The 227,113-nt window shown below is 72.7% G+C and carries 205 protein-coding genes (1 of these 205 running past the window's edge); 94 read left to right on the plus strand and 111 right to left on the minus strand.

What is annotated here, in order from left to right:
- Positions 1-226, minus strand: partial view of a TSUP family transporter gene (locus ACQEUU_RS22450; RefSeq protein WP_433068816.1) — the 5' end (the start) only. 536 nt of this gene lie to the left of the window's left edge; 226 of the gene's 762 nt are visible here — the first part of the coding sequence; the start codon lies at positions 224-226; its stop codon lies off the left edge, out of view.
- Between the two features lie 159 nt (positions 227-385).
- Between ACQEUU_RS22450 and ACQEUU_RS22455 the strand changes: the two genes are divergently transcribed.
- A complete protein-coding gene (locus tag ACQEUU_RS22455; protein WP_433068818.1) occupies positions 386-1,162 on the plus strand; it encodes a 4'-phosphopantetheinyl transferase family protein in 777 nt (258 codons plus the stop codon).
- Positions 1,163-1,231: 69 nt separating this feature from the next.
- Here the strand turns inward: ACQEUU_RS22455 and ACQEUU_RS22460 are convergent, their stop codons facing one another.
- The 4 genes from ACQEUU_RS22460 to ACQEUU_RS22475 form a co-directional block, all read right to left on the minus strand.
- Complete coding sequence (locus ACQEUU_RS22460) at positions 1,232-2,089, minus strand: ABC transporter permease (protein ID WP_433068820.1); 858 nt, start codon at positions 2,087-2,089, stop codon at positions 1,232-1,234.
- The gene (locus ACQEUU_RS22465; RefSeq protein WP_433068822.1) at positions 2,086-3,075 is read right to left on the minus strand and encodes an ABC transporter ATP-binding protein; all 990 of its coding nucleotides are present in this window, start codon (positions 3,073-3,075) and stop codon (positions 2,086-2,088) included. The genes ACQEUU_RS22460 and ACQEUU_RS22465 overlap by 4 nt, the downstream gene beginning before the upstream one ends.
- 141 nt (positions 3,076-3,216) lie before the next feature.
- Positions 3,217-3,348, minus strand: a complete 132-nt coding sequence (locus tag ACQEUU_RS22470; protein WP_270156621.1) for a hypothetical protein — start codon at positions 3,346-3,348, stop codon at positions 3,217-3,219.
- A 36-nt stretch (positions 3,349-3,384) separates the two neighbouring features.
- A complete protein-coding gene (locus ACQEUU_RS22475) occupies positions 3,385-4,311 on the minus strand; it encodes a hypothetical protein (RefSeq protein WP_433068824.1) in 927 nt (308 codons plus the stop codon).
- Positions 4,312-4,737: 426 nt separating this feature from the next.
- Here ACQEUU_RS22475 and ACQEUU_RS22480 point away from each other — a divergent pair, with 426 nt between their 5' ends.
- Genes ACQEUU_RS22480 through ACQEUU_RS22500 form a run of 5 tightly spaced genes read left to right on the plus strand, consistent with a single transcriptional unit; the run spans position 4,738 to position 9,434 of the window.
- On the plus strand, positions 4,738-5,286 hold the full coding sequence (locus ACQEUU_RS22480; RefSeq protein ID WP_433068826.1) for a GNAT family N-acetyltransferase: 549 nt from the start codon (positions 4,738-4,740) through the stop codon (positions 5,284-5,286).
- Positions 5,283-5,855 (plus strand): GNAT family N-acetyltransferase, encoded by a 573-nt coding sequence (locus ACQEUU_RS22485; protein WP_433068828.1) that lies wholly within the window; start codon positions 5,283-5,285, stop codon positions 5,853-5,855. Before ACQEUU_RS22480 ends, ACQEUU_RS22485 begins: the two co-directional genes overlap by 4 nt.
- A gap of 39 nt (positions 5,856-5,894) precedes the next feature.
- Positions 5,895-7,247: a nucleotide sugar dehydrogenase gene (locus tag ACQEUU_RS22490; RefSeq protein ID WP_433068831.1), complete on the plus strand. Its 1,353-nt coding sequence runs from the start codon at positions 5,895-5,897 to the stop codon at positions 7,245-7,247.
- A 3-nt stretch (positions 7,248-7,250) separates the two neighbouring features.
- Positions 7,251-8,237, plus strand: a complete 987-nt coding sequence (locus tag ACQEUU_RS22495) for an NAD-dependent epimerase/dehydratase family protein (protein WP_433068834.1) — start codon at positions 7,251-7,253, stop codon at positions 8,235-8,237.
- A gap of 15 nt (positions 8,238-8,252) precedes the next feature.
- Positions 8,253-9,434 (plus strand): macrolide family glycosyltransferase, encoded by a 1,182-nt coding sequence (locus ACQEUU_RS22500; protein ID WP_433068836.1) that lies wholly within the window; start codon positions 8,253-8,255, stop codon positions 9,432-9,434.
- On the opposite strand, the gene ACQEUU_RS22505 is transcribed toward ACQEUU_RS22500, so the two are convergent.
- The 3 genes from ACQEUU_RS22505 to ACQEUU_RS22515 all read right to left on the minus strand — a co-directional run bounded on the left by ACQEUU_RS22505 (position 9,424) and on the right by ACQEUU_RS22515 (position 12,772).
- A complete protein-coding gene (locus ACQEUU_RS22505) occupies positions 9,424-10,704 on the minus strand; it encodes an activator-dependent family glycosyltransferase (RefSeq protein ID WP_433068839.1) in 1,281 nt (426 codons plus the stop codon). The genes ACQEUU_RS22500 and ACQEUU_RS22505 overlap by 11 nt on opposite strands.
- Positions 10,705-10,715: 11 nt before the next feature.
- Complete coding sequence (locus ACQEUU_RS22510) at positions 10,716-11,942, minus strand: methyltransferase domain-containing protein (RefSeq protein ID WP_433068842.1); 1,227 nt, start codon at positions 11,940-11,942, stop codon at positions 10,716-10,718.
- Positions 11,943-12,064: 122 nt separating this feature from the next.
- Complete coding sequence (locus tag ACQEUU_RS22515; RefSeq protein WP_433068844.1) at positions 12,065-12,772, minus strand: class I SAM-dependent methyltransferase; 708 nt, start codon at positions 12,770-12,772, stop codon at positions 12,065-12,067.
- Positions 12,773-12,914: 142 nt separating this feature from the next.
- Here ACQEUU_RS22515 and rfbB point away from each other — a divergent pair, with 142 nt between their 5' ends.
- A complete protein-coding gene (gene rfbB, locus ACQEUU_RS22520) occupies positions 12,915-13,919 on the plus strand; it encodes a dTDP-glucose 4,6-dehydratase (RefSeq protein ID WP_433068846.1) in 1,005 nt (334 codons plus the stop codon).
- A gap of 16 nt (positions 13,920-13,935) precedes the next feature.
- On the opposite strand, the gene ACQEUU_RS22525 is transcribed toward rfbB, so the two are convergent.
- A complete protein-coding gene (locus ACQEUU_RS22525) occupies positions 13,936-16,839 on the minus strand; it encodes an AAA family ATPase (RefSeq protein ID WP_433068849.1) in 2,904 nt (967 codons plus the stop codon).
- Between the two features lie 227 nt (positions 16,840-17,066).
- On the opposite strand from ACQEUU_RS22525, the gene ACQEUU_RS22530 reads away from it, so the two are divergent.
- Positions 17,067-17,609, plus strand: coding sequence for a hypothetical protein (locus ACQEUU_RS22530; protein WP_433068851.1), 543 nt, complete (start codon positions 17,067-17,069; stop codon positions 17,607-17,609).
- A 21-nt stretch (positions 17,610-17,630) separates the two neighbouring features.
- Entirely contained in the window at positions 17,631-17,933 is a 303-nt protein-coding gene (locus ACQEUU_RS22535) for a hypothetical protein (protein ID WP_433068854.1), read from the plus strand.
- Between the two features lie 113 nt (positions 17,934-18,046).
- Here the strand turns inward: ACQEUU_RS22535 and ACQEUU_RS22540 are convergent, their stop codons facing one another.
- A complete protein-coding gene (locus ACQEUU_RS22540; RefSeq protein WP_433068856.1) occupies positions 18,047-19,309 on the minus strand; it encodes an activator-dependent family glycosyltransferase in 1,263 nt (420 codons plus the stop codon).
- Between the two features lie 113 nt (positions 19,310-19,422).
- Here ACQEUU_RS22540 and ACQEUU_RS22545 point away from each other — a divergent pair, with 113 nt between their 5' ends.
- From ACQEUU_RS22545 to ACQEUU_RS22575, 7 genes are all read left to right on the plus strand, one after another.
- Positions 19,423-20,733, plus strand: a complete 1,311-nt coding sequence (locus ACQEUU_RS22545) for an activator-dependent family glycosyltransferase (protein ID WP_433068859.1) — start codon at positions 19,423-19,425, stop codon at positions 20,731-20,733.
- Complete coding sequence (locus ACQEUU_RS22550) at positions 20,733-21,998, plus strand: activator-dependent family glycosyltransferase (protein WP_433068862.1); 1,266 nt, start codon at positions 20,733-20,735, stop codon at positions 21,996-21,998. Before ACQEUU_RS22545 ends, ACQEUU_RS22550 begins: the two co-directional genes overlap by 1 nt.
- Before the next feature lie 104 nt (positions 21,999-22,102).
- Entirely contained in the window at positions 22,103-23,017 is a 915-nt protein-coding gene (locus ACQEUU_RS22555) for an ABC transporter ATP-binding protein (protein ID WP_433068864.1), read from the plus strand.
- On the plus strand, positions 23,014-23,832 hold the full coding sequence (locus tag ACQEUU_RS22560; protein WP_433068867.1) for an ABC transporter permease subunit: 819 nt from the start codon (positions 23,014-23,016) through the stop codon (positions 23,830-23,832). Before ACQEUU_RS22555 ends, ACQEUU_RS22560 begins: the two co-directional genes overlap by 4 nt.
- Before the next feature lie 19 nt (positions 23,833-23,851).
- Positions 23,852-24,631, plus strand: a complete 780-nt coding sequence (locus ACQEUU_RS22565) for an ABC transporter ATP-binding protein (protein WP_433068869.1) — start codon at positions 23,852-23,854, stop codon at positions 24,629-24,631.
- Complete coding sequence (locus ACQEUU_RS22570) at positions 24,616-26,178, plus strand: hypothetical protein (protein ID WP_433068872.1); 1,563 nt, start codon at positions 24,616-24,618, stop codon at positions 26,176-26,178. Before ACQEUU_RS22565 ends, ACQEUU_RS22570 begins: the two co-directional genes overlap by 16 nt.
- A gap of 36 nt (positions 26,179-26,214) precedes the next feature.
- The gene (locus ACQEUU_RS22575; RefSeq protein WP_433068875.1) at positions 26,215-27,159 is read left to right on the plus strand and encodes a hypothetical protein; all 945 of its coding nucleotides are present in this window, start codon (positions 26,215-26,217) and stop codon (positions 27,157-27,159) included.
- Positions 27,160-27,175: 16 nt separating this feature from the next.
- On the opposite strand, the gene ACQEUU_RS22580 is transcribed toward ACQEUU_RS22575, so the two are convergent.
- From ACQEUU_RS22580 to ACQEUU_RS22610, 7 genes are all read right to left on the minus strand, one after another.
- On the minus strand, positions 27,176-27,967 hold the full coding sequence (locus ACQEUU_RS22580) for an AfsR/SARP family transcriptional regulator (protein WP_433068878.1): 792 nt from the start codon (positions 27,965-27,967) through the stop codon (positions 27,176-27,178).
- Positions 27,968-28,091: 124 nt separating this feature from the next.
- Entirely contained in the window at positions 28,092-29,561 is a 1,470-nt protein-coding gene (locus ACQEUU_RS22585) for a cation:proton antiporter (protein ID WP_433068881.1), read from the minus strand.
- 30 nt (positions 29,562-29,591) lie between these two features.
- Positions 29,592-30,140, minus strand: coding sequence for an LmbU family transcriptional regulator (locus ACQEUU_RS22590; RefSeq protein ID WP_433071936.1), 549 nt, complete (start codon positions 30,138-30,140; stop codon positions 29,592-29,594).
- 298 nt (positions 30,141-30,438) lie between these two features.
- Complete coding sequence (locus ACQEUU_RS22595) at positions 30,439-31,677, minus strand: activator-dependent family glycosyltransferase (RefSeq protein ID WP_433068884.1); 1,239 nt, start codon at positions 31,675-31,677, stop codon at positions 30,439-30,441.
- Positions 31,678-31,690: 13 nt separating this feature from the next.
- On the minus strand, positions 31,691-33,142 hold the full coding sequence (locus ACQEUU_RS22600; protein WP_433068886.1) for an NDP-hexose 2,3-dehydratase family protein: 1,452 nt from the start codon (positions 33,140-33,142) through the stop codon (positions 31,691-31,693).
- A complete protein-coding gene (locus ACQEUU_RS22605; protein WP_433068889.1) occupies positions 33,139-34,251 on the minus strand; it encodes a DegT/DnrJ/EryC1/StrS family aminotransferase in 1,113 nt (370 codons plus the stop codon). The genes ACQEUU_RS22600 and ACQEUU_RS22605 overlap by 4 nt, the downstream gene beginning before the upstream one ends.
- A gap of 50 nt (positions 34,252-34,301) precedes the next feature.
- Positions 34,302-35,648 carry an NAD(P)/FAD-dependent oxidoreductase gene (locus tag ACQEUU_RS22610; protein ID WP_433068892.1) on the minus strand — a complete coding sequence of 449 codons (1,347 nt, stop codon included), beginning with the start codon at positions 35,646-35,648 and terminating at the stop codon, positions 34,302-34,304.
- A gap of 357 nt (positions 35,649-36,005) precedes the next feature.
- Here ACQEUU_RS22610 and ACQEUU_RS22615 point away from each other — a divergent pair, with 357 nt between their 5' ends.
- The 4 genes from ACQEUU_RS22615 to ACQEUU_RS22630 are packed head-to-tail and all read left to right on the plus strand — an operon-like array spanning position 36,006 to position 39,898.
- Positions 36,006-36,995 (plus strand): ketoacyl-ACP synthase III family protein, encoded by a 990-nt coding sequence (locus tag ACQEUU_RS22615; protein WP_433068894.1) that lies wholly within the window; start codon positions 36,006-36,008, stop codon positions 36,993-36,995.
- Positions 36,996-37,010: 15 nt separating this feature from the next.
- The gene (locus ACQEUU_RS22620; RefSeq protein WP_433068897.1) at positions 37,011-38,132 is read left to right on the plus strand and encodes an acyl-CoA dehydrogenase family protein; all 1,122 of its coding nucleotides are present in this window, start codon (positions 37,011-37,013) and stop codon (positions 38,130-38,132) included.
- On the plus strand, positions 38,129-39,592 hold the full coding sequence (locus ACQEUU_RS22625; RefSeq protein ID WP_433068900.1) for an amino acid adenylation domain-containing protein: 1,464 nt from the start codon (positions 38,129-38,131) through the stop codon (positions 39,590-39,592). Before ACQEUU_RS22620 ends, ACQEUU_RS22625 begins: the two co-directional genes overlap by 4 nt.
- 21 nt (positions 39,593-39,613) lie before the next feature.
- Positions 39,614-39,898 (plus strand): acyl carrier protein, encoded by a 285-nt coding sequence (locus ACQEUU_RS22630; RefSeq protein ID WP_433068903.1) that lies wholly within the window; start codon positions 39,614-39,616, stop codon positions 39,896-39,898.
- A gap of 61 nt (positions 39,899-39,959) precedes the next feature.
- Here the strand turns inward: ACQEUU_RS22630 and ACQEUU_RS22635 are convergent, their stop codons facing one another.
- The 5 genes from ACQEUU_RS22635 to ACQEUU_RS22655 all read right to left on the minus strand — a co-directional run bounded on the left by ACQEUU_RS22635 (position 39,960) and on the right by ACQEUU_RS22655 (position 45,699).
- Positions 39,960-41,456, minus strand: coding sequence for an aromatic amino acid lyase (locus ACQEUU_RS22635; protein WP_433068906.1), 1,497 nt, complete (start codon positions 41,454-41,456; stop codon positions 39,960-39,962).
- Between the two features lie 4 nt (positions 41,457-41,460).
- On the minus strand, positions 41,461-42,501 hold the full coding sequence (locus ACQEUU_RS22640) for a hypothetical protein (RefSeq protein ID WP_433068909.1): 1,041 nt from the start codon (positions 42,499-42,501) through the stop codon (positions 41,461-41,463).
- A gap of 231 nt (positions 42,502-42,732) precedes the next feature.
- Positions 42,733-43,617, minus strand: a complete 885-nt coding sequence (locus ACQEUU_RS22645; protein ID WP_433068912.1) for a sugar nucleotidyltransferase — start codon at positions 43,615-43,617, stop codon at positions 42,733-42,735.
- A gap of 25 nt (positions 43,618-43,642) precedes the next feature.
- A complete protein-coding gene (locus tag ACQEUU_RS22650; RefSeq protein WP_433068914.1) occupies positions 43,643-44,629 on the minus strand; it encodes an aldo/keto reductase in 987 nt (328 codons plus the stop codon).
- Between the two features lie 8 nt (positions 44,630-44,637).
- Entirely contained in the window at positions 44,638-45,699 is a 1,062-nt protein-coding gene (locus tag ACQEUU_RS22655; RefSeq protein ID WP_433068917.1) for a Gfo/Idh/MocA family protein, read from the minus strand.
- 185 nt (positions 45,700-45,884) lie between these two features.
- On the opposite strand from ACQEUU_RS22655, the gene ACQEUU_RS22660 reads away from it, so the two are divergent.
- Positions 45,885-47,135 (plus strand): nucleotide disphospho-sugar-binding domain-containing protein, encoded by a 1,251-nt coding sequence (locus tag ACQEUU_RS22660; RefSeq protein WP_433068920.1) that lies wholly within the window; start codon positions 45,885-45,887, stop codon positions 47,133-47,135.
- Between the two features lie 101 nt (positions 47,136-47,236).
- Here ACQEUU_RS22660 and rfbH read toward each other — a convergent pair whose 3' ends face one another.
- The 5 genes from rfbH to ACQEUU_RS22685 all read right to left on the minus strand — a co-directional run bounded on the left by rfbH (position 47,237) and on the right by ACQEUU_RS22685 (position 52,076).
- Positions 47,237-48,631, minus strand: a complete 1,395-nt coding sequence (rfbH, locus tag ACQEUU_RS22665; protein ID WP_433068922.1) for a lipopolysaccharide biosynthesis protein RfbH — start codon at positions 48,629-48,631, stop codon at positions 47,237-47,239.
- A 41-nt stretch (positions 48,632-48,672) separates the two neighbouring features.
- Positions 48,673-49,908: an activator-dependent family glycosyltransferase gene (locus ACQEUU_RS22670; RefSeq protein ID WP_433068925.1), complete on the minus strand. Its 1,236-nt coding sequence runs from the start codon at positions 49,906-49,908 to the stop codon at positions 48,673-48,675.
- A gap of 114 nt (positions 49,909-50,022) precedes the next feature.
- Positions 50,023-50,727 carry an SDR family oxidoreductase gene (locus tag ACQEUU_RS22675; protein ID WP_433068927.1) on the minus strand — a complete coding sequence of 235 codons (705 nt, stop codon included), beginning with the start codon at positions 50,725-50,727 and terminating at the stop codon, positions 50,023-50,025.
- 166 nt (positions 50,728-50,893) lie between these two features.
- Positions 50,894-51,511, minus strand: coding sequence for an ATP-dependent Clp protease proteolytic subunit (locus tag ACQEUU_RS22680; protein ID WP_433068930.1), 618 nt, complete (start codon positions 51,509-51,511; stop codon positions 50,894-50,896).
- A gap of 1 nt (position 51,512) precedes the next feature.
- A complete protein-coding gene (locus ACQEUU_RS22685; protein ID WP_433068933.1) occupies positions 51,513-52,076 on the minus strand; it encodes a ClpP family protease in 564 nt (187 codons plus the stop codon).
- 145 nt (positions 52,077-52,221) lie between these two features.
- On the opposite strand from ACQEUU_RS22685, the gene ACQEUU_RS22690 reads away from it, so the two are divergent.
- Both ACQEUU_RS22690 and ACQEUU_RS22695 read left to right on the plus strand, forming a co-directional pair.
- Positions 52,222-53,538: a sensor histidine kinase gene (locus ACQEUU_RS22690; protein WP_433068936.1), complete on the plus strand. Its 1,317-nt coding sequence runs from the start codon at positions 52,222-52,224 to the stop codon at positions 53,536-53,538.
- Complete coding sequence (locus ACQEUU_RS22695) at positions 53,535-54,173, plus strand: response regulator transcription factor (protein ID WP_433068938.1); 639 nt, start codon at positions 53,535-53,537, stop codon at positions 54,171-54,173. The genes ACQEUU_RS22690 and ACQEUU_RS22695 overlap by 4 nt, the downstream gene beginning before the upstream one ends.
- Before the next feature lie 54 nt (positions 54,174-54,227).
- Here the strand turns inward: ACQEUU_RS22695 and ACQEUU_RS22700 are convergent, their stop codons facing one another.
- Positions 54,228-55,004, minus strand: coding sequence for a hypothetical protein (locus ACQEUU_RS22700; RefSeq protein ID WP_270159185.1), 777 nt, complete (start codon positions 55,002-55,004; stop codon positions 54,228-54,230).
- A gap of 55 nt (positions 55,005-55,059) precedes the next feature.
- Here ACQEUU_RS22700 and ACQEUU_RS22705 point away from each other — a divergent pair, with 55 nt between their 5' ends.
- The 8 genes from ACQEUU_RS22705 (at position 55,060) to ACQEUU_RS22740 (ending at position 61,868) form a co-directional block, all read left to right on the plus strand.
- The gene (locus tag ACQEUU_RS22705; protein WP_433068941.1) at positions 55,060-56,061 is read left to right on the plus strand and encodes an AAA family ATPase; all 1,002 of its coding nucleotides are present in this window, start codon (positions 55,060-55,062) and stop codon (positions 56,059-56,061) included.
- Between the two features lie 7 nt (positions 56,062-56,068).
- On the plus strand, positions 56,069-57,004 hold the full coding sequence (locus ACQEUU_RS22710) for a DUF58 domain-containing protein (RefSeq protein ID WP_433068944.1): 936 nt from the start codon (positions 56,069-56,071) through the stop codon (positions 57,002-57,004).
- Positions 57,001-57,948 (plus strand): VWA domain-containing protein, encoded by a 948-nt coding sequence (locus tag ACQEUU_RS22715; RefSeq protein ID WP_433068947.1) that lies wholly within the window; start codon positions 57,001-57,003, stop codon positions 57,946-57,948. The genes ACQEUU_RS22710 and ACQEUU_RS22715 overlap by 4 nt, the downstream gene beginning before the upstream one ends.
- Positions 57,949-57,959: 11 nt before the next feature.
- The gene (locus ACQEUU_RS22720; RefSeq protein ID WP_433068950.1) at positions 57,960-58,550 is read left to right on the plus strand and encodes a class I SAM-dependent methyltransferase; all 591 of its coding nucleotides are present in this window, start codon (positions 57,960-57,962) and stop codon (positions 58,548-58,550) included.
- On the plus strand, positions 58,547-59,086 hold the full coding sequence (locus tag ACQEUU_RS22725) for a TrmH family RNA methyltransferase (protein WP_433068953.1): 540 nt from the start codon (positions 58,547-58,549) through the stop codon (positions 59,084-59,086). The genes ACQEUU_RS22720 and ACQEUU_RS22725 overlap by 4 nt, the downstream gene beginning before the upstream one ends.
- A gap of 15 nt (positions 59,087-59,101) precedes the next feature.
- Complete coding sequence (locus ACQEUU_RS22730) at positions 59,102-59,923, plus strand: glycerophosphodiester phosphodiesterase (protein WP_433068955.1); 822 nt, start codon at positions 59,102-59,104, stop codon at positions 59,921-59,923.
- 15 nt (positions 59,924-59,938) lie between these two features.
- Positions 59,939-61,381, plus strand: coding sequence for an MFS transporter (locus tag ACQEUU_RS22735; protein ID WP_433068958.1), 1,443 nt, complete (start codon positions 59,939-59,941; stop codon positions 61,379-61,381).
- 142 nt (positions 61,382-61,523) lie between these two features.
- Entirely contained in the window at positions 61,524-61,868 is a 345-nt protein-coding gene (locus ACQEUU_RS22740) for an RNA polymerase-binding protein RbpA (RefSeq protein ID WP_270159177.1), read from the plus strand.
- A gap of 103 nt (positions 61,869-61,971) precedes the next feature.
- Here ACQEUU_RS22740 and ACQEUU_RS22745 read toward each other — a convergent pair whose 3' ends face one another.
- The 4 genes from ACQEUU_RS22745 to ACQEUU_RS22760 form a co-directional block, all read right to left on the minus strand.
- A complete protein-coding gene (locus ACQEUU_RS22745; protein ID WP_433068961.1) occupies positions 61,972-62,463 on the minus strand; it encodes an FxsA family protein in 492 nt (163 codons plus the stop codon).
- Positions 62,464-62,539: 76 nt separating this feature from the next.
- On the minus strand, positions 62,540-63,283 hold the full coding sequence (locus ACQEUU_RS22750) for a polyprenol monophosphomannose synthase (protein WP_433068964.1): 744 nt from the start codon (positions 63,281-63,283) through the stop codon (positions 62,540-62,542).
- A gap of 2 nt (positions 63,284-63,285) precedes the next feature.
- Positions 63,286-65,100: an apolipoprotein N-acyltransferase gene (gene lnt / locus ACQEUU_RS22755; RefSeq protein WP_433068967.1), complete on the minus strand. Its 1,815-nt coding sequence runs from the start codon at positions 65,098-65,100 to the stop codon at positions 63,286-63,288.
- A gap of 444 nt (positions 65,101-65,544) precedes the next feature.
- Entirely contained in the window at positions 65,545-67,770 is a 2,226-nt protein-coding gene (locus tag ACQEUU_RS22760; RefSeq protein ID WP_433068970.1) for a HelD family protein, read from the minus strand.
- A gap of 363 nt (positions 67,771-68,133) precedes the next feature.
- On the opposite strand from ACQEUU_RS22760, the gene ACQEUU_RS22765 reads away from it, so the two are divergent.
- Together ACQEUU_RS22765 and ACQEUU_RS22770 are read left to right on the plus strand one after the other, a co-directional pair.
- The gene (locus ACQEUU_RS22765) at positions 68,134-69,462 is read left to right on the plus strand and encodes an ROK family transcriptional regulator (protein ID WP_433068972.1); all 1,329 of its coding nucleotides are present in this window, start codon (positions 68,134-68,136) and stop codon (positions 69,460-69,462) included.
- Positions 69,463-69,506: 44 nt separating this feature from the next.
- The gene (locus ACQEUU_RS22770) at positions 69,507-71,723 is read left to right on the plus strand and encodes a hypothetical protein (RefSeq protein WP_433068975.1); all 2,217 of its coding nucleotides are present in this window, start codon (positions 69,507-69,509) and stop codon (positions 71,721-71,723) included.
- Positions 71,724-71,759: 36 nt separating this feature from the next.
- On the opposite strand, the gene ACQEUU_RS22775 is transcribed toward ACQEUU_RS22770, so the two are convergent.
- The 5 genes from ACQEUU_RS22775 to ACQEUU_RS22795 all read right to left on the minus strand — a co-directional run bounded on the left by ACQEUU_RS22775 (position 71,760) and on the right by ACQEUU_RS22795 (position 78,284).
- Entirely contained in the window at positions 71,760-73,319 is a 1,560-nt protein-coding gene (locus ACQEUU_RS22775) for a glycerol-3-phosphate dehydrogenase/oxidase (protein WP_433068977.1), read from the minus strand.
- Between the two features lie 48 nt (positions 73,320-73,367).
- Positions 73,368-73,838: an Lrp/AsnC family transcriptional regulator gene (locus ACQEUU_RS22780; protein WP_270159656.1), complete on the minus strand. Its 471-nt coding sequence runs from the start codon at positions 73,836-73,838 to the stop codon at positions 73,368-73,370.
- 23 nt (positions 73,839-73,861) lie between these two features.
- Complete coding sequence (locus ACQEUU_RS22785; protein WP_433068981.1) at positions 73,862-74,425, minus strand: GTP-binding protein; 564 nt, start codon at positions 74,423-74,425, stop codon at positions 73,862-73,864.
- A 288-nt stretch (positions 74,426-74,713) separates the two neighbouring features.
- Positions 74,714-75,583, minus strand: a complete 870-nt coding sequence (locus tag ACQEUU_RS22790; RefSeq protein ID WP_433068983.1) for a terpene synthase family protein — start codon at positions 75,581-75,583, stop codon at positions 74,714-74,716.
- A gap of 118 nt (positions 75,584-75,701) precedes the next feature.
- Positions 75,702-78,284, minus strand: a complete 2,583-nt coding sequence (locus tag ACQEUU_RS22795) for a CHAT domain-containing protein (protein WP_433068986.1) — start codon at positions 78,282-78,284, stop codon at positions 75,702-75,704.
- Positions 78,285-78,439: 155 nt separating this feature from the next.
- Between ACQEUU_RS22795 and ACQEUU_RS22800 the strand changes: the two genes are divergently transcribed.
- The 3 genes from ACQEUU_RS22800 (at position 78,440) to ACQEUU_RS22810 (ending at position 80,906) form a co-directional block, all read left to right on the plus strand.
- The gene (locus tag ACQEUU_RS22800; RefSeq protein ID WP_433068989.1) at positions 78,440-79,783 is read left to right on the plus strand and encodes a S8 family peptidase; all 1,344 of its coding nucleotides are present in this window, start codon (positions 78,440-78,442) and stop codon (positions 79,781-79,783) included.
- A gap of 71 nt (positions 79,784-79,854) precedes the next feature.
- On the plus strand, positions 79,855-80,463 hold the full coding sequence (locus ACQEUU_RS22805) for an RNA polymerase sigma factor (RefSeq protein ID WP_433068992.1): 609 nt from the start codon (positions 79,855-79,857) through the stop codon (positions 80,461-80,463).
- Positions 80,464-80,468: 5 nt separating this feature from the next.
- Positions 80,469-80,906, plus strand: coding sequence for a hypothetical protein (locus ACQEUU_RS22810; protein ID WP_433068994.1), 438 nt, complete (start codon positions 80,469-80,471; stop codon positions 80,904-80,906).
- 289 nt (positions 80,907-81,195) lie between these two features.
- Here ACQEUU_RS22810 and ACQEUU_RS22815 read toward each other — a convergent pair whose 3' ends face one another.
- On the minus strand, positions 81,196-84,135 hold the full coding sequence (locus tag ACQEUU_RS22815; protein WP_433068995.1) for an AAA family ATPase: 2,940 nt from the start codon (positions 84,133-84,135) through the stop codon (positions 81,196-81,198).
- A 133-nt stretch (positions 84,136-84,268) separates the two neighbouring features.
- Here ACQEUU_RS22815 and ACQEUU_RS22820 point away from each other — a divergent pair, with 133 nt between their 5' ends.
- Entirely contained in the window at positions 84,269-85,270 is a 1,002-nt protein-coding gene (locus ACQEUU_RS22820) for a magnesium and cobalt transport protein CorA (protein WP_433068998.1), read from the plus strand.
- Positions 85,271-85,294: 24 nt separating this feature from the next.
- Here ACQEUU_RS22820 and ACQEUU_RS22825 read toward each other — a convergent pair whose 3' ends face one another.
- Both ACQEUU_RS22825 and ACQEUU_RS22830 read right to left on the minus strand, forming a co-directional pair.
- The gene (locus ACQEUU_RS22825) at positions 85,295-88,093 is read right to left on the minus strand and encodes a hypothetical protein (protein WP_433069001.1); all 2,799 of its coding nucleotides are present in this window, start codon (positions 88,091-88,093) and stop codon (positions 85,295-85,297) included.
- A gap of 133 nt (positions 88,094-88,226) precedes the next feature.
- Positions 88,227-89,336, minus strand: a complete 1,110-nt coding sequence (locus ACQEUU_RS22830; RefSeq protein WP_433069004.1) for a M24 family metallopeptidase — start codon at positions 89,334-89,336, stop codon at positions 88,227-88,229.
- A gap of 132 nt (positions 89,337-89,468) precedes the next feature.
- On the opposite strand from ACQEUU_RS22830, the gene ACQEUU_RS22835 reads away from it, so the two are divergent.
- The 3 genes from ACQEUU_RS22835 (at position 89,469) to ACQEUU_RS22845 (ending at position 93,041) form a co-directional block, all read left to right on the plus strand.
- Positions 89,469-90,641, plus strand: coding sequence for a PP2C family protein-serine/threonine phosphatase (locus ACQEUU_RS22835; protein WP_433069007.1), 1,173 nt, complete (start codon positions 89,469-89,471; stop codon positions 90,639-90,641).
- A complete protein-coding gene (locus ACQEUU_RS22840; protein WP_433071938.1) occupies positions 90,641-91,534 on the plus strand; it encodes a 5'-3' exonuclease in 894 nt (297 codons plus the stop codon). Before ACQEUU_RS22835 ends, ACQEUU_RS22840 begins: the two co-directional genes overlap by 1 nt.
- 88 nt (positions 91,535-91,622) lie before the next feature.
- Positions 91,623-93,041 carry an RNB domain-containing ribonuclease gene (locus ACQEUU_RS22845; RefSeq protein ID WP_433069009.1) on the plus strand — a complete coding sequence of 473 codons (1,419 nt, stop codon included), beginning with the start codon at positions 91,623-91,625 and terminating at the stop codon, positions 93,039-93,041.
- Positions 93,042-93,086: 45 nt separating this feature from the next.
- Here the strand turns inward: ACQEUU_RS22845 and ACQEUU_RS22850 are convergent, their stop codons facing one another.
- From ACQEUU_RS22850 to ACQEUU_RS22880, 7 genes are all read right to left on the minus strand, one after another.
- Complete coding sequence (locus ACQEUU_RS22850) at positions 93,087-95,822, minus strand: DEAD/DEAH box helicase (protein WP_433069011.1); 2,736 nt, start codon at positions 95,820-95,822, stop codon at positions 93,087-93,089.
- Between the two features lie 81 nt (positions 95,823-95,903).
- Positions 95,904-96,791, minus strand: coding sequence for a diacylglycerol/lipid kinase family protein (locus ACQEUU_RS22855; RefSeq protein ID WP_433069014.1), 888 nt, complete (start codon positions 96,789-96,791; stop codon positions 95,904-95,906).
- 18 nt (positions 96,792-96,809) lie between these two features.
- On the minus strand, positions 96,810-97,682 hold the full coding sequence (tatC, locus tag ACQEUU_RS22860; RefSeq protein ID WP_433069017.1) for a twin-arginine translocase subunit TatC: 873 nt from the start codon (positions 97,680-97,682) through the stop codon (positions 96,810-96,812).
- A 30-nt stretch (positions 97,683-97,712) separates the two neighbouring features.
- Positions 97,713-98,027 carry a Sec-independent protein translocase subunit TatA gene (gene tatA / locus ACQEUU_RS22865; RefSeq protein WP_433069020.1) on the minus strand — a complete coding sequence of 105 codons (315 nt, stop codon included), beginning with the start codon at positions 98,025-98,027 and terminating at the stop codon, positions 97,713-97,715.
- Positions 98,028-98,096: 69 nt separating this feature from the next.
- Entirely contained in the window at positions 98,097-98,252 is a 156-nt protein-coding gene (locus ACQEUU_RS22870; protein ID WP_433069022.1) for a hypothetical protein, read from the minus strand.
- Entirely contained in the window at positions 98,249-99,214 is a 966-nt protein-coding gene (locus tag ACQEUU_RS22875; RefSeq protein WP_433069024.1) for a helix-turn-helix transcriptional regulator, read from the minus strand. The genes ACQEUU_RS22870 and ACQEUU_RS22875 overlap by 4 nt, the downstream gene beginning before the upstream one ends.
- Positions 99,211-100,179 (minus strand): helix-turn-helix transcriptional regulator, encoded by a 969-nt coding sequence (locus ACQEUU_RS22880; protein WP_433069027.1) that lies wholly within the window; start codon positions 100,177-100,179, stop codon positions 99,211-99,213. Before ACQEUU_RS22880 ends, ACQEUU_RS22875 begins: the two co-directional genes overlap by 4 nt.
- A gap of 37 nt (positions 100,180-100,216) precedes the next feature.
- Here ACQEUU_RS22880 and ACQEUU_RS22885 point away from each other — a divergent pair, with 37 nt between their 5' ends.
- Positions 100,217-101,317, plus strand: coding sequence for a DUF3866 family protein (locus ACQEUU_RS22885; RefSeq protein WP_433069030.1), 1,101 nt, complete (start codon positions 100,217-100,219; stop codon positions 101,315-101,317).
- Here ACQEUU_RS22885 and ACQEUU_RS22890 read toward each other — a convergent pair.
- The 8 genes from ACQEUU_RS22890 to prcB all read right to left on the minus strand — a co-directional run bounded on the left by ACQEUU_RS22890 (position 101,263) and on the right by prcB (position 108,798).
- On the minus strand, positions 101,263-101,742 hold the full coding sequence (locus ACQEUU_RS22890) for a DUF3291 domain-containing protein (RefSeq protein ID WP_433069033.1): 480 nt from the start codon (positions 101,740-101,742) through the stop codon (positions 101,263-101,265). The genes ACQEUU_RS22885 and ACQEUU_RS22890 overlap by 55 nt on opposite strands.
- A 33-nt stretch (positions 101,743-101,775) precedes the next feature.
- On the minus strand, positions 101,776-102,423 hold the full coding sequence (locus tag ACQEUU_RS22895) for a helix-turn-helix transcriptional regulator (RefSeq protein WP_433069035.1): 648 nt from the start codon (positions 102,421-102,423) through the stop codon (positions 101,776-101,778).
- Between the two features lie 113 nt (positions 102,424-102,536).
- Complete coding sequence (locus ACQEUU_RS22900) at positions 102,537-103,598, minus strand: FKBP-type peptidyl-prolyl cis-trans isomerase (protein ID WP_433069038.1); 1,062 nt, start codon at positions 103,596-103,598, stop codon at positions 102,537-102,539.
- Between the two features lie 489 nt (positions 103,599-104,087).
- Positions 104,088-105,002, minus strand: a complete 915-nt coding sequence (locus ACQEUU_RS22905; protein ID WP_433069041.1) for an FKBP-type peptidyl-prolyl cis-trans isomerase — start codon at positions 105,000-105,002, stop codon at positions 104,088-104,090.
- A 91-nt stretch (positions 105,003-105,093) separates the two neighbouring features.
- Positions 105,094-106,452: a Pup--protein ligase gene (gene pafA, locus ACQEUU_RS22910; RefSeq protein ID WP_433069046.1), complete on the minus strand. Its 1,359-nt coding sequence runs from the start codon at positions 106,450-106,452 to the stop codon at positions 105,094-105,096.
- 62 nt (positions 106,453-106,514) lie between these two features.
- Positions 106,515-107,027, minus strand: coding sequence for a hypothetical protein (locus ACQEUU_RS22915; protein ID WP_433071940.1), 513 nt, complete (start codon positions 107,025-107,027; stop codon positions 106,515-106,517).
- A 94-nt stretch (positions 107,028-107,121) separates the two neighbouring features.
- Complete coding sequence (gene prcA / locus ACQEUU_RS22920; protein WP_433071942.1) at positions 107,122-107,931, minus strand: proteasome subunit alpha; 810 nt, start codon at positions 107,929-107,931, stop codon at positions 107,122-107,124.
- A 21-nt stretch (positions 107,932-107,952) separates the two neighbouring features.
- Complete coding sequence (prcB, locus tag ACQEUU_RS22925; RefSeq protein WP_408638155.1) at positions 107,953-108,798, minus strand: proteasome subunit beta; 846 nt, start codon at positions 108,796-108,798, stop codon at positions 107,953-107,955.
- Between the two features lie 203 nt (positions 108,799-109,001).
- On the opposite strand from prcB, the gene ACQEUU_RS22930 reads away from it, so the two are divergent.
- Positions 109,002-110,033 carry a DNA polymerase IV gene (locus tag ACQEUU_RS22930; RefSeq protein ID WP_433069049.1) on the plus strand — a complete coding sequence of 344 codons (1,032 nt, stop codon included), beginning with the start codon at positions 109,002-109,004 and terminating at the stop codon, positions 110,031-110,033.
- Positions 110,034-110,462: 429 nt separating this feature from the next.
- Here the strand turns inward: ACQEUU_RS22930 and ACQEUU_RS22935 are convergent, their stop codons facing one another.
- Positions 110,463-110,672: a ubiquitin-like protein Pup gene (locus ACQEUU_RS22935; protein ID WP_148432818.1), complete on the minus strand. Its 210-nt coding sequence runs from the start codon at positions 110,670-110,672 to the stop codon at positions 110,463-110,465.
- A 152-nt stretch (positions 110,673-110,824) separates the two neighbouring features.
- Between ACQEUU_RS22935 and ACQEUU_RS22940 the strand changes: the two genes are divergently transcribed.
- On the plus strand, positions 110,825-111,229 hold the full coding sequence (locus tag ACQEUU_RS22940; RefSeq protein ID WP_433069052.1) for a hypothetical protein: 405 nt from the start codon (positions 110,825-110,827) through the stop codon (positions 111,227-111,229).
- Between the two features lie 12 nt (positions 111,230-111,241).
- Here ACQEUU_RS22940 and dop read toward each other — a convergent pair whose 3' ends face one another.
- Both dop and ACQEUU_RS22950 read right to left on the minus strand, forming a co-directional pair.
- Positions 111,242-112,756 carry a depupylase/deamidase Dop gene (dop, locus tag ACQEUU_RS22945; protein ID WP_270155149.1) on the minus strand — a complete coding sequence of 505 codons (1,515 nt, stop codon included), beginning with the start codon at positions 112,754-112,756 and terminating at the stop codon, positions 111,242-111,244.
- A gap of 85 nt (positions 112,757-112,841) precedes the next feature.
- On the minus strand, positions 112,842-113,966 hold the full coding sequence (locus ACQEUU_RS22950; protein WP_433069055.1) for an acyltransferase family protein: 1,125 nt from the start codon (positions 113,964-113,966) through the stop codon (positions 112,842-112,844).
- A gap of 318 nt (positions 113,967-114,284) precedes the next feature.
- Here ACQEUU_RS22950 and ACQEUU_RS22955 point away from each other — a divergent pair, with 318 nt between their 5' ends.
- On the plus strand, positions 114,285-115,397 hold the full coding sequence (locus ACQEUU_RS22955) for a serine hydrolase (RefSeq protein WP_433069058.1): 1,113 nt from the start codon (positions 114,285-114,287) through the stop codon (positions 115,395-115,397).
- A gap of 103 nt (positions 115,398-115,500) precedes the next feature.
- On the opposite strand, the gene arc is transcribed toward ACQEUU_RS22955, so the two are convergent.
- A complete protein-coding gene (gene arc / locus ACQEUU_RS22960; protein ID WP_433069061.1) occupies positions 115,501-117,273 on the minus strand; it encodes a proteasome ATPase in 1,773 nt (590 codons plus the stop codon).
- 194 nt (positions 117,274-117,467) lie between these two features.
- The gene (locus ACQEUU_RS22965; RefSeq protein WP_433069064.1) at positions 117,468-118,319 is read right to left on the minus strand and encodes a tRNA (adenine-N1)-methyltransferase; all 852 of its coding nucleotides are present in this window, start codon (positions 118,317-118,319) and stop codon (positions 117,468-117,470) included.
- Positions 118,320-118,374: 55 nt separating this feature from the next.
- Between ACQEUU_RS22965 and ACQEUU_RS22970 the strand changes: the two genes are divergently transcribed.
- Positions 118,375-119,490 (plus strand): GNAT family N-acetyltransferase, encoded by a 1,116-nt coding sequence (locus tag ACQEUU_RS22970; RefSeq protein ID WP_433069067.1) that lies wholly within the window; start codon positions 118,375-118,377, stop codon positions 119,488-119,490.
- Positions 119,491-119,563: 73 nt separating this feature from the next.
- On the opposite strand, the gene ACQEUU_RS22975 is transcribed toward ACQEUU_RS22970, so the two are convergent.
- Both ACQEUU_RS22975 and ACQEUU_RS22980 read right to left on the minus strand, forming a co-directional pair.
- A complete protein-coding gene (locus ACQEUU_RS22975) occupies positions 119,564-121,027 on the minus strand; it encodes an FHA domain-containing protein (RefSeq protein ID WP_433069070.1) in 1,464 nt (487 codons plus the stop codon).
- A 294-nt stretch (positions 121,028-121,321) separates the two neighbouring features.
- The gene (locus ACQEUU_RS22980; protein WP_433069071.1) at positions 121,322-122,458 is read right to left on the minus strand and encodes a site-2 protease family protein; all 1,137 of its coding nucleotides are present in this window, start codon (positions 122,456-122,458) and stop codon (positions 121,322-121,324) included.
- Positions 122,459-122,602: 144 nt separating this feature from the next.
- On the opposite strand from ACQEUU_RS22980, the gene ACQEUU_RS22985 reads away from it, so the two are divergent.
- The 3 genes from ACQEUU_RS22985 to ACQEUU_RS22995 are packed head-to-tail and all read left to right on the plus strand — an operon-like array spanning position 122,603 to position 125,387.
- Positions 122,603-123,463: a RecB family exonuclease gene (locus ACQEUU_RS22985; RefSeq protein ID WP_433069074.1), complete on the plus strand. Its 861-nt coding sequence runs from the start codon at positions 122,603-122,605 to the stop codon at positions 123,461-123,463.
- Positions 123,464-123,522: 59 nt separating this feature from the next.
- Positions 123,523-124,698 (plus strand): sensor histidine kinase, encoded by a 1,176-nt coding sequence (locus ACQEUU_RS22990; protein ID WP_433069077.1) that lies wholly within the window; start codon positions 123,523-123,525, stop codon positions 124,696-124,698.
- Positions 124,695-125,387, plus strand: a complete 693-nt coding sequence (locus ACQEUU_RS22995) for a response regulator (RefSeq protein ID WP_433069080.1) — start codon at positions 124,695-124,697, stop codon at positions 125,385-125,387. The genes ACQEUU_RS22990 and ACQEUU_RS22995 overlap by 4 nt, the downstream gene beginning before the upstream one ends.
- 19 nt (positions 125,388-125,406) lie before the next feature.
- Here ACQEUU_RS22995 and ACQEUU_RS23000 read toward each other — a convergent pair whose 3' ends face one another.
- The 9 genes from ACQEUU_RS23000 to metH form a co-directional block, all read right to left on the minus strand.
- Positions 125,407-126,396 carry an ABC transporter ATP-binding protein gene (locus tag ACQEUU_RS23000; RefSeq protein WP_433071944.1) on the minus strand — a complete coding sequence of 330 codons (990 nt, stop codon included), beginning with the start codon at positions 126,394-126,396 and terminating at the stop codon, positions 125,407-125,409.
- Between the two features lie 32 nt (positions 126,397-126,428).
- The gene (locus ACQEUU_RS23005) at positions 126,429-127,454 is read right to left on the minus strand and encodes an ABC transporter ATP-binding protein (protein ID WP_433069082.1); all 1,026 of its coding nucleotides are present in this window, start codon (positions 127,452-127,454) and stop codon (positions 126,429-126,431) included.
- Positions 127,451-128,464 (minus strand): ABC transporter permease, encoded by a 1,014-nt coding sequence (locus ACQEUU_RS23010; RefSeq protein WP_433069085.1) that lies wholly within the window; start codon positions 128,462-128,464, stop codon positions 127,451-127,453. Before ACQEUU_RS23010 ends, ACQEUU_RS23005 begins: the two co-directional genes overlap by 4 nt.
- 84 nt (positions 128,465-128,548) lie before the next feature.
- Positions 128,549-130,315, minus strand: a complete 1,767-nt coding sequence (locus ACQEUU_RS23015; protein WP_433069088.1) for an ABC transporter substrate-binding protein — start codon at positions 130,313-130,315, stop codon at positions 128,549-128,551.
- A 45-nt stretch (positions 130,316-130,360) separates the two neighbouring features.
- Positions 130,361-131,353, minus strand: a complete 993-nt coding sequence (locus ACQEUU_RS23020) for an ABC transporter permease (protein WP_433069091.1) — start codon at positions 131,351-131,353, stop codon at positions 130,361-130,363.
- A gap of 228 nt (positions 131,354-131,581) precedes the next feature.
- Entirely contained in the window at positions 131,582-132,085 is a 504-nt protein-coding gene (locus tag ACQEUU_RS23025; RefSeq protein ID WP_433069093.1) for a cellulose synthase, read from the minus strand.
- 87 nt (positions 132,086-132,172) lie between these two features.
- Positions 132,173-132,637 (minus strand): VOC family protein, encoded by a 465-nt coding sequence (locus ACQEUU_RS23030; RefSeq protein ID WP_433069096.1) that lies wholly within the window; start codon positions 132,635-132,637, stop codon positions 132,173-132,175.
- 119 nt (positions 132,638-132,756) lie between these two features.
- Entirely contained in the window at positions 132,757-133,401 is a 645-nt protein-coding gene (locus tag ACQEUU_RS23035) for an HAD family hydrolase (RefSeq protein WP_433069099.1), read from the minus strand.
- A gap of 21 nt (positions 133,402-133,422) precedes the next feature.
- The gene (metH, locus tag ACQEUU_RS23040) at positions 133,423-136,887 is read right to left on the minus strand and encodes a methionine synthase (RefSeq protein ID WP_433069102.1); all 3,465 of its coding nucleotides are present in this window, start codon (positions 136,885-136,887) and stop codon (positions 133,423-133,425) included.
- A 213-nt stretch (positions 136,888-137,100) separates the two neighbouring features.
- Here metH and ACQEUU_RS23045 point away from each other — a divergent pair, with 213 nt between their 5' ends.
- Positions 137,101-137,955: a PAC2 family protein gene (locus ACQEUU_RS23045; RefSeq protein WP_433069105.1), complete on the plus strand. Its 855-nt coding sequence runs from the start codon at positions 137,101-137,103 to the stop codon at positions 137,953-137,955.
- Positions 137,956-138,102: 147 nt separating this feature from the next.
- Here ACQEUU_RS23045 and ACQEUU_RS23050 read toward each other — a convergent pair whose 3' ends face one another.
- Positions 138,103-138,804 carry a sirohydrochlorin chelatase gene (locus tag ACQEUU_RS23050; RefSeq protein ID WP_433069108.1) on the minus strand — a complete coding sequence of 234 codons (702 nt, stop codon included), beginning with the start codon at positions 138,802-138,804 and terminating at the stop codon, positions 138,103-138,105.
- A complete protein-coding gene (locus tag ACQEUU_RS23055) occupies positions 138,801-139,997 on the minus strand; it encodes a uroporphyrinogen-III synthase (RefSeq protein ID WP_433069111.1) in 1,197 nt (398 codons plus the stop codon). Before ACQEUU_RS23055 ends, ACQEUU_RS23050 begins: the two co-directional genes overlap by 4 nt.
- Positions 139,998-140,227: 230 nt before the next feature.
- On the opposite strand from ACQEUU_RS23055, the gene def reads away from it, so the two are divergent.
- Positions 140,228-140,713 (plus strand): peptide deformylase, encoded by a 486-nt coding sequence (def, locus tag ACQEUU_RS23060; RefSeq protein ID WP_433069114.1) that lies wholly within the window; start codon positions 140,228-140,230, stop codon positions 140,711-140,713.
- Here the strand turns inward: def and ACQEUU_RS23065 are convergent.
- The 3 genes from ACQEUU_RS23065 to ACQEUU_RS23075 are packed head-to-tail and all read right to left on the minus strand — an operon-like array spanning position 140,649 to position 142,480.
- On the minus strand, positions 140,649-140,957 hold the full coding sequence (locus tag ACQEUU_RS23065; protein ID WP_433069117.1) for a WhiB family transcriptional regulator: 309 nt from the start codon (positions 140,955-140,957) through the stop codon (positions 140,649-140,651). The genes def and ACQEUU_RS23065 overlap by 65 nt on opposite strands.
- A 6-nt stretch (positions 140,958-140,963) precedes the next feature.
- A complete protein-coding gene (locus ACQEUU_RS23070; RefSeq protein ID WP_433069119.1) occupies positions 140,964-141,884 on the minus strand; it encodes a glycosyltransferase in 921 nt (306 codons plus the stop codon).
- Positions 141,881-142,480: a D-glycero-alpha-D-manno-heptose-1,7-bisphosphate 7-phosphatase gene (locus ACQEUU_RS23075; RefSeq protein ID WP_433069122.1), complete on the minus strand. Its 600-nt coding sequence runs from the start codon at positions 142,478-142,480 to the stop codon at positions 141,881-141,883. Before ACQEUU_RS23075 ends, ACQEUU_RS23070 begins: the two co-directional genes overlap by 4 nt.
- A 171-nt stretch (positions 142,481-142,651) precedes the next feature.
- Between ACQEUU_RS23075 and ACQEUU_RS23080 the strand changes: the two genes are divergently transcribed.
- The 9 genes from ACQEUU_RS23080 to ACQEUU_RS23120 are packed head-to-tail and all read left to right on the plus strand — an operon-like array spanning position 142,652 to position 152,132.
- Positions 142,652-144,283: a carbamoyltransferase family protein gene (locus tag ACQEUU_RS23080; protein WP_433069125.1), complete on the plus strand. Its 1,632-nt coding sequence runs from the start codon at positions 142,652-142,654 to the stop codon at positions 144,281-144,283.
- Entirely contained in the window at positions 144,280-145,263 is a 984-nt protein-coding gene (locus ACQEUU_RS23085) for a glycosyltransferase family 2 protein (RefSeq protein WP_433069128.1), read from the plus strand. Before ACQEUU_RS23080 ends, ACQEUU_RS23085 begins: the two co-directional genes overlap by 4 nt.
- Positions 145,260-146,294 carry a glycosyltransferase family 9 protein gene (locus tag ACQEUU_RS23090; RefSeq protein WP_433069130.1) on the plus strand — a complete coding sequence of 345 codons (1,035 nt, stop codon included), beginning with the start codon at positions 145,260-145,262 and terminating at the stop codon, positions 146,292-146,294. Before ACQEUU_RS23085 ends, ACQEUU_RS23090 begins: the two co-directional genes overlap by 4 nt.
- On the plus strand, positions 146,291-147,478 hold the full coding sequence (locus tag ACQEUU_RS23095) for a glycosyltransferase (RefSeq protein ID WP_433069133.1): 1,188 nt from the start codon (positions 146,291-146,293) through the stop codon (positions 147,476-147,478). The genes ACQEUU_RS23090 and ACQEUU_RS23095 overlap by 4 nt, the downstream gene beginning before the upstream one ends.
- A gap of 2 nt (positions 147,479-147,480) precedes the next feature.
- A complete protein-coding gene (locus tag ACQEUU_RS23100; protein ID WP_270159881.1) occupies positions 147,481-148,029 on the plus strand; it encodes a D-sedoheptulose-7-phosphate isomerase in 549 nt (182 codons plus the stop codon).
- A complete protein-coding gene (locus ACQEUU_RS23105; RefSeq protein ID WP_433069135.1) occupies positions 148,026-149,639 on the plus strand; it encodes a PfkB family carbohydrate kinase in 1,614 nt (537 codons plus the stop codon). The genes ACQEUU_RS23100 and ACQEUU_RS23105 overlap by 4 nt, the downstream gene beginning before the upstream one ends.
- Positions 149,636-150,310 (plus strand): SDR family oxidoreductase, encoded by a 675-nt coding sequence (locus tag ACQEUU_RS23110; protein ID WP_433069138.1) that lies wholly within the window; start codon positions 149,636-149,638, stop codon positions 150,308-150,310. The genes ACQEUU_RS23105 and ACQEUU_RS23110 overlap by 4 nt, the downstream gene beginning before the upstream one ends.
- Positions 150,301-151,173: a glycosyltransferase family 9 protein gene (locus ACQEUU_RS23115; RefSeq protein ID WP_433069141.1), complete on the plus strand. Its 873-nt coding sequence runs from the start codon at positions 150,301-150,303 to the stop codon at positions 151,171-151,173. The genes ACQEUU_RS23110 and ACQEUU_RS23115 overlap by 10 nt, the downstream gene beginning before the upstream one ends.
- A complete protein-coding gene (locus ACQEUU_RS23120) occupies positions 151,170-152,132 on the plus strand; it encodes a UDP-glucuronic acid decarboxylase family protein (RefSeq protein ID WP_433069144.1) in 963 nt (320 codons plus the stop codon). Before ACQEUU_RS23115 ends, ACQEUU_RS23120 begins: the two co-directional genes overlap by 4 nt.
- Here the strand turns inward: ACQEUU_RS23120 and mshC are convergent.
- The 5 genes from mshC to ACQEUU_RS23145 are packed head-to-tail and all read right to left on the minus strand — an operon-like array spanning position 152,129 to position 156,063.
- Positions 152,129-153,373 carry a cysteine--1-D-myo-inosityl 2-amino-2-deoxy-alpha-D-glucopyranoside ligase gene (gene mshC, locus ACQEUU_RS23125; RefSeq protein ID WP_433069146.1) on the minus strand — a complete coding sequence of 415 codons (1,245 nt, stop codon included), beginning with the start codon at positions 153,371-153,373 and terminating at the stop codon, positions 152,129-152,131. The genes ACQEUU_RS23120 and mshC overlap by 4 nt on opposite strands.
- 10 nt (positions 153,374-153,383) lie before the next feature.
- Positions 153,384-154,034 carry an NRDE family protein gene (locus ACQEUU_RS23130; RefSeq protein ID WP_433069149.1) on the minus strand — a complete coding sequence of 217 codons (651 nt, stop codon included), beginning with the start codon at positions 154,032-154,034 and terminating at the stop codon, positions 153,384-153,386.
- Positions 154,035-154,057: 23 nt separating this feature from the next.
- Positions 154,058-154,822 carry an SCO1664 family protein gene (locus ACQEUU_RS23135; RefSeq protein WP_433069152.1) on the minus strand — a complete coding sequence of 255 codons (765 nt, stop codon included), beginning with the start codon at positions 154,820-154,822 and terminating at the stop codon, positions 154,058-154,060.
- Positions 154,819-155,367 (minus strand): DUF3090 domain-containing protein, encoded by a 549-nt coding sequence (locus tag ACQEUU_RS23140; RefSeq protein WP_433069155.1) that lies wholly within the window; start codon positions 155,365-155,367, stop codon positions 154,819-154,821. The genes ACQEUU_RS23135 and ACQEUU_RS23140 overlap by 4 nt, the downstream gene beginning before the upstream one ends.
- 9 nt (positions 155,368-155,376) lie before the next feature.
- The gene (locus ACQEUU_RS23145) at positions 155,377-156,063 is read right to left on the minus strand and encodes an MSMEG_4193 family putative phosphomutase (RefSeq protein WP_433069158.1); all 687 of its coding nucleotides are present in this window, start codon (positions 156,061-156,063) and stop codon (positions 155,377-155,379) included.
- Positions 156,064-156,128: 65 nt separating this feature from the next.
- On the opposite strand from ACQEUU_RS23145, the gene ACQEUU_RS23150 reads away from it, so the two are divergent.
- Together ACQEUU_RS23150 and ACQEUU_RS23155 are read left to right on the plus strand one after the other, a co-directional pair.
- The gene (locus tag ACQEUU_RS23150; RefSeq protein ID WP_433069161.1) at positions 156,129-157,076 is read left to right on the plus strand and encodes an aldo/keto reductase; all 948 of its coding nucleotides are present in this window, start codon (positions 156,129-156,131) and stop codon (positions 157,074-157,076) included.
- Positions 157,077-157,202: 126 nt separating this feature from the next.
- The gene (locus ACQEUU_RS23155; protein ID WP_433069163.1) at positions 157,203-158,087 is read left to right on the plus strand and encodes a hypothetical protein; all 885 of its coding nucleotides are present in this window, start codon (positions 157,203-157,205) and stop codon (positions 158,085-158,087) included.
- Between the two features lie 2 nt (positions 158,088-158,089).
- Here ACQEUU_RS23155 and fabI read toward each other — a convergent pair whose 3' ends face one another.
- Positions 158,090-158,857: an enoyl-ACP reductase FabI gene (gene fabI / locus ACQEUU_RS23160; protein WP_433069166.1), complete on the minus strand. Its 768-nt coding sequence runs from the start codon at positions 158,855-158,857 to the stop codon at positions 158,090-158,092.
- A gap of 1 nt (position 158,858) precedes the next feature.
- Positions 158,859-159,554, minus strand: coding sequence for a beta-ketoacyl-ACP reductase (locus ACQEUU_RS23165; protein WP_433069169.1), 696 nt, complete (start codon positions 159,552-159,554; stop codon positions 158,859-158,861).
- A gap of 77 nt (positions 159,555-159,631) precedes the next feature.
- On the opposite strand from ACQEUU_RS23165, the gene ACQEUU_RS23170 reads away from it, so the two are divergent.
- Entirely contained in the window at positions 159,632-161,122 is a 1,491-nt protein-coding gene (locus ACQEUU_RS23170; protein WP_433069171.1) for a TldD/PmbA family protein, read from the plus strand.
- A gap of 14 nt (positions 161,123-161,136) precedes the next feature.
- Complete coding sequence (locus ACQEUU_RS23175) at positions 161,137-162,492, plus strand: metallopeptidase TldD-related protein (RefSeq protein WP_433071947.1); 1,356 nt, start codon at positions 161,137-161,139, stop codon at positions 162,490-162,492.
- Here the strand turns inward: ACQEUU_RS23175 and ACQEUU_RS23180 are convergent.
- On the minus strand, positions 162,476-163,477 hold the full coding sequence (locus ACQEUU_RS23180) for a carcinine hydrolase/isopenicillin-N N-acyltransferase family protein (RefSeq protein ID WP_433069174.1): 1,002 nt from the start codon (positions 163,475-163,477) through the stop codon (positions 162,476-162,478). The two genes, ACQEUU_RS23175 and ACQEUU_RS23180, sit on opposite strands and share 17 nt — an antisense overlap.
- Positions 163,478-163,611: 134 nt before the next feature.
- Between ACQEUU_RS23180 and ACQEUU_RS23185 the strand changes: the two genes are divergently transcribed.
- The gene (locus tag ACQEUU_RS23185) at positions 163,612-164,445 is read left to right on the plus strand and encodes a DUF4037 domain-containing protein (RefSeq protein WP_433069177.1); all 834 of its coding nucleotides are present in this window, start codon (positions 163,612-163,614) and stop codon (positions 164,443-164,445) included.
- A gap of 71 nt (positions 164,446-164,516) precedes the next feature.
- Here ACQEUU_RS23185 and ACQEUU_RS23190 read toward each other — a convergent pair whose 3' ends face one another.
- Entirely contained in the window at positions 164,517-164,729 is a 213-nt protein-coding gene (locus tag ACQEUU_RS23190) for a dodecin (RefSeq protein WP_433069179.1), read from the minus strand.
- Between the two features lie 99 nt (positions 164,730-164,828).
- Here ACQEUU_RS23190 and ACQEUU_RS23195 point away from each other — a divergent pair, with 99 nt between their 5' ends.
- The gene (locus tag ACQEUU_RS23195; protein ID WP_433069182.1) at positions 164,829-165,143 is read left to right on the plus strand and encodes a DUF3099 domain-containing protein; all 315 of its coding nucleotides are present in this window, start codon (positions 164,829-164,831) and stop codon (positions 165,141-165,143) included.
- Between the two features lie 317 nt (positions 165,144-165,460).
- Here ACQEUU_RS23195 and ACQEUU_RS23200 read toward each other — a convergent pair whose 3' ends face one another.
- From ACQEUU_RS23200 to ACQEUU_RS23220, 5 genes are all read right to left on the minus strand, one after another.
- Positions 165,461-165,712 (minus strand): DUF6457 domain-containing protein, encoded by a 252-nt coding sequence (locus ACQEUU_RS23200; protein WP_433069185.1) that lies wholly within the window; start codon positions 165,710-165,712, stop codon positions 165,461-165,463.
- Positions 165,709-166,467, minus strand: a complete 759-nt coding sequence (gene mobA / locus ACQEUU_RS23205; RefSeq protein WP_433069188.1) for a molybdenum cofactor guanylyltransferase — start codon at positions 166,465-166,467, stop codon at positions 165,709-165,711. Before mobA ends, ACQEUU_RS23200 begins: the two co-directional genes overlap by 4 nt.
- A 123-nt stretch (positions 166,468-166,590) precedes the next feature.
- Positions 166,591-167,652 carry a P1 family peptidase gene (locus tag ACQEUU_RS23210; protein ID WP_433069190.1) on the minus strand — a complete coding sequence of 354 codons (1,062 nt, stop codon included), beginning with the start codon at positions 167,650-167,652 and terminating at the stop codon, positions 166,591-166,593.
- Complete coding sequence (gene moaA / locus ACQEUU_RS23215; protein WP_433069193.1) at positions 167,652-168,641, minus strand: GTP 3',8-cyclase MoaA; 990 nt, start codon at positions 168,639-168,641, stop codon at positions 167,652-167,654. Before moaA ends, ACQEUU_RS23210 begins: the two co-directional genes overlap by 1 nt.
- A gap of 90 nt (positions 168,642-168,731) precedes the next feature.
- Positions 168,732-169,523: a phosphotransferase enzyme family protein gene (locus ACQEUU_RS23220; RefSeq protein WP_433069195.1), complete on the minus strand. Its 792-nt coding sequence runs from the start codon at positions 169,521-169,523 to the stop codon at positions 168,732-168,734.
- Between the two features lie 148 nt (positions 169,524-169,671).
- On the opposite strand from ACQEUU_RS23220, the gene ACQEUU_RS23225 reads away from it, so the two are divergent.
- Genes ACQEUU_RS23225 through ACQEUU_RS23235 form a run of 3 tightly spaced genes read left to right on the plus strand, consistent with a single transcriptional unit; the run spans position 169,672 to position 173,525 of the window.
- Positions 169,672-171,789 carry an RtcB family protein gene (locus ACQEUU_RS23225; protein WP_433069198.1) on the plus strand — a complete coding sequence of 706 codons (2,118 nt, stop codon included), beginning with the start codon at positions 169,672-169,674 and terminating at the stop codon, positions 171,787-171,789.
- A 14-nt stretch (positions 171,790-171,803) separates the two neighbouring features.
- Positions 171,804-172,259 (plus strand): type II 3-dehydroquinate dehydratase, encoded by a 456-nt coding sequence (gene aroQ, locus ACQEUU_RS23230; protein WP_433069199.1) that lies wholly within the window; start codon positions 171,804-171,806, stop codon positions 172,257-172,259.
- A gap of 39 nt (positions 172,260-172,298) precedes the next feature.
- Positions 172,299-173,525, plus strand: coding sequence for a serine hydrolase domain-containing protein (locus tag ACQEUU_RS23235; RefSeq protein ID WP_433069202.1), 1,227 nt, complete (start codon positions 172,299-172,301; stop codon positions 173,523-173,525).
- Here the strand turns inward: ACQEUU_RS23235 and ACQEUU_RS23240 are convergent, their stop codons facing one another.
- The 3 genes from ACQEUU_RS23240 to ACQEUU_RS23250 form a co-directional block, all read right to left on the minus strand.
- A complete protein-coding gene (locus ACQEUU_RS23240) occupies positions 173,526-174,740 on the minus strand; it encodes an IucA/IucC family C-terminal-domain containing protein (RefSeq protein ID WP_433069206.1) in 1,215 nt (404 codons plus the stop codon).
- Between the two features lie 51 nt (positions 174,741-174,791).
- Entirely contained in the window at positions 174,792-175,925 is a 1,134-nt protein-coding gene (locus tag ACQEUU_RS23245) for an alanine racemase (protein ID WP_433069209.1), read from the minus strand.
- Between the two features lie 168 nt (positions 175,926-176,093).
- The gene (locus ACQEUU_RS23250; protein WP_433069212.1) at positions 176,094-177,776 is read right to left on the minus strand and encodes an endo-1,4-beta-xylanase; all 1,683 of its coding nucleotides are present in this window, start codon (positions 177,774-177,776) and stop codon (positions 176,094-176,096) included.
- Positions 177,777-178,292: 516 nt separating this feature from the next.
- On the opposite strand from ACQEUU_RS23250, the gene ACQEUU_RS23255 reads away from it, so the two are divergent.
- Genes ACQEUU_RS23255 through ACQEUU_RS23280 form a run of 6 tightly spaced genes read left to right on the plus strand, consistent with a single transcriptional unit; the run spans position 178,293 to position 184,275 of the window.
- Entirely contained in the window at positions 178,293-179,372 is a 1,080-nt protein-coding gene (locus ACQEUU_RS23255; protein ID WP_433069215.1) for an ABC transporter ATP-binding protein, read from the plus strand.
- A complete protein-coding gene (locus ACQEUU_RS23260) occupies positions 179,365-180,459 on the plus strand; it encodes an ABC transporter ATP-binding protein (RefSeq protein ID WP_433069217.1) in 1,095 nt (364 codons plus the stop codon). Before ACQEUU_RS23255 ends, ACQEUU_RS23260 begins: the two co-directional genes overlap by 8 nt.
- A complete protein-coding gene (locus ACQEUU_RS23265) occupies positions 180,456-181,391 on the plus strand; it encodes a carbohydrate ABC transporter permease (RefSeq protein ID WP_433069220.1) in 936 nt (311 codons plus the stop codon). The genes ACQEUU_RS23260 and ACQEUU_RS23265 overlap by 4 nt, the downstream gene beginning before the upstream one ends.
- Positions 181,388-182,203, plus strand: coding sequence for a carbohydrate ABC transporter permease (locus ACQEUU_RS23270; protein WP_270158258.1), 816 nt, complete (start codon positions 181,388-181,390; stop codon positions 182,201-182,203). The genes ACQEUU_RS23265 and ACQEUU_RS23270 overlap by 4 nt, the downstream gene beginning before the upstream one ends.
- A 3-nt stretch (positions 182,204-182,206) precedes the next feature.
- Positions 182,207-182,482, plus strand: coding sequence for a DUF2160 domain-containing protein (locus ACQEUU_RS23275; RefSeq protein WP_433069222.1), 276 nt, complete (start codon positions 182,207-182,209; stop codon positions 182,480-182,482).
- A gap of 14 nt (positions 182,483-182,496) precedes the next feature.
- The gene (locus ACQEUU_RS23280) at positions 182,497-184,275 is read left to right on the plus strand and encodes an ABC transporter substrate-binding protein (protein WP_433069226.1); all 1,779 of its coding nucleotides are present in this window, start codon (positions 182,497-182,499) and stop codon (positions 184,273-184,275) included.
- Positions 184,276-184,293: 18 nt separating this feature from the next.
- On the opposite strand, the gene ACQEUU_RS23285 is transcribed toward ACQEUU_RS23280, so the two are convergent.
- Positions 184,294-185,826, minus strand: coding sequence for an MDR family MFS transporter (locus tag ACQEUU_RS23285; protein ID WP_433071949.1), 1,533 nt, complete (start codon positions 185,824-185,826; stop codon positions 184,294-184,296).
- Between the two features lie 139 nt (positions 185,827-185,965).
- Here ACQEUU_RS23285 and ACQEUU_RS23290 point away from each other — a divergent pair, with 139 nt between their 5' ends.
- The 8 genes from ACQEUU_RS23290 (at position 185,966) to ACQEUU_RS23325 (ending at position 194,155) form a co-directional block, all read left to right on the plus strand.
- Positions 185,966-186,547, plus strand: coding sequence for a TetR family transcriptional regulator (locus tag ACQEUU_RS23290; RefSeq protein WP_433069229.1), 582 nt, complete (start codon positions 185,966-185,968; stop codon positions 186,545-186,547).
- A gap of 601 nt (positions 186,548-187,148) precedes the next feature.
- Positions 187,149-188,195 (plus strand): LacI family DNA-binding transcriptional regulator, encoded by a 1,047-nt coding sequence (locus ACQEUU_RS23295; RefSeq protein WP_433069232.1) that lies wholly within the window; start codon positions 187,149-187,151, stop codon positions 188,193-188,195.
- A 141-nt stretch (positions 188,196-188,336) separates the two neighbouring features.
- Positions 188,337-189,173: an STAS domain-containing protein gene (locus ACQEUU_RS23300; protein ID WP_433069234.1), complete on the plus strand. Its 837-nt coding sequence runs from the start codon at positions 188,337-188,339 to the stop codon at positions 189,171-189,173.
- Complete coding sequence (locus ACQEUU_RS23305; protein ID WP_433069236.1) at positions 189,173-189,544, plus strand: STAS domain-containing protein; 372 nt, start codon at positions 189,173-189,175, stop codon at positions 189,542-189,544. Before ACQEUU_RS23300 ends, ACQEUU_RS23305 begins: the two co-directional genes overlap by 1 nt.
- Positions 189,541-189,945: an anti-sigma regulatory factor gene (locus ACQEUU_RS23310; RefSeq protein ID WP_433069239.1), complete on the plus strand. Its 405-nt coding sequence runs from the start codon at positions 189,541-189,543 to the stop codon at positions 189,943-189,945. Before ACQEUU_RS23305 ends, ACQEUU_RS23310 begins: the two co-directional genes overlap by 4 nt.
- Positions 189,942-190,937 (plus strand): ATP-binding protein, encoded by a 996-nt coding sequence (locus ACQEUU_RS23315; protein ID WP_433069241.1) that lies wholly within the window; start codon positions 189,942-189,944, stop codon positions 190,935-190,937. The genes ACQEUU_RS23310 and ACQEUU_RS23315 overlap by 4 nt, the downstream gene beginning before the upstream one ends.
- A 1-nt stretch (position 190,938) precedes the next feature.
- Positions 190,939-192,588, plus strand: coding sequence for an ATP-binding protein (locus ACQEUU_RS23320; protein WP_433069244.1), 1,650 nt, complete (start codon positions 190,939-190,941; stop codon positions 192,586-192,588).
- On the plus strand, positions 192,581-194,155 hold the full coding sequence (locus tag ACQEUU_RS23325) for a SpoIIE family protein phosphatase (protein ID WP_433069247.1): 1,575 nt from the start codon (positions 192,581-192,583) through the stop codon (positions 194,153-194,155). The genes ACQEUU_RS23320 and ACQEUU_RS23325 overlap by 8 nt, the downstream gene beginning before the upstream one ends.
- A gap of 34 nt (positions 194,156-194,189) precedes the next feature.
- Here the strand turns inward: ACQEUU_RS23325 and ACQEUU_RS23330 are convergent, their stop codons facing one another.
- Entirely contained in the window at positions 194,190-194,567 is a 378-nt protein-coding gene (locus ACQEUU_RS23330; protein ID WP_433069250.1) for an ArsR/SmtB family transcription factor, read from the minus strand.
- Between the two features lie 29 nt (positions 194,568-194,596).
- The gene (locus ACQEUU_RS23335) at positions 194,597-194,929 is read right to left on the minus strand and encodes a YnfA family protein (RefSeq protein WP_433069252.1); all 333 of its coding nucleotides are present in this window, start codon (positions 194,927-194,929) and stop codon (positions 194,597-194,599) included.
- Positions 194,930-195,090: 161 nt separating this feature from the next.
- Here ACQEUU_RS23335 and rfaE2 point away from each other — a divergent pair, with 161 nt between their 5' ends.
- Complete coding sequence (gene rfaE2, locus ACQEUU_RS23340; protein WP_433069254.1) at positions 195,091-196,521, plus strand: D-glycero-beta-D-manno-heptose 1-phosphate adenylyltransferase; 1,431 nt, start codon at positions 195,091-195,093, stop codon at positions 196,519-196,521.
- A gap of 93 nt (positions 196,522-196,614) precedes the next feature.
- The gene (locus ACQEUU_RS23345) at positions 196,615-198,294 is read left to right on the plus strand and encodes a carbamoyltransferase C-terminal domain-containing protein (protein ID WP_433069256.1); all 1,680 of its coding nucleotides are present in this window, start codon (positions 196,615-196,617) and stop codon (positions 198,292-198,294) included.
- Positions 198,295-198,361: 67 nt separating this feature from the next.
- Here ACQEUU_RS23345 and ACQEUU_RS23350 read toward each other — a convergent pair whose 3' ends face one another.
- On the minus strand, positions 198,362-198,565 hold the full coding sequence (locus ACQEUU_RS23350) for a cold-shock protein (RefSeq protein ID WP_270153657.1): 204 nt from the start codon (positions 198,563-198,565) through the stop codon (positions 198,362-198,364).
- A 260-nt stretch (positions 198,566-198,825) separates the two neighbouring features.
- On the opposite strand from ACQEUU_RS23350, the gene ACQEUU_RS23355 reads away from it, so the two are divergent.
- Entirely contained in the window at positions 198,826-200,883 is a 2,058-nt protein-coding gene (locus ACQEUU_RS23355; RefSeq protein WP_433069259.1) for an ATP-binding protein, read from the plus strand.
- On the opposite strand, the gene ACQEUU_RS23360 is transcribed toward ACQEUU_RS23355, so the two are convergent.
- The 3 genes from ACQEUU_RS23360 to xylB all read right to left on the minus strand — a co-directional run bounded on the left by ACQEUU_RS23360 (position 200,789) and on the right by xylB (position 204,758).
- Positions 200,789-201,925 carry an acyltransferase family protein gene (locus ACQEUU_RS23360; protein WP_433069261.1) on the minus strand — a complete coding sequence of 379 codons (1,137 nt, stop codon included), beginning with the start codon at positions 201,923-201,925 and terminating at the stop codon, positions 200,789-200,791. The two genes, ACQEUU_RS23355 and ACQEUU_RS23360, sit on opposite strands and share 95 nt — an antisense overlap.
- 111 nt (positions 201,926-202,036) lie before the next feature.
- Positions 202,037-203,269, minus strand: a complete 1,233-nt coding sequence (locus tag ACQEUU_RS23365) for an ROK family protein (protein ID WP_433069264.1) — start codon at positions 203,267-203,269, stop codon at positions 202,037-202,039.
- A gap of 76 nt (positions 203,270-203,345) precedes the next feature.
- Positions 203,346-204,758, minus strand: coding sequence for a xylulokinase (gene xylB, locus ACQEUU_RS23370; RefSeq protein ID WP_433069267.1), 1,413 nt, complete (start codon positions 204,756-204,758; stop codon positions 203,346-203,348).
- A gap of 78 nt (positions 204,759-204,836) precedes the next feature.
- On the opposite strand from xylB, the gene xylA reads away from it, so the two are divergent.
- The 3 genes from xylA to ACQEUU_RS23385 all read left to right on the plus strand — a co-directional run bounded on the left by xylA (position 204,837) and on the right by ACQEUU_RS23385 (position 207,664).
- The gene (xylA, locus tag ACQEUU_RS23375) at positions 204,837-206,012 is read left to right on the plus strand and encodes a xylose isomerase (protein WP_433069270.1); all 1,176 of its coding nucleotides are present in this window, start codon (positions 204,837-204,839) and stop codon (positions 206,010-206,012) included.
- 221 nt (positions 206,013-206,233) lie between these two features.
- Positions 206,234-206,545 carry an STAS domain-containing protein gene (locus ACQEUU_RS23380; protein ID WP_433069272.1) on the plus strand — a complete coding sequence of 104 codons (312 nt, stop codon included), beginning with the start codon at positions 206,234-206,236 and terminating at the stop codon, positions 206,543-206,545.
- A gap of 189 nt (positions 206,546-206,734) precedes the next feature.
- Positions 206,735-207,664 carry a CAP domain-containing protein gene (locus ACQEUU_RS23385; protein WP_433069273.1) on the plus strand — a complete coding sequence of 310 codons (930 nt, stop codon included), beginning with the start codon at positions 206,735-206,737 and terminating at the stop codon, positions 207,662-207,664.
- Positions 207,665-207,757: 93 nt separating this feature from the next.
- Here ACQEUU_RS23385 and ACQEUU_RS23390 read toward each other — a convergent pair whose 3' ends face one another.
- Positions 207,758-208,921: a pyridoxal phosphate-dependent aminotransferase gene (locus ACQEUU_RS23390; RefSeq protein WP_433069276.1), complete on the minus strand. Its 1,164-nt coding sequence runs from the start codon at positions 208,919-208,921 to the stop codon at positions 207,758-207,760.
- 128 nt (positions 208,922-209,049) lie between these two features.
- Between ACQEUU_RS23390 and ACQEUU_RS23395 the strand changes: the two genes are divergently transcribed.
- Positions 209,050-209,802, plus strand: a complete 753-nt coding sequence (locus ACQEUU_RS23395) for a carbon-nitrogen hydrolase family protein (protein ID WP_433069278.1) — start codon at positions 209,050-209,052, stop codon at positions 209,800-209,802.
- 48 nt (positions 209,803-209,850) lie between these two features.
- Here the strand turns inward: ACQEUU_RS23395 and ACQEUU_RS23400 are convergent, their stop codons facing one another.
- The 3 genes from ACQEUU_RS23400 to ACQEUU_RS23410 all read right to left on the minus strand — a co-directional run bounded on the left by ACQEUU_RS23400 (position 209,851) and on the right by ACQEUU_RS23410 (position 213,361).
- Positions 209,851-210,333 (minus strand): hypothetical protein, encoded by a 483-nt coding sequence (locus ACQEUU_RS23400; protein ID WP_433069281.1) that lies wholly within the window; start codon positions 210,331-210,333, stop codon positions 209,851-209,853.
- A 129-nt stretch (positions 210,334-210,462) separates the two neighbouring features.
- Positions 210,463-211,455, minus strand: a complete 993-nt coding sequence (locus ACQEUU_RS23405) for a hypothetical protein (RefSeq protein ID WP_433069283.1) — start codon at positions 211,453-211,455, stop codon at positions 210,463-210,465.
- Positions 211,456-211,525: 70 nt separating this feature from the next.
- Positions 211,526-213,361 (minus strand): AMP-dependent synthetase/ligase, encoded by a 1,836-nt coding sequence (locus ACQEUU_RS23410; protein WP_433069286.1) that lies wholly within the window; start codon positions 213,359-213,361, stop codon positions 211,526-211,528.
- 137 nt (positions 213,362-213,498) lie between these two features.
- On the opposite strand from ACQEUU_RS23410, the gene ACQEUU_RS23415 reads away from it, so the two are divergent.
- The gene (locus ACQEUU_RS23415) at positions 213,499-214,989 is read left to right on the plus strand and encodes a peptide MFS transporter (protein ID WP_433069288.1); all 1,491 of its coding nucleotides are present in this window, start codon (positions 213,499-213,501) and stop codon (positions 214,987-214,989) included.
- Between the two features lie 10 nt (positions 214,990-214,999).
- A complete protein-coding gene (locus ACQEUU_RS23420; protein WP_433069291.1) occupies positions 215,000-215,608 on the plus strand; it encodes a trimeric intracellular cation channel family protein in 609 nt (202 codons plus the stop codon).
- A gap of 3 nt (positions 215,609-215,611) precedes the next feature.
- On the opposite strand, the gene ACQEUU_RS23425 is transcribed toward ACQEUU_RS23420, so the two are convergent.
- Positions 215,612-217,042, minus strand: a complete 1,431-nt coding sequence (locus ACQEUU_RS23425; protein WP_433069294.1) for a PLP-dependent aminotransferase family protein — start codon at positions 217,040-217,042, stop codon at positions 215,612-215,614.
- A 63-nt stretch (positions 217,043-217,105) separates the two neighbouring features.
- Between ACQEUU_RS23425 and ACQEUU_RS23430 the strand changes: the two genes are divergently transcribed.
- Both ACQEUU_RS23430 and ACQEUU_RS23435 read left to right on the plus strand, forming a co-directional pair.
- A complete protein-coding gene (locus tag ACQEUU_RS23430; RefSeq protein ID WP_433069297.1) occupies positions 217,106-217,708 on the plus strand; it encodes a YczE/YyaS/YitT family protein in 603 nt (200 codons plus the stop codon).
- A 15-nt stretch (positions 217,709-217,723) separates the two neighbouring features.
- On the plus strand, positions 217,724-219,487 hold the full coding sequence (locus ACQEUU_RS23435) for a glycoside hydrolase family 15 protein (protein WP_433069300.1): 1,764 nt from the start codon (positions 217,724-217,726) through the stop codon (positions 219,485-219,487).
- A gap of 1 nt (position 219,488) precedes the next feature.
- Here the strand turns inward: ACQEUU_RS23435 and ACQEUU_RS23440 are convergent, their stop codons facing one another.
- Together ACQEUU_RS23440 and ACQEUU_RS23445 are read right to left on the minus strand one after the other, a co-directional pair.
- A complete protein-coding gene (locus tag ACQEUU_RS23440; RefSeq protein ID WP_433069302.1) occupies positions 219,489-220,352 on the minus strand; it encodes a hypothetical protein in 864 nt (287 codons plus the stop codon).
- A gap of 40 nt (positions 220,353-220,392) precedes the next feature.
- The gene (locus ACQEUU_RS23445; protein ID WP_433069305.1) at positions 220,393-221,319 is read right to left on the minus strand and encodes a S66 peptidase family protein; all 927 of its coding nucleotides are present in this window, start codon (positions 221,317-221,319) and stop codon (positions 220,393-220,395) included.
- Positions 221,320-221,349: 30 nt separating this feature from the next.
- Here ACQEUU_RS23445 and ACQEUU_RS23450 point away from each other — a divergent pair, with 30 nt between their 5' ends.
- A complete protein-coding gene (locus ACQEUU_RS23450; RefSeq protein WP_433069308.1) occupies positions 221,350-222,234 on the plus strand; it encodes a sulfotransferase family protein in 885 nt (294 codons plus the stop codon).
- Here ACQEUU_RS23450 and ACQEUU_RS23455 read toward each other — a convergent pair.
- The 4 genes from ACQEUU_RS23455 to abc-f form a co-directional block, all read right to left on the minus strand.
- Positions 222,206-224,092 (minus strand): ABC transporter ATP-binding protein, encoded by a 1,887-nt coding sequence (locus ACQEUU_RS23455; RefSeq protein ID WP_433069311.1) that lies wholly within the window; start codon positions 224,090-224,092, stop codon positions 222,206-222,208. The genes ACQEUU_RS23450 and ACQEUU_RS23455 overlap by 29 nt on opposite strands.
- A gap of 87 nt (positions 224,093-224,179) precedes the next feature.
- Entirely contained in the window at positions 224,180-225,010 is an 831-nt protein-coding gene (locus ACQEUU_RS23460; protein WP_433069314.1) for an enoyl-CoA hydratase/isomerase family protein, read from the minus strand.
- A gap of 119 nt (positions 225,011-225,129) precedes the next feature.
- Complete coding sequence (locus ACQEUU_RS23465) at positions 225,130-225,345, minus strand: helix-turn-helix domain-containing protein (RefSeq protein WP_020547488.1); 216 nt, start codon at positions 225,343-225,345, stop codon at positions 225,130-225,132.
- Between the two features lie 113 nt (positions 225,346-225,458).
- Positions 225,459-227,057, minus strand: coding sequence for a ribosomal protection-like ABC-F family protein (abc-f, locus tag ACQEUU_RS23470; protein WP_433069317.1), 1,599 nt, complete (start codon positions 227,055-227,057; stop codon positions 225,459-225,461).
- Between the last annotated feature and the right edge of the window lie 56 nt (positions 227,058-227,113).

Genomic DNA, 227,113 nt, shown 5'->3' on the forward strand with positions numbered 1-227,113 from the left:
GCAGCGCGACCGGCCGGTCCACCTTGGTGGTGCGCGTGTACGTGACGGCGGCGGACGCGGTGCCGAAAACGGAGGAGAACTTGTTCGTCGCCATCGCCTCGACCGGCGCCACGCCGGCCATCATCAGGGCGGGGAGTTGCAGCAGCCCGCCGCCGCCCACGACGGCGTCCACCCAGCCCGCTCCGGCGGCGGCCACCAGCAACATCAGGACCTGCTCCAGCGGCACGCCACTTCTCCCCGAACCCCGACAGACCCCCGCAAGCGTAGCGATCCCCCGGTGGAACTTGCGATCCTGGTCCCACGACGAGACGCGGGACGCCGAGCCTGACGGAAGCCCGTCCGGCCCGGTGGGCGAGGAGAGCCTCGGTGGGCGAGGAGAGCCTCGGTGGGCGAGGAGAGCGAGGTGGCGATGCCGCGGCTGCGGGCCATGCTCCCGTCCTGGGTCGCCTGCGCCGAACTGCTCGGCGAGCCACCGGACGCGACAGTGACCGCGGCGGCCTCGCTGACCGGTGGTGATGAACGGACGCGACCGGGATCCGGCCGCTTCCCGAGCGTGACCGGGGTGAACTGCGGGACTGACGGGACCGGCGGGACCGGCGGGGACGTGGTGGTGGCCGGGGTGAGGGTGGCGGCGATGGCCGGGGCGACGCCGGCGCGGCGGCGGGCGTTCGCGGCCGGGCGGGCCTGCGCCGCGGAGGCGCTGCGGCTGCTCGGGGTGCCGGCCGGGCCGATCCCCCGGGGTGCGCAGGGCGCGCCGGTCTGGCCGCCGGGCGTGACCGGCAGCATCACGCACTGCCCGGGCTACACGGCCGCCGCCGCGGCCCGCGACGGGACGATCATCGGCGTCGACGCCGAGCCGTGCCTGCCCGTGCCTCAGGGCGTGCTGTCCAGGATCGCCGCCCCCGCCGAGATCGAGGGTCTGGAGAGGCTGGCGGTCCCCCACCCGGGACGGCTGCTGTTCTCCGCGAAGGAGTCCGTCTACAAGGCGTGCTTCCCGATGACGGGCCGCCGGCTGGGGTTCCTCGACGCGGAGGTGGTCTTCGACCCCGCGGGCCGGTTCACCGCCCGGCTCACCGGCCCGGGGCCGCGGCGCCTGGAGGGGCGCTGGACGGTCGCGGACGGCCTGGCGCTGACCGCGATCGCGATGCCGCGCCCGGACTGAGCGCGGACCGGCCGAGCACAAACCGGCCGAGCACGGGCCGGCCGAGCACGCGCCGGCCGAGCACGGGGGTCACTCGACCTTGCGGATCCGGGCCACGGCGATCAGGAGGAAGGCGACGCCGGCCACGCCCACCATGAGCAGTTCCAGCGCCACCGGGACCTCCCAGCCGTTCCAGGACACCCCGGGGTTGAGCCGCTCGGCCACCTCGGCGGGCGCGTCCACGTACCCGAAGACGATCTGGCGCATCGGGTCGACGGCGTAGGCGATCGGGTTGAACACGGTGACGGCGGCGAACCAGCCGGTGAGCTGCCCGACCGGGAAGAGCGCCCCGGAGAGGAACACCATCGGCATGATCACGAGCTGGGCGATGCCGAGGAAGGAGTCGAGCGTCTTGATCCTGGCGGCCACCGCCACCCCGAACGAGGCCACGCTGAAGGCCGTCAGCAGCATCACCCCCAGCATCTGGGCGATCATCGCGGGGTCGTACGGAACGCCCACCAGCCCTGAGAGGGCGATGAGGACGGCTCCCTGGCCCGTGGCCAGCAGGCTCCCGGCGAGCACCTTGCCGACCACGATCGAGGTGCGGCTCACCGGCGCGACCAGCATGATCCGGACGAACCCCCACTCGCGGTCCCACACGATGGACGAGGCCGAGAACATCGCGGTGAGGATCACCGTCATGGCGATGATCCCGGGGAAGACGGCGGTCTTGAGGTCGGCGCCCTCGGGCAGGCCGGGCAGCAGCGATCCCACGCCCGCCCCGATCACGAGCAGCCAGATGACGGACTGGAAGAGCGTCGCCACGGCGCGTCCCACGTCGTAGACGAACCGGATCAGCTCGCGCTGGATGACGGTGGCGACCACGCCGAGCTCGTGCAGGAGACCCTGCGGCGGTGTGCGGACCACCGGTGTCGTCGTCACGGTCATCGCCTTCCCATCGCGCGCAGCCTGGCGTCGCCGGCCGGCCGTCCCGAGGACTCGGCGTCACGCAGGGAGAACCCGGTGCGCTTGATGAACACGTCGTCGAGCGAGGGTCTGGCCATCTGCACCGAGTCGATCGGCAGCCCGCCGCCGGCGAACAGCTGCGGGATGAAGACCTCCCCGTCGGGGACGCTGAAGGTGACCACGTCGTCGTGCACCTCCGCCTTGATGCCGAACCGCTCGCGCAGTGCCGCGACGACCGTCTCGCCGTCGCCGGTGTGGATGTGGATCCGGTCCTCGCCCACGCCGGCCTTCAGCGCGGCCGGGGTGTCGAGCGCGATGACGACGCCATGGTCCATGATCGCGATGCGGTCGCAGTGCTCGGCCTCCTCCATGTAGTGCGTGGTCATGAAGACCGTGATGTCCTCGGCCTCGCGCAGCTCCCTGAGGTAGTTCCAGATGGCCTTGCGGGTCTGCGGGTCGAGCCCGACCGTCGGCTCGTCGAGGAACAGCACGCGCGGCGAGTGCAGCAGGCCGCGGGCGATCTCCAGGCGTCTCTTCATCCCGCCGGAGTAGGTGTCGGTCAGGCTGGACCGGCGCTCCCACAGGCCCACCAGGTCCAGCAGGTCCTTGATGCGCCGCGCGCCCTCCTGCTTCGACATGCCGTAGAGGGACGCCTGGAACCGCAGGTTCTGCTCCCCCGTCAGGTAGCGGTCGATGGTGGAGTCCTGGAAGACCACGCCGATGTTGCGGCGCACGGCGCTGCCCTGGGTCACCACGTCGCAGCCGTGGATGCGGGCGGTGCCCGCCGTCGGCGCGGTGAGCGTGCACAGCATGCTGATGGTGGTCGATTTCCCCGCGCCGTTCGGGCCGAGAAATCCGAAGACTTCGCCCGGCGCCACGTCGAAATCGATGCCGCGCACCGCCTCGACGTCATCGTAATGTTTCGTGAGGCCGCGTACGGAAATGGCGGCCGTGCCGTTCGAATTCACGCCGGATTCCTCTCGGGCTGGGCCATGGGAGGGTGCGGCCCCCGGGCCCCGCGGGCCTGGCGGACCGCACCCCCGCGCTCAGAGCCGAGCACAGGAGCCGCGACTCCGGACGCTCATCCTACGCACGTGAGCTGCTGTTGCTCAGCTGGCGTAGGTGTAGCTGACCGACGCCGCGGTCACGGGGTCGCTGGCGTCGAACGGGTTGGTGTAGTCAACGGCCCGGTCGTCCTTGTCGAGGGACCAGGACTGGTCGTGCACCGTAAGGTCGCGCATTTCTCTGCCTTTCGAAGAAATACCGATGGATCGAGACTAACCGGCCTTGCTGAACTCATGACCTCCTTCCGCAACGATGAAATCCATGTGCGCGCCGGTGATTCCTTCACCGAAACCGATGTGCACCGGACCCGCGCCCTCGTTCATCTGGGAATTGAGTCGCCAGTCGACCCGGGGCATGAGTTCCAGGTTCGTCCCGATGCCGAGTTCGAGGGCGTGCAGGTCGTACTTGGGGTTCGTCGCCTGCTTGACCCGTTCGGTGAAGTCCTGGTCACCAGCGGTACACGATGTGAGGACCCCCTCCTTGAGGCGCAGCACCACGGGCTCCCCGCAGGCCGCCATCTCGTCGCGCAGGGCCCGCGCCTGCTGGATGCGGGCCTCGCCGTCGTCGGTGCAGCGGGAGTCCTGCGCCACCAGGACGCCGGCGCAGACAGCGGTGCCGTCCAGGCTGAACGCGCCCGTCCAGTCGGCGGTGGAGGGGGCGGTGATGGACAGTTCGCAGTAGGCGCCGACGCTGACCCACTTGTCCACCGTGATCTCGGGGGTGAGCCAGGTGTTGGCGCTGAGCTTGTCGGCCAGGCGGCACACCAGGTGGGTCCTGGGCCGGTCGTCCCCGTCGCCGGGCGCCCCTGGACCCAGGCCGGCGTCGAAGACGATGTCGCCGCTCTCCCGCTCGATGCTGCGCGTCCAGTAGCGGTTCAGCTCGCACGCCTTGCCGTAGTCGGTCTCGATCACCTTGTCCAGGGTGTAGCGGGCGAGCTCGGGGGTGCCCTCGAACGCCCGGATCGGGACCACGAGCGCGCCCATTCCGCGGAACTTCCGGCGGATGTCGCGGCTCACCAGGTTGTGTTGCAGAAGGACCACGCAGTTGCTCTTCTCGGGCAGCCCGGCGACGTCCTCCAGCAGGGCCGCCTTATGCCCTTTCTCCGTTCCATAGGCTGCGAGATCGGCGTCATCGGTCACCAGATAGATGTCGCCCTCAGGGAAAACCTGGCGCAGCCCCGCTCCTGTCCCGTTCGTTCTGGTCTCTGATTCCACGGGAGGTGTCGTTGGCATGAGCCGGAGCATAGCCGGGGCGGCCCCGCACGCCAAAGGATTCGTCGCCGGATATTCCATGGACACCGATTTACCTGCGGTTTCCACCGGGCCGGAGTTTATCGCCGGCCGGTTTCGCGGAGCGCCGATAGGGGTCGTCCCGCCGAACGGACGGACGGCCATAGGGGTCGTAGGGGTGCGTCCGCGTGTCTCGCTGGCGGGACAGGCGTGAACGCATTGGCGGCCCGCCGTCCGGCGGGCGCTATTTCCCCGAATCGAGTGACCTTGAACGGCCGGGTCGCGGTCTGATACTTTCCGCTTCCCTGAACGCCGCTTAAAAGGGGTGGATTCCTTGTGCTCTTTCCGCATCTGAAATCGGCGTCGGTCCGGATCACGCCGGTCCGGACGGGCGACGGGCCACGCGCCTACGACCTGCTCCTGCACGCCGGCGTCGGCGCCCCGCCCACACTCGACGCGTTCCTCGCGCAGTTCGGCCGGGGCGGGAAGGCGCAGTTCATCGCGGAGACGGCGGACGGCGATCCGGTGGCGTTCGTCTCGCTGCGCGACAGGGACACCGCGGCCCGCAGAGTGCACCTCGACGTCCACCTGGACGTCGCGCACGCGGGCACCGGCGCCGGCGCGGAAATCGCGATGCTGGGCGTCAACTACGCCTTCGCCATGTGGGACCTGAAAAAGGTCTGCTATGAGGCCACCTCGGCGGAATTCGACGCGCTGGGATTGACCGGCGAACAGGCCAAGCTCTTCTGTGAAGAGGCGTTGCTGCGCGACCATGTTTATCAGCAGGGCCGTTTCTGGGACCTGCACGTCCACTCGGTGGACCGGGACACGTGGGAACGCACGGGCGTCACGTTGAGCAGCTTCCCGGAACAGGAAACGCGATGAGGATCTTCCCGCACCTGCAATCGAGGAGAATCCGGCTGCGACCGGCCGGCGCCCGGGACAGCATCAAACTCTACGAGTTACTGCTGGGCCTCGGCCTGAACACGCTGCCGAGCCCTGACGATTTCGTCTCGGCGTTCGGCCGGGGCGTCACCGCGTCGTTTCTCGTGGAAACACCGGGGGGCGACTTCCTGGGATTCTGCAGCCTGCACGGAATGAGCCCCGCAGGGCATCACGTCGAGGGCGGCATTTATATGAGCCCGGAGAACTCGGCGAACGGGGTGGGTGCCGAGGCGTCCTTGCTGATGATTAACTACGCGTTCGCCATGTGGAACGTCAGGAAGGTATATTTCCAGACCACGGAGGCGAGCCTTTCGGCCATCGGCGGCGACCTCAAGGTGTCCCACAAGGAAGGGATACTGTCCGGTCACCAGTACTTCTCCGGTCAGCATTGGGACGTCCACGTCTTCGCCATCTACCGCGAGGAGTGGGACCAGTTCTGCGCGCACGCGGTGGAGCGGCTGGTCCGTGACCGGCCGCGCGCGCCGGCCGCGCGCCGCGCTCCCGCCTGAGCCGCCTCCTTCCCGTGACAGGCCTGACCTGGAGGGCGTATGTCTTCTCCGTCCGACCGGCTGGATACCCGGGTGTGCGTCGTCGGCCTGGGGTACGTCGGCTCCTGCATCGCGGCGTCCCTGTGGCTCGCCGGCGCGGAGGTCGTCGGCGTCGACACCGACCCCGGCCTGATCCGGGACTTCAACGACGGTCACTGCCGCATCCGCGAGCCCGGGCTGCCGGAGCTGATGGCCAAGGGCATCGCCTCCGGCAGGCTGACGGTGACCACCGGCTACGACGCCGTCGGCTCGGCCGGCACCGTCATCGTCACCGTGGGCACCCCCATCGACGAGACGGGCGCGTTCGCCGAGACGCAGCTCCGCGCCGCGTGCGAGGAGCTGGGCCGGCGCGTCCGGCCGGGGCAGCTGCTGGTGTTCAAGAGCACCGTGCCGCCCGGCACCACCCGTGACCTGGTGATCCCGCTGCTGGAGCAGGGTGGCCTGGTCTGCGGCGAGGACGTGGCGGTCGCGTTCTGCCCGGAGAGGCTGTCCGAGGGCTCGGCGCTCGCGGAGCTGCAGACCCTCCCCGTGGTGGTGGGCGGGCTGGGGCCGGCGGACGCCGCCGCCGCCGAGCGCTTCTGGCGCGGCAGTCTCGGCGTGGAGGTGATCCGCTGCTCCAGCCTGGAGGCCGCCGAGACGGTCAAACTGGCCGACAACTGGTGGCTGGACCACAACATCGCGCTGGCCAACGAGCTGGCCCGCTACTGCGCGACGATCGACGTCGACGTGCTGGAGGTGATCGCGGCGGCCAACTCGATCCCGAAGGGCAGCGGCAACGTCAACATCCTGCTCCCGAGCGTCGGCGTGGGCGGCTCGTGCCTCACCAAGGACCCGTGGATGATCGCCAGGGCGGCCCGCGCGAACGGCGTCGAGCTGCGCACCGTCCCGACCGCACGCGAGGTCAACGACGCCATGCCGGCCTACACCGCCGGGCTGATCCTGGACGAGCTGGCCAGGCGCTCCCCCGGCCGGGACCGGTTCAAGGTCGCGGTGCTGGGCGTCGCGTTCAAGAACAACACCGGGGACCTGCGGGCGACCCCGGTGCTGCCGGTGGTGCGGGCGCTGCGCGCGGCCGGGGCCGAGGTGACGCTGTTCGACCCGCTGGCGGACGACGGCGAGGTGGCCGCGGTGTTCGGGACGCCGCCGGCGCCGTCGCTGGACGACGCGATCGGCGACGCCGACTGCCTGGCGCTGCTGGCCTGGCACGACGAGTTCTCGGCGATCGACCTCGGCCTGCTGCGCGAGCGCGTCGCGCGTTCGTGCCTGATCGTGGACGGGCGGGCCTACCTGCCCAGGAGCACCATCACCAGGCTTCAGGAGCTGGGATTCCTGTACCGCGGAATAGGACGGTAGAGCATGGCCCGTGTCGTCGTAACAGGTGGATCAGGCTTCGTCGGCGGACACCTCGTGCGGTGTCTCCTCGGCAGGGGCGACGAGGTGACCGTCTTCGACACCGGGCGCGTGAGCGCCGGGCGGCGGTGCCTGCCGGAGGGGGTGAGGCACGTCACGGGGGACATCCGGGACGAGTCCGCCCTGGCGCGCGCGATCACGCCGGACGTGGACGTGGTCTACCATCTGGCCGCCCTGGTCGGCGTCCAGTACTACCTGCACCGGCCGCTGGACGTGATCGACATCAACTTCCACGGCACCGTCAACCTCCTCCAGGCGTCCGAGCGGGCCGGCGCGAAGGTGGTCTTCGCCAGCAGCAGCGAGGTGTTCGGCAAGAACCCGGCCGTGCCGTGGGCGGAGGACGACGACCGCGTGGCCGGCAGCACGGCGACCAATCGGTGGTGCTACTCCACGAGCAAGGCGCTCGCCGAGCACGTCACGTTCGGCTACGTCCACCAGCGCGGGCTGCGCGCCTCGATCATCCGCTACTTCAACCTGTACGGGCCGTGGCAGCGGCCCGCCTTCCTGGTCAGCCGGAGCATCCACCGGGCGCTGCGTGGCATCCCGCCCGTCGTCTACGACGGCGGGCACCAGACGCGCAGTTTCACCTTCATCGACGACGCGGTCGAGGCGACGGCCGCGATCGGGGCGAGCGAGAAGTCCGACGGCGAGGCGTTCAACGTCGGCGCCACCCAGGAGGTGACCATCGGGCAGGTCGTCGAGCACATCGCGGACCTGGCCGGCCTGCGGGAGCCGACCGAGCAGCTGGACACCAACACCCGATACGGCAACAGCTACCAGGACCTGCAGAAGCGCATCCCGGACACCTCGAAGATCCACGCGATCCTGGGCTGGCGGGCCACGACCGGCCTGCGTGACGGCCTGCGCGCCACGGTGGAGTGGGCCAGGCGGCATCCGTGGTGGCTGGACCTGCCGGACAACATGAACCCCTGACAGGGAAGGCTCCCCATGGCGCACATCGCAGTGTTCAACCCGCCCGCCGCCGGCCACGTCAATCCCTGTCACGGTGTCGTCAAGGAACTCGTGCGCCGCGGTCACCGGGTGAGCTACCCCGGCACGACCACGTACGCGGAGCAGATCAAGGAGACCGGCGCCGACTACGTCGAGTACCTGTCGACGTGGCAGGTCTCCGGCCCGAAGAAGCTGCCGAACCTGCGCGGCAGGCAGTTCGTCACCATGCTCTCGCTGCTCGTGACCGAGACGAAGGCCGTCTACCCGGTCCTCCTGGACCGGTTCGCCGGCGACGAGCCCGACCTGGTGCTGGTCGACGGCGCCATGGCGTGGTGGGGGCGGGCGCTCGGCCTGAGGTGGGACGTGCCGATCGTGGAGCTGTGGCCGGTGTTCGCCAGCAACGACAAGTGGGCGATGAACCAGAAGTACACCCGGTTCAGCCCGGTCAACCCCCGCTTCCTGCTCAGCATCGCGCGGCTGGCGTCCTGGCTCAAACAGCAGGGGATCGAGGTGGATCTGCGTGACTTCACCTACGGGTCGTGCGCGCGGATGCGGCTCGTCATGATCCCGAAGTTCTTCCACTACGCCGGGGACACGTTCGACGACAGCTACCACTTCGTCGGGCCCTGCTACGACAACCACGCGCGGGAGGGCGGGTGGGTCCGGCCCGCCTCGGCGTCCAAGGTCGTCCTGCTCACGCTGGGCACCATCTATCAGAGCGAGTCGGTGTTCCGCACCTGCCTGGAGGCGCTGGACGACCCCTCCTGGCACGTGGTGGTGGCCGGCGCGAAGCCGGGGGCGGTGCCCGTGCCCACGCCGCGCAACGTCGAGGTGCACACCTTCCTGCCCCGGCTGGGCGACGTGCTCGCGCACGCCGACCTGCTCGTCTCGCACGGCGGCATGGGCACCACGCTGGAGGCGCTGCGGCACGAGGTGCCCTCGATCGCGCTGCCGCAGATGGCCGAGCAGGAGGCGAACTCGGACCGGATCGCCGAGCTGGGGCTGGGGGTCAAGCTGGCGCCCGCGGAGGTGACGCCGGCGCGGCTGCGGGAGACCGCGCGGGCGGTCATGGCCGACGCGGGCATCCGGGACGAGCTGCGCAGGCGCGGCGCGGAGACCCGCGGCTGCGGCGGCTCACCGGCCGCCGCCGACGCCGTGGAGAGCCTGCTCACGCGCTGACGGCGCGGTGGCGCTCCACCTGCTCCTCCAGCTCCGCCACGACCGCGTTCGGGCTCGGCATGGCCACCATCTCGGCCCGCACCCGCGCGCTCGCCCCGGCGAAGCCCGGCTCGGCCAGCAGGCGGCGGACGGCGTCGCGCACCAGTTCGCCGGTGGCCTCCTCGCTGGGCAGGTCGAGCCCCGCGCCGGCGGCCGTCACCCGGCGCCCGATCACCGGCTCGCAGAACGTCGGCCTGGCCACGACGAGCTGCGGCACCGCGTGCGCCAGCGTGTTGAGCACCGTGGCCGACCCGCCGTGGTCCACCACCGCGGCGCACGTCGGCAGCAGCTGGTGCAGCGGCGCGAACGGCACCACCCGCACGTTGCCCGGCACGGTCACGAGCCGCTCCCCCGCCGCCGGGGACACCAGGGCGACGACCTCCACGTCCAGCGCGGAGACCGCCTCCACCACCTCGGCCATGGACACCGCGTAGCCGCCGGACCGCTCGGCCGCCGACAGCCCCAGGCACAGGCACACCCGGGGCCGCTCCGGCGGCTCCCGCAGCCAGGCGGGCAGCACGCTCCTGCCGTTGTGGGGCACGTACCGCATCGGCACCCGCGTCAGCGGCGGGCCGCCGGGCAGCCGCAGCGACGGGGGCACGTAGTCGATGGTGAACTGGCCGGTCACCAGCTCCTCGGTGAACTCCACGCCGTGCGCGGCGGCCCGCCGGGACAGCCAGCCCGCCAGCGCGTCGTCGGCGGGGCCGCCCCCCGCCTCGTCCCGGCGGCGCAGGAAGACGGCCCGTACCCGGGCCAGCACGTCCACTCCCCACATGTGGCGGGCGTGCGCGGCGCCGGCCGCGCGCGCCGCGATCGGGGCCGCGTACGTGGTCGGGTCCCAGATGACCAGGTCGGGCCGCCAGTGCAGGCAGAAGGCGGTGAGGTCGGCGACCATGGGGTCGTTGAGCACCCGCCACCACCAGGGCACCACCCGCCGGTAGCCGTCCTTCAGCTCCTCCCAGCCGAACTCCTCGTCCGGCCGGTCGGCCCGGCCGAACAGGGGCAGCCGGTCGGCCAGCGGGTCGAAGGCGGAGAAGGTGTTCAGCACCCGCCAGAAGCTGTGCTCCCTGCCGACCGGCACGGCGGGCAGGCCGGCCGCGGCGATCACCGGGGCCAGCTCGGGCTGGCTGGCGACCCTGACGTCGTGGCCGGCCGTGACCAGCGCCCACGCCAGGGGGACCATGCCGAGGAAGTGACTGCGCTCGGCGTGCGTGACGATCAGGACCCTCATCCGGGACTCCCTCAGAGAACGCGCACCTCGGGGACGTACAGGATCCACTTGCCGCCGGCCTCGCGGAACGCCCGCTCCTTGGCCATGATCTCGTCGGCGTGGTTCCAGGCGAACAGCAGGGCGTAGTCGGGGTACGGGGCGGCGAACGCCTCCGGCGGCCGCACCGGCAGGTGGGCGCCGGGCGTGAGCCTGCCCTGCTTGGTGGGCGAGGTGTCGCAGACGAACTCGACCAGGTCCGGGCCGATCCCGCAGTAGTTGGTCACCGTGGCGCTCTTGGCGGTGGCGCCGTACCCGACCACCCGCTTGCCCTGCTCGCGGAGCCCGCGCAGCAGGCCGGTCAGCTCGTCGCGGATCCGCTCCACCCCGGCGGCGAGGCGCAGCAGCGTCTCCGGCTCGGCGAGTCCCGTCTCGCGTTCGCGTTCGAGCAGCCGGTCCACGGCGGGCGAGGGGGTCCTGGCGCCCGCGCGGGTGAGCGTGTAGCGGATCTCGCCGCCGTGCGTGGGCAGCGGCTCCACGTCGACCAGCTCGAACCCGAAACGGTGCGCCATCCGCCGCACCGACAGGGCGGTGAAGTAGTAGAAGTGCTCGTCGTAGATCTGGTCGAAGGAGACCCGCTCGACGATGTCGCCGAGGTACGGGTCCTCGAACACGAACACGCCGCCGTCGGTGAGCAGCGCGGACACGCCGCGGAACACCGACTCGACGTACGGGATGTGGCAGAACGTGTTGGCCATGTAGATCACGTCCGCGCGGCCATGGTCGCGCAGGATGTCGAGGGCCGTGGCCTCCTCGAAGAACACCTTGCGCACCTGGACGCCCTTGGCGGCGGCCAGGTCGGCGGTGCCGCCGGACGGCTCGACGCCGAGGTGGCGCACTCCCGCCTTGGCGATGGACTCCAGCATGACGCCGTCGTTGCAGCCGACCTCGACGATGAACGGGTCGGGGCCGGTCAGCTCGGTCGACAGGAAACGCTCCGCGACGCCCTCGAAGTGCGCCCGCATGACCGTCGAGCCGGACGACAGGTACGGGTAGTCCTGGTGGAACATGCGCTCGCGCGGGACCTCCTCCAGGAGCTGCACCATCGTGCACGTCTCGCACCTGCCGACGGCGAGCCGGTAGAAGAACTCCGCACGCGGATCGTCCGGCTCGCGGAACGCGTCGGACAGCGGCTGACGGCCGAAATCGAAGAACTCGCGCACGCTTCCCGCGCACATCCGGCAGACTCCGGGATGCGACATGACGATGACTCCTTTTCCTGTCGCGCGGGCGGCCGGGGGCGCGACCGCCGGGAAATCAGGGCGAAAATCACCGGCCCGGCCGATGACGGGTCCCGCGCCGGGCGCGGGCGTTTCCGGCGTTCTCAGCCGGGCGATCCGACGAGCAGCCGGCTGTTTCCGCCGGCGCCCGTCACGCGCTCGCAGCCGAGTCCCGCCGCCGCGAAAGCCGCGGTGTACTCGGCGTCGCTGAACAACGTCAGCGAGAACGTCTCACTGGCGTGCCTGACCCCTGTCTCGGAATCGGCCACGAGGCAGTGCACCTCGGTGTGCACCCGGCGGCCCTCGCGGACGGAGTGGGACACCCGGGCCACCGTGCGCGGCCCGTCGACCAGGTCGCCGGCCACGTGCCCGGCGGCGTAGCCGTCAGGCTGCCACCAGGGCTCCACCACCAGGACGCCGCCCGGCGCCAGATGCCCGGCCAGGCAGCCGATCGCGGCCTCCAGCTCGCTCTGGCAGGCCATGTGGGAGATGGCGAACAGGCAGGTGACGGCGTCGAACGCGCGGCCCAGCGAGAAGCCGCGCAGGTCGCCCGCGCTGATCGTCACTCCCGGCAGCCGGCGCGCGGCGACCCTGCGCATGTCCGGGGACAGCTCCACGCCCTCGACGTGCGCGAACCTCTCGGCGAAGTGCCGCAGATGCGCGCCGGTCCCGCAGGGGGCGTCGAGCAGAGTGGCGGCGCCGGGGTTGCGCTCGCGGATCACCTCGGCCACCCGCGCGGCCTCGGCCGCGTAATCCCGGCCGCGCGCCTGATAAATGTCGTCGTACGTTTCCGCCAGCTCGCGGATATACATCTTTCGGCGCCACCACCCTTTCTCGGCCGGCCGCCGCGGGAGCGAACCGGGAACGCCGTTGTATAGGGGTTGCCGGTCTTCCGTCAAATCATCTTATCCTGCTGTCCCAGAGCAGGCCACGGTAATCACAAGGTGAGCTTTCATGCGTATTCTGGTGACCGGTGCCGCCGGATTCATCGGTTCGAATTTCGTCCGCCGGACTTTAGCCGGCGCATATCCATGGCTGGACGATCCGCACTTCGTGGTCCTCGACAAGCTGACGTACGCGGGCACCAGGGAGAGCCTGGCCGCGGCGGCCGAGGGCCGGGAGTCCCGGGTGACGTTCGTGTACGGCGACGTGTGCGACATGGGGCTGCTGCTCGACCTCATGTCCGACGTCTCGCTCGTGGTGCACTGCGCCGCCGAGACCCACGTGGACCGCTCGATCGCCAACTGCGCCGACTTCGTGCGGACCAACGTGCTGGGCACCCACGCGCTGCTGGAGGCGGCTCTGAGGTGCGGCACGGAGAAGGTCGTGCTGGTCTCGACCGACGAGGTGTACGGGAGCATCGGCGCCGGATCGTGGGACGAGGACTCGCCGCTGCTGCCGAACTCGCCGTACGCCGCGTCCAAGGCGGCCGGCGACGTCCTGGCGCGCGGCTACCACCGCACGCACGGCCTTCCCGTCGTGACCACGCGCTGCTCCAACAACTACGGGCCGTTCCAGTTCCCCGAGAAGCTCATCCCGCTGTTCGTGACGAACCTGCTCAGCGGGGAGAAGGTGCCGCTGTACGGGGACGGGATGTGCGTGCGGGAGTGGGTGCACGTCGACGACCACTGCCTCGGCGTCGCGCTGGCGGCCGCCAAGGGCCGGCCGGGCGAGGTGTACAACATCGGCAGCGGCACCGAGCTGACCAACCGCGAGGTCACCGACCGGCTCCTGCGGCTGCTGGGGGCCGACTGGTCGATGGTGGAGCACGTCGAGGACCGCAAGGGGCACGACCGGCGGTACTCGGTGGACCACTCCAAGATCGCCGCCGAGCTGGGGTACCGGCCGGAGATCCCCTTCTCGGAGGGCCTGGCGGACACGGTGCGCTGGTACACCGAGAACCGGAGCTGGTGGGAGGGCCTGAAGAAGGAGCGGCTCCGGCAGGGCCACGCCGGCTGACCCCGTACCGCCCCGGCTACGCCCGGGGGGCGGGCCGCGCGCAGGCGGCGGTGTGGCGGCGGTACGTGGCGGAGGGAAGCCGCCCGGCCAGCCCCGCCCGCCCCGGCACCTGGAGTTTCCGGTACGCGCGGGTGAGGTGCTGCTCGACCGTGCTCACCGTGATGCGCAGCTCGTCGGCGATCTCCCTGTTCATGTAGCCGACGGCGGCGAGCGAGGCCACCCGGTACTCGGCGTCGCTCAGCCCGGCCCGCGCGCCGTCGGCGCCGGCGCGCCCGCGGGCGGCCGCCGCACCGTCCCGGCTGCTGGCCCGGCTGCTGGCCCGGCTGCCGGCCCGGCTGCCGGCCCGGCCCGGCTCCAGGCGGGCCACCAGCGGGGCCGCGCCGCACGCCTCGGCCAGGGACAGGGCCCCGTCGCGGAACATCTGCGCCCGTGACGGCTCGCCCAGCGCGCGGTGCGTCTCGCTCAGGTCGGCCAGCGCCAGCGCCAGCTCGTACCGGTCGCCGGTGTCCTGCAGCAGGGCGACGGACTCGCGCAGCAGCGCCGGCCGGTGCTGCGGCCTGCTCAGCGCGGCCTGCGCCCGCAAGGTCGCGCCGCGCGCCCACACCTCGTCGGCGGCCGGGCCGGCGAGCTGCGCCCTGACCAGCTCCCAGGCCCGCCGCTGGTCGCCGAGCGCCCGCGCGGCGGCGGCGGCGCCGAGCCGCCACTGGGGATAGGTCGGCAGATCCACGCCCCACCGGGTGGCCAGCTCGCCGCAGCGCAGGAAATCCCGCAGCGCGGCGCGCTCGCGGCCGGTGGCCAGGAAGTGGTGTCCGCGCGCGTCCAGCACCTGCAGGCCGAAACGGGACTGGAAGATGCTGTCGGGCAGGGGCCTGCGCACCTCGGCCGCGGCGGTGTCGTGCGCGCCCATCCGGGTGGCGGCGAGCACCAGGCCGGACAGCGGCGTGCCGACGGTCACGCCCCAGCTCTGCCGCGGCATCCCGGCAAGGGCCGCGGTGGCGCTGCGCAGCGCGGCGGGCAGGTCGCCCTGCCGGATGGCGATCTCCGAGCGCACGGCCTGGAGGACCGCCCGCCAGGAAGGGGCGCGACGCTCTCCGGCCTCCTCGATCGCGCTGTCGCACCAGAAGGCGGCCCGCGCGGTGTCGGCGTACAGGAGCGCCACCAGCGCCGACTGGATCGCCTGCAGGGAGTCGTCGCCGAGCCGGGTGCTCTGCAGGTACTGCTCGGCGGCGTGCGCCGCCTCCTTGCCGGGCCTGCGGGTCAGCACCGCGAACATGGCGGCCACCGCCCGCGCCTTGCCCGGGCCCTGCGCGACGGGGAGCGGGCCGTGCGCGTCCCTGCCGGTGGCGAACGGCGGGAAGAAGCAGGCGAGCCAGTGGTCGGTGATCCGCCGCTCGACCTGCTCCGCCGAGTCGCCGCCTGCGTCCACGCCCAGCCAGGGCAGCACGCTCAGCGCGTGGTCGTAGTGCCCCTGCCAGAAGAGCTGCCTGATGACGGTGTGCGCGTCGGCGGGGCGCAGGTGGCCGCGGTGCAGGGCGGTGATCAGGGCCGGCGTGTGCCGTTCGACGGCGCCCGGGTTGGTGCGCCACTCGGCGTGCACCAGGCTCATGGTGATGTCGGCGCGGCGGCGGCCGTCGGCGCACTCGCGGGCGGCCAGCCGCAGGCAGTCGAGCGCCGGGCCGGGGTCGTCGCCGAGCAGCGCCTGCTCGGCGGCCTCGACCAGGACGTCGACGCCCCACCGGCCGCCCGTCGTGCCGGCCGCTACCAGGTGCTCGGCGACGACGGCCTTGGCCGCGCCGCGCGCGTACAACGACGCGGCGGCCTCGGCCCGCAGCCGGGCGCGGTCCTCCGGGTCCAGGTCGGCGAGCACGGCCTGACGTGCCGCCGGATGGCGGAACCGGCCGGCCCGCAGCACGCCGGTGGCGTTGAGCACGTCGAGACAGTGGTCGGCCGAGGCGGGGTCGACGCCGGCGAGCTGGTGGACGAGTTCCTGGATCTCGGACGCGGGCCCGGGCCCACCGCCGGGCCCACCGCCGGACGCGCCGCCGGTCGCGCCGCCGGGGACGTCGAGAGCCGCGACCGCGCGCGCGACCCGCAGCCCGGCCGGCTCGCCCCGGTGCAGGCAGGTGAGGACCGCCATCCGGTACGCCTCGCCCGGCGGGGTCTGCCCGCGCCTGGCGTCCTCGATCAGGGCCGTCACCAGGAGCGGGTTGCCGCCGCTCAGCTCGTGCAGCACGGGAGTGAGCCGCTCGGCGTCCGGGAGGGGCAGCTGCGCCGCGGCGACCGCGGCCACCAGGTCGCCGGTGAGCGGGGCCAGGCGCAGCCGGTGGCAGTGGTGCTGGCGCAGCAGGTCGAGGTCGGTCACGGGGTGGATGCGGCGGGGGTGGTCCCACTCGGTGAACACGAGCTGGATGCGGGCGCCGCTCAGCCGGCGCACGAAGTACAGCAGGTAGCGCAGGGAGGCCTCGTCGGCGTGCTGCGCGTCGTCGACGCCGATCAGCAGCGGCCGGTCCTGCGATCTCGCGTAGAGGGTGAGCCAGAGCTCGCGCATGATCCGGGCCTGCTCGACGGCGTCGCCGGGGGTCTCGGAGCGCACGGCGGCCATGGCGCGGTCGAGCAGCCGCCGCACGGGCGCGGCCGGATCGTCGTCCCCGGACCCCCCGGAAGTCACCGAGATCCCGGAGACGCCGGTGAAGAGCTGGCCCAGCACGCCCAGCGGCAGGGCCTGCTCCGCGGGTGACGCGGAGGCGGTCAGCACCGCGATCCCGCGGGCGGCGGCGCGGGCGGCGAACTCGTGCAGGAGCGCCGTCTTCCCGCATCCGACGATGCCCCTGATCGTGACCGCGTTGCCCGCTCCGCGGACGGCCTCGTCGAGTAACTCGTGCAGCCGCGTCAACTCTTCCGTACGCCCCGCCAAAGCCAACGACGTCTCCCTGGGATATCGCTTCAGCCGATGCCCGGAAATGATACGCAGCGCTTCCGCGCGGCGCTCTTCATGCCGTTCCTGTCTCGCTGGCGAGACAGCGGACCGGGGCGTCGTCGCGGCTCGGCCGGGCTCGATGTTCGTCCTGACGGCGGCGGCTGTACGGGCGCGCGGCCTTCTGCTCTGATGAGTCGGAGTATCGCAGGACGTCGTTTCCGGGAGTGGACATGCCGACCTCACCTGTTTCCAGCCGAAGAATCGAACTCACCGAGATGCGCCCGGCCCCGGACGCGGCCGGGATACGCGTGGCCGCGTCCCGCGTCGCGGCGGACGGCGACGACGTGGCGGTTTTCCTGGGAACGTTGCCGGCCGCGGCCGGCGATATTCTCACGCGATTCACGGTGCGCCGCCCGGATATCGGCGCCGACGTCGGCCTGGCGTGCCTGAGCGGGGCGGACCCGGCGGCCGCCATTCAGGCGAATCTGCTGCTGGACGCCGGGGCGACACCGCACGGAATGGGCCTGGAAACGACCATGCTGCTGCTGGACCACGCGTTCGCCTCGTGGCCCGCGCGGCTGGTCAGATTTCCCGTCGCGGCGGCCCGGGCGAAGAACTTCAGCCTGCCCGCGATAATCAGCGAGGAGGCCGCTCCGCCTGATCGACAGGAATTGCCGTGCGAGTTTAAGGTCTTCAGCATCCACCGGGCGCCGTGGGAGAAATTCGGCACCAAGCTGCTCACCCGGCTCCGGCGCGGTCCGTTCGATCAGTGAATTCCTGGAGAGGAGACCGTCGTGGCGCCCGATGTCGACCGAGACGAGCTGGTGACCCAGATCAAGGTCCAGGCGATGACCATCATGATGTTCACGGCGAGCGAGCCCGAGGCCGAGCTGCCGGAGCCGTCCGGGATGCGGGACCTCGACTCGTTCTCCGTCGTCCAGCTCATCCTCTCGCTGGAGGAGATCTACGACGTGCAGCTGCTGGAGGAGATGCCGTCGTTCACCGGTGAGACCTTCGAGGAGCTCGCGGACATGGTGGCCGGCTTCATCCGGGCCAAGGAGAACACCGGGGAGAGCCTCGCCCAGGCGGACACGTAAGCCGGACGACGCGTAAGCCGGACCACGTAAGCCGGACCACGTAAGCCGGACCACGTAAGCCGGACCACGTAAGCCGGACCACGTAAGCCGGACCACGTAAGCCGGGGGCGCGGTCAGGACCGGTGCTCCGCCACCCGGCGGGCCAGCTCCGCCGCCACCTCGGTGGGGGCGGGCATGGCCCGCATCTCGGCGCCGATCCGCGCGGCGGCATCCCGGAAGCCCGGCTCGCCGAGCAGCCGGCCGAGCCCGTCGCGGACCGCCTGCGGGGTCGCCTCGTCCGGGCGCAGGGCCAGCCCGGCGCCCAGCCCGGTCAGCCGCTCGCCCCACAGGGGCTCGTCGAAGTAGTGGTCGGTGACGAGCAGCTGCGGCACCCCGTACAGCAGTCCCGTGCAGACCGTGCTGGCGCCGCCGTGGTTGATGAGGGCGGCGCAGGTGGGCGCGAGGGCGTGCAGTGGGACGAACCCGGTCATGCGCACGTTGCCCGGCACGGCGCCGAGCGCCGCTCGCTCCGGCTCCGGGAGGGGGAGCACGACCTCCACGTCCACCTCGGCCAGCGCCTCCAGCAGGCGCGGGATCGGCACCGCGTAGCCGCCGGTGCGCTCGGAGGCGGTGGTCCCGAGGGTCAGGCAGACGCGGGGGCGCTCGGGCTCGCGGCGCAGCCAGCCGGGGAGCACCGCCCGGCCGTTGTAGTCCACGAACCGCATCGCCAGGCGCTCCTGCTCCGGGTAGGAGCCGGGCCGCACCGACGGCGGCATCGCGTCGATCGTGAAGCGGCCGAGCGTCAGGGCCTCGGAGAACTCCACGCCGCGGGCCGCCGCCCGCGCGCCGAGCCAGCGGGCCAGCGGGTCCTCGGCCGACCGGGACGGGTCCTCGGCGACCAGGCGCAGCCAGCGCGCGCGCAGCCGGGCGGTGAGGTCGAGCGCGAACGGCACCCGGGCGTGCAGGGCGCCGCAGGCCTCGGCGGCGAGGGCGCCGGCGTAGGTGAGCGGCTCCCACAGCACCAGGTCCGGCCGCCACCACTGGCAGAACTCGGTCAGCTCGGCGATCATGGGCTCGTTGATCGGCTTCCACCAGAGCGGGACCAGCGTCTCGGCGTAACCCTTGCGGAGCCGGTCCCAGTCCAGCTCCTCCGGATCGGCCGCCAGGTCGAAGGCGGGGCCGGCGGCTCCGAGCCGCCTGGCCGAGCCGAGGATCGCGGTGAGCAGGTGGTCCCTGCCGACGGGGACGGCGGTCAGCCCGGTCTCGGCCACGACTCCGGTCAGCGCGGGCTGGCTGGCGACCCGTACCTCATGACCCGCCGCGCGCAGCGCCCAGGCGAGCGGCACCATTCCTATGAAATGCGTCCGCTCCGCGAAAGTGGCAATGAGGATTCGCACGGTCAACCCCTTTCCGCAGCCGTCACGAGTGAGGCTAATAGCAGGCGACTATCTCACGCCATAATGTGCTGATAGGGGTTCGATGAAGGGGTGCGTCCTATCCGGACAGAGTTATGCTGGCATCCCTGTACGTCTCGTGGAAAGGGCGTGGAGTGCGGGTTCTCATTGCGACCTACTCGGAGAAGACGCATTTTCTGGGAATGGTCCCGATGGCTTGGGCGTTATCGACCGCCGGGCACGAGGTCCGGGTCGCCACGCAGCCCGAGTCCGCCGCGTTCTTCGCGGGCACAGGGCTGACCACCGTCTCGGTCGGCAGGGACCACTCCCTCTACCGGCGCCACCAGCTCGCCAGGCTCCTCGGCCAGGAGGAGGCCGACGGCTTCCTCGACATCGGCGACCGGTGGCCGCCGGAGCACACGTGGGAGCAGCTGCGGTGGGGGTTCCGCGAGGTCGTCTCCTGGTGGTGGAAGGTGATCAACGAGCCCATGATCGGCGAGCTGACCGACTTCTGCCGGTGGTGGCGGCCCGACCTGGTGATCTGGGAGCCGGGCACGTTCGCCGCCGCCATCGCCGCCGACGCGTGCGGCGCCGTCCACGGCCGGCTGCTGTGGAGCCTGGACATCTTCGCCCAGATGCGCCACCGCTACCTCACGCTGATGCGCGTGCAGCCGCCCGACGAGCGCGAGGACGTGCTCATGCAGTGGCTCGGCGCACGCGCCGCCGCCCACGGCGGGACGTTCCGCGAGGAGATGGTGACCGGCCACTTCACCATCGACCATCTGCCGCCCTCGCTGCGCCTGGGGCCGCCCCTCGACCAGCGCTGCCTCTCCCTGCGCTACATCCCCTACAACGGCCGCGCGGTGCTGCCCGGCTGGCTGCGCGAGCCGCCGGCCCGGCCGCGGGTGTGCCTGAGCCTCGGCACCTCGGCCACCGAACGGCTGGGGGGCTACGCGGTGCCGGTGGCCGAGCTGCTGGAGGCGCTGGAGGACCTGGACGTCGAGGTGACCGCCACGATCCCGGAGCCGGAGCAGGCCAAGCTCGGCCGGGTGCCCGGCAACGCGCGCCTGGTCGGCTTCGTCCCGCTGCACGCCCTGGCCGCCACCTCCACCGCCATGATCAACCATGGCGGGCCGGGCACCGTCTGCACCGGCCTCGCCTACGGCGTGCCGCAGCTCGTGCTGCCCGTCGACCATCTGGACGCGCCGCTGCTGGCCAAGGCCCTGGCCGGGCAGGGGGCGGGGCTGTCGATCCCCAGCGGCCAGGTGACGCCTTCCGCGGTACGGGACGCGCTCGCCCGCCTGCTGGCCGAGTCGTCGTTCGAGGAGAACGCCATGCGCCTGCGCGAGGAGATGCTCGCCATGCGCACGCCGAACGAGCTGGCCGTCGACCTGGAAGAGCTCGTGGCGGGACAGCGGGGCCGCTGATGCGCGTCCTGATCGTGACCCACGCGGAGAAGACGCACTTCCTCGGCATGACGCCGCTGGCCTGGGCGCTGCGCACGGCCGGGCACGAGGTGCGGGTGGCGAGCCAGCCCGCCCTGGCGGACGTCGTCACGGCGGCGGGGCTGGACGCCGTCCCGGTCGGCGCCGACCACAGCCACTGGCGGCTGATGCGCTCCTACGACCTGTTCGGCCGGCTCACCAGCCCGCAGCCGCCGTTCGGCAGGGCCGCCGACCCCCTGGCCGACGTCGGCTGGGAGTACGTGCGCGACGGCTACCGCAGGGTGGTGCCCTGGTGGTGGCGGCTGATCAACGATCCGATGGTGGACGACCTGGTCGCCTTCTGCCGCGCCTGGCGGCCGCGGCTGGTCATCTGGGGCGCCATCAGCTACGCGGGCGCCCTGGCCGCCCGGGCCTGCGGCGCGGCGCACGCCCGCATGCCGTGGGGCGCCGACATCTTCGGGCGGATGCGGGCGCACGCCCTGCGCCTCATCGCCGGGCGGCCCCCGGCCGAGCGCGAGGACCCGCTCGCCGCGTGGCTGGGCGCCCGCGCGAGGGCGTACGGGATGGAGTTCCGTGAGGAGCTGACGAGCGGGCAGTTCACGATCGACTGCATCCCGCCCTCCATGCAGGTCGAGGTCGATCCCCCGCTGGAGCGGGTGCGGCTGCGCTACGTGCCCTACAACGGCCGCGCCGTCGTCCCGGACTGGCTGCGCCGGCCGCCGGAGCGCCCGCGTGTCTGCCTGAGCTGGGGGGTCTCGAGCCACGAACGGCACGGCACGTTCGCGGTGCCGGCCGGGGACGTCCTGGACGCGCTGGCCGATCTCGACGTGGAGGTGGTGGTGCTGGGCCCGCGCGACCCCGCCGACGCGCGGCCGCTGCCCGCCAACGCGCAGGCGCGCGCGTTCGCCCCTCTCGGCGTGCTGTTGCCAACCTGTGCGGCGGTGATCAATCATGGGGGCTGGGGAACGGTCAACACCGCCGCTTACCACGGCGTCCCTCAACTGGTCGTGCCGAGCTGGTTCGACACGCCGCTCACCGCCAGACGGCTCGCGGGCGGCGGCGGGTCGCTGACGCTGCCCGCCCACGAGGCGGAGCCCGGCGTCATCCGGGAAACGGTGCGGCGTCTGGTCGAGGAGCCGGATTTCCGTCGCGCGGCGGGCCGGCTCCGTGATGAGATGCGCACCATGCCGTCGCCTAATGAGGCGGGCGCGGCGATAATCGGGCGCGCCCTCGCGTCAGGTCCTTGACAACGGATTTGACAACGGCCGAGGAAAGATCGCGCACGGCGCGCATTCGTCGGATACGTTCGGCATCATAGACACTGCGTACTTCCCCGTGCGAAAGGCCGCGCATGATAGAAGTCTCCGGGCTCACCAAAACCTACGGGCCGACGCGCGCCGTGAACGATTTATCGTTCGAAGTCCGGCCGGGAGTGGTGACCGGCTTTCTCGGACCTAACGGCGCGGGCAAGACCACCACCATGCGGCTGATTCTCGGGCTGGACCGCCCGACCTCCGGCGCCGCCACCATCGGCGGCAAGCCCTACCGCCGGCTCGGCGCCCCGCTGCACACGGTCGGCAGCATGCTCGACGCCAAGGCCGTCCACCCTGGCCGCACCGCCTACAACCACCTGCTCTCCCTGGCCCTCGGCAACGGCATCCCCCGCCGCCGGGTGGACGAGGTGATCGAGCAGGTCGGGCTGGGCGGCGTGGCGCGCAGGCGGACGGGCGGCTTCTCCCTGGGCATGAGCCAGCGGCTGGGCATCGCGGGCGCGCTCCTCGGAGATCCGGAGGTGCTGCTGTTCGACGAGCCGGTCAACGGGCTCGACCCGGAGGGCATCCACTGGGTGCGCTCGCTGATGAAGGACCTCGCGGCGCGGGGCCGCACCGTGTTCGTCTCCAGCCACCTGCTCAGCGAGATGAGCCAGACCGCGGAGCGGCTCATCGTCATCGGCCGCGGCGAGCTGATCGCCGACACCACGACGGAGGAGTTCATCGAGCGGGCCTCCACCGGGTACGTGCGCGTGCGCGGGCCGGAGCCCGCCCGCGTCAAGGAGGTCCTGGAGGCGGCCGGCGCCACCGTCGCCGAGTCCGGCCAGGCCCTCCACGTCACCGGCATGACCGTCGAGCGGATCAGCGATCTGGCCGCCGAGCACGGGCTGCGCCTGCACGAGGTGGCGCCCCAGCACGCCTCTCTGGAGGAGGCGTTCCTGACGTTGACCAGGCAGAGCGTCGAGTACCGCGCCAGGAGCGAAGGAGACCGATGACCGTGCCCGCCACCGACGACAAGGTCCGGCGTGATGTGACCACGCCCCTCCGGCTCTCCGGGGTGGTGCGCGCCGAATGGGTGAAGATCCGTTCCGTCCGCTCGACGTACGCCCTGCTCATCGCGGCCGTCGTGGTCAGCGTCGCGCTGAGCGGGCTGATCGCCTGGGCCACGATGTCGACCTGGGAGGACCGGGCGGAGGGCTTCGAGCCGGTCTCCGGTTCGCTGATCGGGCTGTTCTTCGGCCAGATCGCCATCATGGTGTTCAGCATCCTGGTGATCAGCGCCGAATACACCACCGGCTCGATCCGCGGCACCCTGATCGCGGTGCCGGACCGCACCCGGCTGCTGCTCGCCAAGGTGATCATCACGGCCGCGCTCGCCCTGGCCGCCGGGCTGGTCATGAGCTTCGGCTCGTTCTTCGTCGGCCAGGCCGTCTACGCCACCCGCGGCGTGGAGACCACGATCGGCGCCGATGGGGTGCTCGTGGCACTGCTGCGGGGAGGGCTGCTCATCTGCATGACCGGCGTCATCGCCCTCGGCGTGGGCTTCCTGGCGCGGCAGAGCTCCGCCGCGATCGGCGTCACGTTCGGCATCTACTTCCTGCCGATCCTGTTCAGCGGGTTCCTGCCGGAGTGGTTCCAGAAGAACGTCATCAAGTACATGCCCAACACCAGCAGCGCCGTCATGCTCTATCCCGACCCGGCCGTGCCGGACGTCGGGGTCACCCCGATGTCGGGGTTCCTGACCCTGAGCGCGTGGGCACTGGCGATGCTCATCCCCGCCGCGCTCCTGTTCAACCGCCGAGACTCCTGACGCCAGAAAGGGCGCTCCCGTGCCAGACCCCGCCCCCCGACCGGACACGCCCGCGCTCGAGGTCCTCGGCCTGCGCAAGGTCTTCGCCGAGACCGTCGCGGCCGACGACGTCTTCCTCACGGTGCCGAGCGGCTCGCTCTTCGGCCTCGTCGGCCCGAACGGCGCCGGCAAGACCACCACGCTGTCCATGGCCGTGGGGCTGCTGCGGCCCGACGGCGGCTCGGCCCGGGTGTTCGGCCACGACGTGTGGACCGACCCGGTCAAGGCCAAGTCCCTGCTGGGCGTGCTGCCCGACGGCCTGCACCTGCCCCTGCGGCTCAGCGGCAGGGAGGTGCTCCACTACCTCGGCCCGATGTGGGGGCTGGACCGCGAGACCGTCGCCCAGCGCACCGAGGAGCTGCTGACGGTGCTGGAGCTCGACGACGCGGGGCGCACGCTGGTGGTCGACTACTCGACGGGCATGCGCAAGAAGCTCGCCCTCGCCACGGCGATGCTGCACGCGCCCAAGCTGCTGGTGCTGGACGAGCCGTTCGAGTCGGTCGACCCGGTCGCGGCCCACACGATCCGGGTGATCCTGCGCCGCTTCACCGCCGGCGGCGGCTCGGTCATCCTGTCCAGCCACGTGATGCCGCTGGTGGAGTCGATGTGCGACCACGTCGCGGTGATCGCCTCCGGACGGGTGGTGGCCTCGGGCCCCCTGGAGGAGGTACGCGGCGCGCAGAGCCTCGACGAGGCGTTCGTCGAGCTGGTCGGCGGGCGCACCAGCGGCGAGGAGGGGCTGGCGTGGCTGGTGTCCTGATCCGGATGAAGCTCGCCCTCATCAGGAACCAGATGACCGGGCTGCGCGGCTTCCGCATGCTCCTCGGCGCGCTGCTCGGGGTGCTGGGCCTGCTGGCCACCGTGCGGCTGGCCACCACCTGGCCGGACCAGCCGCAGCTGGCCGCGCTGGCGTTCGCGATCTGGACGGCGGGCTGGCTGGTGGCCCCGTTCTTCGGCGGCGGGACCGACGAGACGCTGCGGCCCGAGTACTTCAGGATGGCGCCGGTGCCCGCGCGGCGGCTGGCCGCTGCGCTGCTGGCCGGTTCGGCGGTGAGCATCCCGGCGCTGGTCACGCTGCTCGCCTTCGCCACGCTGGTGCCGATGGCGGGCGCGTACGGGCCCGTCGCGGTCGCGGTGGCGGTGCCGGCCGCGCTGGCGCACGCGTTCATGGCGCTGCTGCTGGCCCGGGTGGTGATCGACGGCCTCGGCGCGGTCCTGCGCTCACGCCTGGGCATGGACATCCTGGTGATGGTCGTCAGCGTGCTCGTGGCGGGCGGCATCGTCGCCGCCCTGGCGCTGGCACGGCCGCTCTGGGATCTGGTGACCATGCTCGCCCGCGGCGAGATGCCCGAGGTGCCGGTGTCGTGGCTGCTCGGCCTGCCGTCCGGCTGGGGCGTGGCGGCCGTGCGCGCCGCGGGCGACGGCGACTGGGCGCTGGCGCTGCCGGCCCTGGCGGGGCTGGTCGCGCTCGACGCCGTGCTGCTGGCCGCGTGGACGGCCCTGCTGCGCAGGCGGCTGATCGCGGTCGCGCCCGCCCGGCGGGCGCGCCGCACCGGGCCAGGCGACCGGGCCGCCCGCCCGCTCGCGGCCACCCCGGCGGGCGCCTCGTCGGTGCGGGCGATCCGGACCTGGCTGCGCGACTACGAGATGCGCATCATCGTGGTGGTCACCGTGGCGGCCGGGATCGGCTACGGGCTCGTGGGCGGCTTCCTGTGGCCGTACTTCATGCCGCTGGCCGGGGTGCTGGCCCTGTCGGTGGCGTGCAGCGAGGCGGCCAACCTCTTCGGGTTCGACGGCAGCGCCTACTGGCTGACGCTCACCACGCCCGGCACGGAGCGCGCCGAGGTGCGCGGCCGGCAGCTCGGCTGGATGGCGGTCTTCGCGCCGATCGGCGTGGCCGTCTCCGCCGTGGTCATCCCCGCCACCGGTCCGGACGCCGAGATCGCCATCCCGTACGCGGTGGCGCTGCTGCCCGCCATGATCGGCATCGGCTCGGGGCTCGTGGTCCTGTTCTCGGTCATCGCGCCCTACCCCGTCGGGCTGGACAACCCCGTGCCGGGCACCGGCAAGTCACTCGCCCCGCCGGTCCGGCGGCTGATGCTGCTCGCCCAGACGGCCTGCCTGGCGCCCACGGCGGGCGTGGTGGCGCTCGGCATGACGCTCGACTCGCCGGTGATCCAGTGGGGAGCGGGCATCGTGGCGGGCGTCGGCACCGGATGGCTGGGGGCGTGGCTGCTCGGGAAGATCGCGTACGAGCGGCTGACGGAGCGCGGGCCGGAGATGCTGCTGCGGCTCAAACCCGTCTGACCCCGACCGGACCAACGCCCGGAGCTAGGAGGGAACATGGGCACCGACCCCGTGGACGAGGACATCCGCCGGCACGCCGAGCGGGCGCACCGGAACGAGCGGCTCGCCCGGCGGCGGCAGGCGCTGACCACCGAGATCGACGAGGCCGAGGCCCGGCTCGCCGGTCTGGAGGACGAGCGCGAGGCCGCGCGCTCGGACGTGGCCCGGCTGGAGGGCACCTCGTTCGCCGCGTTCCTGGCCACGCTGACCGGCGGCAAGGAGGAGAAGCTGGCGCGCGAGCGGCTGGCCGCCGAGGCGGCCGGACGGCAGGCCGAGTCGGCGCGCAGCCGGCTGGAATGGCTGCGCGCCGACCTGGACGCGCTGACGGCCGAGCTGGACGAGCTCGCCTCGGCCCCCGCCGACCTGGCCGCGGCGCTGGACCGCAAGGAGCGGCTGCTGCGCGAGAGCGGCGATCCCCGGGTGATGGCCGAGCTCGTCCCGCTCACCGACGACCTGGCCGGCGCCGGCGCCGAATTGCGCGAGACCGAGGAGGCGCTGGCGGAGGGGCGCAGGAGCCTGGAGGCGCTGGAGGCGGTCACGGCCGCTCTGGGCCGGGCCCGCGGCGCCTCCACCTTCGACCTCATCAGCCAGAACACCGTCGCCGGGTTCATCAAGCACGGGGAGCTGGGCAAGGCCGACGAGGCCGCCTGGCGGGCCCAGCGCGCCCTCGACGCCTTCGCCCGCGAGCTGGCCGACCTCGGCATCACCGCGAACCCGCGGCTGCCGGACGTCGAGGCGCCCTTCGCCGAGGTGTTCTTCAACCACATGGCGATCGACGCCCGCCGGCACCGCCGCGTCATGGAGACGCGCAAGGCGGTCGACTCCGTGGTGGAGTGGACGCGCGGCATGATGGAGGAGCTGCGCGGCCGTCACGAGACGCTGCGCCGGCGCCACGGGGAACTCCAGGACCGCCGCCACCGCCTGCTGAGCCCAGGCGGGTGAGGGTCGCCGCCGTGGGTCAGCGCAGGGCGGGGACCACGGAGGCTGGCAGGGGGCCGAGCTCGCCCTGCAGGATCTGCATGTGGTAGCGCTGCAACTCCTCGCCGGGCTCGAGGCCGAGCTCGCCGACCAGCCGCTGCCGCAGGTCGCGGAACTCCGCCAGCGCCTCCGCCGAGCGGCCGGTGCGGTGGTGGGCGATCATGAGCAGCAGCCGGATCCGTTCGCGCAGGGGGTACTTCACGGCCAGGGCGGCGAGCTCCCCGATGGCCTCGGCGGGCCGGCCGAGGCCGATGAGGAGGCCGAGCCGGTCCTCCACGGCGGTGAAGTGGATTTCGACGAGGCGCGCCCGCTCCGCCTCGACGTAGGGGCCCACCGCGTCGGCGAGCGGCGTCGGCCCCTGCCACAGGTCCATGGCGCCGTCGTACCACTCCAGCGCTCCGCGCAGATCACCGGCGTCCATGCGCGCCCTGGCCTGGCACACGGCCCGGATGAACGCCAGCGCGTCCACCTTGCAGGGCTCCAGCGCGAGCCGGTAGCCGGAGCTGCTCAGCATGAGGAACCGGGACGGCGCCCTGCGCGGGCGCTGCGGCTCCAGCAGCTGACGCAGCCGCGCGACGTAGGTGTAGATGCTGCTCTCCACGGTGGGAGGGGTCGTGAGACCCCAGAGCGCCTCGATGAGGTACTGCTTGCTCACCACCCGATCGGCGTTCATGGCCAGAACCGCGAACAGGCTTCGCTGCAGTGGCGATCCCAACTCGATGTCGAAATCGGAAATCGAAACGCGAATCGGACCTAACGCTCGCACTCGCACCTGGACCGTCCTGACTGCTCAACGTTCAGCGTGCACGCGATGACACCTGCAAGTAAGAATATATGCCACAAGTCACAAAATGCCGGGGCGCCCCAACGCGGGCCTTTCGCAATTCGGCATCGAGTCACCCCCTGGCCCGGGAGGTCTCCCCTTCCGGCGCCGCGGGCGGCACGTCGCGCGGCGCAGGGTGCGCGACGGGGTGCGCGACGGGGTGACGCCGGGTGAGCAGGGTGTACGCCGGGCCGGTCAGCCCGGTGGTCACCAGGGCCATCACCACGAGGGCCGCGTACAGCGCGGGGCTGAGGATCCCGGCGGCGAAGCCCGCCTGAAGGACCACCAGCTCCGTCAGGCCCCGGGTGTTGAGCAGGACACCGAGCAGCAGGCTGTCGTGGCGCGAGGCGCCGCCCATCCTCGCGCCGGCGTAGCCGCCGCCGACCTTGCCCGCGATGCCGAGGGCCACGCAGAGGGCGATCAGCGTCCAGCCGGCCGAGCCGAGCCCGGCGGCGAACACGGCGATGCCCGCCACCACGAAGTAGACCGGAACCAGCCTGTGGCCGACCCGAGCGACCGTCCCGACGGTCTGTGACCATGCTCCGATCTTTACAGGAATCGCCAACCCGATGAACACCGCGCCGAAGATGTCAGCGAATCCGAAGGTGTCCATGACGCCGGCGGCGGTGAGCGCGGCCACCGCGACGACGACCGAGGCCGCCCGGGGGCGGCGGGTGACGGCCGCGGTGACCCGGGCGGCGGCGAGCAGCCGCCGGGCCAGCGCCGTCACGGCCAGGCCGGCGGCGAGCAGCAGGGCGAACCGGGGCAGGCTGCCCGGCCCGCCGTTCATCAGGCCGACGGCGAGGGCGACCAGCAGCCACGCGCAGGCGTCGACGATCATGGCGACGGTCATGGAGATCTGGCCGATCCCGGTGCCGACCGCCGCCTTGTCGGCCAGGATCCTGGCGAGCACGGGCACCGCGGTGACGGTGAGGGCGGCGAGCAGGAAGACGGCCAGCGGGGCGGCGGGCGCGCCGCCCCGCACCGCCGGGTCCGCCGCGAGCAGGACGTACGCGGCCAGGACGCCGCCGGCGGCGAGCGGCACGACGGTGGCCCCGATGGCGGTCCACGTCACCGTGCGGCCACTCACCCGGACGGCGGCCGAGCGCAGCTCGTGGACCACGGCGACCAGGAAGAGGATCAGCCCGACGTGGCCGACCGCGCGGATGACGGCGAGCACCTGCGGGGGCAGCAGCGCCTGCGCGAGGTCGGGACCGGCGAGCGCCAGCAGCGCCGGGCCGCACACCATGCCGAGGACGATCTCTCCGATGACTTCGGGCTGGCGCAGCAGCCGGGCCAGCCACCGCCCGGCCTGGGCGGCCAGCAGCACCACCGCAAGGATGAGCGCGGCGTGCCCGAGCCAGGCCATCACCGGGACCAGACCGGCGACCGGGGTGAGCGCCTCCGCCGCGGACGCGGGCTGCGCCGCCAGGACGTGGCCTGGCCACGGGAGCGCCGCCTCCGCCGCGTGGGAGGATTCCCACGTGGCGGAGGCGAGGTCCCCTCCGGCCGGCGGCGCGGGACGGGCGTCCGATCGCTGCACGGTCCTCTCCTGTCCTGGCGGGTCACCCGGCTACGGCTGGTCGCCCTCGTCGATGGCCTCCATGGCGGCGCTGTCCAGGGTGGCCACGATCCACGCCTGCAGCTCCAGCTCGGCCGCCTCGGCGGCCTTCTGCCAGCGCTCCTTGCGCTCGGCGACGACGTCCATGCGGACGAGGGAGACGTCCTTGCCCGCGAGCTCGCCGTTGCGGCTGGCCCTGATCCTGCCGCGCAGCTCGTTGCGCGACCAGCCGCCGAGTTCGGCCCGGGTGAGCCAGGTGTCCTGCTCCTCCTGCGGCAGCCCGGCCACCTCCGCGTGGTGCTGGAAGCTGAGCTTGGCCCGGCGCCGGCTCTGCGGGAACTTCCTGGCGATCCAGGCGTAGTTGCGCAGGGTCTGGTAGTCGAGCGAGGTCTCGGTGATGGCCCGCTTGTAGCGGTCGGGATAGTGTGTCTGCCCGTAGATGAGCCAGTCCCCCAGCCACCAGGCCGACGAATCGGCGATCAGGTACATCTGCCGTCCCAGATGCCGCCATTCGGACAGCGGCAGGCCGGGAGGCAGCGACAGGCTGGTGCGCCGCGTTATGGCGCGTCCGTAAGGCGATGGCCGGCCGTTCTGGCCGTTGTGGAGAGTCGGCGTCTGTGCGTCCTGTCCGTCCCCGTTGGCTCGCGTCTCGTTCGTCCCCCGGCGGGTGGCTCCGAGCGGCGCACGGTCTGCCGTGCGCGTCCGGCGATCTACTCCGTCCGGCATCTACACCTCACAGTGTTCTGGCTAGGTGGCTTCCGGGTCCCCCGTTGTGCGGGGTCCACAAGATTTCTCACTCATTGCGGCTTCTGATCTAGACGAGCCCTAAACAAGATCTAGACGCCCTGCGTACGCGCCCTCACCCGCGCAGGACGGCGACGCGCTCCTCCAGCGCCGGGACGACCTGGTTGGGGGCGGGCATGGCGAGCATCTCGGCGCGCAGCCGACCGGCCTCGTGCCGGAACCCCGGCTCCTCGACCAGCGACCGCACGGCCTCGCGCACGCCTCCGGGCGTCATCCGCCTGTCCGCGATCGTCAGGCCCGCGCCGCGCTCGGCCAGCAGCCGGCCGTACAGCGGCGGGTCGAACATGTACGCGTGGGACAGGACGAGCTGCGGCACCCCGTAGTACATCCCGGTGAAGACGGTCCCCGCGCCGCCCCAGCCGATCATCGCCGAGCAGGTGGGCAGCAGCGCGTGCAGCGGGGTGTACCCGACCAGGCGCACGTTGCCGGGGACGGACCGGAGCCTGGCCCGTTCGCCGTCGGCCAGCGTGGCCACCACCTCGACGTCGAGGTCGGCCAGGGCGTCCAGCAGATCGGCCACGTCCACGGAGTAGCGGCCCATCCGCTCCACGGCCGTGGTCCCGAGGCTCAGGCAGACACGCGGCCGCGTCACCGGCTCGCGCAGCCAGGCGGGCACCACGGCCCGGCCGTTGTAGGCCACGAAGCGCATGCCCACGCGGTCGAGGGGCGGGTCCAGCTCCGGCTCCAGGGCGGCGGGAGCGTACCCGATCGTGAATTGTCCGGACGTCATCTCCTCCTCGAAGGGGCATCCGAACGCGCGGGCGCGGGCCGCCAGCCATTCGGCCAGCGGGTCCTCGCGGGGCTGGTGGCTCAGGTAGCGGCGCCGCAGCCAGGTGAGCAGGTCGACGCCCCACAGCATGCGGGCGTGCGCGGCGCCGCACGCCCGCGCCGCGATGGCCGCCGCGTACGTGACCTGCTCCCAGATCACCAGGTCCGGCCGCCAGTGGCGGCAGAACGCCACCAGGTCGGCCATCAGCGGCTCGTTGACCGCGCGCCACCACCACGGCACCACGCGGCGGTACCACTGCCGCAGGTCGTCGAACCCGATCTCCGGGTGGATGACGGGCAGCGCCAGGTCCTCGTCGCTGGTGTGGCCGACGCGCCGGATGACCCGGCCGAAGACGTGGTCGCGGCCCAGCGGGACGGCGGTGAGCCCGGCGCCGGTGACGGCGGGGGCCAGCGCCGGATGGCCGGCGACCCGTACCTCGTGGCCGGCCGTGCGCAGCGCCCAGGCCAGGGGCACCAGGGACAGGAAGTGCGTGCGCTCGGCCTCGCTGGCGATCAGGACGCGCATGCCCGGCGCCCTCTCACCACAGGCTGTGCACGCAGGCAACCAGGCTGCGCGCCTCGATGTTCAGGTAGTGGCCGTGCCCGAGCAGGTCCATGAGCTGCCGGGCGGTCACCCAGCAGTAGTCCCACGGCACGTCGACGGGGAAGTCCTCCCCCACTTCGACGATCTTGTAGCGGGTCTGCGCGTGGTAGAACCGGCCGCCTTCCTCCGACATCAGGGAGTCGAAGCGCACCCCCTCGCCGCCGAGCGCCCGCTCCAGGACGAGCGGGTGGTCGGTATGGGCGCCGAGCGTGTCCAGGCCCGAGACCATGTGCACGCTGGGCGCCATCTCCACCAGGTCCAGCAGCCCCGGCTCGGGCTGCGCGCGCACCAGGAAGTGCAGCACCCCGTCGATGGGCCTGGCCAGGAACACCGCCACCCCGGTCGTCCTGGTGGCCAGCAGCGGCTGGGTCCACCACTTGACCTCGCGGTTGTCCGCGGCGACCCGCACGGCGATGATGCTGAAGCCCTGCAGGGCCTGGTCCACCAGTTCGTCGTCGGTCCTGGACCACCGGGCGATGCTCTTGAGCGGGATCAGCCGGCTCTTCCACTCGCAGCGGCACTTGGCCTCGGTCAGCCAGCTCACGAGCTCTCCCGGCGAGCGCAGCGCCCCGCTGGACGGGTCGGCCGCCCCGTACGAGCGCGCCAGCGCCTCGGAGAACGCGTCGCCGGCCGCCGGCGCGCCCGGCCCGTGGAAGGGCATGCACGACAGGACGGTGCGGGCGTCCATGTTCACGAAGTTGTCGACGGGGAACATCCGCCGGACCTGGCCGAGGGTCACCCAGCAGTAGTCCTCGTGCGGCTCCACGTCCTCCTCGACCTGGATGACGATGTTCCGGTTGCGCTTGCGCCAGAACCACGCCCCCTGCTCCGACTGCAGCACGTCCACGAGCACGCGGTGGCGGTGCGCCTCGCGGAAGTACTGGACGTACGGGGTGTCGTCGCCCTTGTGCACCCGGGTGTAGTTGCTCCGGGTCGCCTGCACGGTCGGCGAGAGCTGCCAGGTGTTGACGTTGCCCGGCTCGAACTTGGCCTGCATGAGGCAGTGCAGGACCCCGTCGAACTCCTTGACGAGGATGCCGAGGATGCCGATCTCCGGCTGGTTGATGATCGGCTGGCAGTGGCGGGAGGAGCCGTCGGTGGACAGCTCGAAGCCCTCGATGCTGAAGAAGCGGCCGCTGTGGTGGCGCAGGTTGCCGGACTCCGGGTCGAAGGCCCACCCTTCCAGCTCGTCGAACGGGATCCGGGTCACCTCGAAGCCGGGCCTGTCCAGCCGGCCCCGCCACCAGCGGTGGAAGGCGTCGGTGGACAGCACCCCGCCGTCCGGCCGCAGGGCCGACAGGGTGAACGCGCCGGCCGGCGGGGCGGCCGGGACCGGGGCGGCGGGGAGCGGGGCGGCGGAGGAAGGGTCGGCGGAGAGAGCGGTCACAGCGCGGCCAGCGTGCTCTTCAGCGCGTCCACGACTCTTTCCTGGTCCGACGGCGACAGCGACGGGTACATCGGCAGCGAGAAGATCTCGTCGGCGAGCCTCTCGGTGACCGGCAGGTCGCCGGTCTTGTAGCCGAGGTGGGCGAAACCCTCCATCGTGTGCACCGGCCAGGGGTAGCTGATGTTCAGGTGGATGTCGTGCCGCTTCATCCCCTCGATGATGCGGTCGCGCTCCGGGTGACGGACGACGTAGACGTAGTAGACGTGCTCGTTGCCTGGCGCGGTGACGGGCAGCACCAGTTCGGTGTCCGCCAGGGCCTCGGTGTAGCGCTCGGCGACGGCCCGGCGGCCGGCGATGTAGGCGTCCAGCCGGGTCAGCTTGCGCCGCAGGATCTCGGCGTGCACCTCGTCCATCCGGGCGTTGTGGGCGGGGGTCTCCTTGACGTAGTAGCGCTCGGCGTCCATGCCGTAGTAGCGGAGCCGGCGCATGCTGTCGGCCACCTCGTCGTCGCCGGTGATGGTGCCGCCGGCGTGCCCGTACGCGCCGAGCACCTTGGTGGGGTAGAAGGAGAAGGCGCCGGCGTGGCCGACGGTGCCGGCCATGCGTCCGGCCTGGCGCGCGCCGTGCGCCTGCGCGCAGTCCTCCAGCAGCGCCAGGTCGTGCTCGGCGGCCAGCCGCTCCAGCGGCTCCAGGTCCACGCACTGCCCGTACAGGTGGACGGGCAGGATGCAGCGGGTGCGTTCGGTGAGCACGGCCGGGACCTGGCCGACGTCCATGAGGTAGGTGCCGGGGTCGATGTCCACGAAGACGGGCACGGCGCCGACCGCGTTGATCGCCAGCACGGTGGGCGCGGCGGTGTTGGACACGGTGACGACCTCGTCGCCGGGTCCCACGCCGAGGGCACGGAGGGCGACCACGATCGCGTTCGTGCCGTTGTCGACCGCCACGCAGTGCGGCACCTGGTGGTAGTCGGCGAAGGCCCGCTCGAACCGTTCCGTGTGCGGCCCCCACACCAGCTGGCCGGAGCTGAACACGGTCTCCACGGCGTCGAGGATGTCCTCGCGCTCGTCGGCGTATTCGTGCAGGTAACCCCAGACGTACATGGTCATGATCTTCCTAAGCCTTTCTACACAAGCAGGAGAAACCTGGGCACAACGGGTCAGAACTGCGGCATGGCGGTGGGGGCGCGCAGGGAGCCGAGGAAGGGGTGCCAGACGTGCGAGGGGTCGTTCTCGACCGACTTGAGTACCTCGCGCATCAGGGTCAGCGCCCTGGGCTCCTCGCCGTCGTAGACGTCGCCCTGCAGCATCCTGAGCACGTCGATGCGGTAGCGGGGGTCCTTGACGAACGCGGTGAAGAGCACGTTCAGGCGGTAGAAGATCGTGATGAACTCGTACCAGTAGCTCACCGCCCGGCGCAGCTTCGCCTCGTACGCGGCGAACCGCTCCTTGCCGTAGCCCTCGCCGGCCCGGTGCGCGGCGATGATGTCCTTGCAGGCCAGGCGCGCGCTGTTGAGCGCGACGCTCACGCCGCTGGAGAAGATCGGGTCGACGAACCTCGCGGCGTCGCCGATGAGGACGAACCGGTCACCGCAGATCTGCTCCATGGCGTAGCTGTAGTCGCCCTCGGTCTTGAACGGCCGCACCCGCCGCGCGCCCTTCAGCACCTCCAGCAACTCCGGCCGGCTCTCGGCCATGTGCCAGAAGAACTCCTCGCTGCTGCCGCCGAACTCCCGGATCCGCCGCTTCTGGGTGACCACGCCGACGCTGGTGACGGTCTCGGTGATGGGGATCTGCCAGATCCACGAGTCCCGCACCGGGAGCCAGTGGACGAAGATGTAGTCGGCCTCCTCCGGCTGGGTGGCGAGCTTCTCGCGGTCCAGGCCCTCGACCCAGGTGTGCACCGCGTACTGGTCGAACACCGGATCGCTGACCTTCAGCTTGCGCTGGCGGCCGATGAGGGTGCCGCGGCCGGAGGCGTCGACCACCATGCCGGCGGTGAAGCCGACCTCCTTGCCGCCCATCCGGCAGGTGAGCGTGACCTGCTCGGGGTCGTCGAGGTCCACCTTGAGCACGCGCACGCCCGAGAAGACGTGAGCGCCCTTCGCCTCGGCGTTCTTCAGCAGGATCAGGTCGAACTTGCCCCGGTCGACGTGGAAGGTGTAGTCGCGGTCGACGCCGGGCTGGTCCCGCTCCACGAACTGGACCTCGGCGGTGAGCCGGTGGCTGATGCCGGCGAACCCGTTGCTCGGGACGCGCAGGTCGTAGGCGGCCGTCCAGGCGGCCCCGTACTTCTTGGGGAAGCCCGCGGCGTCGACCTCCTCCATGGCCCCGGTCTCCAGCAGCACGGGCGTGGTGGCCGGCACGAAGGACTCGCCCACGTGCGGCCGCGGGAAGATCTCGCTTTCGAAAAGCGCCACGTCAAGGCCCGCCATCGCGAGGTAGGCGGCGGCCGTGGAGCCGGCGGGCCCGCCTCCGATCACGGCCACATCGAAATCTGACTGCACGCGCCCGTCCTCCATTGTGAATCAAAGCGCACCGGCAATTCTCTGCTCAACAGGGGAAATCCAAGGTCCGGTCGTTGTCAAACCGCATTGTTCGATTCGCGGACGCGGGAAGACGCCGGGATGTCTCGCTGGCGAGACACTCACTCTCCCCGCTCACTCGCCTGAACAGGGCGGATGCCCCGACAATAGCGAGGTGAAGGCGATCCGCTAATGCCGGGGATTCCTTGTCAGGACGGCCGGGGCCGCCCTATGCTCCTGGCTCAGCACGATATTCGGCTACCACAACCGTCGCCCGCGAATGGAGAGGGCATTGCCGTGCCTGGCCAGAGTCTATTTATAAGCGGCATCGGCGTTTTCGTGCCGGAAATCGAAACGGTGGAGTCCGCCGTCGAGCGCGGGCTGTGCACGGCGGAGGAGGCGCGGGCGCACGGCATGACGGGCGCGGCGGTGGCCGGCGAGGTGTCCGCCCCCGACATGGCCCTGGCCGCCGCCAAGGACGCGCTGCGCGGCCACGATCCCGGCGACATCGGGCTCCTGCTCTACACCGACGTCTGGCACCAGGGCCCGGACGGCTGGTACCCGCAGTACTACCTGCAGCACTACCTGCTCGGCGGCCGGGCGCTCGCGCTGGAGGTGCGGCAGGGCTGCAACGGCGTCTTCTACGCGATGGAGCTCGCGGCCGGCTACCTGCGGGGCTTCCCCGACCGCGGGGACGCGATGCTGGTGGCCGCCGACAACTTCGGCACGCCGCTCGTCGACCGGTGGCGCTCGGCCCCCTTCGTGTTCGGCGACGCCGCCGCCGCGCTGGTGCTCAGCACGCGCGCCGGGTTCGCGCAGGTCCTCGCGATGGGCACGGTGAGCGTCCCGGAGCTGGAGCAGGAGCACCGCGCGGGCGAGCCGCTCTACCCGCCCGGCCCGACGACGGGCGCCTTCCTCGACTTCAAGGCGCGCGAGCGCCGGTTCAACGAGCAGGCCGCGAACGAGAGCGCGCTGCGGCAGAGCTGGCTCACCGCCCACATGCACATGCTCAAGCTGGTGAACCGGCTGATGTCCGAGGCGGGTATCCGGTACGGCGACATCACCCGGGCCGTGTTCACCAACCTGGCGCCGGAGTCGATCGAGCGCCGCTGGATGGACGTGCTCCGGCTGCCCATGGAGAAGTCCACGTGGGACTACGGCAGGACGATCGGCCACACGGGCGCCGGCGACCCGGTGCTGTCGCTGCACCACCTGCTGTCCACCGGCGTGCTGAAGCCCGGTGACCACGTGGTGATGGGCAGCGTCGGCTCCGGCGGCTCGATCTCCTGCGCGGTCGTGAAGATCCTGTCCGTGCCGCAGCCCGGCTGACCGGAGGCGTTCGGGATGGACTTCGACTTCGACGCGGCCCAGCGGCGCCGCCACGACGACGTGCTGGCCTCCGCCCCGCGATGGGAGGGAGCCCGGCCCGGAGGGCGGGAGGCGTGGCGGCTGCCCGCCGAGCTCGGCCTCACCGGGCTGTGCCTGCCCCGCGAGTACGGCGGCGGCGCACTGGGCGCCCTCGACACGGCCCACTGCCTGGAGGCGTTCGGGCGGGCCTGCCCCGACACCGGGCTCGCCTTCGGGGTGGCCGCCCACCTGCTCGCCTGCGGGGTGCCGATCCGCGACTTCGCCGGCGGCGAGGTGCGCGCCTCGCTGCTGACCGGGATGGCGCAGGGCCGGCTGATCGCGGGCAACGCCATGACCGAGGAGGGGGCCGGCTCGGACATCGCCGCCATCGCCGCCCGGGCCACCCGCGACGGCGACGCCTACGTGCTGGAGGGCCGCAAGTCGTTCGTGAGCAACGGGCCGATCGCGGACGTGTTCGTCACCTACGCCGTCACCGACCCTCGGGCGGGCTTCCTCGGGCTCTCGGCGTTCGCGGTGCCGCGCGGGCTGCCCGGTGTCCGGGTCGGCGAGCCGTACGAGAAGCTGGGACTGGACGGGTGCCAGGCGAGCTGGGTCGAGTTCGACGGCTGCCGGGTCCCGGCGGACCACCGGCTGGGCGGTGAGGGCCAGGGCGGGCTGGTGTTCCAGCGCTCGATGGCGTGGGAACGGGGCTGCCTCTTCGGCGTCTACCTGGGGCTGATGGAGCGCCAGCTGCGGGAGGCCGGCAGGCGCGCGGCCGGACGGCGCCAGTTCGGGCGGAGACTGGCGGACTTCCAGGCCGTCTCCCACCGCCTGGCCGTCATGCGCCAGCGCCTGGAGTCCGCCCGGCTGCTGCTGTACCGCGCGTGCTGGCTGATCGACCGGGGGCGGGCGGAGAGCACGGCGGCGGTGGCCCTGTCGAAGGTGGCCGTGTCCGAGGCGGTCGTGGCCAACAGCCTGGACGCCGTCCACCTGTCCGGCGCGGCGGGCTACCTCTCCGGCGAGGCCGAGCGGCACCTGAGGGACGCCGTCCCCAGCACGATCTTCTCCGGTACGACGGAGATCCAGCGGGAGATCATCGCGAGAGAGGCCGGGCTATGAGCTTGCACCGACTGGTCATGGACTCGGCCGCGCGCCACCCCGGCCGTCCGGCGGTGGACGGGCCGCTGGGCGCGCTGTCGTACGCCGAGCTGGACAGGCGGGCCGCCGCGCTGGCCCGTACGCTGGCCGGGCGCGGCGTCGGACCGGGAGACCGGGTGCTCATCTGGGCGCCGAAGTCGCCCCGCGCGGTCGTGGCCATGCAGGCCGTGCTCCGGCTCGGCGCCGTCTACGTGCCCGCGGACGACCGGACGCCGCTGCCGCGCATCCTGAAGATCGTGCACGACTGCTCGGCGCGGGCCGCCTGCGCCGAGGGGCCGCTGCTCGCCTCGCTGCGCGGGGAGCTGGGCCAGACGGTCGCCTGCCTGGACCTGGAGGCCCCGTACGACACCGTCGAAGGGCCGGGCCCCGACCATCCGTCGGCGCCGGACGACTGCGCGTACATCCTCTACACCTCCGGCTCCACGGGGGCGCCGAAGGGCGTGACCATCAGCCACCGCAACGCGCGCGCGTTCGTGGACTGGGCGGTGCGCGAGCTGGGGGCGGGCCCGGAGGACCGGTTCGCCAACCACGCCCCCTTCACCTTCGACCTGTCGGTGCTCGACCTGTACGCGGCGTTCGCGACCGGCGCCGCGGTGACCCTGATCCCGCAGGAGCTGAGCTACGCGCCCCGCCAGCTGGTGGAGTTCCTGCGTCGCGAGCGGGTGAGCGTCTGGTACTCGGTGCCGTCGGCGCTCATCCACATGATGCGCGACGGCGGGCTGCTGGACGGGCCGCCGCCGCCCGCGCTGCGCGCGATCCTGTTCGCCGGGGAGCCGTTCCCCATCGCCCGGCTGCGCGAGCTGGCCGGCTGGACCACGGCGCGGCTGCTCAACCTGTACGGTCCGACCGAGACGAACGTGTGCGCCTTCCACGAGGTGACGCCGGACGATCTCGCCCGCGACCGGCCCCCGCCCATCGGCCGGGCCTGCTGCGGCGACAAGGCGTGGGCCGAACGCGCCGACGGCTCGGTCGCCGGTCCGGGCGAGGAGGGGGAACTGCTCGTGGACGGGCCCACCGTCATGCTCGGCTACTGGCGCAAGGAGCGGCACACCGGGGCCTACCGCACCGGGGACTTCGTCCGGGTCCTGCCGGACGGCTCCTTCGACTACATGGGCCGGCGCGACTTCCGGGTCAAGGTGCGGGGCCACCGGATCGAGCTGGGCGAGGTCGAGGCGGTCCTCGGCACGCACCCGGCGGTGGCGCAGGCGGCCGTGGCCGTCCTCGGCGACGGCATGGAGGCCCGGCTGGCGGCCTTCGTCACCGTGACGGGCGGCGGCGCCGGTCCGCTGGCGCTCAAGCGTCACGTCGCCGCGCGGCTGCCCACGTACATGATCCCCGACGAGATCTTCTTCGTCGACACGCTGCCCCAGTCCCGTAACGGCAAGGTCGACAGGTTCGCCCTGCTCGACCTCGCCAGGTGAGCCCAGCCGAGGAGAGAACACGTGACCGCTCCACTGACCGAGACCGACGTCACCGAGCGACTGCTGGCGTTCCTGAAGGAGAGGTTCCTGTCCGGGGACCCCCAGGGAGAGCTGCGGCCGGACACCCCGCTGCTGGAGTGGGGCATCCTCACATCGCTCAACACGGCGATCCTGCTCAACCACATCACCATGGAGTTCGGCGCGCACGTGCCGTTCGAGCGCGTCGACGCCACCGCCTTCAAGGACGTGGCGAGCATCGCGGCGATGCTCTGCGCGGCGCAGGAGGACCTGTCCGCGCGACCGTGACCCACCGCCGACACGGGGGCCGGGCGGGAGACCGCCCGGCCCTTCGCCGCGCCGGTACGGTTCAGTCCAGCGACTCGGCGTGGGACAGGAGCAGGTCGCGGGCGGCCCGCACCTCGCCGGCCAGCGGGCGGTCCCGGTCCAGCGGGGGCGAGACCGCGGCCAGCTCCCCCCACAGCCCGGTCAGGTCCGCCGGGCGGTCGGTCAGGTGGGCGTACTGGGTGAGCCCGACCGCCAGCGACCCGGCGACCAGCCAGGCCAGCTCGGCCGCCTCCGCCACCGCGTTCGCGCCGTTGAGCGCCATGGGCACGTGGTCCTGGTTGCCGCCGTTCGTCGGCAGGGCGGTCAGCGAGGCCGGATAGACGAGCTGCCGGATGCGCGAGACGAACGAGGTGGCGCTCAGCTGCACGCCGGCCAGCCCGCTGCCGGCGCCCGGCCGCGGCGTCAGCATGGGCGGCAGGCCGCCGTTGCCCGCCGGGTCGCAGAGCAGCGCGAGCTGCCGGTCGGCCAGGTAGGCCACCTGCTGCAGGCACAGGCCGAGCTGGTCGGAGCTGAGTCCCACGGGCATCGCGTGGAAGTTGCCGCCGTGCAGCACCTCGCCCTCGTAGCAGATGGGGTTGTCGGTGCAGCCCGTGGCCTCCCGCAGCAGGATCTCCTCCAGCCCGGCGAGCTGGTCGAGCACCGCTCCCAGCACCTGGGGGACGCAGCGCAGGCTGTAGGGCTCCTGCAGGGGCCGCGACACGTCGCGGCTGAGACCTGACGGCAGGTCCTCCCTGATCCAGCGCGCGACCGTGAGCTGGCCGAGCTGACCGCGCACCCGGCCGATGCCCTCCTGGTAGGCCTCGGGATTGGCGCCGAGCAGGCCGGCCATCCGCGCGCTGAGCACGGCCTCCACCCGGACCAGCCGCCGCAGCGACACGTGGTTGGTGATGGTCATGGCCAGGCTGACGCTGGTGCCGTTGACGAACGACAGCGCCTCCCTGGCGGGCCACGACACGCTCTCGGCCCCGGCCGCGGCCAGGGCGAGCGCGGCCGGGCGCAGGGTCCACGCGCCGTCGGGCCCGGTCGTCCACGCCTCGCCGTGGCCGGTGTGCGCCAGGGCCGCGTGGGCCAGCGGCTGCAGGTCGCCGCTCGCGCTGACCGTGCCGTGCCGGGGGATGGCGGGGACGAAGCCGCCGTTCCAGATGTCGATCAGCCGGTTCAGGAACTCCGGCGAGACCGCCGAGTAGCCCTGGCGCATGCTGTTGAGGCGCAGCCAGACGACCAGCCTGCACACCTCCGGGGGCAGCGGCTCGCCCTGCGCGGTGCCCAGGTGGGCGATCAGCCCGGCGCCCTGGTCCTCGCCGTCGTCCGCGGCGGCGTAGGCGACCAGCGGCCCGAAGCCGCGGGTGACGCCGTAGACCGGCTGCTCGCCTGCCAGCGCCTTCGCCAGGATCTCCGTGCTCGCGCGCATCCGGCCGATGTCCTGCTCGGTCAGCGCCGGCAGCCGCGCCTCCCCCGTCACCCCGCGCACCAGGTCGGATAGCCGGCTTCCTGAGTGCAGGTCGGTAACGGCCGTCATCGTCTCACCTCTCGCTCGATGCCTGCTGGATCTGCCGCAGCTTGCCGGTCTCGGACCGCTCGATCCGCTCCACCACCCGTACGTCCCGGGGCCGGATGTCCAGCTCCGCCACCGCGCTCTCCAGCCCGATCCCGGCGGCGGACCGGCCGGGCCCTGGGACGAGCAGCACCTCGAAGTGCTCGCCCGTGACGCCGTCGGTGACCGGCAGGCAGGCCAGGTCGGCGCAGCGCAGGCGGGCGCGCAGCCGCTCCTCGACCTCGTCCAGGTTCACCCGGCGGCCGTTCACCTTCAGCAGCCGGTTGCGCCGGCCCCGGAACCGGAAGCGCCGCTCGTCCAGCGGCTCGATGTAGTCGTCGAGCCGCCACACCTGGGGGGCGGGCTCTCCGGGACGCGCGGCGAGGCGCCCGCTGCGCACCGCGAGCGGCACCTCGCCGTCCGCACCGCCGTCATGGGGGGCGCCGTCGTCGTGGGCGAAGGACACGTCGTCGAGCAAGGTCCACGGCGGGTTGTCCGGCGCCCAGCGCCGGGAGGCCACCCCGCCGGACTCGGTGGAGCCGAACACCTCCACCAGCGTGACCAGCTCAGGCCCGGCCTCGGCCTGGAAGCGGGCCGCGGTGGAAGGCAACGTGGCAGTGCTGTGCAGGACTGCCACCCGCTCCGCCGCGCGCACCCACGCCATGCGGCTGCGCAGCACCGGGAACACCGACGGGATGGCGACGACGCCCCACCGCCGCGCCTCCGCCGGGTCGGGCAGCCCGCCGAAGGCGCCCGGCCGGTACCAGACGGGGACGCGCATCCGGGCCGGCATGAGCACGGTGGCCAGCGCGCCGTAGACGTGCCGGGGCGGCGCGAAGGCCAGGACCGCCTCCGGCCGCTCGGCCTCCAGCAGGCCGGCGAGCAGGCCGGCCTCCGCCCACAGCTGCTCGCGGGTGCGGCGCCAGACGGCGGCGGCGCCGGTGCTGCCGGACGTGCGCAGGTCGACGGTGTCCGGAACGACCGCGCGGACCAATTCCTCGATATCCTCCGCGCAGGTGTCCCAGCGCACCGTCCACGGTTTATCCGCTATATCCGAGCCGTCGAAAGCAGCGGTCAGCGACTCCTCTGGAGTCATCTCGGTGAATGACAACGCGGACCTCCGTTTCGAAAACGGCGGAATATCATCGGGCGCCCCGAATCTAGCCCGTTCACCGGGCACCGGCAATTGCCCGCCGACGGCGGCCGTGAATGCCATTAAGCATTTTCCGTCCGGTGGTTGTCCCGCCAGCGGGACAGGCCCTCATCCGGCCCATTGGGTGGCGAACTCCAGCAGGTGGCGGCCGTACGGCGAGCTTTTCATGCGCAGGCCCGCCGCCGCGCACGTGTCGGCGTCGATGAAACCCATGCGCAGCGCTATCTCCTCCAGGCAGCCCACCCGGGTGCCGCGCTCGCCCCAGGCGCGCACCAGATGACCGGCCTCCAGGAGGGAGGCGGGCGTGCCCATGTCGTGCCAGACGCATCCCTCGCCCAGGCCCACCAACTGGACGTCGCCCCGCTCCAGGTAGAGCCGGTTCAGGTCGGTGATCTCCAGCTCGCCGCGCGCGGACGGCCGCACCCGCCTGGCCATCTCGACCACGTCGGCGTCGTAGAAGTAGACGCCGGTGACCGCGCAGGCGGACGGCGGGTCGGCGGGTTTCTCCACCAGGTCCGTGACGGCTCCGCGGGCGTCGAACGCGGCGACCGCGTACCGCCGCGGATCGCTCACCTCGCGGCCGAACAGGACCGCGCCCGCCGCGCCCGACTCCACCGTCCGGCGGGCGCCCCAGAGCAGCGCGGGCAGCTCGTCGCCGGCGAACAGGTTGTCGCCCAGGACGAGCGCCGCCGGGCTGTCGCTCAGGTACTTCTCGCCCACCAGGAACGCGTCGGCGATGCCGCGCGGCTCCTCCTGCTCGGCGTAGGACACGCTGAGCCCGAGCCGTGAGCCGTCGCCCAGCAGCTCGCAGATCAGCGGCAGGGCCGCGGGCGTCGAGATGATCAGCAGGTCGGTGATGCCGGCCTGCATGAGCACCGAGATCGGATAGTAGATCATCGGTTTGTCGTACACCGGCAGCAGCTGCTTGCACACGACGCTGGTCATGGGCGCCAGCCGCGAACCGGTGCCACCCGCGAGAACGATCCCCTTCATGGGCACACTCCACCGAGGGCCGGTGTCACCAGGCCCACGCCTCGGGTGCCGGCCCTCCGTTGCCGACCGGCGGGAACATGGCGTCCAGCTCTTTCAACAGGTCCGGGTCGAGCTCCAGCTCCAGGGCCCGCTTGGCGCCCAGGAGATGGCCGACGGTGCGCGGCCCGATCACCACGCCGCTGACGCCGGGCCGGGCGAGCACCCAGGCCAGGCCCAGCTCGGCGGGATGCAGCCCGGCCTCGTCGCAGAGCTTCTCGTAGCGCGCGATCATCTCCCGGTGCCGGTCCAGCACCACCATGGCCCGGCCGCGCCCCGACTTGACCGCGCTGCCCTCCTCCAGCTTGCGCAGCACCCCGCCGAGCAGCCCGCCGTGCAGCGGCGACCAGGCGAACACGCCGATGCCGTAGGCCACCGCGGCCGGGATCAGCTCCATCTCGACGTGCCGCGTCACCAGGTTGTACAGGCACTGCTCGGACACCAGCCCGAGCCGGTTGCGCTGCCTGGCGGACTCCTGCGCGGCCGCCAGGTGCCAGCCCGCGAAGTTGGACGAGCCCACGTACCTGATCTTGCCCTGGAACGTGAGGACCTCCATCGCCTGCCAGATCTCCTCCCACGGGGCGTTCCTGTCCACGTGGTGCATCTGCAGCACGTCGATCCAGTCCGTCCGCAGCCTGCGCAGGGAGTCCTCGCAGGAGGCGATGATGTGCCTGGCCGACAGGCCGCTGTCGTTGGGCCAGTCGCTCATGGGGTTGTAGACCTTGGTGGCGAGCACCGCCTTCTCGCGCCGCCCGCCGCCCTGGGAGAACCATTCGCCGAGGAGGTCCTCGGTCATGCCGCGGTACACCTGCCAGCCGTAGTGGTTGGCGGTGTCCAGGTAGTTGACGCCCTCGTCGAGGGCCCGGTCCAGGAGCCCGAAGGCGTCCTCTTTGGTGGTGTTCACCCCGAGGTTCAGCGTGCCGAGGCAGAGCCGGCTCACCTCCAGGGCGGTACGTCCGAGCCGTGTCCGATGCATGCTCCCCTTCACCCACCCGAATTCCGCGGATCGGCCGCCGCCAGAGGGGAGACCGTCACCCGGTGCGCCCGGCCGCTGATCGCCTCCACCAGCTCCGCCTGGCGCAGCAGGTCCCTGCTGTGCGCCTTGAAGTCCTCGTGGTCGCGCACCGCGCCGGCGAAGGCCCGGATGGCCGCCGCGAACTGGTCGCACGGCGGCACCGCGATCTCCTCGGCCCGGCCCTGGCGTTCCACGCGGATCCTCGCCGTCATGTCGCCGGGCAGGGAGAAGCCGCGCTCCACCGTCAGCCTGCCCTCGGTCCCCCACATCGCGTAGGTGGACCGGTAGGAGGACTGGAAGCTGAACGTCAGCTCCACCGACACCCCGTCGGCCGAGCAGAGCAGGGCGCTGCCGCCGAGGTCGATCTGCCGCTCCCTGTCGATCCGCAGGACGGAACCGAGCAGGTCCAGCTCGGCGTCGAGGAAGGCCTGCGCGGCGCGCAGCGGGTACGTGCCGACGTCGAGCAGCGCGCCGCCGCCCAGATCGGCCCGGTAGCGGATGTCGTCACCCCACCTGGGCGGGATGCCGAAGGCGCTGGTGAACACCAGCGGCTCGCCGACCGCCCCGCCGTCGAGCAGGGACCGCACCCGGGCGTGCAGCGGATGGTGCAGGAAGGAGAAGTTCTCCGTGAGCCAAAGGCCCCGATCGAGCGCCTGCTCCACCATCTCGCGGGTCTGTGCGAGCCGCGTGGCCAGCGGCTTCTCCACCATCACGTGCTTGCCGGCCTCCAGGGCGCGCAGCGCCCACGGGTGGTGCAGCGCCGCCGGCAACGCCACGTACACGGCGTCCACCTCCGGCATCTCCAGCAGCCCCGCGTATCCCGTGACGGGCACGCCGCCGAATTCGGCGCAGAATCGCTTCGCTTTCGCACGGTCTCGGCTCGCCACCGCGACGAGTTCCACTCCGGATAGCTGCCGCAGCGCCGGAAGAGTTCTCTTCCAGGCAATGTCAGCACACCCCAGGACGCCAAATCGCAGCGGTGGGCTTTTCGTTCGTACGTTCACTGGCTTCCTCGATGCGTGAACCGTCATCCGGGCCGAACATACAGAAATCAATATGCCGTGCGCCACTTGGCTTCAACCCCCCGGTCAGCATATTCCCGGCGCGTGTAGGGGGCGCCCGTAGGGGTTGGTGGCCCGCATTCTCCCGCTTAAGATCCCGTCGTGCTCCAACGCGGCCGCCGGGCCGTGGTCGGCCGGAAATGAGGGGAAAGAGGGTGCGCGTTCTCATCGCCTTCCAGGGCCGGAACGAAAGCTGCTACGGCATGGCCCCGCTCGGGTGGGCCCTTCGGACGGCCGGGCACGAGGTGTGGGTCGCCGGCCAGCCGGACGCGACCGACCTCGTCGCCGACACCGGTCTGACGATGGTCCCGCTCGGCAGGGACAACCTCACCCGCTACTTCAAGAAGTCGATGACCGGCCTGGCCGGCGGGGCGGACGAGTCCGAGAACGCCTCTCAGCTCCCTGAGGAACTGTCGTGGGACGACCTGCGGCAGTGGTACCGGCGGGCCGTGCCGGGCTGGTGGAAGGTCATCAACGAGCCGATGCTCGCCGACCTGACCGCCTTCTGCCAGGAGTGGCGGCCCGACCTGGTGCTGTGGGAGCAGGGCACGTACGCGGCCCCGATCGCCGCCCAGGCGTGCGGAGCGGCGCACGCCCGCGTGGTGTGGAGCGTGGACGTGTTCGCCCGCCTGCGCGACCGCTTCCTCGAACTGATGGCCGAGCGGGACGAGCCGGGACAGGAGGACCTGCTGGGCCGCTGGCTCGGGTCCCGTGCCGCCGCCCACGGCCAGGAGTTCTCCGAGGAGCTGACGCGCGGCCACTTCACCGTCGACTGCTTCCCCGCCTCGCTGGCACTCCCCCGCAGGGGCTCGCTGACCCGCGTGCCCGTCCGCTACGTGCCCTACAGCGGCCGCGCCATCCTGCCCGCGTGGCTGCGCGAGGAGCCGGAGCGTCCGCGCGTGGCGGTCTGCCTCGGCTCGGCCGAGGCGGAGGCGGCCGCGTCGCCGGCGCCGCCGCAGGCGCTGCTGGAGGCGCTCGCCGGCCTGGACGTCGAGGTGGTCGTCACGGCCGCGGACGCCGCCGAGGACGAGCTGCCCGCGCTGCCGGGCAACGTGCGGGTGACCGACAGCGTGCCCGCGCACCAGCTCGCGCCCTCCTGCGCAGCCATGGTCAACTACGGCGACCCCGGCATGGTCTGCACCGCGCTGCTGTACGGGGTGCCGCAGCTGGTCGTCCCGGTCGCCGACCCGGACTCGCCGCTGCTGGCCCGCGCGGTGACCGCCGGCGGGGCCGGCGCGGCGCTCACGGGCGCCGGACAGGTGGCCGAGCGGGTGGCGGCGCTGCTGCGCGAGCCGGCCTACCGGCTCGGCGCGGAACGGGTGAGCGCCGAGATCCGGGCCATGCCCGCGCCCAACGACGTCGTCACGGAGATCGAGGAGCTCACGGCCAAGCACCGGGCCCGATGACCGTGCCCGATGACCGTGCCCGATGACCGTGCCCGATGACCGGGCCCGATGACCGGGCCCGATGACCGGGCCCGCTGGGCGGTGGCCGCGTACGCGCCGCGTCAGGAGCCGTGCGCGGCGACGAACTCCTTGATCGAACTCACCACGTAGTCGATCATCTCCGGGGTGATGCCGGGGTACACGCCGGTCCAGAACGTCCGCTCGGTGATGATGTCGCTGTTGGTCAGCTCCCCGCTGACCCGGAACCGCTGGTCCAGGTAGGCCGGCTGGCGCTCCAGGTTGCCGCCGAACAGCAGCCGCGTGGCGATGCGGCGATCCTCCAGGAACGCGATCAGCTCGTGCCGCCCGAACGGCGCGTCCGGGTCGACGGTGAGCACGAAGCCGAACCAGCTCGGGTCGCTGCCCTCGGTGGGCACGGGCAGGATGAGGTGCGGCACCCCGTCCAGCCCGTCACGCATCCGCTGCCAGTTGCGCCGCCTGGCCTGCCCGAACTCCTCCAGCTTGGCCAGCTGCGAGCCGCCGAGCGCGGCCTGCAGATCGGTGTTCTTCAGGTTGTAGCCGATCCTGCTGAAGGTGTACTTGTGGTCGTAGCCGTGCGGGAGCCTGCCGAACTGCTGGTCGAAGCGCTTCTTGCAGGTGTTGCTCTCGCCCGGCTCGCACCAGCAGTCGCGGCCCCAGTCACGCAGCGACTCCACGATCCTGGCCAGCTTGGGGCTGTCGGTCAGCACGCAGCCGCCCTCGCCCATGGTCAGGTGGTGGGCCGGGTAGAAGCTCACCGTCGCGAGGTCGCCGAAGGTCCCGGTGAGCCGGCCGTGGTGCAGCGAGCCCACCGCGTCGCAGTTGTCCTCGACCAGCCACAGGCCGTGCTCCTTCGCCAGCGCGGCGATCTCGGCGGCGGGGAACGGGTTGCCGATGGCGTGCGCGATCATGATCGCCCGGGTGCGGGGGCCGATGGCCGCCGCCACCAGGTCGGCCGTGGTGTTGTAGGTGCCGAGCTCGACGTCAACGAAGACCGGCACCAGCCCGTTCTGCAGGATGGGACTCACCGTCGTGGGGAAGCCGGGCGCGGCGGTGATCACCTCGTCGCCGGGCCGCAGGCGCGCCTCGCCCAGCTCCCGCTGGGTGAGCGCGGTCAGGGCGAGCAGGTTGGCCGACGACCCCGAGTTCGTCACGTGCGCCTTGCGCCGCTTGAGCAGCCGCGCGAAGCGCTGCTCGAACCGCAGCGTGTACGGGCCCGCGGCGATGCGCAGGTCCAGCGCCGCCTCGATGAGCGCGACCTGGTCGTCCTCGTCCAGGACCGCCCCCGACGACAGGATGGGCGTCACCCCGGGGACGAACTCCCCGGGCGGCCGGGTCTCGCGGAAGTGCTCCCGCACCGTCTGGAGGATGCGCTCGCGCAGTTCGCCGCCGCGTTCGTTCTCTTGCCGGACGCTCTCTTGCCGGACGCTCTCTTGCCGGACGCTCTCTTGCCGGACGCTCTCTCGCCAGACGCTCACCCTCGGTGGTCCTTTCTCCCGCGGCTCCACATGCGCCGGTCCTATGCGGCGATCGCGGCCCGGGCACGCTGTTCGAGTTCCGGTACGACGCGTGCGGGCGCGGGAAGCGCGACCATCTCCTCGCGGATCCGCCGGGTCCGCCCGCCGAAGCCCGGCTCGGACAGCAGCCGCGTCAGCATGCGCCGGACGCCCTGCGGGCTGACCTGGTCCGGTGGCAGGGTCAGCCCGGCGCCCAGCTCGGTGAGCCTGCGCCCGAACAGCGGCTGGTCGAACACGTGCGGGTGCGGCACGACGAGCAGCGGCACGCCGTAGAACAGCGCCGTGCAGACGGTGCCGCCACCCCCTTGCACGATCATCGCCGCGCAGGTGGGCGCCAGCGCGTGCAGCGGCACGAACTCCACCAGCCGCACGTTGCCCGGCACCCGCCCCAGCCTCGCCTGCTCCTTGGCGGGCAGCGTGGCCACGACCTCCACGTCCAGGTCGCCGAGCGCCTCCAGCAGCTCCCCCACGGACACCGCGTAGCCGCCGAACTTCTCGTGCGCGGTGTTGCCCAGCGACACGCACACCCGCGGCCGCTCGCGCCGGGCGTGCACCCAGGCGGGCACCACGGCCCGGCCGTTGTACGGCACGTAGCGCACGGGCACGCGCTCCGCCGGGGGCCGGCCGTCCATCCGCAGCGAGGCGGGCATGTGGTCCAGCGTGAACTGCCCGTGCGTCAGCTCCTCGGAGAAGCGCAGCCCATAGGCGCCGGCGCGACGGCCCAGCCACTCCGCCAGCGGGTCGGCCACCGGCCCGCCGTCCAGGAAGCGGCCGCGCAGCCGGGCGTACACGTCCACGCTCCACAGCAGCCTGCCGTGCGCCGCGCCGCACGCCTGGGCGGCGATCGGGCCGGCGAACGTGACCGGCTCCCAGATCACCAGCTGCGGCCGCCACCACCGGCAGAAGGCCACCAGGTCGGCCACGATCGGGTCGTTGACCACCCGCCACCACCACGGCACCACCCGCTCGTTCCAGCGGGCCAGCTCCTCGCCGCTCATCTCGTCGGGGCGGGACAGGTCGAACTCGGGCGCGGAGGCGACGGCACGGCGCATGACGTGCCGCATGACGCTGCTGGACCCGACCCGGACCCCGGTCAGCCCGGCACCGGCGACGGCGTCCATCAGGTCGGCGTGGCTCGCGACGCGGACCTCGTGCCCGGCGGTGCTCAGCGCCCAGGCCAGCGGCACGAGGGAGTGGAAGTGGGAGCGCTCGGCTTGGGTGGCGATCACGACGCGCACGGCTTCCCCTTTCCGCACAGCCGTTCGGTCAGGCGCGTTCACGTACGGAACATACTCACGCCATGGTCACCGACCAACCCCTACCGCGACCGGGGTAGGGGTCACCGGCCCGCGTCAGTGGCCCATGCCGAAGCCGCCGTCGACCGGGATGACCGCCCCCGTGAGGTAGGAGGCGTCCTCGCCGGCCAGGAACCGCACCACCTTCGCCACCTCCTCGGCGGTGCCGTAGCGGCCCAGCGGCACGGCCGCGAGCGCCTCGTCCCGCTGGGCGGCGGGCATGGCGGCGGTCATGCCGGCGTCGATGAACCCGGGCGCGACGATGTTGACGGTGACGCCCAGCGGCGCCACCTCGCGGGCCAGCGAGCGGCCGAACCCGACCAGGCCCGCCTTGGTCGCGGCGTACACCGCCTGCCCCGCCATCCCCCGCCAGGCCGCCGCCGACGACATGAGCACGATCCGCCCGCGCCGCATCCGCATCATGCCGCGCACCGCGTACCGGGCGACCCGGATGACGCCGCCGAGGTTGGTGTCGGCGACGACGCCGGCGCTGTCGTCGCCGGTGAGGGCGAGCGGCCCGTGCCGGGTGACGCCGGCGTTGGCGACCAGCACCTCCACCGGGCCCTGGGTGCGCGCGACCCGCAGGAAGGCCGCCCGCACGTCGTCCTCCCGGGTCACGTCGCACGGCACCGCGGTCAGGTCGCCGGGCGGGTCCCCGCCGCGGTGGGTGACGGTGACGGCGTCTCCCGCGGCGGCCAGCTCGCGCGCCACGGCCAGCCCTATGCCGCGGGCTCCCCCGGTCACCAGAACCGACCTGCCCATCGCCCGATCATCACCCATCACACCGCAGGCGGCAAACGCTCGCGGCTCTCGCTCCGGGCTCCCGCCGCGGCGGGGAGCGGGCGCCCGGAAGCCCATCGACCGGGCGCCCGCGGCTCGTGCCGCCCGCGGGCCGGCGGGTGAATCAGGGGGTGAATCAGCGGGCGGGTCAGCGGGCGGGGACCAGGGAGCGCTTGCGGGAGGCGTAGATGTCGTCGATCAGCTGGTACGAGCGCGCCTGCTCGGCGGTGAAGATGCGGTCGCGCTCGATGTCGCGCCTGATCTCCAGCGGGGTGCGCCCGGTGTGGCGGGACAGGATCTCCTCCTGCTGGTCGCGCATCCGCAGGATCTCCCTGGCGTGGATCTCCAGGTCGCTCGACTGGCCGCGGCCGCCCTCGGTGGCCGGCTGGTGGAGCAGGACCCGGGCGTGCGGCAGCGCGGCCCGCTTGCCGGGCGTGCCCGCCGCCAGCAGCACCGCCGCCGCCGACGCGGCCTCGCCGACGCACACGGTGTGGATCTCCGGCCGGACGAACTGCATCGTGTCGTAGATGGCGGTCATCGCGGTGAACGAGCCGCCCGGCGAGTTGATGTAGAGATTGATGTCCTGGTCGGGGTCGATCGACTCGAGCGTGAGCAGCTGGGCCATCACGTCGTTGGCCGCGGTGTCGTCGATCGGGGTGCCGAGGAAGATCACCCGGTCCTCGAAGAGCTTGTTGTACGGGTTCATCTCCTTGATGCCGTACGAGGTGCGCTCGGTGAAGGACGGCAGCACGTAGCGCCCGCTCATGTCAGTTCATCCCTTCGGCGATGTGGTCGACGAACCCGTACTCCAGCGCCTCCCGCGCGGTGTACCACCGGTCGCGGTCGGAGTCGGCCTGGATGCGCTCCAGCGGCTGGCCGGTGTGGTGGGCGATGATCTCCGCCATCCGCCGCTTGGTGTAGAGCATGTTCTCGGCCTGGATCTGGATGTCGGCCGCCGAGCCGCCGATGCCGCCGAGCGGCTGGTGCATCACGACGCGGGCGTTGGGCAGGGCGTAGCGCTTGCCGGGGGCGCCGGCGCACAGCAGCACCTGTCCCATGGAGGCGGCGAACCCCATCGCGACGGTCGCCACGTCGCACGGCACGAACTGCATCATGTCGTACAACGCCAGGCCGGCCTGCACGGAACCGCCCGGCGAATTGATGTAGAGCGTGATGTCGCGTTTCGGGTCCTCGGCCGCCAGCAAAAGCAACTCACCGCACAGCCGGTTGCATATGTCGTCGTCGACTTCCTGGCCGAGAACGAGGATGCGTTCTTTCAGGAGGCGCTGACTGAGCTGGTCAGGCCAGTGCGTGCGCGCGTTCTCCGTCATGGACGTCGCCTTTCTGACTCGTACCCGTTGCACCGACGACGTTAGACGTCGACTGGCCCCGGAATGGATTCTTTTCGCTGGCGGCGCATTTCTCTGAAAGCGCATTCCTCCGAGAGCGAATAAAGCTCGACATACAATCGCCGATGTGCGATGGAACCGGCTCCTGGCGCGGCGGTGGACGTGCCTGATCCTCGGCGGGGCGCTGCTGATGCCGTACATGATGGCCGGGGTGCTGGTCGTCGGCTGGGTGCGGCGGGAGGCGGCGACGCCGCTGCTGCTGCTGCCGGTGGAGCTCGGCGTGTTCGCCGCGGTGCTGCCTATCGTGGCGCTCACCGGCCTGTTCCTGCCGGTGCGCGCGCTGGAGGTGAACGCGGCGCAGAGCCTGCTCGGCGCCGCCGTCACCGCCGTCCCGCACGAGGGCCGGCGCTCCTGGCAGGAACGCCGGCGCACCTCGGCCTGGTACACCCTGCACCTGGCGGTCGGGGGCGTCGTCAGCGGCTGCACGCTCGCGATCGTGCCGTTCACGGCGGTGACGGCGGCGCTGCCGTTCACCGGCGCGAGCGACCTGTTCGGCGGGCGCGTCGAACCGGGCTGGAGCGCGATCGGCTGGCCCGCGGCGGGGCTGGCCATGCTCGTGGTGCTCGTGGCGCTGGCGGCCGGGTCCGGCGCGCTGCTGGCCCGGCTCGCCCCGGTCCTGCTCGGCCCCACCCCGGCCGAGCGGCTGGCCGCGGCCGAGGCGCGCGCCCGTGACCTGGCGCGGCGCAACCGGCTGGCCCGTGAGCTGCACGACTCGGTGGGTCACGCGCTCAGCGTGGTCACGATCCAGGCCGCCGCCGCGGGCCGGGTCCTCGACCGCGACCCCGGCACGGCCAGGACGGCGCTGGAGGCGATCGAACGGTCGGCCCGCGCCGCCCTGGAGGACCTGGACCACGCACTCGGAGTCCTGCGCGCGGACGGCGGTGAGCGTGCGGGCGGGGCCACCCTGGCCGAGCTCGACACGCTGGCGCGCTCCACCGGGGCCGAGGTACGGCGCGACGTGGGCGACCTGTCGGCCGTGCCCGCCCCGGTCTCCCGGGAGGCCTACCGGATCGTCCAGGAGGCGCTGACCAACGCCGTCAAGCACGGCCGCGGCCCGATCCATCTGTCGGCCCACGTCCGCGACGGCGCCCTCGACCTCCTGATCACCAACCGGACCGGCGCCGGGGACGACCGTGGCGACGGACCGGACGAGAGCACGGACCGGGCGGGCCGGGCGGGCCGGGACGGGCGGCGGGGCCCGGCGGGCGAGGCGCGGGCCGGCGGAGGGGCGGGCCCGGGCGGGACGCGGGAGCGGGAAGGCGGGGGCAGGGGCCTGGGCGGGATGCGGGAGCGGGCCGGGCTGCTCGGCGGCGAGGTCGTCGCGGGGCCGGGCGCGGGCGGCTGGCGGGTGGCGGCCCGGCTGCCGCTACGGTCGGAGCCATGACGATCAGGGTCGTGCTGGCCGACGACGAGGACCTCGTCAGGACCGGGCTGCGGATCATCATCGACTCCGAGCCCGGCCTGGCCGTGGTCGGCGAGGCCGCCGACGGGGCCGCGGTGCTGCCGGTGGTGCGCCGCGAGCGGCCCGACGTGGTGCTCATGGACGTGCGCATGCCCGCCCTGGACGGCATCGAGGCCACCCGCCGCCTGGTCGCCCTGGAGGATCCGCCCAAGGTCCTGGTGGTGACCACGTTCGAGAACGACGACCACGTCTACGACGCCCTGCGCGCCGGCGCCGACGGTTTCCTGCTGAAGCGGGCCAGGCCGGAGGAGCTGGTCCGCGCGGTGAAGCTGGTGGCGTCCGGCGAGTCGCTGCTGTTCCCGGCGGCCATCCGCGCGCTCGCCGCGCGCCGGCCGGCGGCCCGGGTGGCGGGCGTCGACCGGCTGACCGGGCGCGAGGGCGACGTGCTGCGGCTCATGGCCAGGGGCCTGTCCAACGGCGAGATCGCCGCCGAGCTGGTGGTCAGCACCGAGACGGTCAAGACCCACGTGGGCAACGTGCTCACCAAGCTCGGCGCCCGCGACCGCACGCAGGCGGTCATCGCCGCCTACGAGTCCGGCTTCGTCGCGCCCGGCTGACCGGCCGCGCGCGATCCGCCCGCTCATAGGGCCGGAAGGTGAACCCGGGGAGGGTCAGAGCTGCGGGTCGCCGGAGGAGTCGCCGCCGGGCGAGCGGCCGGGCGTCTCCTCGCCGCTCCGCGACGGCGAGGGCGAGGGCGACGGGGTCGGCTCCTGCGGCTCGGGCGAGGCCGGAGTCGGCGGCGGGGTCGGCAGGAACTGCGTCGGCGGCAGCGGCTGCGGCAGCGGGCCGCTGCCGGAGCGGCCCAGCAGCATCAGCAGCAGGAACGCCGTGATCAGCATCAGCAGCAACAGCAGCGCCAGCGCCGCCATCAGCACCCGCTTGCGCGTCTCGGTCAGCGGCCGCGGCCTGACCGGCGGCGCCAGCGCCGGAGCGCGGTCGGTCAGCCAGTACGGGACGAAGTCCGGGCCGTGCGCCTGACCGATGAGGGTCCCGCCCACCATCACCGGGTCGAGGAACCGCTCGGCCCCCGGCCGGCCCGCCGCGTACGGGACCGCCACCCACGGCGCCCGGCCGGTGTTGATCGCCAGCACCGGCGGCAGGTCGTCCAGCACCGCCGCGCGGGGCCTGCCGCCGCGCGTGAACCAGCCGAGCACGCCCGCCCGCTCCTGGTCCGGGGCCGCTTCCTTGATCGCGGTGACGAACCGGTCGCGCGCCGCGGGGTCGAACGCCGCGCCTCTGGTCAGCAGGGCCAGCGACACGGCGCGGCCGTCGGGCCCCTGTCCCAGGTACACGAAACCGGCCGGAGCGGTGTGCAGGCGCGCCTGCACCACGTACGGCCCGAGCCGCGGTGGGTCTCCGTACTGAAGCGGACTGGCCACATCTGCCATGAAAGCACAGACGTGGCGTCGTGCAGGTTTGCGGCACCTTTGGTGGAATAGCGTCATGAGCGTCGCCGAAGAGCTGCCGGACGGAACGGACGCGGAGGTGCTGCGTCAGGCCCTCGACGAGGTCCGGCGTGTCATCGTCGGGCAGGAACACATGGTCGAGAGGCTGGTCGTTGCGCTGCTGGCGCGCGGCCACTGCCTGCTGGAAGGCGTCCCCGGCGTCGCCAAGACCCTCGCCGCGTCCACCCTGGCCACCGTGGTGGGCGGCACGTTCGCCCGCATCCAGTTCACGCCCGACCTGGTGCCGAGCGACATCGTCGGCACCCGCGTCTATCACCCGTCCACCGAGAAGTTCGACGTCGAGCTCGGGCCGGTGTTCGTCAACTTCCTGCTCGCCGACGAGATCAACCGCGCTCCCGCGAAGGTCCAGTCGGCGCTGCTGGAGGTCATGGCCGAACGTCAGGTCACGCTGGCCGGCGTCACCCACCCGCTGCCCCGGCCGTTCGTCGTCCTGGCCACCCAGAACCCGATCGAGTCCGAGGGCGTCTATCCGCTGCCCGAGGTGCAGCGCGACCGCTTCCTGTTCCGGGTACGTGTGACGCACCCGAGCGCGCACGAGGAGCTGCAGATCCTCCAGCGCATGAGCGTCACCCCGCCCTCGGCCTCGCGGGTGCTGGACCCCGAGCGGCTGATCGCCCTGCAGCAGACCGCCGAGAACGTCTCGGTCCACCAGCTCGTCGCCGACTACGTCGTACGGCTCGTCATGGCCACCCGCGCCCCCGCCGACTACGGCCTGCCCGACCTGGTCGACACCATCGAGATCGGCGTCAGCCCGCGCGCCACGCTCGGCCTGGTGTCCGCCGGGCGCGCGCTGGCCGTGCTGCGCGGCCGCGACTACCTGCTGCCCGACGACGTGCGCGACGTGGCCGTGGACGTCATGTCGCACCGGCTCATGCTCACCTTCGACGCCCTCGCCGACGGCGTCGACCCGGAGGAGGTCATCCGCCAGATCCTGCACGCCGTGCCGCCGCCTCTGGTCGTCTGGAACCAGAACCGTTGAGCGCCTCATGACCACCGCCGAGCAGGCCCTGCGCCGCCTGGAGCTGACCGTGACCAGACGGCTCGACGGGCTGCTGCACGGCGCCCACCAGGGGCTGCTGCCCGGCACCGGCAGCGAGGCCGGCGACAGCCGCGTCTACGTGCCCGGCGAGGACGACGTGCGGCGCATGGACTGGAACGTCACCGCCCGCACGACCGTCCCGCACGTGCGGGACCTGGTCGCCGACCGCGAGCTGGAGACGTGGGCGCTGGCCGACCTGTCGCCCAGCATGGACTTCGGCACGGCCGACACCGACAAACGCGACCTGGTCGTCGCCGCGGTCGGCGCCATCGGGTTCCTGTCCAGCCGGATGGGCGACCGGTTCGGCGCGCTCGTCATCCATGACGAGCACATCCACCGCATGCCCGCCCGCACCGGCAGGCCCGCCCTGTACGGGCTGCTCAGCGCGCTCATGGACGCCCCGCGCGGCCAGGTCGTGGCCGACCCGCCCGACCTCGCCGAGAGCATCGACGTGCTGGCGGCCACCCGCAGGCGGCGCGGCATGCGGGTGGTCGTCTCCGACTTCCTGGAGGCCGCCCCCACCCTCGACCCCGAGGCCGAACGGCCGTGGGAGCGCCCGCTGCGCCGCCTGTCGGCCCGCCACCAGGTGCTGGCCGTCGAGGTGATCGACCCGCGCGAGCTGGAGCTGCCCGATGTCGGCCGCGTCGCGTTCGCCGATCCGGAGACCGGGAAGGTACGCGAAGTGCACCTTTCCCCGAAAATCCGCGACGCGTACGCGGAGGCCGCCGCGCTCCAGCGGCAGGGCACCCGCCTCGCGCTGCGCCGGGCCGGCGTCGCCCATCTGGTGCTGCGCACCGACCGTGACTGGGTGTTCGACATCGCGCAGTTCGTCCTGCGCCAGCGGCGCATGAGCCATCTGGCACACCGGAAGGTGACCCCTTGACGTTCCTGTCGCCCGCCTGGCTGTGGCTGTTCGTCCTGGTGCTGCTCCTGGTCGCCGGATACGTGGCCGCGCAGTTCGCCCGGCGCCGCTACACCGTGCGCTTCACCAACCTGGCGCTGCTCGACCTGGTCGCGCCCGCCGGCCCCGGCTGGCGCCGCCACGTGCCGCCCGTGCTCTTCCTCGTCATGATGTCGCTGCTGGTCATCGGCGCCGCCCGGCCGGCCGGCGAGGTCCGGGTCCCGCGCGACCGCGCCACCATCATGATCGCGCTGGACGTGTCCCTGTCCATGGACGCCCACGACGTCGAGCCCAACCGCATCTCCGCGGCCAAGAGCGCCGCCCAGGCGTTCGTCCAGGAACTGCCCGACCGGTTCAACGTGGGCGTGGTGGCCTTCGCCCGCTCCGCCAACGTGGTCATCTCCCCCACCACCGACCACCAGGCCGTGGTGACCGCCATCGGCCACCTGTCCACCCGGCCCGGCACCGCCATCGGCGAGGCCGTCTTCAACTCCCTCGACGCGGTCCGCTCCTTCGACCAGGACGCCACCAGCGACCCGCCGCCGTCGGCGATCGTGCTGCTGTCCGACGGCGACAACACCTCCGGCCGCTCGGTCCGCGAGGCCACCGACGCCGCCCAGCAGGCCCACGTGCCCGTCTCCACGATCGCCTACGGCACACCCGACGGGACCGTCTCCATCGACGGCCGCCCGGTGAACGTCCCGGTCAACAAGCAGACCCTGCAGGCGCTGTCCGACGGCACCAGCGGCCGCGCCTACACCGCCGAGTCCGGGAGCGAGCTGCGCGAGGTCTACGAGCAGATCGGCACCTCGCTCGGCTACAAACTGGTCGACCAGGAGATCACGCAGCTGTTCATCCTGGCCGCCCTCCTCGCCGGGCTGCTGGTGGGAGGCGCGGCGGTCTTGTTCGGCACCCGGATCCCGTAACGTTTCCCGTTGTGGGGCACTACTTCGCCGAACGTCCGGGAGCCGCGAGCAGGCCGCGTCAGGCCGACCTCGTCCTGCCCGACCTCCATCTGCGGCTGGAGACCGACAGCGGGGTGTTCTCCCCCGAGCGGGTCGATCTCGGCACGAAGATCCTGCTGGAGACGGTCCCGCCGCCGCCCCCGCGCGGCGACCTGCTCGATCTCGGCTGCGGCTACGGCCCGATCGCGCTGACGATGGCCTCCCGCGCGCCCGGGGCGACCGTATGGGCCGTCGACGTCAACCGCCGCGCGGTGGAGCTGACGGCACGCAACGCCCAGGCCGCGGGCCTTGACAAAGTAAGGTCCGTGCATGTGGACGAGGTCCCCGAGGACGTGACGTTCCAGGCGATCTGGTCCAACCCCGCCATCCGGATCGGCAAGGCGGCCCTGCACGACATGCTCACCAGGTGGCTGACGCGGCTGGCCCCCGGCGGCGCCGCCTACCTGGTCGTCCAGAAGCACCTCGGCTCCGACTCCCTGCAGCGCTGGCTCGGCGAGCAGGGCTGGCGAGCCTCCCGCGAGGCCTCCAGGGCCTCCTACCGCGTACTGAGGGTCGAAAGATGAGAAGGCAGCTGCGCCCCACCGACGTCAAGCGGCTCAACCGCACCTGGCGCAGGAACACCACCAACCGCCTGGCGCTGATCCTGGAGTCGGTCACCGGCCCGTTCAACGTCGGCTCGATCTTCCGTACCGCCGCCGCGTTCGGCGTGGACCAGATCTGGCTGGCCGGCAACGCCACCCCGCCCACCAACCCGAAGGCCGGCAAGACCGCGCTCGGCACCGAACGGCTGGTCACCTGGCACGACCCGGTGCCCGCCGCGGACGCGGTCAAGGCCGCGCGGGAGGACGGCTTCACCGTGATGGCGGTCGAGCTGACCGCCGAGGCGGTGCCGCTGCACCGGGCGGCGCTGGGCCGCGACGTGTGCCTGGTGGTCGGCAGCGAGGACCACGGCTGCTCCCCCGCCCTGCTCGACGCCGCCGACGGCGTCTGCTACATCCCGCAGGTGGGGCGGGTCGGGTCGGTCAACGTGGCGGTCGCCGCCGCCATCGCGCTCGCCGAGGCCCGCCGCCAGGAATGGCAGAATCTCCCCGATTCGTAACCCCACCGTTCACGCGTGGAAGGCATACTGCAGATCGTGCTCAGCCGCCGATTCGCCTATCTCGACCACCCGGGCCCGCTCGCCTTCGCCCACCGGGGCGGGGCGCTCGAAGGAGCGGAGAACTCCTTCGAGGCGTTCGAGCGGGCCGTGCGGCTCGGCTACACCCACCTGGAGACCGACGCGCACGCCACCTCCGACGGCGTGCTGCTCGCCTTCCACGACCACACGCTGGACCGGGTCACCGACCGGCGGGGCCGCGTCTCCGAACTGCCCTACCGGGCGGTCAAGCACGCCCGCATCGGCGGCGTCCACCGCATCCCGCTGCTGGAGGACCTGCTGGGCTCGTGGCCGGAGATCCGGTTCAACATCGACGTCAAGGAGCCGGCGGCGATCGCTCCGCTGGCCGAGGTGGTCCGGCGGACGAACTCCTACGACCGGATCTGCCTCACCTCGTTCTCCGACGAACGGCTGGTGCTGGCCAGGGCGGCGCTCGGCCGGGAGGTGTGCTCGGCGCTCGGGCCGCGCGGCGTGGCCGCGCTCCGGGCCGCCGCCACCACCTCCGGCTACGGCCGCCTGCTGGCCCGGCTCAAGCGCGCGGCGATCCCGTGCGCGCAGGTGCCGGTCGGCTTCCGCGGGCTGCGGGTCACCACCCAACGCCTGGTGCGGACGGCGCACGCGATCGGCATGCAGGTGCACGTGTGGACCATCAACGACACCCTGCAGATGGAGCGCCTGCTCGACCTGGGCGTCGACGGCATCATGACCGACAACATCACCGGGCTGCGCGGCGTCCTGGAGCGGCGCGGCCAGTGGCATCCCGGCCGCATGGCCGCCTAGGAGCGACTCGACACCATGTCCGTACCCGCACCCCCCGCGGCGTCCGACCCCTCCGCCGAGTCGCCGGCCTCGCGCCGGCGCGAGCAGCGAGGCTGGTACGTCTACGACTGGGCCAACTCGGCCTTCTACACCACGATCATCTCCGTCTTCCTCGGCCCGTACATCATCGAGGTCGCCAAGACCGCGGCCTGCGGCAAGGACTTCCCCCGGCTCGACGCCGGCGCCTGCGCGCGCGACTTCGACCGGCTCACCGTCCAGAACCCGGGCCTGGGCTACGTGGACGTGTACGGCATGGACATCCGGCCGGCCGCGTTCTTCGGGCTGATCACGACCGTGGCGGTGCTGCTGCAGATCGTGATCCTGCCGATGGTGGGCGCGCTGGCCGACCACACCGGCCGCAAGCGCGAGATGCTCGGCGGGTTCGCCTACGCCGGCGCGCTGGCCGCGATGGGCCTGTTCTTCGTCGAGGGCGACCGCTACCTGCTCGGCGGCTGGCTCTTCATCCTCGCCAACCTCGGCTACGGCGCCTCCATCGTCGTCTACGACTCGTTCCTGCCGCAGATCTCCACGCCCGACGAGCGCGACCGGGTGTCGTCGCAGGGCTGGGCGATCGGCTACCTGGGCGGCGGGCTGCTGCTGGCGCTCAACCTCGCGCTCTTCTCCGGCCACGAGGGCCTGGGGCTGACCGAGGGCGAGGCGGTGCGGATCGCGATGATGTCGGCCGGGCTGTGGTGGGCGACGTTCACGATCGTGCCGCTGCTGCGGCTGCGCAACCGGCCGGTGCCCGCGCACGAGGGCACCGCGCTGGGGTCGGTCGGCGGCAGCTTCCGCCAGCTCTGGCGTACGCTGAGGGAGCTGCGCCGCTACCCGCTGACGCTGCTGTTCCTGGTGGCCTACCTGGTCTACAACGACGGCATCCAGACGGTCATCGGCAACAGCGCCGCCTTCGCCTCCGAGGCGCTCAAGCTGGACCGCACGGTGCAGATCACCGCGATCCTCATGGTCCAGTTCGTGGCGTTCTTCGGGGCGCTGCTGCTGAGCCGCCTGGCTCAGCGGTTCGGCACCAAGCGCACGGTCCTGGCCAGCATCGTGGTGTGGACGGTGATCGTGGTGATGGCGCTGTTCGTCGGAGAGGGGCAGGCCGTGCAGTTCTACCTCATGGCCTTCGCCATCGCGATCGTGCTCGGCGGCACGCAGGCGCTGTCACGCTCGCTGTTCTCCCAGGTGATCCCGAAGGGCAAGGAGGCCGAGTACTTCAGCCTGCTGCAGATCAGCGACAAGGGCTCGGCGTTCATCGGCTCGCTGACGGTGACGATCGCGCTGCAGCTCACCAACAGCTTCCGCATCGCCATCATGTCGATGGTCATCTTCTTCGTGCTCGGGTTCGTGCTGCTCGCGCTGGTCAACCTGCCCAAGGCGATCCGCGCGGCGGGCAACGAGGTGCCGTCGAACCTCTAGCGTGCGCGCCCGGCGCCCGAACTCCTCGGCGGTTGCGCGATTGGATCACCTCGCGGGTGGGAATCCCATCACGGTACCAAGCGTTAGACACCGTGGGAGACAGACCCCCCACGCATGGGGGCCCTGTAGGAGGCATTCAAACATGGGCGAGCGCGCGCTTCGTGGCACCCGGCTCGGGGCAACCAGCTACGAGAACGACCGTAACACGGATCTGGCCCCACGCCAGGAGGTGTCCTACACCTGCCCCAAGGGGCATCGCTTCGAGGTTCCGCTTGCCGCCGAGGCCGAGATCCCCGCGACGTGGGAGTGCCGCATGTGCGGCGTCACCGCGGTGCGGGACGACGGCGAGCAGCCGGAGTCGAAGAAGACCAAGCCGCCGCGGACGCACTGGGACATGCTCCTTGAGCGGCGGTCCATCGAAGATCTGGAAGAGGTGCTCAACGAGCGGCTGGCGGTCCTGCGGGCCCAACGCCGCAAGAGCGCCTGACACCCTCTCACGGTGAACCCCCGGGCCGCCGGCCCGGGGGTTTCGCTGTGCGTTTCGCTGTGCGTTTCGCTGTGCGCCGAAGACCCGGGCCCGGGCGTCGCCGCTAGTCCTCGCGGATGACCTCGCCGTGCACGACCTTCCCGCGCGGCTCGCCGCCCACCGGGCCGCCCGCCCGCACCGGGCCCGCCTGGGGCGGGTAGAGATGGGCGTACGGGGAAGCCGCCGCCATCCGCTTGACCCGCCGGTCGAAGAACCACCAGCCGAGCCGCCGCATCAACGGCCGGGTGAGCGGCAGGACGCAGACCAGGCCCACCACGTCGCTGAAGAAGCCGGGCGTCACCAGCAGCACGCCGCCCACCAGCACCAGCGCCGCGTCGGCCAGCTCACGCTCCGGCATGAGCCCGGTGCGCACCGACTCCTGCAGGTTGCGCCAGGCCCGGCGTCCCTCGCGCCGCACCAGCCACGAGCCGAGCAGCCCGGCCGCCACCAGCAGCCCGACGGTCTGCCAGCCGCCGATCACCGAACCGACCTGGATCAGCAGCCACACCTCCAGGAGGGGAACCACCAGAAAGGCCAGGAAAAGCAGGAGCCGCATCGTCGCCTCGTTCTGTGCACATCGAAGGACACGTCCAGATAGGACAACGCCCGAAACCGCCGCCGCGTTCCGCCGGTCAGGACCTCCGGCCGCGCAGCCGCGCCGGCAGCCCGGCGACCCCCCACTGGAAGATCCGCCAGAACGCCTCGGCCATCACGCGGCCGCTCATCTTGCTCGTGCCGACCGTGCGCTCCACGAACGTGATCGGCACCTCGGCGACCCGCAGCCCGTGGCGGCAGGTGCGCAGGGTCAGGTCGACCTGGAAGCAGTAGCCCTGCGACTCCACGTCGGCCAGCCCGATCTTCTCCAGCGTGCCCGCGCGGTAGGCGCGGAAGCCGGCCGTGGCGTCGCGCACCGGCAGGCCCAGCATGATCCGCGTGTAGAGGTTGGCGCCCCGTGACAGGAACTCGCGCGAGGCCGGCCAGTTCTTCACCTTGCCGCCCGGCACGTAACGCGACCCGATCGCCAGGTCGGCCCCGTCGGACAGCGCCGTCAGCAGCTTGTGCAGCTCCTCCGGCTGGTGCGAGCCGTCGGCGTCCATCTCCACCAGCACGTCGTAGCCCTCACCCAGCCCCCACCGGAACCCGGCGATGTAGGCGGCGCCGAGCCCCTGCTTGGCGGGACGGTGCAGGACGCGCACCTGGTCGTCCCGGGCGGCCAGCTCGTCAGCGATCTCGCCGGTGCCGTCGGGGCTGCTGTCGTCGGCCACCAGCAGGTCGGCCTCGGGCAGCGCGGCCCGCAGCCGCTCGGTGATCCTCGGCAGGTTGTCCCGCTCGTTGTACGTCGGGACGATGACCAGCACCCGGCCGAGCGTCTCCATCGTCAGTCGTCCCCCATCATCCGGTCGGCCCGGCGCCGGCGCCGGGCGGCGACGACGGTGGCCGCCGCTCCCAACATCATCACTGCCCACTCGGGGGCCGCCCCGACCCTCGTGGCGATCGTCTGTCCGGTGCGTACCGGCACCGTCACGACGGTGCTGTCGGCGACGAGTTCCCGGGTCTGCCACGAGACCTTACCGTCCGGCGCGACATAGGCCGAGATCCCGGTCGTGGCCGCCGTCACGACCGCCCGGTTGTGCTCGACCGCCCGCAGCTGGGACATCGCCAGCTGCTGGTAGGGCAGGTTGGACAGGGCGTAGGAGGCGTTGTTGGTCTGCACGACCAGCGGCGTCCCCCCGGCCCGCACGGTGTCGCGCACGGTGGTGTCGTAGGCGACCTCGTAGCAGTTGACCGCCCCGACGGTGACCGGGCCCAGCCTCAGGTCGCCCGGCTCGGTGCCGGGGACGGACTGCCTGCCGACCAGCTTGGCCCGCTCGAACAGGGCCATCACCAGGTCCTTGAACGGGGTGTACTCGCCGAACGGCACCAGGTTGCGCTTGTCGTAGTAGTCGCCGGGGCCGGTCTCGGGGTCCCACACCAGGCTGCGGGTGGCGCGGCTGTCGTCGCCGATCGCCACCACCGCGCCGACCAGGGTCGGCACGCCGACGTCGCGCACCGAGTCGTGGATCACGGCGTGGGCGGACGCGTCGGTGTAGGGGTCGATGTCGGTGGAGTTCTCCGGCAGCGCCACCAGGTCGGGCGCGGGCAGCTCGCCGGCGCGGACCCGCCGGGCCAGGCGCTTGGTCTCCTCGGAGTGGTTCCGCAGCACGACGGCGCGCTCGTCGCCGAAGATGTTCATGCCGCGCCCCGGCACGCTGCCCTGCACGATGCCGACGTTGACGGTGCGGCCCTCGTCCTGCGGCCTGGGCACCGCCAGGGCGACGACGGGGACGGCGACGGCCAGCGCGACCGGCACCGCGCGCAGCAGGCCCCTGCCCGGCCGTACGACCAGCGCGTGCGCCAGCAGGGCGCCGCACACGGCCACGGCGAACGACACCAGCGGCGCGCCGCCCAGGGCGGCGTACGGGGTGAACGACGACTCGCCCTGGCTGAAGGCCACCCGCGCCCACGGGAACCCGCCGATCGGCACCAGCCCGCGCGCCCACTCCATCGCCACCCAGAGCGCGCCGAACCACACCGGCCACAGGCGCAGCCGGAAGACCGGCGCGACCATGGCGGCCATGGCCGCGTAGAACAGGCTCTCGACGGCGACCAGCATGACCCACACGTCGACGCCGATCGTGCGCACCCACGCCACCGTGGGCGTGAGGAACACGGCCGCGGCCACGTAGCCGAGCCAGGCCGCCCTCCTGGGCCGCGTCCCGTACAGCGAGGCGGCGATCAGCGCCAGCCCGGCCGGCGCGCACGGCCACCAGCCGAGCGGCGGGAACGCCAGATAGAGCAGCACCCCACCGGCGGCGGCCGCGGCCACCCGTCCGGCGAGCACCCGCCGCGACTCCCCCGCCGGCCGTCCCCCGCGTCCCGGCGACCTGTCGCCGGCCGGAGGCTCCCCGGCGTCCCCGCCGCCGTCACGGATGGCCTCCCGCGGGCCTCCGACGGCCCCACCGGCGGCGTCAGGGCTCGCGCCGGGGTCCGGGGGGTCGTGCGGGGAGGCCGGGACGGTCAGGGCAGGCTCGGAGCTCTGCGCGGAGGTGGCGGGAGGAGTTCCCGAGGCGGCCGGGCCGGATGAGGGTACGGGCGGGCCGCTCCCGTCGCCGGGAGACGCGGGGCCGGCCCGCGGGCCCGTCTTCTCCTGCACCACTGAGGGTCTCCTCGCGATCCGCACACCTTCAAGCGAAACGCTACCGTCCCCGCGGCGCTCTGCGGTCATGCCGGGCGCGGCGACAGGGTGATCCCGCGAGGTACGGGACCACCCGGCGCACTGGCGAGCCCGGCGCACGGGAACGGGAAGAGGGCCCGGAAACCCTTCGGACCGGATCCGTCTCGTCGGCGGCGAGCGCGAAATTCCGTTGTCTACTGGGCTCCCGGGCCCGTCCCGGGTCCAACCCCCCGCCCGGCTGGGGTGCCCCGACTCGACGGACCGACGGCCCTGCACCTGGCTGTGTGGACGGAGTCACGCTCCGTCACGGACGCAGGATCCGGCGATGTCAGAGACGGCCAACCGGCCAAGTCCCGTGCTGGACTGCGCAGCAAACTACCGACTCAGCCTCAGATGTCAACCGTGTCCCGATCAGCAGAAACATCAAGTTTTCCCAGGTGGGCGGCCATTGCCCGGCTGAGCAGGCACCGGGGCGGCACTGCCGGAGCGCCGCGGCAAGTCGCGCAAAGCATCGCTTAGCGGGCGATCATGCACCACGCCCAGCCGCTGCGTGGCCCGCGTGAGCGCCACGTACAGGTCGCTGACGCCGCGCGGCGACTGCGCGCAGATCAGCTCCGGCTCCACCACGACCACCGAGTCGAACTCCAGCCCTTTGGCGTCGGTCACCCCGAGCACCGCGACGGGCGCGTCGAGCGCCTCGGCGCCCCGGCCGCGCCCGGCCCCCGGCGTGACGACCACGGCGCCCTCCAGCGTCTCCCCCAGCGACGCGAGCAGCGCGTCGGGCCCCACCACGGCGACCTTGCCGCCCGCGGCGACCTCCTCCGCGACGATCCGGGGCAGCTCGGCCATCGGCGCGGCCCACGGGCTCGCCCCGCTGTCACGCACCGACCGGGGCGGCTCCAGGCCGGGGTCGATGGTGGCGAGCACCCGGGCGGCCACCTCCATCAGCTCCACCGGCGTGCGGTAGTTGACGGTCAGCCGCTCCTGCCGCCACCGCCCCGCGACGTACGGGTCGAGCACCTCCGCCCACGAGCGTGCCCCGGCGGCCGAGCCGGTCTGGGCGATGTCGCCGACGATCGTCATGGACCGGCTGGGAACGCGCCGCATGAGCGCCCGCCAGGCCATCGGCGACAGCTCCTGCGCCTCGTCCACGATGACGTGCCCGTAGGCCCAGGCGCGGTCGGCGGCGGCGCGTTCGGCGGTGGTGAGACGGGGGCCGTCGCCCCGCTGCCGCTCGGCCAGCCGCTCGGCCTCCATGACGTCGGACAGCCCGGTCAGCTCCAGCACCTCGCGCGCGTAGGCGAGCTCGGCCTCGCGCTCGTGCTCCTCCGCCTGCCGGGCCGCGGCCAGCTCCTCCTCTGCGGCCAGCGCGCTGGCCCGCAGCACCTGCTCGTCGATCTCGCCGAGCAGCTCGGCCGCCTCGTCCAGCAGCGGCACGTCGGACTCCGTCCACTCGCCGCCGCGCGCCCCGTCGCGCCGCAGCAGGGCCCGCTCCTCGGCCGTCAGGACGGAGGCGGCGTAACCCAACCGGTCCGGCGACCCGTACAGGCCGAGCAGCAGCCGCTGCGGCGTGAGATAGGGCCAGAGCCGGTTGAGCGCGGACCGCACGACCGGTTCGGTGCGCAGCTCCTCGCGCAGGTCGGCCAGCTCTTCGTCGTCGATCAGGCCCTTGCCGATCTGTCTGGCGGCCTGCCGGGCCAGCGCGTTGAGCAGGGAGCGGACGAACACGGCGCGGGCCTGGTTGTGCGGCCGGCGGGAGCGGGCGGCCTTGGCGGCGGCCGACTCCAGCATCTTGCGGTCCATGGTGAGGGTGTAGCGGCCGAGCCGCAGCTCGACGGGCTTGCGCGGGACGCGCTGACGGTCGCGCACCGCCCTGGCGATCACCTCGGCCATCCGCAGGTCGCCCTTGACCGCGGCCACCTCGGGCCGTTCCCGTGCGGTGGCGGTCAGGCCGGGGTACAGCTCGCCGACGGCCGACAGCAGCACGTCGGTCTCGCCGAGCGAGGGCAGCACCTGCTCGATGTAGCGCAGGAAGGTGAGGTTGGGGCCGAGGATGAGCACGCCGCGGCGCTCCAGCCGCTCCCGGTGCGTGTAGAGCAGGTAGGCGGCGCGGTGCAGGGCGACGACGGTCTTGCCGGTGCCGGGGCCGCCCTGGACGACGAGCACCCCGTTCAGGTCGGACCGGATCACCTTGTCCTGCTCGGCCTGGATGGTGGCCACGATGTCGCGCATCCGCCCCGTGCGCCGCTCGCCCAGCGCGGCCAGCAGGGCGGCCTCGCCGTTCAGCGTGGCCCGGTCGTCGTCGGTGAGTGCGTCGAAGTCGAGCAGGTCGTCGTCGACGCCGACCACCGTGCGGCCGCGGGTCTGCAGATGGCGCCGCCGGGTCAGGCCCATCGGCGCGGCCGGGGTGGCGCGGTAGAACGGCTGCGCGACAGGGGCCCGCCAGTCGATGAGCAGCCGTTCCTGCTCGTCGTCGGTCATGCCCAGCTTGCCGATGTAGAGCCGGCCCTCCTCGGCGTGGTCGAGCCGGCCGAAGACCAGGCCGCGCTCCACCGCCCACAGCCGGGCCAGGCGGGAGGCGTACATGTCGGCGAACGTGTCGCGCTCCGACCTGTTCTGCATGGTGCCGACGGCGCCGCTGGCCAGCACCTCCTTCAGCCGGTGCTGGGTGCGCTCGCGCAGCTCGTCCAGCCGCTCGTAGAGGCGGGTGACGTACGCTTGCTCCCTGGCGAGTTCCGATTGACGGGTTGCCGCCAGACCATTATTGTGATTAATGGGACGCTCCGGGCCATTCTGTTTGTTGTTGCGACAAACGACGACATTAGCATGCCTGTTGCAGCGCCCTCCTCTCTTTTGCCCATCATGGTTTTGCCCTTACCGCTTTCTTTTCGCACGAGCCTTTCCCGCCTACGGGTCACGGCTTCCGGCACGGCTCTTGACCGGACCGCCCGCGCTCTTTACGGTCACCGTCAGTTAGGAAAGTTTCCTAACCCTTGCGGTGGAGGATGACACGTGAGCGGTCCCGTACCGGGCACCCCCAGTCTGCTACGCGCCATCAACGATCGCGCGGCCCTGCGGCTGTTCCTCGAACGCGGCCCGCTCACCCGCCCGGAACTGGGCTCGCTGACCGGTCTGTCCAAGCCGACCGCGTCGCAGCTGCTGGCCCGCCTGCGCCGGGCGGGGCTGGTGGTCCTGGACGGGGTGCGTGAAGGGCTGCCGGGCCGCACGGCGGAGGTGTACCGGATCAACCCGGCGGCGGGGTACGCGGCCGCGCTGGACGTCACCTCGGCCAGGATCGAGGCGCGGGTGGCGGACCTGACGGGGACTGTGGTCGGCGAGTACGCGCTGGAACCCGCCGGCGGCGACCTCGTCGGCCGGCTGCGCGCCGCGCTGGCGGGGGCGCGGCCGCCCGCGCCGCCCCGTCACGTGGTGATCGGGGTACAGGCCGCGGTCGACCCCGCCACGGGACGGCTGGGGTACGCGACCGCGGAGGACATGCCGGGCTGGCACCTCGACGACCTGGTGGGCACGCTGTCCAGGGGTCTGGGAGTGCCGGTGTCGGTGGAGAACAACGTCAACCTGGTGGCCCTGGCCGAACGCGCCCACGGGGCCGCGGCGGGCACGCCGGACTTCGTGCTGCTGTGGGCCGGCACGGGCATCGGCGCCGCGATCGTGCTGGGCGGCCGGCTGCACCGGGGCGCGACGGGCGGCGCGGGCGAGGTCGGCTACATGCCGGCGCCGGGCGCGCCCACCGCCCGCGAGAGCGGCCCGTACGCCGACCACGGCTTCCAGGCGCTGTCCGGCGGCGCGGCGGTGCTGGAGATCCTGCGCCGCCACGGCGTCCGGGGCGCTAACCTGCGCGAGGCCATCACGAACGCGACCCTGCAGGCGCGGGCAGCGGCCCCACGCCTGCCTCCCCCGTCGGGTACGAGCGCGGGCGCCGGGGCGGTGGGCGGGAGTGCGGCGGCGTTGCGTGAGGTGGCGGCGCGGCTGGCGGTGGGGCTGGCGGCGATCACCTCGGTCATGGACCCGCCGCTGATCGTGCTGACCGGCGCGGTGCCGCTGGCGGGCGGGGAGCCGCTGCGGCGGCTGGTCGAGGAGGAGCTGCACGCGCTGACCATCGCCGGGCCGCGGGTGCGGCTGTCGCGGGTGGCGGGCAACGCGGTGCTGGTGGGGGCGCTCGACCTGGCGCTGGCCACGGTGCGGGACGAGGTGCTCGACTCGACGGGCGCGACGGCGGCCACCAGGCCGGACAGGGCACCCGGCAGGGCACCCGGCAGAGCACCCGACAGGATGTCCGCTTTGCCCGCGTTTGACAGTGGCGTGGGCGTGACAGAGTAGCCCTTCGCCTGGCGTGGCCGCCGCGCCCTCATCATGCTGCGGTCATGGACGGGTTCCTGGACACCGGCACGGGCGGTCTGACGGAGTTGCGGGTGCACGGCGTGGCCGGCACGCCGCCCGCGGAGATGCTCAACCATCCGCATCCCCGGCTGGTCGCGGGCGACGGGACCACGGGGTTCTTCCGGCGCTGGTGGCCCGCCGGGCGGCCGGAGACGCAGGACGCGGACGTGCCCGGCGAGCGCCGTCGCGAGGCGTACGCGTGGGCCGGGCTCACCTCCGGCGGCCGGACGATCGCGATGTGGCTGCTGCTCCTGCCGTTCGCGCTGGCCAATCTGGCGTACTTCATGCTGCCCAGGCCGGTGGGCGGGCGGCGGCTGCGGCGGGCCGTGGAGGCGGCGCAGCGGCTGTTCGCGCTGCTGCTGACCGGCACGCTGGTGGCGACCGTCACGCGGGCGAGCGTGGACCTGATCGGCTGGCAGTGCACCGCCGCGGGCCGGGCGTGCGCGGGCGAGACCGCGCCCGGCTGGGTGCGGTGGATGGGCGAGCTGTGGGGCGACGACCCCTCGCGGCGGCTGGCCGTGACCGCGCTGGTGCCGCTCGCGCTGGTGGTGGTGCTGTGGGCGGCCGGGCGGCGGACGTGGAAGCGCGACGAACGGACGGCGATGGAGCCCGGCGGGTTCGGCGGGCCGGCCCCGCTGCTGGCCCGGCCGCGGCTGTGGCACGGCGAGGAGCCGGTGCGGCGGCTGCGGGCGGCGCACGTGGCGTTCGCCCTGGGATGGATCGGGCTGTCGGTGGCGGCTCCGTTCACCCGGTCGGGGCCCGGGCTGGTCCTGACGGTAGCGAACGCGGTGCTGCTGGTGGCCGCCGCCCTGCTGGTGGCCGCGCCGGGGGTGGCGCGGCGGGTGGATCCTGGCGCCGGCGACCCGGGCGGCGCGCTGCTCGGCCGGATCTGCTCGGCGCTGGGCGCGGCGGGCGTGGTGGTGCCGGCCGTCACGCTCATCGCGGCGGCGGCCGGGCTGCCGGGCGCGCCCGCCTCGCGCCAGTTGCCGGGAGTGGGCGCGGGTACGGTCCAGTTCGTGCTGACGCTGGCGCTGGTGGCGTTCATGCTGGCGGGCACCTGGGGACTGGCCGGGCTCGACCGGAAGACGGGGCCGCGGGCGATGGGCGGGCTGGCGAGCTGGTTCGCGCTGCTGGTGGCCGCGGCCGTCGCGAACGCGCTCGGGCTGGGCGTGATGTTCTGGACGGCGTCGTTCTTCGGGGTGCCGGCCTCGCCGGGCGCGGGCGGTCCCGCGGGCCGCAGGCTGTTCCTGGACGAACCGGTGTGGTGGACGGCGGCGCTGGTGCCGGTCCTGGTCGCGGGCCTGGTGGCGGCCGGGCTGGTGCTGTGGAACGCGAGCAGGTCCGACGCTGCCCGGCTGGCCCCCAGGCTGGAGCCACACTACGGACGGCACAGCGGCGAGGTGGCCCGCACGTGGGCGCTGGCGGGGCTGACCGACCGGGCGGGGCAGGCCCTGGGGCTGCTGACCGGGATCGGGCTGGCCGGATTCGCGGCGGTGACGGTCTTCTACCAGTTCCGGCTGCTCGACCCGGTGGGCGGGCCGGCCGGGCTGCTCGCGACCGTCGGCAGCTGGGCGATGGCCGCCTCCCTCGCCGGGCTGGTGCTGCTCGGACGGCGCGCGTACAGCGATCCGGGGCTGCGCCGCACCGTCGGGATCCTGTGGGACGTGGCCACGTTCTGGCCGCGTGCCGTCCACCCGCTCAGCCCGCCGTGCTACACCGAGCGGGTGCTGCCCGAGCTGATCGCCCGGATCCGCCGGCTGACCGCGGACGAGGCCGACCTGGTGCTGATCTCCGGGCACAGCCAGGGCAGCGTCATCGGCGCCTCGGTGGTGCTGCAGCTCGATCCGGCGGTGCGCGGGCGGGTGCGGCTGCTCACGCACGGCTCGCCGCTGCGGCGGCTGTACGCGGCGTACTTCCCCGCGTACTTCGGGCCCGAGGCGCTGGACGCGGTGCGCCGGGCGGTGCCGTGGTTCAACCTGTACCGGCTGAGCGATCCGATCGGCGGGCCCGTCTTCGAGCGGGTCGATCCGTTCGGGCCGCGCGAGGCGCTGTCGGCGGTCGACCTTTTCTGCTGGGACCCGGCCAGGCCGGAGCCGGGCGATCCGCTGCCGGTGACGCGCGGGCACGCCGACTACTGGTTCGATCCGCCGTACGCGGAGGCGGTGCGCCGGCTCACCGCGGCGTCCTTGCGTGAGGGGTGAGCGGCGGCGGGGAGTCGGACGGGAGTCGGGCGGGAGTCAGCCGGTGAGGACGCCGGCGACCCGCTCGCGCACGTCCGGCGTGTCGAGGCCGCGCACGGTGAGCGTGGTACGGCGACGGACCACGTCGTCGACCGTGACCGCCCACTCGCGGTCGCGGGCGTAGACCACCTGCGCCCAGATGTCGGGGCCGCCGGGGTGGATGCGCTCGCCCAGGGCCGGATCGTCGCGGATGAGCCGGGCCAGGTCGAAGGCGATCGAGCCGTAGTGGGAGGCGAGGTGGCGGGCCACCAGCGGGTCCATGCGGGCGCCTGGGTCGCGCTCGGTCCACAGCCGCATGGCCACCGCGTCGGGGCTGGCCAGCCCCGGCAGCGGCACCGCCGGCAGGATGTCGGCCAGGTCGTCGCCGAGCGGCCGGCCGGGCAGGTGGGCGAGCGTGTCGAGCACTACGCGGCCGATGTGGCGGTAGGTGGTCCATTTGCCGCCCGCGACCGAGAGCATGCCGCCGGTGCCGCGGGTGAGCACGGTCTCGCGCTTGGCCGCGGCCACCCGGCCGGGGCCGCCGGGGAGGACGCGCAGACCGGCGAAGGAGTAGGTGAGGTCCTCGCGGCGCAGCTGGGAGTCGAGCACGGCGTGGCCGGCCTCGTCGAGGATCTGCGTGACGTCGGCCTCCGTGGGGCGTACGTCGGCGGGGTCGCCCTCGTAGGGCTCGTCGGTCGTGCCGAGCAGGAGGTGGTCCTCCCAGGGGATGGCGAAGGAGACGCGGTACTTGTCGATCGGGATCGTCAGCGCCGCCTTCCACGGTTCGTGGCGGCGCAGCACCACGTGGGCGCCCTTGGACAGGCGGATGCTCGGCTCGGCGGCGGGGTCCTCCATGCGGCGCAGGTGGTCGACCCACGGGCCGGTGGCGTTGAGCACGAGTCGCGCCGACACGCCGAACTCGCCGCCGTCGAGCCGGTCGCGCAGCTCGGCGCCGGTGACGGTGGCCCCGGTCTTGCGCAGGCCGACGACCTCGGCGTGGTTGAGCACGGTCGCGCCGGCGTCGACGGCGGCGCGCACGGTCATCACGGCGACGCGGCTGTCGTTCATCTGGTGGTCGCCGTAGACGGCGGCGGCGCGCAGCCCGTCCGTCTTGAGCGCGGGCACTCTGGCCTGGGCCTGCTGCGGGGTGATGACCTTGCCGACACCGTCGCCGAACACCGACAGCGCGGAGTAGAGGAACACGCCCGCGCCCAGCTTGGCCGCGCCGTGGGGGCCGCCCCGGTAGATCGGGACGACGAAGGTGAGCGGCTTGACCAGGTGGGGCGCGATGTCGCCGGCCAGCGCCCTGCGCTCGCGGTGGTTCTCGGCGACGAGCTTGACGTTGCCGGTCTGGAGGTAGCGCAGGCCGCCGTGGACGAGTTTGGAGGACGCGCTGGAGGTGGCGCCGGCGAAGTCGCCCGCGTCGACCATGGCGACCCGCAGCCCCGCCTGGGCCGCCATCCAGGTGACGGACGTGCCCAGGATGCCGCCGCCGATGACCAGCAGGTCGTAGGGGACCCGGCTCAGCTCCGCGCGCGTCTCGGCGCGCGTGGCCGGGGCGGCGGTGCTCTTGGTCATGTGGTGCTCCAGTGGGACGACGGCTGCATGATCTACGCGGGCGGGCGCTCAGCCCGCGCCGGCGCCCTCGCCGGCCTGCGTCACGTCCGGGGCGCGATGCTCGTACGGCGTGCTCAGCACCACCGTAGTACGGGTGGAGACGTTGGCCGCGGCCCGGATCTGCTGCAGCAGCTCCTCCAGCGCCACGGGGGACGCGACGCGCACCTTGAGGATGTAGCTCTCGTCACCGGCGACGCTGTGACACGCCTCGATGGCGCTGAGGTGGGCCAGCCGCTCCGGGGCGTCGTCGGGCGCCGCGGGGTCGATCGGTTTGATCGAGATGAACGCGGTGAGCGGCAGCCCGATCGCGTCGTGGTCGACGATCGCGGCGTAGCCGCGCACCACGCCGCGCTTCTCCAGGCGGCGCACCCGCTGGTGCACGGCCGAGACGGACAGCCCGGTCTCCCTGGCCAGGTCGGTGAAGCTCATCCGGCCGTCGCTGGCCAGCAGCGCGACGATCCGGCGGTCGATCTCCTCCATCGGTCAAAGGTAGCCGGTCGCGCTCACGACATCGTCCCGACCGGGGAGGCGCCCTTGCGCATCGCGTGCTCGACGAGGGCGATCAGGACGTCCCTGCCGGAGTCGCGGCGGCGGGCGTCGCAGCGCACGATCGGCACCCCGGGGTCGAGGCCGAGCGCCTGGCGGACCTCGCCGATGGTGAAGGGCCGGGCGCCGTCGAAGCAGTTGAGCGCCACCACGAAGGGCTGCTCGCGTTTCTCGAAGTAGTCGACGGCCGGGAAGCAGTCGGCCAGGCGCCGGGTGTCGGCCAGCACGACGGCGCCGAGCGCGCCCACCGCCAGCTCGTCCCAGACGAACAGGAACCGCTCCTGCCCGGGGGTGCCGAAGAGGTAGAGCGTGTATTCGCCGCCGATGGTGATGCGGCCGAAGTCCATCGCCACGGTGGTGGTGGGCTTGGTCTCGACGCCGGTCAGGTCGTCGACGCCGGCGCCGGCGTGGGTGAGCATCTCCTCGGTGCGCACGGTCCTGGTCTCAGACACCGCGCCGACCATGGTGGTCTTGCCCGCGCCGAAGCCTCCGGCGATCACGATCTTGATCGGGATGGGCATCCGCCAGGGATCAGAACGCCCGAAGTCCATCCAGCACCGCCTGTAGGTCCTTCCATGGCCCGCGCCGCACCCGCCGGCTCACCACAGCCCTTCCGGTCAACGCTGTGTCAAGGTGAGTCAAGAAGTCCACGTGCCCGGCATCGATTCACCCTAGCAATGCTGCAAACCTCACTCAAGTGCCCATGCCTCGCTGAAATCAATATGTCACTTTTGTCGTCTTCAGCCTCTCCGGATGGCTCCGATATCGAGTGCTAGTAAACCTGCTTGTCAGGATTTCGTAGCGCTTCGCTACTTCGCCGGCAGATGAGCTGAAATATTGTGATAACCAGTGGTAAAGCCGATTTGTCGCCACAGGTAGGTGGCCGTCCGCGGGCTGGGCTCGCCCACCCCGCGGATCCGCTCGCCCGCCTCGCGGGCGAGACCCGCCATGGCCTCGTTGACCTCCGCCCTGGCCACCCCGAGCAGCAGCACGTTGAGCCCGCCCCAGCTCAGGTCCCTGCGGTACGAGGCGAGGTCGCCGAGCAGGTGGAGGTAGCGCTGCACCTGCTCGCAGACCGGCCGCAGCTCCTCCAGGTGCTCCCTGGCCCACGCGTCGCCGGCGTAGATGAGGTGGGACAGGTCGACGAAGCAGCTGCCGTGGCTGTCGGCGTTGCCGACGTAGCGGTCGAGCGAGACCTCGGCCGCGCTGTCGCGCCACACCCACGCCCTGGCCATCCCCGCCAGGGTCCTGCCGAGCTGGTCGCGCCAGAGCCAGTGCAGGTCGGCGAACTCCTTGACGGTGGCCAGCTCGTCGCGCAGGTCGGCCAGGAAGCGGGTGACCGCCGTGCGGGGCGGGGCGCCGTCGGCGACCTCCAGGCAGTCGCGGATCAGCTGGTTGACCTGCTCGCGGGTGGTGGCGGTGTGATCGACAAGCCGGTCCAGGGCGCGCACCCACAGGGCGGCCCTGTTGACCACCTTGAGCCGGTCGGCGGTGGCCCACGGCGCGCCGAACGCGCTCGCCAGCGACAGCGCCGCATACAGCTCCGGCCCGAAAGCCGCCCCCGGGAACAGCCCGCCGTACATCTGGGCACAGCGTCGCAGGTCCCGGTCGCACTCGGCGGCCAGCGCGCACGTCCGGCCGAGCTCGAACGCCTCGTCCAGCTCGCCGGGCAGCCTCATGGCCGCTCGGCCGGCATGCGGATCATCGGCGATTACCCCCATATACCCGCAGATATCGCTGTGTGAGCGAATTGTCACATGATCACGAGCGTCCGATCAAGGGACACCACCCTGGCGGTCAGGCTCCGATCGCGATGAACGACACGTCGTCGCCCCTGGCCCGCCGCAGCGCCTCGGCCAGGCCGAGCCCGCCGCTGAGCCCGGCGTGCAACCTGACCATGAGCGGGACCACGGTCTCGTCGTTGACCGGCACCACGCTGGCCACGATGCCGGCGGTGCCCAGATGGAGCAGCGCGGTGGCCAGGCCGAGCAGCTCGTCGGCGCCGACGGCGGCCATCTGGGCGGAGTCGCAGCTGGACAGGACGAGCCGGTAGGGGGCGCGGCGCAGGCGTTCGAGGTCGTAGCCGGTGAGCCGGCCGTCGTCGAGGTGGAGCGCGGAGAACATCGGGCTGTCGGCGCGGAAGGTGCCGTGGGCGGCCAGGTGGGCGAGCCGGCAGCCGTCGATGGCCGACAGCACCGCCTGCGCGGTGGCGGCCCCCTCGTCGAGCACGGTGAGGTCGCGGGCCTCGTACAGCTCCTCGATGGCCCGTACCTCGGCCTTGGCGTGGGGCACGTCCGGGCCGCCGACGAGCACGACGCGGCGGCCGGAAGGCGGCGCGGAGGAGCGGGCGCGCAGCCAGGCGGCGGCCGACGGCGCGACGCTGAAGGCGGTGCGCCGCAGCGACGGCAGCAGCCCCCACGGCGCGGCGTGCAGCACGCTGGGCGGCACGACCACGCACGGCCCGCCGGCCAGCAGCGCGGCGACCGGCCCGAGCACGACCTCCTCCAGCCGCCGGCCCAGCGCGGCCAGCTCCAGCGGGTCGGGCCGCGGCTCGTAGGCGAGACGGCGCAGCCGGGACCGGGCGAACTCCGTCTCGGCCACCGCCCGGTCGGCCGGCCCGACGGCGTACCGCCGCACCCGGCCGTCGCCGCACAGCAGCACGTGCAGGGTGCCGTCGATGAGCACCAGCTCCGCCAGCCGTCCGCCGGGGCCGAGCGCCTCCAGCACCCGACGGCAGTCGAACCCGTTCTCCTCGCGCCAGCCGGGCCCGCGCAGGCGCAGCGTCTCGGCGCGCACCCGGGCCTCCAGCGCGGCGCGTTCGCGTTCGAGGCGGCCGGCGGAGGCGGCGCCGCCCGACCTGGCCCCGTCCAGCAGCTGGTCCAGGCGGCGCAGCGCGGCCAGCCGGCCGAGCAGCTCGTGGTCCTCGGGCGGCGGCATGGGCGGCACGGCGAGCGCGGTGGCCCGCCACCGCTCGGTCCAGGCGAGCAGCTCGCGGCTGCGCCCGGCGCGGTGCAGGTGGCGCAGCGCGAGCTTGACCAGCTCGACGCCCTGGGCGGAGACGAGCGCCCGCAGCTCCGACGAACCGAACGTGAGCCGGTGTTCCTCGATCAGCGCCAGCCCGGCCCGGCAGGCGCGCAGCAACCGGCGCGGCTGCCCGGCCGCCTCGGCCCGCAGCGCCTCGGCGAGCCAGCCGCCCGCCCGCGCGGTGGCGGGGCCGCCGTGCCTGGCCCGCGCGGCGGCCGCCAGGTGACGGTCGGCCACGGCGGCCCGGCCCAGCTCCAGCGCGGCGCGGCCGGCCAGCAGGTGGGCCTGCCAGGCGTCGGGCGAGCCCAGCTCCTCCAGCCGGCCGGCGAGGCGGCGGGCGTCGGCGAGCAGCCGCGGCGTCGGCCCTTCGGCCGGCCCGGCCTGCACGAGGATGAGCCGGGCGTGCTCGGCCCACCAGCCGCGCCGCTGCCCGGCGAACAGCGCCCTGGCCTCGGCGGCCCGCTCCCGGGCGGTCCCCGGGTCGGCGGCGAGCAGCGCGGCCCTGGCGGCGAGCAGCAGCAGCTCGGCCCGCCGGGTGGCCTGGCCGCGCAGCCGGGCGATCAGCCGCAGCCCGGCGTCGGCCTGCTCCAGCGCCTCGCGGGCGAGCCCGGCGGCGAGCATGACCGCGCACTGGTCGGCGACCAGGTCGGGCATCGGCGTGCCGAGCCGCCTGAACCCCTGGTCGGCCTCGTCGAGCAGGGCGAGCGCGGTGGGCAGGTCGCCGGCCACGAAGGCTGCGACGCCCCGGTTCTGGATGGCGACCACCGAGTCGTGCTCCTGCATGGTGGTGGCGAACATGCGCTGCGCGACGCTGAAGTCGGCGTCGGCGTCCTGGACGCCGCCGAGCGCGAGCTGCACGTGCCCGCGCAGGCTCAGCGCCCGCGCGGCCCACACGGTGTCACCGGCCCGGCGCAGCGCGGGCGCCGCCACGCCGAGGTCGTCGAGCGCCTCGCGGTGGCGGCCCAGGATCCAGCGGGCGCCGGCCCGCCGGAACAGCACGCGGGCGCGGGTGGTGCCGGTGGCCCGGCCCACGGCCGAGTCCAGCGCCGACAGCCCCGAGCGGGTGCGGCCGCGGTGCACGAGCGCGATGCCGAGGGTGGCCAGCACGTCGGCCTCCCGGTCGGGCGAGCCGGACCGGCGGGCCAGCCGCACGGCCTGCCGCAGCTCGGCGATCGCCGCCTCCAGGTCGCCGAACTCGCGGTGCAGGATGCCGATCGCCTGCCGGGCGATCGAGGAGTCGTACGGGCCGCGCCCGCCCGCGAGGATGGCCCTGGCCGCGCGCAGCGCCTCCTTCGGGCGCGCGAACACCATGGCGAGCACGTCATGCGGATCGCCGGGTTCGCGGGCCCCAGACACGCATCGATCGTAGAGCCGGCCCCCGGCCGCGTCCACGCGGGCCCCCGCGATGTATCAGCCGCGGACCCCGGCGCTCATAAGCATGGGAACCCCGCCCGGCGGGCCGGCGGGCGGGCTTCTCACCGGCCGACGCGGACTCCCGGGAGGAACCGACGATGACGACACCGGATCCGGGTGGCGACGCCCGCTTCTGGGCGCAGCTGGAGATGGTGAACGCCGCCCTGCCCGACGGCGTGCGCGCCGTCGCGGGACCGGAGGGCGCAGCGCCCGGCTCCCTGGTCGAGCCCGCCTACGCCGAGCTCGACGGGCACGTGCTGGTCCCCGCCCAGGACCTGGACCGGGCCGCCAACATGGTCATGGACCTGGTGCCGGGCGAGGCCGACCCGCAGGTGGTGTGGCCGCCGGAGCGGGACGCGGGCCGGGTGTCGGTGCGCCGCCTGTACGTCGGCGACCGGGGCGCGCGGATGGTCGCCGACACGCTCGCCGGCCGCCGGGTGCGCGCCACCCCGGTCCACCTGGTCACCGTGGCGGGCGTCAACCTGTGCCCCGGCGACGAGCCCGTCCCGGCCTCGGGGCCGCTGCGCCCGCCGCGCGCCGCCCGCGACGCCGGGGCCGGGGTGCGGGTGACGGTGCTCGACACCGGGCTGGTGCCCGGCTACCTCGACCACCAGTGGCTGGCCGCCGGTTCGGGCGACCCGGCCATCCCGGCCGTCGGCGGCGACGTCACCGACGAGGTCACCGACGGCGTGATCGGCCCGTACACCGGGCACGGCACGTTCGTCGCCGGGGTGGTGCGCTGCACCGCGCCGGCCGCGGACGTCCAGGTCCACCGGACGTTCCCGTACGCGGGCGCGGTGCCGGAGGACGAGCTGGGCCTGGCCATCCGCGACACACTCGCCGCCCACGGGTGGCCGGACATCCTGTCGCTGTCGGCCGGCACCAGGAGCCGCGACGCGGCGGCACTGCTCGGCCTGGCCGACTTCATGGCCGAGCTGACCCTGCACCCGGAGACGGTGCTGGTCGCGGCCGCGGGCAACGACGGCGGCACCGACCCGTTCTGGCCGGCCGCGTACGCCGGGGAGCCGGTGAACGCCTCCGGCGACCTGGTGATCTCGGTGGGCGCGCTGCGCGAGGACGGCCAGGGCCGGGCGTGCTTCAGCAACCACGGCCCCTGGGTGACCGTGTACGCGCCGGGCGAGCGGCTGGTGAACGCCTTCGCCTCCGGCCAGTACACCTACGGCTACCCGCACTGCACGTCCTGCCGGCACGCCGACACCCCGCTGTACTCCGGCTGCACCTGCGTGGGGCCGATGAAGGCGGGCGACACGGCCACGTTCACCGGTCTCGCGCAGTGGAGCGGCACGTCCTTCGCCACGCCGATCGTGGCCGGGCTGATCGCGGCCCGGATGTCGGAGGCGGGCATCTCCTCGCGGCAGGCGGCGGCACAGCTGGTGGCCGGCCGGCTGTCCGTGCCGGACCTCAGCGGTTACCTGCGGTGACGCGACGTTCTCCTGTCCTGGAGCGGCTCACGAAATATCATGAGCTTTCCGCCTCAGGACTGAAAAGGACCGTGGACGACACCGTGGACGACACCGCGCTGGATGAGACCTCAGCCCTCGTCAAAGCAGCCGCCGACGGCGACGCCGACGCCTGGAGGGAGCTCTACCAGCGCTTCAGCGGCCTGGTGTGGGCGGTCGCGCGCGCCCACCTGCCGGTCGCGGCCGACGCCCAGGACGTCGCGCAGACCACCTGGTTCCGCTTCGCGGAGCACCTCACCAGGATCCGCGACCCCGAGAAGGCCGGCGCGTGGCTGGCCGCCACCGCCAGGAACGAGGCGCTGCGCGTGATCCGCACCAGCGGCCGGGCCGTCCCCGTCAGCGACATCGCGCTGATCGGGTTCGACGTGGACGAGCGCTCGCCCGAGCTGCTGCTGCTCGAAGCCGAGGAGGAGGTCGCCGAGGCCCAGCGGGCCCGCGAGGTCTGGGACGCCTTCCAGGAGCTGTCGGAGCGCTGCCGGCTCCTGCTGCGCGCCCTCATCGCCTCGCCGAGGCCCACCTACCAGGAGATCTCCGCCGGCCTGGGCATCGCGGTGGGCAGCATCGGACCCATGCGGGGACGCTGCCTGAAGCGGCTCGGCGTGCTGGTGGAGCGACGAGGACGAGACGGGGGTTCCAGGTGAACGACATGGATGACGACTTCGCTCTCGAGAACGAGCTGCGCGCGATCGCGAGCCTGCTCGACCCGGTGCCGCCGGAACTGCTGGAGGACGCCATGCGGGCGTTCACCCTCCGCACCCTCGACGCCGAGCTGGCGCTGCTCGCCTTCGACTCGTGGGACGAGCGGGCGGCGACGCGGGTCCGCGGGCCCGGGGCGCCCCGGCTGCTCACCTTCCGTACGGCGGAGGTGGAGGTGGAGCTGGAGGTGGCGGGGCGGCGCCTGATGGGCCGGCTGACCCCGTCGGTGGCGACCGACATCCGCGTGCAGCGCCGCGACGGCGAGCAGCGGGTGCGCTCCGACGGGCTGGGCCGCTTCTCGGCCGACGCCCTGACGCCGGGGCCGCTCCGGCTGCGGGTGGTCCCGCCCTCGGGCGGCCCGGTGGTGACCTCGTGGATCCGCGTCTGACGCGACCTCGCCCACACCCGGCCGATCACCGCGGACCCGCCGAGGACTCACGGTCGGCACCCGGCCGGCACTTGGACGGATCGCCGAGGCGGGCGGTGGGGATGGCCGGGTGCGCGCGGGGCGCGCACCCGGCCGCGCGTGGCGGACGTTCCCGGTGATGTCGCCAGGACCCTTGGTTCTCCATCGCCGTTCCCGCCGCCACGCTGCTCGTGGCCGGCCGCGCCGGTCCCCTCCTCCGGCGCGGCCGGGTGTCATCCTCCGGGAGGCCCGGCTCCCGCCCTGGGTGTGGTCATGAGCTCTCTCCGTAATCGGCCAGCCTGGCTGCCAGCGCCACCCTGGAGCCGATGCCGAGCTTGGTATAGATCTTCCCGATGTGGTATTCGACCGTCTTGACGCTGATCAGCAGCTGACGGGCGATCTGCCGGTTGGTCAGCCCGTCGGCCACCAGCGTCGCGGTGCTGAACTCCTGAGGCGTCAGCCCCAGCCGCGCCGTCACCGCGGGCTCCAGCCCGCACGCCCGCAGCTCCTGCGCGCACCACGCGACCATGGGCCCGGCCCCCAGCCCCGCGAAGACCGCCCGCGCGGCCTGCAGCCGCTCCGCCGCCGCCCTCCTCCTCCCGGTACGCCGCAGCAACCGGCCCAGGTCGAGGAGGACTCGCGCCTCCTCGATGGCGGACTCCCCGCCGCCCGCCAGCTCCAGCGCGGCCAGGAAACGCTCCTCGGCCGTGGATGGAACGTTCCTGGCGGCCAGCAGCAGCCCTTCCAGCCTGGCCCGCTGGGCGCGCGCCCGCGACCCGTCGCCGGTGTCGGCCAGCCCGCCGAGCACGGCCTCGGCCTCCGCCAGCGCGCCCTCCGCCACAAGCGTCTCGATGAGGTGCGGGCGCGGGTCGGGCACGAACGCGTCGCCGGCGGACGGCGGCGCCGCCCCCGCGCCGAGCGCGGCCATCGCCAGGTCCGCCTGCGTCTGGCCCAGCACGCTGCGCTGGCGCCTGGCCTCCGCGCGCGCCGCCGCCGCGTGCGCCAGCGCCCGGTCGTGCTCGCCCCGGGCGGCCAGCGGCGCCACGCACACCACCTCCAGGCACGGCAGCAGCCACCGCTGGCCCAGCCCTGCGGCCTCGCCCACGGCGCGCTCGGCCCGCTCGACGGCGTCGTCCCAGCGCCCGTCGCGATACTCGGCCACGGCCAGCAGCGCGACCGCGAGCAGCCGGTGGCAGGGCAGCCCGGCCTCGGCCAGGCGTTCGGCCGCCCGGTCGAGCACCTCACGGGCCCGGCCGACGGCGTCCTCGCGCAGCAGCAGCACCGCCTCGGCGAGGCTCCCCGCCGGCGCCTGCGGGCACGGGGCCCCGGCCAGCGCCAGGACGTCGTACGGGCGCGCCGCGGGACTCTGGATCGGCTGGGCGAGCGCCACCCGCGCCCACCGGACCGCCTCCGGCCTGTCGTCGCCGAGCAGGCGCAGCCAGGCGAGCCTCTCGGCGACGTCGGCCGCGTACGGGGCCTCCCGGTGGGACCAGGCCTCCTCCAGCAGCCGCCCGGCATCCTCCAGGCGGCCCTCGGCCAGGGCGAGCCTGCCGAGCACGTAACGGCGCACCGGGCGCGGGTCGGTGTTCGGCACGGCGGCCAGCTGGGCGGCGCGGACGACGTCACCGCCGACCAGCACGTGCTCCAGAGCCGCCGTGCGCAACTCGTCGCGCCGCCCGGCGGAGTGCGTCAGCTCGGCCGCCAGCCCCAGATGCGCGGCCGCCTCCCGCCACAGCCCGTGCTGCGCCTCCTTGGCCGCGTACCGGGCCAGCTCCTCGGCCAGTCCTTCGTCGGGGCCCGCCGCCGCGGCGGCCCGGTGCCGCAGGTCCGTCCCGGTGTCGCCGACGGTCCGCGCCGCCGCCAGGTGCAGCCGCGCCCGGGTCCCGGCGCCGAGCGCGTCGTAGGCGGCGGCCCGTCCCAGCGGCTCGCGGAACCTGATCACCCGGCCGGGCTCCTCGATCAGCACCCCGGCGGCCACGGCCTCCTCCAGCGCGTCCAGCTCCGGACTCACACCTGGCCCATCCCCCTCCGGCCTGTCGCGCCCCGGCCCGCCACGTTCCGGCCTGTCGCGCCCCGGCCCGCCACGTTCCGGCCTGTCGCGCCCCGGCCCATCACGTTCCGGCCCCTCACGCTCCGGCCTGTCGTGCTCCGGGCCGCCCGCACGGGGTTCGGCTATCGCCCGCGCCACCGTCGCCGCTTCGTGCAGCGTGCAGTCCTCCCCCAGGACCGCGCAGGCTCCGATGAGCGCCCGCGCCGACGGACCGCAGGACCGCAGTCGCCGGGTGAACGTGTGCACGTACGTGACAGGGGCGGGCAGCCGCACCCCGGGATCGGCGAGCGCCGAGACCGGGACGGCGGCGAGCACCGCGCGGGCGTGCAGCGGGTTCCCCAGCGTGTGCGCACGAAGCCGCGCCGCGGCCGGCTCGGACAACGCCTCCCCCGGCACCGTCTCCCCCGGCGCCGTCTCCCTCGGTGCCGACTCCCCCGGTGCCGCCTCCGTGCGCTCTCTGTCCAGTGGCGTGAGTTCGGGGGACGCGGCGAGGGCGCGCACCCCCTCAGGCGACGGCTCCGCGCTCCCCACACCCCCCCGGAGCCGCCGCCTCGGGACGGCCGCCTCGCCCGGGTGTCCCGAGCTCCCCCGCGGCCGTCCCGCGCTCCCGATCGCGCCTTCGGGCTCCCGTACGGGCAACCTGGCCAGTTCCGCGACCGACAGTCCCTGGAGGGAGATCCGGCAGGCGCCGTCGCCGGTCAGCAGCCGCCGCAGCCCGGTCGGCAGCCACGGATCGTCGGCGTCGCGGCAGGCGGCCAGCACCAGCACCCGCTCCCCGCCCAGGCGCCGCACGGCGTAGCAGAGCGCGCGCAGCGACGGCCGGTCGGCCCACTGCGCGTCGTCCACCACCACGACCACGGGCCCGGCGGCCTGCGCGCGCCGGATCGTCTCGCACAGGGCCTGGCCGGCGGTCCACGGGTCGTCCGCCGCCAGGTCGGGCAGCAGCCGGCGGGCCACGCCGTACCTGAGGTGCCGTTCGCCGGCGTCGCCGCTCGCGGAGACGGTCCGCACCCCGGAGGCGCCGGCGAGCGCGTGCCGGATGAGCGCCGTCTTGCCGATGCCCTCCGGCCCTTCGATCACCGCTCTGCGCGCCGGTCCGGCCGCCGCCAGGCACAGCTCGGCCCGTAGCCTCGCGAGCTCCGCCTCCCTGCCGACGAACATGACCTTCTCCCTCCCTCGCCTTACCCAGAGGGGACGAGAGCGGATTTGATACACCCTTGAATCGCTGCGGATTTTCCGGCGGCCCCGGCCGCGCGGGCGCCCGCCGGTCGCCGGAACCGCCGCATGGGCGACAATGCCGGATGTGATTGTGGACAAGGCGATCTACCACGACGGCGTGCGCGAGACCATCGGCGGCGACATCAGCGACGCCTTCGGCCGTGCCCGCGCCAGGGGCGGCTGCTTCCTGTGGATAGGCCTGCACGAGCCCACCCAGGAGGAGTTCGACCTGATCACCAGCGAGGTGGAGCTCAACCCGCTGGCGGTCGAGGACGCGATCCACGCCCATCAGCGGCCCAAGCTCGAACGTTACGACGACACCCTGTTCGTGGTGCTCAAGCCTCTGCTGTACGTCGAGGAGACCTCGGACGTCGAGGTCGGCGAGATCAACCTGTTCCTCGGCGCCGACTTCGTGATCAGTGTCCGGCACGGCCAGGCGGCCCCGCTGGCCGGAGTGCGCCGCCGCCTGGAGAACGACCCCGCCCTGCTCGACGCCGGTCCCGCCGGTGTCTTCTACGCCATCTGCGACGACGTCGTGGACTCGTACTGGCGCATCTCCCACGAGATCGAGGCCGACCTCACCGCCCTGGAGCGCCGGGTCTTCGGCGGCGAGCTGGGTGACGTGACCGCCGACATCTACTCGCTGAAGCGGGAGGTGCTGGAGTTCCGCACCGCGCAGGATCCGCTGGTGCCGGTGCTCGACGAGATCGTCAAGGGCCGGGTGGAGCTGTGCGCCGGCATCCGGGAGCAGTTCCGCGACGTGCTCGACCATCTGCTGCGGGTGGACACCCGGATCGACGAGCACAACGAGCTCCTCACCAGCGCACTGAACGCCCACCTGGCGCTGGTGACCCGCGAGCAGAACAAGGTCGCCATGCAGCAGAACGCCGACATGCGCAAGATCTCGTCGTGGGCGGCGCTCATCGCCGTGCCGACCATGATCGCCGGGATCTACGGGATGAACTTCGACCACATGCCCGAGCTGCACTGGCCGTTCGGCTACCCGCTCATCCTGGGTCTCATGGCCGTCGCCGCGTTCGTCGTCTTCCGGCTGCTGCGCAGGAGCGGGTGGCTCTGAACCGCCGCCCCGCGCCGCCGGCAGTCAGTCCGGGTCGCGGACGAGGGTCAGGAGCCGGCCGGCCTCCTCCACCACCCGGCTGCCTCCCTTGCGGGCCGCCAGCTCGGCCAGCGGCGCGGCCCCTGGCCGTCCGCCCGCCGGGGCGAGGGGCGGCAGCGGCCCGGCCGTCCGCGCGTACGCCGCCGTCTCGGCCGCGACCGCCAGCAGGCCCGCCAAGCCGGCGCGGGGCCGCTCGCCCGGCGCGGGCAGCAGCGCCGGCACCGCCTCCGCCAGGACGTCCCAGACCTCGGTGTACGCGCCGGCGTTCGCGGCGTGCTCCAGCGACCTGGTGAGGGCGCCCAGCTTGGCCGCGCCCGCGGCGACGAACCGCGCCATGAGCCGGCCGAGGGCGGCGGCCGGCAGGTCGCCCCGGGCGGCCAGCGTGAGGACCGCCTCGACGGCGTGACCACGCCGCTCCGCGTGGTGGTGGCCGAGTCCGGCGGCGACGACGGCCGCGACGGCGTCGCCGGTGGGCCCGTCGCCGTGCGCGATGGCCGCCGCGAGGGCCGTCTCGCCGCTCCGGCGGATGACGCCCTGGTAGAGGAAGTGGGTCACGTGGGCGGCGACGACCTCGCGGTGCGACGGCATCAGCGCGGGCCACCACGCCATGGTGTGGGGGTAGGTCAGGTAGCGGGGTCCGTCGTACGCGGTCCACAGCTCGGCGATCGGCGGCGGGACGTCGCGCGGCGGGGTGATCCGGCAGTCCGTCTCGACGTGCGCGAAGCCGTGCGGGAGAGGCGTCTCCCGCACGCGGCAGGTCACCTCGGGGTCGGGCGCGCCGCCGCGCAGCCAGTCCGCCAGGGTCCGCCCCGCCGCGGAGCCGAGCCGGTCGGCGCGCCCGGCGAGCGCGGGGTCCACCCGCCGGGGCAGGCGCAGCAGGGCCTGGTGGAAGTCGGCGTCGAGCGGCTCGGCGCCCAGCAGCTCCATGCGTTCCAGCAACGTCACCGGGTCGAGGTGTCCGGTGGGCTCGGTGGGGGTGGCCAGCAGCACGGGCACGCTCCCGCCCGACTCCAGCAGCTTCAGCACCTCGTCCAGCCGGCGGGCCACGAACCGCTGCAGGGGGTGCGGGTAGTCGCGGGCGAGACGGTCGAGCTCGTCTTCCGGAACCCCTTCGTGCCCGGGCGCGACCACCGCGAGCGCGCACCGGACCAGCCGGGCGCGCGACTCCACCCCGAGGCCGGCCGGCAGGTGCGGATGCTCCTCGGCCAGCGCCCGATGCCAGGGCCGCAGGGCGTCGGCCAGCGCGTCGCGGTCGCGGTGGGCCAGCGTGACGAGCGCGGCGAGGATCCGCTCGGCCTGCTGGAGCTCGACCTGCCGGCTCATGGCCCCCAGCTCGTGCGCGAGCTCCCAAGGGGTGGTGATGGGCGCGGGCAGCGGGGGGAGGGTGGCGGGCACCAGCGCGGGAGGAACGGGCGTCGCCTGCTCCGGCGCCGGGATCGGGCCGATGACTGCGCCCAGCCGCTCGCGCCACGGGCCGGGCAGCCCGCCCGCCGCCTCACGCACCGCCTCCACCGCTTCGGCCACGTCCTGCCCCTTCCTCCCGGCGAGTCGGGTGCCGTCCACGTCCTGCCCGCACCTCCCCGCAGGACGGGTCCCGTCCGCCTCGTCCGTGTCCTGGCCTGTCTTCGGCGCAGGACCGGGTCCGGCCGGCCGGGTGAGTGCCAGAGGGGCGAGGGTGGCGGCGAGGGTGGTGGCGAGGGTGGTGGCGAGGGCGATGGCCAGGCGGACGGCGCGGTCGCGGAGCGCCGGCGACTCCTCGGTGAACACGGTGGACAGGGCGTGGAGCGCGGCGGGGGCGCGGGCGGGCGTGGTGCGGGCGCCGATCCAGGACAGGGCCGCGGCGACGTTCTTCTTCTCCCGGCGGAAGGCCAGCGCCCCCACCGCCTCGCCGAACAGCTCGTCGTCCACGAGCCCGGCCTCGTCGGCCCGGCGCAGCTCCCCGGCCAGCAGCCCGGCCAGGGCCGGGGACGCCGACGGCAGCACCCGGACGAAGTCGAGCACCGGGATCTCGGTCACGTCCACGGCCAGGCGGCTCCAGAGCGTCATGAACGGCGCGACCTCATCGGCCGCGCCCCCGGCCATGAACCGGCCGGCACAGCCGTCGACGAGTGTCTGCCGCTTGACCAGCCCGTCGCCGGCCATGTCCGCCAGGCGCGCCGCCGCGGAGACGCCGTGGTTGCGGGTCTCGCTCCAGTTGAGCGCGGCGGCCACCCCCGCCGCCTGGAACAGGCGAGGCACCACGACGTCGTGCGGCGGCGGCGGGTCCTGCGTCATCCAGACGGCGGTCGCCAGCCGCCACGCCCAGCCCTCGGCGAACGCGTCGTTGTCCGGCGGCTCGACGCCCGTGGCCTCCACCAGCGCGGCGGCCAGCTCCCAGTTGGGCACCCGCTCGTCGAAGCGGCGCCGCCGCACCGGCCGCAGCCCTTCGACCAGGCGCACGGCCAGGTCGGCGCGCCATTCGCCGGTGCGGCGGGAGAGCAGGGACATCAGGCGCACGGCGTCGGTCCGGGGGTCGCGCACCTGGCGCAGGTCCTGGCGGTCGAGCCAGTCGGCGACCTGCGCCGCGCCGCTCAGGCAGGCGGCGCCGGCGGCGCGCAGCCTGGCGGCCCGGTCCTGGAGCCACCAGCGGCCCTCCACGCCCTCGCGCCGCACCTCGGCCACGTAGCCGGGCAGCTGCACGGCGACGGCCCGCCTGCCGAGGTCGCTGAGCGAGTGGAGGAACGCCACCAGCTCGTCGAGCGTGCCGTCCTCGATGCGGCCGACGACCTCCCGCCACGGGTTCACCTGAGCACCTCCGCATGGTCATGCCCGCGCAGGGGGCGCCCCGGGCGCACGACGCGCCGGAACGGCGACGGGCATGGCACGGACGCTAGCGATCAGCTCCGACATTCCCCGGCTCGCCGTCGCGGGGAGCGGGTCACACGACGACCAGCTCCCTGGTGGTGACGTTGAGCCGGTCGACGCCGGACTCGGTGCACACCACGATGTCCTCGATCCGCGCCCCGTGGGCTCCCGGCAGGTAGATGCCGGGCTCGACGGAGAAGGCGAAACCCGGCTCCAGCGGCTCGCCGTTGCCGGCGACGATGTACGGGTCCTCGTGGCCCTCGACGCCGATGCCGTGGCCGGTGCGGTGGATGAAGTGGTCGCCGTAGCCGGCCTCGGTGATGATGTCGCGGGCGGCGGCGTCGACCGACTCGCACGACACGCCGGGGCGTACGGCCGCGCAGGCGGCGTCCTGGGCGCGGCGCAGCACCTCGTAGTAGGCGGCGAACTCGGCCGGCGGCTCGCCCACGCAGTAGGTGCGGGTGGAGTCGGAGCAGTAGCCGCTCGGCATCTGGCCGCCGATGTCGACGACGACGGGCTCGCCGGGCTGGATGACCCGGTCGGACACGTCGTGGTGCGGGCTGGCGCCGTTGGGGCCGGAGGCGACGATGGTGAAGTCGACGGTGGCGTGGCCGGTGGCGAGGATGGCCTCGGCGATGTCGCGCGCCACCTCGCGCTCGGTGCGGCCGGCCCGCAGGAGGCCGGGCACCTGCCGGTGCACCTCGTCGATCGCCTCGCCGGCCTCGCGCAGGGCGGCCACCTCGGCGGGCGACTTGCGCATCCGCAGCTCGCGCAGCACGCTTCCGGCCAGGACCTGCTCGGTGTCCGGCAGCACGTCGCGGAAGCGCAGCGACGCCATCGCCCACATGCGGTCGGCCACGCCGACCTTGCCGACCGGCCCGAGCCGGTCCGCGGCGATCAGGTACGGGTCGTCGGTCTCGTCCCATGCCACGAAGTCCAGGCCCAGCCGTGAGGCGGGTGACGCCTGCGCGGCGGGCAGCTCCAGCCTGGGCACCATCATGAACGGGTCGGCCGCTGCGGGCACCACCAGGCAGGTCAGCCGCTCCAGCGGCTTGGCGTCGTAGCCGCTCACGTAGCGCAGGTCGGGGCCGGGCGTCAGCAGCAGGGCGTCGACACCGGCCTTGGCCGTGGCCTCGCGCACGGCGGCCAGGCGGGACACGGGATACAAGTTTGAGTACGTCATCACAGGGCTCAATCTACTCGCCTAAAATCCGCGAAAAGCTCTCACCACGCCTCAGACCCCCGGTACACGACGCACACGAGCCATCACGTACTGTGATGCCAATTGTCCTGTTCCCGCGCTGCCGGAGGTCCGATGAGCATGCTCGACGGGTACTCCGAGCTGCTCGCCTCCCGGCTCGCGCACGCCCAGCGGCTGGGCAACATGGGCTGGGCGGAGTGGAACCTGCGCACCGGCGGCATCGTCTGGTCCGAGCAGGTGTACGCCATCTTCGGCAGGGACCCGGCGGAGGGCCCGCTGCCGCTGGCGGCCCTGGCCGGCTACGTGGAGCCCGACGACCTCGCGGCCCTGGACGAGCTGCTGTGGACGGTGACGCAGGGCGTGGAGTCGGTCCAGGCCGAGTTCCGCATCCGGCGGGCCGCCGGCGACGTGCGCAACCTGCGCGTGGTGCTGGAGCCGCTGATGGCGCCCGGCGGGCCGACCGGCGTGCACGGCGTGATCCAGGACATCAGCGGCCGCCGCCGCGCCGAGCGGATCATGTCGGAGTCGCGCCGCCAGCTGCTGGAGGCGCGGGTGCAGGCCGCCGAGGAGCGGCACGTGATGCTCGCGTTGCGCGAGGCCATCCTGCCCGAGCCGGCCGGCTGTCTGGACCTGCCGCACACCAGGATCGCGGTCCGGTACGTGCCGGCGGAGAAGACGGCGAGCCTGGGCGGCGACTGGTTCGAGGCGGCGGCGCTGCCGGACGGGCGGGCGCTGCTGGCCATCGGCGACGTGTCCGGCCACGGCCTGCCCGCGATCGCGCACATGGCCCAGCTCCGGCACGCGCTCATCGGGCTGACGATGACGGGCGAGCCGCCGAACCGGCTGCTGTCCTGGCTGAACGACCTGGTGCTGCACCGTCTCGCCGACACCACGGCGACCGCGGTCGTCGGCCATCTGGACGCGGTCACCCGGGTGTTCACCTGGGCTCAGGCCGGCAACCTGGCGCCGGTGCTGGTGCGCGACGGCGTGGCCAGCAGGCTCGCCCCGCCCCGCGGCATCCTGCTCGGCGCCACCGGCGACGTGCCGTACCGGCTGGCCGAGACCCGGCTGCGGAGCGGCGACCTGGTGCTGATGTTCACCGACGGGCTGGTGGAGCGGCGCACCCGTGACATCGACGAGGGCCTGGACCTGGTGATGACGGCGGCGTGCAAGCTGCCGGGCCGCGATCTGGACGAGGGCCTGGACCGCCTGCTGGAGGACATCGGCGGGCCGAACCCGGAGGACGACGCGTGTCTGCTCGCGGTGGGCATACTGGGCACGTGCTGATGCTTCTGGACACCCCCTCGCTCTATTTCCGCGCCTTCCACGGCATCCCGGAGACGATCACCGCACCCGACGGGATGCCGGTGAACGCGGTGCGGGGGCTGATCGACATGACCGCCACACTGGTGCGCGGCCACTCCCCCACCGAGCTGGCGGCGACCATGGACGCCGACTGGCGGCCCGCCTTCCGGGTGGCGGCGCTGCCTTCGTACAAGGCCCACCGGGTGGCCCAGGGCGACGCCGAGGAGGTGCCGGAGACGCTGGTGCCGCAGATCGCGGTGATCGAGCGGGTGCTCGACGCGGTCGGCATCGCCCGGCTGGAGTCGCCCGGCTACGAGGCCGACGACGTCATCGGCACGCTCGCGCACCGGGCGCGGGGCGCGGTCGACATCGTGACCGGCGACCGTGACCTGTTCCAGCTCGTCGACGACGCCCGCCCGGTGCGGGTCCTCTACACCGCGCGCGGGCTGCGCAACCTGCAGCTGGTCGACGAGGCGTGGGTGAGCGCCAAGTACGGCATCCCGGGCCGCGGCTACGCCGACTTCGCGACGCTGCGCGGCGACCCGAGCGACGGCCTGCCGGGGGTGCCGGGCGTGGGCGAGAAGACGGCGGCGGCGCTGATCACCAGGTTCGGCTCGCTGGAGGCGCTCCTGGAGGCGCTCGACGGCGGCGGCGCGGAGGGGTTCCCGGCGGGCGCCCGCACCAAGCTGGCCGCCGCCCGCGACTACCTGGAGGTCGCGCCGGTGGTGGTCAAGGTGGCACACGACGCGCCGCTGCCCGACGCCGACCTGACGCTGCCGGCCAAGCCGCGCGACCCCGAGACGCTGGTGGAGCTGGCCGACCGCTACGGGCTCGACGGCCCGCTCAACAGGCTGCTGGACGCGCTGAAGCGTTAGCCGCCCCATGCCGTCCGAATCCCATGCTGTCCGAATCCGCATCGAATACGTAGAACGCCCGAGTCGTCCGGCCCGATAGATTGACCCCGTGTCGACGACCATGATCAGGGTTCCGGCCGGGGTGCCCGCCCGCCTCGAGGACGGGTTCGGCCGGATCCGGCGCGAGCTGAAGCTCCCGGACGCCTTCCCCGCCAAGGTGGCCGAGGAGGCCGCCTGGGTGGCGCGGGTGCCGCGGCCGGGCGGCGAGGACCTGACGGAGCTGCCGTTCGTCACCCTGGACCCGCCCGGTTCGATGGACCTGGACCAGGCGTTCCACCTGGAGCGGCTGCGCGGCGGCTACCGGGTCTGGTACGCGATCGCGGACGTGGGCGCGTTCGTCCGCCCTGACGGTGTGATCGACGCCGAGGCCCGGGGCAGGGGCGCGACCGTCTACCTCCCCGACGGCAACGTGCCGCTGCACCCGCCCGTGCTGTCGGAGGGCGCGGCCAGCCTGCTGCCGGGCGCGGAACGGCCGGCCGTGCTCTGGCGGATCGACCTCGACGGCGACGGCCGCACGGTGGGTGCGGACGTGCTGCGGGCGCGGGTGCGCAGCCGCGAACGGCTCGACTACGACTACGTCCAGGCGGCGGTCGAGACCGGCACCGCCGACGGCCCGATCGCCCTGCTGGCCGAGATCGGCAGGCTGCGGCTGGCGCTGGAGCGCGAGCGCGGCGGGGTGACGCTGCCGACCCCGGAGCAGCAGCTGGTGCCGGACGACGGCGGTTACCGGCTGGCCTACCGGCTGCCGCTGCCCGCCGAGGCGTGGAACGCCCAGCTGTCGCTGCTGGCCGGGATGGCGGCGGCGCAGCTGATGCTGGAGGCCGAGATCGGGCTCCTGCGGGTGCTGCCGGCGCCGCGCCCCGCCGACCTCGACCGGGTGCGCCGGGTGGCGCAGGCCCTGGAGGTGCCGTGGCCCGACGGCGCCGGTTACGGGGCGGTGGTGCACGACCTGGACGCCAAGCTGCCCCGGCACGCGGCGTTCCTGCACGAGGCGCGGGTGCTGCTGCGCGGCGCCGGGTACGCGGCCTTCGACGGGGCGCCGCCGAAGCTGGCCGAGCACGCGGCGGTCGCGGCCCCGTACGCGCACGTGACCGCCCCGCTGCGGCGGCTGGCCGACCGGTACGCGAGCGAGGTGTGCCTGGCGATCGCCGCGGGCGAGCCGGTGCCGTCGGACGTGCGCCGGGCGCTGCCCGAGCTGCCCGAGCTGATGGCGGCCTCCGGCCGGCGGGCGGGCGCGGCCGAGCGGGCCTGCGTCGACCTGGCCGAGGCGTACGTGCTGCGCGACCGCATCGGCCAGGAGTTCGCCGCCACGGTGGTCGACGCGGACGAGCGCGGCGGGCTGGTGCAACTGACCGAGCCGGCCGTGATCGCGCGCTGCGACGGCGCGCTGCCGCTGGGCGAACAGGTGGCCGTACGGCTGGTGGCCGCCGAGCCGGCCACCCGCGAGGTCCGCTTCACCTTCCCCTGAGCACGCCCCGGAGCACGCCCCGGAGCACGCCCCGGAGAAAGGGGCTCACACGAGCGACGAGTAGGCCACCACGCCCCGGCGCATCCCGTCGACGGCCTTCGTCGCGGTCTGCTTGATCGCGCTGCCGGGCGGGGCCGCGTCGCCGAGCTGGCCCAGCAGGTCCATCAGCTGCTTGATCCAGCGCACGAAGTCGCCGGCGGCCAGCTCGCCGCCGTTGACGCCGTCCATCAGCACCGCGTCGAGGCTGTGGCCCTTCGTCCACCGGAACGCCGCCCACGCGAACCCCAGGTCGGGCTCGCGGATGGTGGACAGTCCGTGGTCGGCCTCGATGCCCTCCAGCTCGCCCCACAGCCGGGTCATGGCCGTCAGCGCGTCCTGCGCCCGCCCGGCGGGGATCTTGGGCCGGCGGGCATCGTCGGACTGGCGCGACTCGAACACCAGCGCCGACACGCACGCCGCCAGCTCGGCCGGGTCGAGCTCCTCCCACAGGCCGCTGCGCAGGCACTCCGCGGTCAGCAGGTCGAGCTCGGTGTAGAGGCGGCCCAGGCGGCGGCCCTCGTCGGTGACGTGCTCGCCGTCGAGGTAGCCGAGCTGCCCCAGCACCGTGCAGATGCGGTCGAAGGTACGCGAGATGACGTGGGAGCGGCCCTCCACGCGCCGGCGCAGCCCCTGGGTCTCGCGCAGCAGCTTGTGGTAGCGCTCGGCCCAGCGGGCGTGGTCCTCCCGCTCGTCGCAGCCGTGGCAGGGATGCTGGCGGATGCGCCTGCGCAGGTCGTTGACCTCCTCGTCCTCCATCGCGTGGTCGCGCGCCCTGAGCGGCTTGCCCAGGTCGCGGTCGCCGAGCTTGGCGAGCAGGGTGGAGACCAGGTCGGCCCGCTCCTTCGGCGAGCGGCCGTTGAAGTTCTTCGGGATGCGGACCTTCTCCAGCGGCTCGACCGGGACCGGGAAGTCGGCCGGGTCGAGGCGCTTGACCTGCTTGCCGATGGTGAGCACCAGCGGCGTCGGCCCTGTCGCCGCCGACCGGTTGCGCGGGTTGCGGCCGGGGTCGAGCACGATCGCCAGCCCGGCCCGCCGCCCGCCGGGCACCCGGATCACGTCGCCGGGCTGCAGCGCCTCCAGCGAGCGCACCGCCGCCGCGCGCCGGGCCGCGCCGCGCTGGCGGGCCAGGTCGGCCTCCCGGTCGGACAGCCGCCTGCGCAGCGTCGCGTACTCGCCGAAGTCGCCCAGGTGGCAGGTCATCGCCTCCTGGTAGCCCTCCAGCGCCTCCTCCTGCTTGCGCAGCTGCTTGGCCAGCCCGACGACCGCCCGGTCAGCCTGGAACTGCGCGAACGACTCCTCCAGCAGCGCCCTGGCCCGCTCCCGCCCGAACTGGCCGACGAGGTTGACCGCCATGTTGTACGAGGGCTGGAAGCTGGAGCGCAGCGGGTAGGTGCGGGTGCCGGCCAGGCCCGCCACCGACAGCGGGTCCATGGACGGCTGCCACAGCACCACGGCGTGGCCCTCGACGTCGATGCCGCGCCGCCCGGCCCGGCCGGTGAGCTGGGTGTACTCGCCGGGGGTGAGGTCGGCGTGGGTCTCGCCGTTCCACTTGTCGAGCTTCTCGATGACCACGCTGCGGGCCGGCATGTTGATGCCCAGGGCCAGCGTCTCGGTCGCGAACACCGCCTTGACCAGGCCGCGGGTGAACAGCTCCTCCACGACCTCCTTGAACGCCGGGAGCATGCCCGCGTGGTGGGCCGCCAGCCCCCGCTCCAGGCAGTCGCGCCACTCCAGGTAGCCCAGCACGGCCAGGTCCTCGTCGGGCAGGTGGGCGGTGCGCTCGTCGACCAGCTGGCGGATCTCGTGGCGCTCCCGCTCGGTCGTCAGCCGGATGCCCGCGTACAGGCACTGCTGGACGGCCGCCTGGCAGCCGGCGCGGGAGAAGATGAAGGTGATCGCGGGCAGCAGGCCCTCGGCGTCGAGCTTCTCGATCACCTGCGCCCGGTCGGCCGGCCTGCCCCGCGGCGGCCGGCCGTAGCCGCGCCCGCGGCGGCCGGCCAGCAGCCGCTCGGCGTCGCGGGTGACCCGCATCAGCGTCGGGTTGATGCGCGGCACGTCGTCGTCGGGCAGGAACAGGTCGTAGATCCGGTTGCCGACCATCATGTGCTGCCACAGCGGAACCGGGCGGTGCTCGTCGACGATCACGGTGGTGTCGCCGCGCACCTCGCCGAGCCACTCGCCGAACTCCTCGGCGTTGCTGACCGTCGCCGACAGCGCCACCAGCCGGACCGACTCCGGCAGGTGGATGATGACCTCTTCCCAGACCGCGCCGCGGAACCGGTCGGCCAGGTAGTGGACCTCGTCCATGACGGCGAAGCCGAGCCCGGCCAGCGTGGCCGACCCGGCGTAGAGCATGTTGCGCAGCACCTCGGTCGTCATGACGACGATGGGCGCCTCGCCGTTGATGCTGTTGTCGCCGGTCAGCAGGCCGACCTTGGCGGTGCCGTACCGTTTGACCAGGTCGTTGTACTTCTGGTTGGACAACGCCTTGATCGGGGTGGTGTAGAAGCACTTGCGGCCCTGTTCCAGGGCCAGGTGGACGGCGAACTCGCCGACGACCGTCTTGCCCGACCCGGTCGGGGCCGCCACCAGCACGCCGTCGCCCGCCTCCAGCGCCCGGCAGGCGTCGATCTGGAAGTCGTCGAGCTCGAACTCGTACAGACTCCGGAACGACCGCAGAGCGGGGGCGTCTCCCGAGTATTTCTGACGGAAGGCCGCGTAGCGTTCCGCTGGCGTTGTCATAGTCGCCAGCCTACCGAAACCGCCATTCCGGTCAGCCCTCGCGGTGATCGCCTCCGGCCGACCGCCTTTACAAAGTACGGCTCAGGTGAGGACGGTCAGCGCCCCCGGCCGCACCTCGCAGGTGACCGGCCCGGGCCCGATCCGTTCGCCGTCGGCGTAGGCCACCACGCCGGGCGCCTCCAGCCGCACGCTCCTGGCCCGGCGGACGGTGACGGCCCGGTGGCCCACGTGGGTGCCCCGGTAGACGCTGGGGAACACGCGCAGGAACTCGGCCTTGCCCACCGCCTCCACCATCATCACGTCCAGCAGCCCGTCGTCGGGCACCGCGTCCGGGCACACCCGCATCCCCGCCCCGTAGGAGCAGGTGTTGCCCACGGCCACGAGCATCGCCTCCCGCTCGTACGGCTCGCCGTCGTCGAGCGTGACCCGGAACGGGATCGGCTCGAAGGAGCGCAGCTCCTGCGCGGTGGCCAGCAGGTAGCGGGCCGTGCCGGACGGCCAGGTCAGCCGGTTGGCGCGCTCGTTCACCCGCGAGTCGAACCCGCAGCACACCACCCCGGCGAACAGCTCCTCGCCGGCGTCGGTGCTGATCCGGCCGACGTCCACTGATCGCGTCCGCATCCGCAGGATCGCCCCGGCGGCGGCGATCGGGTCCTTGCTCGGGACGCCGAGGGCGGCCGCGATGTCGTTGCCGGTGCCCGCCGGGATGATGCCGAGCGGCACGTCGGTGCCGGTCACGGCCTGCACGGCGAGGTGGACCAGGCCGTCTCCGCCGAAGGCGACGAGCGCGTCGGGCCGCTCGGCGACCGCGAGGCAGGCCCGGTCGAGCGCGTCGGCGGCGTCGTCGCCGACGATCACCGACAGCTCGGCGCCGCCGGCGCGCAGCCTGCGGGCGACGGGCTCCAGCAGGCGGAGCGTCCTTCCGCCGCGCGCGGTGGGGTTGACCAGCAGGGCGAGATGGGGGGCCACGCCTCCGGAACCTACCGCCTACCGGGCGGTTCCGGAATCCTCTTCCAGCGTCTTGTCGGCGGGGTCGGGGCCGAGCGGCGAGGCCTCGTCGTCGGACAGGTGATCGAACTCGCTGGCCGGCTGCCGCTTCTCGCGCAGGTACATGAACAGCTCCGCCGCCGCGAACAGCACGATCATCGGCGCGGCCAGGGCCATCATGGTGATCGGGTCGCCGCCGGGGGTGACGACCGCGCCGAAGACGAACATCAGGAAGATGACCAGCCGCCGGTGCTTGGCGACCGTGGCGTGCGGCAGCACCCCGATGAGGTTGAGGAACACCAGCAGCAGCGGCAGCTCGAACGACACCCCGAAGATCAGCAGCATGATCAGGACGTAGTCGAGATACTGGTCGATCGCGATGGTCGCGACCGTGCCTTCGAGGCTGAAGCCGAGCAGGAAGCCCAGCGCGGTGTCCATGATGAGGTAGGACAGCGCCGCGCCCACGGCGAACAGGGGCACGGCCAGCCCCAGGAAGGTCATCGTGTAGCGCTTCTCGGCGCGATAGAGCGCGGGCGTGACGAACGCCCAGATCTGGTAGAGCCAGACCGGCGACGCCAGCACCAGGCCCACCATCAGCGAGATCTTCAGCGTGATGAAGAACGACGAGAAGATGCCGTTGTAGGTCAGGCTGCACTCGCCGGTGAGCTGGTGTGACTGCGTCGTGGAGCAGTAGGGCTCCTTGAGCACCTCCCACACCGGCCCGGACACGATCCAGCCGAGCATCACGCCCACCGCGACGGCCGCCAGCGCGATCAGCAGGCGGTTGCGCAGCTCACGGAGATGGTCCATGAGCGGCATCCGGCCCTCGGAGTCGCGCTCCGGCTTGGGCCGTGACCGTTTCAGCAGCGCCATCGATGAGTCCTGGGGACTAGGGGACGGTGATCAGGGACGCTTGTCGGCCTGCGCCGCGGCGCGCAGGCGCGCGGCCTGCTCCTCCAGCTTGCGGGCCTGCTCCTCGGCCGACGGCTCCGGCGCGGGCGCGGCGTGCAGCTGCGGCGGGGGCGCCGGCTGAGCCTGCGGCTGGGCCTGCACCACGGTCGCCTTGTCGTCGTCGTCATCGTTGAGCTTGCTGGTCTCGGCCTTGAAGATGCGCAGGGACCGGCCGACGCCACGGGCGAGGTCCGGCAGCTTCTTGGCGCCGAAGAGGAGGACCAAGGCGACCAGGATCAGGATGATCTCCGGAGCTCCCAAGTTCATGTGACGTCCTTCATGGTGAGAGCGAGGTGCGGTCTTTCCCCACGATCGTACGCTGCCAAGGGCTCTGCCTCATCCCCCGGCGTCCTCTTTGCGATGGAATTGATGGCGGACATGAGTAATGGTGCTGTTGAGCTCGGTCGCCGCGGCGGTGACCCGGGCCGCCGCGACCCCCAGGACGGCCACCCCGGCCACACCCAGCCCGATCGACACCAGGATCCACGTCATGCCTGGCGAGCGTACAGCTCCAGGGCCCGCTCCGCCTCCTCGCGCACCCGTTCGGCCGTCCGGGGCGGCGAGACGACCCGGCCGGTGTCGCCGAGCCGCAGCGCCAGTTTGAGTATCCAGTCGTCGTCGCGGGCGCGCAGCGAGATCCGCAGCCGCCCCTCGCCCAGCTCGGTCACCTGCTCGCACGGGTAGTACTCGGCGACCCACCGCCCGGCGGCGGTCACCTCCAGCTCCACCAGCGGGTCGGCGGGCGAGGGCCGGAACACGCCCTGGGCCACGTCGATCGGCTCGGCCTCGGCGGGCGGGTTCGCGGGCTCGTCGAGCACCTCGACGCCGAGCATCCGGTCGAGCCTGAACAGCCGCATCGCCTCGGCGCGGTAGCACCAGCACTCCAGGTAGGTGCGGCCGTCGGCGACGACGATCCGCATCGGGTCGACCTCGCGCGGGGTGACCTCGTCGCGGCCCGGCACGTAGTAGCGCAGCGACAGCCGCCGCCGGGAGTTCAGCGCCTCGCGCACCCGGGGCAGCGCGTCCGGGGCGGCGTCCACGTCGACGGCCACCTGGCTGCTGACGGCGGCGGCGCCCTCGCCTGCGGCCCGCTCCAGCTTGGCCACCACGCGCGGCAGCGCGTCCCCCCGCACCTCGGCCAGCTCCGGGGTCGCGGCGAGCATGCGCAGCGCCACCAGCAGCGCGCTGGCCTCGTCGATGCCGAGCCGCAGCGGCCTGGCGATGGTGTCGGCGTTGTCGATGAGGATCTCGCCGCCGTCCCAGGACACGTCGATGAGGTCGCCGGGGGTGTGGCCGGGCAGCCCGCACATCCACACCAGCTGCAGGTCGTCGATGAGCTGTTTCTCGGTCAGCCCGAACACCTCGGCCACCTCGCCCACCTGGGCCCCCGGATGGGACATCAGGTAGGGCACCAGAGCCAGCAGCCTCGGCAGCCGGTCGGCGGATCCGCTCACGCCAGCGCCCCCTTCAGTCGGCGGATGACGGCCTCGCGCGCGTCGGGCGGCCCGGCCACCTCGACGTCGGAGCCGAGGCTGGCCATCCATCCGGCCAGCCGTTCGGGGTCGGTGAAGGGCAGCTCGGCCTCGTCCCAGCCGTCGCCGCCCGGCCGGACGGTCCTGGCCAGCTGGCGCAGCCCCTCGCAGGCGCCGCGGCGGACGCGCACCACCGCGACGCGCTCGCTGGCGGGCTCGTCCGGGAAGGCCACCATGGCCCGCAGGTCGACGCCCTCGGGCACCTGGACGGAGCCCGGCTTGCCGAGGGTGGCGACGGGGCCGGTGATGCGGCTGAGCCGGAAGGCGCGCGGCGCCTCGCGGTCCCGGTCGTAGCCCGCGACGTACCACCGGCCGCGGCGGCTCACCACGCCCCACGGCTCGACGGTGCGGGTGTGCACGTTCTCGCTGCCGGCGCCGCGGTAGTCGAACCTGACCGCCTTCCGGTCGCGCACCGCCTGCCACAGGGCGGGGAAGGCCGGGTCGCGGGTGTCGACGCGCAGCTCCAGCGCTCCTCCCCCGAGGCCGCCGCCGACGCCGAGCGCGTCGTCGGTGTGAACGCCGCCCGCGCGCAGCTTCAGCAGCGCCCCCGAGGCGGCCTCGGCCAGGCTCGCGCGCTGCCACACCTGGGCGGCCATGCCGAGCACGGCGGCCTCGTCGGGTTCGAGCGTGATCTCGGGCAGCTCGTAGGACTGCCGCTCGATGCGGTAGCCCGGCTCGTCCTCCCACGGGTCGCGCACCACGTCGATGGGGATGCCGATCTCGCGCAGCTCGTTCTTGTCGCGCTCGAACATCCGCTGGAACGCCTCGTCGCTGTCGCGGTCGTAACCTGGCACGGCGTGCCTGATCTGCTCGGCCGGCAGCGGACGGCGGGTGGCGAGCAGACAGATCACCAGATTCAGCAACCGCTCGGTCTTCCGGCGCGACATCCGCTCACTCCTCCTCCAACGACGCTACCCTGCCCCCGTGATCAGATGGCGCAAGGGCGAGGTCATACGGATCCGGCGCGAGTGGCCGGGAGCGATGGAACTGGATGTCGCCGTCCCCGAGGGGGACGGCCCGCCCGGCTCGGAGCCTGGCGTGCCGTGCCGGGCGCTGGCCTACCCGTCTCTGGTGGGCCGCCCCGAGCCCGGCGACGAGGTGCTGCTCAACACGACGGCACTCGCGATGGGTCTCGGTACGGGAGGTTACGCCATGGTGGTGGCCGTGCCGAACCGTTTGCCGGAAGATCCTCAAGGCCCCGGTCACCTGGTGAAGGCCCGCTACACGCCGTCGCAGGCCACGGTGCTGGGCGCGGACGAGCAGGGCTCGCCCTACCACGAGGCGCTGCGCGAGGCCGACTCGGTCGACGGGATGCCGGTGGTGGTGGCCGACCTGCACTCGGCGCTGGCGCCGATCCTGTGCGGGCTGTACGCGGCCGCGGGCCGTTCGGTGCGGGTCGCGTACGTGATGCTCGACGGCGGGGCGCTGCCGGCGTGGTTCTCGATGTCGGCGGCGACGCTGCGGCAGCAGGGCTGGCTGGCCGGGACGGTCACGGTCGGCCAGGCGTTCGGCGGGGACGTGGAGGCGGTCACCACCCACACGGGCCTGCTGGCGGCCCGCCACGTGCTGGGCGCGGACGTGGCCGTCGTCGCGCAGGGGCCGGGCAACCTGGGCTCGGGCACCCGGTGGGGGTTCTCGGGGGTGTCGGCGGGCGAGGCGGTCAACGCCGCCTCGGTGCTGCTGGGGCGGCCGGTCGCGGCGCTGCGGGTCAGTGAGGGCGACCGGCGCGAGCGGCATTACGGGATCTCCCACCACTCGCTGACCGCCTACGGCAGGGTGGCGCTGGTCCGCGCCCGGGTGCCGGTGCCGATGCTGCCGGGCGAGTTCGGCCGGCGGGTGCGCGACCAGGCCGAGCTGCTGGCCGTCCGGCACGAGCTGGTGCCGGTCGAGGTCGACGGCCTGCACGAGGCGCTGCGCGGCTCACCGGTGCGGCTGTCGACCATGGGCCGGGGGCTGGAGGAGGACCTGCCCTACTTCCTGGCGTCCGCGGCGGCGGGCAGGCTGGCGGCCTCGCTGCTGGGGTAGGCGTCCCTGAACGTGAACGCCTCGGGGCCGGGACCTTCGGCCTTGAGGCGTTCCAGCCGCGCCATCGCCTCCGCGAGCGTCGGGATGACGCCGTCGGGCACCCACCACATCACCGTGGACGGCTCCGCCAGGCGGCGGAACCACTCCCGGCGGCGGCGCAGCACCTCCAGATGGCCGCTGCGGTAGACGTAGTTCCACAGCGCGTCGAGGTCCTCCCACACCGAGAAGTTGACCAGCAGGTGGTCGCCGTAGGCGTGCGTCAGGGTCGCGGTGGGGTCGGTCTCACTCTCCTTGAGCCGCCACACGAACCCCGGAGAGCGGTCGGCGAGCGCGTTGATCGGCTCCAGCAGGGCGACGAACTCGGCGAGCTCGGCCGAGTCGACGGGCGCGCGCAGGTGGGCGATGTTGAGCTGGGCGAGATGCATGACGCTCAGCGAACCATCCCTCACCCTTCTATGTCAATCTTCATTTGTTTTAGAAAGCGCGACGCAGCACTCCCCGGGTCTCGGATCCAGCCTGGCCCGGCCCGGGTCCTCGCCCAGCCCTTCGAGCAGCCCCTGGCACAGCGCCAGGTTCATGGAGCAGACGAGCAGCGGCTGCTCACGCGAGAGCACGTGGAACGGGCAGTTGCGCATCCGCAGGCCCGCGTCGCCGTCGGCGTACGGCTCGTAACCGCGCTCGCGCAGCACCTCCTCCACCGGCCGGCCGCCGCCGCCCCGGCCCAGCCGCTCACCCGCCACGCGGGCGGCCCGCTCGGCCCGCTCCTCGGCGCCGAGCCCCTCCACCACGTCGGCGAGCACCGAGGCGAGCGTGGCGTAGTCGCGAGGCGGCAGGCTCACCGACCGCTCACCCGCGGCCCTGCGGTAGACCTTGGCGGGCCGGCCGCTGCCGGGCCCCTTCCGCTCCGGCTGCCGGAACCCGCTCTCCAGCAGCCCGGCCTCGACGAGCTTGTCGAGGTGGTGCCCGGCGAGGGTGCGCGAGACCCCGGCGGCCTCCGCCGCCTCCTGCCTGCCCACCTCACCGCCGCGACCGGCCACCGCCTCGTACAGGCTCCGCCGTACGGGATCGTGCAGCAGGCCGAGGGCATCGAGGTCGTCGTCGCTCACAGCCGGAGTCTAGGACGGTTCGCCGCCTCTTCCGGACGCGCGTGAGTGCGGGAACCCGCACCCCAGGGCGCCCGTCCCGGCACGGGATCGCACATGGACGCGCGGGTGGCACTTCAGTAGACGGCGAGCACGTCCACCACGTACACGAGCGTCTCACCCGGCGCGATCCGCGTGCTCCCGCCGGTTCCGGCGTCTCCGTACGCGTCACCGGGCGGCACCACCATCGCCACCCGGCTCCCCGCGGGGACGCCCATCAGCGCCCGGTTCCAGCCGGTCACGAGGCTTCCGTCCCCGATGGTGACGGCCTCGGGGCGGCCGCGCTCCCAGGTGGAGGCGAAGACCCGGCGGTCACTCCAGGTGGCGCCCGCGTACTGCACCACGAGCAGCCGCCCGGCCTCGGCCGCTCGCCCGGCACCGCGCGCCAGCACCTCGGCGGTCAACCCGCCCGGCGGCTCCCCGTCCGGGATCACCAGCGCGGGCGCCGCCCCGCCCCCGACCCGCACCCCGGCCACGACCCCCGCGCCCGCCTCGACGGCGGCCCGCCCCGGATGCGCCCCCAGAACGTCGACCACATAGAACAGATCCACCCGCCCCGCTCCCCCACGCCATCCCGCGCCCGCGAACCCGCCCCCGACCCCTTGTCCCGTACGCCCGTCCCCGCCCGCATGGTCATCGCCGTTCGTGGGGCTGCGGGGCGGTTGGCGGTCGCCTGCTGCCGGGTGGGTCGTCGTCCGGCTTCCAGGGAGGGGCGGTGTGCGGCGATCTTCCGCGTCGGCCGTGCTCGCGTGGTGGACGGCGTCCGCTCGGGTGCCGGGCGCTGCCGGCCCGGCAACGGGGTCAGGAGGGCGTTCTCCCTCGGCGGTTCCTGAAGTTCCGTCCGGCAGAGGGATGGCGGCGGTCACCCGGCTGCCCGCCCGGCGGCCACGGAGCGCGGCGTCGAGGCCCGGGTGCAGTCCGCCCAGCGGGAGCGCCTCCGGGGTGCCGCGGTTGAAGGTCGACGCGACGAGCCGGTTCTCCCGGCCGTCCCACAGGTGAACGGTGTACTGGACGACGGCCACGCCGCCCTCCTCCAGCGGCGCGCCGCGACCGGCGGTGGGCTCCGCCACCCGCAGTTCGGCGGGCGGCGCACCGGCCGGGAAGGTGATCGTGGGCCGTGCCCCGAAAGGTCCCGTCACCCGGGGTCCGGCCTCGCGCGGTTCGGCACCCGTGCACGCCGTCACCAGGGCCATGGACGCGAGCACCACGGCACGGCCCAGTCCGCGAAGTGGCCTGCGCGGACCTCCCCGCAGCCCACGACGTCCCTGCGGCCCCGAGGACTCCCTCCACCGAAGTCCCGTCCGCCACCCGCCTCTCCGGGAGCGCTCCGGGATCGAGCGGGGGTTCGCGGTCCGCGTTTCAGCTCGTACGGGGATGCCGCGGGAGGTGGGTGGGGCGGAGGGAGCCGTACCGGCGGTCACCGCCTCGCCGAGGTCAAGGCTCGGTAAGTTGCGGCGTGCGGGCCGGAGGGGTGAGGTGGGCAACCGGGTGACCTCCCTGCGCGGGCGGCGTTGCGGGGCGTGAGCTGCTTCGTGCGGGTGACCACTGGGGCGCGGCCCGTTGAACGCGGCGGGCGTGCCTCCCGTCGCCGGGAGGCACGCCCGTGGTGCGCCGTCAGAGGTCCCGCGTCAGGCCGCCGAGAGGACGTCCACCACGAACACCAGCGTGCTCTTCGCCGGGATGCCCTGCTGCTCCTGGTCGCCGTAGCCGAGGTCCGGCGGGATGCTCATCACCACGCGGCTGCCCACCGGCACGCCCTCCAGGCCCTGCTGCCAGCCCTTGATGACCTGGGCCAGCGGGAACGAGGCCGGCTCGCCGCGGCCCCAGCTGGAGTCGAACTCCTTGTCGGTGCCCCAGATCTTGCCGGTGTAGTGGACGGTCAGCGTCTGGTCGCCCTTGACCGGCGCGCCCTCGCCCTTGATGAGGGTCTTGACCACCAGTTCCTTGGACGGCTTGTCGGAGGTCTTCGTGGTGAGCGTGGGCGCCTGGTCGCCGCCGGGGTTGTCCACCTTGACGCCCTTGAGGGTCTCGCCGGTCTCCTGGCCGGAGGCGGCCTTGGGCTGGGTGCCGACCACGTCCATGACGAACACCTTGGTCGGCTCCGCCGGCGCGGTCTGCCCCGCCGCCGGGGTGGTGAGGTCGCTGGCCATGACCGCCAGCAGGCGGCCGCCGTGCTTGAGCTGGGTGAAGCCGTCGCGCAGCAGCTGCGGGAGCTGCTCGTTCACCGGCAGCGTCTCCGGCGTCTTCGTGTCGTACGTGGAACCCTGGAGGGCGTTGCCCTTGCCGTCCCAGTTCCAGACGGACAGGTTGACGATGAGCTGGTCGCCCGTCTTGACCGCCGGGCCGGTGCCGGCCTCCAGGACCTTGTACGACGACTTGGTGGCGGGATCGCCGGTGGGGAAGGTCACCGTGGGCTTGGCGCCCACCTGGCCGGCGACCTTCACCCCCGCGGACCCGTCCTGGATCGAAGCCGTTTCGGAGCCGCACGCGGCGGCGGAGAAGAGCAAAGGCACGGCGGCCAGAGCGGCCAGAGCGCGGCGCATGGGTTTCCCTCGGAACAGACGGTCAGATTCGCGTCACCCTACCCGAAGCCGGGTAGGCCGGAGGTAAACCCATGCTGTCAAGCCGTCCCGCTCACATGCCCGCGATCAGTTTGTCCACCCTCTCGTCGACGCTGCGGAACGGGTCCTTGCACAGCACCGTCCGCTGGGCCTGGTCGTTGAGCTTGAGGTGCACCCAGTCGACGGTGAAGTCGCGGCGCTTCTCCTGCGCCTTGCGGATGAACTCGCCGCGCAGCCGCGCCCTGGTGGTCTGCGGCGGCACCGACTTCGCCTCGAAGATCTTCAGGTCGGACGCCACCCGCTCCACCGAGCCGCGCTTCTGCAGCAGGTAGTAGAGGCCGCGCTTGCGGTGGACGTCGTGGTAGGCGAGGTCGAGCTGCGCCACCCGGGGCGACGACAGCGGCAGGTCGTACTTCTTGCGGTAGCGCTCGATCAGCTGGTACTTCGTCACCCAGTCGATCTCCCGCGACACCAGGTCGAGGTCGCCGGTCTCGACCGCGCGCAGCGTGCGCTCCCACAGCTCCAGCACCTGGTGGGCGACGGCGTCGCCGCCGCGCCGGTCGACAAAGTCCTTCGCCTTGGAGAGGTACTCCTGCTGGATCTCCAGGCTGGACGCCTCGCGCCCGTTGGCCAGCCGCACCCTCCGCCGTCCGGTCATGTCGTGCGACACCTCCCGGATGGCCCTGATCGGGTTCTCCAGGGTCAGGTCGCGCATCACCGTGCCGGCCTCGATCATGCGCAGCACCAGGTCGGTGGCGCCGACCTTGAGCAGCATCGTGGTCTCGCTCATGTTGGAGTCGCCGACGATGACGTGCAGGCGGCGGAACCGCTCGGCGTCGGCGTGCGGCTCGTCGCGCGTGTTGATGATCGGCCGCGACCGGGTCGTGGCCGAGGAGACGCCCTCCCAGATGTGCTCGGCCCGCTGCGAGACGCAGTAGACGGCGCCGCGCGGCGTCTGCAGGACCTTGCCTGCGCCGCAGATGATCTGCCGCGTCACCAGGAACGGGATGAGCACGTCGGCCAGCCGGCCGAACTCGCCGTGCCGGCCCACCAGGTAGTTCTCGTGGCAGCCGTACGAGTTGCCGGCCGAGTCGGTGTTGTTCTTGAAGAGATAGATGTCTCCCGCGATGCCCTCTTCGCGCAGCCGTTTCTCGGCGTCGACCAGAAGGCCCTCCAGGATCCGCTCACCCGCCTTGTCGTGGGTGACCAGCTCGATGACGTTGTCACACTCGGGGGTTGCGTATTCAGGATGGCTGCCTACGTCGAGGTAGAGGCGTGCGCCGTTGCGGAGGAAGACGTTGCTCGATCGGCCCCAGGACACGACCCGCCGGAACAGGTAGCGCGCGACCTCGTCGGGGGACAGCCTGCGCTGGCCCCGGAACGTGCAGGTCACGCCGTACTCGTTCTCCAGCCCGAAGATGCGACGATCCATCACCTCACACTATGCCCACCGATGGGCGAGCGGGAGAGATCCCCGCCCGGTGTTTTCCGGCGTCAGGGCGTGAAGATCTCCTGAACCTTGACGATCCTGCCCTTGCGGACGGTGATGAGCGCCGGCCGCTCTCCGTCGCGGGCCCGTTCGACGAGGTCGGCGCGCGGGCACCGCCGGTCGCCCAGGCCGGTGCGGCGGTCGGCGGTCACGGCGGTCATCCGCTGACCGCAGCCGAGCGCCGACAGGAACACCACGTCCTTCGCGATGGGCGAGGCGTAGACCCGCACGTCGCCCTCCGGCGGGCCGACGAAGCGGCCCTCGGTGACCTTGCCCTTCCTCCACCTGATGGGTTCGTACTCGGCGACGCCGTCGCCGCGCACGTGGGTGATCCAGCCGCGCAGGACGCCGTCGCGGCGCGGATGCGGCGACCGGGTGAAGTCGTGCCCCGGGTCGGCCTGGAAGGTCGTGCCGAAGACCTTCGGCGCCTTGTGGCGCGGGAGCGGGGCGGCCTCGGCCGCCACCGAGGACGTCAGGAGCAGGGCGGCGGCACCACCGGCGGCCAGGCCGCGGATCATCGTGTTCACGGAACGTGAGATGGCCGATCGGTCACGGCGGTTGGCGGGTCCCGGTGTGATCCATCTCACACCGGGACCGCATGCGGCTATGCCGTCACAGCGGCGACGATCCGTCGTCGACCGGGCCGTCGGGGCCCGTGGGCGGCGGCTTCTCGCCGGTGTCCTTGGCGGGCGGCTCGGCCGGGGACTCCGCCTCGGGCTCGTCCGCGGCGGGCGGGGCCGCCGACGCGGCCAGCAGCCGGTCGAGCCGGGCGCCGATCAGCCGCTTGAACTTGCGGTGCTCGCGGTTGCGGTCGAGCACCGCGACCTCCAGCTGCTCCACCGGCGGCCGCTCCCCGCCCGGCTCGGTCAGCGCGGCGAGCGCCACCTCCAGGGCTTCGGACAGCGACATCGACTCGCGGTAGCGCTCCTTCAGCCGGCCCAGCACCGCGTCGGCCTGGCCGCCCATCGCCGCGAAGCCGTGCTCGTCGAAGACCGAGCCGTCGAACGTCAGGCGGTAGATCGCGTCGCCGTCGGGCTCGTCGCCCACCTCGGCGACCACGACCTCCACCTCCAGCGACTTGATCGACTCGGTGAAGATGCGGCCCAGGTTGGAGGCGTACAGGTTGGCCAGGCCGCGGCCGGTCACGTCGGAGCGGTCGTAGGAGTAGCCGTTGATGTCGGCGTAGCGGATGCCGCCGAGCCGCAGCTCCTCGAACTCGTTGTAGCGGCCCACCGCGGCGAACCCGATGCGGTCGTAGATCTCACTGATCTTGTGCAGCGCCCGCGACGGGTTGGGGGCCACGAACAGGATGCCGTCCACGTACTGCAGCACGACGACGGAACGGCCCCGCGCGATCCCCTTGCGCGCGTAGTCCGCCTTGTCCCGCATGATCTGCTCTGGGGACGCATATCCGAAAGGCATGGACACGGGTGAGGGTCCTTTCTAGCGCAGCGGGGCGATGGGGCCGTCGGGAGCGATCAGGCGCGCGTCGAGCATCTGGCTCACGTACTCCGACACCTGCTCGTCGGTCAGCCGGCGGAAACCGTCGGCGTCGATGACCGACACGATCGGGAAGATCTTCCGCGTCACGTCGGGACCGCCGGTCGCCGAGTCGTCGTCGGCGGCGTCGTACAGCGCCTGGATGAGCGCCATCGTGATGTCGTCGGCCGACGCGCCCTCGCGGTAGAGCTTCTTCAACGCGCCCCGCGCGAAGATCGAGCCCGAGCCGATCGCGTCGAACCGCTCACGCTCGTAGGGCCCGCCCGCGACGTCGTAGCTGAAGATCCGCCCCTCGTCGCGGTCGGGGTCGTAGGCGGCGAACAACGGCACCACCACCAGCCCCTGCATCGCCATCGCCAAGTTGCCGCGGATCATGGTCGCCAGGCGGTTGGCCTTGCCCCTGACCGACATCGTGCGGCCTTCGAGCTTCTCGTAGTGCTCCAGCTCCACCCGGTAGAGCCGGGCCATCTCGAGGCCGGTCGAGGCGGTGCCGGCGATGCCCATGCAGGAATAGTCGTCAGTGCGGAACACCTTCTCCACGTCACGCTGGGAAATGATGTTGCCGGACGTGGCGCGCCGGTCGCCGGCCATCACCACCCCGCCGGCGAACGTGGCCGCCACGATCGTGGTCGCGTGCGGAACCTGGTCGCCGATCGGCGTGGCCAGCACCTCGTCTCTGCGGGGCAGCAACTCGGGCGCGTACGCCCCCACGAAATCGGTGAACGAGGAACTTCCGGTGTTCTGGAAAAGCTGGCTCATCAAGCCGGCGGGCAGATCCCTCTTAGCCACGCGACTCCCTCCCCAAGTTCAGTGTTCCTGAGCCGACCCTACTGGTGTTGTGTCGCTGTCTGCACTTCCCACGATCAGCTCAGGGCGAACCGGTCATCAGATCGTTTCTTCACGCCCCGCGACGCCCGCGTCAGCGGCACCCGTCCGGGCCGCGCGGCCGGGGCGGGCCGTCCGTGCCAGGTCCGCGGACGGATACTGGACGCATGAGGACCTGGGTCCTGCACGTCGACCTCGACCAGTTCATCGCCGCCGTCGAGCTGCTGCGCCACCCGGAGCTGCGCGGCCTGCCGGTGGTCGTCGGCGGCGACGGCGACCCCACCCGCTCGCGCACCGTCGCGGCCACCGCCACCTACGAGGCCCGCGCCCGCGGCGTCCACTCCGGCATGCCGCTGCGCACCGCTCTGCGGCGCTGCCCCGACGCCGTCTTCCTGCCGAGCGACCCGCCCGCCTACGAGGCGGCCTCCGCCCGTGTCATGGCCGTCCTGCGCGAGTTCCCCGCCGACGTCGAGGTCTGGGGCTGGGACGAAGCCTTCCTCGGCGCCCGCACCGACGACCCGGAGGCGTTCGCCCTGGCCATCCAGCGAGCCGTGCGCGAGCGTACCGAGCTGTCCTGCTCCATCGGCATCGGCGACAACAAGCACCAGGCCAAGCTGGCGTCAGGGTTCGCCAAACCGGCCGGGGTCCACCGCCTCACCGGCGACACCTGGGCCGAGCAGATGCACCACCGGCCCACCGACGCGCTCTGGGGCATCGGCGCCAAGACCGCCAGGAAGCTCGCCGGCCTGGGGCTGCGCACCGTCGCCGAGCTCGCCGCCGCCGACCCCGGGGAGCTGGCCGCCAGGTTCGGCCCCACGAACGGCCCGTGGCTGCGTTATCTCGCACTCGGCCGGGGCGAGGCCGAGGTCGTCACCGCCCCGTGGATCCCGCGCGGCCACAGCCGCGAGACCACCTTCCGTGAGGATCTCACCGATCCCGCCGAGATCGCCGATCAGGTCACCCGGCTCGCCGGCCACGTCACCGCCGACGCCGTGGAAGCCGGCCGCGCCATCGTCCGGGTCACGGTCAAGGTGCGCTTCACCCCGTTCCTCACCAGGACCCGCCAGACGACGCTTCCCTCCCCCACGACCGATCCCGGCGCCGTCACGGGCGCCGCGCTGGACGCCCTCGCCCGCTTCGAACTGGACCGTCCCGTACGCCTCCTCGGCGTCGGCGCCGCCTACCAGATGCCCGCCTGAACCCCGCGCGGCCAGGCCGCTCCGGCGGACTGCAGCCGGAGCGGCCTGGCCCTCGTCATGGGATGAGATGAAGGGTCGTGGGCCGGACGCGGGCGCCCGAGCCCGGTCCGTACGTCGGCGATGGCCGGCGGACGGCGCACCGCCCGCCGCCGCGGGCGGGCGTGCGCTCGAAGTCGTCCCCGGTGTCGGTCTTCCCCGGTGTCGGTCGTCGGTGGATGTCGTCGCCGGTGGATGTCGTCGCCGGTGGATGTCGTCGCCGGTGGATGTCGTCGCGGTGTTCAGCAGGTGGTCGTGTCGGCTGCCATGGTCCTCGGTTCGGTTCGCGCGCATCGCTCGCGGGCGGCACGGGCGATGGCGCGCCGTCGGGTCGTCCCGCTCGGGCTCTCCGGCGTTCGCCCCTTCGTCACCCCTCGTCGGTGTCCGTCGCTGCTACTCGCCGCCCTTTTGCACGTACGAGCGGACGAATTCCTCGGCGTTCTCTTCGAGGACTTCGTCGATCTCGTCCAGAATCGCGTCGACGTCGTCCGTGAGCTTCTCCTGGCGCTCCTGGACGTCCGGCGCCGCCGAAGCCTCGGTCTCCTCGACCTCGGACTCGCGCCGACCGGCCTGCTTCTGCCCGCCGGTGTCCTTCGTAGCCATGCCCTACCTCCATGTCGGGGGACTTGCCTCTCAGCCCATATCTTCCCCGAACGGCACGACAATTCGCGCCGATCGTTCCCTGACCTTACCCGCTTGACTGGATAGTGCCACTATCCAATAATAGGAGCACCGATGACACAGGAGGTTCTGAGATGTCCCCCGCTTCGCTCAGCACGGCAGGCGTGCTGCTCATCACGGTTCCCACGATCGCCTTCGGCGGGGTCACGCTGCTGCGGTTCCTGATGCGGAACGTTCCCGGCTATCTGGACAACCCGGTGCGACGCGGTCTGTGGCGGGCCGGGCACGCGCACGCGGGCGTCCTGGTGCTCTTCAGCCTGGTGGCGATGCTGTACGTGGACCAGGCGGCGCTGTCGGACCCGGTGAAGGGGCTGGTGCGCCTGTCGATCGTGGCGGCGCCGATCCTGATGCCGCTGGGATTCTTCCTGTCGGTGGTGCGCCCCGGCGACACCAAGCCGAACAAGCTCATCTACCTGACGTTCCTCGGCGGCGCCTCGCTCGCGGTGGGAACGCTGACGCTGGGCGTCGGGCTGGTGTAGCCCGCCGCCCGGCTACTCGCCGCCGGTGAGGGCGGCGACCAGGTCGGCCGCGGTGCGGCAGCGGTCGAACAGCTCGCCGACGTGGGCCTTGGTGCCGCGCAGCGGCTCCAAGGTGGGGACGCGCTGGAGCGACTCCCTGCCGGGGATGTCGAAGATGACGGAGTCCCAGGAGGCGGCGGCGACGGCCTCGCTGTACTGCCGCAGGCAACGGCCGCGGAAGTAGGCGCGGGTGTCGGCGGGCGGGTGCTCCACCGCTCGCTGGACCTCCTCCTCGCTGACCAGGCGCTGCACCCGGCCGCGGGCCACGAGCCGGTTGTAGAGGCCCCGGTCGGGCCGGATGTCGGAGTACTGCAGGTCGACGAGCTGGAGCCTGGGGTGGGACCAGGCCAGGCCGTCACGGCTGCGGTAGCCCTCCAGGAGCTCCAGCTTGGCGACCCAGTCGAGCTCCCTGGACAGCTGCATCGGGTCCTCGGCCAGGCGGGTGAGCACGGACTCCCAGCGGTCCAGGACGTCCTTGTTCATCTCGTCCTGGGCCGTCTCGCGCTCCTCGACGTACTTGCGCGCCTGCTCCAGGTATTCCATCTGGAGCTGGACCGCGGTGAGCTTGCGGCCGTCGCGCATCGGGATCTCGTAGCGGCAGGAAGGGTCGTGGGAGACGGCGCGCAGCGCCTGGACGGGGTTCTCGATCGTGAGATCCCGGGTGAGGAAGCCGTCTTCGATCATGGCGAGGACGAGCGCGGTCGATCCCAGCTTCAGGTATGTCGAAATCTCCGACATGTTGGCGTCGCCGATGATGACGTGCAGCCGCCGGTACTTCTCCGGGTCGGCGTGCGGCTCGTCCCGCGTGTTGATGATCGGCCGCTTGAGCGTCGTCTCCAGGCCCACCTCGACCTCGAAGAAGTCGGCCCGCTGGCTGATCTGGAAGCCCTCGCCGCGCGAGTCCTGGCCGATGCCGACCTTCCCGGCGCCGACGACGACCTGCCGGGAGACGAAGAACGGGGTGAGGTGGCGGACGATGTCGGCGAACGGCGTGGCGCGCCGCATGAGGTAGTTCTCGTGGCAGCCGTAGCTGGCGCCCTTGGCGTCGGTGTTGTTCTTGTAGAGCTGGATCGGCGCGTTGGCCGGGATGGCGCCGGCCCGCTGCGCGGCGTCGTACATGACCCGCTCGCCGGCCTTGTCCCAGATGACGGCGGCGCGCGGGTTGGTGCACTCCGGCGTCGAGTACTCAGGGTGGGCGTGGTCGACGTAGAGCCGGGCGCCGTTGGTGAGGATGACGTTGGCGAGGCCGAGGTCCTCATCGGTCAGCTGGCTGGGGTCGGCGACCTCTCGGGCGAGGTCGAACCCCCGCGCGTCGCGCAGCGGGTTCTCCTCCTCGAAGTCCCACCGCGCCCTGCGCGCCTTGGCCGCGGACGCGGCCAGGTACGCGTTGACCACCTGTGAAGAGGTCACCATCGCGTTGGCGCCTGGCTGACCGGGTACGGAGATGCCGTACTCGGTCTCGATGCCCATCACCCGACGCACCGTCATGCGCACCCTCTGTTCGTCCGGATCTGTCTATCCGCCGTTTATATGCCCGAGCCTATGCCCTTCACAGTGCCCCAGGGTCACAGAGTTATGGCACCGACGTCTTTTCCGCCTGTACCACGGGCGCCGCCACGCCGGGCGACCTCCGGCGGGGCTTGAGTATGCGCTGGATGGGACGTTCGGCGAGGGCGTAGACCGCGTACGACACCGCCAGCGCGGCGACGGTGGTGAGGGTGGCGGTGGCCCACGGCGGCAGCTCGGCGGTGAGCGGCGGGATGAGCAGCACGGCGATGACGGAATGGAACAGGTAGAGCGGGTACGTGGTCGCGCCGAGCGCGGTGAGGACCGGCCGGGCGCGCATGCGGAGCAGCCCCAGCGCGACCAGCGCCATGACGAGGAAGATCAGCGTGACGGTGACGATCACGCTGAGGTCGGTGACCGGCATGGCCTTGAACCCGGCGAGCTCGATCCGGCCGTGCACACGTTCCAGCGCCGCGTACAGGGACATCCCGTACGAGGCCGCGACGTAGATCCAGGGCAGCCAGGCGCTGCCGTGCTTGTGGATGAGGTAGAGGGCCATGCCGGCGACGAAGTAGGGCGCGTACCGGGGCATGAGGATCTCGTTGAGCACCGGGTCGCCGAGGAGTTCGGCGCCGAGCGCGGCGACGAGCCAGACGCCGCAGAAGACCAGGACGCGGCCGTAGGTGACGCCGACCACGACCAGGATGGTGATGAGCAGGTAGAAGCGGAGTTCGGCCCAGAGCGACCAGTAGACGCCGGACGCGTCGCCGATCTTGAACAGCCGCTGGAACATCGTGGCGTTGACCAGATAGTCCCCGGCGGAGAGCTTGGGGTCGAGCGCCTTCGCACTGGTGAGGCCGTAGACGCCCACCACGGCGAGGAGGCTGAGCCAGTAGGCGGGATAGAGCCTGACCAGCCGGGAGCGGGCGAAGGAGCCGACACCCCGCCCCCAGATCGTCATGAGGATGACGAAGCCGCTGATGATGAAGAACAGCTCCACGCCGAGGATGCCCAGCCCGGCGATGGGGGCGAGGGCGGGGAACAGCTCGGCGGGCCGCTCGCCCCAGACGGAGGCGTAGGCGACGAGGTAGTGGAAGGCCAGCACGGCCAGCGCGGCGATGAAGCGCAGGAGGTCGAGCTCGGCCAGCCGGCCGTCCCCGAGAGCGTGTTTGGGCCGGGTACTGCGTTGCACGAGATCTTGGACGTCACAGTGATCACTTCGGTTCCCTTCTTTCACTTTCGTCACAGAACGAGGAGATGGGCTCGCCAAGCGTCACCGGCGGCGGCGGGCAGGAAAGGGACCGCGCCCCTCCTCGGCCCGCGCATCCAGGGTGGTTTCGTGGGCGCACGCTGAGGCGGGCGGGCGCCTGTGCGCGGCACTCGCCCCGTCCGGATCGCGGGCAGATCCAAGCTGATCGCTCCGCCGCCCCCTCGCCTGGTGGGGAGGCCGGGGCGGCCGTCCGCGACAATGAGGTCACACCTCGCGCGCCATCGGAAGGATCATCGTCCCGTGACCTCACACGACCGCCCGTCAGGCGAGTCCGCGGCGGACCTCCTGCGGGCGGCGGCGTCGGCCGTGGAGGCGGGTGACGGGAGCGGGGTCGCCGAGGCGCTGCAACGCATCGCGGCCGCCTGCCCCGGCACCCTCGCCGTGTCCGTCCGCCCCCTCACCCCACCCACTCCCCTCCCGTGCGAACAGGCCCCGCACATCACCGCCCCACCCGGTCCCGTCCCGTACGGCCAGGCCCCGCCCACCACCGTCCCCCTCGGTCCCGCGCCTTCCGGTCCCGTCCCGTACGGCCGAGTACCGCACGCGCTCGGCCCCGCGCCGTCCGGTTCTGGAGCGAACCGCCAGGCCCCGGATGGCGGGATGCCGTGCGGCTCGGTGGAGTCCCCTCGCCACCCCGACGGGGACGGCGGGACGGGCGCCGCGCTCGGGGCGCTGGCCCTGCGGGAAGACGAGGAGCTGCCGCTGGCCAGCGTCGGAAAGCTGCTGCTGCTGGCCGAGGTGGCGATGAGCGTCGACGGCGGCACCCTGGACCCGGACGAGCCGGTGGCCCTGCACGACGACGACTACTGCGGCGGGTCCGGGCTGCTGACGGGGCTGTCCGCGCGGACGTGGACGATCGGCGACCTGGCTCTGCTCACGGCGGCGGTGAGCGACAACACCGCGACGAACGCGCTGCTGCGCCGCGTCGGCCTGGACCGGGTCAACGCGGCCGGCGCCGCGCTCGGCCTGGCCCGCACCCGCCTGCTGGACCGGATCCGGGAGCCGCGCGGTCCCGAGCACCCGCCGGTCTTCGCCCTGGGCACGGCGAGGGAGCTGGCGGGCCTGGCGGCGCTCGTCGCCGCCCCGGCGGGGTGGCAGGCGCTGATGCGCGGGTGGATGCTCGCCAACACCGATCACGGCCTGGTGCCCGCCTTCGCCTGGCACGATCCCGAGGGCCGCCGGCTGGCCAACAAGACCGGCACCGACGACGGCGTACGGACGGACGTCGGCCTGCTGGGCCCGCTCGCCTACGCGGTCCTCGCCTCCGGCCCGCCGGGCTCCGACGCGGGCCTCGCACGGGCCGTCCGCCAGGCGGGCGCCCTGATCATCGCCGCGTCGGGGACGCTTCCTTGAGAAGCACATGAAGTGACGACAGTCCCCCAGGAACGGTGACGGCGGCTTCCCACGGCAGGAGCCGCCGGCCGGTGTCCCGGCGCGGCGGCTCCTGGTCGTCGATCTACAGGTACTGGCCGGTGTTGGCGACGGTGTCGATGGACCGGCCGGCTTCGGCGCCCTGCTTTCCGGAGACGAGCGTACGGATGTAGACGATCCGCTCGCCCTTCTTGCCGGAGATGCGGGCCCAGTCGTCGGGGTTGGTGGTGTTGGGCAGGTCCTCGTTCTCGGAGAACTCGTCGACGCAGGCCGTGAGCAGGTGCTGCACCCGCAGGCCCTTCTGGTTGCTCTCCAGGAACTGCTTGATGGCCATTTTCTTGCCCCGGTCGACGATGTTCTGGATCATCGCGCCGGAGTTGAAGTCCTTGAAGTAGAGGACTTCCTTGTCACCGTTGGCGTAGGTGACCTCGAGGAAGCGGTTCTCCTCGCTCTCGGTGTACATGCGCTCCACGACGCTCTGGATCATGCCTTGGATGGTGGCCTCACGGGAGCCGCCGTGCTCGGCCAGATCCTCGGGGTGGAGCGGAAGGTCCGGGACGAGGTACTTGGAGAAGATGTCCTTGGCCGCCTCGGCGTCCGGCCGCTCGATCTTGATCTTGACGTCCAGGCGGCCGGGCCGCAGGATCGCCGGGTCGATCATGTCCTCGCGGTTGGAGGCGCCGATGACGATGACGTTCTCCAGGCCCTCGACGCCGTCGATCTCCGACAGCAGCTGGGGCACGATGGTGTTCTCGACGTCGGACGACACGCCGGAGCCACGGGTACGGAAGATCGAGTCCATCTCGTCGAAGAACACGATCACCGGGGTGCCCTCGGAGGCCTTCTCACGGGCGCGCTGGAAGACCAGGCGGATGTGCCGCTCGGTCTCGCCGACGTACTTGTTGAGCAGCTCCGGGCCCTTGATGTTGAGGAAGAAGCTCTTGCCCTCCTGGCCGGTGCGCTCGGCGACCTGCTTGGCCAGCGAGTTGGCGACGGCCTTGGCGATGAGCGTCTTGCCGCAGCCGGGCGGGCCGTAGAGCAGCACACCCTTAGGCGGACGGAGCTGGTGCTCGCGGAACAGGTCGGAGTGCAGGTAGGGAAGCTCGATGGCGTCCCTGATCTGCTCGATCTGCCGGGAGAGGCCGCCGATCTCGTGGTAGGAGATGTCGGGCACTTCTTCCAGGACGAGCTCTTCGACTTCGGACTTGGGAATGCGCTCGTACACGTAGCCCGAGCGCGGTTCGAGCAGGAGCGAGTCGCCGGCCCTGATGGGCTGGTCGACCAGCGAGTCGGCCAGGCGGACCACGCGCTCCTCGTCGGCGTGCGAGATGACCAGGGCGCGCCGGCCCTCGTCGAGGAGCTCCTTGAGCATCACGATCTCGCCGACCTCTTCGTAGCCGAGCGCCTCGACCACGTTGAGCGCCTCGTTGAGCATGACCTCCTGGCCACGCCTGAGCGAGTCGACGTCGACGGACGGGCTGACGTTCACCCGCAGCTTGCGGCCGCCGGTGAACACCTCGATCGTCCCGTCCTCTCGGGCCTCCAGGAAGGTGCCGAAACCGGACGGCGGCTGCGCCAGCCGGTCGACTTCTTCCTTGAGGGCGACGATCTGGTCCCGGGCTTCCTTGAGGGTTGCCACCAGGCGTTCGTTCTGGCCGGTCACGGCCGCGAGGTTCGCCTGCACCTCATGGAGACGCTCTTCGAGGACCCTGGCCTGACGGGGTGACTCCGCCAGCTTCCGCCTCAGCGCGGTGATCTCCTCTTGGAGGAAGGAGACCTGTGTTGAAAGATCAGCGACCTCCCGTTCGCGCTGCGCGGCTCGAGCCTCAGCATCATCGCGAGCTGCCACGCCCGTCACCTCCTTCCCAGTCGAGGGCGACTACTTAGGACCTTACCTATCTCGGGCCCCTCCGTAACCTGGCCGGGCAGTGTTCGTACAGTGACAATAAGTGTTCGGCGAATAATCCCCAATGGGGCGTTTAATACTCCCAGCATATGAACACGGTCATCTGTTCCCGTGTCACGCATCGGCGCAGCCTCGTGGCCAAATTGTCATAGTTCTTCGGTGGTTCCCTTCGGTCTCCGGCGGCGCGGCGGCGGGGTCACGCCGTCGGCCATGCGCCTGGCGATGACCAGGAACCCGGTGTGGCCGATCATCCGGTGATCGGGCCGCACCGCGAGCCCTTCGACATGCCAGTCGCGAACCAGGGTCTCCCACGCGTGAGGCTCGGTGAAACTCCCGTGATCGCGAATGGCCTCGACCGTTTTGGACAACTGGGTCGTGGTCGCGACATAACAGCAGATGACGCCGCCGGGCGTGAGCGCCTTGGCGGCGGCGTCGACGCACTCCCACGGGGCCAGCATGTCGAGGATCACCCGGTCGACGTCGGACTCGTCGATCGACGAGACGAGGTCTCCGACGACCAGACGCCAGTTGTCGTCCATCGGGCCGCCGTAGAACTTCTCCACGTTCTTGGCGGCCACGTCGGCGAACTCCTGGCGGCGCTCGTAGGAGGTCACGTGCCCTTCCGGGCCGACCGCGCGCAGCAGGAAGCAGGTCAGGGCGCCGGAGCCGACGCCCGCCTCGATCACCCGCGCGCCCGGGAAGACGTCGGCCATGCCGACGATCATCGAGGCGTCCTTCGGGTAGATCACGGCGGCGCCGCGCGGCATGGCGAGCGTGTAGTCCTGCAGCAGGTGACGGAAGGCGAGGTACTGGGTGCCGCCGGAGGAACGCACGACCGAGCCCTCGGGCTGCCCGATCAGCTCGCTGTGCGGGATGGCGCCCTTGTGGGTGTGGAAGACGCCGTCCTCCTTGAGCGTGATCGTGTGGCGCTTGTTCTTGGGGTCGGTGAGCTGCACCTGATCCCCGGCCCGGAACGGCCCATGCCTGCGGAAACCCATGGCGGCAAGGTTATAGGGCTTTCGGGCCGGTCCTGACGCGCGATATCTATGGGGGATGCTCCCGCGTGAAGTGATCGCCGTCGGTCCCCTCGTGCTGCGCCCGCCGGTGGAGGCGGACGCGCCCGAGATACGGGCCGCCTGCGACGATCCGTCGACCGCCAGTCGCCTGCCGTTGCTGCCGTCCCCGTACACCCTGGAGGACGCGCACGCGTACGTGCGCCGCGCCAAGACCGTCTGGGAGTCGGGCGGCGCGGAGTTCGCGATCATCGAGGACGGGCGCTACGCCGGCTCGGCCGGCGTGCGGCCGCTCACCGCGTACGGGACGACGGAGATCGACCTCATGGTGGCCCCGTGGGCGCGCGGGCGCGGCGTGGCCGCCACGGTGGCGCGCGGGCTGACCGAGTGGCTGCTCGACCACGGGGTGGAGCGGGTCGAACTGGAGGCGGAGGTGGAGGACCTCCCCGCGCTGCGGGCGGCCCTCCGCGCCGGGTTCACCGAGGAGGGGCGCCGGCGCGACGCGAAGGCGCTGCGCGACGGCCGGCGGACGGACCTGGTGTCGTTCGCCCGGCTCGCCCGTGACGGCGGCGAGCCGGTGGAGCAGGCGCTGCCGTTCTTCGAGGGCGGCTTCGAGCACGGCGAGCTGGGCGACGGGGTGGTGCGGCTGACCTCGCTGTCCGTCGCGGACGCCGGCGACTTCCACCGGCTGCTCAGCGATCCCGGCGTCGCCCGGTTCGGCGTCCTGCCGGAGAACTCGCCCGAGGACGTCGTGCGGCGCTGCCGGGTCACGGGCTACCTGTGGCTGACGGGGCGGCGGATCGAGCTGACGGTGCGGGACCCGGACGGGTCGTTCGCCGGTCACCTGCAGCTCCTGCACAGCATGCCGGACTTCGGCGAGGGCATGATCGGTTACTCGCTGCTGCCGGAGTTCCGGGGCAGGGGGCTGATGACGCGGGCGGTGCGGCTGCTGTCCGACTGGGTGTTCGCGCACACCTCGCTGCACCGGCTGGTGGCGGGCACCGACGCGGCCAACACGGCCTCGCAGGTGGTGCTTGAACGTTGCGGGTTCGCGCGCGAGGGCGTGCGGCCGGAGTTCTTCCCGCGGCCCGGCGGGCGCCGCAGCGACGAGATCTCCTGGCTGCGGCTGCGCCCGGCGGGACCGGCTTCGTCCTGACGTCAGGCCCGGGGACGCGGCCCGCCCGTCCCCGGCCGGGCGCCGCCTCAGCCGAGCACCCGCCCTCCTGGGATCAGCTCCGGTGGGCCTCGAAGCGGAGGGTACGGGAGACGCCGACTCGGACGGTGGTGCCCGGGGCGATGGTGACGGGCTCGTTCGGCGGGATGTCGTAGAAGTTCGGGTCGCCCGGCGGCTGGATCTGGGTGCCGTTGACCGAGCCGAGGTCGACCAGGTTGACGTCCCAGCCGTCGAGCGCCACGCGCAGGTGGCGGCGCGAGACCGAGCCGTCGGGGCTGGTCACCTTGGCCGGGCGGGCGCTGCCGCCGGCGACCTCGGGGGCCCGCTCGGGGTCGCGGCCCAGCAGATAGTCGGCCTCCAGCGGCAGGGCGGTGCCGTCGTCGAGGACGAGGACGCCGAGCGAGGGGCGGGGCCCCTTGTAGGGGACGAGGGAGCGCTGCACGAGCGCGATGCCGCACACCGCGCAGTAGGGCGCGCGCGGGTCGTTGAAGTGGTCGTTCTTGCAGTCGACGCCGTAGACCAGCGGCCGGTCGCCGTGGTCGGCCTGCTCCTGGACGGGCGCGGGCTGCTGCTCGTGCTGCGGCGCCGGGCCCATGGGCAGATGGGCGTCCTGCGGCGGGCCCATCAGGGGCGGGCCCGGGTCGTAGTGCTCCTGCGGCGGCGGGCCGACGGGGGCGGGCTGCTGCTCGTACTCCGGCGTGGTGCCGTTGCCGGCCTGCGGCGGCGCGGCGTGCGCGGGCTCGTCGTAGGAGGGGAACGGCGCCGGCTCGGGCCGCGCGGGAGGATGGTCGGCGACCGGCGGCCCCGCCTGCGGGCCGGAGTGCGGCTGCGGGCCGGAGTACGGCTGGGAGCCCGAATACGGCTGGGGACCGGACGGCGGCTGCGGGGCGGGCTGCTGCTGGTCGGCGCCCGACATCGGGTAGGGAAGCGCCTGGGCGGGCGCGGGCGGCTCCTGGCGGGGCATCAGGTCGGGCTCGAAGTGGAGGGCCGTGTTGGGCATCTCGCTGGTGAGCGGCCTGGAGTGGGCGCCGCTCCGGGCCGGGCCCCGGGAGGTGAGCTCGCCGACGATGCCGCCGCCGTGGACGACGCCGCCCTCGAAGTGGACGGCGGGGTGGGGGCGGCCGGCGCCGGGCAGGGTCAGCTCGACCCGGTCGACCGGGCCGCCGATGAGCCGGTCGGCCCAGGTGAGCGAGTCGCTGCCGGACAGCCGGATGTCGCCGGCGGGGCCGGTGACGAGGGCGGAGGCGGCCCCGCTGACCAGGACGGCCACGCCGTCGCCGACGCGTCCGGCGACGGCGCAGGTGCCGGGGTCGCCGGTCATGGTGGCGGCGAGCACCTGGGCGGCGCGGCGCGCGAGCGCCCTGCCGTCGCCTCCCGAGGCGGCCGTCTGGCGCAGCGCGTCGATCAGGCGGGTGCCGGAGGCCTCGTCGACGTCGCACACCAGCAGCAAGCCGCCCTCGTACGCGACGAGCCCGTTGCCGGGAAGCGGCCGCACCGTCCCGAAGCCCTGGTCCGTCATGAGTCCTCCCACATGACCGTGCTGCGCTCGGTCACTCAACTGTCCTTCCCGGAAGCAGGCGATGCCGTGGTGCGCGCATCACCGTGCTGGCCACCAGCCATACGCATACCCAGACGGCGGGACCGCCTCGCGTCTCGATTCGGTGAACCGGGGATCGCGATAAACCCGTCAACTGTGCAAGTTTGGCCAAACAGCACACTATCGGGCCGGAGGTCCTGGCTTCGAATCGCCGGGCCGGCTAGATCACCGAGAACGACACTAGTGGCGGCCGGCCGCATATTCGAGTGGGACAAATCAGACGCCGGCGAAGACCCGGTTGACGTCGGCGGTGGACAGCACGCCGTAGATCTCACCGCCCCGCTCGACGAGGAGGTACTCGCCCGCGGGGGCGTCGCGCATGGCGTCGATGAGCGGCTCGCCGACCAGGTCGGCCGCCAGGACCATGGACGGCTCCAGCGACTTGGCCATGGCGCCGACGTTGACCCAGGGGCGGCGGTGCTCGGGCGTGGCCTGCACCGCCGACTCGTTGACGATGGCGAGCGGGCGGCCCTCGTGGTCGACCACGACCAGAGCGCCGGCGTGCTCCTCGGCCGCCCGGCGCAGCGCCTCGGCGAGCGGCGTCTCGGCCGTGACGGGGATCGCCCTGCGCGCGAGGGTGCGGGCGTTGACCTGGGGGATGCGGGCGCGGATGCGGGCCACGCGCAGTGACTGGGAGGCGCCCATCCAGATGAAGGAGGCCAGCACGATCGGCCAGACGAGGTCGAGGAAGTCGATCTCCTGCCCGGTGGCCGTCGCCAGCCCGAACGGGGCGGCGACGAGCAGGACCGCCAGGATCCGCCCGCCCCAGGCGGCCGCGACGGTGCCGGTGCCGGGGTTGCGGGCGAGCTTCCACACGCCGGCGCGGAGCATCCGGCCGCCGTCGAGCGGCAGGCCGGGCAGCAGGTTGAAGATGCCGACGATGAGGTTGGCCACCCACAGCTGCCAGATGAGCACCTGCGGGACGCCGTCGCCGGTGACCAGGAAGACGTCGGCGAGCCAGCCGATCCCGGCCAGGCCGAGGGAGAGCGCGGGCCCGGCGGCGGCGACCATGAACTCCTTGCCTGGGGTGGGCGGCTCCTTCTCGATCTCGGAGACGCCGCCGAGCAGGTAGAGGGTGATGCGGCGCACGGGCAGCCCGTACCACTTGGCCAGGACGCTGTGGGCCAGCTCGTGCAGCAGCACCGACACGTACAGCAGCACCGCGAAGGCGAACGCCACGCCGTAGGCGGCGGCGCTGCTGATCCCCGGCAGCATGAGTCCGAAGGTCTCGCCGAACAGCCAGGTGATGAAGGCCGCGACGATGAACCACGTCCACGACACGTAGACCGGGATGCCGAACGGCTTTCCCATCCGAAATCCGGAGAACTCCTGTCGCGGGCTCTGCTCGCTCACCGCACTCCTTGACTTCCGCACGCCGTCCGCACGCCGCCCGCCCGCCCGAGCAGGCCGCGCCTGCCTTGATGCTACGCGCAGGATCGGGTGATCCAGGACGCGCGGGGCCCTATTGTGTCGGGGAGGTGTCCTAGAGTGCGGGTCATGACGTTGACCGAGCCGGTGATCATCGGAGCCCTCTCCCCGTCCCGGGCGGGCGACTTCATGACCTGTCCGCTGCTCTACCGGTTCCGGGTCGTCGACCAACTGCCGGAGAAGCCCTCGCAGGCCGCGGTGCGCGGCACGGTCGTGCACGCGGTGCTGGAGCGGCTCTACGACCTGCCGGCGCCGGAGCGTTCCGTGCGCGCCGCGTTGGAGCTGCTGGAGCCGCAGTGGCGGCGGCTGCTGGAGGAGGACCCGCAGCTGGCGGAGATGTTCGCCGGCCCCGAGGAGCAGGCGGCGTGGCTGGCCCAGGCGCGCGAGATGCTGGAGCGCTACTTCACGCTGGAGGACCCGACCCGGCTGGAGCCGGCCGAGCGGGAGCTCTACGTGGAGGCGGTGCTCGACGGCGGGCTGATGCTGCGGGGTTACGTCGACCGGCTGGACGTGGCGCCGACCGGCGAGGTCCGGGTGGTCGACTACAAGACGGGCAGCGCGCCGGGGCCGGACTTCGAGGCCAAGGCGTTGTTCCAGATGAAGTTCTACGCGCTGGTGCTGTGGCGGCTGCGCCGTGAGGTGCCGCGGCTGCTGCAGCTGGTCTATCTGGGCGGGCGGGGCGAGGTGCTGCGGTACGCGCCGGACGAGGCCGACCTGCTGGCCACCGAGCGCAAGGTGAAGGCGCTGTGGCAGGCGATCGAGCGGGCGCTCGACACGGGCGAGTGGCGGGCGCGGCGCAGCCGGTTGTGCGACTGGTGCGATCACCAGGCGCTCTGCCCGGAGTTCGGCGGCGCTCCCCCGCCGGTGCCCGACCGGCAGCCGGGCGACACGGTGCGCCGCCGCCGGCGCGCGGCCACCGACGAGCTGTAGCCGCCTTCTCCTCCTGGAGGAGGAGGTTCCCCCGGCTCACCTGGGCCTACAGTGAAGCGGTGCGCGCAGACCGAACGACGTTCCATGACTCGGTCCTGGCGGTGCTGGTGGCCGCGCTGTCGCTGGCGCTGTTCCTGACCCAGGACGTCGGCCGGCTGGAGGCGCAGGGCCTGGTGGTCGAGGGGCTGCGCGGCCCCGACGCGCTGGGCGCGTCCCTGGTGCTGGTGGCGTGCGTGCCGGTGGCGGGCCGTCGGCGCTGGCCGCTGGCGGGGCTCTGCGCGAGCCTGGCGCCCGAGACGCTGCTGGCGTCCCTCGGCTACGGCTACGGGCTGGGCGGCGCGGCGGTGCTGGTGATGCTCTATTCGGTGGCGTCCAACCGGGGGCTGGCGGCGGCGCTGTGCGGCCTGCTGGTGTCGCTGGCGGTCTACGCGGTGGGGTCGGCCGCCGGGCCGGTCCGCACGACCCACTGGAGCGACCAGCTGATGACGGCCGCGGTGCTGGTGGCCGTCTGGGGCACGGGCCGGAGCCTGCGGCTGCGCCGCGCCTATCTGGAGGAGCTGAAGGACCGGGCGGCGCGGCTGGAGCGGGCGCACGCGGCCGACACCCGGGCGGCGCGGGCCGAGGAGCGCTCCAGGATCGCGCGGGAGCTGCACGACGTGGTGGCGCATCACGTGTCGGTGATGACGGTGCAGGCGGCGGCGGCGCGCAAGGTGCTGGAGAAGGACCCCGACAGCGCTCGGGAGGCGCTGACCGCGATCGAGCACACGGGCCGGCTGGCGATGTCGGAGATGCGCGACATCGTGGGCGTGCTCCGCACCGACGCGGGCGTGGAGCTCGGGCCGCAGCCGGGGGTGCGTGACCTGCCGGCGCTGGTGGAGCAGATGACGGAGGCGGGGCTGCCGACGCGGCTGGCGGTGCGGGGCGAGGCGGTCGGGCTGCCGGCGGGGGTGGAACTGGCCGCCTACCGCACGGTCCAGGAGGCGCTGACCAACAGCCTGCGCCACGCCGGGCCGGGCGCGCGGGCGGTGGTGACGGTGCGCCATCGGCGGTGGGAGCTGGACGTCCGGGTGCTGGACGACGGGCGCGCGGGCGCCGCCCAGGCGGAGGAGCCGGGCCACGGCCTGGTCGGGATTCGCGAGCGGGTGGCGCTCTGTGGTGGAATTCTGAACATCGGCCCGAGACCGGAGGGCGGTTTCGAGGTGCGGGCGAAGTTCCCCCTGAAGGACGGATCATGACGATCAGAGTGCTGCTGGTGGACGACCAGCCGCTGCTCCGCACCGGTTTCCGCCTGATCCTGGAGGCAGAGCCCGACATCACGGTGGTGGGGCAGGCGGGCGACGGCAAGGCCGCGCAGGAGCAGACGAGAGCGCTGCTGCCGGACGTGGTGCTGATGGACATCCGCATGCCGGGGGTCGACGGCATCGAGGCGACCCGGCGGATCGTGCGCGACGCGCCCCGGGCGACCCCGTCGGCGCACGTGCCGAAGGTGCTCGTGCTGACCACGTTCGACCTCGACGAGTACATCGTGGAGGCGCTGCGGTCGGGGGCGTCGGGGTTCCTGCTGAAGGACGTGCCGCCGGACGAGCTGGTCCAGGCGATCCGGGTGGTGGCGGCGGGCGACGCGATCGTGGCGCCGAGCGTCACCCGCAGGCTGCTCGACCGGTTCGCGGCCCGGCTGCCGTCGGCCCACGAGCAGCCTGCGCCCGCGCGGCTGGACCGGCTGACCGAGCGGGAGCTGGAGGTGCTGAGGCTGATCGCCAAGGGCATGTCCAACGCGGAGATCGCGGCCAAGCTGGTGGTCAGCGAGACGACCGTCAAGACGCACGTCGGCAACGTGCTCACCAAGCTCGGGCTGCGCGACCGCGTCCAGGCGGTGGTGCTGGCCTACGAGACCGGGCTGATCACACCGGGCGCCCTGTCGTAGCGGGCGCCCGGGGCGGCGGTCAGACCTGCGCGTCGTCGGCGGCCGAGGTGGCCGCGGCGGGGGCGTTCTCCGGGAAGTGGCAGGCCACGCGGTGGCCGTCGGCCCGCTCCTCCAGCGGCGGCTCCACCTGCTTGCAGATCTCCTGCGCCTTCCAGCAGCGGGTGTGGAAGCGGCAGGCGGGCGGCGGGTTGAGCGGGCTGGGCACGTCGCCGGTGAGGCGGATGCGCTCGCGTTCCTTGCGCGCCTTCGGGTCCGGCACCGGAACCGCCGACAGCAGCGCGTTGGTGTAGGGGTGCATGGGAGCGCTGTAGAGGCTCTTGCGGTCGGCGACCTCGACGATCTTGCCGAGGTACATGACCGCGACCCGGTCGCTGATGTGCCGCACCACCGACAGGTCGTGGGCGATGACCACGTAGGTGAGGTCCAGCTCGCGCTGCAGGTCCTCCAGCAGGTTGACGACCTGGGCCTGGATCGACACGTCGAGGGCGGAGACGGGCTCGTCGGCGATGATGAGCTTCGGCTTGAGCGCGAGCGTGCGGGCGATGCCGATGCGCTGACGCTGGCCGCCGGAGAACTCGTGCGGGTAGCGGTTGTAGTGCTCGGGGTTGAGGCCGACCAGCTCCAGGATGTCCTGGACGGCCTTCTTGACGCCCTGCTCGGTCTTGACGCCCTGGATGCGGAACGGGGCGCCGACGATGGCGCCGACCGTGTGCCGGGGGTTGAGCGACGAGTACGGGTCCTGGAAGATCATCTGCATGTCGCGGCGGAGCGGCCGGAGCTTGCCCTGGCTCAGGTGCGTGATGTCGCGCCCCTCGAAGACCACCTTGCCGGCGGTCGGCTCCAGCAGGCGGGTGACCAGGCGGCCGGTGGTGGACTTGCCGCAGCCGGACTCCCCCACCAGGCCGAGGGTCTCACCCTGGAACACGTCGAAACTGATCCCGTCGACCGCCTTGACGGCGCCGACCTGCCTTTTGAACAGGCCCGCCGTGACGGGGAAGTGCTTCTCCATGTTGTGCACGGAAAGAAGCGGCTCGTTCTCGCTCACTGGGTCTCCAGGACTGGCTTGATCTCGTTCTCCCACAGCTCCCGCCGTTCGGCCCTGGGCATGTGACAGCGCACCAGGTGGCCGCGTTCGGTCGGGGCCAGGTCCGGGACCTCGGCGGAGGCGCGTCCCTCGGTGCGCTCGGCGTACGGGCAGCGCGGGTGGAAGGCGCAGCCCGGCGGCACGTTGATGAGGGACGGCGGGGAGCCCTTGATCGGCAGCAGCCGGTCGGTCGGCTCGCGGTCGAGCCGGGGCATCGAGCCGAGCAGCCCCCAGGTGTAAGGGTGTTCGGGACGGTAGAAGATGTCGTCGGCCGTGCCGTACTCGACGCACTTGCCCGCGTACATGACGAGGATGTCGTCGGACAGCTCGGCCACCACGCCGAGGTCGTGGGTGATGATGATGAGCGCGGAGTTGAACTCGCGCTGCAGGTCCCGCATCAGGTCGAGGATCTGCGCCTGCACGGTCACGTCGAGCGCGGTGGTCGGCTCGTCGGCGATGAGCAGCTCGGGGTCGCAGGAGAGCGCCATGGCGATCATCGCGCGCTGGCGCATGCCGCCGGAGAACTCATGCGGGTAGCTGTCGACGCGCCTGGTCGGCTCCGGGATGCCGACGCGGCCGAGCAGGTCGACGGCGTGCTTGCGGGCGACCTGCTTGCTGACGTCGTGGTGGATCCGGTAGGCCTCGACGATCTGGTGGCCGACCGTGTAGTACGGGTGCATCGACGACAGCGGATCCTGGAAGATCATCGCCATCTTCTTGCCCCGCAGGCCGCGTACCTGCTCGGCGGGCATGGAGACGAGTTCCTCGCCGTCGAGCCAGATCTCGCCGGAGATCCGCGCCCGGCCGCCCTTGTGCAGGCCGAGGATGCCGAGGCTGGTCACGCTCTTGCCGGAGCCGGACTCGCCGACGATGCCGAGCGTGCGGCCGCGTTCGAGGGAGAAGGTCAGGCCGTCGACGGAGCGGACGAGGCCGTCGTCCGTCGGGAAATGGATCTTCAGGTCCTTGACGTCAAGGAAGCTCACGACAACCTCACCCTCGGGTCGACCCAGGCGTACAGCAGGTCGACGACCAGGCTCGCGATGACCACGAAGCAGGCCGCGAACAGGACGACTCCCATGACCTGCGGCAGGTCCTGGTTTCTGATGGCCAGGATGGCGAACTGGCCGAGGCCGGGCAGAGTATAGGTGGTCTCGGTGAGGACGGCGCCACCGATCAGCAGGCCGAAGTCGATGCCGAAGAGGGTCAGGATCGGGGTCAGCGCGGCTCTCAGGCCGTGTTTGACCACCACGTCCCGCTCGCGCAGGCCCTTGGCCCTGGCGGTGCGGATGTAGTCCTCACCCATGGTCTCCAGCATGCCCGCCCGGGTCAGCCGCGCGTAGGTGGCGGCGAACAGGAACGCCAGCGTGATCCACGGCAACAGCAGGTTGTAGGCCCACTCCCCCGGATTGACGGTGAAGTCGGTCCACGAGCCGCCCGGTGGTGTCCAGCCGAGGCCGTAGGAGAAGACGACCAGCGTGACCATGCCGGTGAAGAAGATGGGCAGCGACACGCCGGCCAGGGCGGTGCCCATGGACAGGCGGTCGAACAGGGTGCCGCGGCGCAGCGCGGAGACGACGCCGACGAGGACGCCGCCGATCACCCAGAGGAAGGCGGCGCCGATGGCGAGGGAGAACGTCACCGGCATCCGGTCGAGCAGGTCCGGCCAGACGGGCTGGCCGGAGATGAAGGAGTAGCCGAAGCAGGGCGCCGGGCACTGCTCCACGCCCGCGCCGTAGTCGTACTCGGCGCCGACGAAGATGCCCTTGACGAACCGGCCGTACTGCACGATCACGGGATCGTTGAAGCCCAGCCGCTCGGCGACCAGGGCCACCGTCTCTTCCGTGGCCGCGCGGCCGACGTAGCGCGAGGCCAGCGCCTCCGGGCTGGACCCGGCCCACTGCGGCACCACGAAGAAGATGCCGAAGGTGACCATGCTGATAACGATCAACATGGCGATCGCGCCGATGAATCGTCTGATGATGTATGTGAGCACCGCTGGCGGCCGGATGGCCTGCCCGTCGCCGGGCAGGCCATCCCTGCCTTCACCTGCCTTCGCTAGATCCCCGTGCCTCGCCTGCTACTCGACGCCGAGCAGGATGTAGTCGTACATGCTCTGGCCCTCGTTGTAGGCGATGTTCGTCACGCCCTCGCCGCGCAGGAGCAGGGCCTTGGCCCAGACCACCGGCAGGATCGAGGCGTCCTCCATGACGGCCTTGTCGACGTCGACCCACAGCTTGCCGCGGGCCGTCGCGTCGAGCTCGCCCGAGGCCTGGTCGATCAGGCCGTCGACCTTGTCGCTCTTGACGCTGAGGTTGTAGTTACCGGCGTCGCGGATGGTGCGGCTGTCCACGATGGCCTGCATGAAGCCGTAACCGTCGGGCCAGTCGGAGCCCCAGCCGTGACCGGCCAGGCCGATCTTGTTCTTCTTCTGGTACTCGACGTTGCCGGCGTAGTCGGAGAAGTAGCTGGAGGCCGGGAAGCCCTTCAGCGTGAGCTTGATGTTGACCTTGGCCAGGGCCTGCTGCATCGCCTCGGCCAGCGCCTTCTCACGCGGGCGCTCGGCGCGGTAGGTCATCGTGGTCTCGAAGCCGTCCGGGTGGCCACAGGCGGCCAGGGCCTGCTTGGCCTTCTCCACGTCGCCCTTGTTCTCAGCGGTCTGGTAGAGGTCGAACTTCTCCTGGCCGACGATGGGCGGCGGCATGACGTTGGTCGCGATGTCGCCACCGGCGACGGGGCCTCCGTAGGCGGTCTGGTTGGCGACGCGGTCGGCGGCCCACATGACGGCCTTACGGCACTCGACGTTGTCCAGCGGCGGGGCCTCCGGGATCACGGAGACGAACCAGAGCCGCGGGATGATCGGGTTGTCCGTGCGCGCCTTCAGCGCCGGGTCCGGGAGGACCTTGCCGAGGGCGGCGGGCTGCAGACCGGTGCCCGGGATGTCCAGGTGGATGTCACCGGAGATGAGCTGGTTGTCGAGGTCGTCGGCGTTGACGTTGAGCTGGACCTCGATGCGGTCGGGCAGCGCGGGCCGGTTCGGGTCGGTCGCCGGGTCCCACTGGTCGTTGCGGACCAGGGCGAAGCGCTTGCCGATCTCGTTGCTCTCGAACTTGTACGGACCGGAGGAGACGACCTTCTCCCGGTACTTGGCGCCGGTGTCCTTGTCCTTGGGAACCGGGGCCGTCATCGGCATCTGGACGACGTAGTCCATCGACGCGAACGGCTTCTTCAGCTTGAAGACGATCGTCTGGTCGTCGGGGGTCTCGATGGCGGAGCTGTAGTCGGCGTCCGGGGCCTTGTAGACGCCCTTGTAGTCCTTCGGCCAGTCGAGCAGCTCGTTGAGGTACGACGGGCCGTGCGGGAAGGTCTCCTTGTCGAAGGAGCGCGCGACCGCGTAGGCGACGTCCTTGGACGTGATCGGGGTGCCGTCCTCGAACTTGACGCCCTGCTTGATCTTGTACGTCCAGCTCTTGCCGTCAGAGCTCGGCTCGCCGAGTCCCTCGGCGAGGTCGGGGATGACGGTGTTGCCCTCGGGGCCGGGGCCCGGCTTGTACATCGTCAGCGTCCGCCAGTAGAGCCGGCCGAAGTTGAACGAGTAGCCGTAGTAGGTGTCGGCCGGGTCGAGGCTATCCCAGTCGCCGGAGTGCGCGGCCTTGAGGGTACCGCCCTTCTTGGTCGAAGGGTTGTAGACCCCGGTCAGGGCGGCATCGGCCACGGGTTGCGCGGCGCCGCCGGAGGCCGACTGGGCCGGCTGCTGCTGCGTACCGCCCCCTCCGCCGCCGCAGGCGGAGAGCACTAGGGCGAGCGCCGCTGTCGCGGCCGCTGCCAGTGCGGATTTCCTTCTCATTGATACCCCTTGTTAGTGGAGATGGGGATGGAGCGTGGGCGAAGGTCAGTGCGCCCGCGGGTCGAAGGCGTCCCTCAGTCCGTCGCCGAACAGGTTGAACGCCAGGACGGTGATGAAGATCGCCAGACCCGGGAAGATCACGAAGTGCGGCAGGGTGTAGAACCGCACGGCTTCGGAGAGCATGCCGCCCCAGGTGGGAGTGGGCGGGTTGACGCCGACGCCGAGGAAAGACAGCGCGGCCTCGAAGAGGATGTTGGCCGGGATGAGCAGGGTCGCGTAGACCAGGATCGGGGCCATCAGGTTGGGCAGGATCTCACGGAACAGGATGTAGCCGTTGCGGGCGCCCAGGCTCCTGGCGGCGTCGACGAACTCGCGCTCGCGCAGCGACAGCGTCTGGCCGCGGACGATGCGCCCGATGCTGGGCCAGCTGAAGAAGCCGATGATGAAGATCAGCATCGCGATGCGGAGCCCGTTGCCCTCCAGCCCGAAGCCCTCGTTCGGCATCACGCCGACCAGCGCGATGGCGAAGACGAGCAGCGGGAAGGCCAGGAACACGTCCATGATCCGGCCGATGATCTGGTCGACCCAGCCGCCGAAGTAGCCGGCGATGACGCCCATGACCGTGCCGATGAGCACCGACACCATCGTGGCCAGGAAGCCGATCAGCAGTGAGATGCCGGCCCCGGCGACGATGCGGCTGAAGATGTCGCGACCGTTGACCGGCTCGACGCCGAGCGGGTACTCGGCGCTCATCCCGCCGAAGTCGCCCAGGGGCAGCAGGGTGTTGGGGTCGATCGCGTCCTGGTGGAACTCCAGCGGGTCGTGGCCGAACAGGCTGATGATCGGCGTCGCGAAGATCGCCACCAGGATCAAGAAGATCACGACGATGCCGCCGCTGAGCGCGACCTTGTCGCGCCTCAGCCGCATCCAGGCGATCCGGGTGAGAGACCGGCCCTGGACGGCTCTGCCCGCTCCGGCGAGCGTGGCCTCTGGCGGCACCTGCGCCGAGGCACCGGAAACGTCGAGCGGTGCGGTCATGCCGGATAGCCCCCTGATTGTTCAGACGACGTTGTCTGGAGTTTCGTCGTAAAGACCGCTTGGTCGCGACCTTCAGGAGGCAGGATGTATGGCCTGAACTGCGCTGACTAGCCCCTCAGGCCGCTATGTGGCTCAACTGTGATTGACGCGAAACGCATTCGTATCGATCTTGGTGGGAATGTGCACGACCAGTCCTGGTTGCGTCTCAGATCCGTGACATACCGGGATCTAGCTGATGCCGCGACGCCGGAGAAGGTCCTCGATGTCCGAGAAGTCGTCTTCGCCTTTCGGGGCCTTCTTCTTCTCCACGGCGGGCCGGGCGGACGCCTGCGGCCGGCCGCCCTCGGACGCGGGGGCGGGCTTCGCCTTCGCCGCCCCGCCGGCGCTCACGGCGTCGCCCGTGCTCCCGGCGCCACCGGTCTTGCGGAGCTTCCTGCCGCGCAGCACGCCGGAGACGACGAACAGCACCACCGACAGGCCGGCCACGGCCACCCCCGCCCACACCAGCGGGTTGAACACCAGGTTCGCCACGAACCCGACGACGGTGGAGCCGATGGTCCACAGCGCCCGCAGCGCGTCGGTCAAGTACGCGGCCAGCGGCAGCAGCGCCCACGCCAGCACCCGGAACCCGGAGGCCGCGCCCCGGCGCCGGAACGCCAGGAAGCTCATCACCAGCCCCGCGATGGTCAGGCCGATGCAAAGCGGGAACCAGGCGATCTGTTCGAAACCCATGCGGGTCACCCCTCCGTATGTGCCTTTTCTCTCCATCCTGGCACGTGATACCCGCCCCGCCCCTCCTCCGGGAGAACCAGCGGCCCCCTAAGGGTCGACTCCGTCCGCCCCCGACGCCGCGCGCGTGGAGACGAAGACGCAGAAGGGGTGTCCCGCCGGGTCGGCGTAGACGCGCAGCGGCTCCTCCTCGTCCTCGATGCGGTCCAGCAGCAGCCGTCCGCCGAGGCGCAGCACCCGCTCGTGCGCGGCGCGCAGCTCCCCGACCGACCTCACGGTCAGGTCCAGGTGCAGCTGCTGGGGCACCGGTCCGCCTGGCCAGGTCGCCTCGGGCAGCTCGTCCACCTGCTGGAAGGCCAGCCACGAAGCGCCGCCCGGGGTTCGCAGGACCAGCCAGTCGCGGCCCCGCTCGTCGTCGGCCCCCGCCTCGGGAGGCTCGTCACCGGGCCGGTAGACCAGCCCCAGCAGGGCCCGGTAGAACTCCGCCAGGGCCCTGGCGTCGGTGCAGTCGAGCACCACCTGGCACAACTCGGGCCTGCCGTCCCCGTCCGCCACGCGAACCGCCTCTCTCCGCGATCATCTCCGGCATGCCCTCTGCACCGGGAGTGCGGCGTTAAACGGCGGGACCGCGGATGCCTGCGTCAGGCCGTGCGGCCGGGAGCGCGGGAGACGGATCAGGAAGGCAGGAGGGCGCGCAGGCGGGCCGGCGTGACCTCCGTGAGCGAGGGGACCACCAGGCGGCCCGGCGCCGGCTCCACCGGCAGCAGGCTCGGCACCGCCACCACGGCGCACCCCGCCGCCGTCGCCGCCGCCACCCCGTTGGGCGAGTCCTCCAGCACGACGCAGCGCACCGGCTCCGCCTTCACCAGGTCGGCCGCCGTCAGGTAGGGCTCCGGGTCGGGCTTGGTGCGGACGACGTCGTCGGCGGTGACGACGACGTCGAAACGCTCGCGGCCCACGTGCTTGAGCACCGCGTCGGCGATCTCCAGCAGCGACGACGTCACCAGCGCTACCGGCACCCCCTCGTCCCGCAGCGCGTCGAGCAGCTCGGCGGCGCCCGGCATGATCCGCACCCCGCCCGCCAGGCGGGCCACCATGCCGGTCACCATCCACTCGCGCACCGTCCACGCGGGCACCGGCGACTCCGAGACGCCCAGCATGTAGTCGACCGTGCGCTCCATGGAGCCGCCGACCAGGTGGGCCTGGTGCTCGGGAGTCCAGTTGGTGCCGAGCCTGCCCATCACCTCGGTCTCGACCTCCAGCCACACCCGCTCGGTGTCGACCAGGAGACCGTCCATGTCGAAGAAGACCGCTTCCACCCCGTACCCCTCCTGAGGCCGTCAGACGTTGAAGTACTTGGCCTCGGGATGGTGGGCGACGAGGGCGGAGGTCGCCTGCTCCGGATGGAGCTGGAACTCCTCCGACAGGGTGACGCCGATCCGCTCCGGGTCGAGCAGCTGGAAGAGCTGCACCTGGTCCTCGAGGTTGGGGCAGGCAGGATAGCCGAACGAGTAGCGGCAGCCCTGGATGTTGACCTTCAGCATGTCGTCGAGCGACTCGTCGCCGCCGATGCGCCACTCCGAGCGGACCCGGGCGTGCCAGTATTCGGCCAGCGCCTCGGTGAGCTGCACCGAAAGGCCGTGGAGCTCCAGGTAGTCGCGGTAGGCGTCCTTGGCGAACAGCTCGGCCGTGGCTTCGGAGATCTTGCCGCCCATGGTGACGACCTGGAGACCCACCACGTCGGTCTCCCCCGAGTCCTTGCTCCGGAAGAAGTCGGACAGGCACAGGTGGCGGTCGCGGCGCTGGCGCGGGAACGTGAAGCGGGTGCGCTCCCCGCCCGACTCGTCGAGGATGATCAGCGAGTCGCCGTCGCTGACGCACGGGAAGTAGCCGTAGACGACGGCGGCCTCCAGCAGGCCCTCGGTCTGCAGCCGCTCCAGCCACATGCGCAGCCTCGGCCGGCCCTCGGACTCGACCAGCTCCTCGTAGCCGGGACCGTCGCCGCCCCTGGTCGGCTTGAGCCCCCACTGGCCGAGGAAGAGCGCCCGCTCGTCGAGGAAGGCCGCGTAGTCGGCCAGCGGGATGCCCTTGACGATGCGGTCGCCGTGGAACGGCGGCGCCGGCACCGGGTTGTCGGCGGCCACGTCGGAACGGGCCGGCAGCTCCTCGACGGGGGTACGGCTCAGCCGGGCGCCGGTCTTGACCTGGCGCCGGCGCAGCGGCGGCAGCTCGGCGCCGGCCACCCCGCGCTTGACGGCCATGATCGCGTCCATCAGGCGCAGGCCCTCGAAGGCGTCGCGGGCGTAGCGGACCTCGCCCTCGAACAGCTCGGCCAGGTCCTGCTCGACGTAGGCGCGGGTGAGCGCGGCGCCGCCGAGCATCACCGGGTAGCGCTTGGCCAGGCCCCTGGAGTTGAGCTCCTCGAGGTTCTCCTTCATTACCACGGTCGACTTGACCAGCAGGCCGGACATGCCGATGACGTCGGCCTTCTGCTCGTCGGCGGCTTCCAGGATGGCCGAGACCGGCTGCTTGATGCCGAGGTTGACGACCTCGTAGCCGTTGTTGGACAGGATGATGTCGACGAGGTTCTTGCCGATGTCGTGCACGTCGCCCTTGACCGTGGCCAGCACGATGCGGCCCTTCGTCTCTCCCTCGACCCGCTCCATGTGCGGCTCCAGGTGGGCGACGGCGGCCTTCATCACCTCGGCCGACTGCAGCACGAACGGCAGCTGCATCTGGCCGGACCCGAACAGCTCGCCGACCGTCTTCATGCCGTCGAGCAGCACGTCGTTGATGATCTCCAGGGCGGGCCGCTGGGCCAGCGCCTCCTCGAGGTCGGCCTCCAGGCCCTTGCGCTCGCCGTCGATGATCCGGCGCTTGAGCCGCTCCCAGAGCGGCAGCGCGGCCAGCTCCTCGGCCTTGCCGGCGCGCATCGCCGCGGCGTCGACCCCCTCGAACAGGTCCATGAACCGCTGCAGCGGGTCGTAGCCCTCGCGCCGCCGGTCGTAGACCATGTCGAGGGCTACCTGGCGCTGCTCGTCGGGGATGCGGGCCATGGGCAGGATCTTGGAGGCGTGCACGATGGCGGAGTCGAGCCCGGCGTTGACGCACTCGTTCAGGAACACCGAGTTGAGCACCATGCGGGCGGCGGGGTTGAGGCCGAAGCTGATGTTGGAGACGCCGAGCGTGGTCTGCACGCCGGGGTGGCGCCGCTTGAGCTCGCGGATGGCCTCGATGGTCTCCAGGCCGTCGCGCCTGGTCTCCTCCTGGCCGGTGGCGATGGGGAAGGTGAGGCAGTCGACGATGATGTCCTCGACCCGCATGCCCCAGTTGCCGGTCAGGTCGTCGATCAGGCGGCAGGCCACGCCCACCTTGTGCTCGGCGGTGCGGGCCTGGCCCTCCTCGTCGATGGTGAGCGCCACCACGGCGGCGCCGTGCTCCCGCACCAGCCGCATGATCTTCTGGAAGCGGGAGTCGGGGCCGTCGCCGTCCTCGTAGTTGACGGAGTTGACGGCGGCGCGGCCGCCGAGCATCTCCAGCCCGGCGCGGAGCACCTCGGGCTCGGTCGAGTCGAGCATGATCGGCAGGGTGGAGGCGGTGGCCAGCCGGAACGCCAGCTCCTTCATGTCGGCCACGCCGTCGCGGCCGACGTAGTCGACGCACAGGTCGAGCATGTGGGCGCCGCCGCGGGCCTGGTCGCGGGCCATCTCGACGCAGTCGTCCCAGCGTCCCGCCAGCATGGCCTCGCGGAAGGCCTTGGAGCCGTTGGTGTTGCAGCGCTCGCCGACGGCCAGGAACGAGGTGTCCTGGCGGAACGGGACCGTCTGGTAGAGCGAGGAGGCGCCGGGCTCGGGGTGCGGGCGGCGGGGGGCGACCTGACGGCCCCGCACCCGCTCGACCACCTGGCGCAGGTGCTCGGGGGTGGTGCCGCAGCAGCCGCCGACGAGGGACAGGCCGTAGTCGCGGGTGAAGGCGTCGTGGGCGGCGGTCAGCTCCTCGGCGCTCAGCGGGTAGTAGGCGCCGTCGGAGGTGAGCACGGGCAGGCCGGCGTTGGGCATGCACGACAGCCGCAGCCGCGAGTGGCGCGCGAGGTAGCGCAGGTGCTCGCTCATCTCGGCGGGGCCGGTGGCGCAGTTGAGGCCGATCACGTCGACGCCGAGCGGCTCGATCGCCGTCAGCGCGGCGCCGATCTCGGAGCCGAGCAGCATGGCGCCGTTGGTCTCGATCGTCACCTGGGCGATGATCGGCACGTCGCGCCCGGCCGCCTCGACGGCCCGCTTCGCACCCAGCACGGCGGCCTTGACCTGGAGCAGGTCCTGGCAGGTCTCGATGATCAGCGCGTCGGCGCCGCCGGCGACCAGGCCCGCCGCGTTGTCGCGGTAGGCGTCGCGCAGGGTGGCGAACGGCAGGTGACCGAGCGTGGGCAGCTTGGTGCCGGGGCCCATCGAGCCGAGCACGAACCGGGGATGGTCGGGCGTCGACCAGTGGTCGGCGCGCCGCCTGGCGATCCTGGCGCCGGCCTCGGAGTATTCGTAGACCCGGTCGCCGATGTCGTACTCGCCGAGCGCGGCGAGGTTGGCGCCGAAGGTGTTGGTCTCGACGCAGTCGACGCCCACGGCGAAGTAGGCGTCGTGGACGCCCTCGACGATGTCCGGCCGCGTGACGTTGAGCACCTCGTTGCAGCCCTCGTGACCTTCGAAGTCGTCGAGGGTGGGGTCGTGGGCCTGGAGCATCGTGCCCATGGCGCCGTCGGCGACGATCACACGCTGGGACAGCACTTCTCGGAATGTCTGGGCGACGCTCATGGACCACAGCCTATCGGCTGTGCCGAACCGAGATCCGCGCCGCCGTGCGGCCCGCCCCGCCCGCGGCCCCGCCCGCGACCCCGCCGTCACGGCGTCCGGCCTGGTCTTCCACGACAGGCGGTACGACGGATACCACTGATCGCGCTTACCACGTGACAGGAGTACCTCCTCACCGCATAGGCTTAGCGCGATGGTGCAGACAGGAGGCGACACGTGATCGAGCTCGAAGGGCTTCCCGAGCTCGTGGACCCGGTGCTCATTGCCGCGTTCGAGGGCTGGAACGACGCGGGCGAGGCGTCGAGCGGTGTGATCGCCCATCTCGAGTCCGCCTGGAAGGCCGAGCCGCTGGCCGAGCTGGACCCTGACGACTACTACGACTTCCAGGTCACCCGCCCGGTCGTGGAGATGGGCGACGGGCTGACCCGGTCGATCATCTGGCCGACGACGAGGCTGCTGCGCGCCCGTCCGCCCGGCCTTGAGCGTGACGTGGTGCTGCTGCGCGGGATCGAGCCCAACATGCGCTGGCGGTCGTTCTGCGCCGACATCATCGACGTCTGCCGCGAGCTGGGCGTCGAGCAGGCCGTCATGCTGGGCGCGCTGCTCAACGACTCGCCCCACACCCGGCCGGTGCCGATCCTCGGCTCGGCCACCGATGAGGGCCTGGCGCGCTCGATCAACCTGGAGCTGAGCCGCTACGAGGGCCCGACGGGCATCGTCGGCGTGCTGCAGCACGCGTTCGGCCGCGCGGGCCTGAGCGCCGTCACGCTGTGGGCGTCGGTGCCCCACTACGTGGCCCAGCCGCCCAACCCGAAGGCCACGCTCGCGCTGCTGCGCCGGCTGGAGGACGTGCTGGAGATCCCGATGCCGCTGGGAGACCTCGACGAGGAGGCCCGCGCGTGGGAGCACGGCGTCGACGAGCTGGCCTCGCAGGACAGCGAGGTGGCCGAGTACGTCAAGGAGCTCGAGGAGCGCAAGGACGCGGCGGAGCTGCCGGAGGCGAGCGGCGACGCGATCGCGGCCGAGTTCGAGCGTTACCTCAGGCGTCGCGACCGCGACACCGACACCTGACCGCCCCGGCGGCCCGCATGGGGCCGCTCAGGGCGATTCCGCCCGGAACGCGCCTGACCCGTCAGGACGCCGGGCGTCCGTGCCCGCGACGGGTAGAGGCGTCCGTGCCCGCGCCGGGTCGAGCCGGCCCGCGGCGGGGAACCCCGGTCAGACGGCTGTCCGCGTGAGGGCGCGGTGGCGCAGGGTCTGGTCGTAGCGGTGCCAGGCCAGGGCGGCGACGTCGGCGTCGGCGCCGAGCGGCGCGCTGACGAGGTCGGCGCCGGCGGCGGCCAGGCGGGAGTGGAAGAAGCCGGGCGCCAGCAGGTAGGAGGCGAGCGCCACCCGGGCCGCTGGGCCTGACCGCAGCCGTTCCATGGTCTCGGCGAGCCCCGGCTCGCCGGCCGAGACGAAAGCGGCGGTGACGGGGCGGGACAGGCGGACGGCGAGCCGGTGGGCGGCGGCGCGCACGTCGGCCAGGGCGGCGGGGTCGGAGGACCCGGCCGCGCCCAGCACGACCGCGTCCGTGGCGCGCAGGCCGGCCCGGTCCAGGCGGCGGGCGAGCGCGCCGGTGAGCAGCCGGTGCGGGCCGAGCTGCCGGGCGACCAGGGCGTCGGGCCGGTGTTCGGCGAGCACGGCGGGCAGGTCGACGTGCACGTGGTAGCCGCCCGCCAGCAGCAGGGGGACGACGACCACCGGTCCGGGCACGCGCGGCAGCACGTCGCGCAGCAGCGGAGGGCTGATCTCCAGGTAGGTCAGCTCGACCCGGTGGCGGGGGCGGGCCGCGCGGACGGCGCGGGCCAGCGCTGACAGGGTGCGCCGCCCCTCCTCGCTGCGGGTGCCGTGGGCGGCCAGTACGAGCGTCGGGGTCACTGGACGCCCTCGTACCGGCAGGCCAGCCGGTAGCCGCGCTTGACCACGGTCTCGACGATCCCGGCGGGGCCGAGGGCGCGGCGCAGGCGGGTGATGGCCATCTCGACGGCGTGCTCGGCCGAGTCTCTCGCGGTGCTGCCGGGCAGGACGGTGCGCAGTTCGGCGCGGGAGACGACGTGGCCGGGCTTGTCGGCCAGGCGTTTGAGCACGGCCATCGGGGCGGGCGGCAGCGGGCGCAGCTCGCCGTCGACGACCACGGCGTGGCCGCGGATCTCCAGCTGGTGGCCGGCCGCCTCCAGCCGGGACACGGACTCGGCGGGCAGGTGGCGGGCCAGGACGCGGGCGAGCGCGCCCAGCCGGGCCCTGTCGGGCTGGAGCGTGGGCACGCCGCGGTCGGTGAGCGGGCCCGCGGTGACCGGGCCGACGCAGGCGGCCACGACGCGTCCGCCGAACGCGGCCAGCAGCGCGGCCTCGACGCCTTCGGCCCTGGCGGCGTTGAGCATGGCGTGCACGGCGGGCGCGCTGGTGAAGGCGACCGCGTCGACCGAGCCGGCGATGGTCTGGGTGATCAGGCGGCGCAGCGGCGACGGGTCGCGGTACGGCAGCCACCGGTAGACGGGGATCTCGATCACCTCGGCGCCCGCCTCGCGCAGCGCGGCGATGAAGTCGGTGAGCGGCTCGCCGTGCTGCTGGACGGCGATGCGGCGGCCGCGCAGGTCCTGGGCGAGCAGGTAGTCCTTGACCTCGGCGCAGGATTCGGTGGCGGGGGTCCAGTGGTCGTTGAGCCCGGCGGCGCGGACCGCTCCCCTGGCCTTGGGCCCGCGGGTGAGCAGGCGCGCGCGGGCGAGGTGGTCGCCCAGTTCGGCGGACAGGCCCCAGCCCTCGGCGGCGGCCATCCAGCCGCGGAAACCTACTCCGGTGGTGACGACCACGTCGTCGACGGGCCGTTCGAGGCTCTGCCGGGTCGCCGCGAGCAGGTCGGCGTCCTCGGCGAGCGGGACGAGCCTGATCGCCGGGGCGCTGAGCACGCGGGCGCCGCGCCGTTCGAGCAGCGCGCCGAACTCCTCGCGCCGCCGGGTGGCGGTGACGCCGATCGTGAACCCCGCCAGCGCGTCCGGCGCGGTCTCCGGTGAGATCTCCGGCGACGTGGTGACGTCGCCGATGGCTGGCGCACTGATGGTTGGCGCACTCATGCGAGAACCTCGTCGTGGGTCGGGGAGGTCCGGCCGGGCCCCGAGCACCCGGCCGGACATCACAGGCACGTGAACCGGAAGTGAGATCACCCCTTCATGGTGGGTTCCAGGGGTTTCCTCGCTGGGTCCCTTCTGTTACCGCTGTGCTACAAGCGGCACTCAGGGGGATTGGCGGCCGGCGCGGGCGGGAACGCCGTCGATGTGCGACGCGATCATGCGGGGGGTTGCGGGTGACGGTGCTGCCGATCAGGGCGTTCGACGATCCGGTGCTGCGGTCGGTGGCCGAGCCGGTGCGGGATTTCGACAAGGAGCTGCGCCGGTTGGTGAAGTCGATGACGCTGACCCTGCGCGCGGGCGCCGGGCGGGCGGGACTGGCCGCTCCCCAGGTGGGGGTGCCGCTGCGGGTGCTCGTCTACGCCTACGAGGGCGCGTCCGGCCATCTGGTCAATCCGCGGCTGGAGCTGTCGGAGCGGCGGATCACGGCGGACGAGGCGTGTCTGTCGGCGCCGGGCGTGTGGTGGCCGCTGGAGCGCGCCTTCATGGTCACGGCGCGCGGGCGCGACATGTTCGGCAAGCCCGTCACTGTGCGGGCTCTGGGCGTGCTGGCGCGGGTGCTGCAGCACGAGTCCGATCATCTGGACGGGGTGCTGTTCAGCGACCACCTGTCAGCGGACGAGCGGGGACGGTTTCTGGCCGCGGCGCTGACCTCGGGATGAGCGCGCGCCGCTGGTCGGGATCGGTGCCGCCCCAGACGCCGTGCGTCTGGCCGCTGCTGATCGCGTAGTCGAGGCATGGCTCCCGTACGGGACAGGTCCGGCATATGGACTTGGCGCGTTCCACCTGTGACTGGCCCGGGCCCTGGAGCGAGATCGGGAAGAACAGCTCAGGGTCCAGGTCGGAGCAGGCGGCCCTGCGTGACCAGTCGAGCATCATCATGCCCATGGCGCCTACCCAGGGCATTTCGGGTCATACCTCTTCAAGCAGGCGGTCCCAGTCCTCCAGGAACCTGCCGAGCCCGTAGCGCGCCAGGGCCGCGGCCCGCGCGGCCTTCCCGGTCTGGGCGGCCCGCTCCGGGTCCGCCGCGAACTCCTCCAGCGCCCCTGCCAGCGTCTCCACCCGGGTGGAGAGGACGCCCGCCTCCGGCGGCACCGCCTCGACGGCTTCCGTGGTGGCCAGGGCGACCACGGGCATGCCCAGGGTCATCGCCTCGATGAGGGCCAGCCCGAGCGACGTCCACCGGTACGGATGCAGGTAGACCCGCCGCCTGGCCAGCTCGGCGTGCATGCGGGCCTGCGGCAGGTCCTCGTACGTCCCGTACGGCAGACCTTCGACCTTCATGCCGAACAGGTCGAGCGGGACCTTCGCGGCGAAGCGCGGCAGCAGGTCGGTGCCGGCCACGCGGGTGCGCCGGACGGGCTCGTTGACCACGACGCCGGCCCGGGGCAGTTCGCCGGTGTAGAGGTGGCCGGGGTCCACGACGCCGTGCTCGATGACCCGGGTGGGCGCCCGGCCGTTGTCCCAGAACAGCTCGTTGAAGTGGGTGACGTGAACGAGCGTGAGGTCGGAGCGGCCGGCCAGCGGGTGGCGGGTGCGCGGCACGTCGCCGGCGGGGGTGTTGTGCTCGACGTAGACGCCGGGCAGGTCGCGGCCGAGCCACTCGCGGGCCAGGTCGAGCTCGTGCGGGCGCTGGTAGACGACCACGTCGATCGGCTCGTCGCGCAGGCGGTCCCACGGCACCTCACGGGCGCGGGCCGGCCACGGGTAGGTCTCGGCCCGTCCCCTGCCGTCGAGACCGCGCCCGGGCACGAGCGGCAGCACGTAGTCGTGGTGGCCGTGCACGAACGAGGTGGTCCACGAGCCGTGGACGTGCCAGAGGAGGATCCTCACCAACGGCTCCAGCCGAGCGCGCGTGACCAGGCCGAGCCGCCCACGGCGACGGGGGCCGGCGCGGCGTCCACCTCGCGCAGCAGCCGTTCGGCCACGTCGAGGAGGTCGTCGGCGAGCTCCGGGGCCTGCTCGATCTCCGCGCGCAAGGTCTGCTCGGTCGGCACGAGGATGCCCCGCGCGCCCGCCGCCCTGGCCGCCTCCATGTCGCGGCCGATGTCGCCGACCATGACGCACTCGCGCGGGCTGACGTCCAGCACCGCCGCGGCCCTGATGAGCAGGCCGGGCGCGGGTTTGCGGCAGGTGCAGCCGTCGATGTCGTCGTGCACGCAGATCGCCCACGCGTCGAACGGCCCAAGCAGTTCCTCCACGCGGGCGTTGACCTGCTCCATCTCGTCCGCGGTGATCAGCCCTTTCGCCACGCCCGACTGATTGGTCACCACCGCTACCGGCAGGTCGGCCCTGCGCAGCCTGCTCAACGCCTCCAGCGCGCCCGGCATGGGCTGGACCCGGGCGGGGTCGCCGTTGTACGGGACATCCCTGATCAGCGTTCCGTCCCTGTCGAAGAGCACGGCCCCGGGACGTCGTTGTTCGAACACCATCCACCTCCGTCGCGTGGCCGACTGCTACCCGGACCCCCATCCGGCAAACAACTACTTAGCGTGACCAATGCGGGCTAAGCGGGGGTATTTCCCCATATAGAGGAGGCGGGGGTGTTTGAGAAGCGCTTCTCTCGGTAGCGGTTCTCGTGTCTCGCAGGAAGGGAACCGATGAGATTTCTCGGCATCAACGCGATCTTCCACGACCCCGCCGCGGCCCTGATCGTGGACGGCAAGGTGGTCGCCGCCGCGGAGGAGGAACGGTTCAGCCGGCGCAAGCACGGCAAGCGCCCGCTCCCGTTCTCCGCGTGGGAACTTCCGGAGCAGGCGGCCGCCTGGTGCCTGCGGGAGGCGGGCATCGGGCCCGAGGACATCGACGCGGTGGCCTACTCCTACGACCCCGCCCTGGTCGAGCAGCGCCCGGACGGCGACTGGGAGGACCTGCGCACCCGGTACGCGGTCCGCGCCCCGCTGTTCCTGTCCACCGCGCTGCCCGGGCTGGACCCGGCCAAGGTGCGCTACGTGCCGCACCACATCGCGCACGCGGCCTCGGCGGGCCTGGCCTCGCCCTGGCGCGACTGCGCGGTGCTGGTGTGCGACGGCCGCGGCGAGGACGTCTCCCACCTGGCCGGCCGCTACACCGGCGGCGAGCTGGAGGTGCTGGCCGCGCAGCGGCTGCCGCACTCGCTCGGGCTGATGTACGAGGACGTGACCGAGCACCTGGGCTTCCTGCGCTCCAGCGACGAGTACAAGGTCATGGCGCTCGCCTCCTACGGCCGGCCCCGGTTCCTGGAGGAGCTGCGCGACCTCGTCTACGCGACCGATGACGGCGGCTTCCACGTCACGCCGATCGAGTGGAGCGGCTACGCCAAGGCGCTGCGCAAGGGCGAGCCGTGGACGGACGACCACGCCGACCTGGCGGCCAGCGTGCAGGCCCGGCTCGAAGAGGTGCTGCTCGACCTGGCCCGGTGGCTGCACGAGCGGACCGGCGAGCGGCGGCTGGCCCTGGCCGGCGGGGTGGCGCTGAACTGCGTGGCCAACACCCGGCTGCTCGCCGAGGGGCCGTTCGATGAGGTGTGGGTGCAGCCGGCCGCCGGAGACTCCGGCACGGCGCTGGGCGGCGCGCTCCACCTGGCGCAGGCGTACGGGGAGCCGGCCGCGCCGATGGGCACCGCCGCGCTCGGGCGCGGCTTCACCGACGAGGAGCTGGGGGCGTGGCTGGACGTGGCGCGCGTCCCGTACACGCGGCCGACGGACCTGGCGGGGGCGGTGGCCGCCGAGCTGGCCGCCGACCGGATCGTCGCCTGGTTCCAGGGACGGTCGGAGTACGGGCCGCGGGCGCTGGGCCACCGCTCGCTGCTGGCCCACCCGGGGCACGCGGCCAACACCGAACGGCTCAACGACGTCAAGGGACGCGAGCAGTTCCGGCCGATCGCGCCCATGGTGCTGGAGGACCGGGCCGCCGACGTCTTCGCCCGGGGGCCGGTGCCTTCGCCGTACATGCTGTTCGTGCACGACGTGCGCCCCGGCTGGCGCGAGCGCCTGCCCGCCGTGGTGCACGTCGACGGGACCGCCAGGATCCAGACCGTCTCCCCCGCCGCCGAGCCGCTGATGGCGCGGGTGCTGGCCGAGTTCGAGGCCAGGACCGGGCTGCCCGTCCTGGTCAACACGAGCCTCAACACCGCCGGGCGGCCCATGGTGGACGACCCGCGCGACGCGCTGGAGTGCTTCGGCTCCGCCCCGGTGGAGGTGCTGGCCCTGGGGCCGTACCTGATCCGGCGCGGGGAGGTGTTCGCCTCGTGATCACGGTGGTGATCCCCACGATCGGACGGCCCAGCCTGCGCGCCACGCTGGCCGCGCTGACGGGCGTCCCCGTGGTGGTCGCCGACGACCGGCGCGGCGCCGCCGAGCCGCTGGAGGTGCCGGCCGGGGTACGGGTCGTGCGCTCGGGCGGTCGCGGGCCCGCGGCGGCGCGCAACGCCGGATGGCGGGCGGCGGACACGCCGTGGGTGGCGTTCCTGGACGACGACGTGGTGCCCTCGCCCGGCTGGGTGGACGCGGTCCGCGAGGACCTGGCGGACCTGCCGGAGGACGTGGCGGGCAGCCAGGGCCGGATCGTGGTGCCGCTGCCCGCCGGGCGCCGGCCCACCGACGGCGAGCGGCACACCGCCGGGCTGGCCGGCGCCGACTGGCCCACGGCCGACATGGCCTTCCGCCTCTCGGCGCTGGAGCGGGTCGGGGGGTTCGACGAGCGCTTCCCGCGCGCCTACCGCGAGGACGCCGACCTGGCCCTGCGCCTGCTGCGGACCGGCTACCGGCTGGTCAAGGGCGCGCGGGTGACCGTGCATCCGGTGCGCGACGACGGCTTCTGGGCCAGCGTCCGGTTCCAGCGCGGCAACGCCGACGACGCGCGGATGCGGCGCCTGCACGGGCCCGGGTGGCGCGCGGCGATCGGCGCCCGCGGCCGCCTGCGCCGCCACGCCGTCACGACGGCCTGCGCCGCCGCCGCGCTCGCCCTGGGCACGGCCAGCGTGCTGGCCTCCGGCGGAGCGCGCCGCGGCCGGGTTCCCGTACGGGGACCATGCCTTGCGGCCTGGCCCCGGCGCGGAGCCGGATGGGCGGCCGCGGGGTGGGCGCTCATGACGGCGGAGTTCGCCTGGGCGCGGGTGCGGCCGGGGCCGCGCACGCCCGCCGAGACGGCGCGCATGGTCGTCACCAGCCTGCTGATCCCACCGGCGGCCTGCTGGCACCGGCTCAGGGGGGAATGGGAGGTGCGGCGATGAGCGGTCCGCGGGTGCTCGTGGCGCGGCTCGACGATGCCGGGGACGTGCTGCTGTCCGGCCCGGCCGTGCGGGCCGTGCGCGCGCGGGCGGGCGAGGTCGTGTTCCTCGCCGGCCCCGCCGGCAGCGCCGCCGCCGAACTGCTGCCCGGGGTGGACCGGGTGGTGGAGTGGCGGGCCCCGTGGATCCTGAGCGAGCCGCCGCCCGTGGACGGCGCCGCCGTCGACGCGCTCGTCCGGCAGGCGCGCGGCTGCGACGAGGCGCTCATCCTGACCTCGTTCCACCAGTCGGCGCTGCCGCTGGCCCTGCTGCTCAGGCTGGCCGGGGTACGGCGGATCTCCGCCATCAGCGAGGACTACCCCGGCTCGCTGCTGGACGTGCGCCACCGGGTCGACGAGAGCCTCGACGTGCCGGAGGCGGAGCGGATGCTGGCGCTGGCCCGCGCCGCCGGGTTCGAGCTCCCGCCCGGCGACGACGGCAAACTCGCAGTTCGCCAGCCACTTCCGGATATCAGCCCAGAAATAGGGCAAATGCTCGCTGCCGGCGGCGTGGCCGGCAAAGGCACGTATGTCGTGGTGCACCCGGGGACCTCGGCCCCGGCCAGGACCTGGCCCGCGGAAAGGCACCGCCGGACCGTGCGGGACCTGGCCCACGACGGGCATCGGATCGTGGTGACCGGCAAGGAACGCGATCTCACCGCCTTCGTCGCCGGCGACGACGCCGTGGACCTCGGTGGCAGGACCTCGTTCGCCGAACTTGCCGCCGTACTGGAGCGTGCCGGGGTGCTCGTGGCCGGCAACACCGGCCCGGCCCACCTGGCCGCGGCCGTCGGCACCCCGGTGGTCAGCCTGTTCGCCCCCGTCGTTCCCGCCGAGCGGTGGGCCCCGTACGGCGTGCCCACGGTGCTGCTCGGTGACCAGGACGCGCCCTGTCGTGGCAGCAGGGCGCGCACCTGCCCGGTGCCCGGGCACCCGTGCCTGTCGCAGATAGCCAGTGAGCAGGTGGTCAAGGCAGTGAGGGAGCTGACGCAGTGAAGATCGATCTCGTCTCGGAACACGCCGACCCTCTCGCCGCCATCGGCGGCGTCGACGCCGGCGGCCAGAACGTGTACGTGGCGTCCCTGGCCACGGCGCTGGCCGCGCGCGGCCACTCGGTGGTCGTGCACACCCGGCGCTCCCATCCGAGCCAGCCGAGGTCGGTGCGGGTCTCCCCCGGCGTCACCGTCGCGTACGTGCCGGCGGGCCCCGCGGCGCCGGTGCCCAAGGACGAGCTTCCGCCGTACATGCCGGAGTTCACCGAGCGGCTGGCCGCCGACTGGGCGCTGCGCTCCCCCGACGTGATCCACGCGCACTTCTGGATGAGCGGGCAGGCGGCGCTGCGGGCGGCCGGGCGCGTCCCCGTGGTGCAGACGTTCCACGCGCTCGGCACCGTGAAGCGGCGCTGGCAGGGCGAGGCCGACACCAGCCCCGCCCACCGGCGGGCCACCGAGCGCGAGATCGGCCGCCGCTCCGACGCGGTGCTGGCGACCTGCGGCGACGAGGTAGAGGAACTCGTCGCCATGGGCGTGCCCGAGCAGCGGATCTCGGTCGTCCCGTGCGGCGTCGATCTCGACCGGTTCCGCCCCGACGGGCCCGTGGCCCCGCGCACGGACGGGCCGATGATCCTGAGCATCGGCCGGATGGTGCCGCGCAAGGGCGTCGACACGGTGATCGCCGCGCTGCGCCGGCTGCCCGGCGCCGAGCTGGTGGTGGCCGGCGGGCGGGCCGGCGACGAGGAGGCGGTGCGGCTGCGCGAGCTGGCGCGCGGCTACGGGCTCCAGGACCGGGTGCACGTGATCGGCAGCGTGCCCCGCGAGCGGGTCCCGGCGCTGATGCGCGCGGCCGACGTGCTGGTCACCGTGCCCTGGTACGAGCCGTTCGGACTGGTGCCGGTGGAGGCGATGGCGTGCGGCCTGCCCGTCGTGGCGTCGGCGGTCGGCGGCCACCTGGACACGGTGGCCGGCTGCGGGCTGCTGGTGCCGCCGCGCAGGCCGCGAGCGCTCGCCAGAGTGCTGCGGGAAGTCCTCGACGACCCGGCCAGACGCCGCGAGATGAGCAGGGCCGGCGCCCGCCGCGCCCGCGAACGGTACGGCTGGCCGCGCGTCGCCGAACAGACCGAGGCCGTCTACACGCAGGTGATCGACGGGCAGCCGACCCGGCTCGCCGCACTGGGGGGATGACGATGGACGCGCACCTGGAAAAGCTCCGCACGGCCCTGAGCAGGGTCGACGACCACGCCGTCACGATCCGCGCCTGGGGCGGCAAGCTGGGCGGCGTGCTCACGGCCGGCGGCAGGCTGCTCGCCTGCGGCAACGGCGGGTCGGCCGCCGAGGCCCAGCACCTGACGGCCGAGCTGGTCGGCAGGTTCAGGGCCGACCGGCCCGCGTACGCGGCGATCCCGCTGCACGCCGACACCTCTTCACTCACCGCGATCGCCAACGACTTCGGCGCCGAGGAGGTCTACGCCCGCCAGGTGCAGGCGCACGGCCGGCCGGGTGACGTGCTGATCTGCCTGTCGACCAGCGGCGGCAGCGCCAACGTGCTGGCCGCGGCGCGGGCCGCCCAGGAGCGCGGCATCCTGTCGTGGGCGCTCACCGGACCCGCGCCGAACCCGCTCGCCGACCTGTGCGACGACGTCGTGGCCGTGCCGGCGGACGAGACGTCCACGGTGCAGGAGGTCCACCTGGCGCTGATCCACATGCTGTGCGACGCGGTGGAGGAGGCCCTGTGAGCCGTCCCGGCACGGACGGGGAGGTCCCGGGGCGGCCGGACGAGACTGCCGGCCCGCTCGTCGTGATCGGCGACACGTTTCTCGACGTGGACGTCGAGGGCGAGGCCGAGCGGCTGTGCCCGGACGCGCCGGTGCCCGTGGTCGACGTGGCCGCCGAGCATGCCCGGCCCGGGGGCGCGGGGCTGGCGGCTCTGCTCGCCGCGCGGGAGGGCGCCGACGTGGTGCTGATCACCGCGATCGGCGACGACCCGGCGGGGCGCCGCCTGTGCGGGCTGCTGTCGGCGGAGGTGGAGCTGGTACGGCTGCCGCTGCGGGGCGGGACCGTACGCAAGACCCGCGTGCGGGCGGGAGGCCAGACACTCCTGCGCCTGGACACCGGCGACGGCGTCGCGACCGTCCCGCACGGCGAGACCGCACGGCCGGCCGCGAGCGCGGTCGCAGGACCGGGCGCAGTCACAGGAGCAGACACGGGCACAGGAGCAGACACGGGCACAGAGGCGGGCGCGGGCACGGGAGCGAGCACGGGAGCGGGCGCAAGGGCGGGAGCGAGCACGGGAGCGGGCGCAAGGGCGGGAGCGGGCACGGGAGCGGGCGCAAGGACGGGAGCGGGCACGGGAGCGGGCGCGGCCGGGGGTTACGCGCGGGCCGTGGAGGTGGTCGCGGCGGCGGGGGCGGTGCTGGTGGCCGACTACGGGCGGGGCGTCGGAGCGGTGGCGCGGGAGCTGCTGCGCGGCTGCTCGGCGCCCGTCGTGTGGGACCCGCACCCGAGAGGCGGCAGGCCGCCCGAGGGATGCACGCTCATCACCCCCAGCGAGGCCGAGGCCAGGCGGCTGTGCCCGGGAGGGTTCCCCGGCGCCGACCGCGCCGCCCGCGCCATCCGGGAGGAGCTGAAGGCCGAGGCGGTCACCGTCACCCGGGGCACCGCGGGCGCGTCGCTGGCGCTGGCCGACGGCACCCTGCTCAAGATCCCCGCACCGGTCCTGGCGAGCGGCCAGGACACGTGCGGCGCGGGCGACCGGCTGGCCGGCGCGGCGGCGCTCGCGCTGCGGGCCGGGGCCGACGTGACGCGGGCGGTCACCATCGGCGTCGGCGCGGCCTCACGGTTCGTCGCCGGCGGCGGCGCGGCCGCGCTCCGCGTACGGGAACAGGAACTGGGCGACCGGCCGCGCACCGCGGCCGAGGTGGCCGAGCTGACCCGGGCACGCGGCGGGCGGCTGATCGCCACCGGCGGCTGCTTCGACCTGCTGCACGCCGGGCACGTCAGCCTGCTGCGGCGGGCCCGCGCGCTCGGCGACGCGCTCGTCGTGTGCGTCAACTCCGACGCGTCCGTGCGCAGGCTCAAGGGCCCGTCGCGTCCGATCGTGGACGTGACCGACCGGGTCGAGGTCCTGCGCGCGCTGAGCTGCGTGGACGCGGTGCTGGTGTTCGAGGAGAGCACCCCGGTCCACGCGATCGAGCTGCTCCGCCCCGACGTGTGGGTGAAGGGCGGCGACTACGAGGGCGGCACGCTGCCCGAATCCGAGATCCTGGCCGGCATCGGCGCCGAGACCGTGGTGCTGGACCTGCTGCCGGGACGTTCGACCACCAATCTGATCAGGGAGATCCGATGAACGTATTGATCACCGGAGGCGCTTCCGGCCTCGGCCTGGCCACCGCGGAAGCGGTCGAGAAGGAAGGCTGGCGGGCGCTGGTCGTCGACGTGCGCCGGCCCGACCAGCGCTTCGAGCACGTCACCGCCGACCTGGCCGACCGGGAGCAGGCCGAGCGCGCCGTCACCGAGCTGGCCGAGCGCGCCGGCGGCCTGGACGCGATCGTCACCGCGGCCGGCATCGACCGGTGCGGGCGGCTGGAGGACGTGCCCGCCGACGACTGGGAGCAGGTCATCAAGGTCAACCTGCTGGGCACCGCCTCCGTCGTGCGGGCCGCGCTCCCGTATCTGAAGAGGTCGCGCGGGCGGATCGTCACCTGCGCGTCCACGCTCGGGCTGCGCCCGCTCAGCGACGCCTCGGCCTACAGCGCGTCGAAGTTCGGCGTGGTGGGGCTGACCCGGGCGCTGGCGGTCGAGCTGCGCGGCGAGGTGGGGGTCACCCTGCTGGTGCCCGGCGGCATGCGGACCGCCTTCTTCGACGGCCGGCCCGAACAGTACAAGCCGGGCCCGGAGGCGGGGCTGAACGACCCCGCCGACGTCGCCCAGGCCGTGGTCTTCGCGCTGGGCCGGCCGGTCGGCTGCGAGATCAGGGAACTCGTCGTCTGCCCCGACACGGAGACGTCATGGCCCTAGAACTCCTGGCGCTGCGCGGGCTGGGGCTGGGCGACCTGCTCACGGCCGTCCCCGCGCTGCGCGCGCTGCGCCAGGCCCACCCGGAGCACCGGATCACGCTCGCCACCCCGGCCTATCTCGGGCCGTTGCTGCCGCTCACCTGCGCGGTGGACGACCAGATCGACGTGCGCGGGCCCGGCCCGGTGCCGTTCGAACGGCCGGACATCGCGGTCAACCTGCACGGCCGCGGCCCGCAGAGCATCGAGGCGCTGCGCCGTACCGAGCCCGGACGGCTGATCAGCTACGAGGTCGGCCCGCCCTGGCAGGACGACGTGCACGAGGTGCGGCGCTGGTGCGACCTGCTGGAGTGGCACGGCATCCCGGCCGACCCGCAGGACCTGACGCTCGGCGTCTCGGACCGCACGGGGCCGGCGATCGTGCATCCCGGGGCCGCCTACCCGGCCAGGCGCTGGCCGCCGGAGCGGTTCGCGAAGGTGGCGGCCCTGCTGGACGACGTGGTCGTCACCGGCAGCTCCGAGGAGGTCGGCCTGGCCAGGAAGGTGGCCGAGCTGGCCGGGCTGCCGGCGGACCGGGTGCTCGCCGGCCGCACCGACCTGGCCGGCCTGATCGAGCTGGTGAGCAGGGCGCGCCTGGTGGTGTGCGGCGACACCGGCGTGGGCCACCTGGCGACCGCGTTCTGCGTGCCGTCGGTGGTGCTGTTCGGGCCGGTCTCGCCGATGCAGTGGGGTCCGCCGCCGGGGTGGCGGCACGTCGCGCTGTGGACCGGCCACCAGGGCGACCCGCACGGCGACAAGCCGGACCCGGGGCTGCTCGAGATCGAGGTATCAGAAGTCGTCGACGCCGCGATGGAGGTCACGTCATGAGGGCGCTGGTCACCGGAGGAGCCGGGTTCCTCGGCTCCCACCTGTGTGAGCGGCTGCTGGATCGGGGGGCTGACGTGGTGTGCATGGACAGCTTCCTGACCGGCGGGCCGCGCAACGTCGAGCATCTGGTCGACCGGCCGTCGTTCCGCATCGTCGAGTGCGACCTGACCGGTTACGTGCACGTGCCCGGTCAGGTGGACCTGGTGCTGCACTTCGCCTCGGCCGCCTCGCCGGCCGACTACCTGCGCTACCCGATCGAGACGCTGCGCGTCGGCAGCGTCGGCACGCTGCACGCGCTCGGGCTGGCGCGGGAGAAGGGCGCCAGGTTCGTCCTGGCCTCCACCAGTGAGGTGTACGGCGACCCGCTGGAGCACCCGCAGCGCGAGACGTACTGGGGGAACGTCAACCCGGTCGGCCCGCGCAGCGTCTACGACGAGGCCAAGCGCTTCGCCGAGTCGCTGACCACGGCCTACCGCAACTCGCGCGGCACCGACACCGGCATCGTGCGGATCTTCAACACGTACGGGCCGCGCATGCGGCCGTTCGACGGCCGCGCGATCCCGACGTTCATCCGCCAGGCGCTGACCGGCGAGCCGATCACCGTCACCGGCGACGGCTCGCAGACCCGCTCGATCTGCTACGTGGACGACACCGTGTCGGGCGTGCTGGCCATGGCCGACAGCGACTTCGACGGGCCGGTGAACCTCGGCAACCCGGACGAGGTGACCATGCTCGACCTGGCCGTGACGATCAAGGAGCTGACCGGGTCGTCGTCGCCGATCGAGTTCGTCGAGCGGCCGCAGGACGACCCGGAGGTGCGCCGGCCGGACACCACGCTGGCCGCCGAGAAGCTCGGCTGGACGGCGGCGGTGCCGGCCGGCGAAGGGCTGCGGCGCACCATCGAGTGGTTCGCCGCCGAGCTGAAGGGGTTTCGGCCGGCGGCCCGGGTGACGGCCTAGGAGCCCTGCAGCCGCACGCCGAGGAGGGCGTCGGCCAGGTCGCGCACCAGGGCCGGCGCCGACGGGTCGCTCCCCCGCCCGGCCGCGTCCTGAGCGAGCGCCTTCTCGGCCCACCGGTCGACGGCGGCCACGGCGCCGGGGGCGTCGAGGTCGTCGGCGAGCCGCTCGCGGACCTCGGCGAGCAGCTCTTCCGCGGGCGGCCCCGCGGGGCCGGCCACGGCGGCGCGCCAGCGCTCCAGCCTGGCCTCGGCCTCGGCGAGCAGAGCGGGGGTGTAGGCCCAGTCGTCGCGGTAGTGCCTGCCGAGCAGGACGAGCCGGACCGCCATGGGGTCGTGCTCGGCCCGCAGCTTGGAGACGAACACCAGGTTGCCCCGCGACTTGGACATCTTCTCGCCGTCCAGGCCGACCATGCCGGCGTGGGTGTAGAACCGGGCGAACGGCCACCGGCCGGCGGCGGCGAAGCCCTCCGAGGCGCCGCACTCGTGGTGCGGGAAGATCAGGTCGGAGCCGCCGCCCGCGACGTCGAAGCCGGGGCCGAGGTGGTCCAGCGCGATCGCGGTGCACTCGACGTGCCAGCCGGGCCTGCCGCGGCCCAGCGGGGAGTCCCAGGCGGGCTCGCCCGGCCGCTCGGCCCGCCACAGCAGCCAGTCGAGGGGGTCGCGCTTGCCGGGGCGCTCCGGGTCGCCGCCCCGCTCGGCGAACAGCTCCAGCATGCGTTCGCGGGAGTAGCCGGAGACCTGGCCGTAGTGGGGCGCGGCGGCGGCGTCGAAGTAGACGTCGCCGTCGAGCGAGTAGGTGACGCCCCGGCCGGCCAGCTCGCCGATGAGCTCGGCGACCCGGCCGACGACCTCGGTGACGGCGACGTACTCGCGGGGCGGCAGGACGCGCAGCGCCTCCATGTCGGTGCGGAACAGCTCGATCTCCCGCTCGGCCAGGGTCTGCCAGTCGACGCCGGTCTGCTCGGCCCGCTCCAGCAGTGGATCGTCGACGTCGGTGGCGTTCTGCGTGTAGTGCACCTGGTGACCGGCGTCGCGCCACATGCGGCCGACGAGGTCGAAGGCGAGGTAGGTGTTGGCGTGGCCGAGGTGGGTGGCGTCGTAGGGGGTGATGCCGCAGACGTACATCCTCGCGGTCGGCCCGGGATCGGTCTGCCGGACCTCCCGGGACGCGGTGTCGTAGAGCCGCAGCGGGACGCTCGCGCCGGGGAGCGTGGGAACGTTGGGGGCGGACCACGATTTCATGTCATCGAGCCTATCGGTGCTGATCAGCGGTCATGTCGGTGAACTCGTACGTCACGCCGTCCGGCGCGAGGGTCAGCAGGGTGACGCTGAGGGTGGCGAAGACGCGGCCGTCGGGCAGCTCGTGCCGGACGATCAGCGCCTCGGGCGCGTCCGAGGGCGGGTCGCGGAGGGGTTCGCGCCAGTCGGCGTCGCCGGCGAACCTCGGCAGGTTGGCGGTGACGCGCTCGTGGTCCGGGTCGAGGCCGGTGTTGACGATCACGCTGGTGCCGCCGGGCAGGTCGGTGGTCTCCAGGCTGTGCCCGTCCCAGCTGAACAGCCGGGCCCCGGCCGGGTCGGCGAGCACCAGATGGAACGGGTCATAGCAGGTCAGGTCGATGCCGGGCAGCTCGCCTGAGGTGACGGCCCGCAGCGGCAGGTCGCCGCGGGAGACCTTGCGGGTCTCGGGCGCGGGGGTGCCGCGCCCGTTCAGCAGGGCGGCGGCGCGCCGGGCCGCCGGGTCGACCGCGAGCCAGGTGCCGCCCGCCTTGAGGTCGCGCCCGCCGACGACGCCGGGATGGCCGGGCCAGTGTTCGGCCGGGCCTTCCCATGGGCGGTCGGCGAACTCGTCCCTGATGCCCATCAAGGTGAGGGGCCGCCCCGTTCTCACGATCACCGTGCACATGCGGCAAAGCGTACAAAACCGGCTCAGATGGGTGGCCAGGGGACGGCAGGCCAGCCCTCGAAGGGGTACGGGTGGATGCCGGTGTCGAGCAGCCGCCGCACGCGCTTCCAGGTCGCCTCCACCTCGGCCGTGGTCAGCAGCTCGCGCAGCCGGCGGCCGAGAGAACCGGAGTCCAGCTCCCGCTCCAGCTTGGCCAGCACGCCCACCGCCTCACGTGACAGCGGCTTGCCCCGCCACTGCCACAGGACGGTGCGGAGCTTGTCCTCCACGGCGAAGCAGACGCCGTGGTCGACCCCGTAGACGTGACCGGTCGGCAGCGGCAGCAGGTGGCCGCCCTTGCGGTCGGCGTTGTTGACCACCGCGTCGAAGACCGCCATCCGGCGCACCACCGGGTTGCGGCTGCGGACCAGCCGCATCAGGTCGACCTCACGCTCGGTGTCGATCCACAGCTGGCACATGCCGGGCCCGAACGGCCCCTCGCGGTAGACCGTGGGCGGCACGATGTGCCAGCCGGTGGCCTGCGAGACCTCGTAGGCGGCGACCTCACGGGCGGCGAGCGTGCCGTCGGGGAAGTCCCACAGCGGGCGCTCGCCGCGTACCGGCTTGTAGACGCACGCCGCCGCGCGCTCCCCCAGCCGGACCGTGCAGTAGAGGGTCATGTTGGTGGCTTCGACGAGACGTCCGGCCATCTCCAGGCGGCCGCCACGGAGCAGCTTGAGCGTCTCCTCCTCGTCCATGGCCGAGGGGAGGGCGGCCTTGACGGCGGGCTCGCTCTCCGGAGCGGTCATGAAGCCGCCTCACCTCCGCGGTAGCCGTTGAGACGTACGCACACGTGCCCCTCGGCGTCGAGCGGCTGCCCGCAGAGCGGGCACGGCGGGCGGCCCGCCGCGACGATCTCCAGCGCCCGCCGGGTGAAGGCCCGGGCGGCGCCGGCGCTGATCCGCACCCGCAGCACCGCGGGCTCGGGCGCGTCGAGGTCCTCCTCGTCGACGATCTCCTGCGCCTCGATGACCACCTGGGACGTGTCGGGGTCCCACGCCAGGGCCATCGTGCCGACCCGGAAGTCCTCCGACACCGGGACGTCGAGCGGCTCCTCGTCGGTCAGGTCGGCGGGGGCGACCGCCGGCACGTGGGCGGTGCCGCCGCTGCGCCGCAGCACCTCGTCGAGCAGTTCTTCGAGCCTGCCCGCCAGCGCCGCGACCTGCAGTTTCTCCAGAGCTACGGTGGTCAGTCTGCCCTCGGCCCTGGCCTGCAGAAAGAAGGCGCGCGCGCCCGGCTGCCCGAGGGCGCCCGCCACGAACCTCTCTGGCGGGTCGTAGTCGAAGACCGGCATAGCCTGACCTTACGTGGTCCCGGGCCCGCCGCCGACGGCGGCATCGCTCCCGGTGGAGTTTTCTCCCCCGTCTTTCTCCTCCGAATCCTCGGGGAGCCGCAATTCCCCCATATCGTTAATCCTGAGAACAAAGGGACGCAAGGGGGCATAGCGAATGACGGTGAGGGCGGCGGGATCAGCGGTTATGCGCTGGAACTGATCGAGGTGCAGCCCCAGCGCGTCGGCGACGATCGCCTTGATCACGTCTCCGTGGCTGCAGGCGAGGTAGACAGCCTTCTCCCCCAGCCGGTGGTTCCAGTCGCGGATCGCGGCCACCGCGCGGTGCTGCATCACCGCCATCGCCTCACCGCCGGGGAACGCCGCCGCGCTCGGGTGCGTCTGCACCACCGGCCAGAGCGGATCCTTGGCGAGCTCCTTCAGCTCCCGCCCGGTCCAGTCGCCGTAGTCGCACTCCAGCAGCCGGTCGTCGGTCCGCACCGCCAGGCCGCGGCCCTCGGCGACGGCCTCGGCGGTCTCCCGGCAGCGCTCCAGAGGGCTGGAGACGACCGCGTCGAGCCGGACGCCGGCGATCCGCCGCGCCAGCGCGGCGGCCTGCGCCCGGCCCGCGTCGCTGAGGTGGACGCCGGGGGTGCGGCCGGCCAGCACCGGCCCCGTCAGGTCGGTCAGCCCGTGGCGGGCCAGAAGCAGCGTGGTCATCCACCCAAGTGTCGCAGGCCGCCGTCTCGGCGTTCGACCCCCCTGAGCGGTAATCTGGCGGGATCATGGAGCAGCGCTATGTCGGCCGCAGCGGCCTGTCGGTGTCCCGTCTGGGCCTCGGCACGATGACGTGGGGGCGTGACACCGACGCCGACGACGCGGCGGCTCAGCTCGGGATGTTCCTCGACGCGGGCGGCACCCTCGTCGACACGGCCGACGTCTACACCGGCGGCGACGCCGAGCGGGTGCTCGGCCGCCTGCTGCGCGACCAGGTGCCGCGCGGCGAGCTGGTGATCTCGACCAAGGCGGTGGTGACGCCGATGGGCCGCCGGTCGCGCGACGCCTCCCGGCGCCACCTGATCGCCGCCGTGGACGACTCGCTGAGCCGGCTCGGCGTCGACCACGTCGACCTGTGGCAGCTCCACACCTACGACCCCGAGGTGCCGCTCGACGAGACGCTGGCCGCGCTCGACGCCATCGTCTCCTCCGGCCGGGCGCTGTACGCGGGCGTGTGCGACTACACGGGCTGGCAGCTCGCCGCGGCCTCGGTGACGCAGCGGATGATCCCCGGCCGGGCGCCGATCATCTCGGTGCAGACCGAGTACTCCCTGCTGGCCCGCGACGCCGAGCGCGAGCTGATGCCGGCCGCCCACCATCTGGACGTCGGCGTGCTCGCCTGGTCGCCGCTCGGCCGCGGGGTGCTGACCGGCAAGTACCGCACCGGCATCCCAGCCGACTCGCGGGCGGCCACGCCGCACTTCTCCGACTTCGTCCGCCCGTACCTCGACGACCGGTGCCGCAGCGTGGTCGAGTCCGTCGTGACCGCCGCCGAAGGGCTCGGCGTCTCGCCCACGGCGGTCGCGCTGTCATGGGTCCGCGACCAGCCGGGCATCGCCTCGGCGATCGTCGGGGCGCGTACGCTCACCCAGTTGAAGGGCACGCTGCTCGCCGAAGACCTGGAGCTCCCGATCGAGATCCGAGAGGCCCTGGATGACGTCTCGTCCCCCGAGTAACGAACGAGAGCTCAATTCGCGTATCACTAGTCGATACCGAATCGCAACTTTACTGAGAAAAGCGCTGCGCCGTCTGCACTTACCCTTCAGGCTTTTCCTCGGAAGCCACGCGGGAGGGGACGGATGGTGAGCAGAACCGCTATCTCGGCTGGGATCCTCGCGGTGTCGATCGTGGCGCTTCCCATCGCCGCGGTCCCCGCGGCCGCCCAGGGGGCCCAGGGAGCCCAGGCGGCCGACTGCGAGCGCGGCGGGGGCGGCCTGCTCTCGGGGGTGACCGACGGCCTGTGCGACGTCGTGGGCGCCGTCACCGGCACCGTCGACAAGCTGACCGGCGGAGTCACCGAGCCCCTCACCGACGGCCTGGACAAGACCACCGACAAGGTCCTCGGCACCGTCGGCGAGGCCGTGCCGACCGCGAAGGCCGCCCCGTCCGGCGAGCCGTCGGCCCGCTCCACGCCCTCCACCAAGCCGAAGAAGACCCTGCTGCCCGAGCCGCTCGCCGACGTGTGCCTGCCGCTGGCCTGCGACGACGCGGACGAGGAAGCGGACGAGGAAGCGGACGAGGACGCGCCGCGGGAGACGACGCCCCCGAGCCCGCGGGCCGACGACCGTGAGACGGCCGAGCCCGAGCGCGAGGAACGCCGCCGCGAGCCCGAGGAGGACGCCGAGGCGGTGCCCACGACCTGGCCGACGCAGCCGCCGGCCCGTGAGACGCACTCCATCGACGGCAGCGAGGAGCCGGTCGCCGAGGAGCCCGCGGCCGACCCGGAGGACCTCCGCATCGACCTGCTGTGGCCCAACCCGTTCACCGAGGAGCTGCCCCTGCCGATGGGACGCGAGCCGGTGGTGCGGCCGGTCGCGCCGGCCTCCGACGTGCTGGGCACCACGCTGACCGTGGTGCTGCTCGCCACGGCGATCCTGGCCAGCCGGGTGGTCCAGCAGCGCAGGCGCCGCAGCGAGCCGCACGACTCGATGCCGTTCGAGCCGGCGGGACGCCACCGGCTCGCCTGAGGTCAGCCGCCGATCGCGTGGACGCCGCCGTCGACGTGCACGATCTCGCCGGTGGTGGCCGGGAACCAGTCGGACATGAGCGCCACGCAGGCGCGGGCGGCCGGCACCGTGTCGGCCAGGTCCCAGCCGAGCGGCGCCCGGTCGGGCCAGCTCTCCTCGAACTCCTTGAAGCCCGGGATCGACTTGGCCGCCATGGTGCGCAGCGGCCCGGCGGCCACGAGGTTGACGCGGATGCCGTGCTTGCCCAGGTCGCGGGCGAGGTAGCGGTTGCACGACTCCAGACCGGCCTTGGCCACGCCCATCCAGTCGTAGACCGGCCAGGCCTTGCTGGCGTCGAAGTCGAGGCCGACGACCGCGCCGCCGCCCTCCTTCATCAGCGGCAGGCAGGCCACCGCGAGCGACTTGTAGGAGTAGGTGGACACGTGCAGGGCCGTGGCGACGTCCTCCCACGCGGTGTTGAGGAAGTTGCCGCCGAGCGCCGACTGCGGGGCGAAGCCGATGGAGTGGACCACCCCGTCGAGGCCGTCGACGTGCTCGCCCACCCGGTCGGCCAGCGTGTCGAGCTGGTCGGTGTCCTGCACGTCGAGCTCCAGCACGGGGGCGGGCGCGGGCAGCCGCTTGGCGATCCGCTCGACCAGGCTCAGCCGGCCGAAGCCGGTGAGCACCACGGTCGCGCCCTCCTCCTGCGCCAGCTTGGCGACCGAGAACGCGATGGAGGCGTCGGTCAGCACGCCCGTGACCAGGATCCGCTTGCCTTCGAGTATGCCCACGTCAGTGCCCCATTCCCAGACCGCCGTCGACGGGGATCACGGCCCCGGTGATGTAGGAGGCGTCGTCGCTCGCCAGGAAGCGGACGACGCGCGCCACCTCCGCGGGAGTCGCCTGACGCCCCAGAGGGATGTTCTTCACGATCGCCTCGGTGTCGAGCTCGGCCGTCATGTCGGTGGCCACGAACCCGGGCGAGACCACGTTGACCGTGATGCCGCGCGAACCGTACTCGCGGGCCAGGGAGCGGGCGAAGCCGATCAGCCCGGCCTTGGAGGCGGCGTAGTTGGCCTGGCCGGCCTGGCCGAGCAGGCCGATCACGGAGGAGATGAGGACGATGCGGCCGCGCTTGAGCCGCATCATGGGCCGGATCGCCCGCTTGGTGACGCGGTAGGCGCCGGTGAGGTTGGCGTCGACGACGTCGGTGAAGGTCTCCTCCTTCATCATCGCCAGCAGGGTGTCCTTGGTGATGCCGGCGTTGGAGACGAGGACCTCGACCGGGCCCTGCTCCGCCTCGACCTTGTCGAAGGCGGCCTCGACGTCGGCCATGCTGGTCACGTCGCACCTGACCCCGAAGAGCCCTTCCGGCGGTTCTCCGGAACGGTAGGTGACGGCGACGGCGTCGCCGGCGGCGGCGAGTTCACGGGCGATCGCGAGGCCTATGCCGCGATTGCCCCCGGTGACGAGTACAGAGCGAGCCATGACACCTGACGCTATCTGCTACCGGCCGGTACCCGCTTATCCGGGTGACACAAGATCACAGGGTTAGGATCGTGGACATGCGCCAGATCGACTCCGACTTCCTCGCGCTCCCGCTGCGGCGGCTCGCGGACGCCGCGCTGCAGCGTGCCCGCGACCTGGGCGCCGAGCACGCCGACTTCCGGCTGGAACGCGTCCGCGCCGAGACGCTCAGCCTCTACGACGCCCGGCTCGAAGGCGCCGCCGACGCCGACGACCTGGGCTACGCCGTCCGTGTCGTCAAGGACGGCACGTGGGGCTTCGCCGCCGGCGTCGACCTCACCCCGGAGGCGGCGGCCCGGGTGGCCGAGCAGGCGGTGCGGGTGGCGGAGGTGAGCGCGCCGATCAACCGCGAGCCGGTCGAGCTGGCCCCGGAGCCGGTGCACGACGCCACGTGGGTGTCGTCCTACGAGGTCGACCCGTTCGACGTGGCGCAGGCCGACAAGGTGGCGCTGCTGGCCGACTGGTCGGCGGGGCTGCTCAAGGGCGCCGACCACGTCTCGGCCCGGCTGTTGCAGGTCAAGGAGCAGAAGTTCTACGCCGACACGGCCGGCACGACGACCACGCAGCAGCGGGTGCGCGTCCATCCGAGCCTGAACGCGATGAAGGCGTCGCGGTCCGGGTTCGACGACATGTCGACGATCGCGCCGCCCGTGGGGCGCGGCTACGAGTACCTGACCGGCACGGAGTGGGACTGGCAGGCCGAGCTGGCCGCGCTGCCGCTGCATCTGGAGGAGAAGCTCGCCGCGCCGTCGATCGAGGCCGGCGACTACGACCTCGTGATCGACCCGTCCAACCTGTGGCTGACCATCCACGAGTCGATCGGCCACGCCACCGAGCTCGACCGGGCGCTGGGCTACGAGGCCGCCTACGCCGGCACCAGCTTCGCCACCTTCGACCAGCTCGGCGAGCTGGTGTACGGCTCGCCGCTGATGAACGTCACCGGCGACCGCACGGTCGAGCACGGCCTGGCCACGGTCGGCTACGACGACGAGGGGGTGCGGGGCCAGACCTTCGACATCGTCCGCGACGGTGTCCTGGTCGGCTACCAGCTCGACCGGCGGATGGCGATGATGAAGGGCTTCGGCCGGTCCAACGGGTGCGCGTTCGCCGACTCGCCGGGCCACACGCCGATCCAGCGGATGGCCAACGTGTCGCTCCAGCCGGCCCAGGACGGCCCGGCCACGGACGAGCTGATCGCCGGCGTCGAACGCGGCCTCTACATCGTCGGCGACAAGAGCTGGTCCATCGACATGCAGCGCTACAACTTCCAGTTCACCGGGCAGCGCGCGTACCGGATCTCCCACGGCAAGCTCGCCGGGCAGGTCCGCGACTTCGCCTACCAGGCCACCACGACCGACTTCTGGCAGTCGATGGAGGCCGTCGGCGGCCCCGGCACCTACGTGCTGGGCGGCGCGTTCAACTGCGGGAAGGGCCAGCCGGGGCAGGTGGCGCCGGTCAGCCACGGCTGCCCGTCGGCGCTGTTCCGCGACGTCCGGATCCTCAACACCGTTCAGGAGGGCGGAAAGTGACGACTCCCCAGGAGATGGTGGAACGGGCGCTCGCGCTCTCCGCGGCCGACGCCTGCGTGGTGCTGGCCGACGACCACTCGTCGGCCAACCTGCGGTTCGCGGGCAACACCCTGACCACCAACGGGGTGGCGCACTCCACCCGTCTCACCGTGATCTCGATGAGCGGGCGGGGGGTGGGCGTGGTGTCGCGCTCCGCCGTGCGCCCTGACCAGCTCGCCGACGTGGTGGCCGCCGCCGACGCGGCGGCCCGCGCCGCGCAGCCCGCCGAGGACGCCCGCGAGCTGGTGTCCGGGGTGCCCGCGAGCGCGTCCTGGGACGAGCCGGTGCCGCCCACCGGCATCGGGGTGTTCGAGGGCTTCGCGCCCGCGCTCGGCGAGGCGTTCTCGGCCGCCGAGTCGGGCGGCAGGAGGCTGTACGGGTTCGCCGAGCACACTCTCACCTCGACCTTCCTCGGCACGTCGACGGGCCTGCGGCTGCGCCACGACCAGCCGACCGGCCGGCTGCAGCTCAACGCCAAGTCCGCCGACCTGAAGCGCTCGGCGTGGGCCGGCGTGTCCACCCACGACTTCACCGACGTCGACGTGGCCGCCCTCGACGCCGGGCTGGCGCGGCGGCTCGACTGGGCCAAGACGCGGGTCGACCTGCCCGCGGGCCGCTACGAGACGCTGCTGCCGCCGGCGGCGGTGGCCGACCTCATGGTCTACCTGTTCTGGTCCGCGGGCGCCAGGGACGCCGTCGACGGCCGTTCGGTGTTCGCCAAGCCGGGCGGCGGCACCCGGGTGGGCGAGCGGCTCGCCTCGATGCCCGTGACGCTCTCCAGCGACCCGTCGGCTGACGGCGTCGCCTGCGCGCCGTTCGTGACGGCGCACGCCTCCAGCCGGCAGAGCTCGGTGTTCGACAACGGGCTGCCGCTGACGGCGACCGACTGGATCCGCGAGGGGCGGCTGGAGTCGCTGCTGCAGACCCGCTACTCGGCCGAGCTGAGCGGGCTGCCGGTCACGCCCGCCATCGACAACCTGATCATGCGGGGGCCCGGTGACGGCCGCTCGCTGGAGGAGATGATCGCCTCCACCCGCCACGGGCTGCTGGTGACCTGCCTGTGGTACATCCGCGAGGTCGACCCGCAGACGCTGCTGCTGACCGGGCTCACCCGCGACGGCGTCTATCTCGTCGAGCACGGCGAGGTGGTGGGCGAGGTGAACAACTTCCGGTTCAACGAGAGCCCGGTCGACCTGCTCGGCCGGCTCAGCGAGGTGGGCCGGTCGCAGCAGACGCTGCCGCGCGAGTGGAGCGACTACTTCACCCGCACCGTCATGCCCGCGGTACGGGTGCCGGACTTCAACATGTCGACGGTCAGCCAGGCGAGCTGATCGTCAGCTTGTGGACCCGGCTCCAGCGCTTCCCGGTGACCAGCCGGGCGGTGAGGTCGTCCAGGTCGTAGACGATCGACCAGCGGGTGTGCGCCTGCGCCACCCGGCGCAGCAGGTCGAGGGCGTCGGCGCCGGTGCCGATGCCCTTGGCCAGGGCGCTGTAGCGGGCGTCGGACAGCCGGTCGGCCGGTTCGGTGTCGGCCATGGTGATGTTGGTGAGGATCCGGTCGTCGATGACGTGCAGCCTGCCGCCGCCGTACTCGGCGACCACGGCCCGGCCGGTCCGGTCGGCGATCAGGTAGTGCACCTGCGGCCCGCCGGTGAACTCGACGTCGTAGCGGCGCATCAGCGCGATCGCCTCGTCCACGGTGGCGGCGCGGTCGAGCATCAGCCGGATGATGCGGGTGGTGCCCATCAGCGCGCGGCCCGGCGTCCTGGCGGGCAGCTCGGCGTCGGGCGTCTGGGCCAGGCCGACGGCCAGCCCCTTCTCGTTCATGCCGTCGAACGGCAGCAGCACGGCGTGGCCGAGCCTGCGCCGGTGCTGGGGGTCCTTCAGGTCCGGGCCGCCGCCGTCGAGCACGTACGAGACGTCGGAGACGGAGATCGAGGCGTACGCGCCGGGAGCGTCGCTGTGCACCACCATCGCCGCGTTCGGGTCCCAGTCGAAGTTGCGGGCGAACTCGGCGCCGTCGGCGGACTCCGGCCCTCTGGCGAACAGGGAGCACGCCCAGGCGCTGTCGGGGCGGGCGAGTTCCTCGTCGGTCAGCGGCGCCTCGGCGTCGTAGTCGCCGTGGTAGGTCATCGCGTACATCGGCAGGTCGTCGAGCCGGCGCAGGCTGCCCGCCGTCCGTTCGACCTGCTCCTGGGTCTGCCGTAACACCGGGCTCTCCCGTACGGAACGCGCCGGCTCCCGCTCCCCCGAGCACGCGGCCGCCGACACGAGGAGGAGCAGTGCCGACAGCACCTTCGTGGTCCGGCTGCGCATGACAGCAGTGTGCCGCCCGCCCGGTGATCTGTCACCCCCGGGCGAAACCGCGCGCCCCGTTCCCGGCGTGCGGCGCGCGGTGTGGACGTAGGATGACGCCGGTTGTGATCTTGAAGCGCGGGGGGAGGCGGGCGGTGGAGGCCATCGTGGCGGACATGGCGCGGCGGCTGGCGGAGGTGCCGGGCGTGGTGGGGGTGCTGCTCGGCGGGAGCAGGGCGCGCGGGGAGCACCGGCCGGACTCCGACTGGGACCTGGGCGTCTACTACCGGGAGCCGCTCGACGTGGAGGCGCTGGGCGAGCTCGCCGGGCCGGGGGTCGAGGTGGCCGGGCCCGGCGGGTGGGGGCCGTGGGTGAACGGCGGGGCGTGGCTGGAGGCCGGCGGCGCGGCGGTGGACTGGATCCTGCGCGACGTCGACCGTGTGCGGCGGGTGTGGGCGGACTGCCGGGAGGGCCGCTACGAGGTGGGCGTCCAGATGGGGCATCCGCTGGGGTTCTGGTCGCCGTGCTACGCGGGCGAGGTGGCGCTCGGCAGGATACTCGCCGACCCGCACGGGGAGCTGGCACGGCTGCGGGAGGAGACGGCGGTGTACCCGGAACGGCTGCGCGAGTCGCTCATGGCGGCGGCCTGGGAGGCCGGGTTCCTGGTGGAGGTGGCGGGCAAGGCGGTGGGCAGGGCGGACACGCTCTACATCTCCCTCTGCCTGTCGCGGGCGGTCGGCGTGCTGGTCCAGGCGCTGTTCGCGGCCGAGCGGCGGTGGTGCCTCAACGAGAAGGGCGCGCTGGCGGTCGCGGAGACGCTGCCGGCCGCCCCCGCCGGGTTCGGCCGGCGGGCCCGCGCGCTGCTGGGCGGCCTGGGCGAGACGCCCCGGTCGCTGGCGGCGGCGGTGGACGGGGCGCGGGAGCTGGTGGCCGAGACCCGGGAGGCGCTGGAGCGGCTGTCAGCCGGCCCGTCCGGGGCCCGATCCTGAGTCCCGGGCCCCGGTGCCCGGCCCGGGCGTCGAGGCCCACTCGGGTCCCCTGACCGACCGGTCGGGGACTCTCAGGCGTCTTCGAGACGGAAGCCGACCTTCATGCCGACCTGGAAGTGGGCCACCTCCCCCGCGTCGATCTGGCCGCGCACCTCCGTCACCTCGAACCAGTCGAGGTGGCGCAGGGTCTGCGAGGCCCGCCTGATGCCGTTGCGGATGGCCTCGTCGACACTCTCCGGGGAGGTGCCGACGATCTCGGTCACGCGGTACGTACGATCCGTCATCTCCAGATCCTCCTTACTCCAAGGCCATGGTCGCATGACCGGGGCCGCCCTTCCGGGGCGCTGTCGTCACCGGCCCGTCCGAGGTTTAACGTGGGGAGTATGAGGAGTTGGCGCAGGAAGCAGGCGGTCCACACGGTCACGGACGCCAGACCTTCGCTGAGCACGGACATCCGCCACCGCGAGCGCAGCTACCTCATCAAGATGGGCATCCGGACGATCTGCCTGATCCTGGCCGTGGTGGTGCCGCTGCCGTGGCCGTACAAGCTCCTGTTCATCGCCGGTGCGATCTTTTTGCCGTACATAGCGGTTATCGGGGCCAATGAGCGCGGCAAGGACGCCCCACCTCCCACCTTTCAGACCCCGGACGCTAACCAAAGCGAGATACCGCTGCATCGACGCGAGATCGGGTCGTGACTAACTCTTGACGCATCCCACGGGTTGTAGGTGTACGCTTTAGCCAGGCGCTCCGGTCCCCCGTCGGAGTGCTGGTGCCGGCGTTCCGGGCCCCCGTCGGAACGCCGATGAAGCGACGCCGGGTGGTTTGCCCCCGTAACCACCCGGCGTCGCCCTTTTCCCGGCAAAACTTTCGAATGCGGATGATCTATCTGCGGGCCGGCTTCGCCTTCGGGTAGGACCGCTTTCCCGAAATCGTTTACACCCCACCCGCCCCTGAATTCACAGCCAATCTTCAGGATCGGGCGGGGGTTTGACAGCGGGAGTTCGCCCCAGTCTCAGCCGTCGGTCAGCGTCCCGCTCTCGCCCCAGTTTCTGGCCAGCGCCGTCAACCGCTCCACCGCCTCCTCCGGCGCGGTCCCGGCGCCCTGCGCCAGCCCCAGCAGGTACGCGGTCAGCGGCGCGGCCGGCCGGGCCACCCCGTGCGCGACCTCCTTGGTCAGCTCCAGGATCTGGTCGCGGTCCACCCGGGCCGGGTCGACGCCCAGTTCCTCGCAGGCCAGCGCCGTCCACTCAGCCAGCACGTTCATTCCGAGCCTCCTTCAGCATGACGGGCCTCTCGCAGGTCGTCCCCAGTGTCACAGTCGAACCACGCCTCGCGCGGCAACGGCACCCGCCGGTCCACGAGCGGCTCCAGCAACCCGCGCAGCGACCGCCCCTCGTAGGCGTCCAGCGCCTCCCGCAGCCGGGCGACGTCCCAGACGCCCAGCAACCACTGCTCCCGGCCTTCGCCGTCCACGGCGACGACCCCCCGCGCCCTGCCCGTCGCCGCCCTCACCGCGAGACCGTCACCGGTTCCCCCTCGGACGGCGCCGCTGGTGTCCCGGTTCCCCTCGGGGGCGGCCGAGGATCCCGGCAGGAGAGCCGGGTCGCCCGTCCGGGCCAGGAGGGTGGTGAGGTGGGAGGAGGCGAGAAAAGGCAGGTCACCGGCCAGGAGGATCACCCAGGAAGCGGTGACCTCGGCCAGCCCGGCGCGAAGAGCCGGCACCGGTCCGGCCCCGGGCGGCTCCTCACGGACGAAGACGGCCCCGGGAATGTCCCTCGGAGGTCCCACGATGACAAGCCGCCCACCACCGTCGCCATCACGGCCGGTGCCGCCGGCGGCTCCCCGGCCGGTTCGCCGGACCGTCTCCGGGGCGATCTCGGCAAGGGCGGCGGGGAGAGCGGCGCGGGCGGCGGCGGCCACGCCGGCGGCCATGGGGATGCCGCCCACCTCCAGGCCCGGCTTGTCCACTCCGCCCAGCCGCTCCGCCCTGCCGCCCGCCAGGATCACCGTGTCGAACACGATTCCACCGTACGCACTCCTCGTTCCGTCACCGCGGGACGCCATGCTCGCGGTCGTGGCCGGATGCCCGTCGGCGCCTGAGGGCTGCCCGGCCGGGGCGGGGGTGCGGTCGTGGGCATGGTGTCACCGGCTCTCGTACGGGTGCTCGTCCGTGGCGCCGGCTCCCAGGAGGTCCAGCAGGCGCGAGGCGGGGAGCGCGTGGGCGGTGCGGCCCCGGAAGCCGACGGTGGTCTCGGCGGCCAGCAGCGAGTTCAGCACGGACTCCTCGACGGCGTCCAGAGTGGCGGAGAACAGCGGGTTCAGCGCGTGGTCGGGGATGGGGGCGACGCCGGTTCGGGTGGTGAAGGCGATGGCGTAGTCGCCGCTGCCGTGGCTGTAGTCGGCGCCCACGCGGCCGAGCGCGAACACGGCCCGCCTGGCCAGGCGGGTGAGGCGGCGGGCGTCCACGGGCGCGTCGGTGGCGACGACGATCATGCACGACCCGGCCTTCCGCTGGTCGCCCCCACCGGAGGGAGCCGAACGGGGAACGACTGGGCCGGGGAGGCCCAGGGACGTGGGGGTGATGGGGCGACCGTGGAGGCGGAGGGTGCCGCCGAAGTTGGCCTGGACGAGGGCGCCAAGGGTGACCTCGGCGCCCTCGACCCGCACCACGCGGGAGGCGGTGCCGATGCCGGCCTTGAAGCCGAGGGCCGTGGTGCCGGTGCCCGCGCCGACGCACCCTTCAGCGACCGGGCCGCCGGCGGCCGTGGCGACGGCCTCCAGGACGTGGGCTTCGGTGACGGGGCGGGCGCGGATGTCGGACAGGTGGCCGTCGTTGCACTCGCCGACCACCGGGTTGAAGGTCCGTACCCCGGCGTGGACGGGCTGGGCGAGCAGCCACGTCACCAGGGCGTCGGCGGCGCGGAACGCCGACAGGGTCGCGGTGAGCACGATGGGCGACTCGAGCGTGCCCAGTTCGGCGAGCTGGGTGGCGCCGACGAGCTTGCCGTGGCCGTTGCCGGTGAACAGCCCGGCGGGCAGCGGCGCGTGCGGGCCGATGCCGTCGGGCACGACGGCGGTGACGCCGGTGCGGACGCCGGGGTCGCGGACGAGGGTGACGTGCCCGACGCGCACGCCGGGCACGTCGGTGATCGCGTCGTGCGGGCCGCGGTCGCCGGGCGTGAGGCCCAGGTCGCGGGCCCGCACTAGCCGCCGATCGCCGACATGGGGCGGGCCGGCTGGAGGAAGGAGGGGTCGTCGATGCCGTGGCCGGCGCGCTTGCCCGCCACGGCGGCGACCCAGCGTTCGGCCAGTTCGTCGTCGCCGGCGCCGGCGCGCAGGGCGGACTTGAGGTCGGACTCCTCGCGGGCGAACAGGCAGTTGCGGATCTGCCCGTCGGCGGTGAGCCGTACGCGGTCGCAGGCGGCGCAGAACGGCCGGGTCACCGACCCGATCACGCCCACCCGGGCCGGCCCGCCGTCGACCAGGAACCGTTCGGCGGGCGCGCTGCCGCGCTCCTCCGCGTCGTCGGGGGTGAGGTCGAAGGAGCCGGACAGCAGCTCCAGGATCTCGTCGGCGGTGACCATGTCGTCGCGGCTCCAGCCGTGCTGCGCGTCGAGCGGCATCTGCTCGATGAAGCGCAGCTCGTAGCCCCGCTCCAGGCACCAGCGCAGCAGCGGCACCGCCTCGTGCCGGTTGACGTCGCGCATGAGCACGGCGTTGACCTTGACGGGGCGCAGCCCGGCGTGGTGTGCGGCGGCCAGGCCGTCGAGCACGTCGGGCAGCCGGTCGCGGTGGGCGAGCCGCTTGAACGTGTCGCGGTCGAGCGTGTCGAGCGAGACGTTGACCCGGTCCAGCCCGGCGGCGGCGAGCGCGCCGGCGGTGCGGGCCAGGCCGATGCCGTTGGTGGTGAGCGACACCTGCGGCCGGGGCCGCAGCGCGGTGGTGCGGGCGACGATGTCGGTGAGCTCACGGCGCAGCAGCGGTTCGCCGCCGGTGTAGCGGACCTCGGTGATGCCGAGCCGTTCGACGCCGATGGTGACGAGCCTGACGACCTCGTCGGCGGTGAGGAGCTGGGCGTTGGGCAGCCAGTCGAGCCCTTCCGGCGGCATGCAGTAGGAGCAGCGCAGATTGCATTTGTCCGTGAGGGACACCCGAAGATCGGTAGCCACTCGCCCGAACGAGTCACGCAGCATGGGCGTCACCTCCCGTGGTCGCGCCAATGGGCCCAAGGGCGCCAGAAGGACAGCCTACGTCTGCCTGATGCCCGCTCTCACAACGGCGTATCACCGTACGGCCTCCCGCAGGACGGGGGCGTGGCGGGCCACGTGCGCCGCGTCGGCGAGGTACAGCTCGGGGTGGCCGGCCGCGAGGTGGGCGGCGAAGGCGGCCTCACCGGCGGCCGCCTTCTCGCGGATCAGCCGCGCCAGGCCGCGCAGGCGCTCGCCCACCGCGTCCGTCAGGGCCGCGCGGCCGGCGACGGCCAGCCCGTAGGCGTCGCAGAACAGCCGCAGCCGCCGCGCCTGCTCGGGAACGGGCACGGTCTCCCCGTGGCCGGGCGCGGTGAGGGGCGCGAACCGGTAGGCCGCGTACGCCACGTCCCACAGCCGCGGCCCGGGATGGGCGGTGTCGAAGTCGATGAACGCGACGGGCAGCCCGTCGCGGAAGACGCAGTTGTACGGAGCGACGTCGCCGTGGCAGACGACCTCGGCGGGCTCGCGCGGCGGGAAGTACCAGGTGGCGTCGCGGGGCGGGGTGAAGCCGGCGGTCGCGTCGTGGTAGTCGCGCAGCAGGACGGCCACGGCGCGCAGGACGGCGTCGTTTCGCGCGTACGGGGCCGGGTCGTGGGCGACCTGGCCGGGGACGTAGTCGAGGATCTCGCGGCCCCGCTCGTCCAGGCCGTGGGCGCGGGGCGCGCCGGTGAAGCCGCGGTCGGCGAGGTGGCGCAGCAGCGCGTGCACGGCGGGCGTCCACGGCCCGGCGGGCCTGCGCACGGTGGCGCCGCGGCGGATCACCTGATTGACGCCGCCGCCTTCGAGGATCTCCTCGGTCACGCCGTCAGGCGGGTCAGGCCGCACAGGTCACACTCCACCTGGAGGGTCGTAATGGGGTGATCGTAACAAGCACACCGGCCCGTCCGATATGCCCCGTACGGCGTAAATGAGTGGGCTGGACCGGCGTTTCGCGGGCAGACTGGATCAAGGACGAGACAAGGAGTTCCCTGTCATGCCGTACCAGCCCGCTCCGAACCTGCTGTCGTGGGCCAGCGAGATCGACGACCAGACGATCGCGCAGGCGGCCCGCGCCGCCCGGATGCCGATCGTGTCCGGTCACGTCGCGCTGATGCCCGACGCGCACGTCGGCATCGGCGCCACGGTCGGTTCCGTGATCCCCACCGAGGGCGCGATCATCCCGGCCGCCGTCGGCGTCGACATCGGCTGCGGCATGGTCGCCACCGAGACCACGCTAACCGCCGCCGACCTGCCCGACACGCTCGACGCGCTGATGCCGCTGGTCGAGCGGCGGATTCCGGCCGGTGTCGGCAAGGGTCACGAGGACCCGTCGGTGGACCGGGCGCTCAGTGACCTCGGCCGTCCGCACACGAGCCTGACGGCGCAGCAGGAGACCAAGGTCGCCCGCCAGTTCGGCACCCTCGGCTCGGGCAACCACTTCGTCGAGGTCTGCCTGGACGAGCGCGACCGGGTGTGGACGGTGCTCCACTCGGGCTCGCGCGGCATCGGCAACCAGCTGGCGACCATGCACATCTCGGGCGCCAAGAAGCTGATGAGGCGCCAGGCGGTCGGCCTGGAGGACCCGGACCTGGCCTACCTGGCGCAGAGCACGCCGGAGTTCGACGCCTACATCGCGGACATGCTCTGGTCCCAGCGCTACGCGATGGCCTCGCGGGCCCGGATGGACAAGGTCCTGATCAACGCGCTGTTCCAGGTGGTCGGTACGGGCCAGAGGGTGCGGACCATCAACTGCTTCGCCGGCGAAACCAGAGTGATGACAGCCACCGGCCCGCGCCCCATCGCCGAACTGTCGGACGGCATCCATGAGCTGCTGACCACGGACGGCACATGGGTCAAAGCGCCGGTCCGTTCCTTCGGCCGGCAACGTCTCATGCGTGTACGGCTGTCTCGCAACGGGGTCGAGAAAATGATCTACGCGACCCCGGGACACCGTTGGCTGCTACGCACGCATTCCAGCGGCGGAACGCGCTACTGGGGAAAGCGTCCCAGTGAGGTCACCACGGCTGACCTGATCAAGGGCGACCGCCTCGCCTGGACCTTCACCAGGAAACCTTCGGACATGACCGTGGACCGCGCAGGGGCTGCCAGGGGCTTCGTCTTCGGCGACGGATCAGTCGTGTCCCGCAACACCTGCCGGGCGATTTTCTGCGGTGAGAAGGATCAAGCACTCCTTCACCTGTTCAAGGGGTTCGGCAATCCGCTGCGCACCTACGCCGCCATGAAAGTGATCACAGGATTGCCCGTGGCGTGGAAGACGACCACGCCTTCACCCGACATGCCGCCCTCCTATCTCTACGGATGGCTGGCGGGCTACTTCGCCGCTGACGGCGACGTGGGCACGACCGGCGGCCCGACTCTCGCTTCCGCCTCCCGGGAGAACCTTGAGTACGTCCGCATGCTGTGCGACCGCATCGGCATCGGCACGTACGGGATCCGGACACGCCTGCGGAACGGCTTCGGCGCGCAGCCGGCACCGCTGTACCTCTTGGGCATCATGCGGGGGGATCTCGACCCTGCGTTCTTCCTCATCCCTTCTCACCGGGCGCGATTCGAGGCGGGAACGAAAGCGATCGAGCGGAGGGGCTGGACCGTACGATCCGTCGAGGAGACGGATCGTGTCGAGGAGGTGTTCTGCGCCGTAGTGGACGACACCCACGCCTTCGCGCTGGAGGACAACATCCTTACCCGGAACTGTCACCACAACTTCACCCAGCTGGAGACCCACCACGGCAAGCGGCTCTGGATCACCAGGAAAGGCGCGATCAAGGCGGACACCGGCGACGAGGGCGTCATCCCCGGCTCGATGGGCGCGCGGTCGTACGTCGTGCGCGGGCGCGGCAACCCCGAGTCCTACCACTCGTGCGCGCACGGGGCGGGACGGCGGATGTCGCGCACGAAGGCCAAGCGGGAGCTGTCGGCGACGTCGCTCAGGGCGGCGATGAGCGGCCGCACCTGGAACGCCGACCGCGCCGCCGCGCTGGTCGACGAGCACCCGGAGGCCTACAAGCCGATCGACCGGGTGATGGCCGACCAGGAGGACCTGGTGACGGTCCAGCACACGCTGCGGCAGGTGTTCAACTACAAGGGCTGAGTACGATCAGTCGGATGACATCCGTCTACGTGTTCAACGGCCCGAACCTCAACCTGCTCGGCGTCCGCAGGCCCGAGGTGTACGGGACCACGACCCTGTCCGACGTCGAGACCCTGTGCCGGGAGGAGGCCGAGGCGCTGGGCCTGGAGCTGGTCTTCGGCCAGTCCAACCACGAGGGCCAGCTCATCGACTGGATCCAGGAGGCGGGCGCCGAGGTGAAGGCGGGCCGGGCCATCGGCGCGGTGCTGAACCCCGGCGCCTACACCCACACCTCGGTCGCGTTGCACGACGCGATCGAGGGCGTGGAGCTCCCGGTGATCGAGGTGCACATCTCGAACGTGCACCGCCGCGAGCCGTTCCGGCACCACTCCTACGTCTCGCCCGTGGCCAGCGGGATCGTGATGGGGTTCGGGGTGTACGGGTACGTGCTCGCGATCAGAGGGCTGCACGGGGAGGCGCGCCAGGTCTAGAATTCGGTTCTAAATTTCCGGGCTGTCCGAGGAGGCGCGGTGGGCGAGCTGACGGTGACCTGCGATCCGGAGGACGTCGGCCTCGACTCCGCCCGGCTCCGGCGGATCGACGCCCATTTCGCCCCGTACGCGGACGACGGGCGGCTGCCCGGCTGGCTGGTGCTGGTGAGCCGGCGCGGCGAGATCGCCCACCTGTCCGCGTACGGGTCGCGCGACGTCGCGTCGGGCGCGCCGGTGGAGACCGACACGCTGTTCCGGATCTACTCGATGACCAAGCCGATCACCTCGGTCGCGGTGATGACGCTGTACGAGGAGGGGCTGCTGCAGCTGACCGACCCGGTCAGCCGCTACCTCCCGGCGTTCGCCGGCCTGCGCGTCTACGAGAAGGGGCCCGCCTTCTCCCCCGTCACGCGGCCGGCGGCCGAGCCGGTGCGGGTGTGGCACCTGCTCACCCACACCGCGGGCCTGGTGTACGGGTTCCAGCGCGTGAGCGTCGTGGACGAGCTCTACCGGCGGGCCGGGTTCGACCGCGGCGCGCCGCGCGGGATGAGCCTGGCCGAGGCGGTCGACCGGTGGGCGGAGCTGCCGCTGGCGTTCGAGCCGGGCACGCGGTGGAACTACTCGGTGGCCACCGACGTGCTCGGCCGGCTGGCCGAGGTGGTGTCGGGCCGGCCGCTGGACGCGTTCCTGCGCGAGCGGGTCCTCGGCCCGCTGGGCATGCACGACACCGGGTTCTGGATCGACGAGGAGCGGGCGGGGCGGATGGCCTCGCTCTACTCCGCGGACCACCGCCGCAGGGCCGTGCCCATGGACACGCGGGGCGCGGAGCTGCGGCGGCCGTCGTTCCTGTCGGGCGGCGGCGGGCTGATCTCGACGGCGGGCGACTACCACCGGTTCACGCGGATGCTGCTGCGCGGCGGCGAACTCGACGGGGTGCGGCTGCTGGGGCCGCGCACGGTCGCCTACATGACCCGCAACCACCTGCCGGGCGGGGCGGACCTGGAGGACTTCGGGCAGCCGGGGTTCGCCGAGGTGCCGTACGCGGGGAGCGGGTTCGGGCTCGGGTTCGCGGTGGTGCGGGACGCCGTCCGGCACCGGACGGTGACCTCGGAGGGCGAGTTCGGCTGGGGCGGGGCGGCCGGCACCACCTTCTGGGTGGACCCGGCGGAGGAGCTGACGGTCGTCTTCATGACCCAGCTCCTCCCGTCGGACACCCATCCGATCAGGAGCAGGCTGCGGCAGCTGGTGTACCAGGCGCTGCTCTAGCTACCGCCAGGCCGGGGGCTCGCCGGTGTCGACGAGGTCCCAGCGGCCGTCGTCGTGCAGCCGGTCCTCGTAGTAGTGGACGGTGGGCGGCAGGCCGACCTCCGGACCGGCGGCGAACGCCTCCCGCGCGGCCCGGCGCAGACGCCCCGGGTCCACGCCGAGGCTGTCGGCGGCGACGGCGGCGAGGCGGTCGAGGGCGTGATGGCCCATGAAGCTGTCGTAGGTGAGGCTGAGGACGCGCTCGCGCGGCTGCCGGACGTCGCGGGAGATGACGTTGACCGGGGGCAGGTCGCGGGTCAGGCCGCGCGCGGCCCGGATGGCGGGGTCGACGTAGACGCCGCAGTCGCGGTAGAGGATCGCCGTACGGCGGCCGTCGGCGTCGAAGGCGAACAGGGTGTTCTGGCCGTGCGGCTCGGGCACGCAGCCCGTGGCGGAGACGGCGTGCAGCCAGAGGCGCACCATGGGGGCGACGACCCGGCCGGCCAGCCAGTCGGCGGGGTCCTCGCCGCTCCGGGCCGCGAGCCGCGCCATCAGCGGCGGGTCGCCGGCCTCGCGCACGTCCTGCCCGTAGAGCGCGAACAGCGGCACGGTGAACCGCGGCGTCGCCGCTCCCCCGGCGCCGGTGCGGGTCTCGCGGATGAGGAAGCCCCAGGACTCGTCCGGGTCGGAGCCCAGGACCCCGGCGGCGACCTCCGGCAGGACCGGCACCCCGGCCGCCGACAGTTCCTCGGCCACCCAGAGCTGCAGCGAGATGATCGGCCGCCGCAGCCGCCGGGTGAAGCGCGACAGCCGCCGGGGGTAGTGCAGCTTGACGAAGTGAGGCTCCACCGGCTGGCCGCCGATCCGTTCCACGAACACGGTGCGGGCGTTCGCCGAGGGCACCACGGTCAGGTCGGGCCCGCGCTCGGTGAGCGCGTCCAGGTCCGGCAGGCCGGGGAAGGCGAGCGTCTCCGGATGCACGGGCAGCAGGAACCCGCCGCCGCCCAGGTAGTGCTTGACCGTCGCGGACTCCAGCGCGTTGCGCAGGAAGGCCCCCCGTCCGGGCGGCACCCTGAAGGTCGGCACCGCGAAGCTGGGGAGGCCGAGCTGCGGATGGTACGGCTCGGAGATCTCCAGGTCCTGCGAGAAGCGGCTGTAGGCGCGGGTGCCCGCGCCGAGGTAGCGCTCGGCGTACTGCCACACCCGCAGCGGGTCCTGCCGGTCGTCAAGGATCATTCGTGTCCGTTTCTCGTCGGAGAGCCGGTTGATACCCCCCGGCCCGCGGTCTCAGTCGAGGTAGGAGAACCGCGGCCGGGGGTGCATGAGGAAGTCGTGGTGGGACAGGTTCCAGGCGTACGCGCCGGCCAGCTCGAACACCACCAGGTCGCCCGGCCGCAGCCCGGTCACCGGCACGTCTCGGGCGAGCACGTCCCTGGGCGTGCAGAGCTGGCCGACCAGGGTGGCCGGGCCTGAAAGCGAGGGGCCTGAAAGCGTCCGGGGCACGACCGTGAAGGGCTGGTCATGACCGCGGGCGACGGGGGTGCGCAGGTGGTGGGTGCCGCCCCGCAGGACGGCGTAGCCGCGGCCGTGGTTGCGCTTGACGTCGAGCACGTCGGTGACGTACCAGCCGTGGTAGGCGGTGAGCGAGCGGCCCGGCTCGATCCGCAGCCGCGCCCCGGTCGCGGGCAGCGCGGCGGCGTACGCCCGCCAGTCGAACACCTGGTCCGGAGCCCGGTAGTCGACGCCCATGCCGCCGCCGAGGTCCAGCTCGGGGTGGTCGAGGCCGGGCAGGTGGGCGCCGAGCCAGGGCAGCGCCCAGTCCGTCACCCTGCGAGCCAGGCCGGCCAGGGCGGCGGCGTCGTGCTGGGCCCAGGTGAGGTGGGTGTGCAGGCCGCGCACCCGGATGTGCGGGGCGCCGGCCAGCAGCGGCAGGCAGGCGGCCAGGCCGTCCTCGTCCATGCCGAACGGGCTCGCGGCGGCCTGCCGGGTGTCCTCGCCCGGCAGCTCCGGGTTGGCGCGCAGCAGCACGTCGGCCGGGACGTCCCTGGCGATCAGCCGGGCCAGCTCGCCGGGGCTCTCCAGGTGCAGCCGGTGCACGGGCGGGGCCAGGGCGAGGTCCAGCTCGGCGTCGGTCTTGCCGGGGCCGCTGAAGGCGACCGGCCGGCCGGGGACGGCCTCGCGCACGTGGGCCAGCTCGCCGCCGGAGGCGACCTCGAACCCGTCCACGTACGGGTCGAGGGCGCGCAGGATCTCGGCGGCCGGGTTGGCCTTGACGGCGTAGTAGAGCTCCGCCGTCCCGGCCGTGGCCGCGCGCACGCGGGCGGCGTGCGCGCGCAGGGCCGGCAGGTCGTACACGTAGGCGGGCAGCTCCCCCGCAGCGGCCAGCCGCAGCGCCTCCGCCCGCACGGGCTCCGTCACCATCGGCTCCCCCTCTCTCCCGTACGCGAACGGTACGGGAGAGAGATCACCGCCTGACCGCCGGGGGGCGGGACGCGGCGGCGGGGTGCGGCCCTGAGGCCGCACCCCGCCGGAGGGGTCAGGGGCGGGCGGGGAGGCCGGAAGGGCTCCTCACGTCCGCTCCCTGCCCGTTCACGGGGACGCGCAGGTGTAGCCGGAGACCGTCTGCGTGTTGCCGTTGGGCCGGCTGACCTGGAAGCCGAACGAGGTGCTGCCGTTCGGGCCGAGGTTGCCGTTGTAGCTCACGTTCCTGGCCGTGACGGTCTGGCCGCTGGTGGTCAGAGCGGCGTTCCAGGAACCGGTGATGCTGTGCCCGGCGGGCAGGGTGAAGGTGACGGTCCAGCCGTTGATGGCCGACGAGCCGCTGTTGGTGACGGTGACGGGCTGGATGACGTAGCCGTTGTTCCACTGGGTCTGCACGGTGCCCGCGGCGGTGCAGGGACCGGTCGGGCCGCCGCCCTCGCTGGTGGTGAAGGTGACCGCGGCGGAGGGGGTGGACAGGTTGCCGGCGCCGTCGCGCGCGCGCACGTACACCTGGTACTGGGTGGAGGGCGACAGGCCGGTCAGGTTGATCGAGTTGGTGGACGACTGGCCGAGCTGCGGGTCGGTGGTGCCCTGCTCGCGGTAGACGTTGTAGCCGGCCAGGCCGCTGCCGCCGGAGTCGGTGGAGGCCGTCCAGGTCAGCGTGGCCGACGTGGCGGTGACGTTGGAGGCGGCCGGGGTGCCCGGGGTGGTGGGCGGCGTGGTGTCGTCCGTACCGCCGCCTTCGGCGAGCGCGTCGTGCACGGCGGTGTAGGCCGGCTTCTGCTGGTAGTTCTCGTCGTAGATGAGCGCGGCGCCCTCGCCGGGGAACGTGTCGGGCACCCACGAGTGCCTGTCGGTGAAGCCCCAGATGGTGACGCCGGCGCAGGCGCTCACCGCCATGCAGGCCCGGACCACGTCACGGTAGTAGGTGGCCTGGGTGGCGTCCTTGCTGGAGTTGCGCGGCGTCTGCATGCGGATGTCCACCTCGGTGATGCGGACCTGGACGCCGAGGGCGGCGAAGCGCTCCAGGTTCTGCTGGAAGGAGGTGGGGAAGCCGTACTGGATCGCCAGGTGGCTCTGGAAGCCGACGCAGTCGACGGGCACGTTCTGCTGGCGGAGCGACTGCACCAGGTTGTACATGGCGGTGCTCTTGGAGTTGATGCCCTCGACGTTGTAGTCGTTGATGCACAGCCGGGCGTTGGGGTCGGCGGCGCGGGCGGCGCGGAAGGCGTCGGCGATGAAGCTCAGGCCGAGCGTGTTGTACCAGAACGACGAGCGCATGTTGCCGTTGTCGTCGAAGACCTCGTTCACCACGTCCCAGGAGACGACGGCGGGGTTGTCGGCGTAGCGGCCGACGACCTGGCTGATGTGGGTCTGCATCGCCTGGCGCATGGCGGTGGCGTTCAGGCCCTGCACCCAGCCCGGGGTCTGGTTGTGCCAGACGAGGGTGTGGCCGTGCACCTGCTGGTTGTTCTGGGTGGCGAAGTTGACGATGGTGTCGGCGCCGGAGAAGTTGAACTGGCCCTGGTTGGGCTGGATGGAGTCCCACTTCATCACGTTCTCGGCGGTGATCTGGTTGAATTCGGTCGCCGCGATGTTCCGGTACTGGGTCTCGTTGGACAGCGGCCCGGTGGCGAGCGCGGTGCCGATGAACTTGCCTCGCGCGGCGGCGTGCTGACGCAGCGGCGCCGAGGCGTCTGCTTGACCGACCGGCAGGAAGAACACGGCGAGCAGCCCGAGCAGGGCCGCCACCGCGAACGTCCTGGGCCGGGTGCCGGGTCTGAGGAGCATTGACGAAAGCACGAGCACCTACCTCCGGAAGGGCGGCAATCTGGTCCCGAAATTTTCGGCGTCATCGGGATCCCTGCGGGGACGGTAGGGACAGGTGGCAGACAGGGTCAATGCCCGGGCCGGGCCCGCGCCGTTAGGGCAGGTGGCGGCCTGAAATTATCGGCTTTTCCGTGAAACTTTCATGGCGAGCACCGCGTCCCTTCCGGGCGGCGCGGCCGTGAGCCGCGCCGCCCTCGCCAGCTGCCTGGGGGGAAGGTGACAGGGAGCCAGGCAGTGGACGGCGGGGAGCTCCGCCTTCCATCGGGTAAGCGGATCACCCTGAGGCTTACTACCCCTCGTAATCACGAAGTAACTCTCAGTAAAGATTCCGGTGGAGGATTCCAGCGCCGCGCCGGATAAATCCCTCTTCACACCGCAAGATCCGGCCTTTGCATGGGGTTGTGGATCATATTAACTGGAAGAGCAAAGTCGCTGATCGTCGCGACCCCTGATCTGTTCCGGGAAGGACCGGGCACAGTGACGCTGGTCATCGAAGGCGTGAGCGTACGCCGGCGCGGGGAGGTCTGGCTCGACGACATCCACCTGGAGTCGTCCGGCGGCCTGACGACGCTCCTCGGGCCGATGACCGCGGGGAAGACCACGCTGATGCGGGTGGTGGCCGGGCTGCTGCCCCCGGACGCCGGGCGGGTGGTGGTCGATGGCCGGGACGTCACGCGCGTGTCGGTGCGCAGGCGGTCGGTGGCCTTCGTCTACCAGCAGTTCATCAACTACCCGTCGCTGACCGTCTACGAGAACGTCGCCTCCCCGCTCCGCCTGGCCGCGGACTTCCCCAGAGGCGAGGTGGACAGGCGGGTGCGCGAGGTGGCCGAGCTGATGGGCATCGGCGGGTTGCTCGACCGCCGCCCCGGCGAGCTGTCGGGCGGCCAGCAGCAGCGCACCGCCATCGCCAGGGCGCTGGCCCGCCCGGTGGACGTGCTGCTGCTCGACGAGCCGCTCGCCAACCTGGACTTCAAGCTGCGCGAGCAGTTGCGCGCCGACCTCAAGCGGATGTTCAGGGACTCCCCCGGCGTGGTGCTGTACGCGACCGCGGACCCGAACGAGGCGCTGTCGTTCGCCGCGCCGACGGTGGTGCTGGGCGGAGGCGGGATCCGGCACCGGGGCGACCCGGCGCGCGCGTACGCCGAGCCGCCGACGCTGGAGGTGGCGGCGACGCTCAGCGACCCGCCCCTGAACCTGCTGCCGGGCGTGGTGCGCGACGGCCGGATCGCGTGCCTGGGCGCCTCGTTCCCGGCGCCGGGGCCGCTGGAGCCCGGCCGGGCGGTGGTGGTTGCGGTCCGGCCGCACCAGGTGGGGCTCGGCCGGGCCGGCCCCGGCCTGCTGGAGTTCCCGGCGGAGATCAGGCTGGCGGAGATGACCGGCGGCGCCACGTTCGTGCACCTGCTGCTGGAGGGAGGCACGCACCTGGTGGCGCATCTGCCGGGCACGCATCCGTACCAGCCGGGAGAGCCGGCGGTGGCGGTCGTGGACCCGGTGCGGGTGTTCGTGTTCGGCGAGGACGGCGCGCGGCTGCCGGCGGGGGTCGGGGCGCATGGCTGAGATCCGCCTGGAGGACGTGGCGCACAGTTACGACGGCGGCCGCACGTGGGCGCTGAGGCCGATGACGTGGACCTGGCGCACGGGCCGGGCGTACGCGCTGCTCGGGCCGAGCGGGTGCGGCAAGACGACGCTGCTGAACATCGTCTCCGGGCTGCTGACGCCCACCCGGGGGCGGGTCTGGTTCGACGACCGGGAGGTGACGGCGGTGCCGCCCGCCGGGCGGAACATCGCGCAGGTCTTCCAGTTCCCGGTCCTGTACGAGCAGATGTCGGTCTACGACAACCTGGCCTTTCCCCTGCGCAACCGCGGCTACCCACGCCAGGAGGTGGACCGGCGGGTGCGCAGGGTGGCGGGCCTGCTCGGGCTGGACGAGCACCTGCGGCGCCGGTCGCGGCGGCTGGACCCGGGCCGCCAGCAGATCGTCGCGCTGGGGCGCGGCCTGGTCCGGCCCGAGGTGGCGGCGGTGCTGCTGGACGAGCCGCTGACGGTGGTGGACCCGGCCATGAAGTGGACGCTGCGCAGCAAGCTCAAGGAGATCCACCGCGACACCGGGCACACGCTGGTCTACGTGACCCACGACCAGACGGAGGCGCTGACGTTCGCCGACGAGGTGGTGGTGCTCAACGAGGGTGAGATCGTGCAGGCCGGCGAGCCGGGCGAGCTGTTCCTGTCGCCCGCGCACGAGTTCGTCGGCCACTTCATCGGCTCGCCCGGGATGAACGTGCTCGACGGGGCGGTGGTCAACGGGCTGGTGTGGGTGGGCGAGTCCGCCGTCGGGCGGGCGTCCGGCGGCCTGCCCGCGGGGCCTGTGCGGATCGGGGTGCGGCCGGAGTTCGTGCGGATCACCGGCGAGGAGGCGCCGCCCGGCCTCGCCGCCCGGGTGACCGAGATCGACCGGATGGGCGCGTACGACCTGGTGCACGCCCGGGTGAACGGGCACACGCTGGTCGCCAGGACGGAGGCGGCGTCCGCGCACGAGCCGGGCGCCACGGCGTTCCTGCGCTTCGCGGAGGGCCGGGCGTTCCTGTTCAGGGACGCGGTCCGGTGCGGGGTGGTCGAGCCGCTGACGGGGAGGGCCGAGCCGTGAGCGTCGCCGCCGATCCCCCGCCCCGGCAGGCGGGACCGCCCGGCCGGGAGCGCTCCGAGAGCCGGCCGGAGACCCGGCGGCGCACCAACCGGGCCTGGCTCCTGGTGCTGCCGGTGGTGGTGTCGGTGGCGTTCACCGCGGTCATCCCGCTGATGACGGTGGTGAACTACTCGGTGCAGGACATCTTCAGCCCGAACGACCGGATCTTCGTCGGTCTGGAGTGGTTCCGGTCGGTGGCGCGCGACCCGGAGGTGCGGGCCGCGTTCGTGCGCACGCTGCTGTTCTCGGCGCAGGTGCTGCTGCTGGAGATCCCGCTGGGCGTGGCGGTGGCGGTGGTGATGCCGCGCCGCGGCCTCGGCGCACCGGCCGCGCTGGTGCTGGTGGCGCTGCCGCTGCTCATCCCGTGGAACGTGGTGGGCACGATCTGGCAGATCTTCGCCCGGCCGGACATCGGGCTCGGCGGCTGGACCGTCAACAACGTGCTCGGGCTCGACTACAACTACACGCTGGACGCCGGCGACGCGTGGATCACCGTGCTCGTCATGGACGTGTGGCACTGGACTCCGCTGGTGGCTCTGCTGGCCTACGCCGGCCTGCGGTCCATCCCCGGCCCGTACTTCCAGGCGGCGCAGATCGACGGCGCGTCGGCGTGGGCGACGTTCCGGCACATCCAGCTGCCCCGGCTGCGCGGGGTGCTGACGATCGCGATCCTGCTGCGGTTCATGGACAGCTTCATGATCTACACCGAGCCGTTCGTGGTGACCGGCGGCGGGCCGGGCAACGCGACCTCGTTCCTCAGCATCCTGCTGTCGAAGATCGCGGTCGGCCAGTTCGACCTGGGGCCGGCGGGGGCGTTCTCGCTGCTGTACTTCCTGGCCGTGCAGATCGTCTGCTACGTCTTCTTCACCGTGCTGACCAGGACCGGGAGGTGAGCGCGGTGCGGCGGCTGCCCTGGGCGCGGACGGTGTTCTGGCTGTACGGGATCACGCTGATGCTGCCGCTGCTCTGGATGTTCGGCATGTCGATCCGCCCGAACCAGGACATCCTCGGCAGCTTCCAGCTCATCCCCCAGCGGGTGACGTTCGACAACTACGTCACGTTCTTCACCGACTCGGTGTGGTACTCCAGCTACCTCAACTCGATCGTCTACACGTCCATGAACGCGGTCATGTCGCTGGTCATCGCGCTGCCGGCCGCGTACGCGTTCTCCCGGTTCCGGTTCGCCGGGGACAAGCACCTGTTCTTCTGGCTGCTGACGAACCGGATGGCGCCGCCCGCGGTGTTCCTGCTGCCGTTCTTCCAGATCTACCAGGCGGTCGGGCTGTTCGACACGCACCTGGGCGTGGCCGTCGCGCACATGCTGTTCAACGTGCCGCTCGCGGTGTGGATCCTGGAGGGCTTCATGTCCGGGATCCCGCGCGAGATCGACGAGACGGCCGCCATCGACGGCTACTCGCTCCCCCGGTTCTTCGTCAGGATCTTCCTGCCGATGATCCGGTCGGCGATCGGCGTCACGCTGTTCTTCTGCTTCATGTTCAGCTGGGTCGAGCTGCTCATCGCGCGCACGATCACCTCGGTGAACGCCAAGCCGATCGCCGCCACCATGACCCGCACGGTGAGCGCGGCGGGCGTCGACTGGGGGCTGCTCGCGGCGGCCGGGGTGCTCACGATCGTGCCGGGCGCGATCGTGATCTGGTTCGTCCGCAACTACATCGCCAAGGGCTTCAGTTTGGGGAGGGTGTAGCCGATGCCCGACTGGATGGTGTGGACCGGGCCCACCGCCGCCGTCTTCGTCGGCCTCGGCCTGCTGCTGTGCGCGATGGCGATCTGGGCGAGGATCTCGCCGCCGGTGCCGCGGCGGGGGTTCCTGCGCATCGAGACCGACCGGGGGGACCGGCTGTACATCGGCCTGATCAGCGGGGCCGCCGTGCTCGCGGGGTGGATCGCCGTCACCGACCTGTCCATGTGGCTGGCGCTGGCGGCGGCGTTCCTGGTGGTGCTGGCGATCGGGATTCGGGGCTGACGAAGGAGGCGGCGATGCCGTTCGACAGGAAGATCCCCACGAGGAGCGCGTGCTGCGCGGCCGTGCTCGCCCTGCTGGCCGCGGGCTGTTCGCAGGGCGGCGGCCAGGCGGGCGGCGGCGAGTTCAGGGAGGCCGACGCCAGGGCGGCCGCCCAGCGCTGGGTGTCCACCGAGTTCACCCCGAGCACGCTGTCCAGGGAGCAGCAGCTCGCCGAGATGGACTGGTTCATGAAGGCCGCGGCCCCGTACCGCGGCATGGAGATCAACGTGGTGTCGGAGACGATCACCACCCACCAGTACGAGTCGCAGCGGCTCGCCAAGGCGTTCACCGAGATCACCGGGATCAGGCTGAAGCACGACCTGATCCAGGAGGGCGACGTGATCGAGAAGCTGCAGACGCAGATCCAGGGCGGCCAGAACATCTACGACGCCTACGTCAACGACTCCGACCTGATCGGCACCCACGCGCGCGGCGACTACGTGCTGCCGCTGTCGGACTACATGGCCGGGGAGGGCAGGGCCGTCACCTCACCCACGCTGGACCTGGAGGACTTCATCGGGATCAGCTTCACCACCGGCCCGGACAAGAAGGTCTACCAGCTTCCTGACCAGCAGTTCGCGAACCTGTACTGGTTCCGCTACGACTGGTTCACCGACCCGGACGTCAAGAAGCAGTTCAGGGACGCCTACGGCTACGACCTCGGCGTGCCGGTCAACTGGGCCGCCTACGAGGACATCGCCGAGTTCTTCACCGGCAAGGTCAACGGCGACGGCACCATCGACGGCAAGAAGGTGTACGGCCACATGGACTACGGGCGCAAGGACCCGTCGCTGGGGTGGCGGTTCACCGACGCGTGGCTGTCGATGGCGGGCAACGGCGACCCCGGCATCCCGAACGGGCTGCCGGTCGACGACTGGGGCATCCGGGTGGAGAACTGCCGCCCGGTCGGCTCGTCCGTCACCCGGGGCGGCGACACGAACGGGCCGGCCGCCGTGTACGCGCTCACCAAGTACGTCGACTGGCTGAAGAAGTACGCCCCGCGCGAGGCGGCCGGGATGAACTTCAGCGAGGCCGGCCCGGTCCCGGCGCAGGGCAACGTCGCCCAGCAGATCTTCTGGTACACCTCGTTCACCGCCGACATGACCAAGCCCGGCCTGCCGGTGGTCAACGACGACGGCACCCCGAAGTGGCGGATCGCGCCCAGCCCGCACGGCGCGTACTGGAAGGACGGCCACAAGCTCGGCTACCAGGACGCCGGCTCGTGGACGCTGCTGAAGAGCACCCCGGCCGAGCGCCGGGCGGCGGCCTGGCTGTACGCGCAGTTCGTCACGTCCAAGACGGTGTCGTTGAAGAAGTCGATCGCCGGGCTGACGTTCATCCGCGACTCCGACATCCGCAGCGACTACTTCGAGCGGAACGCGGAGAAGTACGGCGGCCTGATCGAGTTCTACCGGGGCCCGGCGCGCGTGCAGTGGACGCCGACCGGGACGAACGTGCCCGACTACCCGAGGCTGGCGCAGCTGTGGTGGCAGAACGTGGCCACCGCCGTCACGGGCGAGACCACGCCGCAGCAGTCCATGGACAACCTGGCCAGGCAGCAGGACGACATCCTGTCGCGGCTGGAGCGGCGCGGCTACGGCGGCCCCTGCGCGCCCAAGCTGAACCAGGAGCGGGACGCCGGGTACTGGTTCGACCAGCCGGGCGCCCCGGTGGCGAAGCTGGCGGACGAGCGCGGCGAGCCGGAGACGCTCGACTACGACCAGCTGGTCGCCCGCTGGAAGAAGGCGGACTGATCCACCCGCGGGGACGGCTCAACGTGTGGGCGCCGGCTCCTTGGGGGCCGGGTCCGGCAGGTCCAGGGTGTCGCGCAGGGTGACGGGCTTGAAGAACAGGGTGGCGATGACGCCGACCAGCGCGAGCCCGGTCGAGATGAGGAAGATGTGCCCGGTCGCGTCGCCGTACGCGGTCCTGACGATGGCCCTGATCGGCTCGGGCAGGGAGGCGAGGTCGAGGGTGCCGGTGCCGCCGCCTCCGGAGGCCGGGATGCCCGCCTTGGTCAGCCCCTGGGTGATGCCGGTGGCGACCTGGTTGGCGAGGACGGCCCCGAGGACGGAGACGCCGATGGTGCCGCCGAGGGAGCGGAAGAACGTGACGGCTCCGCTGGCGGCGCCGAGCTCGCGCAGCGGGACGGTGTTCTGGATGGCGAGCACCAGGTTCTGCATCGACATGCCGACGCCCACGCCGACGAGCAGCATGGCGGCGCCGATGACCACCAGCGAGGTCTCGTGGTCGATCGTGGACAGTCCCAGGAAGCCGAGCGTGAGCACGATCGAGCCGGTCACGATGTACGGCTTGATCTTGCCGCTCCTGGACACCATGCGGCCGCTGATCGTGGAGGAGACCAGCACGCCGGCCATCATCGGGATGGTGAGCAGGCCCGCCTCCGTGGGGGTGTAGCCGCGGCCGATCTGGAAGTACTGGCCGAGGAAGACCGAGCCGCCGAACATGGCCATGCCGACCGCCAGGCTGGCCAGGATGGCCAGGGCGGGGGTGCGCCGGCGGATGACGTGCAGCGGCACCACCGGCTGGGCGGCCCGGGTCTCCACCCAGGTGGCCAGCGCCAGGATGGCGGCGCCGCCGCCGGCCATGGCCGCGGTCTGCCACGACAGCCAGTCGAAGGAGTTGCCGACGAACGTGACCCAGATGAGCAGCACGCTCACGCCGGCGGCGATGAGCGTCGCGCCCAGGTAGTCGATCTTGACGTCGTCGCGGCGGACGGTGGCCACCCGCAGCGTCTTCTGCAGCAGGACGAGGGAGATGGCGGTGAAGGGCACGGCGATGAAGAAGCACCAGCGCCAGCCGAGCCAGGAGGTGTCGGCGATGAGCCCGCCCAGGAGCGGCCCGCCGACGGTCGCGACGGCCATGACGCCGCCGAGGTAGCCGTTGTAGCGGCCGCGCTCCTTGGGGCTGATCATCGCGGCGATGATCACCTGCACCAGGATCTGCAGCGCGCCCATGCCGAGGCCCTGCACGGCGCGGAAGGCGATGAGCTGCTCGGTGTTCTGGGCGAAGCCGCAGGCGAGCGAGCTGACCATGAAGATCAGGATGGAGATCTGGAGCAGCAGCTTCTTGCTGAAGAGGTCGGCCAGGCGGCCCCAGATGGGGGTCGTCGCGGTCGCGGCCAGCAGAGAGGCGGTGACGACCCAGGTGTACTGGGACTGGGTGCCGTCCAGGGCGCCGATGATCTGGGGCAGCGCGACCGCGACGATCGTGCCGCTGATCATGGCGACGAAGAGCACGAGCAGCAGCCCGCTGAGGGCTTCCAGCACCTGCCGGTGGGTCATCGGTTGGGCAGACGCCTCTGTGGGTGCGCTCACGCGCGACCTCCGTTCTGGATCAGGGGGAGACAACGGGACATACTACTTCCCATTGCGAAAGTTTGCGCATTGCGCATTTATTCCCTGCGGGTAGAGTGTCCGCAGGATGGACACCACGACGCTGGGCCTGCGAGAGCGCAAGAAGGCCGAGACCCGGCAGGCCGTGCACGAGGCGGCGCTGCGACTGACCGTCGAGCACGGCTTCGACGGCGTGACGGTCGAGGCCATCGCCGACGCCGCCAACATCTCCCGCCGCACCTTCTCCAACTACTTCGCCGGCAAGGAGGACGCCCTCCTGTACGGGGAGGAGGAGCGCTTCAGGCAACTGGTGGCGCGGGTGCGGCAGCAGCCCTCCGGCCTCACCGCGTGGCAGGCCATGCGGGCCACCATCTCCGAGATGTACCAGGAGATGGGCACGCTGGACCGCGACTGGGCGATCCGCACCCGGCTGGCCAAGAAGCATCCGGCGCTGCTGGCCCGCCAGCTCGCCAGCCACGCCGACCTGGAGCGCGAGCTGGCCCAGGCGATCGCCGACAGGCCCGCCCCGGCCCGGCCGCGGGTGCTGGCGGCGGCCTTCCTCGGGGCGCTGCGCCTGGCCACCCACCAGTGGATCGAGGAAGAGGAGGCCCGCTCCCTGGCGGAGATCGGCGACGAGATCCTCGACGAGGTGTCCAGGGCCTTCAGCTGACCGGCCCCTGGGCGTGAGGTTCCTCACCCGGTACGGGCGCGCCCGTACCGGGAACCCGCCTCCTGGACGAGCAGATTGTGACCGGCCCCCCGGAAAACGCCGCCCGTTTTCCGGAGCCGGCCGCGTTTCCCGTCCGGCCGCGATTCGGGCCGGGGCCTTCGGCCTCGAACACCTGCGCTATTCAAGGCGCTCACAGCACCTCCGGCCGGACGACCGGCCCCGATCTCCATGGCCGACGGGCACGAGGTCGGCGACACGGGCGGGACGGCGGCGACGCCGCCCCCAGCGGAGGCAAGCGATCTTCCCGGACGCCTCCGGCATTCTCGCGCCGGCTTTTCTTCACCGTTTTCCCGTATTCGGGCCGGTGCGTTTCGACAGCGCCGAACCGCGGTCGTAAACGCTTTCCGCGAAGTGCATTCCCATAAATGCCTGAGGATAGTGAAAAGTCCGCTTTCCGGATGCACCGGGAAAGAGGACCGCCCGGCGAGGCGTGCATGAACCGGGGAAATCGTGGAACGTTACCCATTGGTATCCTCCGCTCAGGAGGGGTGTCAGGAGCATCGGCGGCAAGCAGGATGTGGTTCGTTCTACGGGAGGTCGGATGACCGCCACCAGGGTGACCATCGGGGACGTGGCGCGGCACGCCGAGGTCTCCACGTCGGCGGTCTCCAAGGTGCTGCGCAACGCCTACGGGGTCAGCCCCGCCATGCGGGCCCGGGTGCTGGCGGCCATCGAGGAGCTGGGCTACCGCCCGCACGGAGCGGCCCGCGCGCTGCGCGGCCACGCCTCCACGCTCGGCGTGCTCCTCCCCGACCTGCGCAATCCCTTCTTTCCCGACCTGATCGACGGCATCGTCGAGGAGCTCGGGGACACCGGCTACGAGGTGGTGATCAGCCAGGCGGGCCGGGCTCCGGCGGGCGAGTCGCGGGCCGTCCACGCGCTGATCGACCAGTCGGTGGGCGGGGTGGTGCTGGTCGCCCCGCTCAGCCCACAGGCCGGCCTGGAGGCGATCGCCAGGGCCGTGCCCGTCGTGGTGCTCGGCCGCGACGACCGTTCGCCGCACTACGACGCGGTCTTCGGCGACGAGGAGGTGGGCGCCGGGCTCGTGGTCGAGCACCTGGCCGGCCTCGGCCACCGCCGCATCGCGCACCTCGCGGACACCGTTGGGCACGACTCCGGCCAGGGCGGGCCCGCCACGCCGCTGCCCGGCCCGCGGGCGCACGCGTACGAACGGGCCATGGTCAGGCTGGGGCTCGGGGCGCACGCCGACCTCGTGCGGACCTCGTACACCGAGGAAGGCGGCCGTGCGGGGGTCGCCGAGCTGCTGCGCCGGCCGGAGCCGCCGACGGCGGTCTTCGCGGGCGCCGACCTGGCCGCGATCGGCGTGCTGGGCGCGCTGCGCGAGGCGGGGCTCGACGTGCCGGGCGACGTCTCGGTCGCCGGATACGACAACAGCTGGCTGGCCGGGCTGGCGCACATCTCGCTGACCAGCGTCGACCAGCCGGGGCTCACCATGGGCCGGACGGCGGCCCGGCTGCTGCTGGAGCGCATCGGCGGGCGCACGGCGTCGGCACGTATCTCGATCACGCCCACCCTGGTGCCACGGCGCACCACGGGCGCCGCGAATTTCAATGTCACCGAAATATGACGGTATGCGGTGTAGTGTCCGTCATCGGATATTGTCGGGACGGCACGGGTCGGGGATGAAAAGTACATCTTCCACCCGCTGGGCATTCAGGCCGTTACCCTGCCCGGCAGTGCTGTCATCTGTATCCTCAGGAGTCCAATTTTGACCGTCCATGCCGACGTCGCCAGACGACGCATCAAGGAGCTGCTGGGTAGCGCCGACGAGCAGATCCTGCGCCGCTGGAGCACCATCGCCCAGGCCCCCGCCGACGAACTCCGGGAGCTCTACCAGGCTCTGCGCAGCTCGCTGGCGCAGGAGGGCGACGACCTCACCGACGTGCGCGGGCTGCTCGCGGAGCTGTCCCGCAGCCGGGCCCGTCAGGGTTACACCCCCTCCGACACCGCCAGGGCGGTGTACAGCCTCAAGGAGGCGGTGTACGAGTCGGTGGAGGTCGACGGCGGAGCCGACGCGCTGCGTGGCTTCATCTGGTTCTCCCGCCTCATCGACGACCTCGGCCTCTACACGATCGAGGCCTACGCGACCGCCCGCGAGAAGGTCATCATGGACCAGGCCGAGCAGCTCCTGGAGCTGTCCACCCCGGTGGTCAAGCTCTGGGAGGGCATCGTGGCGGTGCCGCTGGTCGGCACCCTCGACTCGGCCAGGACCCAGGTCGTGATGGAGAAGCTCCTCCAGATCCTGGTCGACACCGGGTCGGAGCACGCGGTGATCGACATCACCGGCGTCCCCGCCGTCGACACCCAGGTGGCCCAGCACCTGCTCAAGACCGTGGTCGCCGCGCGGCTCATGGGCGCCGAGTGCGTGATCTCCGGCATCAGCCCGCAGATCGCGCACACGATCGTCACCCTCGGCATCGAGTTCGGCGACATCGTCACCAAGGCCACCCTGGCCGACGCGCTCGCCTACACCCTGCGGTGCAGCGGCATCGAGTTCAGCGAACGCCGCCGGATGCGGATCGCCGTCCGCACAGAGGAATCGTGATGGAGCGCGTTCCCATCCTCAAGCTCGGCGACATCCTGATCATCTCCATCCAGATCGACCTGGACGACCAGAGCGTGCTGGCGCTGCAGGAGGACCTGGCGGACCGGGTCGTCTCCACCGGCGCGCGGGGCGTCATCATCGACATCTCGGCAGTGGAGATCATCGACTCGTTCATCGGCCGGATGTTCGCCACCATCGCCGGCATGTGCCGGATGCTCGACGCCGAGACCGTGGTCGTCGGCATGCGGCCGGCCGTGGCCATCACCCTGGTGGAGCTCGGCCTGTCACTGGGCGGCGTGCGCACCGCGCTCAACCTCGAGAAGGGCGTGGCGCTCCTGGACCACCTCGGCGACCGGAGCGCGCCGCGATGACCCAGGACGGCCACCTGGCCATCGCCGGCAACGCGGATCTCGTGATGGTGCGCCAGCAGGTGCGCGTCGTCGCGGTCGAGGCGGGCCTGTCGCTGATAGACCAGACGAAGATCGTGACGGCGGCCAGCGAACTGGCCCGCAACGCGCTGATCCACGCCGGCGGCGGCAGGGTGAGCATCGTGGTCATCGAGGACGGCAGGCGGCGCGGCCTGCGGCTGATCTTCAGCGACGAGGGCCCCGGCATCCCCGACCTGGACCGGGCCCTGACCGACGGCTTCACCACCGCCGGCGGCCTCGGCCTCGGCCTCGGCGGGTCCCGGCGGCTGGTCGACGAGTTCGACGTGACCTCCGCGCCCGGCAAGGGCACCACGATCACCGCGACGAAATGGGCCCGAGGATGAACCCTCTCGGCGGGGTCCGCGACGGTGTCTGGATCCGCGCCGAGGAGCCCAGCGCCGTCGGCGCGGTCCGCAGGAGCGCGGTCGAGCTGGCCCAGAAGGCCGGGTTCGACGCCGAGCGGGTGGGCCAGGTGGCGGTCGCGGTCACCGAGGCCGTCTCCAACCTGGTCAAGCACGCCGTGGAGGGGATGGCGCTGGTGCGGCCCTGCCCCGGGGCGCCGGAGGTGGTGGAGCTCGTCACGATGGACCGCGGGCCCGGCATGCCGGACGTGGCGCGGGCGATGCGCGACGGCTACTCCACCTCGGGCACGCTCGGCATCGGACTGGGCGCGATCACCCGCATCGCCTCCTCGTACGACGTGCACTCGATGCCGGGCACGGGCACGCTGCTGGCGGTCCACTTCGCCGCCGGGAAGCAGGCCGGACGGCCGCCGGCCTCCGGGCTCGTCCGCCCCATCGGCGAGGAGACCGTCTCGGGCGACGCGTTCGCCTTCACGACCGAAGGCCGGGTCGTCACCGTCATGGTGTGCGACGGGCTGGGCCACGGCGCGCCCGCGGCGCACGCCTCCAGGGAGGCCGTCGAGCTGTTCCTGAGCGGGACCGACGACGAGCCGCTGGCCGTCCTGGGACGGCTGCACCGCGGGCTGGGCCACACCCGCGGCGGAGCCGTCGCCGTCGCGCGGGTGACCCCGGAGAAGGTCACCTACGCCGGGCTCGGCAACATCGCCGGCTGGGTCACCTACGCCGACCGCCGGCAGGGCATGGTGTCGGTGCCCGGCATCACCGGTCACCAGGGGCGCCGGCTCCGGCAGTACGAGTACGAACTGGACGAGCACGCGACCGTCGTGCTGCACTCTGACGGGCTCACCGACCGGTGGTCCCCCACTCTCCTGCCCGGCCTGTTCTCCCGCTCCCCCGTGGTGATCGCCGCGGGGCTGCTGCGTGGGGCGGGCAGCCGCAGGGACGACGCGTGTGTCGTGATCGTGAGGCCGTGACATGACCGCACTTGAGCTGGCCAGGCTGCGCCTGAGCGAGGACCGGGACGTCTTCGCGCTGCGCCGGCTGGGCCGCGCCGCCGCCGAGCTGGCCGGGCTGGAAGCGCAGGACCAGATCCGGGTCGCCACCGCGCTCAGCGAGGTCGGCCGGGAGGTGGTCGGCGCCGGGACGGTAGCGGTGTTCACGCTGGAGGCCGAAGAGCTGCGCGTCACCATCGAGCACCTCGCCGGGACGAGGCCGGCCGGCCGGGAGAGCCTGGCACTGGCCGGCCGCCTGGTGGACGACGCCACCGCCGCCGAGGGCCGGATCACGATCGTCAAGCGGCTCCCCGGCCGCCTGCCCGGCCTGCCGGCCGACCAGATCCGCGAGCGGCTGGCCCAGCTGGCCCCGGTCAGCGCGATGGAGGAGCTGCGCCAGCAGAACCAGGAGCTGGCGGCGACCCTGGAGGACGTCCTGCGGCTCAACGCCGAGCTGCAGGAGACCAACAGGGGCGTGATGGCCCTGTACCACGAGCTGTCGGCGGAGCTGGAGGAGACCAACAGGGGCGTGGTCGCCCTCTACGCCGAGCTGGACGAGAAGTCCACCCAGCTGCGCGAGTCCGCCGAGGCCAAGAACCGGTTCTGGGCCACGGTCAGCCACGAGCTGCGCACCCCGCTCAGCTCCATCATCGGCCTGGTGCGGCTGATGACCACGGCGGACGGCGAGCCGCTCACCGAGGAGCAGGAGCGCCAGATCCGGTTCATCGGCAACTCGGCGGAGACGCTGCTGGCGCTGGTCGGCGACCTGCTCGACCTGGCCAAGGCCGAGTCGGGCCGGCTGCTGCCCGAGCTCGCGCCGGTGGACGTGGAGGATCTCGTCCGCCACCTGCACGCGACCATGCAGCCCACCAGCGACGTGGTCCTGCGCACCGAGGTGGCGCCGGCGGCGGCCGAGGTCTACACCGACGAGACCATGCTCGTCCGGGTGCTGCGCAACCTGCTGTCCAACGCGCTGAAGTTCACCCGGGAGGGCGAGGTGCGGCTCGACGCCCGCCTCGACGAGCAGGCCGGCCAGGTGGTGATCACCGTGTCCGACACCGGGATCGGCATCGCCGAGGAAGACCTGGACCGCGTGTTCGAGGAGTTCTTCCAGGTGCCGCACGCGCTGCAGGTCAAGGCCCGGGGCACCGGGCTCGGCCTGCCGTACGCGCGCACGCTGGTCCGGGCGCTCGACGGCCAGCTCGACCTGGCCAGCACGTTCGGCAGGGGGACGACCGTCACCGTGCGGCTCCCCGTCCGTCACGGCCCTCCCGAGATCGGCCGGCTGCTCATCGCCGACGACGACCAGGGTTTCCGCGAGCTGGCCCGTAGGATGCTGTACGGGATCGCGAGCGAGGTGGACGAGGCCGCCGACGGCGTGGAGGCGCTGGAGCTGATGGCGGTGCGGCGACCGGACGTCATCGTGCTCGACATGCTGATGCCCCGTCTCGACGGCAACGCCCTGCTGCAGCGGATGGCGGAGGACGAACGCCTGAAGGAGGTCGCGGTGGTGGTGGTGACGGTGGCGCCGGGCAAGGCGGCGCGCGACCATCCCGTGCTGTCCAAGCACGAGCTGAGACGCGAGCAGTTCCTGGATGCCGTGCGCGAGGCCGCGCGGGGGCGCCGTGCCTGACCGCGGACCCGCCGACGTGCTCGTGGTCGACGACACACCGGCCAAACGCTACGTCATGGTCAGCTGGCTGCGCCGGGCCGGGCACCGGGTGTCGGAGGCGGGCGCCGGTGAGGAGGCGCTGGCCCTGATCGCCGAGCGCCACCCCGACCTGGTGATCCTGGACGTGCGGCTGCCCGATCTCAGCGGCTTCGAGGTGTGCGAGCGGATCAAGGCCGACCCCGCCACCGCCTCCATCCCCGTCATCCAGGTGTCGGGCAACGCCATCAGCGTGCGCGACCGGGCCGAAGGGCTGGAGCGCGGCGCCGACGCCTACCTGTCCGAGCCGATCGAGCCCGACGAGTTCACCGCGACGGTGGAGGCGACGCTGCGCTACTCCAGGGCGCGGCGGCGGGCGGAGGTGATGGCCGCCCGGCTGGCCCACCTGGCCGAGGTGACACTGCAGATCAACCGGTCGGAGTCGTTCCACAGCCTGCTGGGGGTGGCGGTGCGGGGCGCCTCCTCCATCCTGGGCCGGCCGGCCACCGCGCTCGCGCTGCCGGACGACAAGCGGCTCCAGCGTCATCTCGCCGGGCCCGGCGAGACCGTGACCCAGGCGAGTGTCCCGCCCGACCTGCTGGAGCGGCTGTGCGCCAAGGCCCTGGGCGAGGAGGCCGGCGCCGAGGTCCTCACCGTGCCCGCCGCCGACTGGGCCGCCCTCCACGGCGAGGCCGACGCCGGAGCGCCCGTCATCGGGGTCCTGTGCCGGACGAAGACGGGCCGGCCGCCGGTGTTCCTGGGCGTGACGGCCGATCCGGTGCTCGACGGCAACGAGGTCAACCTGCTGCGGCAGCTCGGCCAGGGGCTCGCGCTCGCGGTGGACGCGCTGCGCGCCTACGCCGAGGAGCACGCGACCTCGCTCACGCTGCAGCGCAGCCTGCTGCCGACCCGGGTGCCCGACATCCCCGGCCTGGCCGTGGGGCTGCGCTACCGGCCCGCGCGCGACAACGTGGAGGTCGGCGGCGACTTCTACGAGGTGCTGGAGGCGGGCGACCGGGTGCTGGTGGCCATCGGCGACGTCATGGGCCACTCGCTGCACGCGGCCACCATCATGGCGGAGCTGCGGCACGCGCTGCGCGCCTCGGTGATGGACCGGGTCGACCTGTCCGCGTCCATGGACCTGCTCAACAAGATCCTGCGGCGCTACCACCCGGGCATGACGGCCACGGTGTGCCTGCTGCTGCTCCATCCCCGCACCGGCGAGCTGCAGCTGGCCAACGCCGGGCACATTCCCCCGCTGCTGGCCGGGCCGGGGGCGCGCTACCACGGGCTGGGCAACCTGCTGCTCGGGGTGGCGAACGAGGAGTACAAGGTCGACCATCTGGTGCTGCCGCCGGGCGCGACGCTGATGCTGTTCACCGACGGCCTGCTGGAGGACCGCGACGTGCTGCTCGACGTCAGCCTGGAGCGCGCCAGGTCGCTGGCGGAGACGGTCGAGGACGATCTGGAGCGGTTCTGCGACCGGATGCTGGCCGCGTTCGGGGCGCGGGAGGACGACGTGGCGCTCGTGGTGCTGCGGCGCGACCTGTAGCGGCACCTTCCCGCGCGGGAGCTCCGCGGCGGCGCTAGGGCGTGGCCGGCTGGGCCAGCGGGGTGAAGAGCGCGCCGAGCCGGGCCACCTGGCCGGGGACGATCCAGTAGTAGACCCAGGTGCCGCGCCGCTCGCAGTCGATCAGGCCGGCCGTGCGCAGCACCTTGAGGTGGTGCGAGATCGTCGGCGCGGTCAGGTCGAAGGCGTCGGTGAGGTCGCACACGCACGCCTCGCCACCGGGGTGGGAGCCGATCATCGACAGCAGCCGCAGCCGCACCGGGTCGGCCACCGCTTTCAGCAGCGGGGCCAGCTCCGCGGCGGCGGCCTCGGACAGCGGCTCCCTGGCGATGGGCACGCAGCAGACGGCCACGGCCGCACCTCCTCCCACGGTCTCCCACGGTTCGACGGTCATCTAAATAGTAGCCGCACGGCCGTACCGGCTCAGCCGCGTGGCGCGTACATGATCACGGCGACCCCCACCAGGCAGATCGCCGCCCCCGCGAGGTCCCAGCCGTCGGGGCGGAACCCGTCGACCAGCACGCCCCACAGCAGCGACCCCGCCACGAACACGCCGCCGTAGGCGGCGAGGATCCGGCCGAAGTGCGGGTCCGGCTGGAAGGCGGCGACGAACCCGTACGCGCCGAGCGCGAGCACCCCGGCGGCGATCCAGAGCAGCCCCCGCTGCTCCCGCACGCCCTGCCACACCAGCCAGGCCCCGCCGATCTCGGCGACGGCGGCCAGCGCGAACAGGATCAGGGAGCGGGCGGTCGTCATGGGGCGACTGTAGAGGAAGGGGACGCCCGCGCCGCCGCCGGTGCCGGCCGGCCGGATTCCGCGGGCGATCCGCCGCCGCACCCGGGCCTGGCGCGCCGGCGGGGCACGCCGGCCGTTTGAGAGCCGTTCCTCCAGGTAGTCGCCTTGCCATGGACCGAGCTATGGACGGCGACCTCCAGGCCGTGGTCATCGGCGACGTGATGCTCGACTCGTGGCTGCGCGGACCGGTCAAGCGCATCGCCCAGGAGGCGCCGGTTCCCGTGGTCAGCGTCGAGGCCACCGACGACGCGCCCGGCGGGGCGGGCAACGCCGCGGCCAACCTGGCCGCGCTGGGCGCGCGGGTGCGGCTGATCGGGACGGTCGGTGACGACGACTGCGCGGACAAGCTGGCCAGGGCGCTCGGCCTGCTGGGCGTCGACGCCCGGATGGTGACCGTGCCCGGCAGGCGTACCCCGCACAAGCAGCGGCTCATGGTCGGCGAGCAGCTCATCGCCCGCTATGACGAGGAGGACCGCGAGCCGATCCCGCCCGAGGCCGAGGCCCGCGTCATCGCGGAGCTGCGGGAGGCGCTGCCCGGCGCCGACGTGGTGATCGCCTGCGACTACGACGCGGGCGTGTGCACGGACGCGGTGCGGCGGGCGCTGACCGGGCTGCCCCTGCTGGTCGTGGACGCGCACGCGATCGGCCCGTGGCGGGCGTGCGCGCCCTCGGCGGTGCTGCCGAACTACCGCGAGGTGCTGCGGCTGCTGGGAGAGGACGGCGACCGCGAGGACCGGGTCCGCTTCCTCACCGAGCGGTCGGAGCGCCTGCTGGCGGAGTCGGGGGCGCGGATGGTGGTGACCACCCTGGACGGGGAGGGCACACTGCTGCACCGGCCCGGCCTGCCGCCGTACCGGACGTACGCGGAGCCGGCGCCGGACCACATGGCGACCGGGGCGGGCGACACCTTCACCGCCGCGTTCGCGCTCTGGCTGGCCGCGGGCGCGCCACCGGAGCGGGCGGCGCAGGCCGCGCAGGCCGCGGCCGGGGTGGTGGTGCGCCGGCCGGGCACCGCCACGTGCACGCGGCGGGAGCTGCAGCGGGCGCTGCGCGCCGGGGACGGGCCGGCCGGGACGCCGGAGCGGCTCGCGGTCAGGCTGGACGAGCACCGGCGGCGCGGTGAGCGGATCGTGTTCACCAACGGCTGCTTCGACGTGCTGCACCGGGGGCACGTGACGTACCTGGAGCGGGCCGCCCAGCTCGGCGACGTGCTGGTGGTGGCGGTCAACAGCGACGCGAGCACGGCGCGGCTGAAAGGGCCGGGCCGGCCGATCAACCCGTGCGAGGACCGCATGTCGGTGCTGGCGGCACTCGGCTACGTCGACTACGTGACCTCGTTCGATGAGGACACGCCGGAGCGGCTGCTGCGGATGGTCCGTCCCGACCTGTACGTGAAGGGCGGCGACTACACCCCCGACATGCTGCCGGAGGCGCCGTTGGTGCGGGCCATGGGCGGCGAGGTGCGGGTGCTGGACTACGTCTCCGATCGGTCCACGACGGCGATCATCGAACGGGTGCGCTCGCTGCCCGAGGACTCCCCGGGGCCGGGCTGACCGCGGGCCTTACCTCCCCGAATGGTCACTTTCTGTGACATATCGTGATCTGAGGGTAGAGGGCTCCTCATCGGCTCGTCGGGGGGATCGAATATGGCCGTGGGTCCTGTGGTGATTGGCGTCAACCGGGCGCGCGACGGGTCGATCGCGCTCGCGCGCGGCCCCGGCTCGGTCCACAGTCTGCAGAAGGAGCGGATCACCCGCCGCAGGCACCACCGAGGCCGGCTCGGCGACCTGCCGGACCACTACCTGCCCCGGCTGCCCCCGCTCGCCGGGCCGGTGGACCTCGTGGTGGAGAGCTACTCGTCCGACGCCGAGCTCGACGACCTGGCCGCCTACCGGGCGGAGCTGCGCGAGACGCTCGGCCTGGGCCCGGACACGCCGGTGGTGCTCCTCTCGCGTCACCTGAGCCACCTCTACAGCGCCTTCCCGCCGTCGCCGTTCGAGGAGGCCGCGGGGCTGGTGGTGAACGCGCAGGGCAGCCGGGCCGGCGACCTGCTGGAGGTCTCCTCCTTCTACCGGTGCGCCAGGGGCCCGGCCGGATACCGGGTCGAGTGCCTCGCCGAGCAGCTGTGGGACGGCGACTGGGCCAGGCCCGCGGGCCTGGGCTGCTTCTCCGCGCTGCTGACGCGGATGCTCTGGCCGAGCGGCGAGGGCGACGCGGGCCAGGTGACGGACCTGGCCCCGTTCGGCGACCCGGACGCGCTCGGGCTGCCCGGACTGGACGTGCGCGGGCACGAGGTGTTCATCCCGCAGGCGTGGCTGGACACGTTCGCGCAGGGCGCGGCGTTCCGTTACGTGGTCAACGGCGGGAGCACGTTCAAGCGGTCGGCGAACCTGGCCGCGGCCGGGCAGCGGGTGTTCGAGCGGGCGCTGGACGAGCTGGTGGCGTGGCTGCACCGGCGCACCGGCCTGGCGAACCTGGTGTTCGCGGGCGTCACGGCGCTGAACCGCCCGGCCGTCGGCCGGCTGATCCGCGAGTCGCCGTTCCGCGAGGTGTTCGTCCCGCCGAGCCCGCACGACGGCGGCACCGCGATCGGCTGCGCCCTGTACGGGATGATCGAGTGCCTGGGCGTCGACAGCGCCTTCAGGTGGACCGACGACTTCCTCGGGCCCGACCCGGACCCGGCCGAGGCCGAGGCCGCGGTGCGGGCGCTGCCGGAGGACCTGGCGGCCGAGCGGCCCGCGGACCTCGCGGGCGCGACCGCCCGGCTGCTGGCGGACGGCCGCACGGTGGGCCTGCACCAGGGACGCAGCGAGTCGGGGCCGCGCGCGCTGGGCCACCGGAGCGTCCTGGCCGACCCACGGGTGCCGGAGCTGCGCGACTACGTCAACGCCGAGGTGGGCGGCCGCGAGTGGTTCCGGCCGCTGGCGGCGCTGGTCGCGGCCGAGCACGCGGAACGGATCTTCGAGCTCGACCGTCCGGCGCCGTTCGCGCAGTACGCGGCCGGCGTGCGGCCCGGGCACCGCGACGCGCTGCCCGGCGTCACGCACGTGGACGGCAGCGCCCGGCCGCAGACGGTGCGGCCGGACACCACGCCGTTCCTGCACGGGGTGCTGAGCCGCTGGCACGCGCTGACCGGCTGCCCGGTGCTCGCCGGCGCCTCGCTGAGCGGGCCGGGCGAGCCGCTCGCCGAGACGGCGGAGCACGCGATCGGCACCCTGCGCAGGACCGGCCTGCACGCGCTGGCCCTGCCGCCGTACCTCATCCGCAAGCGGGACGAGCCGCCCGTCCCGGGCGAGGACTGGCAGCCCCCGGCGCTCCCGCTGTAGCGCCCGCCGGTGTGAACGCGCGAGGGCCCGCACCCCCAGTGGGGATGCGGGCCCTGTCGCCGCGAGGTCAGGCGGGGACGATGTTCTCCGCCTGCGGGCCCTTCTGGCCCTGGGTGATGTCGAAGCTCACCTTCTGGCCCTCGTGCAGCTCACGGTAGCCCTGAGCGGCGATGTTGGAGTAGTGGGCGAAGACGTCGGCGCCGCCGCCGTCCTGCTCGATGAAGCCGAAGCCCTTTTCGGCGTTGAACCACTTCACGGTGCCTGTGGCCATGTCATTCTCCCTTGATGAGTACAGAGCCGGAGTGTCCGGACCCATCCGGAAATGACCGGTAAAACAAATGCGCCCGACGGTTACATACCGTACGGGCGCACACAAGTCATGGGTACCAGAACTGCAACGCATTCACTCTAGCACGGGCTTCCGTGTGCGGGGCCCACGACAGGCATCCGCGCGAATTCTGGAGAATTTTTCACACTTGCCGGACCGGGTTCGCCGCGTCTCGCCCCGATCACGCGGCTATCGTGGCCAGCATGTTACGGGGAGTTGACGCTGATCACCCGTCGCTGGGGCAGCGCCTGGAGGCCGCGCGTGACCGCGCCTTCGTCGGGCGGGAGGAGGAGCAGGCGCTCTTCCGGTCCGCGCTCGGCTCGGAGCTCTCGTTCATGGTCCTGTTCGTGCACGGCTCCGGCGGCATCGGCAAGTCGGCGCTGCTGCGCCGGTTCGCCGCCCAGGCGGCCGCCGCCGGCCGGCCCGTGGTGACCGTGGACGGCCGCACCGTGGACCCGTCCCCCGCCGCCTTCGAGGCCGAGGCGGGGCAGGTGCTCACCGCCGAGCGCGGGGTGCTGCTGATCGACACCTTCGAGCGGTGCCAGGGCCTGGAGGGCTGGCTGCGGGAGAGGTTCCTGCCCCGGGTGCCGGCCGGAGCCCTCGTCGTGGTCGCCGGCCGCAACCCGCCCGACCTGCGCTGGCAGGCCGACCCCGGCTGGGCGGAGGTGCTGCGGGTGATCCGGCTGCGCACGCTCGCGCCGCGCGAGGCGATGGCGCTGATCGACGCCCGGGGTGTGACCGAGGAGCTGCGCGAGCCGCTGCTGGCCTTCGCGGGCGGCCACCCGCTGGCGCTGTGCCTGGGCGCGGCCGTCGCCGCCAAGGACGACCGGGCGTCGGCCCGCTGGACCGTGGACAAGGACATCCCCGAGGAGCTCGCCGCCACGCTGCTGGACCAGCTCGTCGGCGAGGTGCCCTCGGCGGCCCACCGCCACGCGCTGGAGGTGTGCGCGCACGCCCACGCCACCACCGAGGAGCTGCTGCGCGCGGTGCTGCCCGACCATCCCCGGCCGCTGTTCGGCTGGCTGCGCCGGCTGCCGTTCATCGAGTCGGGCCGGCACGGCCTGTTCCCGCACGACGTGGTCCGCGACGCGCTGGAGGCGGACCTGCGCTGGCGCGACCCCGAAGGGTACGCCGACATGCACCACCGCATCCACGCCCATCTGGCCGCGCAGGTGCGCGCCGCCCCGGGCCAGGACGCGCTGGCGGCCATGGGCTCGCTGTTCTTCCTGCACCGCCACGACGGGGTGACCTCGGAGTTCCAGAACTGGCGCGGCGACGGCGAGGTGCACGAGGAGCCGTTCCACCCCGAGGACCGCGCCGAGGTGCTGCGCATGGCGGCCGAGGCCGAGGGCGAGAAGTCGGCCGCGGACGCCGCGTACTGGATCGACCGCCAGCCGGAGGGGTTCTGGGTGCACCGGCGCACCGAGACCGGCGAGCCGGTCGCCCTCATGTCCTGGGTGCGGGTGACCGCCCCGGCCGAGCCGGAAGCCGCCTGCCCGCTGCTCGGGGCGGCCTGGCGGCACGTCGCCGACACCGCGCCGCCGCGCCCGGGCGAGCACATCGCGCTGGCCCGCGCCTGGGTGCTGCCGCGCTTCCACGGCCGCTCGCCGGTGATGGACCTGGTGCAGTGGCGCGCGGTCGGCGAGTGCCTGCGCTCCGACCGGCTGGCCTGGACGTTCCTCGTCATGCGGGAGCCGGACTCGTGGCGGCGCTACCTGCGCCACTACGACATGCACGACCTGGGCGCCCGTATCCCGGTGGGAGGCGAGACGTTCGGCCTGTTCGCGCACGACTGGCGCACCATCACGCCGGAGGCCTGGCTGGAGCGGCTGAGCGTGCGCGGCCTGGGCCTGCGCGCGCCCGCCACCCCGCAGGGCAGGGAGCTGACGGTGCTGGCGCGTTCGGACTTCGACACGGCCGTACGGGACGCGCTGCGCAACGTGTCACGGCCGGACGCGCTGGCGGGCAACCCGCTGGCCCGCTGCCGGCTCGTCGCCGTGCACCCCGCGGGGGATCCCGCGCAGGCCGTGCGCGACCTGCTGGAGCAGGCGGTCGAGCAGGTGCGGCAGGACCCGCGCGCGGACCGCTTCCACCGGGCGCTGGTCACCACCTACTACGGTCGCGTCCCCACCCAGGAGGCCGCGGCCGAGAGGCTGGGGCTGCCGTTCAGTACCTACCGGCGGCACCTCGCGGCCGGGCTGGAACGGGTGGCGGAGATCCTGTGGCACCAGGAGGTGTTCGGGGCCCGGCCAGACGCCTGATCAGCGGCGCCGCCGGCCGCTCCACCCAGCGGTGCACGGCGTAGGCGGCCAGGCACATGACCGCGACCAGCGCCACCAGCAGTACCCACCGGTTCATCGTGCCCCCGAGCCGCTCGATGACGATGAAGCCGATGTGCGCGTGCAGCAGGTAGAGCGGGTAGGTGAGCGCTCCGGCGGTCACCAGCCAGGGCCTGGCGAGCGACGGCAGCGCGCGCAGAGCCACCAGGGTCATGATCAGGAATGCCGCGGCGATCACGATCACGACCAGCCACGGGTCGTACTCGACCCCGTACCGCCGCCCCACCGCCTCGGCGTACCCCACGCCCCGGTAGAGCGCGTTGGCCAGGCAGAGCGGCACGAGCAGCAGCGTCTGCCAGGTGACCCCGAACCGGTACACCAGGAACAGCGCCATCCCGGCGATGAAGTAGTGCGCGAACTCCGACTGCACCACCAGGTCGGCGACGCCCGGCAGCACCCCCAGCTGAACCAGGGCGGTCATGGCCAGCCACCCCCACAGCGCGGCCATGACCCGGCCCCTGGTCATCCCCAGCCAGGCCAGCGCCAGGATGAGGACGTAGAAGCGCAGCTCGGCCCAGAGCGTCCAGTACACGACGTCCACGTTGGGCACGTCCGCGACCGACTGGACCATGGTCAGGTTGACCAGCACCTGGACCGCCGACACGTCGAACAGGCCGCCGCCGAGCGTCACCGTCACCGCCGCGGTCACGGCCACGCCCAGCCAGTACGCCGGGTAGAGGCGGGCCAGCCTGGAGGCGACGAACGCCCGCGGGCCCCTGCCCCAGGCGCTCATCAGCACCACGAAGCCGCTGATGAGGAAGAACAGGTCCACGCCCAGGTAGCCGTACTTGGCCAGTCCGGAAATTTCCGTATAAGTGATGGTCGTGGTCCCGCCGACCGGCCCGGAGAACGCGTAGTGGTACAGCACCACGCACAGCGCCGCCGCCAGCCGCAACCCGTCGAGCTCGTAGAGCCGGTCCGCCTTGCGGCGCCGGCTCTCGTACGCGTTTCCCCCGAGGTTCACCCGGCGAGCATGCTTCGCCGCATTGCTCACTTAACAGGTCGTTTTACGCCCAATCACTGCTCAATGTCGTCGCGCCACTGTCCATCGGGGGCGCGTGCGGTCGCCCGGGGCTCAGGTCCAGAGCGCGGTGGGGTCCTCCAGCACCGAGCGCACGGTCGCCAGCGCCGCCCCGAGCAGCGGCCCCCGCCGGCCCAGCTCCGACACGGTCAGCGCCTCCGGGTCCCACTCCCGTACGGTCACCCGCGCCGCCAGCTCCCGCCGCATGGGCGGCACCAGCCACTCCCCCAGCTCCGCGTAGGCTCCGCCGAGCACCACGGCGGCCGGGTCGAGGAGGTTCACCGCGCCCGCCAGCGCCGTGCCCAGCGCCTGGCCCGCCTCCTCCAGCGCCCGCCGCACGCGCGCGTCGCCCGCCCGCGCCCTGTCGGCCAGCAGCGCGATCCCATCACCTGGACGCTCCTCGGCGGAGGTCACGCCGGCGCGCGGGCCGGCGGGATTCGGAGGGAGGCCGGCGACGCGCAGGACCGCGGCCTTGGCGGCGTACTGCTCCAGGCAGCCCCGCGCCCCGCAGGAGCACGGGGGGCCGTCCGGGTGGACCGGCATGTGACCCAGCTCGCCCGCCAGGCCGCGGGCCCCGGTGAAGAGCCGGCCGCCCACCACCAGGGCCGCGCCGATGCCGCTCTCGGCCGAGACGTGGATGAAGTCGGCCGCCACCGGATGCGCCGACAGCTCGGCCAGCGCCCCCAGGTTGGCCTCGTTCTCCACCCTCGGCGGGAGCGGGCCGGGCCACAGGCCGGCCACCGGGACGTGGTGCCAGCCCAGGTTGGGTGCGCTGCCCACGGTGCCGGAGGCGTCGGCGACCAGACCGGGCACGGCCATCACCGCCGCCACCGGCCGCAGCCCGAGCCCGGCCGCCTCGGCGGTGGCCTCGCCGGCGAGCGCCGCCAGCCTGGCGAGCACCTCGGCGGGCGCAAGGGCGGCGTTGGGGCTCTCCACCACCGTCCAGACGCGGGCCTGGCCGCGCAGGTCGGTCACGCACACGCCCAGGTGCCCGACGCCGACCTCCAGGCCGAGCCCGGCCGGGCCGCGGTCGCTGACCATGAGCGCGCTGCCCGGCCGCCCGACCCGCCCGTTGGCGGCCGGGCCCAGCTCGGTCAGCAGCCCGGCGGCGAGCAGCTCGTCCACCAGGCTCGACACGGCCGGCCTGGTCAGCCCCGTGTGCCCGGCCACGGCCGCCCTGGACACCGGTCCGCGCCCGGCGACGGTGCTCATGACGAGGGCCAGATTGTGCTGCCGCATGCCCTGCTGCGACGCCGGCCGGGCCCCGCCCCCGGGTCCACTCCTCACCGCGAACCTCCCCGTACCCGCGCCCCGGACCCGCGGCGGTCGCCCGACCGGCCGCGCGCCCGCGCACTCCCTCCGTTCAGAGCCGGGTGAACAGCTGGCCGGCCCGGGGCAGCGTACCGGCGATCCGCTCCACCGCCGCCTCGTCCCTGGCCACCGGCTCCAGCAGCTCGCCGCGGGCCGTGCCCCAGCGGCGGGCGACCGCGTCCGGGGCCTCGCCGGTGAGCAGGGCGGCCGCCTGGGCCGCCGCGCCGAGTGCGACGAGTTCGCTCGCCGCGGGCACCAGCACCGGGCGGCCTGACAGGCGCAGGATCGTCCGCCGCCAGGCGTCCCCCCGGGCGCCGCCGCCGATCAGCAGCAGCGGGGTCGCCGGGTCGGGCCGCTCGCCGCCGGCCCGCAGCACGTCGTCGAGAGCGGACAGCAGGGCCGCCGCGGCGCCGTCGTAGGCGGCCTGGAGCACCTGCCCGGCGGTGGTGTCGTGGCGCAGCCCGTAGACGAGCCCGGCGGCGTGCGGCAGGTTGGGGGTGCGCTCGCCGTCCAGGAACGGCAGCACGACGGCGCTGCCGCCGGGCTCGACCGCCTCCCGGTCGCGGCCGAGCAGCTCGGCGAACTTGTCGATGGCCTGGGTGCAGTTGAGGGTGCAGGCGAGCGGCAGCCAGGTGTCCAGCGCGTCGGCGAACCCGGCGACGACGCCGGTCGGGTCCTCGGGGTGCTGCCGGGTGACGGCGTAGACGGTGCCGGAGGTGCCGAGGCTGAGCACGGGGGTTCCGGGTTCGAGGCCGAGGCCGAGCGCGGCGGCCATGTTGTCGCCGGTGCCGGAGGCGACCGGGGTGCCCTCGGGCAGCGGCCCGCCCGCCCGCGCCGTGCCCGCCCGGCCGGAGACGACCCGGGGCAGCAGGGCCGGGTCGAGCCCGATGTCGCGCAGCAGGTCCGTGTCGTACCCCTGGGGCGTCCACCAGCCGGTGCCGGAGGCGTCGCCGCGGTCGGTGACGCCCTCGCCGGTCAGGCGCTCGGTGAGGTAGTCGTGCGGCAGCCGTACGGCCGCGGCCCGCTCGGCGTGGTGCGGCTCGTTCTCGCGCAGCCACAGCCACTTGGAGACGGTGAACGCCGCCGTCGGCACGCTGCCGGTGCGCCGGGCCAGTGTCGCGGCGCCGTACTTGTCGGTCAGCGCGGCCGCCTGGCCGGCGGAGCGGACGTCGTTCCAGAGCAGGGCGGGCCGGATGGGCGCGCCGGAGGCGTCCAGCGTCACCAGGCCGTGCTGCTGGCCGCCGACGGAGACGGCGCCGGCCCGGTCGGCCCAGCCGGTCTGCGTGACGGCCGCGCACAGGGCGCGCCACCACTGTTCGGGGTCGCTCTCGCGGCCGGCGCCGGAGGTGACGGAGTGCGGGGCGCGGCCCTCCCCCACCACGGCGCCGGTGTCGACGTCCACGGCCACGGCCTTGGCCGCCTGGGTGGAGCTGTCGATCCCGATGACGACGCGCTGTGCCGACATGGTGCCTCCCGGGTTGTGGGCTTCCCTACCGCGCTTCCGCATATTAATTTGTTTTGTGCCCTTACGAATAGGAGTCCGATGACTGACAGCCTCGCTCCCCGCCCGGAGCACAAGTTCTCGTTCGGCCTGTGGACCGTCGGCTGGCAGGGCCGCGACCCGTTCGGCGACGCCACCAGGCCCCCGCTGGACCCGGTGGAGACCGTCAACCGCCTGGCCGAGCTGGGCGCGTACGGCGTCACCTTCCACGACGACGACCTCATCCCCTTCGGCTCGTCCGACACCGAGCGCGAGTCCCACGTCAAGCGCTTTCGCCAGGCGCTCGACACGGCGGGCCTGGTGGTGCCGATGGCCACCACCAACCTGTTCACGCACCCGGTCTTCAAGGACGGCGCGTTCACCGCCAACGACCGCGACGTGCGCCGGTACGCGCTGCGCAAGACCATCCGCAACATCGACCTCGCCGTCGAGCTGGGCGCCAAGGTGTACGTGGCGTGGGGCGGCCGCGAGGGCGCCGAGTCTGGCGCCGCCAAGGACGTGCGGGCGGCCCTGGACCGCCTGAAGGAGGCCTTCGACCTGCTCGGCGAGTACGTGCTCGGTCAGGGGTACGATCTGCGCTTCGCGGTCGAGCCGAAGCCGAACGAGCCGCGCGGCGACATCCTGCTGCCCACCGTCGGCCACGCACTGGCGTTCATCGAGGAGCTCGCCCACCCCGAGATGGTCGGCGTCAACCCCGAGACCGGTCACGAGCAGATGGCCGGGCTCAACTTCACCCACGGCATCGCCCAGGCGCTGTGGCACGGCAAGCTCTTCCACATCGACCTGAACGGCCAGTCCGGCATCAAGTACGACCAGGACCTGCGCTTCGGCGCCGGCAACCTGCGCGACGCGTTCTGGGTGGTGGACCTGCTGGAGACCGGCGGCTACACGGGCCCGCGGCACTTCGACTTCAAGCCGCCGCGGACCGAGGACATGGACGGCGTGTGGGCCTCGGCCGCCGGCAACATGCGCACCTACCTGCTGCTGAAGGAGCGCGCGGCGGCGTTCCGCGCGGACCCGGAGGTGCAGGAGGCGCTGCGCGCGGCCCGACTCGACGACCTGGCCCGCCCGACCCTGGCGGCCGGCGAGTCGCCGGCCGACCTGCTCGCGGACCGCACCGCGTTCGAGGACTTCGACCCCGACGCGGCCGGCCGGCGCGGCATGGCCTTCGAGCGCCTCGACCAGCTGGCGATGGAGCACCTGCTCGGCGCCCGCTGACGTGCTCCGCCTCCCCGCCGTCCCCGCCATGTGGGGACGGCGGTCCCGGCTACGTATGATGGGCCGATCGCTCGCCGTAGCGGCGCGGAAGTCGACGACTCAAGCGGTGGGCGTGCCGGGCGCGGGCACCGCGCCGGATCGGTTCGGCCGGACGCTCGTCGCGGAGCGCGTCCGGCCAGCAGGCGAAGGCTCGCCCTGTCGCCGGAGGAGGCGGACTCGACATGGACGTGGTTACGGTCGGCACGGTCACGGACGGCACGCTGCCGGTGGTCCTGCGCGGTGACATCGACTTCACCAACGCCGCGCGGGTACGGGAGACGATCTCGTCCGCGGTGGCGGCGCGGCGCCCTCCAGGGGTGCGGATCGAGATGGGCGAGGTGACGTTCCTCGACTCCTCCGGCGTGGGGGTGCTGGTGGACGCGATGAAGGCGGCGTGGGACGTCGAGGCGGGGTTCAAGGTGGTCAACCCGACCCCTCGCGTGTTCGACCAGTTGCGGATCGCCGGGCTGCTGGACGCCTTCGGCCTGGCCTGATCCGCGAGCTGCACCAAATCCCTCAGATCCCCGTATCCCCATAAGAACACCACGTTCACGGAGGAACCTAGACGCTTAAGAGGTCTCGGCGGTTTACCCAAATATCCAGATTTTTGGGACAAACCTGAGGGCGACTCGACAGAATGCGGATTCCATCCAGCGTCTACCGCAAACTGGAGGGAACCCCGTATGCGTAGACCCCTTGGGGTACTCGCCTGCCTCGCGAGCGCGGCCGCGCTCTCGGCACCCGTCGCCACGGCGAACGCCGCCACGGTGCCCCAGCCGGCCTGCCGCGTCTCCGTGGCCAAGCCGCGCCTGGCCGAGGACGGCACGATCAAGGCGACCGCCGCCCTGCGCGGCTGCCACCGGCCCGGCCTGGTACGGATGCGCATCCTGCGCGCCGTGCCCGGCAAGGACCGGGTCGTCAAGAGCGGCGCCGAGCGGGGCCGCAACCCCCGACTCACGCTCGCGACGCCGTGCGCGCCCGGCACGTACTACGTCTTCGCCACCGACTACCGGGGCCACACGGGCAAGTCCAGGGCCGTGCGCGTGACGGCGTGCGACCCGGCGGCCACCCCGATCCCGACCACGACGGCGACCACCCCGGCGCCGTCACCGACCCGTACGGCGACCGCGACCCCCAAGCCGGTCCCCACCACGACCCGCACCGCCACCCCCGCCCCCACCCGCAGCGCGACCCCCACGCCGAGCTCCCCCGCGGGCACGGTGGGCACGGCCGAGGAGAACGAGGTCGTCCGCCTCACCAACGCCGAGCGGGCCAAGGGCGGCTGCCCGGCGCTCAAGCACGACCCGCAGCTGAACAAGGCCGCGGCCGGGCACTCGGCGGACATGGCCGCGAAGAACTACCTGAGCCACACCTCCCAGGACGGCCGCTCGTTCCTGGACCGGATCAGGCAGGCCGGCTTCACCGGCGGCCGCGGCTGGGCCGAGAACATCGCGATGGGCCAGCGCACCCCGGCCGAGGTGGTCCAGGCCTGGATGAACAGCTCGGGCCACCGGGCCAACATCATGAACTGCTCGTACAACCTGATCGGCGCCGGCGCCGCGAAGAACGCGAGGGGCCAGATCTACTGGACCCAGAACTTCGCCGCCCGCTGACGATCACCTGATCTTCTCCCACGCGGCGTGCGGAGAAGACCGCGGCGCCCCGCGACTCCCGCGGGGTGCCGCGGCATGCGGGGCTCCGCCCCGTCAGGCGGACAGCGAGTCCGGGCGGCGGTGGTGCAGCCCGATCACCGGCACCTCGTGCAGGCTCCCCGAGTACAGGAACTGCGTCATGCCGACCAGCAGCCGGCGCACGTCCTCCTGGGGCCGCACCACCAGCCGCAGGAACTGGCTGGTGGTGCCCAGCTTGTTGCCGCACTCGCGGACGTGCACGCCGTGCCGGGTGAGCAGGTGGTCGCGCAGCGCCACCCCGTCGAACCCGTGCGGCAGCTTCACCAGCAGGAAGTTGCCCTGCGACGGGAAGACCGTCAGCTCCGGCATGCACGACAGCTGGTGGTGCATGGCCCGCCGGTCCTGGGCCAGCCGCCGCAGGCTCTCCTGGTACTCGGCCGTGCACTGCCTCATCATGAACACGACGACCTCGGCGAAGGCGTTCAGGTTCCACTTGGGCAGCGCGTCCCTGATCTTCCCGGCCAGCGCCGGGTTGGCGACCAGATAGCCGAAGCGGACGCCGTGCAGCCCGAAGTTCTTGCCGAGGCTGCGCAGCACGATCACGTTCGGCCGCACCGCCGCCTCGGCCGCCACCCCGGGGTAGGGTTCGGCGTCCACGAAGTCGCCGAACGACTCGTCCACGATCACCAGGTCGAGGTCGATGAGCCGGTCGAGCAGCCGGAGCACCTCGTGCTTGGGCAGGTAGCCGCCGTCGGGGTTGTTCGGGTTGCAGATGACCGCGACCCGGGAACCCCGGGCGCGGACGAACGACACGTAGTCGTTCACGTCGAGCGCGAAGGTGCGGCTCTCCAGGAGCGGGTACATGTCGACCCGCTTGCCCGTCTCCATCGGCTGGTCGGTCCAGCGGCCGAAGGTGGGGATCGGGACCGCCAGGCTCTCGCGCACCAGCAGGTGGTCGATCCAGGTGATCAGCTCGGTGGAGCCGTTGCCCATGGCCACGGTCCTGGGGTGCAGCCCCATCGTGGCGGACAGTTCGGCGGTGATCGTGCCTGCGTCGCTGGGGTAGTACTTCAGGATCGTCTCGAGGTTCTTCCCCAGGTGCTCGAAGATCTCCGGCGTCGGGAAGTACGGGTTGCACGGGATGCAGAAGTCCACCGGCGGACGCTCGCCGTCGGAGCCGCGCAGCAACGAGAAGTACGACGGGCTGTGCGCCTGCGCGCGCAGAAGGCTGAGCTCCACGACACCTCCATGGCCTGACAGAACGTGTGGAGGTACGCGCGATCGTCCCGGCCGGTTCAGCGGGCGGACGTCAGCTCGGGGAACGGCCGCCTGGCATGATGCGGGAAAAACCCCTAAGGAGCGGATTCGTGCGGATCCTCCTCGTACAGCCCGCCCAGTGGTCCCCCGACGGCCACGCGAACCTCACCGCGGCCGAGACGCTCCTGGCCGGCGCCCCGGCCGCCGACCTGGTGGTACTCCCCGAACTGGCCGGCTCCGGCCTGCCGCGGCGGGAGTACCTGGAGCGGCTGCGCGGGCTTGCTGCACGGGCCGGCGCCGTCGTCGTGGGCGGCTCGCACCACGCCCCCGCCGGGTCCGGGACCGCCAACCGGGGGCTGGCCGTCTCCGCCGCCGGCGAGGTGCTGGCCGAGTACGGCAAGGCCCACCCGTACGGGGTCGAGCGGCGCGACGGGGTCGTGCCCGCCCCGATCGGGGACGGCTTCGACGTGGGCGGCCGGCGGGTGCGCGTGCTGCTCTGCGCCGACCTGTGGTACTCCGGGAGCCTGGCGGGGCCGCCGGCCGACGTCGTGGTGGTGCCCGCCTTCTCGGTGACGCAGTGGCCGACGCCCGGCCCGGCGCGCAGCCTGTGGCAGCACATGAGCGTGGCGCGGGCGTACGAGTTCATGACGTACGTGGCGGTCTGCGACTGGCGTCACGAGGCCGACTACCACGGACAGCCCTGCGCCGGGGTGACCGGCCTGGCGAACCCGTCACCGGCCGACGGGGCGGGGTTCTTCACCGCCCAGCCGTCGGCCGCCGTCGGCGCGTACGAGCTGGACTTCGGGCGGCTGGGCGACTTCCGCCGGAACCGGGCCGACCGGAGCTTCACCTTTACAAAGTAGATCACCCGGTCTCCCGCGCCGGAGACCGGGTGTGATCGCGTCCGCCCGTCAGTGGTGGTGACGGTGGCGGTGACCCAGGACCTTCACCCAGTCGGCGCCCTCGGAGGGCGCCAGGTGGCGCGAGCCTTCGAAGACCGCGCGCCAGGTGCCGGACGTGCGGGCCGGGGCCTTGGCGTGGAAGGAGCCGTCGCGGTGCGTCTTGACCGTGTCGACGTGCTCCCAGCGGCCGCCGCCGGACGGCTTGAAGAGGATGACGATCCGCTTCCAGCCGAGCCGGTGCCAGGTGCCGTCCTCGTCACAGTGGTCGGCGTGGTGCACCGAGACGAAGCCGTCGATGTAGTCCTCGTCGCACTTCACCGAGAGCTTGCCCTTGATCGACAGCGGCTGGCCGCGCCAGGCGGGCTCGGGGTTGACGTCGACCTGCAGGCGGGTGCGGCCGTTCGGGTCGGCCATGGCCGGTGCGGCCGTGCCCGCGAGCACCGCGGCCCCCGCGGCGGCCGCGACCAGTCCGGCGGCGAGTCGTCGCATCATGAGCGTGACTTCCTTCCCCGTAGAAGACGCGCTCCCCGGCAGAGAGCGCTATCGCCAATGACGGGTCAAGGGAAGGAAAAGTTTCGGCAAAGTGGATCACGATTCGGCAACGCCCGCGCCCGGACCGCCTCAGTCCGTCCTGATCCGCGCGTCCTCCGCGGCCTCGTGGCCGGTGCCGGGGAAGCGCGCGCGCCACTCGCCGCCGTCCCGGCCGCTCACGGTGCGGGAGAAGGCGCCGGCGGCGGTGGTCGTAGCCTCCGCCACGCGCTCCCAGTCCCCCGACGCGTCCCGCCGCCACAGGAGCTCCACCCGCTGTCCCCGGAACGGCACGTACCCGGCGCGACCGCGTGGGTCCAGCCTCTTCAGGCGCCCGGACAGCCGCACGCCGCCGCCGTCGCGCTCGGCGCGCACCGACGACAGCCTCGTCTCCCGCCTGAGCTCGAACGAGGCGTACTCGGTCACCTCCGCTCCCCCGGCGCCCCTCGCGGTCACCGTCACCGTCCACGTGCCGGTCGGGAAGTAGCGGTTGAGCCGCTTGTCGGGCAGGAACCGCCAGGTCTGCCAGCCGTCGGCGGCGGGCCGCGACACCATCGGGACCTCGACGGCCCTCACGGAACCCAGCGAACCCACGGGACCCGTATCCCCCAGGGCCCGGGCCCTTCCCGACGTGGCCACACCCCGCCCGAACTCTCCCCGCCCGAACCCTTCTCGTCCGAACCCTTCTCGTCCGAACTCACCCGGCCAGGGCTCGTCCGGCCGTTGATCGTCCGGCAGGCGCTCGTCCGCCCGGTCCGCGCCGGGGGCGGAACCGGGCGCCTCGTCGCGTCCGTCCTCCTCGGGCGGCCGCGGCGGGCGCCGGGGGTCGAGCACCGGCCCCGGCGGCGCGCCCGGCTCGACCCTGACGGCGACGCCGTGCCGCCCGCGCACACCCCTGGCGACCACGTCGATCACCAGCCGGACGGAGTCCGCGGCCCCCACCACGGGCGCGGCGGGCCGTACGTCGATCTCCCTGATGACGGGCCGGTCGGCGGCGGGCGCCCGCGCGAACGCGGGGACGGGCACCTGGGCGGTCGCGGTCAGCGCCGCCGCCGAGAGCGAGGCGAGAAGAAGGCATCTGGTCATGCGCAAGACGGTAGGAACCGCCCGGTCATGATCAGTGCCACGACACCCGCCCCGGATGGCAAAACCGCCCTCAGTCGGTGTACAGACCCTCGATCAGGTCGGCGTACTTGCTGTGCACCACCCGCCGCTTGAGCTTGAGGCTGGGCGTCAGCTCCTGGCTCTCGGGCGTCCACTCGGTGCCCAGCAGCGCCCACTTCTTGACCTGCTGCACCCGCGCCAGCTTGGCGTTGGCCGCCTCGACGGCGCCGCCGACCTCCTTGAGCACCTCGGGGTGCTCGGCCAGTTCGGCGAGCGTTTCGTAGGCGATGCCGCGCGACTGGGCCCAGCCGGGGGCGATCTCCCCGTCGAGGGTGAGTACGGCCACCGGGTAGGGCCGGCGGTCGCCGTAGGCGAGGGCCTGGCCGATCAGCGGGTGCTCCTTGAGGTGGTTCTCGATCTCGGCGGGCGAGATGTTCTCGCCGCCGGCCGTGATGATCAGCTCCTTCTTGCGGTCGACCACCCGGTAGAAACCGTCCTCGTCGACGCTGCCGATGTCGCCGGTGTGGACCCAGCCGTCGGCGTCGATGAGCTCGGCGGTGGCCTCGGGCCGGTTGAGGTAGCCCCGGGTGTTGAGCGGGCTGCGGGTGAGGATCTCGCCGTCCTCGGCGATGCGGACCTCGACGCCCGGCTCGGCCTGGCCGACGGTGCCCAGGCGGTAGGCGCCGGGGGCGTTGCCGGTGAACGCCCCCGTCGTCTCGGTCATCCCGTACACGTCGATGACCTTCAGCCCGAGTCCGGCGAAGAAGCGCTGCACCTCGCCGGCGAGCGGCGCGGCGCCGGTGGCGGTCCACTGGGCGCGGTCGAACCCGATCATGCCGCGCACGATCGACAGCAGGGAGCCGTCCGCCTTCTCGTACGCGGCCTCGATCTCCGGCGTCATGGTGTGGCCGTACTGCCCCGCCTCCACCCAGGCGACGCCGGCGGCCATGGCCTGGCGCACGGCCTCCTGCTGCTCCTCCGGCTGCGTGGACAGGACCGCGAGCAGCCGGGCCATCATCTTCTCCCACACCCGCGGCACGCCGAAGAACAGCACCGGCCGCACCTGCCCGAGCGTGGCGCCGAGGTTGGCCAGGTCGGTGCAGAAGTACACGTGGGAGATCTTGACCAGCGGCAGGTAGAGGCTGAGCACCCGCTCGGCGATGTGCGCGTAGGTCAGATAGGAGATCTGGGTGCCCTCGACGGGCAGGTCGGCCAGCCGGTCGGTGCAGGCCACCTCGTAGAACACGTTGGCGTGGGTGAGCGGGACGCCCTTCGGCTGCCCGGTCGTGCCCGAGGTGTAGAGGACCGTGACGGGGTCGTCGGCGGAGACGGCCTGCCAGCGGGCGTCGACGGCGGCCGGGTCGGCCTCCAGCCGGGACCGGCCCAGGTCGAGGAAGTCCTGCCAGGTCATGAACCGGTCGCCGGCCGGCGCCCCCTCCAACATGATGATCTTCCGCAGGTGGGGCAGCTGGTCCAGCACGGGCTCCCAGCGGGCCAGCTCGGCGGGCCCGCCGATCACCGCGACCTTGGCGGCCACGTCGCCCGCGACGAAGGCGATCTGGTCGGGCGCGAACGTGCCGTAGATGGTGCAGCCCACCCCGCCCGCGTGCACGGCGCCGAGGTCGGCGAGCACGTGCTCGCTCCGGTTGACCATCATCAGCGCCACCGCGTCGCCGGGCTCCAGTCCCAGGGCGGCGAAACCGGCCGCGATCTCCAGCACCCGCTGCCTGGCCTGGCCGTAGGTCAGGGTGCTCCACCCGTCGCCGTCCGGGTCGGAGTAGGCGGGGGCGTCAGGATACTGTTCGGCGGCTTTCCTCAGCTGCTCGCACAGGGTGAGCCCGGCGATCGATCGCTCGATCTCGGCCCGCACCTCCAGGACGTCGGCCATGGCATCCGCCTCCAGTCAGTAATCACTTGCGCGACTGGGATGCATCGCACCACAAGCCGTGGTCAGCGGCAAGAGCCCCGGACGATCGTCACGTACAGTGAGATCCCATACGCGCGGCGCGACCGGAAAGGGCTCGGATGAGTAACGGCGGCAAGACGTTCTTCGGTCATCCGTGGGGTCTGGCGACGCTGTTCGGGACCGAGATGTGGGAGCGGTTCAGCTGGTACGGTCTGCGCGCCATCCTGGCGTCGTTCATGGTCGCCTCTCCGGCCAACCAAGGGCTGGGCCTGTCCGAGGAGACCGCGCAGGCCGTGATCGGCATCTACGGCGCGCTGATCTACCTGGTGGCGCTGCCGGGCGGGTGGGTCGCGGACCGCATCCTGGGCCCGCGCCGGTCGGTGTTCTGGGGCGGGTTCGTCATCATGTGCGGCCACATCAGCATGGCGATTCCGGTGACCTCGCCGGCCTTCGTCTGGCTGGGCCTGCTGCTGATCATCGCGGGCACCGGCCTGCTCAAGCCGAACATCTCGGTCATGGTGGGCAGGCTGTACCCGGAGGAGGACGACGCCCGCCGCGACGCCGGGTTCTCGCTGTTCTACCTGGGCATCAACCTGGGCGCGTTCTTCGCGCCGATCGTGGTCGGCTGGCTGGCCTCCGGCGACCGATGGCACCTCGGCTTCGGCGCCGCGGCCGTGGGCATGGCGCTCGGCCTGCTGCAGTACGTGATCGGCGGCCGGAGCAGCCTGCGCGGCGTGGGCGAACGGCCGGGCATGCCGCTGCCGGCGCGCGAGCTGCGCCGGGTCGGGCTGCTGGCCGGGGCGGGCGCGGCCGCGGCGGCGATCGCGCTGGGCGTCTGGGCGGCGACGGGCACGTTCACGCTCGGCCGGTTCACCGCGGTGATGACGGTGGTGATCGTGGCGGTGCCGATCGTCTACTTCGCGTACATCATGCTGGGGGCGCATGAGCTGACCGAGGACGAGCGGACCCGGATGAAGGCCTACATCTGGCTGTTCGCCGCCGCGGCGATCTTCTGGATGATCTACGACCTGGCGCCCAGCAAGCTGCTGTTCTTCGCCGAGAACAACACCGACCTGTCGCTGTTCGGCATCCCGATCCAGGCGGCCACCACGCAGTCGTTCAACCCGCTGTTCATCATGATCTTCGTGCCGGTGTTCGCCGCGCTCTGGGTGAAGCTCGGCAACCGGGTGAGCACGGCGCAGAAGTTCGCCTTCGCGCTGGTCATGGTCGGGCTGAGCTTCGTGATCATGGCGGTGGCGGCCAACCTGGCGCAGAGCGGCAGGGTGTCGGTGTGGTGGCTGGTGCTGGTCTACCTGGTGCAGGTCTTCGGCGAGCTGGCGCTCAGCCCGGTGGGGCTGTCGGTGACGACCAAGCTGGCGCCGGTGGCCTTCAAGGGGCAGATGCTGGGCGTGTGGTTCATCGCGGTGTCGGTGGGCGACGCGGTGGGCGGCCAGACCGGGCGGCTCGGCCAGGTGATGTCCGAACCGGCCTACTACCTGCTGCTGGCCGCGATGGCGATCGTCGCGGGGCTGGCGCTGTTCGCCTTCTCCGGCAGGCTGCGCGCGATGATGGCCGAGCACCATACGCCCGCCGTGCCGCCCATCCGATAGACAGTCCCGCGTGGCAGAACTCTTCGATCTCGCGGGCATCTTCGTCTTCGCGCTCACCGGCGCCCTCATGGGGGTACGCAAGCGCCTGGACGTGATCGGCATGGCGGTGCTGGCCGAGATCACCGCGCTCGGCGGCGGCATCATGCGCGACCTGGTCCTGAACGTCTCCCCCGTGGCCTTCCAGAGCCTGGGCTACGTGCTGGTGCCGGTGGCGGCGACCGCGGTGGTCTTCTTCTGGCATCCGCACGTGACCCGGGTGATGCCGGTCATCCTGGTGCTGGACGCCGCGGGGCTCGGCCTGTTCTGCGCCGTCGGGACCGTCAAGGCGCTGGAGTACGGCCTCAGCCCGCTGCACGCCACCCTGCTCGGGGCCACCACCGCCGTGGGCGGCGGCATCCTGCGCGACCTGCTGGCCGGCGAGATCCCCACCCTGCTGTACGACAGGCAGTTGTACGCGGTGCCGGCCCTGGTCGGCTCGGCGGCGATGGCCGGGATGTGGTGGGCCGGCCTGCACGGCTGGCCGGCGGCGCTGGGCGCGGCGGTGCTGGCCTTCGGGCTGCGCCTGGCCGCGATGCGGCTGAACTGGCGCGCTCCCCTGGCCCGAGGCGTCGCCGAGTGAGGCTCACACCATGGGGCTGAGCGCGTCGGGCACCCTGACCGCGCCGGTGCGGCCCACCCGCCGGGCCCTCTCCAGGCGCCTGACCGCCTCCCGCAGCACCTGGGGCGGCTGAGTGAAGGGCAGCCGCAGATAGCCGTCCAGCGTCCCCTCCAGGCCGAACCAGGGGCCGGGCGCGATCCGTACCCCGTGACAGGCGGCGGCCTCGGCGAGGGCGACGGCCGAGCCGGAGTCGAGCCGGATCCACAGCGTGCCGCCGCCGCGCGGCGCCGTCCACTCCCACGCCGGCAGCCGTTCGCGCAGCGCGGCCGCGAGCGCGTCGCGCGACAGCAGCAGGCCGCGGCGGCGCTCGGCCGCGGTCTCGGCCAGGCGGTCGAACAGCGCGGCCACGACGAGCTGCTCCAGCACAGGGCTGGCGATGTCGATCGAGGCCCGGTGCAGCGCCATCCGGCGGGCCAGCGCGGCCGAGGCGCGGATCCAGCCGATGCGCAGCCCGCCCCACCACAGCTTGGACGCCGAGCCGATGCTGATCACGTCGCCGTCGGCGCCGAACGCGGCCATCGGCGCGGTGCGCGGCGTCTCCTCCAGCGCCAGCTCCGACCAGGTCTCGTCGACGAGCAGGACGGTGCCGGCCCGGCGGGCCGCGGCGGCGACGGCGGCGCGGGTGTCGTCGTCCATGAGCGCGCCGGTCGGGTTCTGGAAGTCGGGCATCAGGTAGGCGAGCCGGGCGCCGGCCTGCCGCATCGCGCTGGAGACCAGGTCCTCGTGCCAGCCGCCGGCGGAGACGCCGACGGACACCAGGCGGGCGCCGTGCCGCCGGGCGGAGTCGACGGCGTGCGGGTAGGTGGGCGATTCGACGAGCACGGCGTCGCCGGGCCGGACGCACACGCCGAACGCGATCTCGATGGCCTGCTGGGAGCCGGTGGTGACGAGGATCTGCTCGGGGCGGGTGGCCAGGCCGCGCTCGGTGTAGCGGGCGGCGATCCGCTCCCGCAGGACGGGCAGGCCGAGCGGGTGGTAGCCGTTGCCCATGCCGTACCTGGGCGTCTCGTCGACGGCCTCCAGCATGGCGTCGCGCAGCGCGGTGGGCGCGGGCGGGGCGGCGGCGTGCAGCTGGATGAGGCCCTCGCCGTCGACGGCGAGCCACGGGTTGTCGGCGGTGGCGGCCGGGTCGGGCAGCGCGGTCCAGCTCCCCGAGCCGCGCCTGCTCTCCAGGAAGCCGCGCTCGCGCAGCACGTCGTACGCGGCCGTCACGGTGGTGCGGCTGACGCCGAGGGTCTGGGCCAGGTGGCGTTCGGCCGGCATGCGCACCCGGATCGGGATCTGCCCGCCCATGACGGCCTCGCGCATCGCGTCGGCGAGCGCCCGGTAGTAGGGCCGGGCGTGCGGGGTGACGTCGACGAGCCGGGCCACCTGACCGGCGGAGAGAAACCTCACCAGGCCACTTTCCGGGATTGGCTCTGTATTGGCAAACCGCCCTGTGTCACGGTGAGCCTCATCATGAGCCAAGCAACCATCACGCACGCCGGTTCCCTGCCCGTCCGCCTGCTCCGCCTCTACGGCGGCCTGGCGCTCTACGGGGCCGGCATCGGCCTGCAGATCCGGTCGGGTCTCGGCAACGGCCCCTGGGACGTCTTCCATCAGGGGGCCGCGCTGCGCACCGGCCTGTCCATCGGCACGATGATCATCATCGTGGGCGCGCTGGTCATGCTGTTCTGGATCCCGCTGCGGCAGCGGCCCGGCTTCGGCACGATCAGCAACATCGTCTTCGTCGGCGTCTTCGCCGACGTCGCGCTCCACCTGCTGCCCCCGTCCGGGCACCCGGTCCTCAGCTGGCTCTACGTCGCGCTCGCGGTGACGTCCATCGCGCTGGCCACCGTCCTGTACATCGGCGCCGGGATGGGCGCGGGCCCGCGCGACGGCGTCATGACCGGCCTGATGCGGCTCGGGCTGTCGGTGCGCCTGAGCCGCTTCCTCATCGAGGTCACCGTCCTGGCCGCGGGATGGCTGCTCGGCGGCACAGCGGGGCTCGGCACCCTCGCCTTCGCCCTCGCCATCGGCCCGCTCACGCAACTTTTCACCCGTTGGTTCCCGCTGGATTGAGGCTAGGGTCGAGCCATGCGGATCGAGGACTACGCGCTCATCGGAGACATGCAGTCGGCGGCACTGGTCGGCAGGGACGGCTCCATCGACTGGCTCTGCCTGCCCCGGTTCGACTCTCCCGCCTGCTTCGCCGGCCTGCTCGGCGACGACCGCAACGGGCACTGGTGGCTCGGCCCCGTGGGCCGGCGGCCCGCCGACCGGCGCCGCTACCGGCCCGACACGTTGATCCTGGAGAGCGAGTGGGACACCCCGACCGGCACCGTCCGGGTGATCGACTTCATGCCGCCGCGTGACGTCAACCCCGACGTGGTCCGCATCGTGGAGGGCGTCTCCGGCACCGTCGAGATGTCCACCCAGCTGCGGGTCCGCTTCGACTACGGCCGGATCGTGCCGTGGATGCGCCGCACCGGCGGCCACCTGCAGGCCGTCGGCGGCCCCGACGCCGCCTGGCTGCACTCCCCGATCCCGCTGCGCGGCGGCGACTACGCGCACGTGGCCACCTTCGAGGTGAAGGCGGGCGACCGGCTGCCGTTCGTGTTCACCTGGCACCCGTCCCACGAGCCGATGCCGCCCCAGATCCAGTGGGACGAGCAGCTCGTCCAGACCGAGGCCATGTGGCACGACTGGGTCCGCACCTGCACCTACGACGGTCCGTGGCGCGAGGCCGTGACCCGCTCGCTGATCACCCTCAAGGCGCTCACGTACTCCCCGACGGGCGGCATCGTCGCGGCCCCGACCACCTCCCTGCCCGAGGACCTCGGCGGCGTGCGCAACTGGGACTACCGCTTCTGCTGGCTGCGCGACGCCACCCTGACGCTGGACGCGCTGATCGGCTCCGGCTACCTGGAGGAGGCCGCCGCGTGGCGGGCGTGGCTGCTGCGCGCGATCGCGGGCCGGCCGCAGGACCTGCAGATCATGTACGGGGTCGCGGGCGAGCGCCGGCTGCCGGAGCTGGAGCTCGACTGGCTGGACGGCTACGAGCACTCGCGCCCGGTCCGGATCGGCAACCAGGCCGTGGACCAGCTCCAGCTCGACGTGTACGGCGAGGTGATGAACTGCCTCTACCTCGCCCGCACCTCCGGCCTGACCCCCGACGAGCGGGCCTGGTCGATCCAGCGGCACCTGCTCGACTACGTCGAGGAGCACTGGGACGAGCCCGACGAGGGCCTGTGGGAGGTGCGCGGGCCGCGGCGCCACTTCGTGCACTCCAAGATGATGTGCTGGGTGGCGATGGACCGGGGGGTCAAGTACGTCGAGCGGTTCGGCCGCACCGGCCCGGCCGACCGGTGGCGCGCGATGCGCGACAAGATCCACGCGGAGATCTGCGACAAGGGCTTCGACCGGCGCCGCAACACCTTCACCCAGTCCTACGGCTCCCAGGAGCTGGACGCGGCGCTGCTGCTCATGCCCATGCTCGGGTTCCTGCCGATCGACGACCCCCGGGTGACCGGCACGGTCGCGGCCATCGAGAGGGAGCTGATGGCCGACGGCTTCGTGCTGCGCTACCCGGTGGCCGACACCAACGACGTCGACGGGCTGCCCGGCGGCGAGGGCGCGTTCCTGGCGTGCAGCTTCTGGCTGGTCGAGGTCATGGCCATGCAGGGGCGCAAGGAGGAGGCGGCCGAGCTGTTCGACCGGCTGCTCGGGCTGCGCAACGACGTCGGGCTGCTGGCCGAGGAGTTCGACCCGCGCTACGGCAGGCTGGTCGGCAACTTCCCGCAGGCGTTCTCGCACGTCCCACTGGTGCACGCGGCGCGCGCGCTGTCGAAGCTCGCGTGACCTAGACGGCCAGCCTGGCCAGCACCTTCGCGAACTCCGGCGGCGGGGCCACGACGAGCCTCGTCTGGCCCTGCCGCAGCTCGATGTCGGCCTTGATGAGCGCGAGCCGGCCCTCGTGCCACCAGTAGACCTGGGAGCTGAGCCCGCCGGTGCGGGCCGCGTGCACGCGCAGCCGCTCGATCGCGCGTACCACCCCGATGCCGTCGACCGGGTGGACGAGCATGGTGTACGGGTCGGGCAGCACGACGAGCACGCCGTCGGCCGGCACCGGCAGATAGTCCTCCAGCCAGCGCAGGTGGGTGGCGGCGGCCGGGGCGCCCGCGGTGAGCCGGGTGACCCGGGTGCCGGACAGCTCGATGGACTCGACCGTCAGCCGCTGGCCGAGCCGCACGTTGGACACGGCCAGCTCCAGCGCCCGCGCGGCCGGCACCGGCCAGCAGCCGGCCTCCTCGGGCCGCACCGGGCGGTCGCCGACGGTGAGCAGCTCCAGCAGCTCGCCGTTGAGGTGGCGGCCGACCACCCGGGTCGGGTCGGCCACCTCGTCCGCCGCCTCCACGCGGGTGGCCAGCAGCGGCCGGACCTGCTCCAGGTCGCAGTAGTCGAGCGGGCCGCCGGCGACGGCGTGCGCCAGGTGCTCGGAGACCAGGGTCGGCCAGTCCTCGCGGGCCCGGCGGCCCGCCTCTCTGCGCAGCCCGGTCAGCCTGACCCGGATCTCCCGCGGTCCGCGCATGGTCAGGGACGCACCGTCGGCGGAGAACGCGCAGGTGTAGCCGAGGGACTCGCTGACGAGCGACAGCAGCGAGTCGAGGTCCACGTCCTCGACCGATCGGCGTGCGGGCTCCCGGTCACGGTCGGAGAATGGCACGCACCCGTGTCCCTTCTGTCGGTTTCGTCCCTTTCCTGTCCTACCTTGCCTGCTCCTCGTTCCAGTACGGGCCCGTCAGGGAGCACGATTCGGTATCAATAGCCCCAAGAGCCCCAAGCCATACGCTCAGCTGGGGTGATCCATGTCCCACGGGCAGCCCCGCGACGATCGGCACCCCGAGCGGCTCCAGCCGGTCGCGGAGCACCGGATAGGGGTCCCCGCAGTCGACCCAGGACCCCAGCGCGATCCCCCGCACCCCCGCGAACGCCCCCGCGTGCAGCAGCTGGGTGAGCATCCGGTCGATGCGGTAGGGCTCCTCGCCGATGTCCTCCAGGAAGGCGATCCCGCCGTCGAACGAAGGCCGGTAGGGCGTGCCGCACAGCGCGGCCAGCAGCGACAGGTTACCGCCGGTCAGCACCCCTTCGGCCCGTCCCGGCACCAGCACCCGATCGCCCGTGACCGTCACGGGAGAGCCGGACAGCGCCGCCCACAGATGGTCCCAGGTGACCGGCTCGGGCCCCGCGCCGGGCCCGTGCTCGCCGCCCAGCAGCAGGTTGCCGGGCATCGGCCCGTGCAGGGTGGGCACGCCCAGCTCCACGGCGAACGCCTGGTGCAGCGCGGTCACGTCGCTGGAGCCCACGAGCACCTTCCGGCCGGCGGCCCGCATGGCGTCCCAGTCGAGCAGTCCCAGCAGCCGGGAGGCGCCGTAACCGCCCCTGGCGCAGAACACCACCGACACCGCCGGATCGCACCACGCCGCCTGCAGGTCGGCCGCCCGCGCCGCGTCCTCTCCGGCAAGGTAGGGCAGGTCCTGGCGGTCGAGGGCGTGCGGCCCGACGACCACTTTCACGCCGCGCTCCTCCAGGCGCTCGATCCCCCGCCTGAGCAGGGCGGCGTCCACCGGTCCCGAGGGTGCGACGACGGCGGCGGTGGCGCCGGGATGCAAGAATCCGGTTGTCTCTATCACCCGGAAAACGGTGTCACACTTACCTCTCGTATGCGACTTCCGCCCCACATCCTCGTGGTCAACGGCATCAAGGTCCGCAGGCCGGTCTTCCTGGTCGGCGCCCCGCACTCGGGCACGGACCTGGTCGCCCGCGCCCTCAAGCGGGCGCCGGGGTTCCACCTGACGACGGGCCGCGCGTGCGTGGCGCACGTCGTGTACGCCTTCGCCCGCCGGCCCTCGATCGGCGGCACCTCGGGCGCGGTGCGGGTGCTGCGCGACGCGCTGGCGGAGTCGTGGCAACTCCTCGACGGCTCGTGCGGCCTGTGCTCGGACTCCTGCCGCGAGGCGGGCGGCGTGACCAGCACCGGCCCGTGCGTGACGGCCGGCGAGGTGACCAGGTTCGGCGACGCCAGCCCCGACCTGCTCTACGCGGCGCCGGTGCTGCGGCGCGCCTTCCCCGACGCGCGGTTCGTGCAGCTCATCCGCGACGGCCGCGACGTCGTCGCCGACATGCTCGGCGACCCGGCCTGCCTGGCCTGGTTCAAGCCGGTGATGCTGCCGGAGGACACCGAGTTCCCCAACGCGTTCCTCGGCGTCAACCGCGACGAGCACCGCGACCGCTGGAAGACCATGCCGGTGGCCGGCAAGAGCGCGCTGCGCTGGCGCAGCGCGGTCCGGCTGAACGCGGCGCTGCGCCAGGAGCTGCCGGAGGCCCGGCTCATCACGGTCCGGTACGAGGACCTCGCGCGCCGGCCGGCGCAGGAGGCCGCCAGGCTGTCGGAGTTCCTGGAGACGCGGGTGCCGAAGGTCGCCCTGTACGGGCCGGAGCCGCCCCAGGTGGGCGGCTGGCGTGCCCGGCTGCGCGCGGCCGACGCCGAGCTGGTGGAGAAGGTGGCCCGCCAGGAGCTCACCCGGCTGGGCTACCTGACGAGCTGAACTGGGTGCGGTAGAGCTCGGCGTACAGGCCGCCGCGGTCGAGCAGCTCCTCGTGCCGGCCGCGCTCGGCGATGCGGCCGGCGTGCACGACGAGGATCTCGTCGGCCTCCCTGATCGTGGAGAGCCGGTGCGCGATCACCAGCGAGGTGCGGCCCGCCAGCGCGGTCTTGAGCGCCTGCTGCACGGCCGCCTCCGATTCCGAGTCCAGGTGGGCGGTCGCCTCGTCGAGGACCACCACGCGGGGCGCCTTGAGCAGCAGCCGGGCCAGCGCCAGGCGCTGCTTCTCGCCGCCGGACAGCCGGTAGCCGCGCTCGCCGACCACGGTCTCCAGCCCGTCGGGCAGCGCCTCGACCAGCTCGCCGATCTGGGCGGCCCGCAGCGCCGCCCACATCTCCTCCTCGGTGGCGCCGGGGCGGGCGTAGCGCAGGTTGGCCCCGATCGTGTCGTGGAACAGGTGGGGGTCCTGCATGACCACGCCCACGGTGTCGCGCAGCGAGGCGAGCGTGGCCTCGCGCACGTCCAGCCCGTTGATGCGGACGGCCCCGCCCGTGACGTCGTAGAGCCGGGAGACCAGCGAGGTGATCGTGGTCTTGCCCGCGCCCGAGTGGCCGACCAGGGCGATGAGCCTGCCGGGCGCGGCGGTGAAGCTCACGCCGTCGAGCACCTGCGGGGAGGGGCCGGTGTCCGCCTTGGCGACCGACTCCAGGGACGCCAGCGACACCTCCTCGGCCGACGGGTAGCGGAAGCGCACGTCGTCGAACTCGATCGTGACCGGGCCCTCGGGCACCGGCCGGGCGTCCGGCCGCTCGGCCACCATCGGCTTGAGGTCCAGGATCTCGAAGACCCGGTCGAAGCTGACCAGGGCCGTCATGACGTCGACGTGCACGTTCGACAGCGACGTGAGCGGCCCGTACAGGCGCATGAGCAGCGCGGCCAGGGCGACGAGCGTGCCGAGCTCGAACACGTCGGACACGGCCAGCACGCCGCCGACCCCGTACACCAGGGCCGTGGCCAGGGCGGCGACCAGGCCGAGCGCCACGCGGAACACGGTGCCGTACATGCCGACGCGGACCCCGATGTCGCGCACCCGGGCGGCCCGCTCGCCGAACACCGCGGCGTCGTCCTCGGGGCGGCCGTAGAGCTTGGCCACCATGGCGCCGGCCACGTTGAAGCGCTCCGTGGTGACGCTGCTCATCTCCGCGTCGAGCTGCATCTGCTCGCGGGTCAGCGCGGACATGCGGCGGCCGACCCACTTGGCCGGCACGATGAAGATCGGCAGCAGCACCAGGGCGATCAGCGTCACCTGCCACGACAGCACGAGCATGGCGCCCAGCACCAGGACGAGGCTGACGACGTTGGACACCACGGACGACAGCGTGCTGGTCAGCGCCCGCTGGGCGCCGATCACGTCGGTGTTGAGCCGCGACACCAGCGCCCCGGTCTGGGCGCGGGTGAAGAACGCCACCGGCATCCGCTGCACGTGGTCGAACACCTCGGTGCGCAGGTCGTAGATGAGCCCTTCCCCGATGCGGCTGGAGAACCATCGCTGCACCAGCGTCAGCCCGGCGTCGACGAGCGCCAGCACGGCGATCGCCACCGCCAGGCCGATCACCACGCCGGTCCGCCGGGGAAGGATGCCGTCGTCGATGATGGCCTTCATCAGCAGCGGGTTGGCCACCACGATGACCGCGCCCGCCACGACGAGCGCCAGGAACGCCGCGATCTGCCTGCGGTAGGGCAGGGCGTAGCCGGCGATACGCCGCGCGATGCCGGGCGCGAGCCGCTGTTTGGTCACCGAGCCGTCGCGCCGCAGCGAGGCCCATACGTGGGGGCCGAAGCCCCCGCCCATCATCGCCATCTAGGGGAAATCCCTTCACTCCCCCAGCAAAGCGCCGCCGGGCCGTCCATCGATTCCCTCATCAGCTCCTGGCGAAACCCGGCCCGGTCAGGACTGGGCGTCGAAGAGCGCCTTGAGGCGTTTGGCCTGCTCGGCGCCCTCTGCGGCTCTCTGCTCCTCCAGGGTGCGCCCGGACGCGCCCTGAAGAAGTCGCTTGGTCGCGGCCGCCGCCTCCCGGTTGGTCGACAGCAGCTGGGCGACCTTGCCGGCCACGGCCTCGTCGAGGTCGCCCCCGGCGACCACCTGCTCGGCCAGGCCGATGCGGAAGGCCTCCTCGGCTTCCACGTTCCTGGCCGTCAGGCAGATGTCCGTCGCCTTGGCCAGGCCCACCAGCTCCACCAGGGGCTTGGTGCCGGTCAGATCGGGCACCAGCCCGAGTGCGGGCTCTTTCATGCAGAACTTGACGTCGTCGGCCACGATCCGCAGGTCACAGGCGAGCGCGAGCTGGAATCCCGCGCCGATCGCGTGTCCCCGCACGGCCGCGATGGAGACGATCTCGGGGCGGCGCAGCCACAGGAAACCCTGCTGAGCCTGGTCGACCAGCTCCATGATCGAGCTTTCTCCCCGCCCGCCCGCCGAACCGAACGAGCCCTGCCCCGGCACTCCCTCTTTCGTGAACATCCGCAGGTCGATGCCTGCCGAGAAGGACGGTCCCTCACCTTTCACCACGACCACGCGCACCTGCTCCGGCAAGCCGGCGCCGATCCGCGCCAGAGCCGACCAGGTCGCGAGCGTCTGCGCGTTCCGCTTCTCCGGCCGGTTCAGGGTGACCGTGGCTATCTCACCGTCCACCTCGAAGCGCAGGCCGATCTCCGCCAGTTCTTCGGCGGAAACCTCCTCCGCGTACCCCCCACGCTGTCGCGCCTTCGCGTCCGCCATCACCGCTGCCCTTCTCGCTGAACCGTCGCGCCCGAGCCTACAGAATCACATTCTGGCCCGGGCGCGGCGGCTGGCTGTCTAGGGACGGGCGGCTGCGGTCGCACGTTCCGAGGCGGCCGTCAGCGCTTGGACTTGCCCCGGGTCGCCCCACCACGTCCACGCAGAGTCACGCCGGACTCGCTGAGGATGCGGTGGATGAACCCGTAGGACCGGCCGGTCGAAGCGGCCAGGGCGCGAATGCTCTCGCCCGCGGCATAGCGCTTCTTCAGGTCGCCGGCCAGTTTCTCGCGATCGGCCCCCGTCACCCGGGTGCCCTTCTTCAGTGTCTCGGCCACGAGTACCTCCTGTAGTGCCGGACTTCCGCAGCGTTACTCCGCCATGATCAGTCATTTCAGCGGGATCGGCTACCTACTCCACGGGAAAAGATCCGTACCCACCCAAATTAAGATCAGGCAAGTGCCACAAGATCGGAAAATTCCTCGCTCCACGCGTCTTCAGTTCCGTCTGGCAGCAAGATCACCCTATCTGGTGACAGGGCGTCAACGGCACCCTCGTCATGGGTCACCAGGACGATTGCTCCTGAATACGACCTCAGAGCGTTGAGAACCTGCTCGCGGCTTACCGGATCGAGGTTGTTGGTCGGCTCGTCGAGCAGCAGCACATTGGCGCTGGAGAGCACCAGAGTGGCCAGCGCGAGACGGGTCTTCTCGCCTCCGGAGAGAACTCCGGCGGGCTTGTCGACGTCGTCGCCGGAGAACAGGAACGAGCCGAGGACCTTGCGCAGCTCGGTGTCGGTGAACGTTCCGCCCGCCGAACGCATGTTCTCCAGGACGGTCCTGTCACTGTCGAGCGTCTCGTGCTCCTGGGCGTAATAGCCGACCTTCAGCCCGTGGCCGGGCCGGATCGCTCCGGTGTCGGGCCGCTCCAGACCGCCCAGCAGCCGCAGCAGCGTGGTCTTGCCGGCGCCGTTGAGGCCCAGGATGACCACCCGGTGACCTCGGTCGATGGCCACGTCGACGTCGGTGAAGACCTCCAGGGAGCCGTAGGACTTGGACAGGCCCTCGGCGACCAGCGGGGTGCGCCCGCACGGCTGCGGCTCGGGGAAGCGCAGCCGGGCGACCTTGTCGCTCACCCGCTCCTCCTCGGTCGAGGACAGCAGGCGGTGCGCGCGGCGCATCATGTCCTGCGCGGCCTTGGCCTTGGTGGCCTTGGCGCGCATCTTGTCGGCCTGGGCCAGAAGCGCGCCGGCCTGCTTCTCGGCGTTGGCGCGCTCGCGCTTGCGGCGCTTCTCGTCGGTCTCGCGCTGGGCGAGATAGGCCTTCCAGCCGACGTTGTAGTGATCGATGACGCACCGGTTGGCGTCCAGGTGGAGCACCTTGTTGACCGTGGCTTCAAGAAGCTGGACGTCGTGGCTGATGATCACCAAGCCGCCCTGATGGGATCGCAAAAAATCACGAAGCCACCCGATTGAGTCCGCATCTAGGTGGTTTGTCGGCTCGTCCAGAAGGAGAGTTTCCGCGCCGCTGAAAAGAATTCTCGCCAATTCCACCCGGCGGCGCTGACCGCCGGAGAGCGTTTTCAGCGGCTGGCCGAGCACCCGGTCGGGCAGGCCGAGGCTGGAGGCGATGGAGGCCGCCTCCGACTCCGCGGCGTAGCCGCCGAGCACGTGCATCTGGTCCTCCAGGCGGCCGTATCGCCGGACCGCCTTCTCGCGGGTGCGCTCGTCGGCGGAGGACATGCCGAGCTCGGCCTCGCGCAGCTCGCGCAGGACCTCGTCCAGGCCCCTGGCCGACAGCACGCGGTCGCGGGCCAGCACCTCCAGGTCGCCCGTCCGGGGGTCCTGCGGCAGGTAGCCGACGCTGCCGGTGCGGGTGACGATCCCGCCGGCGGGCAGGCCCTCCCCGGCCAGCACCTTGGTGAGCGTCGTCTTGCCGGCGCCGTTGCGGCCGACGAGCCCTATCTTGTCGCCGGGGTTGACCCGGAAGGAGGCGTTCTCGATGAGGAGCCGCGAGCCCGCACGCAGTTCGATGTCAGTAGCGATGATCATGTTAGGCGAAGCACTCCCGTGCTAGGGAAACGAGGGATGAGGGCGTGCGACGCCGG

Origin of the sequence: Nonomuraea sp. CA-218870 (genome assembly GCF_050936535.1) — a bacterium.
In the GTDB taxonomy this organism is placed as follows: domain Bacteria; phylum Actinomycetota; class Actinomycetes; order Streptosporangiales; family Streptosporangiaceae; genus Nonomuraea; species Nonomuraea corallina.

What these genes read in the sequence shown, in the direction of transcription:
- ACQEUU_RS22460 (WP_433068820.1), bottom strand. Translation starts at nt 2,089, where the DNA reads ATGACCGTGACGACGACACCGGTGGTCCGCACACCGCCGCAGGGTCTC.
- ACQEUU_RS22470 (WP_270156621.1), bottom strand. Translation starts at nt 3,348, where the DNA reads ATGCGCGACCTTACGGTGCACGACCAGTCCTGGTCCCTCGACAAGGAC.
- ACQEUU_RS22485 (WP_433068828.1), top strand. Translation starts at nt 5,283, where the DNA reads ATGAGGATCTTCCCGCACCTGCAATCGAGGAGAATCCGGCTGCGACCG.
- ACQEUU_RS22490 (WP_433068831.1), top strand. Translation starts at nt 5,895, where the DNA reads ATGTCTTCTCCGTCCGACCGGCTGGATACCCGGGTGTGCGTCGTCGGC.
- ACQEUU_RS22495 (WP_433068834.1), top strand. Translation starts at nt 7,251, where the DNA reads ATGGCCCGTGTCGTCGTAACAGGTGGATCAGGCTTCGTCGGCGGACAC.
- ACQEUU_RS22500 (WP_433068836.1), top strand. Translation starts at nt 8,253, where the DNA reads ATGGCGCACATCGCAGTGTTCAACCCGCCCGCCGCCGGCCACGTCAAT.
- ACQEUU_RS22505 (WP_433068839.1), bottom strand. Translation starts at nt 10,704, where the DNA reads ATGAGGGTCCTGATCGTCACGCACGCCGAGCGCAGTCACTTCCTCGGC.
- ACQEUU_RS22510 (WP_433068842.1), bottom strand. Translation starts at nt 11,942, where the DNA reads ATGTCGCATCCCGGAGTCTGCCGGATGTGCGCGGGAAGCGTGCGCGAG.
- ACQEUU_RS22515 (WP_433068844.1), bottom strand. Translation starts at nt 12,772, where the DNA reads ATGTATATCCGCGAGCTGGCGGAAACGTACGACGACATTTATCAGGCG.
- rfbB (WP_433068846.1), top strand. Translation starts at nt 12,915, where the DNA reads ATGCGTATTCTGGTGACCGGTGCCGCCGGATTCATCGGTTCGAATTTC.
- ACQEUU_RS22530 (WP_433068851.1), top strand. Translation starts at nt 17,067, where the DNA reads ATGCCGACCTCACCTGTTTCCAGCCGAAGAATCGAACTCACCGAGATG.
- ACQEUU_RS22545 (WP_433068859.1), top strand. Translation starts at nt 19,423, where the DNA reads ATGCTGGCATCCCTGTACGTCTCGTGGAAAGGGCGTGGAGTGCGGGTT.
- ACQEUU_RS22550 (WP_433068862.1), top strand. Translation starts at nt 20,733, where the DNA reads ATGCGCGTCCTGATCGTGACCCACGCGGAGAAGACGCACTTCCTCGGC.
- ACQEUU_RS22555 (WP_433068864.1), top strand. Translation starts at nt 22,103, where the DNA reads ATGATAGAAGTCTCCGGGCTCACCAAAACCTACGGGCCGACGCGCGCC.
- ACQEUU_RS22560 (WP_433068867.1), top strand. Translation starts at nt 23,014, where the DNA reads ATGACCGTGCCCGCCACCGACGACAAGGTCCGGCGTGATGTGACCACG.
- ACQEUU_RS22575 (WP_433068875.1), top strand. Translation starts at nt 26,215, where the DNA reads ATGGGCACCGACCCCGTGGACGAGGACATCCGCCGGCACGCCGAGCGG.
- ACQEUU_RS22595 (WP_433068884.1), bottom strand. Translation starts at nt 31,677, where the DNA reads ATGCGCGTCCTGATCGCCAGCGAGGCCGAGCGCACGCACTTCCTGTCC.
- ACQEUU_RS22605 (WP_433068889.1), bottom strand. Translation starts at nt 34,251, where the DNA reads ATGACCATGTACGTCTGGGGTTACCTGCACGAATACGCCGACGAGCGC.
- ACQEUU_RS22620 (WP_433068897.1), top strand. Translation starts at nt 37,011, where the DNA reads ATGGACTTCGACTTCGACGCGGCCCAGCGGCGCCGCCACGACGACGTG.
- ACQEUU_RS22625 (WP_433068900.1), top strand. Translation starts at nt 38,129, where the DNA reads ATGAGCTTGCACCGACTGGTCATGGACTCGGCCGCGCGCCACCCCGGC.
- ACQEUU_RS22635 (WP_433068906.1), bottom strand. Translation starts at nt 41,456, where the DNA reads ATGACGGCCGTTACCGACCTGCACTCAGGAAGCCGGCTATCCGACCTG.
- ACQEUU_RS22645 (WP_433068912.1), bottom strand. Translation starts at nt 43,617, where the DNA reads ATGAAGGGGATCGTTCTCGCGGGTGGCACCGGTTCGCGGCTGGCGCCC.
- ACQEUU_RS22650 (WP_433068914.1), bottom strand. Translation starts at nt 44,629, where the DNA reads ATGCATCGGACACGGCTCGGACGTACCGCCCTGGAGGTGAGCCGGCTC.
- ACQEUU_RS22655 (WP_433068917.1), bottom strand. Translation starts at nt 45,699, where the DNA reads ATGACGGTTCACGCATCGAGGAAGCCAGTGAACGTACGAACGAAAAGC.
- ACQEUU_RS22675 (WP_433068927.1), bottom strand. Translation starts at nt 50,727, where the DNA reads ATGGGCAGGTCGGTTCTGGTGACCGGGGGAGCCCGCGGCATAGGGCTG.
- ACQEUU_RS22680 (WP_433068930.1), bottom strand. Translation starts at nt 51,511, where the DNA reads ATGAGCGGGCGCTACGTGCTGCCGTCCTTCACCGAGCGCACCTCGTAC.
- ACQEUU_RS22685 (WP_433068933.1), bottom strand. Translation starts at nt 52,076, where the DNA reads ATGACGGAGAACGCGCGCACGCACTGGCCTGACCAGCTCAGTCAGCGC.
- ACQEUU_RS22695 (WP_433068938.1), top strand. Translation starts at nt 53,535, where the DNA reads ATGACGATCAGGGTCGTGCTGGCCGACGACGAGGACCTCGTCAGGACC.
- ACQEUU_RS22700 (WP_270159185.1), bottom strand. Translation starts at nt 55,004, where the DNA reads ATGGCAGATGTGGCCAGTCCGCTTCAGTACGGAGACCCACCGCGGCTC.
- ACQEUU_RS22705 (WP_433068941.1), top strand. Translation starts at nt 55,060, where the DNA reads ATGAGCGTCGCCGAAGAGCTGCCGGACGGAACGGACGCGGAGGTGCTG.
- ACQEUU_RS22710 (WP_433068944.1), top strand. Translation starts at nt 56,069, where the DNA reads ATGACCACCGCCGAGCAGGCCCTGCGCCGCCTGGAGCTGACCGTGACC.
- ACQEUU_RS22725 (WP_433068953.1), top strand. Translation starts at nt 58,547, where the DNA reads ATGAGAAGGCAGCTGCGCCCCACCGACGTCAAGCGGCTCAACCGCACC.
- ACQEUU_RS22735 (WP_433068958.1), top strand. Translation starts at nt 59,939, where the DNA reads ATGTCCGTACCCGCACCCCCCGCGGCGTCCGACCCCTCCGCCGAGTCG.
- ACQEUU_RS22740 (WP_270159177.1), top strand. Translation starts at nt 61,524, where the DNA reads ATGGGCGAGCGCGCGCTTCGTGGCACCCGGCTCGGGGCAACCAGCTAC.
- ACQEUU_RS22745 (WP_433068961.1), bottom strand. Translation starts at nt 62,463, where the DNA reads ATGCGGCTCCTGCTTTTCCTGGCCTTTCTGGTGGTTCCCCTCCTGGAG.
- ACQEUU_RS22750 (WP_433068964.1), bottom strand. Translation starts at nt 63,283, where the DNA reads ATGGAGACGCTCGGCCGGGTGCTGGTCATCGTCCCGACGTACAACGAG.
- ACQEUU_RS22770 (WP_433068975.1), top strand. Translation starts at nt 69,507, where the DNA reads ATGGACGGGTTCCTGGACACCGGCACGGGCGGTCTGACGGAGTTGCGG.
- ACQEUU_RS22775 (WP_433068977.1), bottom strand. Translation starts at nt 73,319, where the DNA reads ATGACCAAGAGCACCGCCGCCCCGGCCACGCGCGCCGAGACGCGCGCG.
- ACQEUU_RS22780 (WP_270159656.1), bottom strand. Translation starts at nt 73,838, where the DNA reads ATGGAGGAGATCGACCGCCGGATCGTCGCGCTGCTGGCCAGCGACGGC.
- ACQEUU_RS22785 (WP_433068981.1), bottom strand. Translation starts at nt 74,425, where the DNA reads ATGCCCATCCCGATCAAGATCGTGATCGCCGGAGGCTTCGGCGCGGGC.
- ACQEUU_RS22790 (WP_433068983.1), bottom strand. Translation starts at nt 75,583, where the DNA reads ATGAGGCTGCCCGGCGAGCTGGACGAGGCGTTCGAGCTCGGCCGGACG.
- ACQEUU_RS22800 (WP_433068989.1), top strand. Translation starts at nt 78,440, where the DNA reads ATGACGACACCGGATCCGGGTGGCGACGCCCGCTTCTGGGCGCAGCTG.
- ACQEUU_RS22810 (WP_433068994.1), top strand. Translation starts at nt 80,469, where the DNA reads ATGGATGACGACTTCGCTCTCGAGAACGAGCTGCGCGCGATCGCGAGC.
- ACQEUU_RS22815 (WP_433068995.1), bottom strand. Translation starts at nt 84,135, where the DNA reads ATGTTCGTCGGCAGGGAGGCGGAGCTCGCGAGGCTACGGGCCGAGCTG.
- ACQEUU_RS22820 (WP_433068998.1), top strand. Translation starts at nt 84,269, where the DNA reads ATGCCGGATGTGATTGTGGACAAGGCGATCTACCACGACGGCGTGCGC.
- ACQEUU_RS22830 (WP_433069004.1), bottom strand. Translation starts at nt 89,336, where the DNA reads ATGACGTACTCAAACTTGTATCCCGTGTCCCGCCTGGCCGCCGTGCGC.
- ACQEUU_RS22835 (WP_433069007.1), top strand. Translation starts at nt 89,469, where the DNA reads ATGAGCATGCTCGACGGGTACTCCGAGCTGCTCGCCTCCCGGCTCGCG.
- ACQEUU_RS22840 (WP_433071938.1), top strand. Translation starts at nt 90,641, where the DNA reads ATGCTTCTGGACACCCCCTCGCTCTATTTCCGCGCCTTCCACGGCATC.
- ACQEUU_RS22850 (WP_433069011.1), bottom strand. Translation starts at nt 95,822, where the DNA reads ATGACAACGCCAGCGGAACGCTACGCGGCCTTCCGTCAGAAATACTCG.
- tatC (WP_433069017.1), bottom strand. Translation starts at nt 97,682, where the DNA reads ATGGCGCTGCTGAAACGGTCACGGCCCAAGCCGGAGCGCGACTCCGAG.
- tatA (WP_433069020.1), bottom strand. Translation starts at nt 98,027, where the DNA reads ATGAACTTGGGAGCTCCGGAGATCATCCTGATCCTGGTCGCCTTGGTC.
- ACQEUU_RS22870 (WP_433069022.1), bottom strand. Translation starts at nt 98,252, where the DNA reads ATGACGTGGATCCTGGTGTCGATCGGGCTGGGTGTGGCCGGGGTGGCC.
- ACQEUU_RS22880 (WP_433069027.1), bottom strand. Translation starts at nt 100,179, where the DNA reads ATGTCGCGCCGGAAGACCGAGCGGTTGCTGAATCTGGTGATCTGTCTG.
- ACQEUU_RS22890 (WP_433069033.1), bottom strand. Translation starts at nt 101,742, where the DNA reads ATGCATCTCGCCCAGCTCAACATCGCCCACCTGCGCGCGCCCGTCGAC.
- ACQEUU_RS22905 (WP_433069041.1), bottom strand. Translation starts at nt 105,002, where the DNA reads ATGCGCCGCGCTCTGGCCGCTCTGGCCGCCGTGCCTTTGCTCTTCTCC.
- pafA (WP_433069046.1), bottom strand. Translation starts at nt 106,452, where the DNA reads ATGGATCGTCGCATCTTCGGGCTGGAGAACGAGTACGGCGTGACCTGC.
- ACQEUU_RS22915 (WP_433071940.1), bottom strand. Translation starts at nt 107,027, where the DNA reads ATGATCCGCGGCCTGGCCGCCGGTGGTGCCGCCGCCCTGCTCCTGACG.
- prcA (WP_433071942.1), bottom strand. Translation starts at nt 107,931, where the DNA reads ATGCCTTTCGGATATGCGTCCCCAGAGCAGATCATGCGGGACAAGGCG.
- ACQEUU_RS22930 (WP_433069049.1), top strand. Translation starts at nt 109,002, where the DNA reads ATGAGGACCTGGGTCCTGCACGTCGACCTCGACCAGTTCATCGCCGCC.
- ACQEUU_RS22935 (WP_148432818.1), bottom strand. Translation starts at nt 110,672, where the DNA reads ATGGCTACGAAGGACACCGGCGGGCAGAAGCAGGCCGGTCGGCGCGAG.
- ACQEUU_RS22940 (WP_433069052.1), top strand. Translation starts at nt 110,825, where the DNA reads ATGTCCCCCGCTTCGCTCAGCACGGCAGGCGTGCTGCTCATCACGGTT.
- dop (WP_270155149.1), bottom strand. Translation starts at nt 112,756, where the DNA reads ATGACGGTGCGTCGGGTGATGGGCATCGAGACCGAGTACGGCATCTCC.
- ACQEUU_RS22965 (WP_433069064.1), bottom strand. Translation starts at nt 118,319, where the DNA reads ATGGGTTTCCGCAGGCATGGGCCGTTCCGGGCCGGGGATCAGGTGCAG.
- ACQEUU_RS22970 (WP_433069067.1), top strand. Translation starts at nt 118,375, where the DNA reads ATGCTCCCGCGTGAAGTGATCGCCGTCGGTCCCCTCGTGCTGCGCCCG.
- ACQEUU_RS22975 (WP_433069070.1), bottom strand. Translation starts at nt 121,027, where the DNA reads ATGACGGACCAGGGCTTCGGGACGGTGCGGCCGCTTCCCGGCAACGGG.
- ACQEUU_RS22985 (WP_433069074.1), top strand. Translation starts at nt 122,603, where the DNA reads ATGACGTTGACCGAGCCGGTGATCATCGGAGCCCTCTCCCCGTCCCGG.
- ACQEUU_RS22995 (WP_433069080.1), top strand. Translation starts at nt 124,695, where the DNA reads ATGACGATCAGAGTGCTGCTGGTGGACGACCAGCCGCTGCTCCGCACC.
- ACQEUU_RS23000 (WP_433071944.1), bottom strand. Translation starts at nt 126,396, where the DNA reads ATGGAGAAGCACTTCCCCGTCACGGCGGGCCTGTTCAAAAGGCAGGTC.
- ACQEUU_RS23015 (WP_433069088.1), bottom strand. Translation starts at nt 130,315, where the DNA reads ATGAGAAGGAAATCCGCACTGGCAGCGGCCGCGACAGCGGCGCTCGCC.
- ACQEUU_RS23020 (WP_433069091.1), bottom strand. Translation starts at nt 131,353, where the DNA reads ATGACCGCACCGCTCGACGTTTCCGGTGCCTCGGCGCAGGTGCCGCCA.
- ACQEUU_RS23025 (WP_433069093.1), bottom strand. Translation starts at nt 132,085, where the DNA reads ATGGGTTTCGAACAGATCGCCTGGTTCCCGCTTTGCATCGGCCTGACC.
- metH (WP_433069102.1), bottom strand. Translation starts at nt 136,887, where the DNA reads ATGAGCGTCGCCCAGACATTCCGAGAAGTGCTGTCCCAGCGTGTGATC.
- ACQEUU_RS23055 (WP_433069111.1), bottom strand. Translation starts at nt 139,997, where the DNA reads ATGAGTGCGCCAACCATCAGTGCGCCAGCCATCGGCGACGTCACCACG.
- ACQEUU_RS23065 (WP_433069117.1), bottom strand. Translation starts at nt 140,957, where the DNA reads ATGCCCTGGGTAGGCGCCATGGGCATGATGATGCTCGACTGGTCACGC.
- ACQEUU_RS23080 (WP_433069125.1), top strand. Translation starts at nt 142,652, where the DNA reads ATGAGATTTCTCGGCATCAACGCGATCTTCCACGACCCCGCCGCGGCC.
- ACQEUU_RS23090 (WP_433069130.1), top strand. Translation starts at nt 145,260, where the DNA reads ATGAGCGGTCCGCGGGTGCTCGTGGCGCGGCTCGACGATGCCGGGGAC.
- ACQEUU_RS23100 (WP_270159881.1), top strand. Translation starts at nt 147,481, where the DNA reads ATGGACGCGCACCTGGAAAAGCTCCGCACGGCCCTGAGCAGGGTCGAC.
- ACQEUU_RS23110 (WP_433069138.1), top strand. Translation starts at nt 149,636, where the DNA reads ATGAACGTATTGATCACCGGAGGCGCTTCCGGCCTCGGCCTGGCCACC.
- ACQEUU_RS23115 (WP_433069141.1), top strand. Translation starts at nt 150,301, where the DNA reads ATGGCCCTAGAACTCCTGGCGCTGCGCGGGCTGGGGCTGGGCGACCTG.
- ACQEUU_RS23120 (WP_433069144.1), top strand. Translation starts at nt 151,170, where the DNA reads ATGAGGGCGCTGGTCACCGGAGGAGCCGGGTTCCTCGGCTCCCACCTG.
- mshC (WP_433069146.1), bottom strand. Translation starts at nt 153,373, where the DNA reads ATGAAATCGTGGTCCGCCCCCAACGTTCCCACGCTCCCCGGCGCGAGC.
- ACQEUU_RS23130 (WP_433069149.1), bottom strand. Translation starts at nt 154,034, where the DNA reads ATGTGCACGGTGATCGTGAGAACGGGGCGGCCCCTCACCTTGATGGGC.
- ACQEUU_RS23135 (WP_433069152.1), bottom strand. Translation starts at nt 154,822, where the DNA reads ATGACCGCTCCGGAGAGCGAGCCCGCCGTCAAGGCCGCCCTCCCCTCG.
- ACQEUU_RS23140 (WP_433069155.1), bottom strand. Translation starts at nt 155,367, where the DNA reads ATGCCGGTCTTCGACTACGACCCGCCAGAGAGGTTCGTGGCGGGCGCC.
- ACQEUU_RS23145 (WP_433069158.1), bottom strand. Translation starts at nt 156,063, where the DNA reads ATGACCACGCTGCTTCTGGCCCGCCACGGGCTGACCGACCTGACGGGG.
- ACQEUU_RS23150 (WP_433069161.1), top strand. Translation starts at nt 156,129, where the DNA reads ATGGAGCAGCGCTATGTCGGCCGCAGCGGCCTGTCGGTGTCCCGTCTG.
- ACQEUU_RS23165 (WP_433069169.1), bottom strand. Translation starts at nt 159,554, where the DNA reads ATGGCTCGCTCTGTACTCGTCACCGGGGGCAATCGCGGCATAGGCCTC.
- ACQEUU_RS23170 (WP_433069171.1), top strand. Translation starts at nt 159,632, where the DNA reads ATGCGCCAGATCGACTCCGACTTCCTCGCGCTCCCGCTGCGGCGGCTC.
- ACQEUU_RS23175 (WP_433071947.1), top strand. Translation starts at nt 161,137, where the DNA reads ATGGTGGAACGGGCGCTCGCGCTCTCCGCGGCCGACGCCTGCGTGGTG.
- ACQEUU_RS23180 (WP_433069174.1), bottom strand. Translation starts at nt 163,477, where the DNA reads ATGCGCAGCCGGACCACGAAGGTGCTGTCGGCACTGCTCCTCCTCGTG.
- ACQEUU_RS23190 (WP_433069179.1), bottom strand. Translation starts at nt 164,729, where the DNA reads ATGACGGATCGTACGTACCGCGTGACCGAGATCGTCGGCACCTCCCCG.
- ACQEUU_RS23195 (WP_433069182.1), top strand. Translation starts at nt 164,829, where the DNA reads ATGAGGAGTTGGCGCAGGAAGCAGGCGGTCCACACGGTCACGGACGCC.
- ACQEUU_RS23200 (WP_433069185.1), bottom strand. Translation starts at nt 165,712, where the DNA reads ATGAACGTGCTGGCTGAGTGGACGGCGCTGGCCTGCGAGGAACTGGGC.
- moaA (WP_433069193.1), bottom strand. Translation starts at nt 168,641, where the DNA reads ATGCTGCGTGACTCGTTCGGGCGAGTGGCTACCGATCTTCGGGTGTCC.
- ACQEUU_RS23225 (WP_433069198.1), top strand. Translation starts at nt 169,672, where the DNA reads ATGCCGTACCAGCCCGCTCCGAACCTGCTGTCGTGGGCCAGCGAGATC.
- aroQ (WP_433069199.1), top strand. Translation starts at nt 171,804, where the DNA reads ATGACATCCGTCTACGTGTTCAACGGCCCGAACCTCAACCTGCTCGGC.
- ACQEUU_RS23240 (WP_433069206.1), bottom strand. Translation starts at nt 174,740, where the DNA reads ATGATCCTTGACGACCGGCAGGACCCGCTGCGGGTGTGGCAGTACGCC.
- ACQEUU_RS23245 (WP_433069209.1), bottom strand. Translation starts at nt 175,925, where the DNA reads ATGGTGACGGAGCCCGTGCGGGCGGAGGCGCTGCGGCTGGCCGCTGCG.
- ACQEUU_RS23250 (WP_433069212.1), bottom strand. Translation starts at nt 177,776, where the DNA reads ATGCTCCTCAGACCCGGCACCCGGCCCAGGACGTTCGCGGTGGCGGCC.
- ACQEUU_RS23260 (WP_433069217.1), top strand. Translation starts at nt 179,365, where the DNA reads ATGGCTGAGATCCGCCTGGAGGACGTGGCGCACAGTTACGACGGCGGC.
- ACQEUU_RS23275 (WP_433069222.1), top strand. Translation starts at nt 182,207, where the DNA reads ATGCCCGACTGGATGGTGTGGACCGGGCCCACCGCCGCCGTCTTCGTC.
- ACQEUU_RS23280 (WP_433069226.1), top strand. Translation starts at nt 182,497, where the DNA reads ATGCCGTTCGACAGGAAGATCCCCACGAGGAGCGCGTGCTGCGCGGCC.
- ACQEUU_RS23285 (WP_433071949.1), bottom strand. Translation starts at nt 185,826, where the DNA reads ATGACCCACCGGCAGGTGCTGGAAGCCCTCAGCGGGCTGCTGCTCGTG.
- ACQEUU_RS23290 (WP_433069229.1), top strand. Translation starts at nt 185,966, where the DNA reads ATGGACACCACGACGCTGGGCCTGCGAGAGCGCAAGAAGGCCGAGACC.
- ACQEUU_RS23295 (WP_433069232.1), top strand. Translation starts at nt 187,149, where the DNA reads ATGACCGCCACCAGGGTGACCATCGGGGACGTGGCGCGGCACGCCGAG.
- ACQEUU_RS23305 (WP_433069236.1), top strand. Translation starts at nt 189,173, where the DNA reads ATGGAGCGCGTTCCCATCCTCAAGCTCGGCGACATCCTGATCATCTCC.
- ACQEUU_RS23310 (WP_433069239.1), top strand. Translation starts at nt 189,541, where the DNA reads ATGACCCAGGACGGCCACCTGGCCATCGCCGGCAACGCGGATCTCGTG.
- ACQEUU_RS23315 (WP_433069241.1), top strand. Translation starts at nt 189,942, where the DNA reads ATGAACCCTCTCGGCGGGGTCCGCGACGGTGTCTGGATCCGCGCCGAG.
- ACQEUU_RS23320 (WP_433069244.1), top strand. Translation starts at nt 190,939, where the DNA reads ATGACCGCACTTGAGCTGGCCAGGCTGCGCCTGAGCGAGGACCGGGAC.
- ACQEUU_RS23330 (WP_433069250.1), bottom strand. Translation starts at nt 194,567, where the DNA reads ATGACCGTCGAACCGTGGGAGACCGTGGGAGGAGGTGCGGCCGTGGCC.
- ACQEUU_RS23335 (WP_433069252.1), bottom strand. Translation starts at nt 194,929, where the DNA reads ATGACGACCGCCCGCTCCCTGATCCTGTTCGCGCTGGCCGCCGTCGCC.
- rfaE2 (WP_433069254.1), top strand. Translation starts at nt 195,091, where the DNA reads ATGGACGGCGACCTCCAGGCCGTGGTCATCGGCGACGTGATGCTCGAC.
- ACQEUU_RS23345 (WP_433069256.1), top strand. Translation starts at nt 196,615, where the DNA reads ATGGCCGTGGGTCCTGTGGTGATTGGCGTCAACCGGGCGCGCGACGGG.
- ACQEUU_RS23350 (WP_270153657.1), bottom strand. Translation starts at nt 198,565, where the DNA reads ATGGCCACAGGCACCGTGAAGTGGTTCAACGCCGAAAAGGGCTTCGGC.
- ACQEUU_RS23355 (WP_433069259.1), top strand. Translation starts at nt 198,826, where the DNA reads ATGTTACGGGGAGTTGACGCTGATCACCCGTCGCTGGGGCAGCGCCTG.
- xylB (WP_433069267.1), bottom strand. Translation starts at nt 204,758, where the DNA reads ATGTCGGCACAGCGCGTCGTCATCGGGATCGACAGCTCCACCCAGGCG.
- xylA (WP_433069270.1), top strand. Translation starts at nt 204,837, where the DNA reads ATGACTGACAGCCTCGCTCCCCGCCCGGAGCACAAGTTCTCGTTCGGC.
- ACQEUU_RS23380 (WP_433069272.1), top strand. Translation starts at nt 206,234, where the DNA reads ATGGACGTGGTTACGGTCGGCACGGTCACGGACGGCACGCTGCCGGTG.
- ACQEUU_RS23385 (WP_433069273.1), top strand. Translation starts at nt 206,735, where the DNA reads ATGCGTAGACCCCTTGGGGTACTCGCCTGCCTCGCGAGCGCGGCCGCG.
- ACQEUU_RS23400 (WP_433069281.1), bottom strand. Translation starts at nt 210,333, where the DNA reads ATGATGCGACGACTCGCCGCCGGACTGGTCGCGGCCGCCGCGGGGGCC.
- ACQEUU_RS23405 (WP_433069283.1), bottom strand. Translation starts at nt 211,455, where the DNA reads ATGACCAGATGCCTTCTTCTCGCCTCGCTCTCGGCGGCGGCGCTGACC.
- ACQEUU_RS23410 (WP_433069286.1), bottom strand. Translation starts at nt 213,361, where the DNA reads ATGGCCGACGTCCTGGAGGTGCGGGCCGAGATCGAGCGATCGATCGCC.
- ACQEUU_RS23415 (WP_433069288.1), top strand. Translation starts at nt 213,499, where the DNA reads ATGAGTAACGGCGGCAAGACGTTCTTCGGTCATCCGTGGGGTCTGGCG.
- ACQEUU_RS23430 (WP_433069297.1), top strand. Translation starts at nt 217,106, where the DNA reads ATGAGCCAAGCAACCATCACGCACGCCGGTTCCCTGCCCGTCCGCCTG.
- ACQEUU_RS23435 (WP_433069300.1), top strand. Translation starts at nt 217,724, where the DNA reads ATGCGGATCGAGGACTACGCGCTCATCGGAGACATGCAGTCGGCGGCA.
- ACQEUU_RS23450 (WP_433069308.1), top strand. Translation starts at nt 221,350, where the DNA reads ATGCGACTTCCGCCCCACATCCTCGTGGTCAACGGCATCAAGGTCCGC.
- ACQEUU_RS23455 (WP_433069311.1), bottom strand. Translation starts at nt 224,092, where the DNA reads ATGGCGATGATGGGCGGGGGCTTCGGCCCCCACGTATGGGCCTCGCTG.
- ACQEUU_RS23460 (WP_433069314.1), bottom strand. Translation starts at nt 225,010, where the DNA reads ATGGCGGACGCGAAGGCGCGACAGCGTGGGGGGTACGCGGAGGAGGTT.
- abc-f (WP_433069317.1), bottom strand. Translation starts at nt 227,057, where the DNA reads ATGATCATCGCTACTGACATCGAACTGCGTGCGGGCTCGCGGCTCCTC.